We start from the raw sequence: 230,686 nt of genomic DNA, 5'->3' as shown, positions 1-230,686 counted from the left end.
AAACTGGAATGATTAGATATATGAAGCTAAATATTGATGATAAATCAAAAGAGACTGGAAGAAAAACTTTAGTAACAGATATATTTATTGAAGAAGAGTAGATAAACTATTTTAAAGTAGACTTTTTTTGATATAATATAAGTTATGTTAAGTGAAAATAATTAATAGATTATATAAATTGGATGCTTTTGAGAGGAGTAATTATATGTGCGGATTTGTATGCTTATATAGACCACAAGGATTAAAAGAACAAGACCTTCCGATGGTTGAAAAAATGAACGAGATTATAGCTCACCGTGGACCGGATGATTATGGAGTATATAGTGATAGTAAAGCTATTTTAGGATTTAGAAGATTATCTATAAATGATTTAGCGAATGGACATCAACCTTATGCTTATGATAAAGGTAGACTGAATATTGTTTTTAACGGAGAAATTTATAATTATAGAGAACTTAGAAAAGATTTGCAAGAATTAGGTTATGAATTTGTAACAGATTCAGAAGTTGAAGTTATTGGAGCAGCATATACACAATATGGTAAGAAATATGTTGATTATTTAAGAGGTATGTATGCAATAGTTATCAGAGATGAAGAAAATGATACACTTTTTGCATGTAGAGATATATTTGGTATAAAGCCACTTTATTATACAGAAGATAGTGACGGATTAATGTTAACATCAGAGAGTAAAGCATTTTTATTTTCTGATAGAAATATGGGAAAAGTTAATAAAGATGGGTTACAACATTATTTAACATATCAATTTGTACCAGAACCACATACAATTTATAGTGATGTTATGTTACTAGAACCAGGTTGTACATTAACAAAAGTAGGCGATGGTGAAACTAAAATTGAAAGATATTTTAAGATTGAGTTAAAGCCACAAGAAAATGATAAAACAGCTATGATGAAAGAAATAAGAGAAGTAATGGAAGACTCAGTTAGAGTGCATTTAACATCAGATGTTCCAGTTGGTTCATTCCTTTCTGGTGGAATAGATTCAACAATAGTTGTGGCATTAGCAAAACAACACAAACCTGACATAAAGACATTTACAGTAGGATTCGAAGTTGAAGGATACTCAGAAATTAACTTAGCAGAAGAATCAGCAGCAGCTCTAGGTGTATCAAGTTATAAGAGAATAGTAACAGCAAAAGAATATATGGATGCGTTCCCTAAGCTAGTATGGCATTTAGATGGACCTATGGCAGATCCTTCAGCAGTACCGATATATTTCATAGCAGAAGAAGCAAGAAAGCAAGTAACTGTTGTACTTTCTGGTGAAGGTGCAGATGAAATGTTTGGTGGATACACTATTTATAGAGAAAGTGAATCTTTAAAAATGTGGAATCATGTTCCAAATGGACTTAAGAAGATGTTCTTAGCTTTTTCTAAGTTAATACCAGAGCATGTAAAAGGAAAGAGCTTTATTGAAAGAGGTTGTACGCCTGTAGAAGAAAGATATTTTGGTAATGCAAATATATTTAAGGAAGTACAAAAACCTTTAATATTACCATTTTATAATGATAATATAAAACCTCAACAAATAACTAAGCCATTTTATGACGAGGCTAAAGCTTTAGGTTTAGATGGTGTTGGTAAGATGCAATATATAGATTTTAATACATGGCTTACTGGAGATATATTAGTTAAGTCAGATAGAATGACTATGGCACACTGTTTAGAACTTAGAGTACCATTTTTAGATAAAGAAGTTTTAAAAGTTGCTAGTAAGCTTGGTAGATATGATAAAATAGGTGGACACACTACTAAGAGCCTACTTAGAGAAACTTTTGCGGATATACTACCGGATCCAGTTACAATGAGAAGAAAACTTGGATATCCAGTACCTATTAGAGTTTGGTTAAAGAATGAAATGTATGATTGGGCAAAGGACATTATTAACAGATCAGAATGTCCAGAATATATAAATAAAGCAGAAGCATTAAAGCTTTTAGAAAACCATAGAGCAGGGATAGAAGATGAGTCAAGAAAGATTTGGGTAATATTATCTTTCTTAGTATGGTATGAGCAGGTTATGGAAATAGTGAAGAAGAGATAGAGGTTTTATAGAGCTGTTGCAAGACTAGAAGTCATGTAGCAGCTCTTTTTAGTTAAAGATTATTGGGTGTTGTGAAAAGAGAAAGAATGATATAATTAACTTTAGATGAAGTAAAGAAAGGAAATAAACGTATGAATAATGCTGATAAACAATACTTAACTTTAGTTAGAGATATATTAGACAATGGATATTATGATCAAAATAGAACAGGTACAGCTACGTATAAGCTTCCGCACAAGATGTTTCAATTTGATTTGTCAAAAGATGAATTCCCAATATTAACTACTAAATTTGTTGCTTTTAAGACAGCAGTGAAAGAATTATTATGGATATTTAAAGATCAGTCTAATGATGTTAAAAAGCTGCAAGAACAAAACGTTCAAATTTGGAATGAATGGGCATTAGAAGATGGAACTATAGGGAAAGCTTATGGGTATCAAATAGCTAAGTATAATCAAGTAGATAAATTAATAGAATCACTAAAGAATAATCCACAGGATAGAAGAATGATGATGAATCTTTGGAATATTGAAGATTTACCAGAGATGGCACTTCAACCTTGTTGTTTTTTAACTATGTGGGATGTTACAGATGGAAGACTAAATTGTATGTTAGTTCAAAGAAGTGGAGATGTTCCATTAGGAGTTCCTTTTAATATGAGTCAATATGCAGTGCTTGTTCATTTAATTGCTCAAGTTACAGGACTAAAGCCAGGATTATTTACTCATGTAATAAATAATGCACATATATATGAAAATCAAGTCGAAGGAATGAAGTTGCAACTTACAAGAGAAAATGAAACTTATGAAGCACCAAAGCTTTGGATAAATCCTGAAATAACTAATTTTTATGATTTTACACCAGATGATATAAAGCTTGAAGGATATAAATATCACCCATCTATTAAGATGGAAGTATCAGTTTAAGGGGGTAATTATGTTAAGCTTAATGGTGGCGGTAGCCGAAAATAATGTTATAGGAAAAGATAATAAATTAATATGGCATATACCGAATGATTTAAAGTATTTTAAGTCAGTTACAAGTGGACATAAGATTCTTATGGGACGCAAGACATTTCAATCACTTCCAGGAATATTACCAGGAAGACCACATTTAGTTCTTACTAGGGATAGAAGCTTTAATGTGGAAGATGAAAGAGTTACTGTATTACATGGTATGGAAGAAGTAATGCCTTATGTTGATAGCGAAGAAGAAATTTTTGTAGTTGGTGGAGCAGAAATATACAAAACATTATTACCATATTGTAAAAAAGCATATATAACAAGAATTAATGAGAGTTTTGAAGGTGATGCATTTTTTCCACACTTTGATGAAAGCATGTGGATAACTGACAGTATTACTGAAGGAATTGTGGATGAAAAAAATAAATATCCGCATAGTTTTTATGTTTATACAAGAAAATAATATAACTTAGAGCTCTGACTATAATTAATTTAATAGTTAGAGTTTTTTAGTTAGAAATGTAATAGGGGTTGGGAAAATGGGGTGTTTTATAAAGCTAGTATCAGTATATTTACTTATAACGGTTTTGATAAATAATATATTTATGAAACAGGCTAGAAATAAGAATGCAGAGAAAATTAAGAAAAATAATATTATATATATAATATTAACAGTAGCAGTGGCTTTTTTATTGAGCTTTAATAATGAAGAATTTAGTGTTATTAGGGTTAGCACTATACTAATAGAAGTAATAATGACCAATATATTAATAAATCGTGGTATATGTCATCTTATATATAGATTATCTACAGGAAAAAAGCGTAGGAAATATGATGTAAAAAAAGAAATGATAAGTGTAATAAGTTTTTTTGTAGTAATGGCGCTATTAGTCATTTTATTAGGGACAATAAAACAATTATCATTATATTACATAGCATTATTGATAGGTATATTATTATTTGTAGTGTTTATCAATATAAAAAATCTTATTAGGGAATTTGCAATGATAAAAAAAATATGAACTAGGCTGATGCCTAGTTCATATTTTATATCTTTTTTAGTCTATCTATAGGTATTAAATAAATAACTATTAAACAGATTAATCCATTAGGAACTATTAGTAATGCATTGGTGACAGCAGAGTATATTATCGGGGACATACCGTCTGGTGCAAAACTACCAAAGAATACTACACCGGATATAAAGTGAAAAATAAATCTACCGGCCATAGCCACAATAACTGCAAAAGTTTTATTATTTTTAAAATATCCAGCTAAACCTAAAGCCATATAAGGAAGAGGATAATCAAATAGAACTTGGATAGGATTCAAAATATATGGTCCTAATATTAAGTCAACAATTCCATATACAAAACCAGTTAAGAATCCTATTTCAGGGCCATATATTATAGCCATAACGAGAATAGGTACCATGCTAGCTAAATTTATACTACCGCCTTGAGGAAAATGATAGAACTTAATAAAGCTTAATATTGTGGATAGAGCTACAGCTAAAGCAACTTGTACCAATATTTTTGTAGTCAATTTTACTTTTTTTATTTTTATAAATACTATAATTAAAATTACTACAGCGATAAGTGTTAAAATTGATAATGGGCTTTTAGCAATATCCGTTAGGTTAGTAATAAAAGTTTTCATAATAGCCTCCTGATGTGCTAGGTAGAGGAGATTTTCAGAGTTAGCAGTTAGTAGTTGACAGTTAGCAGTTGAAGAGAGAAATTCTTATGGAATTTCACTAGTTATATTTATGAATAAGTATAATTTCATTTCAAATTCTAAATTATCAATAGTCGCTGCTTTCCTTCGCTGGCATTATCCAGATCAGGTTCAAGGGTTAATGAAATATCATCTCTCAGCCATAAGGCACCCCTAGCAAAATTTATTTCAACAATAGTATAGTATAATATCTGTAATAATGCAAAAAAACAGTACAAAGTGTTATATTTATCAAGAAGTCTGCAGGACTATAATGGAGTTGTTAAATGAAGAGTGTGACAGCTTTTTTTAGTAAGTTTCATAGAGACAAAAGCAAGGCACAAGTATGATGGCACAAGGCACAGGTATAGATGAAATTCTTGCAGAATTTCTGAAATTTTAAGTGTTAAGTTGAATGTTATAAGTTAGACTATGTTTCTTACTTAGATCACAGTTGATATAAAAGTCATTATAGAAAACTCATGAAAGTTGTACTTTCATGAAGCTTTGGTTACAATTTCTGTATCTATAGTAAATATGAAAACACTTTGCTGTCCGTAGGACTATAATAAAATTCCTCCCAAAGAGGAATTTTCACCTTACTTGTGACCTGTGACATGATAAAAGGAACTACCACTCACAAATTTTCATTTATTAATTCGACGGCCCTTACATTCATCGTGAATTGTGAATTGCAAATTGTTAATTAGAAAAAAGATGACCTAATGGCCATCTTTTTTAGTGATATTTAAAGATTCTTTAAATTTTTCATAGATATATCTAGAGCTTTAACTGAGTGTGTTAATGCCCCAACAGATATGTAATCAACACCTGTTTCAGCTACAGAACGTATTCTTTTAAGGTTCATATTTCCTGATGCTTCTATAAGTGCGTTGCCTTTTATTAAGTCAACTGCTTTTTTAGTTGTTTCATTATCCATATTGTCTAACATAATGATGTCAGCTTTTGCATCAAGAGCTTCTTTAACTTGATCTAAAGTTTCAACTTCTACTTCAATTTTACGAACAAAGGAAACAGAGTTACGAGCTTTTTCAATAGCATTTTTAACACCACCAGCAGCAGCAACGTGATTATCTTTTAATAATACACCATCAGAAAGGTTAAAACGGTGGTTACAACCTCCACCAACTTTAACAGCATACTTTTCTAATATTCTAAGACCAGGAGTGGTTTTACGAGTATCTAGAAGCTTACAAGATGTATTTGACAGTTCTTGTACATACTTATTTGTTGTTGTTGCTATACCAGAAAGATGTTGAAGTAAGTTTAGAGCAACTCTCTCTCCTTTAAGTATATTTAATGTATTTCCTTTAAGATTACCTAAGATTTCACCATTCTTAACGAAATCACCATCTTTATGGTAAAGAGATACTTCTACATCGCCAAGAAGAAAAAATACCCTTTTAAAAACGTCTAGACCGGCGATGATACCATCTTCTTTACAGATAACATCAACGGTAGATTGTTGATGTTTAGAAAGAATAGATGATGATGTTATATCGTCATCCCATACATCTTCTTTTAAAGCATTTTTGATTATTTCATCAATAATTAACCAATTCATTTTTAATAAAGTCTCCTTTACTGCTAAAGTATTTAATAAGTGTAGTTAAAGAATCCTTTTTTACAGTATCAATATCTAAATTACCTTCATAGCTAATTTCAGTTAATTTAATATCATCTATTAAAGTATTAATTTCTTTAGCTGCACGTCTTGAAAAAACTAAAGCTTCTAATAAAGAATTTGATGCTAATCGATTTGCGCCGTGAACACCAGTACAACTAGCTTCTCCAACAATATAAAGGTTGTCCATTGAAGATTTAGAATTTAAATTTACTGCGATTCCACCCATAAAGTAATGTTGAGCTGGTGCAATTGGAATAGGACCAGAACATAAATCATAACCTTTTTCTAGACAATTAGAGTATATAGATGGAAATCTATTCTTAATATATTCAGAATCTTTATGAGATATATCAAGAAGAACATGATTACTATTAGTTCTATGCATTTCTTTTAAAATTTCTTTAGTAACTACATCTCTAGGTAATAGTTCATCTACGAAACGATCACCTTCAAGATTTGTAATTACTGCTCCTTCGCCTCTTAAGCTTTCAGAGATAAGAAAGCAGCGTCCATCATTACTTTCATCATAAAAAGCTGTAGGATGAAATTGAATATATTCAGTATCATGAAGTTTAATATCATGTTTCAAAGAAAGGTATAAACCTATTCCTTTAATATGTCTAAAGTTTGTGGAATGTTTAAATAATCCACCAATTCCACCAGTAGCGAGAACTACATCTTTTGCAGTTAGTTTTATGTAATTATTATCTTTATAATATACAACTCCATGACATTGATTATTTTCTACTAGTAAATCAACTAATGATGCATTTTCTTCTATGGTAATATTTTTTTTACTTTTTACTTTAGCTAATAATCCATCTACAACAGCTTTTCCAGTTGTGTCTTTATGATGAACAATTCTATTTATGCTATGAGCTGCTTCTTTAGTATATAATAGATGATTATTTTCTTTATCAAGATCAACACCAAGCTTTAATAAATTCTCTATGTTTTCTCTAGATTCATTGACTAAAATCTCTACCGCTTCTACAGAATTTTTATATTGACCAGCTTTTAGGGTATCTGATATATGAGCTGGAATATCTTCTTTATTTCTAGCAGTAGCTATTCCACCTTGCGCAAGGTATGAATTGCAATCTGTACATGTTTTTTCTGTAATAATAGTTACATTTACGTCATCTCTTAAATTTAATGCACAATATAATGCTGCGGCTCCTGAACCAACAATAACTACTGATGAAGAGTTACTTTGCAAGTTCATGCATTTTATTTAAAGCTTTAGCAGCTTTTTCTCTTATATCTTCATCTATTATGATTTCATAGGTACCTTTAGATAAGGCATCATAGACATCTTCTAGACGAGTCTTTTTCATATTTATACAAGTCATTGTTGTTCCAGGAACATAGAAATTTTTATTAGGGTTTTTTAATTTAAGAGGATGAATTACACCTTCTTCAGTAACTATTAAGAAATTTTTCTTATCACTATTAGTAGCATAATTTATTATTTCACCAGTAGATCCAATGAAATCAGCTAATTCTAAAACATTTTCCTCACATTCAGGATGAGCGAGTACAACTACATCATCTAATTTTTCCTTAGAAGATGAAATCCATTCAGGTTGTACTTTTTTATGGGTTATGCAAAAACCAGGCCATAGGACAAATTCTTTATTAGGGAACTTATTTGCAATATGTCTACCTAAGTTTTTGTCTGGTAAAAATAATATTTTATCACTATCTAAATTTGATATTATTTTTTCTGCATTAGAAGAAGTAACAATAACATCAGATAAAGCTTTTACTTCAGTAGATGAGTTAATATATGTAACAACAGTATGATCAGGATACTGGCGCTTCATTTCTAGAAGCTTGTCTACATTAGCCATATCAGCCATAGGACATCCTGCATCTAATGCTGGTAAAAGTACTTTTTTATTAGGGGAAAGTATTTTTGCACTTTCTGCCATAAATTTCACACCACAAAAAATAATAAGGTTATTAGGGCTATCTTTAGCAATTTTACTTAAATAATAAGAATCACCAACATAGTCCGCAATATCTTGAATTTCTGGACGTTGATAGTAGTGTGCAAGTATTAGAGCTCCCTGCTCTTTTTTTAGTCTGTTGATTTCTTTGATTAAATTCATAATATTCAACTCCTGTAAAGTTATGTGTATATACACTTGTAAATATTATTATAATACATATTAGTAAAGAGTTGAACCTATTTAGTTAAAATTTTCACTATCTCATTTTCAAAAAGTAAATGCTAATTTTAATTATAAAAATACGATATATAATTATATAAATTAATGTATGTTGTATCTCGACACTGACTTTTGATACATATTTAAAAAGTGAGGTATTCAATGAATTTCTTAAAAATAAAAGGACTGTTGCATAATATTATACAACAGTCCTTTTATATATAAATTATTTTAATTTGTAAGTAAAGATTTCATCTGAACCAGCTTTAACAGTAGCTCCGATGTTTCCATTGATTTCGCTGATAACAGCTTCATGGTTAGTGATTAAAACTGGAGTAGTTAATGGCTTACCTTTTGATTTGATAAATTCAGCATCAAATTTGATGATAGGTTCACCAGCTTTTACTTTTGTACCAGCTTCAACAAGTTGTTCAAAACCTTCACCGTTTAATTCAACAGTATCGATACCAATGTGTACTAATAATTCTACACCGTTATCTAAAGTCATAGCGAAAGCATGTTTAGTTTTGAATACTAAGCTTAATTCTCCATCAGCAGGTGCACATACAGTGTTACCAGTAGGATTGATTGCAACACCATCACCAGCCATTTTTTCAGAGAAAACTTGATCTGGTACTTTTGATAAATCGATAACTTCTCCATCTACAGGAGCAACAAAGTTAAGAGCTTTTGATTTTTTGAAAAATCCAAACATATATATACCTCCTAAAATATTAATTCATTCTCTAGTTTTGTACAGTGATAATTATATTATGCTTTTATATTAAAACAAAAAGACATGAGTTGCCATTTAATGGTAAACTCATGCCATCATCACATGTAACACGTCATAAAAAATTTTACACATAAATTACAATATAGTCAATACAAAATTATACGAAATGTGTAAACATATAGTTAATTATAGTAATACCATATTGTTAATATGTATGATTTCATCAAAGTTTTTATAACCAAGTAATCTATTTATTTCAGATGTATCATTACCTTTAATTAATAAAATTTCATTAGAAGAATAGTTAACAATGCCATTAGCTATTTTTTCTTTAGAAGTAGATAGAATAGACACTACATCACCTTCAACAAAATTACCAGTAACATTTAATATACCTTTTGGTAACAGGCTATTATGCTCTCTAAGAGCAACTACAGCTCCGTCATCTATTATTATTTCACCTTGAGTTTTAGTTTCATAAGCTAACCAATGCTTTTTACTATGCATAGGTTTAGAAGATGCTCTAAAATAAGTACCAAGTTGTTCGCCATCAAAAATTCTAGTTATTACATTACGTTCATCACTATTAGCAATTATCATAGATGTACCAGAAGTGGTAGCGATTTTACCAGCCTTAATTTTTGTAGCCATACCACCAGTGCCGATAGCAGATCCAGCACCACCGGCCATATTTTCAATATCTTCAGTTATTTCATCTACAACTTTTATTAGTCTAGCATTCGGATTATCCTTAGGGTTAGAATCAAATAGCCCATCAATATCAGATAGTATTATAAGTAAGTCAGCTTCAACTAGTGAAGATACCATAGCAGAAAGAGTATCATTGTCACCAAATTTAATTTCATCTACAGTCAAGGCATCATTTTCATTTACTATAGGAATAACACCTAGTTTCAATAATGAAAAGAAGGTATTTCTTGCATTTAAAAATCTTACTCTATCAGACATATCATCTCTATTAAATAATATCTGAGATGATATTTTTCCGTATTCTGCAAATAATTTATCATAAGTATGTATTAATCTAACTTGACCAACAGCAGCGCAAGCTTGCTTTTCAGGAATAGTATTAGGCTTTTCTTTAAATCCTAGACGTCCCATACCGGCACTTATTGCACCAGATGATACTAAAACAACCTCTATTCCTCTATTATGAATATTAGAAAGATCCCTGACTAAATGATCTATGGCACTTAAGTTAAGTAATCCTGTTTTATGAGTCAAAGAAGAGGAACCAACTTTAACTACAACTTTTTTAACATCTTTTACATAATTCATTTTAAAATCATCCCTTCTATAAATATAGAATACCATGTATTGTCTTCAAATAATATTAGTTATATAATTTACTTAAAAATAAGAGAAAGAGTGTGGAGCAATATGAATAAAAAAATATCTTTTTTAGGTTGCGGAAATATGGCTCAAGCAATAATAAATGGAGTAATAAAAGCAAACCTAGTTGACCCTCGTAATGTAATGGCGACAGACTTTGATGTTAATAAAACTAATTATATAAAGGAAACGTTAGGAATTTCAATATCTAATGATAATAATGAAGCAGTAAATTTTGCAGATATAATAGTATTATGTGTAAAACCTCAACATATTAAAAGTCTATTAGCTGATGTTAAAAATGTGATAACTAATAAACAAACTATAGTTTCTATAGCAGCCGGTGTAGATATTAAAATGTTACAAGCACTACTTGACGATGATAAAAAGATAGTAAGAGTAATGCCAAATACACCAGCTTTAGTAGGTGAAGGTGCTAGTGCTTTATGTAAGAATAAAAATGTAACAGAAGAAGAATTTAAAGAAATTGTAGATATGTTTTCATCATTTGGGGTGGCAGAAGTAGTTACTGAAAATCTTATAGATGCTGTTGTTGGAGTCTCAGGATCATCTCCAGCTTTTGTATATATGTTTATTGAAGCTTTAGCAGATGGAGCAGTATTAGAAGGGTTGCCAAGAGATAAAGCAATTAAAATGGCAGCACAGGCTGTACTTGGATCTGCAAAAATGGTATTAGAGACAGGAGATCATCCAGGAAAGTTAAAAGATAATGTATGTTCTCCAGCTGGAACAACAATAGAAGCTGTATATGCATTGGAAAAGAATAATTTTAGAGGAACTGTTATTGAAGCTGTACATAAAGCTGCGGAAAAGAATAGAAATATGTAATTACAATTACTGTTTGAATAAATTATAAATTTTAATATTTTTATAATAATTTAAAATAATTATTATAATCACTAAAAAGATGATTTTTGTATTAATCAGAAATCATCTTTTAATTTTTTAGTGGTATCGCGTAAAATACTGGCATGTCAATAATTTTATTTAATGTAAAAAAACGATTTATTGATATATTTTTTATCATATAAAATAAAAAGTTCCTATAACTTTGTTTTAATTTGAAAAAACGAAGCATTTTTTATAAAAATATGATATTATATTAAATATAGTCTCAAAATCAAATATAAAGGAGAAGGATATGAAAATAAAAAGCGGTAAGGTAAAATATCTTGGAATTCCGCTAGCATGTATTGTTTTTTTATTAAATCTAAATCTAAATGTAAAGGCATCAGGTATAGAAAAAACAAAGTGGACAGCTCATATATCAACTGCTTTAGAGAAAACGAATGAAAACACTGAGTTTCAGATAGGGGATTATAATAATGATGGTAAAGAAGATTTATACATAATTAAAAAGAAAGTAGCAGGAAAATCAGAATTACATGTTTTAAATGCTGCAAATAATTATCAATCTTTTTTAACACATTTAAGACTTCCAATTGAGGAAACCGATTCAAATGTTTCTTTTAGAGTCGGGGATTATAATGGAGATGGAGTTAATGACTTATTCTGTATAAAGAAAAAAGTATTAGGAAGAACTGAAGTTCATATTATGGACGGAAGTAAAAATTTCTCTTCATTTTTATTACAAGTAAGATTACCGATAGAAGAAACAGATGAAAATGTTGATTTTCAATTAGGGGATTACAACAAAGATGGAAAAGTAGATTTATATTGCATAAAGAAAAAAGTATCAGGAAAAACTGAAATTCATGTATTGAATGCAGCAACAGGATATTCTAAGTTTTTACTTCAAATTAGAACAGCATTAGGAGAAGTAGGATCTAATTGGGAATTTGGTATAAGTGATTATAATTCTGATAATGTGCCGGATGTTTATTGTATTAATAAGCAAGGAGCGTCTAATACAGAAGTTCATGTGTTGGATGGAGGTAATAAATATCAATCATTTTCACTAGAAATAGGTACTGTAATGGAAAAGACAGACAACAATACGCAATTTTTGGTTGGAACTGGTAAACTTAATTTATATGCAGTAAAGAAATTGGGAGCAACTAATACAGAAATTCATAGAATAGAAGGGGAAGAGAATGGTCAAGGACAAGATCAGATAATAGAAGACCTTAGTAATAATCAAATTGAGTTAGGATTTAATATAGATACAGCATTAGAACTAACCAATGAAAATTCTGTATTTGCAGTTGGAGATTTTAACAAAAACACTATCCCAGACGTTTTTGTTATAAAAAAGGCTGTGGCTGGAAAAGGTGAGATGCACATCTTAAATGGTGCAAATAAATATCAGTCTTTTTTACTTAATGTGAGATTGCCTATAGAAGCAACAGACGAAAATTCTGAATTTAGAGTAGCAGATTATAATAAAGATGGAATACTTGATTTGTATTGGATAAAAAAACATGCTGGAAATAGAACGGAAGTTCATATATTAGATGGAAGTAATAAATTTCAATCTTTCTTATTACAAATTGTATTACCAATAGAATCAACAAATTTAGATTCTAATTTTCAAATTGGAGACTATAATGGAGATAATGTTCCTGATATATATTGGATGAAAAAGCAAGCTGGTGGAAAAACAGAAGTTCATATATTAAGTGGAGCTGAAAGATATCAAAAGTTTCTTCTTCAAATAAGAACAGTGTTTCCAAGTGCGAGTGAAGATGTTGAATTTGGTTTGAGTGATTACAATAATGATGGGACAATTGATTTATATTGTATGAATAAACAAGGTAAAAATGGTATAGAGTTATATGTATTAAATGGTAAAGATAGATTTCAATCATATTTACTAAAATCATCTACACCAATGGAAAAAAGAGATAAAAATACTCAAATGGTATTATTATCAGGTGATAAAATTAATATATATGCTATAAATAGACAAGGTAATTCAGCAACAACTATTCAACAGTTAAGATATATTGGATCAGGTGATGGTCTTGAATCTAAATATGCCGAAGAAAAATTAGGAGAATTATCTGCAAAATATGAATCTAATGGGGAACCAGGTACTATATCTACAGGTGTTGGTGATATAGGAGGAAAGTCATATGGAGCATGGCAATTAGCCTCTAATATGGGGTCTGTAGATAAGTTTTTAAGTTTCCTTAAAACTAAGAATGCATATTATTATAATGAGCTATCTGCAGCAAAGCAATCAGATGGCAATAAATTTGGAACAAATTTTGATAATACGTGGAGAAATATAGCTAAAAATGATAGAGATGGGTTTTTAGAATTACAAAGACAGTATATAAAGATGACATATTATGATGTATCAGCAGCGAGTTTATTAAAGAATTATAACTTTAATATTGAAGAACATTCATGGGCTTTAAAAAATGTATTATGGTCTACATCGGTTCAACATGGTGCAAGTGGAGCTGTTAATATATTTAAAACGGTTGGATTAGATCGAAGTGAAAGGGATCTGATTATTGCAATATATGACGAACGTTCGAAGGTGGACAAGTATTTTTATAGCAGTAGTAAAGAAGTTCAAGAAGCTGTAAAAAAGAGATTTGAAAATGAAAAAAATGATGCATTAAAAATGTTAGAACAATAATCATTTAGTGAGGTAAGTTTATGAAAAAGAAATTTTTTATTGCCTTAATTTCTATATTTTTAATATCAGTTACTTTAACTGCATGTGGTAAAGAATCATCTAAAAAGAACACTACTTCTAGTAAACCGAAAGTAGAAGAAAGCAAAGAAGATGATTCAAAAGAGGAAGAATCTTTGAATGAAGATTCTGATACAGATGTAAGCGAAGAATCTGATAGTAAAAGTGATAATACTGAAACAAGTTCTAAAGAGCAAGAAAATATTATTATAGAGAATACATTAGTAAATTCAGCAGGAGATAATTCTAATGCCAGACCTAGCAACTTTTATATAGAAGAATTAATATCAAATTATGAACAATTAGTAGTAGATGCTAATAATAATGGAGATTTTTCTATTGTTTCTAGTATGATAATACAAGATAGTAATTTCTACATGAAACAAAAAGAAGCTATAGAAAGTTCGTATAATAATAATGTAAAGTATAATTTGTTGAATTATAGTATTGATCAAATAAAAGAAGTTGATAATAAAACTTATAAAATATATGTTGTTGAAAATCTGCAAGTTAAAGAAGGTAATGATGCTAATTTTCAAGACAAGCAATTCAAACATATTTATACTATAAAACTTGATGATTCAGGTATTGGTATCAATAATAAAGAAGAATGGAATTAGATACGATAAAAGAGACTGTTAAAAAACAGTCTCTTTTGTTATATATTTTTGTAAATTACATGGTTGCGATAGCTGTTTTACGTAATTTTTTCTTTACCTTTTCAGTTTCAATCATGTCATCAATAGAACTATATGCTTTTCTAACATAAAACAATGAAGTTATAAAGGAAATAGCATCTGAAATAGGAAATGAAATCCAAGCACCAAAAACTCCAAGATTAAAAACTTTTACTAATATAAACACAAGTGGTATAAATACTATTATTTGTCTATATATTGATAATAAGAAAGAACTTTTTACATTACCCATAGCTTGATAATAGTATATTGCTACATAGTATACTCCGATTATAGGAAATACTGATACTACGGTTCTAAATGCAGGAACTACAGTTTCTATTATCGCAGGATCTGTAACAAATAAGCTCATTATTTCTTTTGTAAATAGCATAATTAAGAACCAAACTATTGAAGTTGTCACAGTTACATCGATAATTGATTTTCGAATAATTTCATATAATCTAGTGAAGTTTTTAGCACCATAGTTATATGCTGCCATTGGTTGCATAGCAGATGAGAAACCTATAACTGTTACAAATAAAAACATTGAAACTCTTGTTATAAGACCTATAGTAACAATAGCTACATCGCCACCACTAGAGAATAATAGATTGTTAAGAATAACTGATACTACAGCATCAGATATTTCGATAACAAATGTTGAGAATCCAACACATATCATAGTTAAAGCCATTGAAGGTTGTAGGTTTTTTAGGGAAAAACTAATAGTTAAACCTTTTACAGCTTTTTTATATTGATAGAATGCATATACTGCTGATATTAATTGAGAAACGGCGGTAGAAATAGCTGCACCAGCTATGCCAAAATCAAACATAACTATTAAGATATAATCAATTATTATATTTGCTATAGCACCAATACTAGTACTGATTAATGTTATTTTAGAATTACCTAGAGCTGTAAGTATATATGATACAACTAGAGTAAATCCATTGAAAATAAGTCCAATCAATATAATTGAAACATATGTCTTCGCATAATTAAGAGTATTAGAACTAGCGCCAAGGCTTATCAGTATTTTATCTTGAAATAAGTATATACTACAAAGTACTAAGACAGATAACATTGTAACTAATGTTATAGCTGTTGGTATAATTTTTTGTATTTTTTTTAGGTCCCCTTCCCCAGAAGCTTTTGCAACAGCAGTAGATGCACCTACTGATACGAGCATCGCTATTGCTAAAAAGAGTCTTTGAATTGGGAAAGCTATAGTAAGAGCACCAATACCATTAGCACCGACAACTTGTCCGATGTATAAGGAATCTACCATATTGTATAGTTCTGATACTAATAAAGCAATGACTATAGGTAATGCAAATTTAAAAAGTACTTTTGACACACTACCTTCTTCGAAGGCTTTGTTACCATCTTTTAAATTCTCTTTAATTTCCATAGCTTTCACCTCCTATCTATAATAATTATTAAAAATTTAACGTAATAAATCTTTATGATACTATTATATAGAAGAAAAAATGGAAATTCTCTCACAACATTGCTGAATAAAAAGTACATTTTTGCTTAATGTATTGTTTGTTAAAAATATGAATATAACAAAAAAGCACCTTAAAAAAGGTGCTTTTGTACTTTTTTTAGTAAAATTAGACACGCTGAGTAGCCTTGAAGTCTAATTATCATATTAAGGAGTGGAGTTTTTTTGCTATAACTTAAAGTTACATCTGGAAATGAAATTCTATTTAACATTTGAAATTCTTCATCAGTTAGTCGTTTTGGTTTACCCATAGTGATCCAGTGGTTATATGAAGAACCATGTTTTTCTCCTATCTCATATTTTGTTACTTTATAATCATACATTAGATTTGATAAAGTTAGAGATATTTTCTTGTCAGTAATATTTTTATTAACTTTTAAAGAGGATAAGTTTTCATCATAAGAATAAAGTAAAATTTGAAAATCTTCATTAGATTTAGTAACAATATAGCCATCACCTTTGGAAATAACTTCATCACCTAGTAGAGATAATAAGTATAATCCATAATAAGAAGGCTTTCTTATACCGTTTAAGGTTAGCATACCACAGTAACCAAAGAATAACTCATTGTTTAGTAGAGTAGTTTCATCGACTACATCAAATGCTTTTATATTATAAAGTGGTTTATTATTAATATAATTATGGATTATATATGGAATCATAAAGGGTAAATCATATATATGACTTACTTTATCCTCGTAAGTAAAGGGTTCTTCCATCATATTATCAAGATTAAAGTCTTTTAATATATCATTAGTTTTAGTAATATAATCAATTGGTAGATTTGAAGATGGCCTAAATTTCCATTTAGATATATCTTCATAATCATATAAATCGAAAAAGTATAAAAGAAAACTTTTAAATAGTTTAGAAAAATATTCTATATTATCAAAAACCTTATCTACTACAATCATTGGAGTTATATTTAGCTTAATAAGAGCATCTAGTAGTCCCTCAACTTCATTCCAATTTAAGAAATCTACATTATCATTAAAATAAATCTTCATATCTTTATGAAATAAATATTCAACTAGGCCGTATTTAAAATGCATGTTACTTTGTAATGTTTCTACATATGAACGTTTAGCTGACTTTAAAATTTCAAAAGCGTCACCAAGGTTTATTATTTCAGTCCAGCTATGAAATAAAGGAGATCCTTCATCGGCAGTATTGATGGATAGTTTAATAATTTTATTTTCATAATTAAAACGTTCATAGTTTTCTAGATACTTTGATAAAAGATCTACAGAAGATGAAAGAGGTAACTCCGTAAATTTCTTTGCCGCTTCATATTTATCAGGTGTAAGGTAGTATTTTTTTCTATATTGTAGAGGGGTAATTTTATAGTGCTTTTTAAAATGTTTATTATAATATCTACTATGAGAGAAGCCTACCTCTTCTGATATATCAAGTATTGTTTTATCTGTGCCAAGTAAAAGTTTAACAGACTCATCAACTCGTATCATATTAAGAAAATCTTTAAATGAAAGTCCGCTCATATTTTTAATCTCATGAGATAAGTAGTAGGAGCTTAAGAATTCTTGTTCAGCTATATCGCTAAGGGAAATCTTATTGTCGTAATTGTTATATATAAATTTTGTAATTCTATGATATCTTTTAAATTGTAGTGAGTTTACTTTATTTTCGCTATCATCGTATATTAAATAGTGAAAATTATTTATAAGATGAAATAGTAATTTTACAGTAGTATTTTCTATTTCATCATCATAATTGTCGTTTTTTTGAATGAGTTCACAAGCTAAAATAGATAATAATTCTCTTAATGTTTCATCTCTTTCTTGTTCTTGATGATCTGGCTCTGAAAGAGTTGTGTAAAAGAAAGTATTATCCATGTCATGATAATATTTTTCAAAAAAGCTTTGATCAAAATGAAATATTAAAACTAGATTATCTTCATCTGTAGCATAAAATTTATGAGCTTCATCAGGATTAATAATTTCAACAGATTTCTCTTTCAATACATACTCAGAAGATTCGAGGATAGCATTAATACTACCTTTTAAAACAAAAATAATTTCCATAGAATTATGCCAATGAATAGGGTAGTCAGTTATTTTTTCTAAAGATATTTTTACAGGTAGATCATTGTTAAAAGTAATTGCTTCCTTTCTCATAAGTCCTCCTTTATGTAATATATTATATGGGTTATAATACAATAATAAGGAAAAACTGTGGTAAAAGGCAAGGGATATATTAATAAATTTTCAGTATAATTAAATTAAAGGGGGTAATTTATAATGAGTGAAAATTTAAAGAAAGTGCAAGATATGAAAATAGAAAGAACGATAAAAGCTTTAAAAGAGAATGGAATTAATGGGTATAAAGTTAAAAATAAAGAAGAATTGAAAGAACTTATAGAGTCTTTACTAGAAAGTAAATCAACAGTAACAGTAGGTGGATCAATGACACTTTTTGAAGCTGGAGTAATAGATTTATTAAGAAATGGTGATTATAATTTTTTAGATAGATATAAAGAAGGCCTGAGTAGAGAAGATATAGAGAAGATATATAGAGATGCATTTTTTGCAGATTACTATTTAACATCTACTAATGCATTAACAGAAAAAGGTGAGTTATACAACGTTGATGGTAATGGAAATAGAGTAGCAGCAATGATATATGGACCTAAAAAAGTTATAGTTATCGCAGGGGTAAATAAAATTGTTAAAGATTTAGATGTAGCAATTGTAAGAATGAAAGAAATAGCAGCACCAGCAAATGCAATAAGATTAAATAGAAATACTCCATGTGCTAAAGTAGGTTATTGTTGTGATTGCAAATCACCAGAGAAAATTTGTAGGGAATACACTGTTATTAGAAGTCAAGGTGATAAAGAAAGATTTCATGTAATAATAGTTGAAGAGAATTTAGGTTATTAAATAGGGAATTATATCATAAATAAGTGAGGTCTATAGCTTTAACCGTTGATGTTGTTTGGTTAAAGCTTTTATATATACTATTTGCATTGTTAGAACTAGCGTATGGATATCTTATAATGGAGAAAATTGAAGAGTTGAGTAATGATCAAGTTAGGTTAGCGTCAGAGACATTAATAGAATTATTATTTAATTTAAATATTAACTGTAAAAAAAAGAATATAAAAAAATAATATGTAATTTATTAAAAAATATTGCAAAATTACTAAAAATATTGTAGAATAAAGTTGTAAGAAAAAACAGATACAATAAATTAACTTAAAAGACAATACCAATATCAAATTTCCTCCACTATGTAATTGGAAAAAAGAAATCACCTCAATAATTGAGGTGATTTCTTTTTATTTGTGAAAGTATTGATAGTAATAACATTTAATTCTACCATTATAAAGTTTTCTATTCTTATCGCTTTTTCTACCAAAAGATTTTTCGAATTTTTCAGAAGATGTTATTATAAAATAACTCCATCCATGTAGACCTTTAAATGTATTTCCCATATCTCTGTAGAGATTTAAGACAGCTTTTTCATCTTGAAGTCTTTCGCCATAAGGGGGGTTACATATGATAACTCCATTAGATTCATTAGAAAAAACTCTGCGTACATCCATGGATCTAAAAGTAATCATATCATCTACACCAGCGAGTTCACTGTTTTCTTTTGCTACTTCGATTATCTTTTTATCTATATCTGAAGCATAGATTTTAAGTTCTTTATCATAATCAATTGCTTCATAGGCTTCTTTCTTTATTTTTTTGAACAGCTCTTTGTCAACAAAATGAAAATCTTCAAAATCAAAACGACGATTAAGACCAGGAGCAATATTTAGTCCCATCATGGCAGCTTCAATAGCTATAGTTCCAGAACCACACATAGGGTCTATAAGCGGTTTACTTGGATTCCAATCTGATAATTTAACTAATGCTGCAGCTAAAGTTTCTTTTATTGGAGCTTCATTACCGTGAGCACGATAACCTCTTTTATGTAATGGTACACCAGAGGTATCTAGAGTAACAATTACTCTATCTTTAAGTATAGATACTAATATAGAATAACGAGTTCCGTCCTCTTCAAACCATTCAACGTTATGGGTTTCTTTCATTTTATTAATAATTGCTTTTTTTGATATGCTCTGTATATCTGAAAGAGAAAATAATGTTGACTTTACAGATTTAGCATTGACAATAAATTCTCCATCAACAGTTAAGTAATCGGCCCAAGGCAGAGCTTTAACACCTTGAAATAATTCTTCGAATGTAGTAGCAACAAAATCACCAAGTTTAATATGAACTCTATCACTACAACGAAGATAAAGATTCGATTTTATCATACCTGATATATCAGTATCATATGTTACCCTTCCATTTTCTACTTCTAAGTTAGTAAATCCTAGGTCTTTAAGTTCTTTAGAAACTATTGATTCTAAGCCCATAGGCGCCGTTGCAATAAGTGTTAGTTTATTCATAAGTAATCTCTCCTAATTTAATATACTTTTCATTATATCAAAAAGGACTGAATAATATCAGTCCTTTAGTTCTGGAATTTTCATAAGTGAAAATTCTTTCATGTCCTCAGATTTATTCATATAGTACTCGTTAGTTAGTTTATTTAATGAATCTAAACATTCATTATATTCTTTCAAAGAAAAATGACAACGAGCTTTCAAAAAATATAATTCGTCAATATGAATAGATTTTAATGCAAGGTTACAATATTCTAAAGCTAATGGGTAGTCTTTTTCATCTATCAAAATATCTGCGATAGTAGGAACGCTTGCAGGAAATGAACGATTAAAAATATTATTAATAGCTCGTTTTATTAAATCTTTTGAAGTACCATTCGTATATAAAATGTGAATAGCATCGTGAACCTCTTTAATATCCAAGTATTACACCACCTTCTGTGTATGTTGTGTGCATAATAACAATATATGCATAGTAAACCAATAAGGCTACCATACTAATTAAAAAGAGGTGAAAAATATGAAAATAAGATTTGGATATGTAGCGATAGCTTTAGGGTTGGATAAAAATGTAACATCTTCGTCTACTGTTACTTTTTCTAATTATAGTAAGATGCATAATGATGAAGAAAGATTAAACAAGCTTAAAAAAGTTACATTAAGTAATTTAGAAGCATTAAAGAAAATTTTAGAATATAACGTAGAAAAGAATATACATTTTTATAGAATGACTTCAGCATTAATTCCATTAGCTACTCATCCTGAAGTGAAAAATTGGGATTATAAAAAATACTTTAAGAAAGAATTTAAAGAGATTGGAGATATAATAAAAAAATCTAATATGAGGGTAGATGCACATCCAGATCAATTTAACGTAATAAATTCAAATAGATCAGAAGTTGTTGAAGCTACTAAAAGAAATCTTATGCACTTTTGCGAAATATTTCAGTTGATGAATTACGATGATTATAAATTAGTATTACACATAGGAGGAGCAACTGGTGGAAAAGAAAAGGCATTAGATAGATTTAAAGATAATATTACAGGTTTTGATGAAAAAATAAGAAAAAAAATAATAATAGAAAATGATGATAAAACATATACAATGAAAGAGACTTTAGAATTATGCGAATCATTAAAAATTCCAATGGTTTTAGATGTACATCATCATAATTGTAACAATAATGGAGAAAGGATAGAGGAATACTTAGAGAGAATATTTAATACATGGACAAGTGAAAAATTGCCACCTAAAGTTCATTTTTCTAGTCCTAAAGATGGTATAAGAGATAGAAAACACCATGAATATATAAATATTGAAGAAATGAGGAAGTTTATAAATATTACTAAACTTTTAGGGGAAAGTTTCGATATTATGATAGAAGCAAAAATGAAGGATTTAGCCATGTTTAAAGTTGTATCAGAACTGAAAAAGAGCGAATTTGATATAGAATTAGAATAGTGTTTTATATTTATTATTGGGGGGGATAGAATGGAATCATATCATCAAATTATACTAATGAGTTATGGTGATGATTTAAATATTATAAAAACTCGTAATGCAACAGAGAATAATGTTAATATCATAAAAAGTAGATTTCATTCTATAATTAATAATAAATATGAAGAAGATGATGAAGGATATGCATTTTTTAGAGAAGAAAATAGTAGTTATATTTCTAAAATAGTTATTTGTAAAGAAAAGAAAATAATACATACAATAGTCAAGGAAAATGGATATTTTGATAATTATCCAATAGCTTATATAAATAGCAACATTTTAAATATGGATTATAAAAATATAACATTGTATGAAATAGAAAAAATGATAGTTGGGGAAGATATAAGCCCAGAAAGTGTTAGTGGATTTATAGTAGCACGACCTAATAATAATTATAATGAGTCTAGAATAAGAATATTAAAAAGGTTGATAAACATACTTATCTTAAGTAAGGAAGATCATCGCAAAATTATATTAAAGGATTCAGGAAAGAATTGCCTTATGTGGATAGGGGCACTATGCTTTTTGTTTCCTGTAAGATTAGCTCAGGATATATCATTTAATAGTTTAAGTAATGGTATAGATAATAATTTTGATATAAATTGTGTTAAAGAAAAAAATGATATTACTATTTCTTTATATGTAGAAAATGAAAGTAAATATTATATACATGATTTAATTGAGGGATTGGAAAGTAAACCAGCGCTAGATACTAGATATGCTAACTTAGCGCAAATAGGATATACTATTTCATATGACAATATTAAGGCAGTAACGAATTTTATGGATAAGTTTCAGTATTTTAATATAAGACAAGATATTGATGATTGTTATAATTTATATAGTTTTATATATACTATGTCATCAACAGAAGCTGAACGAATTATTAAAGGTATAAAATTTTTGGATAGATATGGTGATAAATATGTAAAATACGGAATAATAAATATATTGGAACTTAGAATAACATCTAATATATGTACTATATCTAATGAAGTTGCATTAGCATTTATAGATTTAATGCATGATGTTTCTGAAGGGTATAATGATGATAAGTTCTATAAGAAAAGTTTTAGATTTTTAGCAATGTATATAAATGAACTTACTATCATGAGAAAATATATGAGAACAGAAGATGTAGTGAATTTTTTTGAAAATGTATATTATAAAAATAGAGATAAGAGAGATCTTATAATAAAGTACTTACTAGGTAAAGCAAATGCCAATTATATTAAGAAATATATTAAAGATGATAGGGTACTTGATGTGTATTCTACGATTATTAATGTTATAGGAAATGATGGAGAAGATGCTGAGTGGTATGTAAAAGCATTAATAGAAAATAGATTATCAGGGCACAAGTATGAGGACACAAGGCACAGGTATGGATAGGGCATAGGTATGAGGGCACAAGGCACAGGTATGGTGGAAATTCCTGCGGAATTTCTGAAATTGCAAGTGTTTAGCTTGTGTTATAGAGTGGATTAGTTTTTTAGTTAATTATATTTGATGTAAAACTATTACATGGGGCTATATGAAGGTTGCACCTTCATATAGCTTGAAATAAAAATTTCGGATTTATAGTAAGTACAAAATAACACTTAGGTATAATAAATTTATATATTCGCTAAATATATAAATCTGTTTCTTTAATTGGGAATTGTAACTTGCTGTCCGCAGGACTATAATATTTTCCCCATAGGGGAAAATTAACCTAACTTGTGACATAATAAAAGGAACTATCACTAACAAATTTTCATTTAGTGATAGTTCCTTTTTATATTGTTATATTAAAAGGCAGATAGCTTGAGAGGAGATACCTTCCTCTCTTCCCGTAAAGCTAAGACCTTCTTCAGTTGTTGCTTTAACATTGATATTTTTTATATCAATGTTTAGTGCATTAGATATGTTCTCTCTCATTAAATTAATGTGAGGAGACATTTTTGGTTTTTGAGCAATAATAGTAGAGTCGATATTCTCTATTTTATATCCAGCTTCATTTACAAGGCGCCCTACTTCTTCTAAAAGTTTTATAGAAGAAGCTCCTTTAAATCTTTCATCGGTATCAGGAAAATGCTTACCGATATCTCCAAGAGCAGCAGCACCTAGTAGGGCATCCATTATAGCATGTAATAAAACATCGGCATCAGAGTGACCTAGTAGTCCTAAACTATGGGGAATTTCAACTCCGCCAATGATAAGTTTTCTGTTAGTTACTAATTTATGTACATCATAACCCATTCCAATTCTCATAAAAACACCTCATTAAATTTTATATATAAAATTATAAATACTATTACTAATAGATACAAGTATTTATAAGTATTGACTTTATTGAGGGAAAAATCTATAATTTTTTTATAAGTATATATTAAACGTTGATGAGACCAGTAGGTATAGTAGAGATTTCAGAGAGCTAACGGTAGCTGTGAGTTAGTATTGAAGCTATATTGAATAACGACTCGGAGTTTCTAACTGAAGGGCACTTTGAGGCCTGCGTAGGATTAGAGGGTTAAAACCCTTATATTTTAGAGTGGCTTTTTTTAAGCAACTAGGGTGGCACCGCGAAAGTATGTCCTTCGTCCCTATTTAGGGATGAAGGACTTTTTATTTTATTATTTAATATACTAAGTATATAATAAAGGCTTTGAAAGGATGGTAATAATGGAAAATACTTTAGTTAAAGCACTTTTTAGAGAAAGTGATGACTTTGCAGGAAAAACAGTTAAAGTAAGTGGATGGGTAAGAACTATAAGATCAAATAATAACTTTGGATTTATAGAATTAAATGACGGTAGTTTCTTTAAGAATCTACAAGTTGTTTTTGAAAATACATTAGATAATTTTAAAGAAATATCAAAGATAGCGATAAGCTCATCTTTAGAAATAGAAGGTGAAGTTGTATTAACACCAAATTCAAAACAACCTCTTGAATTAAAAGCAACTAATATAGTAATTCATGGACATAGTAATTCAGATTATCCATTACAAAAGAAAAGACATACAATGGAATATTTAAGAACTATAGCACATTTAAGACCAAGAAGTAATACTTTTTCAGCTGTATTTAGAGTAAGAGGTTTAGCAGCTTATGCAATACACAAGTTCTTTAATGAAAGAGGATTTGTATATGTAAATACTCCAATTATAACAGCTTCAGACTGTGAAGGTGCAGGAGAAATGTTTAGATTAACTACATTAGATCCTAAAAATCCTCCATTAACTGAAGATGGTGAAGTTGATTTTTCACAAGATTTCTTTGGAAAGCCTGCAAACCTTACAGTTTCAGGGCAATTAAATGGAGAAACTTATGCATTAGCATTTAGAAATATATATACTTTTGGACCAACATTTAGAGCTGAAAATTCAAATACAGGAAGACATGCATCAGAATTCTGGATGGTAGAACCTGAGATGGCATTTGCAGAATTAACAGACTACCTAGATTGTGCTGAAGATATGATAAAATATATTATTAATTATGTTCTTGAAAATGCACCAGAAGAAATGGAGTTCTTCTCTAACTTTATTGATAAAGGATTAATGGACAGATTAAATAATGTAGTTAACTCTGAGTTTGCTAGAATTACGTATACAGAAGCTGTTGAAATATTACAAAAATGTAATAAGGAATTCCAATATCCAGTAGAGTGGGGCATTGATCTTCAAACAGAACATGAAAGATATTTATCAGAAGAAGTATTTAAGAGACCAGTATTCGTTACTGACTATCCAAAGGATATAAAAGCTTTCTATATGAGATTAAATGATGATGGAAAAACTGTTGCTGCAGCAGATCTTTTAGCACCAGGAGTTGGAGAAATCATTGGTGGATCTCAAAGAGAAGAAAGATTAGATATTCTTGAAGCAAGAATGGAAGAGTTAGGATTAAATAAAGAAGATTACTGGTGGTATTTAGAACTTAGAAAATATGGAGAAACTAAACACTCAGGGTTTGGGCTTGGGTTCGAAAGAATTCTTATGTATTTAACAGGAATGAGTAATATAAGAGACGTAATACCATTCCCAAGAACTCCAGGAAATGCTGATTTTTAGAATATTAATTTAAAATTAAAAAAAGCTACTTTGCAAATACCACATATGTGGTTTTGCAGTGTAGCTTTTTAAGTTACTGGATAAAAAGTGAGGGGAGAATACAAATGAATGTTGAATTAGTTATATTTGATATGGATGGATTGATGTTTGATACTGAGAGGGTAGCAAAGAGAGCATGGAAAGCAGCTGGGGATAAGTTTGGATATAAACTAGAGGGAGAACTTTTTGATAGTTTTCTTGGTAGAAATATAGTATCTGTTAAAAATATCATTGTTGATACTTATGGAGAAAGCTGCCCTATTGATGATATTATAAAAGAAGTAAAATACATAGAAAATAAGATAGTTGATGATGAGGGATTAGTTGTTAAAGATGGATTATATGACTTATTAAATTATCTAAAAAAACTTAATATTAAAATTGCAGTGGCTACATCCAGTAGGAGAGAGAGAGCTAAAAAATTACTAACATTAGCTAAAATAGAGAATGAATTTGATTATATTATATGTGGAGACGAAGTAACAAAATCAAAACCTGATCCAGAAATTTTCTTAAAGGTTGCAGAAAAGCTTAATTGCAGTCCTGAAAATTGTATTGTTATGGAGGATTCAAGACAAGGGATACAGGCAGCTAAAAATGCTGGTATGAGACCAATTATGGTTCCAGACTTATTAGATGCTGATGAAGAAACATCAACAAGATTATATAAAAAGATAAAACACTTAGGTGAAGCGATAAATATTATAAAGTAAATAAAAATCATTATGTAAGGTATACTATTGTATAATTGCATAATGATTTTTTTTATTTTTGAAATATATTGAAATTTGCCTTTAAATGGAATAGAATACAAGTAAGAACTTTTATTAAAAAATAATAGTTCTTATATAAATGGGTATTGAATTAATATTGGAGGTTAAGAATTATGAGAGTTATAATTATAGGATGCACACATGCAGGAACTGCCAGTGCAATGAATATCAAGGAGTTATATCCTGAAAGTGATATTGTTGTATATGAAAAGAATAATAATGTTTCATTTCTATCTTGTGGTATAGCATTAACGGTTGGAGGTATAGTAGAAGATCCAAAGAAGCTTTTTTACAATTCACCAGATAATATGATAAGTATGGGAATAGATATGAAAATGAATTATGAAGTGACTAATATAAATATTAAGGAAAAGAAAATAGAAGCTAAAAATTTAATTACAGGGCAAATTATAGTAGATAAATATGATAAATTGGTTCTGACTTTAGGTTCATGGCCTATAGTACCTAATTTTGAAGGTGGAAATTTAGAAAATATTTTGTTATGTAAAAATTATAATCATGCAAAAGAAATTATAAATAAATCTAATTCTATAAACAATGTAGTGGTAATTGGTGCTGGATATATTGGAGTTGAATTAGCAGAGGCCTTTAATATAAAAGGAAAAAATGTAACATTAATAGATGCAGAAGATAGGATTATGAATAAATATCTTGATAAAGAGTTTACGGATGTAGCAGAAGGGGAGTTTATTGATAAGGGAGTAAAACTAAGATTAGGTGAAAAAGTTATAAAATTTGAAAGTAATATAGAAAATAAAGTTTCAAAGGTTATTACAAATGAAGGTGAGTATGATGCTGATTTAGTAGTACTTTGTATAGGGTTTAAGCCAAATACAGCTTTGATAAATGGAAAGGTTGATACTATAAATAATGGTGCTATAGTGATTGATGAATATATGAGAACTAGTGAGAAAGATGTGTTTGCTGCAGGAGATTGTTGCATAGTAGAGTATAATCCTGTAGGAGATAAAAGATATATTCCATTAGCAACTAATGCTGTTAGAATGGGAATGTTAGTTGCGAAAAATTTGGTAGAACCAAAGCTTAAATATCTAGGTACTCAAGGAACATCTGGAATAAAAATATATGATAAATGTATTGCATCAACTGGTTTAACAGAAGAGGTGGCAAAGGCAACAACCAATATGAATATTGGATCACTTATATATAAAGATAATTATAGACCAGAATTTATGCCAACATATACTGAAGCCATGATAAAGTTAGTATACGATAAAAATACAAATAGAATCTTAGGGGGACAAATTATATCTGAAGAAGATTTAACTCAATATATGAACACATTGTCAGTAGTTATTCAAAATAGAATGACAATTGATGAGTTAGCGGTGACTGATTTCTTCTTTCAACCGCATTTTAATAAACCATGGAGTTTACTAAATTCTGTAGCAATAAAAGGAATATAAGAAAAAAAGGATGTTATAAGAAAATTATTGTAGCATCCTTTTTTCTTGTTTAAGATAATTATTATATCTATTATAAGATCATAAATTAATGATAAAAAGCTATTGCATAATGTTTATAAAATAGTATGCAATAGCTTTATTTTAATGATACTGCTTGACTACCTAAGCTTTCCCAGCGACTTTTAAATAACTCTTTATCTATATATTTTTCGGTACCATCATAAGGGTCATTAACTATTACATTACTTTCATCAAAGCCTATTAGTAAGTAAGCGTGTTCTGGGGCAATCCAAGAAATAGTACCATTAGATGATTGCCATGTCGTTGTTACTGATGGAGCTTTCATATCAATAGTAGCCCACATAATTACTGGTTTATTTGATTTTACAGTATCAAGTATGTTTTCAAAAGGTACTCCTGTTAAGTTATTAGCTTCATTATTTGTATATATATTTATTAGGTCAATTATTGGTTTATGATATACACCATAAGAATTTTTAGAATAAGGGTCACCGATGAAACTGTCATTAGGATCATTACCATGTAAAACACCTTTTCTGTATGTAGGAAGAGGACTCTTTTTTATACTATTTGCTAATAACAGTTTATCTACCTTATATCCATACCAATTTAATAACATTGTAGTAGCGACAATTTCACATCCAGATGGAAGTTCAGGAAATTGATTAATAATCGGTACATGAATTATCTTAAAGGCATTACTTGATGATTCATTAGAAGATAAAGTATTGGATTCTGTAGATAAAGTATTTGCTATTGTAGCAGTAGGTATATTATTTGTAGTGGGAGTGTCTTTATAATTTTTTATATATGGAAAGTATAAGTATAAAGAAATTCCCACAGATATAGTAGTTGATATAAATAATAAAAATACGAAAAACTTTTTCATCATATCACCTAAATTTATAATTGTTAGATAAATAAATTATCGTAAATAAGTGGATAACATTAAGAGATTTATAGAAGATGAGATATTAAAATAATTTTATTATTTCCAGGGAATAATAATTCTAAAGTAAGTATTTAGGAGGAATATTAATGAAGAAGTATTTAAAGAAAGCAAGTATTTTTATGGTATTATTAGTTTCTGTTATGTGTATCGTAAGTTGTGGTAATAAAACTAATACAGATGATAAGGATTTTGCAGTGTCCGATTTTACAGACAAATTAGGATCTGATTTAGAAAATTTAAAAGAAGGTACTGAAGATGATTTAAAGAGAATATATGATATTTCAAAAGATGATGTTGAGGATTTTAAGTTATATGTATCACCAGATGGAAATCTACATGATCAGCTTTTAGTAGTAAAGGCAAAAAGTGAAGAAGATCTAGAAGGGTTGAAAAATAAAATAGAGGCTGCAAAGGATAAAGCTGTGGAAGATTTAGGAGATGCCGGTGAAGATGTAAAGGGTAGAATAGAAAATTCAAAGGTATATACAAAAGGGAGATACTTAGTATATAGTATATCTGATGATGGAGAAAATATTAAAAATTCATTTGAAGAAATGTTTAATAAATAAAAACAACACCATAAAACTAGCATAAATAAGGTTAGTTTTATGGTGTTGTTTTTAAGTTTATCCCCAAATAAGTGTATTATATAAATCTTTATATATATAAGCTGAATTTTCCCAACTATTAGAAGAGTTCATAGCATTTCTAGAGATTATATCCCAGTGGTATTTATCCCAATAGAAATGAAGTCCCCTTTTAATGGTATTTAACATATCTTTAGCATCGTAGTTTGTAAAAGTAAATCCATTACCTTCTTTATAATGCTCATTATAAGAAAATACTGTATCTTTAAGCCCACCAGTTTCTCTAACAATAGGTACGGAACCATAGCGTAGTGCTATTAATTGTGAAAGACCACAAGGTTCAAATTTTGAAGGCATTAAGAAGAAGTCAGAAGCTCCATAAATTCTTTGAGCGAGAGAATTATCAAAGTAAATATTAGTAGAGCATCTATTAGGATATTTATTTGCGAAGTATCTAAAACTATGTTCATAATTTGGATCACCAGTACCTAGTAAAACAAATTGAACATTTTCACTACACATTAGCTCTTCAAATATAGAACATACTAAATCGAGGCCTTTTTGATCTGTTAATCTAGATACAAGACCTATTAATGGAGTATCAGCATTTTGTTCTAAGCCTAATTCTCTTTGAAGGTTAACTTTATTTTCGCGTTTTAGCCAATAATTATTTACATCATATTTTACTGGGAGGTGAATATCAGTTGCAGGATTAAATGTATCATAATCAATACCATTTACTATACCCCAAAGATCATTACGTCTTCCATGTAATAGACCACTTAATGTTGAGCCAAATGGTTCAGTTTGAATTTCATTAGAATAAGTATTAGATACAGTAGATATTTTATCAGAATAAACAATTCCACCTTTTAAAAAGTTAACTGAATTATAGTATTTTAATGATGATTCATTAAAATAGCCCTCATTTAACTCTAATAAATCTAGAATAGATTTATCAAAGATACCTTGATATTGTAAATTATGGATTGTTAGGGCCGTTTTTATTCTTGTATAGTTATCAAAAAATCTATAGTGATCTTTTAATAGTGCTGGAATCATAGCAGTATGCCAATCATTACAGTGTATTATATCTGGTTCAAAGTCATTCATATATGGAATACTTTGAAGCACTGCTTTAGAAAAGAAAGTGAAACGTTCACCTTCATCAGTATATCCATAAGAGCCAGGACGATTAAAATAGTATTCATTATCTACAAAATAGAAAGGTATACCATCAAATTCTAGAAATTCTATTCCACAATATTGTTTTCTCCAACCTACAGAAACTATATAATTTCCTTTATGTTGCATAGAATTTTTAAAATAGTCTGGGATAGAGCTGTATTTAGGCATAATTACTCTTATGTCCACATCGTTCAATTTTTTTAATGCTTTTGGAAGAGAGTATGATACATCGCCTAAACCTCCAGTTTTTAAAAATGGATGGCATTCTGATGTTACAAATAAAACTTTCAAAAATAATTCCTCCTTTAAAATTTAGTTCTTTTTTGTATAACTAATGGAAATTCTATATCTCCTTTTAAATCTTTATTATTTTCAACTAAGACGTTTTTGTCCATGATTACATTATGCAAGTGTGAGTTTGTTCCAATTATGCAATCTTGCATTATAATACAATTTTTAAGAGTAGCACTTTTTGATACTTTCACTCTTCTGCCGATGACACAATTTTCAACAGAGCCTTCTATAATGCAACCATTAGCTATAAGTGAGTTTATAACGGTGCAATCACTAGTATATTTAGTTGGAGGACCATCAGATATTTTAGTAAATATTAATCCATTAGAATAAAATAGATCTTTAGATTTCTTTAAATCTAAAAGTTCCATGTTCAAGTTGTAATAGGATAATAGTGAGTTTACACATTGTAAGTATCCTTTAAATTCGTAGGTTGATGGTTTTAATATATCGATATTAGAGTAAATATAGTCCTTTATATTGGACCAAATACCTTTCTTTATGCAGTCATATACTATAGATATAAGAGTTTCTTTACTCATAATAAACATTTCCATAGATATATTTAAATTATTATCAACACCGATATTTCTACCTACAGAAATTAATTGGCCAGATTCATCTATGTTTAATACATCACAATCTCTAAAAGAGTTCTTTCCATTAGAAATCTTTTTATATAATATTGTTATTTTTGAACCGCTCTTTTCATGGCAATTAACAGCATCTTCGAGGTTTATATTACAAATCATATATGATAAAGAGATAATTACATTAGTTTCTTTGCTTCTATGAAGATGTTCTATGTTATTGCTTATAACTTCTATGTCACAAAAATTTTCTGAATGACCAGAGGTATTTAAAAATAATCCACCTATTTTTCTATCTAAATCCCAGGGAGATCCTGAACCTAAATGATCTATTAGGGATCTACTATGATTATGAGTAAGTACACCGATATTCTTAATTCCTGAATTAACCATATTTGAAAGAATAAAATCTATAACTCTATACCTACCACCAAGTGGAATAGAAGCTAATGGTCTATTTTGAGTTAATGACTTAATGTTAGAGTCTTTTTCGTTAAGACAAAGTATGCCCATATAGTTATTTAACATATGAAATCCTCCCTATAATCTTTAGTTAAATTACTTCTTTTATTTCAGATAATATAGAATTTGCTTTAATATCTTCACGATCTCCAACTACGTAAATTTCATTGCCATCACCAATTTGAGAAAGCTTTCTTATTATGGAATCGCAACCAATAATAGCTTTATCAATTATGACATTTTCTCCAATAGTAACATTATTCATAATTACGGAATTAGTTACTTTAGAGCCTTTACCTACAGTGACTCCAGAAAAAAGAACAGAATTAGAAATTTCCCCTAATACCTTACATCCCTCAACTAAAATTGAGTTATGTACTCTTGCTTCACAACCTATATATTGAGGTGGCATATTAGGATTTACGGAATAAATTGTCCAATTGGGATCATGAAGATTCAATCCGCTATTTATATCTAGAAGATCCATATTAGATTCCCAAAGAGATTCAATGGTACCAACATCTTTCCAATATCCTTTAAATGGGTATGCAAAAAGTTTTCTATTATCATTAAGCATATTTGGAATTATGTTTTTGCCAAAGTCATTTGAAGATTGCTTATCTAATTCATCTTCTTTTAGATATTTTTTTAGTAGGTTCCATTTAAAAATGTATATACCCATAGAAGCCATATTATTCTTAGGTTCTTTAGGTTTTTCTTCAAATTCATATATAGAATTATCGGTATTAGTGTTCATAATTCCAAAACGTGAAGCTTCATCTAATGGAACTTCAATGACAGCAATAGTTGCATCAGCATTTTTTTCTTTATGATACTGAAGCATTTTTTCATAATTCATTTTATATATGTGATCTCCTGAAAGAATCAACACATATTCGGGATCATAGGAATCTATATAATGTCTATTTTGATATATAGCATTTGCAGTTCCCTTATACCAATCTCCTCCATTTTCCTTCATATAGGGTGGTAATAAACTCACTCCTCCATTAATACGATCTAAATCCCAAGGCGCACCGATACCAATATGAGAATTTAATACCTGTGGTCTATATTGAGTTAGAACTCCAACGGTATCAATGCCAGAGTTAGAACAATTACTAAGAGCAAAATCTATAATTCTATATTTGCCACCGAATGGTACCGCTGGCTTAGCTACTCTTTTAGTAAGGATCCCGAGTCGACTACCCTGCCCTCCAGCAAGAATCATTGCCAGAATTTCCTTTTTTGTCATATAAAAACCCTCCTATTGCATTGGCAAAAATATATAGATTTTATAATATTTACCAATTATGAATAAATTTGTATGTGATAATAATTATTATACAGTAAATATATAAAGTAAAAAAGTAAATTATGTAAAGAAGATAAATATTAATTATAGAAAAATTAAACAAAATAAATCATCAATTTACAAATAATGGTAATAGATAAAAAGAAGAATATAGAATAAGGACTAACATTATCAAATGTTAGTCCTTAAAATTAAATTCTATATTTATTAGCTTTCCTAAAGGCTTTATATTTTTTTTATCTACTGTTTCGGAAAATTTTCCGCCCTTAGATAATAAAAGATATTTACCATTGCCTAAGTTCTTAATGTATTTTATAGAACGCTGGTTTTTATATTCAATGAAGCATAAAGAATTATTTTCTAGTTCACCTATTTTTACTAAAAATCCTTTATCGCCTTTTTCAATTCTATATTCTGATAAATCAGTATCTTCTATAATAAGATAAAATACTTTATCGCTATTGAAGTTTTCAATTTTATTATTATTTACAACTCTAGGAATTGTAGATAGAGTCTTTAATTCATAATTATAAACAGGAACTGATTTAACAACAGAACTAAGAGCATCAGTCCATATTGAGTTTATTGGTGTTTCTTTAGATTGTTTATTTTTTTGAGACATAAATTCAGAGGTATTAACTTTATTTATAGGTTCACTAGGTGTATCATTAGATAAAGTTAAGTCATTTAAATCTTCACCTAAAACTTTTGTAAGTTTAGACATAAGTGATTCGTTTATTATTTTTCTTCCAAGCTCTATGTCATTTATAAATGATTCAGAAACACCAAGTTTTTTACTAAGTTGCTTTTGTGTTAGACCTTTTTTATTTCTAAGATTTTTAATTTTTTCCCCAATTCTACTCATTGTTATTTACCTTCAAAAAATTTTTTTTCATTTATTAATTCTTCTTTCAATTGAGCAAATGTCCAAGTTATTGAATTTGGTGTTATTGATGCAAATATTGGCTTAGGTTTTAATACTTTTTTTATTAAGGCAATAGCTGTGGACATCTCTACTTGTGAAAGATTATTGAATATTATTATAGATTGTTTAGAGCTAGAACATTTAGTATTCTTAGAAGCATCTTTTAGTATATCGGACATAATCATGTTTTCCATAGAATCATCTATGCAATTACAAGATGGTAAGCGATTTTTACTAAAAAAACTATTAAGAAATAATATCTTACTAGGTTCTACCCCGTATACTAGTATATTTTTAGAAGAATTCATAAAATCACTCCTAGTATTCAATAATTTCAGGTTCTTCTATTGATTCACCACTCATATCTACTGTCATACTTTCAATAACTTCTGGCACAAGAGGTGCATCGTTATAATCAGTTTTTACATTTTCTACATCATGAACAAATTCTATACCTTCAATTACTTTACCAAATGCAGCATATGAACCATCAAGGTGCGGAGCGCTTTCAGTCATGATAAAAAATTGTGAGCCAGCTGAGTCAGGAGACATAGCTCTTGCCATTGAAAGAACACCTTCTGTATGTTTTAAGTCATTTTTAAATCCGTTCTTAGAGAATTCACCTTTTATTGAATATCCTGGGTTTCCCATACCATTACCTTCTGGACATCCACCTTGAATCATAAAACCTTTAATAACTCTATGAAAAGTTAAACCATCATAAAAATTTTTATCTATTAAAGAGATAAAGTTTTTAACTGTATTCGGAGCTAAATCTTTGTAAAGTTCTATTTTAACAGTTCCCCTATCTTTTATTTTCATAGTAACGATTGGATTCATTACAAATACCTCCTTGAAATGTTATTTATATATTTTATACATATAATAAAGTTATTATACCATAGAAAGGCTAGGCAGGGCACAAGTATGATGGCACAAGGCACAGGTATAGATGAAATTCTTGCAGAATTTCTTAGATTATAAGTGAGAAGTCACAGCTCATCGTTCACTCTTATCTATTCACTAGCATATCTTTTTTTGCCCTGTGCAATGATAAAAAGAGCTATCGCTTACGAAAAATATTCGTTATTGCGATAGCATTATAAGCTTTTGTTAAAAATTAGTACCGTTTATCATACGATTATAAGCATCAGGATTTTTTAAGTTTGTTATTTTTATTTTATCTATAATAAAATTTCTACCTTTATTGTAAATAAGATCTGAAAATAATGTGAAAAAGAATGTGGAAGGGATTTTATCCATACCTAAGAAGTCTAACTCTATATATTCTTCGAGATTTTCATAGATAATTTGTTTTAATAAAGTTGCTTCATCTTGCGATGTGTTACCACCAGTTATATTTTTAACAATTAACTTTACCATAGTACATCACCTATAAAGAATTATGCTATTACATTATAGTATATATGGACTATTAGAATTGTTACATTATTTTATATTTAAATTTAATAAGTTTATGCATAGCTCATTTAGATAGTTATCGTTAAGGGAATTAATAATTTCTATATTGCCAGTAGTGGAACTATTGTTAAGTAAATGTCTATCTTCTAATAAATGTTTTAATTGATTAGCAGTACCTTTAGAGCCATCAAAAATCTTATTTTCATCGATTATTTTACTAAGTTCCTTTTTTATAAAAGGATAGTGAGTACAACCTAAAACAACGGCACCTACATCATCTATGTTAATATCTTTATATTTATTCATTAAAAATTTATGTAAGTCTTCACCTTCAAAAATGCCTTTTTCTATAAATTCAACTAATCCGGGACAAGGCATAGGAATTATTTCTCTTCCTTCGCTATAAGTGGTTATAAGTTCATTAAATTTGCGCATTTTAAGGGTCATAGGAGTAGCCATGATTACTATAGAACCAGAATTGGTAAATTCTACAGCAGGTTTAACAGCAGGCTCTATTCCTACGATAGGTAAATCTCTATATGTATCTCTAAGAGTATTTATTGCTACAGACGTAGCTGTATTACAAGCTACAACTAGAGCTTTAACTTTTTTATTAACTAAAAAATCTATTGCTTTAAGAGTTAAATCTTTTATTTCATTATCACTTCGAGTACCATAAGGTGCATTTTTTGAATCACCAAAATATATGTAGTTTTCATTTGGTAGAATTTTACACGCTTCTCTTAATACTGATATTCCACCAACACCTGAGTCGAAGAATCCTATTGGTAAATCATTTGTTTTCATAATCTCACCTCTATTTAATAACTACTAAATAATTATACTACGTTAAAAAATATCTGTCATTGCTAAAGAAAAAATAGTATCCATCGATATATTGAAGTAAAGGATATAATTATATTAAATTCAAAAATATATTAATATATTGTATTAAGAGGAAAAACCTTCGGGAGGAAAATAGGCTATGGATAAGTATGGGGTGCGTATAAAAGAACTAGAAAAAAAGAATAATATACTTTTAACTGCGGAAGAAAATATATGGAAGGTATTGATAGTAAATATAGATGAAAAGAATGTTGAAAAAGTAAAGAATAGTTTAGAGAGTTATACGTATCAAGGTAAGAGAATAAAGGTAATAGAAGCAAAATCTCATAAAGAAGCTAAGTATATTCTTATTAAAAATAGAGATATATTAATATCAGTAATAGGTTTACAAAATAATATTGAAGCGGGAAAAGATTTAATAAGTTTTGTAAGAGGTAGTCTAGAAAATAATTTAATGAGGATATTAACGTTAATTTCAGATGAAGTAAATCTTACTTTTGATGAAATTAAGGATATGAATATTAATGGAATTAAGAATATAAATAATATATCATATGATGAGATTATTTTAACAATAGCAGCTGAAATAAATAATTTTTATGATAAATATTTATTAAGTTATAGTAAAATGGGACTAGAAAAGATAATAGAGAGCTCTGGTAAAGTATTTGAATTTGGAGAAATAAAGGAATTTACATCAATGATGTTAGTTCAATTATTTTCTATATTAGATTTTAATAATAGAGGAGTTATTGATAGCAATTCAGCTATAGTAGCTAGTAGTTTAGATGAAGATTATATTATTTTAGCAGCGGCTGGGAGATTAAAAGATACTGTTGGCTTGAGTATAAAGAAAGCTTTAGACGAAGAGCAATTTTCTATTGTGTATAAGGGAATATCTTCAGAAAGTAGTCAATATGAAAATGATACTTTAGTACTATATTTTAAAAATGACTTTGGGGTAAAGACTATATTATATGTAGAAAACCTAAAAGGATTAACAGATTTAGATATATATTTAGGAAATACATTCTGTAGAAATGTATCTGTTGCTTATGATAACATTTATTTAAATAATGAAATTGATAGAACTCAAAAAGAAATTATATATACTCTTGGGGAGATATCAGAAACGCGCTCTAATGAAACTGGACATCATGTAAAGAGAGTTGCAGAATATTCTAAGTTATTAACATTGAAATATGGCCTTACAAAGAGAGATGCAGAAATTATCGAGTTAGCATCGCCTATGCATGATTTAGGAAAACTAGCAATTCCAGATATTATTTTAAATAAACCGGGTAAATTAACTTTTGAAGAATTTAAAGTTATGAAAACTCATGCAGAAATAGGATATGAAATGCTTAAAAATTCTAATGATATATTAATGAAAACAGCGGCAATAATAGCATTAGAACATCATGAGAAGTATGATGGAACGGGATATCCTTATGGTAAAAAGGGAGAGGAAATACATATAGCTGGAAGAATAACAGCTATAGCAGATGTATTTGATGCTTTAGGATCTGAAAGAGTTTATAAAAAGGCATGGCCATTAGAAGATATCCTAGAGCTATTTAGAAAAGAAAGAGGAAAGCATTTTGATCCTGTATTAGTAGATTTGTTCCTAGATAATTTAGATGAATTTTTAGAGATAAGAGATAAATATAAAGAGATATATCCAGAAGATATACAAAGATAATACTTTGTATATCTTTTTATTTATTCTAAATAAAAATAAAAATGAATATTAATTAATAAATCAATCAATATTAATGAGGATATTATGGAGAATGTTGAAGGGATAATTAATTTACTTAATAGAGTACCACCTGAAGTAAGATATAAATTGTTACAATATTCACAGAATGAAATATATGGACCAGGGAAAATAGAATTTATTGTTTTATATGGTATAAAAGTAGATGTAGTGAGTGAGAAAGTAGAAGCTATAGGAGGACAATTAGAGGATTTAGGATTTGGTTTTGGTATAGTTACTATAGACTTTTCTAAATTGGATGAACTTTATGCTATAGAAGAAATTGACTATATAGAATTACCGAAGACATTATTTGAGACAGCAGAAGCATCTAATAGAGAAATTGGAGCTACTCAAGTATGGGAGCAATATGGATTAAGTGGAAGTGGAGTAATAATAGGGTTTATTGACTCGGGAATAGATTATACTCATCCGGCATTTATAAATGAAGATGGTACTACAAGGATTGATTATATATATGATTTATCTTTACAAGGACAAGTTTTTAATGCTGATGATATAAATAGAGCCCTAAAGTCTAGTGATCCATATTCCATAGTACCATCACAAGATGAAGCAGGACATGGAACTCATGTAGCAGGAATAGCAGCTGCAGGTGGAAAAATAGATAAAAGATATTATGGAGTAGCGTATGAAAGTAGTATTGCTATGGTGAAATTCACTAGGAGTGGTAAAACCTTATTTGGAAAGAGTTCACAACTTATGAGAGGGTTAAAGTTTTTATTGGATAAAAGTATAGAATTAAATAAGCCAATAGTTATAAATATAAGTTTTGCTACAAATTCTGGTGCTCATGATGGATCTTCTTTACTAGAACAATATATAGATACACTTTCAAGAATAGAAAAAGTAACTATTGTCATAGCTGGTGGAAATGAAGGAGAAGCGGCGCACCACGTTGGAAGAAGCCTTCAAGGAACCACTGAGATAGAAGAAACTTTTAATGTAGCAGAAGGAGAGAGAGCCATAATACTACAACTATATAAGCCAATTTTATGGAATATATCATTAGAAATAAGGTGTCCATGCAATGTAAATTCAGGACTCATAGCTATGAGAGAAGGCTTTTATAGTGGTGATATTGGAAATAATGAGTATTATATAAGTGTCTCTGGGCCATTACCATTTTCTATAGAGGGAGATATATCTATAGCTATATTAGGTAAAGGAGAAAATCTTTCTTCTGGAATATATAGTATATATATGACTATAGCAGGGGAACCAGGAGAATATAATATGTGGCTTCCTATATTGGAAACTTTAAGTAAAGATACAAAGTTTTTAAACCCTAATCCTTATAACACCGTAGGTATTCCTGGAACAGTAGAAAATGTTATAACTGTCGGTAGTTATAATATGGCTACAGGAAATGTTTCACCTTTTTCTGGACGAGGAGGTATTGTTGAAAAACCAGATTTATTAGCTCCAGGACAATCAATATTAGGACCTATACCCAATGGAGGAATAGATTCACTTACAGGTACATCTATGGCAACACCACATGTATCTGGTGCAGCAGCTTTATTATGTCAGTATGGTATTGTAAAAGGTTTTGATCTATATATGTATGGTAATAGATTAAAATATTTTTTACTTAAAGGTGCAAGGAGAACTAGAACAGATGTGGTCTATCCCAATGATACATGGGGATATGGATTATTATCATTACCAGGAGCTATGGATATAGTTATATCTAAACGAGAAACACCATCATCACAAGAGTCGGAAACAAATGAAGCTAGTAGTTGTGAGTCTAGTTTTAATAATGAAAAAAATTGGACCGTTATTGTTGAATATCAAGGAGAGGCACCGCCTTTGGGGATTTCAGGTAGTACTTGTTCTGTAAGAATCACAGAAAATATAGCGTTGGTATCTGTTCCGTTTAAAGAATGGACTAACTATATTAAACCAAATGAAGCAGGGATAGTTTATTTTGATAAACCATCTATATACACATTAGAGGCAGTATCTCCTTTAGAATCGGCAAATATAATACAATTTCATAATGATATATATTTAAATTTAACAGGAAACGGAGTCGTAGTTGGGATTATTGATACTGGTATAGAATATATGGAAGAGGATTTTATAAAAGAAGATGGTACTAGTAGGATAATATCAATATGGGATCAAACTATATTAAGTGGAAATATACCAAGTGGATTTCCTATAGGAGCAGAGTATACTAGAGAGGAAATAAATAGAGCTATTGATCTTAGTAAAAATGGAGGAGATCCATATAGTATAGTTCCATCAAGAGATGAAATAGGACATGGAACGAGTATGGCTTCTATAATTGGAGGTAGAGGTGTAAAAATAGAAGGAGGAGCACCAAATTGCGAGTTTGTTATTGTAAAGCTTAAGGAGGCAAGACAAGCTATAAAAGATTATTATGGTGTTTCAAGAATTAATGTGCCTATGTATGAAGATGGAAATATAATAATGGCATTGAAGTATTTGGTAGATATCAGTAGAAGTTTAAAAAAGCCTTTTGTAATATTTATAGGCTTAGGAACAAATAGAGGAGGTCATGATGGAACAACAACAATGGAGAGATATATAGAAAACATAGGTAAGTTTAGAGGAATTGCTATTGTAAAGGGAATGGGAAATCAAGGGGATACTGAAGTCCATGCATCTGGAGTGATTGAAAAGACAGGGGATACGGCAGAAATTGAATTAAGAGTTGGTCCTAATGAAGGAAGTGTAGAATTTCAAATATGGATGTCTAAGCCAGATAAAGTTTCTTTATCTATGGTATCTCCTTCTGGTGAAGTTGTAGAAAAAATAGAAGCTAAACTTATGCAGATAGAGGAAGTGAATTTTGTGTTAGAGGGAACAAAAGTAGAAATAAAGTATTATATGCCTCAAGAATTGTCTGGTGATGAAATGATAGAGGTAAGATTAGTAAATGTAGTTCAAGGTATATGGAAATTTATACTTATAGGTGACAGTATTGTAAATGGAAATTATAATGTGTGGTTACCACAAAGAGAGTTATTAGATCCGGAAACAAAGTTTTTACAATCAAATAATCTTATAACTTTTACAATACCGTCTTCTGCTAGGTATATTATTAATGTTGGTTATTATAATCAGACGGCAAATACTTTAGTAGCAAAATCATCTAGAGGCTATACTAGAGATGGAAGAATTGTTCCATCAGTAGTAGCAGGTGGAGTAGCAGTTCCTGTTATAGGAAGAGATGGAGTTGTTACTACATTTACAGGAGCATCTATAGCTGGAGCAGTTTTAGCTTCTGCAATAGTTCTTATGATGCAATGGGGAATAGTATATGGAAGAGATACTACTTTATATGCTCTTAAAATAGAAAACTATATTATTAGAGGTGCTAGAAAGCGGCCTGGAGAAGTATATCCTAATCCTACTACTGGATATGGAGAATTAGATCTTAAAGGTGTATTTAACAGTATGAGAGGATTATTACTTGAGGAGGAAAGAACACAGATTTTTATTCGTCATCCTAGTGAATTTGAGAATGAAATAAAAAACACATTTATATAAATAAATTCATATAATATTAAGGATAAATTTATAAGGAGTGCAATGATGGCTACAGGAGGATTTCAAGCAAGGTTATTAGTTGGACAATCATATGTACCTATAGATAATGGGAAAGTGACAATTACTGCAACTAATGAAGAAGGAAGTACTACGAAGGAAGCGACACTCTCAACAGATTCATCAGGATTAACATCAGTGATAGAAATAGATACACCACCACTAGCAAATTCACAAAGTCCTACAGGAGGAAATCCATATTCACTATTAGATGTTTTAGTGCAAGTAAGCGGTTATCAAGATATATTAATAAGAGGAGTGCAAGTATTACCGGATGTTACTGCTATTCAACAATGCAATTTAACACCAGAATCAGAAAATGTAAGAGTTGATGAAATTATTAATATACCTCCTAATGTACAAGTTGGAGAATATCCAACAAAGATACCGGAAGATCCAGAGAAGCCACTGCCACCTACTTCTGGTTTAGTTGTTCTAAGAGAAGCTGTTGTTCCAGAATTTATAGTAGTACATGATGGATCACCTAATAGCACTAGTGGAGCCGACTATACTGTACGGTTTCAGGATTACGTAAAGAATGCATTAAGTAGTGAAGTGTTTGCTACTTGGCCAGATGAAACGTTAAGAGCAAATGCCATATGTATAGTATCATTTGCGCTAAATAGAGTTTATACGGAGTGGTATAGAGGAAAAGGGAAACCGTATCAAATAACTAACTCTACTGCATTTGATTTAGCATTTACTTACGGAAGAAATATATATGATAATGTAGATAGAATAGTAGATGAAGTATTTACAACTTATGTAAAGAGACCATCTGCAAAGCAACCTTTATTGACTCAGTTTTGTGATGGTAAAAATGTAACTTGTCCAAATTGGCTTTCGCAATGGGGAAGTAAGTATCTTGGAGATCAAGGGAAAGATTATGAACAAATATTAAGATACTATTATGGAGACATAGTTATAACACAGGCATCTAAGGTTGCAGGAATACCTAAATCATATCCTGGATATACTCTTTCAGTAGGAAGTAGTGGAGAGCCAGTAAGAGAAGTACAAGAGTATCTAAATAGAATTTCTCAAAACTATCCTTTAATTCAAAAAGTTGCAGTAGATGGAATATATGGCGAAAGTACTGCAGATTCAGTAAAAACTTTTCAAGGAATATTTGGTTTACCACAATCAGGAAATGTAGATTATGCTACATGGTATAAAATATCAGCTATATATGTTGCCGTTACCAAAATCGGAGAATTAAGAAAAGGCGTATATAACGATAATAATGGATCATTAATTAGTGATGATTTTATTGAATGTGGGGAAGGTAAATTTATATCGCCAGTGTTTACTACTAATGGGGTAGTTCCAGTTTTCAAATATCCTATAGGATAGAGATAGATTTAAAAAGATAAAGGCTGTCGCATAACAAATTAGAGTTTGTAAGCGAGAGCCTTTTTTTCAGTGCACTGATAAGTTATAAGCCTACTGTTCCCTTATAGCAGTAGATTTTTTATCGTTTTTATTATAGATAAGAACACTTATCATAAAAAATACGGATATTACTCCAAATGCTGGATAGAGGGTAGAGATGAGATTCTTAAAGCCTAGTTGTGATACAAAAATCCCAATTGTTAAAACTATGAACATTCCATATTTATAAGGAATATTAAAAGCTGAGTCTAGTGTTTTAGATATAGAAAATGTGTCAGAAACAATAGTAGAGAACATTTCAAAGAATATAACCATAAGAAGAAAGCATTGAATTACTTTACCGAATCTGTCTGCTACAAATAATAATGGAATTTCGAATTTATGTATAGAATTAAAATTACAAGATAATAGGTAGTTTATAGCTAGAGAGATTACTGTAAGAGAAATAGCTCCTATGAGTAAGCCTTTAAAAAGTTTCTTTTTATCTTTTATTTCACTGGAAAGAGGTACTATAACCCCACTACATCCCATTATATTAAATCCACCGTAAAGAAAGGCTGAAACAATCCAAAGATTTTTATATGGATATATATTATGAGATTCTATAGAAGTAGTAGGAGAGAACCCTACATAAAAAATAAATATTATCGCTATTATAGAAATTAGCATTGGAACAATAAATGAATTTATCGCGAATAAGCCATCAGTATTTTTCATAAGAGTCAGAATAGCAATAAGTATTATAATTAAACTTCCTACGATTTTTGGAATTCCAAAGTATTGATTTAATAAGGCGCCAGATCCAGCAATAATTATGGAACAAGAACTTAATAAGTATAAGGTTGTTACAAATCCAGTAGCTTTTCCAAGAAAGCCTGGAGAAACTAGAGTGCATAGTTCTGAATATGAATTTAAATTATGTTTAACAGATATATTTATTACAGCCTTTCCTAAGATTATGTAGATTATAAGTGGGATAAATAAAGCTATAAAAGATATTTTACCATAGTTAGTAAAAAATTGAGTTATTTCTTGTCCAGAAGCTAAACCGGCACCGACGATAGTTCCAATAAAGACTAGACCTATTTGTAAAGATGATTTTTTTTTCATAATTCCTCCTTAAATAATGGGTTCATTAATATATACACTGAAATTTTAAGATAATTACATAAATAATTATTAATATCACAAAATAATTAATAAAAGAAGAAACGGAGAGATACTATGAAGAGGATTATGGCATTATTTTTAAGTATTTTTTTATTAGTAGGATGTAGTGATAAAGGAGTTTCTATTGAAAAGACTGCTACAGACTTCAATTTGTATGAAGGAAAATCTATCGCAAAAGAATTTATGAAAAATTTAGTTCAAGAGAAATATGAGCAAAATAAAGAATTATTAGTTGAAGAGGAAGCTAATAATACAATAAATCAAAGTAGCAATTTAAAAATTGTAAGTTATAACTTAAAGGAGGAAGTTGAAATTGGGGAAAAGGGAGAGTATACTTTTGGAATAATAAGATGTGATTTATTACAAGGATATAGTAGTTCAGAAACTATAAAGATAAAAGTAGAGAGACAAAAAGATAAATATAAAATAGTAGAAGTTTCTCCATTAATAGAAGGAGAATTAGTGAAAGATGGAGATGAAGTAAGAGTTAGATTTAAAAATGATGCTAATAATTATTTAGTTTTAAATAAATTTAGTTTTCCCCAGTATGATATAAATAAAGAAGATAACGTAGAAATAAATAAGGTAAAAATAAATACAGATAATATAATTACATTGACATTAGGCTTTGATGTAGAACAGGGGATAGTAACAACTTATGATAAAGATTCATATATATTTACTTTTGATATAGAAAATCAGTGGGACAAGGAAGAAAAGACAGATAGTGATACACCTATAGGAATGAAGGTTAATTGTCTTGATATATTAGAAAATAAGAGAGTTGAGTTTGTAGCATATAGTCCTAAAGAAAAATATATATTAGTTCAGTATATTAGTAATGGAAATAAAGGAATAGAGGCGTATTTTGCAAAGAATAGAGATAAAATAGACTTTGACTTTGAAAAGGAATTTCCATTAGAAGAAAATGATATAACTTACGTTGATTTTGAGGATGAATATCTTTATTATAAAGTTAAAAATAAAAAATATAATTATGAAGATAATTATAAGCTAAATTTAGAGAACTATGAAAATAAGAAAGTAGAGGATAAATAAATGGTAAGTAATAAGTGGGGAGGAAAATCATATTATACTTTAAATTCATTTTTAAGAGAGAAATTTAATGAAAAAGTATTTAAGATTTCACTTGATGGAGGGTTTTCTTGTCCTAATAGAGATGGGACAGTAGCAAAGGGAGGATGTACTTATTGTAGTTCTAGCGGATCAGGAGATTTTGCTGGAAATAGAGTGCAATCAATATCGGATCAATTTGATGATATAAAAGATATGATGAATAAGAAGTGGAGTAATGGTAAATTAATAGCTTATTTTCAAGCATATACTAATACCTATGCTCCAGTAGATGAGTTAAGGAAAAAATATAAAGAAGCTATTTCAAAGGATGGGGTAGTAGGGTTAGCGATAGGAACTCGTCCAGACTGTTTACCTGAAGATGTATTAGATTTATTAGAAGAGATGAGTAAAGAGGTTTATGTATGGGTAGAGCTAGGTTTACAATGTGTTAGTGATAAAACTGCTGAAAGAATAAACAGAGCCTATCCATTAACTACATTTGAAAAAGGATTAAAAGGATTAAGAGATAGAGGGATAGATACAGTAGTTCATAGTATTTTTGGACTTCCTGGTGAATCTAGAGAAGATATGCTTGACACTATAAAATATCTATCAAATCAAGATATTCAAGGAATAAAGATACATCTATTGCATCTTATGAAAAATACAAAAATGGCGGAAGAGTATGAAAAAGAGCCATTTGATTTTTTAACAAAGGAAGAGTATATAGATTTGGTGTGTGAGGCTGTAGGGTATATAAGAGAAGATATTGTTATTCATAGACTTACAGGTGATGCACCTCGTCAACTTTTAATAGGACCAATGTGGAGTTTAAAAAAGTGGGAGATTTTAAATGCTATTGATAATACTCTTAGAGATAGAGGCATATATCAAGGAATGAATTTTAAAGAGATTAAAGGGTTTAAATATACTAAAAACGGAGGGGAAAACTAGATATGAAGATAGATTTAGTACCATCAGTGGATTTTATTAAAGAGGACAAGCTAATAGGTAAATCTGTAGTTGTGATAGATATGTTAAGAGCAACGAGTGTTATCGTTACTGCAATAAAAAACAACTGTAAAGAAGTTATACCTGTAGTTACAATAGAAGAAGCATTGGCCTTGAAAGATAAAAATGATTGTTTACTGGGAGGAGAAAGGCATGCTATTAAAATAGAAGGTTTTGATTTTTCAAATTCTCCATTAGAATATACTGAGGACAAGGTAGCGGGTAAAATAGTAACTATGACAACATCAAATGGAACACGTGCAATTAAAGGATGTGAAAAAGGGAAAACTTTAATTATGGCAGCAATGATTAACGGAGAAGCAGTAGCTAAAAAACTTGTTGAGATAGGTGACGATGTAGTTATTGTTAATGCTGGAACAGAAGGTGAATTTTCAATAGATGATTTTATATGTGGAGGGCATATAATTAATCACTTATGCAACATGGAAAATGAAACAGAGTTATCTGATATAGCTAAAACAGCATTATTTGTTTATAAAAATAATGATAATGTAGAAGATTATATAAAAGAAGCTAGACATTATAGAAGAATAATGGAATTGGGACTTCAAGATGATTTTATTTATTGTTGTAAGAAGGATATTACAAATGTAGTTCCTGTATATAAAGAGGGAAAAGTATTGAAGAGTGAGTAAGGAATGGTGAAGAGTGAAGAGGTAAAATGAAAATACTTTTTAGCTTTTCACTCTTTACTATTAAAATAGGACTGAAGGATAGTGTTCAGTAATGAGAAACAATTCTTGGATTATAATTCTACTTCATGTCTTTTGAAGTAGTGTCTACCGTCAGGAAGTACAAATTCTAATTGCCAACCGACTAAACTTAATTCATTAATTTTATCTTGAATTTCAGTATCAGATTTTGCAGATAAAGAAATTACTAAATACTCTATATCCATGTGCACACTCCCATTATAAAAATAATATTATATTAATAGCTTCTTTATTTTATGTAAGTTTATTTTATTTATTCTACTGAGGTATTATATTTATTTAACTAAGAAGTAAATAAAGTTTTAGACAAATTAGTATTAAGCTAATGGAGGATAAGAAAATGAAGGTTAAATTTTATAATAGTAATTATAGTTTTGATATGTTAACGGATAAAGAAGTTATATTTTGTAGAGGAAGAGGAAAAAGACCTATAGTTAGTGGGAGAAATATATCAAAAGATCAATGTCCATTTTGTCCTGGATCTGACGAGGTTACGCAGCATACAATTATGGCAATTGGAGATCCTTGGACTATGAGAGTAATAGAAAATAAGTATCCTGCTGTAGCTCCGTTAGATGATGAAAATTTTGTTGTTAGGGGACTTCATTATGTAGTTATAGAAACTAATAATCATTATAAAAAGTTATCTGAATTTGATGAAGAAGAGACTTCACAGTTATTTAATTTATATAAAGCTATGATTAAATATTTAAAGGAATTTAAAGAAATTAAGCATATTCAAATTTTTAAGAATTATAAACGTGAAGCTGGAGCATCTATGGATCATATACATTCTCAAATATTAGCAACTAATAATATACCTAATAAGTACTTAAAAGAAGAGGAAAAGTTGAGAGTGTACAGAGAAGGCACAGGACGATGTATGGTTTGTGATGAAATAAATAATGAAATAAAAGAAAAGGATAGAATAGTGTATAATGGAAAATATTTTTTAGCATACTGTCCTAAGGGATCTATTTTAGCTTATACCGTTAGGATTGTACCTAAAGTTCATACTGAGTCATTAGAAGAATTTCAAGAAGAAGAAATAAGTGAGTTATCATATATATATAATAATGTTATAAAAAGTCTTGATAATATACTTCATGATCCACCAATAAATATATGTTATTACTTTATTAAAGAAAGTAAGTATTATCATTTTTATATAGAATTTTATCCTAGAAAAAATAATATAGCAGGATATGAGCTATCAACAAATATAATGCTAAACCCTGTATGTCCTGAAGATGCAGCATATGAATTATCATGGAATAGTTCAGGTTACAAGTATGAAGGCACAGGGCACAAGTAATGAGGAAATTCCTGCGGAATTTCTGTAATTGTAAGTGGGTTTTAAAGAGGTGTAGAATACTCTGAGAATACAATTTAGAAAGAAAAAGCTATATATAGTGTTATAAAATAAGGGACTTTGTTACATTAGATTTATTTTAAAAATCCTGTAGTAAGTCCCTTAGTATATATAGTTTTTATAAATAAATTGATTCAATAAACACAAAAGAGTACAATTTTCCTGTGCCCTGTGCCCTGTGCCCTGTGCCCTGTGCCCTGTGCCCTGTGCCCTGTGCCCTGTGCCCTGTGCCCTATCTCTTCAATCTTTTATATGTGTCATCGATTATTTCTTTTGGATAGTTTAAAATTTCTAATATTTTTACTGCATTTGAAGAAGGACAAAGTCCCTTTTTTAGCTTATAGTCAAAAGTCATAGATTTATCTTTATTTATTGTTTCAGAGAAGTAATAAAAGCTATAATTTTTAACCATTGATGTTAATTCCATATCATGAGTAGCTACTATAGGAATGCAGTTACTTTTAGATAAGTAATTACAAATAGATGCCGCTGCTGCCACTCTTTCTGTAGGGTTGGTTCCTTTAAATATCTCATCTATTATACAAAGAATAGGAAGTTCATTATTACAGTTTTGAACGATGGTTTGTACTGCTTGAGCTTCTTCTAGATAATAACTTTTTCCAGCTAACATATTATCATTTCTACTAATAGAAGTTAAAATGTTCAGGATAGGAGCTTCATATTTTTTAGCAAAAGCAATACCTACTGTTTGTGATAAAATAACATTTATACCTATACTTCTTAGGAATGTAGATTTACCAGCCATATTTGAGCCTGTAAGAATTAATCCATGATCTTTAATAGTTAGTGAGTTTGATACACAATTTTCTATAAGAGGATTATATAAATCCTCACAGGAGAATATTTTGTTATCAGTAAAGGTTGGAGAGCAAACATAGTTATTTTCTTCGATTTCATATATTGCTAGATTGCTATCTAGTTCACCGATAATTTCTACTAATTCAATTAGCTCTTTATTGTTACGTTCTAAGATATTAGCTATTATGTTATAGGCAAAATATCTAGTACCAAATAGTGTATCTAAAGTTATTACAATAGCACTTTGTTTATTTGGTGTACCTAACCATTTACTTAGAAATGGAATTAAAGAGAATTTTTTATGTATCTCTTGAATTCTTTTTATATCATCAGCAAACTCTGGAGCATTTACATTAGCAAGATCTTCCGCACCAGAAATTACTTTAGCTAAGTATTTTATTAATACTATATTATCAGTATTGTCATCAAAGAATTTACCAGAAAATATTGGATAACTAATTACTGAAAATGCTATTAAGAATAATAGAAATGGATTAACAAAATATAATGCTACAGCTAATATGGTACAGATTAAAGAAATCTTAGACATAATAGATACAGTAGTGGATCTTTTAGGTTTATTAAATACAATATCTGTAAAATTATAGTATCCAATAGTACCGATGTTATCTAATATTTTAGTAAATCTATTTTTCATATTAGAAGATTTTAATTTAGAAATTTTGTTACGCCTTTTTTCTAAATCTTCTTTATTTGTTAAGGGATTTCTTATATTGCTGTATAAGATTTGTTCTCCTAATGATGTTCTAAGGTAAGGACAAAATAATTTCAGATAAACATTATCCATCATTAAGTCCTTGAAGGTTCCCTCGTCTATTGAAGATTCCTTTTTAGACATTTTCAAAAAGTAAGAAGTAAATATTGATTTTCTTTCATGTAACTCTTCTAGCTCTAAGAGAGCTTTAGTATATTCATCCATTATTATTCCTCCCCCAATTAAGTTTAAAGTACTTGGAAAATATAGAATTTTAAATAATAGCTTTCATCATCATTCCAAAGAATTGGATGATCTGGCGCTTGAGTTTTAAATTCTACTTGTCTTAATACTTTACCAGCATCTCTAGCAGCGTCCGCAATAGCTTTTTTAAATAATTCTGGACTCATAAAATGAGAGCAAGAAGCAGTTACAAGATAACCACCGTCTTTGACAACTCTAAGTCCTCTGAAGTTAAGTTTTTTATAACCTTTTTGTGCAGCTTTAATAGTTTCTCTTGATTTTGTGAAAGCTGGTGGGTCTAATATTACAACATCGAACTTTTTACCTTGATGATAGAAGTCATTAAGAGCTTCGAAGGCATCTTCGCAAATAAATTCTACAGTATTTTCTAAGTTGTTTAACTTAGCATTTTCTCTACAGTTATTTACGGCATGCTCTGATATGTCAACGCCAATTACATGTTTTGCACCGGCAATACCAGCATTTAATGCAAAGGAACCAGTATGAGTACAAATATCAATAACTTCTGCATCTTTACATATTTTATGGATAGCTTTTCTATTTTCTTTTTGATCTAAGAAGAAGCCAGTTTTTTGACCATTTTCTATATCCACATGATATTTAACACCATTTTCTTCAATGATTATATTAGTATCAAAAGGTTCAGTTAAGAAACCTTTTGTTAGTTCCATACCTTCTTTTTTTCTCACACTGGCATCGCTTCTTTCATAAACACCTTTTGCACCAAAGTCTTCTACTAAGATGTCAACGATAGTTTGTTTATACTTATCTATTCCAAGAGCTAGTGATTGGATAACATAATAGTCATTAAATTTATCTATGACCATTCCTGGAACGAAGTCAGCTTCGCCAAATAAAAATCTACAACTAGAGGTATCAATTACTTTTTTTCTATAATCCCAAGCAAGGTGTAGTTTGCGTCTAAAGAATTCTTTATCAATTTCTTCATTTATATCTCTAGTTAAAATTCTAATAGTTATTAAAGAAACATCATTTATATATCCTTTACCTATAAATTTGCCTTCATTAGTATATACATCTACGATATCACCATTAGTGTATTCTCCGTCATATCCCATGATTTCACCACTAAATATCCAAGGATGCCCAGCAATGGCTTTTTGACCTTTACCTTTATGTAAATAAAATTTACAGTTCATAAATTTATCCTCCAAAATTATTAATCTTATTATAGTATAACCATCAATAGAGCAAAAAGCATTATTAACTAATAAATAGATTAACAGAACAAATTTCCTTTGACAGAAAACTATTGTATAAATTAAACTATTAGTTAGTGTTACAATAGTAGAAATTATGCGGGACTGTAGGAGGAAAATATGAGTATATTAACAGTAAAAAACATGAGTCATGGTTTTGGAGATAGAGCTATTTTTGAAGATGTATCATTTAGATTATTAAAAGGTGAACATGTAGGGCTTATTGGAGCTAATGGAGAAGGTAAGTCTACATTTATGAGTATAATTACAAGTAAGCTTATGCCTGATGAAGGTAAGGTTATTTGGTCTAATAATGTTAGAGTTGGATATATGGATCAACATGCAGCATTAACTAAGGGACAAAGTATAAGAGAGGCTTTAAGAGATGCATTTAAGTATTTATTTGATTTAGAAGCAGAAATGAATTCTTTATATGAAAAAATGGGTGAAGTTGATGCTGATGAATTAAATAAAATGTTAGAAAGAACTGCTGTTATTCAAGATATGCTTGATAATAATGGATTTTATGTTATAGATGCAAAGGTTGAAGAAGTGGCAAAAGGATTAGGACTTTTGGATTTAGGATTAGATAGAGATGTAGATAATCTATCTGGTGGACAAAGAACAAAGATTCTTTTAGGAAAACTATTACTTCAAACTCCAGATATACTACTTTTAGATGAGCCTACAAACTATCTTGATGAAGAGCATATTGAATGGCTTAAAAGATATCTTCAAAATTATGAAAATGCATTTATTTTAATATCTCATGATATTCCTTTCTTAAACTCTGTAGTTAATTTAATCTATCATGTAGAGGAAAGAAAACTTACAAGATATGTTGGTGATTATTATGAGTTTAAGAGATTATATGAAGAAAACAAAAAAAGATTAGAAGCAGCTTATGAAAAGCAACAAAAGGAAATTGCTAGATTAGAAGATTTCGTAGCAAGAAATAAGGCAAATGTTGCTACATCTAACATGGCTAAATCAAGACAAAAGAAGCTTGATAAGATGGAAAAAATTGAACTTATGAAAGAGAAGCCAAAGCCAGAGTTTAACTTTAAAATGGCAAGAACTTCAGGTAAGTTAATATTCGAAACTAAAGATTTAGTAATAGGTTATGATGAGCCACTTACAAAACCATTAAACCTTCTTCTAGAAAGAGGACAAAAAGTAGCTTTAGTTGGAGCAAATGGTCTTGGGAAATCTACTCTTCTTAAGAGTTTACTTGGTAAAATACAACCAATAAGTGGAGAAGTAGAACTTGGAGAATATCAGCATATAGGATATTTTGAACAAGAAGAAAGAGAAAGTAATTATAATAGTTGCATTGATGAGGTATGGAATGAATTCCCTTCATATAGTCAATATGAAATAAGAGCTGCTCTAGCTAAGTGCGGACTTACAACAAAACAAATTGAGTCAAAGATAGTTGTACTTTCAGGAGGGGAAGCAGCAAAGGTAAGACTTTGTAAAATTCTTAATAATGAAACAAATATATTAATCCTTGACGAACCGACAAACCATCTTGATGTAGAAGCAAAGGATGAATTGAAAAGAGCATTAAAAGAATATAAAGGAACAATACTTTTAGTATGTCACGAACCAGAGTTTTATAGAGATATAGTAACTGAAACTTGGAATTGTGAAGATTGGACTACAAAGGTTGTATAGTTATTTTATAAGATAGAGGAGCTGTTGCTTATGAAAATTCATTCATTATTGCGACAGCTCATCTTGATTAGAATAAAAATTAATTCTATTTACAGATGAGATAGTGTAAAAAAGTTAATCTTTTTTGTTAACTGTATTATTAGCACAATCAAATGCACATTGTAATTGATTAATTAGTGATTCAGATGGCTTTACCCATTGTTTTTTTATGGATAATTCTGTGAGAGCTGCATCACCTTCAAGCATTTGACCTACAGAAGCAGTATAAATAGCCCTAAGCTCTGGAGTTGTGCTTGTTGTTGCTGAATTAAGATAAAGAAGTGCTCCATCTTTTGCAGCAGTTATCATACTCTCAGCTATTAATTTATCATCTATATTAACATTATCTTTGATTAGATCTCCAACTATTTTTATCATTTTAATTTACCTCCTCAGTAGTTAATATATTATTTTCATTTATAAATTTAATAAGCCCATTTATTCTACCTTCAGTAGCTAAGATGCTTGCTTCTGATTGTCTTTTCAAATCTTCATCAGTGATTATAGTGTCTAAAGCCCTTTGCATTTTAAGACCATCACCTTCTGCTTTTAATATTGCTGTTAAAGATAAAATTTCAGCTTGTGAAATTTGTTTCATAATATCACTTCCTTTATAAAATGTATCAATATAGAATAGTATTTCCTATTAAAAATAAGTTATTCTATAAATTGTGTTTTAGAGTTATTATTGTAGATAAATAAGTTACTTCAAAAAAGTATTAGTTTTAATTGAAAAATATTAACATACAGAAGTGAAAAGTACGTATTCATTATATTGTATTGATAAATACATAAGGTATTTTAATAGTTCTACAAAAAGAGTTAGTGTAAAAGCTAACTCTTTTTTATATATCAATAGTAACAGCCAAATGACTAAATATTATTCTAACCAATATTTTACTTTATTTTTATAAAAATTAATATGTTATGAAAACTATTTCAAAAAAGTATTGACAAACATATACGTACAAGTTATTATTGTAACGTAATATAAGTTATACGTACATGTTTGAACTAAGGAGGAAGAGAGATGGGAAAATACATTGATGACTCAAAAAAGTTACTTGAGTATGTAGGTGGAAGAGAAAATATTTCAGCTGTGACTCATTGTGTAACACGTATGAGATTTGTATTAAAAGATACATCTAAGGCGGATAAAGAACAAATTGAAAAACTTAAATCAGTAAAGGGTACATTTATCCAAGCTGGGCAATTTCAAGTAATAATAGGTAATACAGTAACAGATTTCTACAATGATTTTGTAAAGGTTTCCGGTGTTGAAGGAATAAGTAAAGAAGAGGTAAAAGATGCAGCAAAATCAAATATGTCATTTATACAAAAATTAATGGCAAATCTAGCTGAAATATTTTCACCACTTATTCCAGCTATTATTGTTGGCGGACTAATATTAGGTTTTAGAAATATAATTGGTGACATTAAATTTTTTGAGAATGGAACTAAGTCTTTAATTGAAATATCACAATTTTGGTCAGGAACACATAGCTTTTTATGGTTAATTGGTGAAGCTATATTCCACTTCTTACCTGTAGGAATTACATGGGCAATAACTAAGAAGATGGGAACAACTCAAATATTAGGTATAGTATTAGGGATTACATTAGTATCACCACAACTTTTAAATGCTTATTCAGTAGCAGAAGGTACAGTAGCTCCAGTATGGGATTTTGGATTTGCAAAAGTAAATATGATAGGGTACCAAGCACAAGTTATACCAGCAATATTAGCAGGGTTCTTACTTGTATATCTTGAGAGATTCTTTAGAAGAATTTCACCAGCATCAATATCAATGATAATAGTACCATTCTTTGCACTAGTACCAACAGTAATTATAGCACATACAGTATTAGGACCAATTGGCTGGACTATTGGATCATGGATTTCTAATGTAGTTTATTCAGGATTAACATCATCATTTAGTTGGATATTTGCAGGAATATTTGGATTTGTATATGCTCCATTAGTTATTACTGGATTACATCATATGACAACAGCAATTGATCTTCAATTAATGTCTCAAGTAGGTGGAACATTATTATGGCCAATGATTGCTTTATCTAATATAGCTCAAGGGTCAGCAGTTCTTGCAATGATATATTTACAAAGAAAGAATGAAGAAGAAAAGCAAGTTTCAATACCAGCATGTATTTCAGCATATTTAGGTGTAACAGAGCCAGCGTTATTTGGTATTAATTTAAAATATGGTTTCCCATTTATTTGTGGAATGATAGGATCTGGTATAGCTGCTATTGTTTCAGTTGGATCTGGAGTTATGGCAAATGCTGTAGGAATCGGAGGACTTCCAGGAATACTTTCAATTCAACCACAACATATGTTAATGTTTGCGGTAACAATGGGCATAGCGATAGTTGTACCATTTGTATTAACAGTTATAGTTGGTAAAAAGAAATTAAGTTAAAATAAATTGAAATGGATAATATATATAAATAATTTTTGATTATTTATTATATTATCCTTTCTTGCTAAGAAAAAGGAGATAAATAAGATGAAAGATTTTAAGGAAAGTGTAGTTTATCAGATATATCCAAAATCATTTAATGATTCAAATGGTGATGGAATTGGGGATTTAAGAGGAGTAATAGAAAAGTTAGATTATTTAAAGGAATTAGGAGTAGATTATATATGGTTAACACCATTTTATACATCACCACAAAATGATAATGGATATGATATAGCTGATTATTACAATATAGATCCAATATTTGGAGATATCAGTGATTTTGAGGAACTTGTAATAGAAGCTAATGAGCGAAATATTGATATAATGCTAGATATGGTATTTAATCACACATCAACGGAGCATCAATGGTTTAAAAATGCATTAAAGGGAGATAAAAAGTATAAAGATTTTTATATATTTAAGGAAGGTAAAGATGGAAAGGAACCAACTAATTGGATTTCTAAATTTGGTGGTTCAGCATGGAAATATGTAGAAGAATTTGATGAGTATTATTTACATTTATTTGATGTTACTCAAGGAGATTTAAATTGGGAAAACAGTGAAGTTAGAGATGAAATATTTAAAGTGGCTAACTTTTGGTTAGATAAGGGTGTAAAAGGGTTTAGATTAGATGTAATAAACCTTATATCAAAACCAGAAAATTTTGAAGATGATAATATAGGTGATGGTAGAAGATTTTATACTGATGGTCCTAATATTCATACTTATTTGAAAGAACTTAATAAAAATACTTTTGGTAAGTATGAAGATATAATAACAGTTGGAGAAATGTCATCAACATCTATAGATAATTGTATTAAATATTCAAATCCAGATGAAAAAGAGCTTTCAATGGTATTTAATTTTCATCATTTAAAAGTTGACTATGAAAATGGAGATAAATGGACTTTAATAGATTTTGATTTTATGATGCTTAAAAAGATATTCAAAGACTGGCAAGAAGGCATGGAAAGCGGAAAAGGTTGGAGTGCAGTATTTTGGTGCAATCATGATCAGCCAAGAGCATTATCAAGATTTGGTGATGATAAGAAATATCATAATGAAAGTGCTAAGATGTTAGCAACAACTATTCATATGATGAGAGGTACTCCATATATTTATCAAGGTGAGGAGTTCGGTATGACCAATCCTTATTTTGATAGTATAGATAAGTATAGGGATGTTGAGTCGATAAATTATTATAATATATTGAAAGATCAAGGTGAATCTGAGGAGAGAATTTTAGAAATATTAAAGTCTAAATCTAGAGATAATGCAAGAACGCCTATTCAATGGAACAATAGTGAAAATGCAGGATTTACAAAGGGAACTCCGTGGATACCAGTAGGAAAATCTTATAAAGAGATAAATGCAGAAAATGCACTTAAGGATAAAAATTCTATATTCTATCATTATAAAAAACTAATATCATTAAGGAAAGAATATGATGTAATTTCAAAAGGAAGCTTTAAGATGATATTAGAAGATAGCAATAAAGTTTTTGGATATACTAGAAATTATGAAAATAAGACTTTAGTTGTACTGAATAATTTTTATGGAGAAGAAATAAAGATAGATACTCCATCACAATTATTAGACAATAATAATGCTAAAGTATTAATATCTAATTATTCTTATGAGAATAAAGTAACTAATGAAATCACTCTTAGACCATATGAATCAGTAGTCTATTATATTGAGAAATAGTACATTCATATGATAGAATTACTATGGTGATATAAAGTGGATAAAAAATATTTGAAAATGTATAACATTATAGTAAATAAAATAGAAAATAGAGATTATCAAACAAATGATAAGTTACCTTCAGAAAAAGAGTTAATGAATCAATATAGTGTATCAAGAGATACTGTGAGAAAAGCTTTAAATATGTTGGAGCAAAATGGATATATACAAAAAAGTAAAGGAAAAGGTTCTTTTGTATTAGATATAAATAAATTTAATTTTCCATCATCAGGAGTAGTAAGTTTTAAGGAACTTGCTGAAAAATATAGTAGTAATATAGAGACTTTTGTTGAGGTATTAGAATGTATATATCCAAATAAAAATATAGCAAAAGGTTTAGAAACAAGTGAAAGTGAAAAAACATGGAAAGTTGTTAGAACAAGATCTTTTGATGGAGAAAAAGTAATATTGGATAAAGATTATATTCTTAAGAAGTTTGTGGATGAACTTACATATGACGTGTGTAAGGATTCCTTATATGAATATATAGAAAATGTATTAGGATTAAAAATCGCATATGCAAAAAGAGAGATAACAGTTCAAAATGCCACTGAGGAAGATAAGAAATATCTAGATATGAAAGGTTTTGAGATGATAGTAGTAGTAAGAAGTTATACATATCTAGATGATACAAGTTTATTTCAATATACTGAATCAAGGCATAGACCAGATAAGTTTATATTTGTGGATTTTGCAAGAAGGCATCAATGTTAATAGTATATATTTAATCTTTAGAAAATGAAGAATTATGGGATAGTTGAGGGGAATGGACACTTAAAGTTATATAGTAACAAATGTAAAAAGTTAGTATGAACAATACTAACTTTTTATTATAGAAAAATATTTATAGTGATATTTTCATATAATCTTTAAAAGTAGATGATATAATAGGCTTTAAATAAAATACATCATGGAGATGAACATATGGAAAATTATAAAATTTTAGGTATTGATGAAAGTGCATCAATGGAGGAAGTTAGAAGAGCATATGAGAATAAGGTAAAAGAATATAGTGAAAATATAAAAGATGAAAAACGAGCAAAAGCATTTATTAAGGTATTTGATAAGGCATATGAAGAGATAATGTTAGAAAGAGCAAGACATCAATATCAGCAAACAATGGTTATGAATATTAAAGAAGTTGATTCAAGGCAGAATTCAAAGAATTTAGATAGAGATAATAATGAAGAATATGAAGAAGAATCTACAGCTACGAAAAGAAAGAAGAAATCATCTTCAAGAAATGTGAAAAGTAAAAACCAAAATAATAAAAATAAATCTAAGAATAATGATAAAAGTAAAGAAGAAAAAAGAAATAATTCTAGAAAAGAAGAATCTAAAAAGAAAAAAGAATCATCTTCAGTAAGCGAATTAATTAAGTTACCACTAAAAATTGTATTATTACCAATAGTGGCTTTATTATCTTTAGTTATATTTTTATGTAAGATAGTAAGTTTAATATCATGGATTGCATCCAAAGTTGTAATGATTGCAGCAATAGCGGCATCTGCTATTCATGGATATCAAATCTATATTGGACATGCTATTCAGTATAAGATATTTATAATAAGTGGTATAGGATTTATAGTAGCATTATTTTTACCAATTGTGCTAAATACAATGATATCTATATTAGAAAGTGTTAATAATATATTAAAAAAGTTTGTTTAGTTTCAATGAAATAAGATGCTGTTGCACGGAAGGTGTAGCAGCTTTTTTAGTAAGTTTGATAAAATCGAACCGTGAGTTATATTCACATATTTCTATTTATTAAAAATAATCGTCGTGAATGTAAAAAAAGAGATCGTGAATGTAAAAAATATAGATAAAATTACAAATGAGATTAAAAAAATACACTATAAGTAAAATTGTAGAAATTAGTATGGAATGTTTTGTATAATAAAGTCATGGAAAGCAAAGAATATATTTAGGTAAAAAGATTTAAGGAGAAATGAAAATGGATATTAAACTTTTAAAAAAATATATGAATGTTTGTAAAGAATATGGTTTTGAACCAAGCTTTGAAGATTTAAATAAATTTAAAACAATTGCAATGTAAAAGCGCTAGTCACATAAAAATTTATATAGATAAATAAAAAAAAGAACCACTCTTCCCCGGTTCTTTTTTATTTGTATGAGTAATATACAACAAAAATGGGATAATCATCGTGAACGCAAAAAAATAAGTCGTAAGTGCAATAAATTGCTTCAAAAATGCAAATAAGAGCGAAAAAAGTAGATATAAGTAAAATTATAGAAATTCGTATGTGAAGTTTTGTATAATAGAATCATGGAAAGCGAAAAGAATATTTAGATAGATAAGGGATTCAAGGAGGAATAAAAAAATGGATATTAAACTTTTAAAAAGATATATGAATGTATGCAGAGAATATGGTTTTGAGCCAAGTTTTGCAGATTTAAATAAGTTTAAAACAATTGCATTATAATAAAGCTAGCTAGATAAATTTATATAGATAGAAAAAAGAGCCACTCTTCCCCGGCTCTTTTTTTATTACATAAAATTATAGATTGATAGAGAATATTCTGAAGTAGCAAGAAAAGAAGAGTTTTGATCTTTTTAAAGAGTTTTAAGATGGAATATGGCAAAAAAATAAATATTCTATATAATGGAATTATATTAATTATTTAAGGAGAAAGCTAAGATGAACATTGATTTTCATGTTCATGGATTATTAAGTAAAAAGAAAGACTTTAATGAGAAATTTTTTTTAGAGGAGATTAATAGTGCTAAATCAAACAATATAGAAGGAATTATTCTTTGTGAGCATTTTCAAGCTATAGCTTTTAATGATATATATAAATATTTAGAAGTTAACTATCCCTACAAAAATGGTAGATATTTAGTTAATGGAATTTCTATATTTCCAGCTATGGAGGTAAGTATAAAGGATGGCGGTCATATAATTTTATCTGGGGGAATGGATGATATCATAGATATTCATGAGATATTAATGAATAATATAGAAAAAGAAAATTTTATTGAGTTTGAAGATTTATTGAATCTAGGAGATAGATATAATTGCCTTAAGATAGGAGCACATCCTTTTAGAAAAGGTCAAAAGCTATCTAAAAAACCTTATGAACTTTTAGGTAGATTAGATTGTTTTGAGCTAAATGCTAAGGATATTTATAAAAAGGGAGAAATAGAAGTAAAGGAAAAGGTAATAAGTCTTGGAGAAAAAGTAGATAAACCTATAGTAGGAGGTAGTGATAGTCATACTGCATTGCAAATTGGTGCAATTAAAACTAAGATAGATAGACAGTGTTGTAATGTAATAGATATAAAAGAGTCTATAAAAATCAATTGTGATGTAGAGGTATCTCCATCATTAGAGTTTAAAGTTTTTACATCAAAGATTCTAAAAAGATATCTTTCAGCAACAGCAAAAAATTATAATAGAGAAACGAGTTTTAAAATATAAATAGAATAGGTGCTGTTTTGTGATAAATTATGAATTTATAAATAAAAGGGAATCGCAATGACGAAACTTAATTGTTATTGCGATATCCCCATGTTTTTGGATTGTATATATATTGCAACAGAGGTATAATTATCTAAGGATGGAGGGAGTCTATGAAAAATAAAAAGATAATAAGAGATGGTCATATACATTCACCATATTGTCCTCATGGATCTAAAGATTCTTTTAGTATGTACATAGATAAGGCAATAGAGATGGGGTTAGAAGAAATAACATTTACCGAGCATATGCCATTTCCAGTAGTTTTTATGGATGAAGAGCTTTTAAAGGGATGCTCTCCATCTGAAGAAGAAATTAAGAAGTATTTTAATGAATTACTAGAGTTAAAGAAGGCTTATAGTGAAAAGATTAAAATCAATATAGGGTTAGAAGTAGATTACATAGAGGGGTATGAAAACGAAACAAGAGATTTCTTGGACAAGTATGGAAGTAAGTTAGATGATTCTATATTATCTGTCCATTTTCTAAAAATAGGTGATGAATATTATGCGATGGATTATAGTACTGAAATTTTTGGTCAGTTAGTAGAGAAGCTAGGTGGAGTAAAAGAAGTTTATGATAAATATTTTGAAACAGTTATTAAGTCTATAAGGGCTGAGCTAGGAACATATAAACCTAGAAGAATAGGTCATCCTACATTAGTTAGATTATTTAACAAGAAATATCCGATAGATTATGATAATATTCAATTGTTAGAAGTGATGGCTAAAGAAATAAAGGAGAGAGGATACGAGATTGATTTTAATACAGCTGGCATGAGAAAGGAATATTGTCTAGAACCATATCCATTTGGAGCATTTAGTGAATTAGTGGATAAGTATAATATAAAAAAAGTTTATGGTTCTGATTCACACCTATCATCAGATGTAGGAAGATTTTTTGAAAATTATTAATATTGACTTTTATTAATTTTTATAAGAAAATATTAAACGATATAAATATGGAAAGCAGATGGGCGGCATTACTACCCATAGGCTTTCCTTTTTTATTGAAAAAAATAAGGAGATACAATATGAAGAAAATTTTTAAAGATAAGAAATTTTTAAAGACAGTATTTGCGTTAGCATTACCTATTACACTTCAGAGTTTTATTACATCTTCATTGAATTTAATAGATAATGTCATGGTTGGTAGACTTGGCGAAACATCTATAGCATCAGTTGGATTAGCTAATCAGTATATATTTGTATTTACATTATGTATATTTGGAATAAACTCTGGAGCAAGTATATTTATGTCTCAATTTTGGGGCAAAAAGGACCTTAAGAGTATAAAAACATTCTTAGGGGTAGATATATCAGTAGGACTTATAGCATCTATTTTATTTGCTATTGGTGCAGGTATATTTCCTAATGTAATAATGAATTTTTTCTCAAATGACCCTGAAGTTATTTCAAGAGGAATTCAGTATTTAAGAATAGTAGCTATAAGCTGTATTTTTGTTAATTTTACTCAAGGTTATTCATCAGCATTAAGAAGTACGGGACAAGTTAAACTACCAATGTATGCAAGTTTAATAGGGGTGGCATCAAATGCAATATTAAATTGGATTTTCATATTTGGAAGGTTTGGTTCACCAGCAATGGGAGTTAATGGAGCTGCTTTAGCTACTACCATAGCTAGACTAATAGAGATGATATTTATAGTTTCTGTCGTTTATCTAAAAAATAATATTGTGGCGGCTAAGCTAAAAGAGATGATAAACTTTAAAATAAGTACTATAAAAACATATTTTATAACATCTTGGTCTGTTATAGTTAATGAATTAGTATGGTCTTTAGGGTTAACAGCATATTCTATTGCTTATGCAAAAATAGGAACAAATGCTGTAGCTACTATGCAAATAGCTAATACTTTAAATAATATGTTTTTAGTACTTTTATCAGGAATGGCTAGTGCTGCGGCAATAATTATTGGGAATAATATAGGAGCAGGAAAAGAAGAAACTGCTAGAGAATATTCTCACAATATTGCAAAATTATCTGTAATAGTAGGGTTTGCTCTTGGAATAGTAGTATGGGTAACTGCGCCATTGGTATTGAAACCATTTAGTGTAACTAGTGATACTTATTTTGATACGATAAAAGTTCTTAGAGTGATGGCTATATTCTTTACGTTAAGATCATATAACCTTGTTATGATAGTAGGAGTTTTCAGAGGAGGCGGAGACACTACTTATGCAATGATTTTACAAGGGTGTACAATATGGTTTTATTCAGTACCATTATCATTTATTGGAGCTATGGTTTTAAAATTGCCTATAGCAGGAGTTTTTGCATTATTAACAACAGAAGAAATTATTAAGGCAATTTTACAAACACGAAGATTAAAATCAGGAAAGTGGCTAAAGAATGTTATTAGTAATATTTAATTAATATAAAGGGCACAAGTATCAGGACTTGTGACCTTACTTCTAACCTGTGCCCTACATTGAGTCATAATAAAAGGAGGTATCGCTAACAACTTTTCATTTGTTAATGTGATACCTTCTTTCATATTTTATGTAGTTTTAATTTTTTCAATAGTATATCCTTTATTTTGCAACTGATTTATTATACCATCTTCACCAAAGTAATGAAGAGCACCTACAGCAACAGCAAGATTTTTATTATTGGAGATATTTCTTTCTATTTCATCTACCATATTTTCATTTCTAGATTTTATTAGTAAGTCATATTCTTTAGGACATTTCTTTGAAAGTTCAATTGAATCTAGCATATAATGTTCATCTCCATTAATAAAAGCAGTAAATAATACTCTATTATTATTATCTTCACTGGAATTATTTCTAGTATTACTCTTATAAGAGTTTAGTATTTCTTTTAATGTGGAGATATCATATAGTTTACTTAATCTATCAAATTGAAGATCTATAGATTCTAATTGGATTATATTTTTATTTGAGCATTTAAACTTAGCCATTAATGTATTATCTAAACCTTCGCCAGTTAATCCTGAATTTATGCAGCTTAAGTTGTTAAGATTCATACAGATACCTGTAGAATTCATAGTTTTTAGTATAGAATAATTTAGATTATAATCCATACAAAGAGTTTTAAGTTTAAAGATTTCCTCATCAGTTAATTGTGATTCTATAGTATCGCCGGCGGGGCATAAAAGTTTCATTGACATACCTAATGTTTCAGCCATAGTAGGATTTATCTCTACAGCTAATGTATCACATTTATTAATTATCTTTAGGAGTTCATCATTGTAAAAATCATAGTTGGGATCACTGCAATGTATGGTACCTATAAGATAAATTTCCTTAGAGTCTTTCGTAGCTTTCCAAAGATAGCCTTTAGTAGTAGGCTTAGAAGTTGTTCTTGTTTCTGTATTTTTAGCAGCAGCAGTTGCTAAAGTTTTGGTAGATAAATAATTTTCATTATTTATTTTATGCGGGTTTATGAGATTATTAGATACTAATTGACAAAAGAACAGTGACAATAATAAAAAACTATATAGATATTTTCTTGATTTTTTCATAAGGGCCTCCTAAATTTTATTTTCTATATAGTGTGTGCTAATATCTAGAAAATAAACGTCAATCTATTTCTGTTAGATATTTAAAATATCTAGAGGGAATATAATTTCTTTGAGCTCTTGGATTATTTCTTTCCACAATATTCACAGAAGAATAGAAAGTTTTCCACAGGTTTTCATAGTTTTTATCAAAGCTATTGTGGAAAAGATAATCTCCTTGTTCTTTAGAAAAATCAGTAATAATACCCTGAGACATATTATAAATAATAGCTAGTTCTCTTTTTGTATCATGAATGATAAAATTTTGATTTCTAAATCTATTAATAAAGTGATCAATTATAAGGGGAAGTATATTATGATCAGGAGAAATTCTAGAGTAGTAGTGATTTTCTCCTATAGCTTTAAATCTAACGAATCCAGTAAAGCGATGAGCTTCAAGAGATACTCTACGACGATACTTATCTACATTAATAATAATATCGTTATTTTTAGCTAGTGAAATTTCAGGTCCATATTTAAAGGCTAACTTTAAATATTTAAATATTAAGGTAGGGATTTCATCCCCTTCGGCTAGATGAAGATAATATACGTTTTTTAATATATTTTTACCTAGTTTATCATTAATGGAGTTATATACTTTTAATGCTTTTGCTTCTTCAGTATCTATATAAAACTCCATATTTAAGAAGTTAGAGTTATAGGTATCTTTTATATATAATTTTATATCGATTTCTTTCATATAAAATCCATGATATATTGATGTTAATAATCCATAAAATGAACCATCATATAATAATACTTTCATTATAATTCTCCTGTTATTGATGTATTTAGGTCATCTAGTAAATTAACTTGGTCATTGAAAAAGGAAAGTTGAGTTATAATCTTATTTTCAATAATGTTTAGATCTTTTTTAGGTGCTAATGCTAAAGAAATATAATCTTCTCTAAACTTTATATCCCCGTAATATTTTCCATTGCAGGTTATAAAATATTGTGCTCTTTTTAAAGTTATACCCATTTTTTTTAAGTCGAAGAAACTTAATTTACTGAGACGTCTTGCGCTAATAATTTTCCTAGCACCACGAATTCCTATGCCAGGGACTTTTATTAATATGTTGTATGAAGCTTTATTTATTTCCACAGGAAACAGGTGCAGGTTATTTATAGCCCAAAAAGTTTTTGGATCAAAGTTTATATCAAAATTAGGATTTTTTATACTTAGTAATTCTTTTGAAGAAAATCCATAATACCTAAGAAGCCAATCAGCTTGATATAATCTATGTTCTCGTATAGTAGGAGGCCTTTTGATATCAGGAAGATTACTACCAGAATTAACAGGGATATATGCTGAGTAATAAACTCTTTTTAAGTTGTATTTATTATATAAGTTTTCAGATAAAGATAATATTTTAAGATCACTATCTTTAGTAGCACCTACTATTAACTGAGTACTTTGACCACCGGGGACAAAGATGGGAGCTTTCTTAAAGAATTTTCTTTCTTCAGTATTTTCAATAATTGAATTTTTGATATTTTTCATAGGAGTAAAAATATCATGTTTCTCCTTGTCAGGGGCTAACAATTTTAAAGACTCATTAGAAGGTAATTCTATATTTACACTCATTCTATCAGCAAAAGTTCCTGCTTTCTTTATAAGATTATCATCAGCACCAGGTATTGCTTTTAGATGAATGTAGCCATTAAAATGTTCAACAACACGTAATTTTTCTACTACTCTAGTTAAAAGTTCCATAGTATGATTTGGACTTTTAATTATAGCTGAACTTAAGAATAACCCTTCGATATAGTTTCTTTTATAAAAATTCATTGTGAGATTTACTATTTCATCTACAGTAAAAGCTGCCCTGGGAATGTCATTTGAATTTCTATTTATACAATATGCACAATCATATATGCAATAGTTACTTAATAATATTTTAAGTAGAGAAACACAACGACCATCTGGAGTATAGCTATGGCATATACCACTAATAGAACCATTTCCAACTCCATTTTTAGTATTTTGTCTATTGGAGCCAGAAGAGGAACAAGATACATCATATTTTGCTGCTCCTGATAAAATTTTTAACTTTTCATTTATATTCATAAAAAATCACCAAATCCATTATAGCAAACAAATGTTCGCATTTAAATATATAAATTTATTTCTAAGTAGATAAATAAAGTTAAAATTAATAAATCAGATAAAATATTAGATAATTAATGATAAAGTCAAATAATTAGCAATATATATAAAATATAGCCGAAAGTGAAGAAATATAAACTTAAGAAACTTTTTAATGTTATGGTACACTAAAAGTAATAATGTGAAATAAAAGTTAAAATATGAAATGGAGTTGAATTTATCGATGGAAGGTGCCATGGAAGATGGTCAGTACCAGACCAACAATAAGGGGTGTATAAGACAAGTTAAACAATATAATAGACTATTAAGAAAGTTACTTGTAGATGATTTTTCTAGAGAGGCTTTAGATAAAATGTTTAAGGATACTTTAGATGAGTTTAAATATGTATTACCAACAATACCCTGTGTTGGACAAAAGGAGAATCCTCATACGCAAAAACTTGTAATAGCGGTTTACTTTTTAACGTTGTACAAGGTTATGAAGGAACAAGGTGTGACACCAGTAGAAATGGGAAAAATAATTTATGATGTGACAATCATGAAGGTTAGCAGAAGACCTAGAATTTTAAGATGGGCAAAGAGGAAAAGTTTCTTTTCAGAAAGAAATGTTGATGCATTACAAAAACTAGGAATAGAAAGTAAGAACAATAGGAGTAAAGAGGACTTTGTTTTTGATGTAAAAATTAAAAGTGAAGGAGAACTTTGTGTAACATATAGATGTTGTCCTATTATTAGATATTATATGGAAAATGGCGGAGAAGAATTAGCACCATACGTATGTACTTTAGATATAGCTATAGGAAAAGTATTAGGTACAGGAGTCAAAGTTAGTAAAACTATAGGTTGGGGTAATAATTATTGTGATTTTTCATATAAAGAAGGAAGAGAAGTAAATCATTACGATTTTAATAAAGTTGGATAGATTATAAAAAGGCTGGTGACAGCCTTTTTTTTAATTCACAATTATCAATTAAGGTAGAAATTCCTATGGAATTTCTTGAATTATATAATTGTACCGTATTTTTGTAATATTTCTATGTGTATTTAGGGAATACTACTATATTATAAGTTAATATGGGCGGTGCAATATGAAAAAAAACAAGATAAAGAAATATAGTATGGATTTAGTAAAACAAGTTTTCAAATGGCTTATTTTAAGCATAGTTATGGGGATAGTTATTGGAATAGTAGTAGGATCTTTTGATATAATATTGAGTTATGCTAATAAATTTAGGAAGAGTAATGACTGGCTAATATATTTCTTACCAATAGCAGGAGTAATAATTAGTTATATGTATGTTAAGGTAAAAAGAAACGCATATTCAGGAGAAAATTTATTAAAGTCAGAAGTACAAAGTGCGGCAAAAGATATACCATTATATATGATTCCAGTAAGTTTTATAGGATCTCTAGCAACAACTTTTTTTGGTGGATCAGCAGGTAAGGATAGTGCAGGTACAGCTATGGCTGGAACTTTTGGAGATTTTTTAGCTAGAAAGTTAAAATTAAGTGATGGAGAACAAAGAACATTGGTTATTAGCGGTGTTGGTGCCGCTTTTGGCGTTCTATATGACACTCCATTTGCAGGTGCATTAATGGGAATGGAACTAGTTCTTAAAGGTAATTTCCACTATGAATCATTAATACCAGCATTTTTTACTAGTGTAATTTCTAGTGAAGTTTCTAAATTAATTGGTGTAAAACCAATAGAGTATCCTAAATTAGATTTAGGAAAATTGACCATTCCTTTATTAGGGAAGCTTATTATTCTTGGTATATTATTTGGATTAGTAGGGATGTTTTTTAATTTTATTGTTGATAATAGTTCTAAGGTTTATGGATTAATAATAAAAAATCCTGTTATAAAAGGCTTTATAGGAGGAGTTATTACAATAGTACTTACATTAATATTAGGGAAAAACTATAATGGATTAGGTCAATCAGTTATTAATGATGCTTTTTTTTCGCCAGCGCATATATTACACTTCTTTTGGAAGACGATATTTACAGCAGTAGCATTAGGTTCTGTTTTTCAAGGAGGACGTGTAAATCCTACATTTTTTGTAGGTGCAACTTTTGGTAGTGCAATAGCTAGTTTTTTTGGATTACCATTATCATCAGTAGCTGCGTTAGGTATGATTGGTGTATTTTGTGGATCACATGCATTACCAATAACAGCAGTTGCTATGGCTATTGAGTATTTTGGTGGTGGAGAGGTTTTATCAATTATTATAGTAATGACTTTAACTTATATTGTGTCAGGATTCTATGATATCTTAACAAAAAGAGAATTAACAAAAGAAAAAAGTACATTATTTGAGGCAGCTGGAGGAAAAAATTAATATTAAAAAATTTAATATTATTAATAATACTTATTGAAAAATATAGATAATTATATAATATTATGATATTATATATATAAGCAATGGAGCAAAAGAAATAAGTTCTATTGCTTATTTTTATATGGAAGATTACTAATGAAGATTGAAAAGGGACAAGAGGGGGAATTTAATGATGGTTAAGAGTAGAAATATTTTATCTGTAATTGCCTTAGTAGCAATTACGTTAATTATGTTTATATTAATGAATTAGTATTAAAGTTAGTTATATTAAATAATATAAAAAAACGTTGAAGAAAATCTTCAACGTTTTTTTCTGGTCGGGGTGACAGGTCTCGAACCTGCGACCTCATGGTCCCAAACCACGCACTCTACCATCTGAGCCACACCCCGAGGCACGAGACTTATTATATATGCAAATATGACAAAAAGCAAGAAAAATTTTAAAAACAGTGCAAAGGTATATGTCAGTGCACAGTTTTCAGGGCACAAGGCACATGTATTGATGAAATTCTTGCAGAATTTCTGAAATTTTAAGTGTTTTGTTGAATGTTATAAGTTAGACTATGTCTCTTACTTAGATCACAGTTGATATAAAAGTCATTACAGAAAACTCATGAAAGTTGCACTTTCATGAAGCTTTGAATATATATTTGAATAGGATTATATAGAGAAAATTATGTTTATATTAATACCTGTTTTAATTAAGTAGTGGTAAAACTGTATCTCACATAAGATGCACTAGCTATCTGCAGGATTATAATAAAATTCCTCCCAAAGAGGAATTTTCACCTTACTTGTGCCTTCTAACCTGTGCCATGATAAAAGGAACTATCGCTCGCAAATTTTCATTTGTTAATGCGACAGCCCCGCTCACTTTCATTATTATTTACTTAAAAAAGATTCGCCTACCTTAAATATGTCCCCAGCTCCTACGGTGATAAATAAGTCACCTTCTTCTAGAGTCCTTTCTAGATATGATTCTATTTCATCAAAGCTATGAATATTAATTGCGTTTACACCTCTTTCTTTAATTGCATCACAAAGCATTTGAGATGAAACTATTCCGGTGTCTTTTTCTCTTGCAGCATAAATATCAGCTAAGATTAGTTCGTCAACTTCATCAAATACTTCTGAGAATTCTTTAAATAAACTTTTAGTTCTAGTGTAAGTATGAGGTTGAAAAGCTATAACTAGTTTTTTATGAGGAAAATTTTTAGCAGCTGCAAGTGTTGCTTTTATTTCTGTTGGATGATGAGCATAATCATCAATAACAGTTATACCGTTCTTTTTACCTTTGTATTCAAAACGTCTATTAGTTCCATGAAAATCTTCAAGACCAGCTTTGATATTTTCATAAGATATACCCATAGCTATAGATCCAGCTATTGTAGAAAGAGCGTTTAATATGTTGTGTCTTCCTGGTACTTTTAATGTAATCGAAAGTATTTTTTCGTTTTTATATGTTACATCAAAAGAACCACGGCTTCTTTCATCGAAAGAAACATTTTCAGCTTTTACATCACCTGAATTAATACCAAAAGATATTACATTACAATCTACAGTGTCTGCAACTTCCATAACTTTTGTATCTTCAGCATTAGCAATTAAGTATCCGTCTTTTGGAATTATATGAGCAAATTTCTTGAAAGTTTCTTCTATTTCATTTATATCTTTATAATAATCTAAGTGATCAGCATCGATATTTAGTATTACTCCTATTGTAGGAAAGAAAGATAAGAATGATGCTTTATATTCACAAGCTTCTGTTAAGAAGAAATCTGATTTACCGCAGCGAACATATCCATCTATAATATCTAATTTTCCACCAACTAATATAGTAGGATCTAGTTTTGCTGATAAAAGTACATGAGAATACATAGAAGTAGTAGTAGTTTTACCATGGGTACCAGATACAGCTATATTATGATGAAAGTCTTTCATGATTTCTCCAAGGAATTCAGCTCTATTAAATAGTGGTACATTTAAGTTACGAGCAGCTATAAGTTCTTCATTTTCTTCACTAATAGCAGCGGTATAAACTACAGCACCTACGTTATTTAAATTTTCTTTCTTTTGTCCTATATATATAGTAGCTCCGATTTTCTTTAAATGTTCTGTTATAGGCGATGCATTCATATCTGAACCAGAAACATTATAACCTCTATTAATTAAAATCTCAGCTAATCCACTCATGGAAACTCCACCAATACCTATAAAGTGAATGTTATGATCTTTATTTATATTTAATGACAAAACTGTCGCCTCCTTAATTCTTACTAGTCTATACTAATTATATACAAATATTCAGTAAATCAAAACAAAGATTGTGTAAATTTCTAAATTTTCTCCAGTACTATTTATATTGATAAATTAGCGGTTTTATCATAAAATATGAATATTAGTAAAAAAATAAACTAAAAAAATTCGTATAAGGTGTGGAGCAAAGATGGAAAAGTATTCTAGAGGTCAGAGAATAGGTGTAATAACTAAAAAACTTATAGAAAATCCGAACAAAGTTATAGGATTAAACTATTTTACTGAAAGATTAAACGCAGCAAAGTCCACTACCTCTGAAGATATCGTTATTATTAAAGATACATTTAAAGCCTTAAATTTGGGAAAAGTGGAAACTGTGGCTGGAGCTTCTGGTGGAGTTAAGTATGTTTGTTCTGTTACAGATGAGATGAGAGAAGAATTTGTATCAAATCTATGTAATATATTAAGAGAAAAAGAAAGAGTGATTATTGGAGATTTTCTTTATATGACAGACATATTATATGATCCAGATATAATTTCAAAGGCAGGGCATATATTAGCGTCAATTTTTATAGATAAAGATATTGATTATGTAGTGACAGTAGAAACTAAAGGAATTCCACTAGCTTATGAAGTAGCAAAGATGCTTGGAGTTAAACTAGTAATCGTGAGAAGAGATAATAAGGTTACAGAAGGAACTACAGTATCAATAAATTATGTATCTGGATCAAGTAAAAGAATACAATCAATGTCACTTTCTAAAAAATCATTAAATAAAAAATCTAACTGCTTATTTATAGATGATTTTATGAAAGCTGGAGGTACAGCAAAAGGTATTGATGATCTTATAAAAGAATTTGATTGTAATTTAGTTGGTATAGGTGTTCTTATAGATAATGTGGAGAGCAGTGAAAAAATAGTAGATAACTATATATCCCTTATAAAGTACTACGGAATTGATGATAATGGCATGGCAATATTAGAGCCTTCTATAACATAGGACTTAAAAAAATAATAAATTTTTTTAATTAAATGTAAAAATAAAGAAGGAAATCCAGGATTTTTATAGAATTTAATTATAAAAGTGTCTTGGAGGTGTAGTGCATGCAAATAACTGATGTAAGAATTAGAAAGATTACTAGCGAAGGTAAAATGAAAGCTATTGTTTCTGTGACCTTCAACAATGAATTTGTAGTTCATGATATTAAAATTATAGAAGGACAAAATGGATTATTTATAGCAATGCCAAGTAGAAGAACTCCAGATGGAGAATTTAAGGATATTGCTCATCCAATAAATACCGCAACTAGGGAACAACTACAAAATTCAATTTTAGCTGAATATGAAAAGGTTAAGAATCAAGCTAGTGAAGAAGAAAGTGAAACAGAATAGTTAAATAGTAATAAAATCTCATTTGTGTAAATGAGATTTTATTATTTTAAGATAGAATTTTACGCGGTTGAAAATATATGTACTATAAAATATAATAATATATGTTATATAAAAATATATATCAAATATTTAGTAGAGGTGTAAATATGTATAAGTGTGCATTGGTTTTAGCAGCGGGGCAAGGTACTAGAATGAAATCAAAGCTTCCAAAGGTATTGCATAAGGTATGTGGAAAGAGCATGGTAAATCATGTTATAGATACATTAAGAAAAGTTAATATAGATGATGTTAATGTAATAATAGGTACAGGGGCTGAGCTTGTTCGTGAAAGTACAGAAGATAAAAAAGTTAGCTATTCGTTACAAGAAGAGACATTAGGTACTGGACATGCGGTAATATGTGCTAAAGAATTTTTAAAGGGAAAAAAGGGTATTGTTGCTATAGCAAATGGTGATGCACCACTAATAGAGCCTGAAACATTGGAAAATGTGATAAATAGTCATATAAATGAAAAGAACTATGGAACAATAATTACATCTATTATTGAAGATTCTACAGGTTACGGAAGAATAGTAAGAAATAATGAAGGTAATGTTGAATCTATAGTTGAACATAAAGATTGTAATGAAGAACAATTAGAAATAAAAGAGATAAATGCAGGTATGTATATATTTGATATAGAAGAATTACTACAAGCATTAGATAAGTTAAGTAATAATAATTCACAAAAAGAATATTATCTAACAGATGTAATAGAAATAATGGCTAAAAAAGGTTTAAAGGTAGGATCTGTAGTAGCACCGTTTGAGGAAACATTGGGAGTAAACTCTAGAGTGCAGTTAGCGGAAGTAGAGTCTATAATGAGAAAAAAAATAAATGAAAGACACTTGGTAAATGGTGTAACAATAATTGATCCAAGTAACACTTATATAGGAAGAGACGTAAAAATAGAAAATGATGTCATCATTTATCCAGGTTGCATATTAGAAGGAAATACAATAATATCTGAGGATTGTGTAATTCTACAAAATAGTAGAATTGTAGATAGTTTTATTGGAAAAGGTACAGAAGTACAAAGTTCTGTTATTCTACAAAGTAAAGTTGGAGAAAATACTCATGTTGGACCATTTGCATATATCAGACCAGAATCAATTATAGGTGATGATGTAAAAATAGGTGATTTTGTAGAAATTAAAAAATCAACTATAGGAAATGGAACAAAGGTTTCACATTTAACTTACGTAGGTGATGCAGAAGTAGGGAAAAATGTAAACTTCGGTTGTGGTACTGTAACAGTAAATTATGATGGCAATAAAAAGCATTTAACTAAAATAGGAGATAATGCTTTTGTTGGATGTAATACAAATCTTGTAGCACCAGTTGAAGTTGAAGAAGGAGCATATATTGCAGCTGGATCCACAATAACAACTACGGTGCCTAGCGATGCATTAGCGGTTGCTAGAGCAAAACAAGTTAATATAAAAAATTGGGTTAGTAGAAGAGGGTTATATCATAAAAAATAAGGAGGCCAATGTTAATGATTTCACATGGCAAGAATATCAAAATATTTGCAGGAAACTCACATCAACAGTTAGCACAGGATATAGCAGACATATTAGGTGTATCAGTTGGAAAATCTAAGGTTTCTAAATTTTCAAATGGAGAGATATCAGTAGATATTGATGAAAGTGTTAGAGGAGCTCATGTATTTGTAGTTCAACCAACAGCAGATCCTATTAATGATTCATTAATGGAACTTTTAATAATGATAGATGCTTTCAAAAGAGCATCAGCAGGTAAGATAACAGCAGTTATTCCTCATTATGCATATGCAAGACAAGATAGAAAAGCAAAAGCTAGACAGCCAATAACAGCTAAGCTTGTAGCTAATCTTATTCATACTGCTGGAGCAGATAGAGTTTTAACTATGGACTTACATGCAACTCAAATTCAAGGATTCTTTGATATACCAGTAGATCACTTAGAAGGAGTTCCTTTAATTGCTAATTATATTAAAGAACTAGATATAGACCCAGAAGAATTAGTAGCTGTATCGCCAGACATAGGTGGAGTTAAAAGAGCTAGAAATTTTGCAGAAAAATTACACATACCATTAGCAATAGTTGATAAAAGAAGACCAAAACCAAATGTATCTGAGGTTATGAATGTAATCGGAGATATAAAAGGTAAAACAGTAGTTATGATAGACGACATGATAGATACTGCAGGATCAATAGTTAATGCAGCTGAGGCATTAATGAAGATGGGAGCTAAAGAAGTTTATGCATCTTGTACTCATCCAGTATTATCAGGACCAGCTATAGAAAGAATAGAAAATTCTTGTATAAAACAACTAGTAGTTTTAGATACTATAGCATTACCAGAAGAAAAAAGAATTGATAAAATAAAAGTTTTATCAGTGGCACCAATTTTTGCAGAAGCTATAAGAAGAATCTATGAGGATCTTCCAGTTTCAATAATATTTAAAGACTGATAGGATATCTATCGTTTAGTAGTTGTGGAAGAGCTATCGCATTAACAAATGAAAATTTGTAGGCGATAGCCTTTTTTAAAATTAGCAATTGACGATTCACAATTCTCAATTAAGGTGGAAATTCTTGCGGAATTTCTTGAATTGTGAATTATTCATATAAACATAAATTTATTATGCAACACCAATTTATATAGCTATTAGTTAGTAGGAAAAGAAATTTTATCCAACTATTGTTGATAAAAAAATAATATGTTATAGTCTATATGGGTAGTATCAAATTAAGAACTACACCTAAAAGTCTTGAAGAAATAATTATGAGCACACTAACATAGGTGGTGATGCTATGAAAATAGGATTTTTCGGAGCCGGTAAGGTTGCCGTATCCTTAGGAAAGTATTTTAAAATTAATGGATTAGATATTGCAGGTTTTTATTCTAAAACTTTTGCCTCGACTGAATTTGCGAGAGACTTTACAGAGACTAATGGCTATAGTGATTTAGAATCTTTTGTTTTAGATTGTGATATTATATTCATAACAACTAATGATGATGAATTGGTCAATGGATTTAACGAGATATCAAATTTTAGTTTAGAAAATAAGATAATTGTAAATACCTCAGGCTCATATTCTTCAAGTATATTCTCTAATGCTAGAGAATTAGGTGCATTTCCGTATTCATTACACCCAATCTATCCATTCTCGGATAAAGAAACATCATATAAGAATCTAGGACAAGCTGTTTTCACATTAGAAGGATCAGATGAAAAGCTATTACTTGTTAAAAATCTAGTAGAAAGCTGTGGAAATAAAGTTATTCTAATAGATGGTGATAAAAAAACTTATCATCTGGCATGTGCTATGGCATCAAATTTAGTTTTATCTTTGTTATCAGTAAGCTCAAAGTATTTACAAAGGGTTGGATTTAGCGAGAAAGACAGTATTGAAGCATTACGTCCGCTGATTGAAAGTAATGTTAAGAGTATCTTTGACAAAGGATTTGTTAATTCCTTAACAGGTCCTGTAGTTAGAGGTGATGTAGATACTATAGAAGGTCATTTGAGTAAGCTAGATGAAGAAGACAAAGATGTTTATAAAAGGCTGTCTCTAGAGTTATTAGAATTATCAATGAAGAGAAATGGATTAAATAGTAAGTATGAAAAAATAGATTCCATATTAGGGGGAAATGAAGATGAAAAACACTAGTGCAACATTTATTGAAATGAAAAAAAGAGGAGAAAAGATATCGATGTTAACAGCTTATGATTATTCTACAGCTAAACTCATTGATTCTTGTAATATAAATTCTATTTTAGTTGGAGACTCTTTAGGAATGGTATGTTTAGGATATAAGGATACCTTGGCTGTTACCATGGAGGATATGATACATCATACTAAGGCTGTAACTCGTGGAGTAGAAAATGCTTTAGTAATAGGTGATATGCCATTTATGAGTTATACAAATGTTGAAGATGCAGTAAAGAACGCAGGAAGACTTATAAAGGAAGGTGGAGCTGGTGCTGTTAAGCTTGAAGGTGGAGCTAAGGTAGCAAAGCAAGTAGAAGCTATAGTTGATGCTCAAATCCCTGTTGTAGGACATATTGGATTAACACCACAATCAATAAATATTTTTGGTGGATTTAAGGTTCAAGGTAAAAATGAAGAAGCAGCAAAACAGCTTATAGAAGATGCTAAGACACTAGAAAAAGCAGGAGCTTTTGCTATCGTTTTAGAATGTATACCAAGAGATTTAGCAGAGCTTATAACTAATGCTATATCTATTCCAACTATAGGTATAGGAGCTGGAGAGTGCTGTGATGGACAAGTACTTGTTTATCAAGATATGATATCTATGTTCCAAGGATTTAAGCCTAAGTTTGTAAAAGAGTATGCTAATGTGGGAGAAATTATGATGGAAGCTTTCAAAGCATATGATAAAGAAGTAAAAAGTGGTGTATTTCCAGAAGAAAAACATTGCTTTAGCATAGATGCAGCGGCTTTAGCTAAGTTATATTAGGAGGGAAATTTATGAAAGTTGTATATACAATAAGTGAAGTTAGGGAACTAGTTAAACAATATAAAAGAGATGGACTTAAAGTAGGGTTTGTGCCTACAATGGGATATCTTCATGAAGGTCATGGTTCTTTAATAAAAAGAGCTAAAGATGAGAATGATATTGTAATAGTATCTACTTTTGTAAATCCAATTCAATTTGGACCTAATGAGGATTTAGATAAATATCCTAGAGATCAAAAAAGAGATGAAGAAGTTTGTGAGACTTATGGTGGAGATGTGATGTTTTTACCTTCTGTAGAAGAAATGTATCCTGAAGAAAGAAAAACTACAGTAACGGTAGAAGGGCTTACAGCAGGTCTCTGCGGTGCAAAAAGACCAGGCCATTTTAATGGAGTGACTACAGTTGTAACAAAACTTTTCAATATAGTATTGCCAGATAGAGCTTATTTTGGGCAAAAGGATGCACAACAACTTATGGTTATAAAGAAAATGGTAAGAGATCTTAATAGTCCTGTAGAAGTGATAGGATGTCCTATTGTTAGGGAAGAAGATGGATTAGCTAAGAGTTCTAGAAATAAATATCTAGGAGAAGAGGAAAGAAAGGCAGCATTAGTGCTTTCAAGAGGTTTAAAGGAAGCTAAAAAGGCTATAGACAATGGTGAAAAAGTAAGTAAAAATGTTATTTCAATCATTAGCGATGTTATTAATAAAGAGCCTTTAGCAAAAATTGATTATGTAAGTATTGTGGATATAAATACTATGGAAGATGTAGAAGAAATAGGCAGTGGTGTGCTAATTGCTATGGCAGTATATATAGGAAAAACAAGATTAATTGATAATATTATATTAGAATAGCAGGGGGATGAGACAAATGCAATTAACTATGCTAAAAAGTAAAATACATAGAGCTATTGTAACAGAAGCTAATGTAAATTACGTAGGAAGTATAACAATAGATAAGGATTTATTAGATGCAGCAGGAATATTAGAGTACGAAATGGTACAAGTTGTTGATGTTGATAATGGAAGTAGACTTGAAACATATACTATACCAGGAGAAAGGGGAACAGGTATCATCAGCTTAAATGGGGCGGCGGCGAGACTTGTTCAACCGGGAGATAAAGTTATAATAATGGCATATGCTCAATTTACTAGAGAAGAGGCATTAGAACATAAGCCAACAGTAGTTCTCGCTGATGAAAATAATAAGGTTTCTGAAATATTCCATTATGAATCACATGGAGAAGTGAAAGGAAATTAATAGATTCTTTATTTTTAGAATAAAAGTTAGCAAAAAGTTAAGAATTATTAAGGAGGATTTTGCCTCCTTTTTTTGAATATAAGAAAATATACACAGTGTTTTTAGCCTTAAGTGGAAGGCCTACAAGTAGTAGCTTTTCATTTTGTTGTTGTAAAAATAAATAATTATTGAGGAAATATTTATTATAAACTTGGAGGTAGTATATATGAATAACAAAATTTTAATAGTAGATGATGATAAAAATATTTGTGAACTGATAAAGTTATATGTAGAGAGTGAAGGCTTTGTCACAAAGGTAATTAGTGAAGGGGATAAAGTTTTTGATACTTTTAAGGAGTGGCAGCCTGATTTAATAGTATTAGATGTAATGTTACCAGGTAAAAGTGGTTTTGAAATATTAAAAGATATAAAAGAAGACAGCAATGTTCCTGTAATTATGTTAACAGCTAAAGGAAGTACTTATGATAAAATTACAGGATTAGATTCAGGTGCTGATGATTATATTGTTAAACCTTTTGATGCAAGAGAATTAATAGCTAGAATTAAGGCTGTACTTAGAAGAAGTAATGGAAGCGAAAATAATGATAATGATGTTTTAGTATTTAATGATTTAAAGATAGATATATCGTCTTATACAGTTTATTTAGGAGAAAAAGAAATAAAAATGCCACCAAAAGAATTAGAACTTTTGCATTTTTTAGCTATGAATAAAAATAAGGTATTTACTAGAGAAGAATTATTATGTAGAGTGTGGGGTTATGATTATCCAGGTGATTCAAGAACTGTGGATGTTCATATTAAGAGAATTAGAGAAAAGGTATCTGATGGAGAAGGTTGGTCTCTGCAAACTGTTTGGGGAGTAGGATATAAATTTGAGGTGAAATAATGCGAGGAGAAAGTAAAAAGAGAAAACTTTTTTCTAAGATAATAGGGGCCTATATAAGTATTTTTATGGCAAGTTTTATAGGGTTAACTATATTATTAGCATTTCTATATAGAAATATTTATTATGAGAACAGAAATGAAGATATTGAGCAGACATCCATAATACTCTCTGTGGTTATAGAAGAATATTATGAAGGTAGTGTAAGTGAAAGTTTATTAAGTGATTCAATAATAGGCATAGAAAATACAAAACGGTATAAAGTAGCATTAGCTGATTCAGTTGGTAATATTTTTATGAGTTCCGATGATAAGGAAGCTATTATAGGTAAGAAGATAGATAACAAATATCTTGAAAAGTTAAAGCAGGGTGAAATTATAGATAGAAATGGACCTACGAATATCTTTACAAACTTAAATAAGGAAGTTTATGTTGCACCAGTAATTAGAGATAATAAATTTTTAGGTGCAATACTTATAAGTGAAAGTTCAATGTATTTTACAAAGGGCATGGTTACATTTTTATTAAAGACATCTACTATGGCTGTAATAATAGCTCTTATAGGAGCATTAAGTTTCTACTTGTTTACTAGAAGAAGAATAGTAAAACCTATAGTGGAGATTAATAGAGCATACCATAAGATATCTCAGGGAGATTTTACAACAAGAGTTGAGATTCAAGGATTAGATGAGATTGCAGAACTTGGAAGGGCGTTTAATAGAACTGCTGAATATATGGAAACTTTAGATAACAATAGTAAAGAATTCATTTCAAATGTATCTCATGAATTAAGATCACCAATGACTTCCATTAAAGGGTTTATTGGAGGAATTTTAGATGGGATTATACCTAGTGATAAACAAGGACATTATTTGTCATTAGCATACGATGAGATTGATAGATTAGCTAGACTTATTAATGATTTATTAAATTTATCTACATTAGAATCTGGAAATGTTGAATTGGAAATAACATCATTTGATATTATTAAGTTAATCAGAGATCAAGTAGATTATTTTCAACCGTTATTTGCAAGAAAGAGACTAAATGTAGAGATAATATATGATGAGAAAGAGCTTTATGTAGTATCAGATAGAGATAGAGTTATTCAAGTATTAGTTAATTTGATAGATAACGCTATAAAGTATTGCAATGAAGAAGGAATAGTAAAAATAGAAGTTAAGATAAGTAGAGATAAAGTTTTTATATCTATATATAATAGTGGAGCATCTATTAGTGAGGATGGATTAAAGCATATATGGGAGAGGTTTTATAAAGGTGATAAATCTAGAACTATTAAAGAATCTACTGGTTTAGGATTATCTATAGTTAGGAATATAATAAAGAGTTTAAATGAAGATATAATTGTTGAGAACAAAAGAGAAGGCGGAGTACAATTTACATTTAGTATAAAGAGACTACAGATTAGGGAGTGATTTCTTTGAAAAAAGAAAGATTTGATGATGAGAAAAAAGGATTTATTCATTATGAATTAAATAAAAGAAGAAAAGCTACAAAGGTTATCGTGAAATATAGTAATGTAGTTTTTATATCTGTAGCTATAAATATACTATGTATATTTTTATATCATCAATTTATACTAGTAAAATATAGACAACAAAACTCATCAAAAATATTAGATATACAAAATAATGCTGTTGAGCAGATTTTTTGGAATATAAGTCCTTATGTACTTAGTGTAAGCGATGAGAATAATGAAAATTCTACAATGGGGATATTATATAAAAGAGGAGGATATGTTTTAACGACATATTCCAATATAAAAGATGATGAAAGTATAGTTATTAATGATGATGGAGTTTCTATGAATGGTAAGGTGATAGGAAAAGATGATAAAGTAGATATAGCTGTTATTAAAATAGAAGGAGAATCATCATTATCAGGGTATAACGAGGGATTACCGATCCTTAAAAAAGGAGATACTATTTATGGATTTTATGATGAGGAGTTTAAAAAACAGGTATCAATAGGATCCATAATGGAGATTTTTTCAAAAGATAATGTGTATCATATAAAAAATAATATTACTAATGTAGGTGATGTAGGAGTATTTATTAATAATAAAAGTGAAATAGTAGGTATAAAGAATTCTAAAGACTCTTCAGATATTATTTATATAGGAGACATAATAAATAGTGCAGAAGGTATAATAAGAGATTATGAAGGTAAATCTAGCAATATGGGATTGGTAGGAAGAGATACCACTGAAGAAGATGAAGTAGATAAAGGTGCATATATTATTAATGTATCTGGAGTATATAAAAATAGTGGACTTATGCCAGGCGATATAGTTATAAGTGTTAATGGAAAGAAAATAGATAATTATAAAACTTTTGAAGAATTTATGGAAAAAAACTATTTCAATTCTAAGATAAAATGTAATATAGTAAGAGATAGAAAGATTATAGAATTTACAATTGAAAATAATATTGGCTAGGGATTACTCTAGCCTAAATTCATGAATAAAGGTGATAAGTATGATATTAGTAGTAGGATTAGGAAATATAGGTGCTAAGTATGATAAAACTAGACATAACGTTGGTTTTGATGTTATAGATGTTTTAGCAGATAGACATAATATTTCAGTTAATAAAGAAAAGTTTAAAGGGGTATATGGCGAAGGATTTATTGGAAACAAAAAAGTTATATTATTAAAGCCTTCAACTTATATGAATCTAAGTGGTGAAAGTATTGTAGAGGTAGTTAATTTTTATAAGCTTTCTTCTAATGAAGTTATTGTAATATATGATGATATTTCATTAAGTGTTGGTAGACTTAGAATTAGAGATAAAGGAAGTGCCGGAGGACATAATGGAATTAAAAGTGTTATTGCAAATTTAAAGACAGATGAATTTCCTAGAGTAAAAGTAGGGGTAGGGGCTCCAAAAAATAATTTAATAGAGCATGTTTTAGGTGTATTTGATAAGGAGGAAAGAGCTATAGTAGAAAAGGTATTTGAATCTAGTGCTGATGCTGTTGAAGAGATGATAGCTAATGGTGTCAATGCATCTATGAATAAATATAATGGACTAAATATAAATTCTTAGAGGTGTAAAAATGAGATTACAAGGTCTTTTTACCCCAATAGTAAGTAGTGGGAAATTTGAAAATGTATTAAGGGGTATAAAAAATAATCAATTTCCTATCAATATAAATGGATTATCAGAATCCGGTAAAGCTTATGCAATATGGTCATTATTTGAAAGTAGTGATGATTCTATAGTAATTTTTACATCTTCAGATGTAGAAAGTAAAAAATTACATGAAGAATTAAGCTTTTTTACAACAAATGCATATTATTTTCCAACGAAAGATATAGTTTTTTATAATATTACAGCTATATCTGGAGATTTAATTTGGGAAAGATTAAAGGTATTTAAAGAATTAGTCGGTAATGGAAAGAGGATAATAGTTACTAGTATAGAAACATTAAGGGGTCTTTACATACCTATAGATGTTATGAAGAAATATCATTTTAAACTAAAAGAAGGTAAAGAAGTAGATGAATTAGAGTTAGTTGAAAAGTTAGTTGAAAGTGGTTATGAACGTGTAGAAGTCGTGGAGGGTAGAGGTCAATTTTCAAAAAGAGGTGGAATTATAGATATATTTCCGCCAGTATCTAGATATCCATATAGAATTGAATTATTTGGAGATGAAATAGATTCTATAAGAACTTTTAATGTTGAATCACAACGTAGCATAGAAAAAGTAAAAACTGCCGAAATTACTCCAGCTAAGGAAGTTATAATACCTAAGAGTATTTGTAATGATTCTATAGAGAGAATAAAAGAGGACTTAGAAAAAGTTAAGATTAGCTTAGGAAATAACAACGAAGCAAAAGATAAATTATCAGATATAGTAAGTAAGAATATAGAAAGCTTAATTGAGAGAGGTAGTTTTGAAACTGTAGATTCGTATTTGACATATTTTTATGATAAACCTGCAGATTTTCTTGAATACTTTAATAATCCTATAGTAATAGTTGATGAGGTTGATAGATCAGTAGGAAAATTAGAGTCTTTAGGTTATGAATTTTTAGAAGACTATAATACATATTTGAGTAGAGGAGATATATTACCAAGACAGGGTGATATAGTATTGTCTAAAGATGTAATAGTAGAAAAGATAGAAGGTAGTAAATTAATAACTTTAAGTATGCTTACTAAAGGAGATAAATATTTTCCTTCATACTTAACAGTGAATTTTAACCAGACAACTTTAAATTCTTATCAAGGAAAAATGGAATTTTTTATAGATGATATAAAAGAACGAAAAGCTAGTGGAGATAAAATAGTAATTTTAAGTGGTACTAGAGCTAGGGGAGAAAGACTAGAAAAAAACTTAAGAGAAGAAGATATAGAAGCGTTATATAAAGATTCTTTTGATGAAATTTTAGATGGTCAAGTTATTATTACTTTTGGTATGATTGATAAAGGTTTTCAATTTCCAGATTTAGGCCTTAGTGTAATATCAGATAAAGAGCTATTTGGACAAGGAAAAAGAAAGTCAAAAAAGAAGAATAAAGCTAAAGGCATAGGAAAGATAAAAAGTTTTACTGAATTAAATCCTGGTGATTATGTTGTACATGTTAGTCATGGTATAGGTGTATATAAAGGAATAACCCAATTGGAAATAGATAATGTTAAGAAGGATTTCTTAGAAATATCTTATGCTAAAGATGATAAAGTATATGTACCGGTAGAACAATTTGATTTGATTCAAAAATATATAGGTAGTGAAGGAAAGATACCTAAGATAAATAAGCTTGGCGGGAATGAATGGCAAAAGGCTAAAAGTAAAGTAAGGTCATCTATAAATGTTATTGCTGAAGATCTTGTTAAGTTGTATGCAGCGAGATCTGCTATAACAGGATATTCATATAGAAAGGACACTCCTTGGCAAAAACAATTTGAAGATGAATTTCCTTACGAAGAGACGGAAGATCAATTATTGGCTATAGAAGATATAAAGAAAGATATGGAAAGTAATAAACCTATGGATAGACTTCTATGTGGTGATGTAGGATATGGTAAGACAGAAGTAGCTATGAGAGCAGCATTTAAATCAGTCATGGATGGAAAGCAAGTAGCAATTTTAGTGCCTACAACAATTTTAGCAGAGCAGCACTTTAAAAATTTTAAAGAAAGATTTTCAGGGTTTCCTGTAAATATAGATATGATATCTAGATTTAAGACAGCAGCTAGTATAAAGAAGACATTAACAGCATTAAAAGAAGGAAATGTAGATATACTTATAGGAACTCATAAAATTTTAGGTGCATCTGTACAATTTAAAGATTTAGGGCTATTAATTATAGATGAAGAACAACGTTTTGGAGTAAAGCATAAAGAAAAAATTAAAGAGTTTAAGAAAAATGTAGACGTATTAACACTTACAGCAACACCAATACCAAGAACATTACATATGTCTTTAACTGGAGTTAGAGGTATTAGTGTTATAGAAACGCCGCCAGAAAATAGATACCCAGTACAAACCTATGTAGTAGAATACAATGACCAATTAATAAGAGATGCAATACTTAGGGAGATTAATCGAGGTGGTCAAGTATTTTTTGTATATAACAGAGTGGAATCTATAATGGAGATGGAAAGTTATCTATCCAATATAGTACCAGAAGCTAAAATAATAACTGCTCATGGAAGAATGAAAGAAAATGAATTAGAAAACGTAATGGTATCTTTCATGAAAGGTGAGTATGATATACTTTTAGCTACTACAATAATAGAAACAGGAATTGATATTCAAAATGCAAATACTATGATTATATATGATGCAGATAAGATGGGATTATCTCAACTATACCAGTTAAGAGGTAGAGTCGGAAGGACCAATAGAATGGCTTATGCATATCTTATGTATAGAAAAGATAAAGTTCTTACTGAAGTAGCAGAAAAAAGACTTAAAGCAATTAAAGATTTTACCGAACTTGGATCAGGATTTAAGGTAGCTATGAGAGACTTAGAAATAAGAGGTGCGGGTAATTTGATGGGATCAGCACAACATGGTCATATGGCTTCTATAGGATATGATTTGTATTGTAAGATGTTAGAGGATACTATAAAAGTTATTAAAGGTGAAATTGATAAAGAAGTTGTTGATACAGTGGTAGATATAAAAGTAAATGCATATATTCCAAATAATTATATAGAAGATGAAGTAACTAAGATTGAAATCTACAAGAAGATAGCCTCTATAGAGTCGAAGGAAGAAAAGGAAGAAATTATTGAAGAGATAATTGATAGATTTGGGGATATACCAACTTCAGTAAATAATTTAATAGATATATCTTATATAAGGGTATTAGGTAAAAATCTTGGAATTATTGAAATAAAGGATAAGAATTCTTTAATAGATATTAAGTTTGATAATAGAGATAGAATTACAGGTAACATGATAACTAATGTTGTAGAAAAATATTCTAGAAGAATATCATTTAAAGATGGTGAGAATCCTGTAATGTCTTACTCAATAGAAAAACGAGATAAAATTTTAGTGGAAATAAAAACTATTATTGAAGATATAACAAAATTTGTTGAAGAGTAAGAAAAATGTGGTAAAATTATAGAAGGTAAATAAATAACAATAGCAAAGGTGGGAATAGGAGTGAAAAGGGTAAGAAATACTGTTATAGCAATGGGGATTATTTTATCTACAATAGGTTTGACATCATGTACATTTATTGAAAGAACAGATGCAGCTAAAGGGAAGCAAGTAGTTGCTAAAGTTGGGGATACTGAAATTAAAAGATCAGATGTTGAAGAAAAAATGACAAGTTATAAAGATACTTTAAAAGAAAAGTATGGAGATAATTACTTAGAAAATGATGAAGCTGTCTCAACTCTTAATCAAGCTAAGCAATCTGAATTAGATAATCTTATATATGTTGAATTAGTAAATATGTATATAAAAGATAATAATATAAAGATTGATGATACTAAAAAACAAGAGTATGTAGACGAAAAGGTTAATTATTATAAGGAGCAATTAGGTGCTTCAGATGATAAGGATTTTGAGACAAAGGCTAAAGAACAACTTGGTGTTACAGTAGATGAGATGAAAGAAATTTTAGGTAATATGTATTTAACACAATGTGCTACTAATTATCTTATGGAACCTAAAACAACTGATGATGCTATAAAGGAATATAAAGAGGAAAATAAAGATGATTACGAAACAAAGTCAAAACAAAAGGCTGTCTTATACATAGTTAATAAAGATAAAGAACAAATTGAAGCTGCAAAGAAAGAGATTGATGCTGGTAAGACTATAGATGAAATTGCTTCAACTTATAGTACTGACAGTGGAAAAGAAAATAACGGCTTCTTTGGATTTATGGATACAGAATCAGAAGATATGTCAAGTATAGATGCAAACTTTGTAAATGCAGTTAAAGGATTAGAAGTAGGTAAAACTTCTGATATAGTTGAATCAGTTGACTTACAATTCGGATATTTTATTATAGGAGTTGTTGATACTGATACCGGTATTAAGTATGAATTAAAGAAAAATGCTATGTCAAATGGAATATATAGTGATTTAAAAGAGATTTATAAAGATAAGTTGAAGACTTATGAAAAGAAGTTAACAAATTAATGTGTATATAAGTAAAGCTGAGAAGAATGGGTTTTGAATCCATTCTTCTCAGTTTTTTTCGTAAGTATGAAAGCGGTGTTAAAGAGACCAAAGATTAAGAGGAATGTATTTTTTTCTTATTTGTAAGTATAAAAATGTTTTTATATAAAGATAATATTAGTACAAGAGTTACTTACAAATAAGGAGGAAAATTATGAAGGCTACAGGAATCGTAAGACGTATTGATGACTTAGGAAGAGTAGTTATACCGAAAGAAATAAGAAGGACATTAAGAATAAGAGAAGGAGATCCTTTGGAAATTTTTACAGATAGAGAAGGGGGAGTTATATTAAAAAAATATTCGCCTATTGGTGAATTAACTAATTTTTCAAAAGAATATGCAGAGGCATTACATCAAACATTAGGTCATATTATAATTATCACAGATAAAGATGGAATAGTATCTGTTGTTGGAGCATCTAAAAAAGAATACTTGGAGAAAAAAATATCTGATAGTTTGGAAGATAATATAAATCAAAGAAAAGTATATTCAATGGATGACACGGATAAAGCTTTACCTATGTATGAAGATGAAGATGTTAGCGAGGTAAGGGCTCAGGTTATAGCTCCAATCATCGCTGAAGGTGATGTTATAGGCTCTGTGATTATCGCATCTAAAGATGAAAGTTCAAAATTTGGAGAAGTAGAAAAGAAAATTGCGGAGACAGCAGCATCATTTCTAGGAAAGCAAATGGAACAATAGGTTATAAAACCTCCATTTTAGCATAATTATTAATTATCCGAGAATGGAGGGATATAATGAAAAAACAATCGTTAGTAAAAGGAACAATAATATTAGGAATGGCCGGCATTATAGCAAAATTTTTAGGGCTATTTTTTAGGTGGCCTTTAGTTATGTTAGTTGGAGATGAAGGCGTTGGTTATTATCAAATGGCTTATCCACTACTAGGGTTCTTTATTGCAGTAGCTAGTGGTATTCCTATAGCTGTATCTAAGTTAGTATCAGAGTGTAATGCTGTAAATGATAGAGAAGGTGCATTTGCTATATTGAAAAAAGCTATAATTATAATGTCAATTATAGGCTGTGGATTTACTTTATCTATGATTTTATTTAGTAATAGTATAATGACTTTTCTAAAATGGGATCATAAGGTGTATTATTCACTTATAGGAGTATCTTTTGCACCAATAATAGTAGGGCTTATGAGTGCATTTAGGGGATTTTTTCAAGGATATCAAAATATGACTCCTACAGCAATATCAGAGATTATAGAACAAATAGGTAGAATAGTTATAGGAATAGGACTAGCATATATATTAGTATCATATGGGGTAGAATATTCAGCTGGTGGAGCTACATTAGGGGCATCAGTTGGTGGATTATTTGGACTCATATATTTATATTTAAAGTACATAAAAGTAAAAAAAGAATGGGGAATAAAGAAAGTAAAAAATGATACAGAGGTAATGAGTAAAGTATTAAGGGTTGCAATTCCTATATCTGTAGGAGCAGCAGTAATATCTTCTGTTAATCTAATTGATTCTGCTTTAGTTCCTCAATTATTAGTAAAAGGTGGACATACATATAAAGAAGCTGCGGTTTTATTAGGTCAGTTATCAGGAAAAGCAGGAATACTTGTCAATGTACCTTTAACGATCTCTATAGCTTTAAGTTCGTCTATTGTGCCTATAATATCTGAATTATTTGCTTTAAATAATAGAGGGGAACTAAAAAGAAAAATAGAGGGAGCTATGAATATATCTATGGCTATTGCACTTCCATCTGCAGTGGGATTAGCAATATTGGCATCACCAATATTAAATACTATATTTCCTGGTCACGGAGATGGAGGAGAGATATTAAGTTATTGTTCAGTAGCAATTCCATTCATGGCAATTACACAAACTTCAACATCAGTACTTCAAGGAACAGGGAAATACATAATGCCTGTAATAAACTTATTAATAGGATGTATAGTTAAGGTAATTGTAACAATAATATTAGTACCTGATATAAGTTTTGGTATAAATGGAGCAGCTATAGGAACAATCATAGGATATGTAGTTACAGCTATATTGAATATATTGTATCTAAAGTTATCTGTAAAAGTAAAAATTAATTATATTAAGATATTTATAAAGAATACTATAACATCTGGGATTATGGGTATATTTGTATATATAGTGTATAATAATTTAAAAGGAAATATTTCATCTGTACCTTTAATAACCTTGATTTCTATAGGGATAGGGGTTATTATTTATACATTATTAGTAATAGTTTTTGGAGTTGTGGATATTAGAGAAGTGAAAAAGAAAGTAAAGAGAAGGAGAGCTTAAGATGATTAATATTATTGGATTAGGGCCTGGGTCAAAAGATTCTTTAACCATTGGAACTATAGAGGTCTTAAAAAGTAATAAACCTATATTTCTTAGAACAGAAATTCATCCTACAATAAAATATTTAAAAGATATGGGAATAAATTTTGAAACCTATGATTATTGTTATGATGAGTATGATTCTTTTGATGAAGTATATCTTAACATTGCTAAGGATTTAATAGAAAAGCATAGAGAGTTAGGAGACTTAGTTTATGGAGTGCCAGGTCATCCATTAGTAGCAGAAAAATCAGTATCATTATTAGTTGAGATGTGCAAAAAGGAAGGAATTCAATATAAAATACATACAGCAGTCTCCTTCGTTGATGTTATGATGGAAACATTGAATATAGATCCTGTTGGAGGATTAAAGATAGTAGATGCTTTTGATATGGATAATCAAATTATAGACACAAGGGTGGGAACTATAATAACGCAAGTTTATGATAATATGATAGCATCAGAAGTAAAATTTAATTTATCAAAATTTTATGATGATGAAAAAGAAATCATTTTTGTAAGAGCTGCAGGAGTTGAAGATATAGAATCAATTAGAAAAATTCCTTTATATCAATTAGATTGGCAAGAGGATATTGATTATCTTACTTCTATATATATACCTAAAGATGAGGCGGGACAATACTTTGATTTCTATCACTTAACAAGTATATTAGAAACTTTAAGAGGGGAAAATGGTTGCCCTTGGGATAGAGAACAAACACATGAATCTATTAAGAATGGACTTGTTGAGGAGTGTTATGAGGTAATTGAAGCTATTAATAATAAAGATGATGATAATTTAGTAGAGGAATTAGGAGATGTATTATTGCATGTAGTTTTTCACGGAACAATAGGTAAAGAAGAAGGATATTTTTCAGAGCATGATATAATTCGAGGAATCTGTGAAAAAATGATTTATAGGCATCCTCATGTATTTAAAAATGAAGTAAATACTACATCAGAGAAAGTTGTTGAAGATTGGGAAGTACTTAAAAAGAAAGAAAAAGGATATACTTCAATAACGGATTCAATGAATAATATTGCTAAAAGCTTGCCATCTACGATAAGAGCAGCTAAGGTACAAAAGAAAGCAGCAAAGGTTGGATTTGACTGGGATAGTATAGAACCTGCATTTGATAAAGTAATTGAAGAATTAAATGAGATAAAAGAAGTATATAAAAATGCAGAAGTGTCAAGAATATTAGAGGAAGTTGGAGATTTATTGTTTTCTGCAATAAATGTAGCAAGATTTCTAAATATAGATGGGGAAGAAGCTTTAAATACTACTATAAGTAAATTTATAGAGAGATTCTCTTATATAGAGAAATATGCTATTGATAATGGAGTAGAACTTTCAAATATGACGCTTGCAGAAATGGACGAATTGTGGAATGAATCAAAAAAAAATCAATAAAATTTAATTAAAAAGAGGAAATTAAATATTTTTGAAGAATATTAATTTTATATGCTTTAAGTACAAGGAGGTTACAAAAGTGAATAAATCAGAATTAATTTCAAGTATGGCAGAAAAAGCTAATGTATCTAAGAAGGATGCTGAAGCTGTTTTAAAGGCATTTATGGATTCAATCGGTGAAGCTTTAGAAAATGGAGATAAAGTTCAATTAGTTGGATTTGGTACTTTTGAAGCTAAAAGAAGAGAAGCTAGAAAAGGAAGAAATCCTCAAACAAAGGAAGAAATCACTATTCCAGCTTCAACTGTTCCAGCATTCAAAGCTGGTAAAGAATTAAAAGAGAGAGTAAACAAGTAATTTAACTTGTGAATAGAAAGCCTAGGTATCTAGGCTTTTTATTTATATATATTAGAGTAAATATAGGCAATGGAGGAATTTATGAGATTAGATAAATATTTAAAAGTTTCGAGAATAATAAAAAGAAGAACAGTAGCAAAGGAAGCTTGTGATAGTGGAAGAGTTTCTATAAATGATAAAGTAGCTAAAGCAAGTACTGATGTAAAAGAAAATGATATTATAACGATACAATTCGGTAATAGAGAATTAAAAGCTAGAATAATTAATATAGCTTCACATGTTAAGAAAGATGATGCAAAAGAGATGTATGAGATATTAATGGGTGAAGAAGATAAAGAAGAGTAATAAAGTTAGATGATCCCTCATATTTATATATAAGTAGGGGGGATTGAGATGGATGTAAAGAAGGATGTAGTATTAAGTAGTAACAAACCATCAAATTTGACTATAGAAAATAGAGCAAATCTTTCTGTAACAGGAGTTGTAGAGGTTATTAGATTTAATGAAGATGAAATAAACTTAAATACCACAATGGGCAAACTAACAATTAAAGGTAAAGATCTAAAAATGAATAAATTAGATGTTGAAAATGGAGATGTTATAATATCAGGAACTATAGATTCTTGCATATACTCATCATCGAAAAGAGAAAAAGAAAGTATAATAGAGAGGCTATTTAGATGATAATATCTAATGTATCTCAAGCGTATATTGTGGCTATGACCTTTATTTCAGGAATTTTTGCAGGAATATTTTTTGATATATATAGAGTTATAAGAGGAATAAAAGTTCCTAACAAAATTATGACATTTATAAGTGATGTTCTTTTTTGGATTCTTGCTGGTTTTATAGTATATATATTTCTACATATTGTAGGAGCGCCATTTGTATCTGTTTATGCATATTTATGTATAGTATTAGGATTCGGATTATATTATAAAATGATAAGTAAGCATTTTACAAGAATTTTATCAATTTTGGTAAATGGTATAATAAAGTCGTTGAGAATAATATTCAACTATATAATTTATCCTTTTCAATTAATAATAAAAGGAAAAAATAAAAATTAACTTGAATATATTTAAAAAAAACTTTAAAATATAAATATGTATAAAAGGTTAATTTAGGGGTTGAATAGAAAGAATGAAGAGAAGGCTGAACTTGAAGAACCTTGTGATTACGATGGTGTTAATAAGTGTAGTATATACTCTTGTTAATCAACAAATTACTATGCATAGGATAAAGAATAATATTAGTGATGCTAAGGCTGAGGTAGAGAAGCTAAATAAAGAGAATTCTAAGTTGGAAGAAGACTTAGAAATGAGCCAAAGTGATGCTTATATTGAAACTATAGCTAGAGAAAAAGGTAATTTAGTAAAGAAAGATGAAATTCCGGTAATAGAGAAAAAATAACAATAAAAATTAATATATTTATAATCTAAGGAGGATTTTTTTTACATGTCTTTAAAAGCAGGTACTATAACAGACGGGGTGGTAGTTAACATCACTAAATTTGGAGCCTTTGTTGAGGTTGATGGAAAAACAGGATTAGTACATATATCCGAAGTTGCTGATAATTATGTTAAGGATATAAGAGAACATTTAAAGGAACAAGATAAAGTAAAAGTAAAGGTGCTTTCAGTAGATGATAATGGTAAGATAAGCTTGTCAATAAAACAAGCAAGTACACCAAAAAAATCTTCAAGACCAGTAGAGATAGATTGGAAAAAGAATAACAAAAACGCTGGCAAAAACAATGGTGGGGATTTTGAGGACATTTTATCTAAGTTTCTAAAAGAAAGTGAAGAAAGATTTCAAGATTTAAAAAAACATCAAGACTTCAAAGGTAGAGGAAACAAAAAAAATTCTCTAACAAGATAGTGAAATGATCAGGAGCTAATAAGCTCCTTTTTATTTTGATAAAAAAGGGTTACTAGGCTTTAAAAAGTTTATGTGAATAGATGATGAGAGTTAACAGTTTATCGCACTGTTTCAATATATTGTATAGATACAAATAAATTATAAATAAAAATAAAAAAACTTGTTGACAGCTTTTAAAATGTCATATATAATTTAACTTGTCGCTAAACGACGTATGCCGAAGTGGCGGAACTGGCAGACGCACAGGACTTAAAATCCTGCGATGCTAACACATCGTACCGGTTCGATTCCGGTCTTCGGCACCAAATAACGCGGGGTGGAGCAGTTGGCAGCTCGTCGGGCTCATAACCCGAAGGTCGCAGGTTCAAGTCCTGCCTCCGCAACCAAAATGTGGCGGAATAGCTCAGCTGGCTAGAGCATTCGGTTCATACCCGAAGTGTCGTAGGTTCAAGTCCTATTTCCGCTACCATTACTATAAAACTATTGCAAAAGAAAATAGTTTGTGGTAAAATATCAAATGTTCGAAAGAACAGCTATACTAAAGTAACACAGTAATGTGAAGCTTACAGTAGAATAAAAGATATTCGCTAGAAGCGAGTAGAACAAGTATGCCGAAGTGGCGGAACTGGCAGACGCACAGGACTTAAAATCCTGCGATGCTAACACATCGTACCGGTTCGATTCCGGTCTTCGGCACCAAAAGAACTCAAGTTTATTTCTTGAGTTCTTTTTTTATTATCTCTGTTTATATTCATATGTTAAATAAAATATTACTAAAATCATGTTACGTTTTTAGATATATAGACTAGTAATATATATCTAATTGACAAATGATCTACTTCGAAACTAATAAATATTGTCGAAGAATATTATTAGTGCTAAAAATCTATTAGAAGATGTCAAAAAGTTTTAAATCCCCAGCAAGATAAATTTACAAAAAATGGAAAATGAAACTGATATACTTTATTCACAATGGAGATAGGGGATGAAGATATGCAGATTGATTTTAGTTATAATGGGGAGAAAAGAAAAGAAGAGTATATTAGAAAAGTTATATCATTGCTGATTTCAGCAATATCAATTTTTTTTGTAAGTAGAGTAACGCTTATAAGAGAGGTAGCGCCATTTGGAGTTGCTTTATTATTAATTTTAGTACAACATTTAAAAAAAAGTGAAGTAGTTGTTGTATCAATAATGTCTATATTAGGATATGCAACTGTAGGAGATAAGGTAGGACCTATAATTTTATATATAACTTATGTTATAACGATAGGTATAATTTCTCTCATTTTAAGTAAGAGAAAAATGCAGTTACAGATATGTGTTCAATATATGGCTATTTTCTTTATAAGTTATGCATATAAAATTATATTTAGTAATGCTAATTATGGAATGGGATTATTTTTAACGTTTATAGAAATGATAGCTATAATACCGATATACTATATATTTAAATTTTCAATTTCGTCTATGTCATCTATAAGAACAAACTATCTTTTCAATAGTGAAGAAATAGCTTCAATGGCTTTACTGATATCAGTAATAGTTGCTGGATTTTGGGGGATTGATATTTTAGGAGTACATATCGCTAATGTTTTAGGTATAATAATAATAATAATGGCATCTTTAGTTTTTGGCAATGGAATGGGAATAATTTTTTCTATAGCCATAGGAGTAATGATTGGGATAAATAGTGAAGGATTAATGATTATTGTTGGAACCTATGCATTAGTATCAATGACTATTGAAATAATACGAGAGAGCGGAAAAATGTTAGCAATAGTTGGAGGAATCATTGCTTTTATCATAATATATATATCTGGAAATACATCAAGTTATATAGGTATATGGGATGGAGCTATAGCTTTTCTTATAGCTTTCGCAATTCCTCAGAATGTATATAATTTTTTAGAGAGAGAATTTAATTTTGAAGTTAAAAGGGAAAGAGCTTATGAAAGTTATGGAGATAAAATAAAAAAAGCTGTAAATCAAAGGATGAGTACATATTCCAATGTTCTTGAAGACATATCTAACATATTAAAACAATTAACGATAAGTGCAGAAAAGAATTATAAAGATATGGGTGAAGAATCTGTATATAATCTAGTGGAAAAGGTCTGTAGTAGATGTAGCATGAAAAATCAATGTTGGGAAAAAGAGACATACTATACCTATGCTGCATTTGAAGAACTTATTGATAATATATTATACAATAATGAAGATATACCTGAAGAATTAAATAGAAAATGTATAAATAGAACAATGATAAAAAAAATATCTTCTGAATTAAAAACTTCGATTATGATTAGAGATATATATCAAAAAAAACAGATAGAGGGCAGAGAAATTTTATCTAATAATATTTCTCATATGGCTAATTCTATAGAAGAGATAATTAATGAATTTCAAAATGATATATCTTTCGATGTGAGAGAAGAAAGAAATATAGCATATGCTTTTAATAAATCAGGAATAGATTATAAAGATCTGAGCTGTATAAATACTAAAGAAGGAAGACTTGTTGTTAATGTTAAACTTAATTATTGTAGAGGAACAGATTTTTGTGTAAGGAATATAATACCTATAATTAGCAGAGCGGTAAAGAGAGAGATGTGTGTTGGAAATGAAAATTGTTGTATAGATAGAAATAAAAACTTATGTACAGTTTCATTTGAAGAAAGACCACAATTTTATGTATCATCTTGTATAAAGGTAATTCCTAAAGAAGGAGAAGTTGATAGTGGGGATAATAGTTATTTTGGAAAAGGGAGAAATGGAGAGTATAACATATTTTTAAGTGATGGAATGGGATCTGGCAAGGTGGCAGATCAAGATAGTTCTATAGTGATAGATTTGGTAAAAAAACTTACTGAGTCAGGATTATCAATGGATACAGTTATTGATACATTGAATTCGATAATGTCATTGAAATTTAACGAGGAAGAAAAATTTGCAACATTAGATATTGCAAATATAGATTTATATAGAGGGGAATTAGAACTTATCAAAGTAGGAGCTGCTGCTACTTTTATAAAAAGAGGTGAGGAAGTAAAAGTTATAAATAATACAACTCTACCTATAGGAGTTTTAGATAAACCTGATGTCCAAATAAATAATATATCATTAGATAATGGAGATATAATAGTAATGTTATCTGATGGTGTTATAGATTGTCAAAAAGGTGATGAAGGGGATTATAGTTGGTTAGAAGAATATTTAAAGACTTGTAAAACTAATAGTCAAGAATTAATAAGAGATGGAATAATTAAAGAAGCTATGAAGCTATCAAAGGGACATATTAAAGATGACATGACACTAATAGTGTCTAAAACGTTTAAAGTTATGGATTAGCTTGGTTGACAGTACAAAACCATTATGTAATTATATTAATATACACTATGATTAGGAGTATTAAAGTAGTATGAAGTTTTTATTACATAAAGTTAAAGAAACTATAAGAAAATACAATATGATAGAAAAAGGAGATAGAATCCTTGTAGCGGTATCTGGAGGTCCAGATTCAGTGACGTTGTTACATGTATTGAATATGCTAAAAGATGAGTTAAGTATTTCTTTAGTAATAGCACATGTAAATCATATGTTAAGGAATGAAGAATCTGATGGTGATGAAGAGTATGTAAAGAGTTTGGGAGATAAGCTAAAAATTCCTGTAAAGACATGTAGAGTAGATGCCGATAAATACGCCAGGGAGAAAGGTGTATCTACAGAAGTTGCAGGAAGAGAAATAAGATATGATTTTTTTAGAGAAATTTCTGTAAAAGAAAATTGCAATAAAGTAGCTGTAGCTCATAATGCAAATGATCAAGTAGAAACTTTTATGATGAGATTGTTTAGAGGAAGTGGAATCTATGGCTTAAGAGGGATAGATGCTGTTAGAGATAATATTATAAGACCACTTATAGATATAGATAGAGGATCTATTGAGAGATTTTGTGAAGAAATGAACATAGAGACGAGATTAGATGCAACTAATTTAGAGAATATATATAGTAGGAATAAGATACGATTAGATGTGTTGCCGTACATATCGGAAAATTTTAATAAGGATATAGTAAATACTATCATGAGAACAATAGATAGTTTTACAATAGATAATGATTATTTAGAAGAACAAAGCTATATATCATATAAGAAGTATACAAAAAATCTTGGAGAAAAAATAATAATTGATAAAGAGGCATTTTTACTTCATAAAGCTATTTTATCCAGACTAGTTAGAAATGTTATGAAGGAGTTATTAGGTAATATAAAGGAAATAGAAAAAAAGCATATTGATGAAATAATATTAATTCAAAGTGGTGAAACGGGAAAAGAATTAATTTTGCCAAGAAAAATTAAGGTTATTAACAATTATGGTGATATAGTTATACAGTTATATAATGAAGCCGATGAATTTATTAATTTTGAGAAAGATATAAATTTAAGTGGTAGTACTTATATAGAGGAGTTAGATATAACAGTAGATTGTGAAGTCACTGATAAGAAAAATATAAATAAATTTTCAAATAATTATTTAATAAAATACTTTGATTATGATAAAATTAAAAAGGTGACAATTAGAAATAGAAGAGATGGGGATTTTTTTACGCCTTTAGGAATGAAGGGAAGAAAAAAGTTAAAGGACTTATTTATAAATGAAAAAATAGATAAGAGTAAGAGAAACAAGATACCATTAATATTATTTAACAATGAAATAGCTTGGATAGTAGGGTTAAGAATTAGTGAGAAATTTAAAATAACAGAAGAAACAAAACGTATATTAATTATACAAGTTAAGAGAGGTAATTGCAGTGAATAATGATGTAAAAGAAATTTTAATAAGCGAAGATAGCATAAAAGAAAAGGTAAAAGAACTTGGGCAAAGAATATCGAAGGATTATGAAGGTGAATCGGTGTTCTTAATAGGAATCTTAAAAGGATCAGTTCCTTTCATGGCAGATCTTATGAGAGAAATAACAATACCGGTTACAATGGACTTTATGGCTGTATCCAGTTATGGAAATGGAACGTCTAGCACTGGAGTTGTAAGAATTCTCAAAGATTTAGATTTTGAAATCAAGGATAAAAATATAATAATAGTAGAAGATATTATTGATAGTGGAATTACTCTTAGTTATTTAGTTGATTATTTAAAAAATAGAGGTCCTAAAAATATTGAAATTGCAGCACTGTTAACAAAGCCAGAAAGAAATAAGGTTAAGGTTGATGCAAAATACATAGGATATGAAGTACCAGATAAATTTGTTGTAGGATATGGTTTAGATTATGCTGAAAAATATAGAAATTTACCTTATATAGGAGTTTTAAAAGAAGAAATTTACAAATAGTTAAAAAAACTTAATTGTAACGAATATGCTACTATGTTAAAATTTAATATAACTATAATGAGAGGGGGGCCTTACGTGAAAAAATCTACTTATGGATTAACGGCCTGGTTATTTTTAATCATTGCTGTTGTTATTACATCAATGATGTTATTTCAAAATTCAAAAGCTTTAACATCAATAACAGCAGACAAATTTGAAACAATGTGGAAAAACAATCAAATTAAAAGTATAGAAGTAAACTCTGATGGAAGAATTTCCACTGTAGAGATTGTAGCAAATGATAATAATAGATACAGTACATCAATAGCTAGTACAAGATTAGATGATTTTCTTAAAGATAATGCTAATGATACAGTAACACAAAAATATAAAGAGCCTACTACGATACCAGTATGGGTACAGTTTTTACCGACAGGTATATTAATAATATTTACTGTAATGATGATGGTTATGTTTATGAATCAGTCTCAAGGTGGCGGTGGTAGAGGTGTCATGAGCTTTGGAAAAAGTAAGGCACAAAAAGCTACTAACGACAAGAAGGTCACATTTAAAGATGTAGCAGGTGAAGATGAAGAAAAAGCTGAATTAGAAGAAGTTGTAGACTTCTTAAAATATCCTAAAAAGTATAGGGATATGGGGGCAAGAATTCCAAAAGGAGTACTTTTAGTTGGACCTCCAGGTACAGGTAAAACATTGTTAGCAAAAGCTGTAGCAGGAGAAGCCGGCGTAGCATTTTTCTCAATATCAGGATCTGATTTTGTCGAAATGTTTGTTGGTGTTGGTGCATCTAGAGTTAGAGACTTATTTGAAACTGCTAAGAAGAATTCACCATGTATAATTTTCATAGATGAGATAGATGCAGTTGCGAGACAAAGAGGTGCTGGACTTGGTGGCGGTCATGATGAAAGAGAGCAAACATTAAATCAATTATTAGTTGAAATGGATGGTTTTGGAATTCATGAAGATATAATTGTTATCGCTGCTACAAATAGACCTGATATCTTAGATAAAGCTATTTTGAGACCAGGTAGATTTGATAGACAAATTCTAGTTGGTGCACCTGATGCTAAAGGAAGAGAAGAAATATTAAAGGTGCATTCTAAGAATAAGCCTTTAGCAGAAGATGTTAACTTAAAAACTTTAGCAAAGAGAACTCCAGGTTTTACAGGAGCAGATCTTGAAAATCTTATGAATGAGGCATCAATTCTTTCAGTTAGAGCTAGAAAATCTACAATAACTATGGAAGAATTAGAAGAAGCAATTACTAGAGTTATTGCAGGGCCTGAAAAGAAATCTAGGGTTATAAGTGAAAAGGATAGAAAACTTACTGCATATCATGAGGCAGGTCATGCTATTGTAATGAGAAATTTACCAAACGCTGACCCTGTACATCAAATAAGTATAATTCCAAGAGGTTCTGCTGGAGGGTATACTATGCATCTTCCAGAAGAAGATAGAAGTTACATGTCTAAAGAAGGCTTAAAAGATGAAATGGTTTCTTTACTTGGTGGTAGAGTTGCAGAAAAATTAATCTTAGGAGATATATCTACTGGAGCTAGTAATGATATAGAAAGAGCTACTAATATCGCTAGATCAATGGTTATGAAATATGGTATGAGTGATAAGCTTGGAACTATAGCTTTTGGAGATGAGCAAGGTGAAGTATTCTTAGGAAGAGATTTTGGAAGAAGCAAGAATTATTCTGAAGAAGTTGCAGCTGAAATAGACGAAGAAATTAAGATGTTTATTACAGAAGCTTATAATAGATCAGAAACAATTCTGATAGAAAATATGGATAAACTTCATTTAGTAGCAAAAGCACTTTTAGAGAAAGAAAAATTAGAAGCAGATGAATTTGAATCATTAATTTCAACTGGTAAGTATCCAGATGGATCTTCAGTAGAAGAGATATCAGAGAAAAAGAAAGAATCTGAAGATATAAGTACTGAAGTTAAAGAAGAAAATGACAAAGAAATGACTTTAGAAGACTTTGAAAAGAAAGATTTATAATAAAAGAGGCTGTCGCAATAACAAATGAAAATTTGTAGGCGAAAGCCTCTTTTTTTAATTCACAATATAGGTTAATTTTCCCTGTGGGGAAAATATTATAAGTCCTGAGGACAAGCAAAGTGTTGTTATATTTACTATAAGTGAGGAAATTTTATTTGAGCTATATGAAAATGCAACTTTTGTTATGGGGATATATAGGTGTTTAGTCAATATATGAAGCTATTACACTTAAGTGTTGTTTTGTACTTATTATAAATTTAAAAATTTTAGTCTAAGCTACAGAAGGTACGACATTCATTAGCCCCCGTAATAGTTTTGTATCAATTACAACTAACTTGAGAAAACTAATCCATTTTATAACACAAAGTTAAACATTCAAATTTTAAGAAATTTCGCAGGAATTTCATCCATAATTGTGCTTTGTGAATTAGTTGAAAATTCATTATTTCTTAACTAACATTAATAAAAGTAAAGACATATATTGATAAAATTAATGTAAATTATATAAATTTTAATATTATATGATATAATGTTTTTGTTAATTAACTGAAAAAAGGTTACTATAAAATAACTTTAATTATAAGGGGTGTAAAAGATGAAAAGTGACATAGTTATAGCACAAGAGGCTAAGATGGAACCTATCATGAATATCGCAAAAAAATTGGGGGTAGAAGAAGATGATGTGGATTTATATGGAAAATATAAATGTAAATTATCTTTGGATATATTAAAAAAGAATAAAGATAAAAAACAAGGTAAACTAATCTTAGTAACAGCAATAAATCCTACTCCAGCAGGTGAAGGAAAATCAACAGTAACAGTTGGTTTAGGACAAGCATTATGTAAATTAAATAAAAAAGCAGTTATTGCATTAAGAGAACCTTCTTTAGGACCAGTATTTGGTATTAAAGGTGGAGCTGCTGGTGGTGGATATGCTCAAGTAGTTCCAATGGAAGATATAAATTTACATTTTACTGGAGATATGCATGCTATAACTAGTACAAATAATCTTTTAGCAGCAGCAATAGATAATCACATACATCAAGGAAATTCATTAGGAATTGATCCTAAGAGAATAATATTCAAAAGAGTTATGGATATGAATGATAGATCACTTAGAGAGATAGTTATAGGCTTAGGAAGCAAAGTAAATGGGGTAATGAGACAGGATGGATTTATGATTACTGTTGCATCAGAAATTATGGCAATACTTTGTTTATCTAATAGTTTAAGTGAATTAAAAGAAAAGATGGGTAACATAGTAATTGGATATAATTATTCTGGAGAACCAGTGTATTGTAGAGAATTAGGTGTTCAAGGAGCAATGGCGTTACTTATGAAAGATGCCGTTAAGCCTAATTTAGTGCAAACTTTAGAAAATACTCCAGCTATTATACATGGAGGACCATTTGCCAATATAGCACATGGATGTAATTCCATTATTGCTACTAAAATGGCATTAGCTCTTGGAGATTATGCTGTTACAGAAGCAGGGTTTGGTGCAGATCTTGGTGCAGAGAAATTCTTAGACATTAAATGTAGATCTGGAAACTTAAAACCAAGCTGCGTAGTTATAGTCGCAACTATTAGAGCATTAAAACATCATGGTGGTGTTGCCAAAGATGCATTAGGTGAAGAAAATTTAGAAGCATTAGAAAAAGGAATGGAGAACTTAAGAGGACATGTTGAGAATGTCAGAAAATATGGACTACCTGCAGTAGTTGCAATAAATAGATTCTTAAGTGATACAGATGCAGAAGTAGAATTATTAAAGAATTATTGTGAAAAAATAGGTGTTGAAGTTTCACTTACTGATGTATGGGCAAAAGGTGGAGAAGGTGGAATAGACTTAGCAGAAAAAGTTATTAAAGAAATAGATAATAATAAAGAAGAATTCCATTATCTATATGATGAGAATCTTTCTATTGAAGAGAAGATGAACATAATTTGTAAAGAGATATATGGTGGTAGTAAAGTTAACTTTACTGCAGATGCAATGAAAGCAATAAGAGAGTTAGAAAAATTCGGACTTGATAAAATGCCAATATGTGTAGCTAAAACACAATATTCTTTTTCAGATAATCCATCATTATTAGGAAGACCTGAAAACTTTGAAATTACAGTGAAAGAAGTAAGAGTATCTAATGGAGCTGGATTTATAGTTGTATTAACAGGTAATATAATGACAATGCCTGGATTGCCTAAAAAACCAGCAGCTAACATAATGGATATTGATGAAGACGGAAAGATTGTTGGATTATTTTAAAAAATTTTAACTTTTTGTTATTAATTATAAACAATGAGACTGTAGTACAAAAGTTAATTTAATTTATTGTGCAACAGTCCCATTAATATTATTTGTGCATATATTGCCTAGGAAATAAATATAAGTAAAATAATAAATGAAATGTATAACTTGCGTTTATGATATTTCATTTGATAAAATGGATATACTATTTTAATAAATGAAAGTTATTTCGATTTATTATAGTTTGAAGGAGAAGGGTATGATATTTGTATTAGACGTTGGGAATACAAATATTGTATTAGGAATATATAGAGATAAAGAGTTAATTAATGAATGGAGATTATCAACTGATGATCAGAGAAGTGCAGATGAATATGGGATTCAAGTTATGCATCTTTTTGAACATAGTGGAATTTCTATAGAAGAGATAGAAGGTGTTATAATCTCATCTGTAGTTCCTAATATAATGTATTCGTTGGAGAACATGATAAAGAAATATTTAAAAAAAGACCCTATAGTAGTAGGACCGGGAATAAAGACAGGGATAAATATAAAGTATGATAATCCTAAAGAAGTTGGTGCAGATAGAATTGTAAATGCTGTGGCAGCTCATGAAATTTACAAGAGATCGATAATAATCATAGATTTTGGAACAGCAACTACTTTTTGTGCTGTTAAAAAGAATGGGGATTATTTAGGCGGAGCTATAGCACCAGGAATTAAGATAAGTGCTAATGCACTTACTGCGAGAGCTGCAAAATTACCAAGGATAGAACTTATAAAACCCAATAATATTATCGGTAAAAATACAACATCTGCTATGCAATGTGGTATTATTTATGGATATATAGGTCAAGTGGAATATATTGTTGATTTAATGAAGGCTGAGCTTACTAAATTAGGGGAAGAAGAACCTTTTGTAGTTGCTACAGGCGGATTAGCGACATTGATAAGTCAAGAAACAAAAAATGTAGATGAAGTAAACAGATTTCTTACATTAGAGGGATTAAGAATAATATACGAAAAGAATAGAGGTTAATTATATGAAAATAGGAAATCTTACTTTTGAAAATAAGGTTTTCTTAGCACCAATGGCAGGTGTTACAGATTCTGCTTTTAGGAGGATTTGTGTAGAACAAGGATGTGGTATGGTTACCACAGAATTAATTAGTGCAAAAGGACTATATTATGGGTCAGAAAATACAGAAGCGCTTTTAAAGTTAACAAATGAAGAGAAACCAGCAGCAGTACAAATTTTTGGAAGAGATTCATATATAATGGCAAAAGCAGCTGAAAGATTTGATAGTGATGATAGATTTTTTGCTATAGATATTAATATGGGATGCCCAGCACCTAAAGTTGTAAAAAATGGAGAAGGTTCAGCATTATTAAAAGAGCCTGAGTTAGCAGCAGAAATAGTCAGAGAAGTAAGTAAAGCAACATCAAAACCTGTTACAGTGAAATATCGTATAGGATTTGATAGTAATAGTATAAATGCAGTTGAATTTGGTAAAGTTTTAGAGGAAGCCGGAGCTAAGTGCATAACTATCCATGGTAGAACTAGAGAACAAATGTATTCTGGAACTGCTAATTGGAATATTATAAAACAAGTAAAAGAGGCAGTTGATATACCTGTAGTTGGTAATGGAGATGTAAATAGTTTTGACAGTGCACTTAGATTATTTCAAGAGACTAACTGTGATGCAATAATGATAGGTAGAGGAGCACAAGGGAATCCTTTCATTTTTAGAGAAGTAGGAGATTACTTAAATGGGAGAGAAGTAAGGCGTCCTACAAATGAAGAAAAAATTGATACTGTAATAAAGCATCTTAAATTAGAGATAGAAGACTTTGGAGAATATAAAGCTGTTAGAGAAATGCGAAAGCATATTGCATGGTATTTGAAAGGCCTTAAAAACTCTATAGATATAAAAAATCAAATAAATGTATTAACTAGTGCTGACGAAGTAATAAAAGTATTAATGGAATATAAAAAGTCTATAATATAGATATAAAAAATTGACTAATAATTCCAAAAAAGAGTTCAGTATTGTTGACAATGAAATGATGCTAGTTTATAATAACGTAAATGGTTACAGGAACATATAATAATTAGAATATTAGTAGGGGAATATGAAAAGGGGAGTACTGAAATGAGCGCAGAAAAAAAATTTGTAATGACTTATAATGGAATAAGAAAATTAGAAGAGGAATTAAATTATTTAAAAACTACAAAAAGAAGTGAAATTAAAGAAAAAATTAAAGTAGCACTTTCTTTTGGAGATTTAAGTGAAAATTCTGAATATGATGAAGCGAAAAATGAGCAAGCTTTTGTGGAGGGTAAAATTGCACAATTAGAAGCAATGCTAAAAAAAGTTGAAGTAGTAGATGAAAGTGATATTAGTAAAGATGTAATATCTATTGGTTCAAGAGCAAAGATTAAAGACTTAGACTTTAATGAAATAGATTTATATACCATTGTTGGTTCAGCAGAAGCGGATCCATTGAACTTTAAGATTTCACATGAGTCACCGGTTGGGAAGGCTTTAATTGGTAAAAAAGTTGGTGAAAAAGTGACTGTAGATGTTCCAGATGGTCAATTATCTTTAGAGATAGTAGAAATTTTATAACTTGGAGGGATTTTTAAATGGCTGATGAAAAGCAAGTAGCTAATGAAGAGCTTAATGAAGAATTAGAAACTGAAAAATTGAATGGACTTTTATTAGAAAGAAGAAAAAAATTAGCTCAATTACAAGAAGAGGGTATGGATCCATTCGACCAATATAAAGTGGAAAGAACACATAATTCTCAACAAATAAGAGATAATTATGATGAATTAGAAAATACAACTGTAACAGTTGCTGGTAGATTAATGTCTAAAAGAGTTCAAGGTAAAGCTGGATTTTCTGACATCTATGATAGAGAGGGAAAACTTCAATTATATGTAAAGCTAGATAATGTAGGTGAAGAAGCACTTAAGAGATTCAAAACTTTAGATATAGGAGATTTCATTGCTGTAACAGGTGAAGTATTTAAAAGTAGAACAGGTGAAATTACTATTAAAGTTATGGAATTCACTGCACTTACAAAATCATTAAGACCGCTACCAGAAAAATTCCATGGATTAAAAGATACAGATTTAAGATATAGACAAAGATATGTAGATCTTATAATGAATCCAGAAGTAAAGGATACATTTATTAAGAGAACTGCAATAATAAAAGCTATGAGAGAGTTTTTAGATAATAGAGGATACCTTGAAGTTGAAACACCAATTCTTTCATCTATTGCTGGAGGTGCAGCTGCAAGACCATTTATTACACATCATAATACTTTAGATATTGATATGTACTTAAGAATTGCTACAGAATTACATCTTAAGAGATTAATAGTTGGTGGACTTGAAAAAGTTTATGAGATAGGAAGAAACTTTAGAAATGAAGGTATGTCAGTAAGACATAATCCTGAATTCACTATGATAGAGTTATATGAAGCGTACTCTGATTATAATGACATGATGGAATTAACAGAAAATATGGTAGCTTATATAACAGAAAAGGTTCATGGAACAACTAAGGTAGTTTATGAAGGCACAGAAATAGATTTTGCTCCACCTTGGAGAAGAATTACTATGGTAGATGCAGTTAAAGAATATGCTGGTGTTGATTTCAACACAATAAATAGTGACGAAGAAGCTCAAGCTATAGCTAAGGAAAAGCATTTAGAACTAAAGAAAGATTTAAAGAATTACACTAAGGGTGAAATCTTAAATGAATTATATGAAGCTTTTGCTGAAGAAAAAATGATTCAACCTACTTTTGTAATAGATTATCCAGTAGAAATTTCTCCTCTTACAAAGAAAAAGAGAGGAAATGAAATGTTTACTGAAAGATTTGAAGGCTTTGTTTATGGAAGAGAATTATGTAATGCATACTCTGAATTAAATGATCCTATAGTACAAAAGGAAAGATTCCTTCAACAATTAAGAGAAAGAGAAATGGGTGATGATGAAGCTTACATGATGGATGATGATTTCATAACAGCTTTAGAAATCGGTATGCCACCTACTGGAGGAATGGGAATGGGAATTGATAGATTAGTTATGTTCTTAACTAATTCATCATCTATAAAAGATGTAATTTTATTCCCTACTATGAAACCTACGAATACAAAGTAGAATATAATATAGTAAAAAAGTTGTAATAAGCCTAATAAGTTTGTTACAACTTTTTTATTTATGAGATTTTATAAAATTTATGAGGGATATTGTTGATTTACATACAAAATGTTATGATAGAGTAGAATATCATTTTAATGATGTGTATTTTTTATTATATTGAGAAGAATAAAAGATAAACTGTTTTGGAAAGGAAAAATTTATGAAAAAGCTGAAGGTAAAAAATAAAAAGAGATTTACAATCTTTTTAGCACTTATGTTATTAGCAGGATCTAGTACGGTTGTAGCTTTGGAGAAAAATAGTATTAGTAAACCTAGTACTTCTAGCAAAGAATTAAAGGAAAGTAGTGAAAAGGTAAATAGTAGTGATAAAACCAATAATAAAGATAATTCTAATAATGAAGATATAAAGAAACAGTTGTTAGATCAGTATAATTATAAAGATAGCAATAGTATTTTTGTATTAGTTAATAAAGAGAATAAATTAGAGGATGGATATATACCAACAGATTTAGTTGAGATTAATTATAATTTAGTAAATAAACCTATACAGATGAGAAGTGAAGCAGCAGAAGCGTTAAATAATATGATGGTAGAAGGTAAAGCTAATGGATTATCTTTATTGCTTTCATCTGGATATAGAAGCAGTGATAGTCAAGAAACTTTATATAGTGATGAGGTGGCTACTAGAGGTGAAGGAATTAATTATGTTGCTCCACCAGGGACATCTGAACATGAAACAGGATTAGCGATAGATATAACTAGTAATAAGATAGGATGTAAATTAGAAGATATATTTGATACTACTGAAGAAGGACAATGGCTTAGAGATAATGCACATAGATTTGGATTTATATTAAGATATCCTAAGGATAAAGAAGAAATCACAGGATATTTATATGAACCATGGCATTTTAGATATGTAGGTGTTGAGTTAGCAACTGAATTATATGAAAGAGGAATAACACTAGAAGAGTATTATGAAGGAGAATAGCATATATGGATAAGAAGGGATTTATAGATTTTGAGAAAATAAAAAATATATTTAATAAAAAGTTACTATGGATAGTAGCGCCTATAGCAACTGTTGCAATTATTGGAGCTTGTAGTGTTATTTTTGTAAATTCACAGGTTAATAAATGGGAGAATAAAATATATCCTAATGTTATTGTTGAAGGTGTAAATCTTGGTGGAAAAACAAAAGAAGAAGCTTTAAAGATTATGGAAGAAAATATTACAAAAGAATATAGTGGGAAGAAAATAATTGTTAAAGCAGAAGATAATGAATATGAGTTTGAAATAGATGTTAATGCTTTAGAAAAGAATTCACAAGATATAATCGAAAAAGCAGAACAATACGGAAAAGATAAAGGATTATTTTCGAAATATAAGATGATTAAGGAAAAAGAAGAAGTAAATTTTGATTTAGAATTTGCTCTTAATGATGAAGAAATTAATAGGATTGCAACAGAGGTTAAAGATAAAGTTAATACAGATCCTAAAGATGCAACTATAAAATTAAGTAATGGTAATTTCAATATTACTGATGATATTGTTGGAAAAGTTGTAAATGAGGAAAAAATTAAGGAAGATATTAAAGAAGCTTTCAAAAGTAAGGATGGAGATAGTTATTCTATTACTGCAGAAGTGGAAAATACTAATGCAAGAATTACAGCTGATGAATTAAGAAAGATTAATAAGAAAGTTAGTACATTTACAACAAAATTTGGAACAAGCGATGCTGGAAGAGTGACTAATGTTAGTTTAGCTGCAAAAACATTAAATGGTATAATGCTTATGCCTGGAGATGAATTTTCTTTTAATAATATTGTTGGAGATACTACTGCTGATAAAGGTTACCAACCTGCAACTGTAATTGTTGGAACTAAATTTGAAAAAGATTATGGCGGAGGTATATGCCAAGTATCTACTACTTTATATAATGCAGTAATGCAATTAAATATAAGAGCTACTGAGAGGCATCCTCATAATATGGCTGTTAGCTATGTTGATAAAAGTACAGATGCAGCGATAGCTTATGGATATCAGGATTATAAGTTTAAAAATACATTAAGTTATCCTATTTACATAGAAGGATATACTAATAATGGTACTTTAACATTTAATATTTATAGTAATGAAGGAGCGGTTACTTCAGGAGTTTCTTATAAGATGAGAGGTGAAATTACTGAAACTGTACAACCGTCTGTTACAAGAGAAAATGATGATACTTTAGAAATTGGTGAAGAGAAGGTAGAAAGTAATGGAACAGTAGGATATAAGTCTATAGGTTATTTAGATAAGATTGTTAATGGACAAGTCGTAAGTAGTGAAAAAATTAATACAGATTATTATAAACCTTCAGATACTATAATAAAGGTTGGAACTAAAGAAAAAGAGTAATTATTTGGGACTGTTGCATTTATGAACTGCTCCCTGTCAAGTAGACAGGTGAAATAATAAAAATATTTAATATAGCTAATCACTTTTGTGGTTAGCTATATTTTATGCTACAGATTTTAATAAATACTCCCTATATTCTAACGGAGTCATAGAGTTGAGACGTTTTTGATATCTACGATTATTGTAATAATCTATGTACTCTATAATTGCTGCTTCTAATTCTTCATATGAATTAAATTTCTTTAAATAATACATTTCTGATTTTAACATACCCCAAAATGCTTCCATTGGACCATTATCAATACAACGTGATACTCGTGACATACTTTGAATCATATTAGCTTCTTCAAGCTTTTTCTTAAATGTTTTTGAAGTATACTGAAAACCACGATCACTATGAAAAATAGGCGTAGCCTGCGGATACTCCCTACGGGCAATATCAAATGTTTGAAACACTAGATTATTATTATTTGAATGCCCAATTACAAAAGAGACAATACTCTTATCAGAAAGATCTAGAATTGCACTTAAATATGCTTTCTTTCCAATACCATACTTCATTTCCGTTACATCTGTGAGCCACTTTTCACCAAATTTATCTGCATAGAAATCTCTATTTAGAATATTATCAGCTACAGTTTCAGGTGTAGATTTTTTATAAGTTTTTCGTTTTCTACGACATACTGACTTTAGATTAAGAATACACATAAGCCTATAAATTCTCTTTGGATTTACATGAAAATCATTTTCACGATTTAATTTTATAGTCATTTGTCTATATCCTAATATTCCGTTTATTTCTTCATATGATTCTTGTATAAGTGATAATAACACCTCATTAAATTTTTCATTCATACTTACTTTGCGATTCGTCCATTTATAATATGCGGAGCGTGCAATACCGGCTATTTCACATAATTCTTTAATAGAAAAAGATTTTTGCTTATGCAACTCTTGTATTGCTAAATAGATAAATTCATTTTTTGTTTTACTTAAAATCGCCTCCTTTCTATTTCGTCTAACTTTTTTAAGAATTCTATCTCCATCTGTTGTCTACGATTTTCGGCTTCAAGTAATTTGTTTTTCGCTTTTAACTTTTCTATTTCAGACATTTCATCGGCAAGCTTTCGCTTTCCACGTTTATCTAATAGTGCTTCAATGCCATTGGTTTCATATTTCTTAATCCAACTATATATTTGTTGATATGATATTTGAAATTTTTCTGCTGTTTTAGCGTAATTTTTATCATTTTCTATATAATACTTTACAATCTCAATACGTTCATTATAAGTTGTAGTTCTACCTTTAGTCATAATTGCTGTCCCTCCAACTCCAGAAGATTTTAGTTTATTATGACTATTATATATTGAAATCCATCTTTGTAGTTGCGTTTTTGAACGTATTTTATATTTTGCACAAATTTCATCTTGAGAATATAAATTTGACAAATAAGCTTCTACTGCTTGTAATTTCAATTCTTTAGAATAGCCCTTATATCCTTCCATCGTAAAGGCTTCCGCGCCTATACTATTGTAGTTACGAATCCATTGACGAAAAGATTCTAAGGCAATCCCCAGCATAGATGAAAAATGACTCATACTATTTTTACTTTTTAGATATTCCTCAACATATTTAACTTTTTCTTCAGCACTAAAATTACGTTTTTTACACATAAAAAAATACTCCCTCTCATGATAGACATTTTAATTATTTTATGTGTCTACCATAAGGGGAGCATATCATTTAATGCTTCAGTCTTACTTTTTATAAAGGCAGTTAAGAGAGAAGAAGTAATAGTGAATAGTTATGTAGGAAATTCCTGTATCATAAAAACTTTAAAAAAGTTGTTGACATTCACAAATAATATTAATATAATATTATTTGTGAATGAGATTAATCCGTAGTAGCTCAATGGTGGAGCATTCGGCTGTTAACCGACAGGTTGGAGGTTCGAGCCCTCTCTACGGAGCCATAAAAAAGATTAGTATTAATACTAATCTTTTTATTATTTTAAATATATAATTGATAGTGTTGAAAAAGTTGTCACAAATTTATTTGTGGCAGCTTTTTTATAAAAATATTAATTTTTATGAAAGAAATATAGAAATGGGCTATTATACAAGAGTCTTTATAGTCTTGTATAATGGCCCATTTATTTAACTATTTAATCAGCTAATTCAAGAATCCATTCTTGGCATAGGTTAGAATTATATTCCCATTGTTGAATATTTGCTTTTTTACTTTTGCTGGCATTTTCTACTTCGATGACAGATTTATTTTTTGAAACTCTAGTGTATATAACAAAGTTACCATTATCTAGACATTTGAACTTGAATTGTTGATTAGTAGCAGATTTATCAGTATATAATGCTATATTAGTACCATTAGAAGTTTTTTTGCCGCTAACATCTACAACTTTATCTGCATTTCCAACTTGAGATACCATTTTATAATATCCATCACCAACACTTACTATTTTGAAAACTTGGGCAGATTCATCATTAGAAGGATGTTGTTGTATATTAGTATTATTAGCATAGTTGCCGTTTTTTACATCCATATATTGACCACTATTTGCATTTTTAAGTCTATAGCACTTACCACTAGTAATTTTAGTTACAGTAGTTGAATTATTAGATGTAGAAGTATTACTAGAACTAGATGAATCATTTGAGCTGTTAGAGCTACCTGCTAAATATATATTAGGTGAAGAAACCTTTGACATACCATTACCTAAGAAAAAGCTTGTATGTGGAGGTTGATTATATGCAACATTTTGCCAAGCTACTCCCAATCTATATACATAATCATGCATTAATGTATGAATACGATATTCAGTTATATCTGTTGTTGAATAAATCCTTAATTCACTACTATCGTCAGTTCTCCAAATTATTTCTTCGCGCCAATCTCCTAATATATCAGCCTGTAATACAGGAGTGGCCTTTGTACTATTATTAGCAGAGCATCCAGTAGCGGTTAAAAGTCTGTTTAATTTGTTATTTTGATAATCCCATTTATCTATTCTATTTCGATCTACTAATTCACGAGATAAGTCGCCATCCCACCATGCAGCAAAGTTTATAGAACCTGGAGTTGAAGAACTTATTTTTTCACCAGAAGAGTTATATAAGCCTTGGCCTGATGCCCACATTTCTTCGCCTGGATGAGTAGGATCTATATCAGCAGTAAGACCTCTACCTACATCAGTACCAGTCTTTATGCCCCAAAGCACTTTTCCAGTTTCTGCATCGCGAAGATCAAATCCATATTTGGAGGTCTTTGATTCGTGTACTTGGAAAACTTCCAATCCATCATTAGTAGGATCTAAGTCTCCAACATGTAACGCATCACCATGAGAAAGTCCTGTAGAATATAATCCTTTACCATTATCATCTATAGTTGCTGAACCAAATATTATCTCATCTTTATTGTCATTATCTACATCAGCTACACTTAAGCTGTGGCAACCACGATCTCTATAGCTAGAATTTGTTGAACCATCTGCAACGAACTCCCAATTCTTTGTAAGCTTGCCGTTTTTAAAGTTATAAGTTGTTATAGCAGTTTTAGCATAATATCCTCTGCTCATAACAAGACTTGGAGTTTTACCATCTAAATATGCAACACCACCAAGGAAACGATCAACTCTATTACCATAGCTATCTCCCCAATCACTTACTTTGCCTCTTTCAGGAGAAAAATCTATAGTAGATAAAGCTTTACCGGTGGAGCCTTCAAACATTGTTAAATACTCAGGACCACTTAAAACACGTCCTTTGCTATTTCTATAATCTTTACTCTTATCACCAATGTATTTTCCAGTACCGTCCTTTGTTCCATCTGCAGTTTTACATGCTACTTCAGCTTTACCATCGCCATCAAAATCATAAACTATAAATTGAGTATAATGAGCACCAGAGCGAATATTTACTCCTAAATCTATGCGCCATAGAAAAGTACCATCCATTTTATAAGCATCGATATAAGTGTTTCCTGTATATCCATCTTGAGAGTTATCTTTACTATTAGATGGATCCCATTTTAATATAATTTCATATTGTCCATCACCATCTACATCTCCTACACTACCATCATTAGCACTATAGCTATATTCTTCTCCAGATGGAGTTTTTCCATCAGCAGGTTTTTTTATTGGGATAGATTTATATGGTGTTGAGGATACAGATACCTCAGATGTTCCGTCCTGTTCTTTATTGTTTATTACTGGCTTTATAGAATATTTAGAGTTTGTAGTTCCGCTAGTATCAAGATAATTGGTGCTGTTAGTTATAGGTGAAGAATTTATTTTTTTACCATCTCTATATATGTTGAAAGAAATATTTTCATTATCAGTACCTAACATTCTCCAACCAATATATACACCATTGTTAACTTTAGTAGCTATAACGCCACGATCTAAATACTCCATTTGTCTTGCTGTAGAAGTGGCAGCGTAAACGTTAGTTTTTAACGATGAAAAACTTGCAATGGCTGAAGAATTTAGAGTTAGAGCAATAGCAGTTGTAAAAGTTATTATAGTTTTAATAAAAGTTTTTTTTATCACATAATCACCTCTTTAATATTTAATAAATAAAACAAAAAAAGAAAAAAGTAGTACCAATATAATACATTAAAATACAAAATAATGCAAGAAAAGACAAAATATGCTCAAGGGAAATGATGATAAAGCAATATTGACTTTTATATAATCTTTGATAAAATAAAATAAAGTAATTACTAATTTAGCTGAATGATATATAATAGTAATATAATGAAAGACGCGTTGAAAAAGAGGAGTAAATATAAGGGACCTTGAAGAGAGATGGTGGGTGCTGCAAACCATTAGGAAATTTATATTGAAGGAACTTTGGAGCGATTAAAAATAAAGTTGGGCTAGCTGCCAATAAGGGTGGAACCGCGGTAAAACCGTCCCTTAGATGAGCAGGTGGTTTTTTTGTTTTTTGAATAATAAAATTTAGGAGGTTATATCAATGGCAGTAGAAAAGACTATGGATAAAATAGTAGCGTTATGCAAAAACAGAGGATTTGTTTTTCCTGGGTCAGATATTTATGGAGGACTAGCAAATTCATGGGATTATGGTCCATTAGGAGTAGAATTAAAAAACAATGTAAAAAAGGCATGGTGGAAAAAGTTTGTTCAGGAGTCACCATATAATGTTGGATTAGATTCAGCTATACTTATGAATAGAGAAGTATGGGTAGCTTCAGGTCACGTTGGTGGATTTTCAGATCCATTAATGGATTGTAAAGATTGTAAAGCTAGATTTAGAGCAGATAAATTAGTTGAAGATCATATGACAGCGTCAGGAGTAGAAGTTGCTTCAGCAGATGGATGGACTAAAGAACAATTAAAAGAATATATAGATTCAAATAATATAGATTGTCCTAAGTGTGGAAGTCACAATTATACAGAAATAAGACAATTTAATCTTATGTTTAAAACATTCCAAGGGGTAACAGAAGATTCTGCTGCAGAAATTTATTTAAGACCAGAAACAGCACAAGGTATATTTGTTAACTTTAAAAATGTTCAAAGAAGTGCTAGAAAGAAAATGCCTTTTGGTATAGCTCAAATAGGTAAATCTTTTAGAAATGAAATTACTCCAGGAAACTTTACTTTTAGAACAAGAGAATTCGAACAAATGGAATTAGAATTTTTCTGTAAACCAGGAACAGATTTAGAATGGTTTAAATATTGGAAAGATTATTGCTGGAATTTCCTTTTAGGATTAGGAATGAATACAGAAGCATTAAGAATGAGAGATCATGAACAAGAAGAATTAGCATTCTATTCAAATGCTACATCTGATATAGAATTCTTATTCCCATTTGGATGGGGTGAGTTATGGGGAATAGCAGATAGAACTGACTATGATTTAACTCAACATATGAATCATTCTAAGACTGATCTTCAATATCAAGATCCAGTGACAAATGAAAAATATATTCCATATGTAATTGAACCATCATTAGGTGCAGATAGAGTTGTATTAGCATTCTTATGTAACGCATATGATGAAGAAGAAGTTTCTGAAGGTGATGTAAGAACCGTTTTAAGATTACATCCTGCATTAGCACCATTTAAGGTAGCAGTACTACCTTTATCTAAAAAGTTATCTGAAAAATCTACTGAGGTTTATAGTGAACTTGCAAAATATTTTGCTGTAGACTATGATGAAGCAGGGTCCATTGGTAAGAGATACAGAAGACAAGATGAAATCGGAACACCATTCTGTATAACTATAGACTTTGATACATTAGAAGATAATACTGTAACTGTAAGAGATAGAGATACTATGGATCAAGTTAGACTTCCTATTAGTGAAGTTAGAGCTTATGTAGAAGAAAAGTTATCATTTTAACAAATAAAAGGCTATGCTGGAATAGTGCATAGCCTTTTATATTTAATAAGTATTATAAAAAAATAAATAACCAGATAGGGATGCATCTGGTTATTTGGGGTTTGATCACGGGAATGTGTCAAATCTTTTTAAATTATGGGAATTTGTATCAAAGTTTTCTTGCGTTATGATATTATAATACATTATTTGCAGTATGTTTTCAACAAAAAAAATAATGTTTTTATATTCTGAAAATTCTATAAAATACTGTAAAAGCAGTAAAATAGCGTATGTAGATGTTTTCATAAAAAATGAAATTATACAAAAGTATTGTAGAATTATGAAAATTTATGAATATGTTATGAAAATTGTTGATGTCTTGATATGAAAGTAAAAATGTAGTTGTAATTTATTTATAGCTGTTATAAATCAATAAAAATACGTGATATAATTAATAAAGAGTTAATTATCAGGAGGGTTAAGTTTATGAGAGAAGACTTTAGTAAGTTCAAGGAATTTATAAAGAATAAAAATGTGGCTGTTGTTGGAATAGGTGTTTCTAACGTGCCTCTCATAAGGTTTTTAGTTAATTTAGGTGCGAATGTAAGTGCTTTTGATAGAAAAACTAGGGAAGCACTTGGAGAAATTGGAGATGAATTTGAAGAATTAGGGGTGAAATTAATCTTAGGAGAAGGTTATTTGGAAAAACTTACTGGATTTAAAGTTATTTTCAAAACACCATCAATGAGAATAGATTGTGATGCTTTAGTTAAGGCTAAAGAAGAAGGAGCATATATAACATCAGAGATGGAGGAGTTTATTAGATATTGCAAAGGTACAATTTTTGCAGTAACAGGAAGCGATGGTAAAACTACATCTACTACTTTAATATATAATATGTTAAAAGAAGAAGGTTATAAGACATATGTAGGCGGAAATATAGGAACTCCTTTGTTTGCGAATATAGAAGAAATTAAGGAAGAAGATAAAGTAGTTTTAGAACTATCTAGTTTTCAACTTATGACTATTAAATTGCCTATGGATGTTGTAGTGGTTACTAATATTACTCCAAATCATTTAGATATGCACAAAGGTATGGAGGAGTATATTGAATCAAAGAAAAATATATTTAAGTATCAAGATAACAATGGATTACTAGTATTAAATATGGATAATGATATAACAGCATCTTTTGTTGGAGAAGAAAAAGGTAGACTAAGTAAGTTTTCTACTAAGCAAATAATTGATGATGGAGCATACTATAAAGACGGAATTTTATATGTATATAATAAAAAAGTATGTGAAAAAGATGAGATAGTTATTAAAGGAATGCATAATGTAGAAAATTATTTAGGAGCTTTTTGTGCAGTATATGATTATGTTAGCATCGATACAATGAAAAAGGTTGCTACTACATTTAAGGGAGTAGAGCATAGATGTGAACTTGTTAGAGAAATTGACGGTGTTAAATATTATAATGATTCGATAGCATCATCACCTACAAGAACATTAGCAGGTTTAAATGCATTTGATCATCCTGTTATTTTAATTGCAGGAGGTTACGATAAAAATATACCATTTGAACCATTGGCAGAAGAAGGGTATGAAAAAATAAAATCTCTAATATTATTAGGAAAGACAAAAGAAAAGATCAAAGAAGTTTTTGATAATGTTATTAAGGAAAAGAACTTATTATTGCCAATTTACGTTGTTAATACTATGGAAGATGCAGTATTAAAAGCAAAAGAGATATCTAAGGAAGGTGATATTGTAACATTATCACCAGCATGTGCATCTTTTGATATGTATCCTAATTTTGAAGTAAGAGGAAGAGCTTTTAAAGATATTATTAATAAACTTCAATAAGTGTAATATTAATTGGTAAAAAAGAAAGTTAGTATATAAGGAAAGTATAGTGTGGAGGAGAAAAAAATTTCTTTTCCACATAATTTTAATTTATCATAAAACTAAAAAGTTAGAGTCAAATGATATTTTAATCCACAGCTTTTTATTTATAATAATTGTGTAAAATTTATAAAAATAAATTATTGACAATAAATTTTAAGTTGATATAATAACTATTGTAGCAAATTTGAAAGAATAATAAAGTTTTTTCACTGAATGAAAAGGAAACTCGCTCAGCAGAGCTGAGGAGTACAGTTCATTAAGCAAAATCATAGATTTTGAATGAACTAGCATCTGGTGATGATGCCTCTAAGGGATACACCCGTTCCCATACCGAACACGATGGTTAAGCCTTAGAGGGCCGATGGTACTGCATGGGAGACTGTGTGGGAGAGTAGGATGTTGCCAGGTAAGAATGGATCATTAGCTCAGTTGGTTAGAGCAACCGGCTCATAACCGGTAGGTCCGGGGTTCGAGTCCCTGATGGTCCACCATAAAGCCACATTGCAATTGCAATGTGGCTTTTATTTATATTATTACTGGAAATATAATGCTTTTACTGCATTGAGTTATATATAAGAAAAAGGGGAAAGATATATGATAGAGGAAATAATATTAAAAATGATAGAATATTTTGATGGTGATATAAAAAGGATAAATCATGCTATTAAAGTATATCAATTTGCTAAATTAATATCGTCTAGAGAGAATATGAAAGAAGATGAATATAAAGGCTTAGAAATAGCAGCTATATTGCATGATATAGGAATAAAGAATGCAGAAAGAAAGTATAATTCTTCAGCTGGTAATTATCAAGAGATAGAGGGTCCGGAAGTTGCTGAAGAATTATTAAATGAATTTAATATAGATAAAGATACGATAGAAAGAATAAAATTTCTTATAGGAAATCATCATTCTTATAACAATATTGATAAAATAGATTTTCAAATATTAATAGAAAGTGATTTTTTAGTTAATATTGATGAAGATAATATAGAAATAGAAGCTATAAAAATTATAAAAGATAAGTATTTTAAAACTAATATTGGGATTAAATTAATAGAATCTATGTATATCAATAAAAAGATAAAGTAGAAATATACATAGGATAATGTGTAAATTATAAGTAAAAATACATATTATCCTATGTTTTTTATAAAAATCAACTACAAGTGTGCCAGGTGTATCAAAGTGTGAAATAGTTAGAAATAGTGTGATATTTAAAGAAATAATAATATAATATAAGAATATAGTATAAAATCGATAAATGTAGAAATATTGTGGTGCTATAATAAGTCTTGTCGCTGCGAGAGAGCAGCAACGAGAAAGAAAAAAAGTTATTGACAAGGTTCGATAGCTTTGATAAAATAAATGAGCGTCGCAAGAGAGCGACAGATGATCTTTGAAAATTGAACAGAAGAAACATATAACCAGTTAATTCTTTAAATTGACTCATATATATGAAGTCAGCAAACTAGTACTAAGCTAGTAATCAAACTTTTTAAATTGAGAGTTTGATCCTGGCTCAGGACGAACGCTGGCGGCGTGCTTAACACATGCAAGTCGAGCGAACAAAGCTCCTTCGGGAGTGGAGTTAGCGGCGGACGGGTGAGTAACACGTGGGTAACCTGCCTTATAGAGGGGGATAGCCTTCCGAAAGGAAGATTAATACCGCATAAGAAGTAGAAGTCGCATGGCTTTAGCTTTAAAGGAGCAATCCGCTATAAGATGGACCCGCGGCGCATTAGCTAGTTGGTGAGGTAACGGCTCACCAAGGCGACGATGCGTAGCCGACCTGAGAGGGTGATCGGCCACATTGGAACTGAGACACGGTCCAGACTCCTACGGGAGGCAGCAGTGGGGAATATTGCACAATGGGCGAAAGCCTGATGCAGCAACGCCGCGTGGGTGATGAAGGTTTTCGGATCGTAAAGCCCTGTCTTTTGGGACGATAATGACGGTACCAAAGGAGGAAGCCACGGCTAACTACGTGCCAGCAGCCGCGGTAATACGTAGGTGGCAAGCGTTGTCCGGATTTACTGGGCGTAAAGGGAGCGTAGGCGGACCTTTAAGTGAGATGTGAAATACCCGAGCTCAACTTGGGTGCTGCATTTCAAACTGGAGGTCTAGAGTGTCGGAGAGGTAAGTGGAATTCCTAGTGTAGCGGTGAAATGCGTAGAGATTAGGAAGAACCCCGGTGGCGAAGGCGACTTACTGGACGATAACTGACGCTGAGGCTCGAAAGCGTGGGGAGCAAACAGGATTAGATACCCTGGTAGTCCACGCCGTAAACGATGAATACTAGGTGTGGGGGTTGTCATGACCTCCGTGCCGTCGCAAACGCATTAAGTATTCCGCCTGGGGAGTACGGTCGCAAGATTAAAACTCAAAGGAATTGACGGGGGCCCGCACAAGCAGCGGAGCATGTGGTTTAATTCGAAGCAACGCGAAGAACCTTACCTAGACTTGACATCTCCTGAATTACTCTTAATCGAGGAAGTCCCTTCGGGGACAGGAAGACAGGTGGTGCATGGTTGTCGTCAGCTCGTGTCGTGAGATGTTGGGTTAAGTCCCGCAACGAGCGCAACCCTTATTGTTAGTTGCTACCATTAAGTTGAGCACTCTAGCAAGACTGCCGTGGTTAACGCGGAGGAAGGTGGGGATGACGTCAAATCATCATGCCCCTTATGTCTAGGGCTACACACGTGCTACAATGGTGAGTACAAAGAGACGCAAAACCGTGAGGTGGAGCAAAACTCAAAAACTCATCCCAGTTCGGATTGTAGGCTGCAACTCGCCTACATGAAGTTGGAGTTGCTAGTAATCGCGAATCAGAATGTCGCGGTGAATACGTTCCCGGGCCTTGTACACACCGCCCGTCACACCATGAGAGCTGGTAACACCCGAAGTCCGTGAGGTAACCGCAAGGAGCCAGCGGCCGAAGGTGGGATTAGTGATTGGGGTGAAGTCGTAACAAGGTAGCCGTAGGAGAACCTGCGGCTGGATCACCTCCTTTCTAAGGATATATGTTTAGGGAGAACCTAAGCAAAAAGGTTTATGTCTTCTGTTCAATTTTGAAAGATCATAGAATCTTTCAAAATTATATGTTCGCTAGAAGCGAGCAGTACGAGGAAGCAAGGAACGAATGAGCGAATAATACTTATGTATATGAGCGAAATGAGTGACGTAGCTGACGAAGTAATGCGAAGCTTATAGTAGAGCAGATTGTTCTTTGAAAATTGCATAGTTACAATAAAGACTTTAAAATCTATTATAGATTTACTGATTTATATACCTATACTAATCTAGTAAAGATTGTATAGATTTATTCGCTAGAAACAAGCAGTACGAGGAAGCAAGGAGCGAATGAGTGAACAATACTTTTGTATGTGAACGAAATGAGCGACGTAGCTGACGAAGTAATGCGCAGTTTATAGTAGAATAAATGATAGGTCAAGCTACAAAGGGCGCAGGGCGAATGCCTTGGCACTAGGAGCCGATGAAGGACGTGATAAGCTGCGATAAGCTGTGGGTAGCCGCACATAGGCCGTGATCCACAGATTTCCGAATGGGGAAACCCACATGAGAAACCTCATGTATCCTTAAGTGAATACATAGCTTAAGGAAGGTAACCCGGGGAACTGAAACATCTAAGTACCCGGAGGAAGAGAAAGAAACATCGATTTTCTGAGTAGCGGCGAGCGAAACGGAAAGAGCCCAAACCAAGAGCTTGCTCTTGGGGTTGCGGACAGTTCATAAATACTTTGGAATTCTAGTCGAAGACAACTGGAAAGTTGCACCGCAGAATGTAATAGTCATGTAGGCGAAAGAACGAAAAAGTCAGAACTGATCCAGAGTACCACGAGACACGTGAAACCTTGTGGGAAGCAGGGAGGACCACCTCCCAAGGCTAAATACTACCTAGTGACCGATAGTGAAGCAGTACCGTGAGGGAAAGGTGAAAAGAACCCCGGGAGGGGAGTGAAATAGAACCTGAAACCCTGTGCCTACAACCGGTCGAAGCACCTTATGTGTGTGACGACGTGCTTTTTGTAGAACGAGCCAACGAGTTACGGTATGCAGCAAGGTTAAGTACTTATGGTACGTAGCCGAAGGGAAACCAAGTCTGAATAGGGCGACTAGTTGCATGCTGTAGACCCGAAACCGGGTGACCTATCCATGGCCAGGTTGAAGCGAGGGTAAAACCTCGTGGAGGACCGAACCACGTTGGTGTTGAAAAACCATGGGATGAGCTGTGGATAGCGGAGAAATTCCAATCGAACTCGGAGATAGCTGGTTCTCCTCGAAATAGCTTTAGGGCTAGCGTCTGGTAAATTAAGTGATGGAGGTAGAGCACTGAATGGGCTAGGGGGCCGCGAGGCTTACCGAACCTTATCAAACTCCGAATGCCATACACTTGTACCCAGGCAGTCAGACTGCGAATGATAAGATCCGTAGTCAAAAGGGAAACAGCCCAGACCGTCAGCTAAGGTCCCTAAATGTAGATTAAGTGGTAAAGGATGTGAGGTTTCTAAGACAACTAGGATGTTGGCTTAGAAGCAGCCACTCATTTAAAGAGTGCGTAATAGCTCACTAGTCGAGAGACCTTGCGCCGAAAATGTCCGGGGCTAAAATCTACTACCGAAGCTACGGACTCCTAACGGAGTGGTAGAGGAGCTTCCTGTATGGGCTGAAGTCGTACCGAAAGGAGCGGTGGACTGTACAGGAGTGAGAATGTTGGCATAAGTAGCGAGAATTGAGTGAGAATCTCAATGGCCGAAAATCTAAGGTTTCCTGGGGAAGGCTCGTCCGCCCAGGGTTAGTCGGGACCTAAGCCGAGGCCGAAAGGCGTAGGTGATGGACAATCGGTTGATATTCCGATACTACCAAATGACGTTATTACCAATGGAGTGACGCAGGAGGATAGGGTGTGCAGACTATTGGATGTCTGTCTAAGCACTTAGACATGTCTCTAGGCAAATCCGGAGACTAAGTTGAGGTGTGATGGGGAGCTCGTATGAGCGAAGTACCTGATTCCACGCTGCCAAGAAAAGCTTCTAGGGAGGAGTTTGGTACCCGTACCGCAAACCGACACAGGTAGATGAGGAGAGAATCCTAAGGCCAGCGGAAGAATTGCAGTTAAGGAACTCGGCAAATTGACCCCGTAACTTCGGGAGAAGGGGTGCCTACAGAAATGTAGGCCGCAGAGAATAGGCCCAAGCAACTGTTTAGCAAAAACACAGGTCTCTGCTAAAGCGAAAGCTGATGTATAGGGGCTGACGCCTGCCCGGTGCTGGAAGGTTAAGGGGATCACTTAGCGCAAGCGAAGGTGTGAACTTAAGCCCCAGTAAACGGCGGCCGTAACTATAACGGTCCTAAGGTAGCGAAATTCCTTGTCGGGTAAGTTCCGACCCGCACGAATGGCGTAATGATTTGGGCACTGTCTCAACTGCAAATCCGGCGAAATTGTAGTACCAGTGAAGATGCTGGTTACCCGCGATTGGACGGAAAGACCCCGTAGAGCTTTACTGTAGCTTAGCATTGAGATTTGGTATTGTCTGTACAGGATAGGTGGGAGACTAGGAAGCATGGGCGTCAGCCTGTGTGGAGTCATCCTTGGGATACCACCCTGACAGTACTGAATTTCTAACCGGAGGCCTTGAATCAGGTCACGGGACATTGTTAGGTGGGCAGTTTGACTGGGGCGGTCGCCTCCTAAAAAGTAACGGAGGCGCCCAAAGGTTCCCTCAGAACGGTCGGAAATCGTTCGAAGAGTGCAAAGGCAGAAGGGAGCCTGACTGCGACACTTACAAGTGGAGCAGGGACGAAAGTCGGGCTTAGTGATCCGGTGGTTCCTCGTGGGAGGGCCATCGCTCAACGGATAAAAGCTACCTCGGGGATAACAGGCTGATCTCCCCCAAGAGTCCACATCGACGGGGAGGTTTGGCACCTCGATGTCGGCTCGTCGCATCCTGGGGCTGTAGTAGGTCCCAAGGGTTGGGCTGTTCGCCCATTAAAGCGGCACGCGAGCTGGGTTCAGAACGTCGTGAGACAGTTCGGTCCCTATCCGTCGCGGGCGTAGGAAATTTGAGAGGAGCTGTCCTTAGTACGAGAGGACCGGGATGGACTGACCTCTGGTGTACCAGTTGTTCCGCCAGGAGCACAGCTGGGTAGCTATGTCGGGAAGGGATAAACGCTGAAAGCATCTAAGCGTGAAGCCCACCTCAAGATAAGATTTCCCATGACGTTAAGTCAGTAAGACCCCTGGAAGACTACCAGGTTGATAGGTCAGAGGTGTAAGTGTGGTAACATATTTAGCTGACTGATACTAATAGGTCGAGGGCTTGTCCAATGTATATAAAAAAGTTTATTGTAGCATGCAATTTTGAAAGAACAATATCTTTCAAATCTGGTGATGATGCCTCTAAGGGATACACCCGTTCCCATACCGAACACGATGGTTAAGCCTCAGAGGGCCGATGGTACTGCACGGGAGACTGTGTGGGAGAGTAGGATGTTGCCAGGTAATGATCCGTAGTAGCTCAATGGTGGAGCATTCGGCTGTTAACCGACAGGTTGGAGGTTCGAGCCCTCTCTACGGAGCCAAAAGAGATTAGTATTTTACTAATCTCTTTTTTATTTTTTTGTTTATATGATGAAATATAAATATATGTTAATATATAACTAATAAAAATAATATAGGAGATAATAATGAGAAGTATTTTATTAGTTGAAGATGATAATGCATTAGCATTAGGAGTAAAGTATACTCTTGAAAATGAAGGATTTAATGTATTAAGAGGAACATCTGTTGAGGATAGTAAAAAAGTATTTTGTAGTAATGAAAAAATAGATTTAATATTACTAGACTTAACGCTTCCAGATGGTAGTGGATATGATTTATGCAAATATATTAGAGAAAAATCAAATGTACCAATAATTTTTCTTACAGCTATGGATGAAGAGGCAAATGTAGTATTGGCTTTTGATTTAGGTGGAGATGATTACATAACTAAGCCCATTAGAATTAAGGAACTTATCTCTAGAATAAATGCAGTGCTTAGAAGAAGTAAAAGGGATGCTATGGATATTAAAAGATCTGGAGAAATAGCATTAGATATAAATAAAGCTAAATTATTAAAAAAAGATAAAGAGATAGTTATTACGACAGTGGAGTATAAGTTGTTAATGTTATTTTTTAATAATCCACAAAAAATTATTAGTAGAGATGAGATTATCCACAATTTATGGGATATAGATGGAGAGTTTGTGGATGGAAATACGCTTTCAGTTTATATAAGAAGACTTAGAGAAAAGATAGAAGATAATCCAAGTAAACCTGTTTATATAGAAACTTTAAGAGGATTAGGATATAAGTGGAGTAAAAATGTTATTTAGAGGGGTATGATATGGAATATATATATCAAAATAAACAAGTTAAGAAGTCAATTATATTTATAATGGTAATTATTATTTTGATTTTAAGTATAGGCTATATTAGCTCTAGTATTATAAATATTAAGATAGCTAATTATATAAGAAATGAAGAAGCTGCTCTTATAGGAGAAGTATATTCAATAGATGAGAAAGTAGGGGAAGAAGTAGTATCAACAATAACAAAAGGTAAGATTGTTGATAATGATATTGAAAAAGGTAAGGAACTATTGAAGAATTATGGATATAGTGAGTATGAAGTCAAAGATAAGAATTCAGATATAGTGATATATATTAATGTAACTATTGCAATAATTATGTTTTTATTAGTATGTATTCTTATAGTAAAAGAGATATTTACATATAAGGAATTTTTTAAACCGATAGAAAGAATTAATACGATAGTAGAAAAGATAATAGATGGAAATAGGGAAATTAGATTAGTAGAAAATGATGAAGGGCAATTTTATAGATTAAGTAGTAATATAAACAGTCTTACTAGAATTTTAAATAATGCAGCTATTATGCTTAAGAAAGAAAAAGAATTTCTTAAAAATTTAATATCAGATATATCACATCAATTAAAAACGCCTTTAACAACATTAATTATATATAATGATTTATTAGTGGATGACATTATAGGTGATGATAAAAAGAAAGAAATATTTGAAACATCTAGAGTAGTGTTGTCAAAAATGCAATGGCTTATAATTAATCTTCTTAAGTTAGCTACATTAGAATCATCAGCATTGGAGTTTAAAAAAGAAAATTGTATTATAAAAGATGTTGTAATAGAGTCTATAAATAAGCTTAAAGCTAAGATTAATGAAAAAAATGTAACTATAGATTTAGCAATGGATAATGAATCTTTAATTTTAGATAAAGGATGGACTGAAGAGGCATTGATAAATGTGATAAAGAATGCAATAGAGCATTCTAACTATAATGGTGAAATAAAAATACATAGTGAAAATACTTTGGTATATTATAAGTTAATAGTAGAGGATTTTGGAGAAGGTATTGATGAGAAAGATATAATAAATGTATTTAAAAGATTTTATAAAGGAAAATCTTCAAGTAAAGATTCAATTGGCATAGGGTTAGCTTTATGTAAGTCTATAATTGAGGGGCAAGGTGGAAAGGTAGCTATTGAAAGTAAAAAGGGATATGGTACAAAATTTATTTTTACATTTATTAAAGTATAAAAAGGTTGTTGCATAATTAATTGCACGACCTTTTTTTATCTTACTAATTTGTAAGGTTTTCTTTAATGTGATAGTAAGATTTACAATATACAATTAAGATATAAGGAGTGATGAGGTTTGGAAATATTAGAAGTAAGAGGGTTAAGTAAAATATATGGTAAAGCTGAAAATGAAGTAAAGGCTTTAGATAATATAAATCTATCAATAAATAGTGGAGAATTTGTAGCTATTGTTGGGGCGTCAGGTTCTGGCAAAAGTACATTATTAAATATGATAGGAGGATTAGATAAACCTTCTTCAGGTGATGTTATCGTAGATGGTGATAATATAACAAAACTGAAAGAAAAAGAAGTAGCTATTTTTAGAAGAAGAAAAATAGGGTTTATTTTTCAATTTTATAATCTTATACAGGTTCTTAATGTAGAAGAGAATATAGCACTTCCAATATCCTTAGACCATGGAAAAGTAGACAAGAAATATATGGAAGATATAATTAAAATTTTAGGACTAGAAAATAGGAAAAGACATTTGCCAAGTCAGTTGTCAGGAGGACAACAACAAAGAGTTTCTATAGGAAGAGCTTTGGCATATAAACCAAGTTTAATACTAGCTGATGAGCCTACAGGAAATTTAGATAGTAAAAATTCTAAAGAAGTGATTCAACTGTTGAAGGTAATGGCTAAAAAGTATAATCAAACATTAATAGTTATTACCCATGATCTTAATTTGGCAGCTGAGGCTGATAGAATGATAACTATTGATGATGGGCGAATTATAAAAGATGAGGTGATAGCTGGTGATAGGTAAGTATACAGATATAAGTAAAAGAAATTTATTAATAAATAAAAAAAGAACGATTTTAGTGTCTATTGGAATAATTCTTTCTGTATCATTAATTACAGCCATGGCTACATTTCTTATATCTGTACAGAAATATAATATAGAAGGAATTAGAGAGTATAGGGATTATCATGTTCTGTATAAAAATATCAATGAAAAAAATAAAAATGTTATAAGTAAGTATGGGACAATAGAAAAATATTGCTTTTATAATGAAGTTGGTGAATATAAGTTAGGACATGAAATGGTACAAACTATTTCTACGGATATAGATGGTATTGAGGTATTAGGATATAAGTTAGTATCAGGTAGATTGCCTAAAAGCAGTAATGAGATAGTTATAGATAATAATAAATATTGTAGTTATGGAAGAGATATTGAAGTAGGTACTGATGTAACTTTAATGGAGGAGGAAAATGAGATTCAGTATACTGTTGTGGGTATTATTGAAAAGAAAGAATGGAATGGTCCTATAGCGGTAGTTTTTAATGATAAAAATTCGCAAATGGGGGCTATTGTTAAAATAAAAGAAGATAGTAGATTAAGAAAAAATATAGATAAATTAAACGAAGTGCTAAAAAAGGATAATAATTCTATAGAGATAGAAGAAAATGATTCATTATTATCATATTTAGGAGCTAGTGAATATCAAAATATTAATAGTGAATTATATATAGTTATAATTATTTTAATTAGTATCGTAGTTATTTCAACAATAGTTATGATAAGTAATGCTTTTAATATAACTGTTACAGAAAGACTTAAGGAATTTGGATTGCTCAAAGCTATAGGAACGACACCATCTCAAATAAGAACTTTAGTTTTTATAGAGGCAACAATTATTGCTTTTATTTCTATACCAATAGGAATTATTATAGGATATCTGGGATTAAAATTAGTTTTAATATTGCTAAAAAACAGTTTGATTAGTGAGCTTGCAGAAGTAAATATAATTCTTAATATAAAGGTCATATTAATAGTTATAATAATAGGAATAGTAACAGTTTATTTATCAGCTTTAAGTTCAACGATTAAGGCTGGACGAGTATCACCATTAGAATGTATTAATAGTAGTACTGTTAATATAAAAAGAGTTCCTAGAGGGAGAATTATAAATAAAATTTTTAGGATAGAAGGATTATTAGCATTTAGAAATAGAAAAATTAATAGAAATAGGTATTATGTTACTATTGTATCTATGTCACTTAGCATAGCATTATTTATATCAATATCGACATCATTAACTAGATTATATGGTTCTATGGAGGAAGTCATAGATCCAAGTTCAGTTTATGACATGGAAATAATGTCTATGGATAATTCAGAGGATTATTCTGAAATTAAGGAGAAATTATTAAAATGTAAAGAAGTAAAGGATATAAAAGATATACGTTTTGGTGCTGAAGTTATTGGTTATGTTGATGAGGGAAAAACATTATCTTATTCTACTTATGAAGATAGATTTTCTATAGATGATAATACATTAGAAGCAATTCCTGTAGAAGTAATATTAATAGATAAAAGTTATGAATCATGGATAAAAACTAAGATAGATAATTTTAGTTATGGTGATTTAGTTAAAGAAAAAGGAGTAATATCTTTAGATGTAAAATGTTTTGATTCGGTTAAGGGAAAATATGTTTCAGGATATAATAATATACATAAAGGAGATAATTTATATTTAAGCGATATTACAGAAGTAGAATTACAAAAGAACAGTGATATAGGTAAAGGGATAGTTAGAAATTCTTTAAAAAAAGCAAATATTATGTATAATATGGTGTGTAAATTAGGAAGAGATACTTTTATATCAACATCAAATGGCATAATTATGATTATTCCCATAGAAAATTGGAAAGAAATACATTTAGGGGAAACAGAAAATATAAAATTATCTACAAATACTATTACATCTCTAGGAGTCAAATTGAAAGATAATTTAAATAAGGAACAATTAAATATTGTAAGAAAATCAATAAAGGATGAATTTGGAGATAGATATTACATAGATGATTTTTTAGAAGATAAAGAATATAATAATAAAAGAATAATGACAGTAAAAATATTTTCCTATAGTTTTATATTAATAATAACTTTAATATCAGTGTTAAATATAATAAATACAGTAAGTACAAATATTTTATTAAGAAAAAGAGAACTTAGTTCACTTAGAGCAATAGGAACATCGTTTTCTAGTATGAGAAAAATGCTTCTGATGGAAGGTATGATGTATGGTATCTATTCATCTATATATGGAAGTTTACTTGGTATAATTCTTGCTAATTTTATAGTTAAACAGATTTCAAATGTATTTGGAGTAATGAATATATTTCCTATAAAAGAGATTTTAATTGCAGTTGTAGTTTCTACATTATTAGGTATTGTGTCAATAATTATTCCACTAAATAGACTTAAAAAGGTATCAATTATAGATGGAATAAAAGCATTGGATTAATTTAACATAAAGTAAAAAAGGCTGTTGTAGCACTAATGAAATTAAATAGTGTTACAGCAGTTTTTTTATTTAGTTAAATTTTAATTTACATTGATATGTATAAAAAAATTATTTTTGCAAAAAATAGATACAAATAGATGAGGAGAAGAGAGCTATGCCAAGATATCGTTTAGACATTAATGGAGTAATAGAGTTAAGTGATTATAGTGCTATCTCTGATTATATACATATGGTTCAGAAAAATGATAATTTGACCATTGTATTTAATGAAAATAATAGTAACGATGGAGATATGGTATGTTCTATACTAGAAGGAACTAATTTTCAAATACAAAAAAGAGGGAGGGATAATGATGGGAAATTCATCATTTGTGCACAAAGAAAGTCATAATGATATGCCTAATTTAGTAAATACCTTTCACGATGCTTTTGGAGCTATGGAGCCTTTTTCATCTATTGATGATAAAAGTAAAATGCAAAGTAAGTTGAAAGAAATATTAAGTAGTGATGGTCCCATATGGAAATAATAAAGGGTTAGCTGATGCTAATCCTTTATTATTTATCACAAATATATTTATCTATGTTATTATAATACATAATAATATATTTATGGTATAATGATTAAAAAATATTTGGAGGAATTTACAAAAATATGACAAAGTTATATTTAGTTAGACATGGAGAAACGGAATGGAATTTACAGCATAGAATGCAAGGCTGGAGTAATTCTGATTTAAGTAGTAATGGTATAAAACAAGCTATGTTATTAAGAGATAGATTAAAAAAAGAAAAAATTGATGTAATATATACTTCACCGCTAGGGAGGACTATAGAAACGTCTAAGATATTAGCGGGAGATATGAATATTCCAATAATACCTGTAGAAAATTTAAAAGAAATGTATATAGGTAATTGGGAAGGGTATAATCAAGATGAGATAAAGAATTTTAATGAAGAACAATTATATAATTTTTGGAACAAACCACATTTGTTTATTCCAGATGGAGGGGAAACATTTGAAGAAGTAAGAAGAAGAGTGGTAGGAGAGACTTTAAAAATTTTAAAAAATAACGATGATAAGAATATAGTTATAGTGACACATTGTATTGCTTTAAAGAGCATATTAAGTCATTTTGAAGGAAGAGATATATCAAAGCTATGGGAACCACCTGTAATTCATCAAACAAGTTTATCGTTAATAGAATATGATAATAAAAATGGACAAAGTTCTATTGAGTTATATGGTGATGTAACACACTTAGGAGAGTTATACAAGACGAAAGTAAAAGGTGTATAGATATTATCATGAATAGCTGAAAAATAAAATATATTTATAGAAGTAGAAAAGTATCACTTTCTTAACTACATAAGGAGAGGAGAGAAAGCTATGTTGTGTGATATATGTAAAAAAAACAATGCAACAATTCTGATAACAAAGATTGTAAATGGAGAAAAAAAGGAACTAAATGTATGTGAATATTGTGCCAGGGAGAAGACTGATTTCTTTTTTGGAGAAGATTTAGATTTTATAAATAAATTTTCATTTCAAAATATTTTAAGCGATATTATGGATTATGTTAATGAGAATAAAAAGGAAGATATAATAAAAACAATAGTATGTAATAAGTGCGGTACTACATTAGAGGAATTTAAGAAGACAGGATTATTGGGATGTGATAATTGTTATAATGAATTTTCATCTAATATAGAAAGTATAGCAAAGAGATTACAAGGTAGTATAGAGCATAAGGGGAAAATTCCATTACGTGAAGGGAAAATGCTAGTCAGAGAGAAGTATTTAACAAAACTAAAATTTGAGATGCAAAAAGTTATTGAAGAAGAAAACTTTGAAAGAGCAGCGGAGATAAGAGATGAAATAAAAAAAATAGAGTCAGAGGGTAATTATGATAAATTGGATTAAGAATAATAAAAGTAATATTGTTTTATCGACAAAAGTAAGTTTATCAAGGAATCTTAAGAGATATCCATTTCCTCATAAATGTAGCGATGATGAAGGAAAGGATATAGTAGAAAAGGTATATAATGTAGTATCAGAATATAAAGAAGAGGATTTAAAGTTGATTTCTTTAACAGATGCTAAAGAATTAGATAAATTGGAGTTAATTAGTAAAAGCATTGTAAGTGATAATGTAAAAGGTAGTTCTGCAGTCATTATTAATGAAGAAGAAACTGTAGCGTTAATGATTAATGAAGAGGATCATATAAAAATTCAATGTATAACAGGAGGATTTGATATTGAAAATCCATATGATTGTTGTAATGATATAGATGATTTAATTGAGGATACCTATGATTATGCTTATGAAAGTAAGTATGGATACTTAACTTCATCTCCAATGAATCTTGGTACCGGAATGAAAGTAACTGTAGTTATGCATTTACCAGCACTAGTTATGAAAAAGCAAATTCAGAGTATAGAGGAGAATATAAATAAAATTGGGGTAGGAATAAACTCTCTATATTTAAATGAGCCAGAAAGCAATTTGTATGAAGTGTATAATAAGATAACTTTAGGATTAACAGAAGAAGAGATAATGGCAAACTTAAAAGCTGTAGTAGAAGAGATATGTTCAAAAGAGATTTCTTGTAGAGAAAAATTAAGAGAAAAACTAAGGTATGAGTTGGAAGATAAGATTTGTAGAGCTTTGGGAATATTGAATAGTGCAATTATAATAAGTTTTAAAGAATCATTAAAATTGCTATCATATGTTAGAAATGGTATAGAATTGGGAACAATAAAGAATATACCTATTGAAAAAATAAATAGGCTTCTTTTAGAAATAGAACCATCGATAATAAGAGTCAAATATAAAGAACAGTTAGAAGAAAAAACAGAAGGGTTTATTAGAGCTAGGGTTATAAAAGATTTATTGAAAGAGTAGGGGTGATTTTCAATGATGTTTGGTAGATTTACAGAGAGATCTCAAAAAATTATATATTATGCAAGAGAAGAAGCACAGAGACTGAGACATAATTATGTAGGAACGGAACATCTTTTACTAGGGATTCTTAGAGAACAAGAAGGAGTTGCAAAAAAGGCATTAAATGATGTAGGTTTAACATTAGAAAAAGTAAGATCTTTGGTAGAACAATATGTTGGATATGGAGATAAAGAGGGATATATTAATGAAATTCCACTGACTCCAAGAACAAAGAGAATATTAGAACTTAGTTATCAGGAAGCAAGGGAATTAAATCATAATTATATAAGTCCCGAACACATATTATTGGCTTTAATTAGAGATGGAGAAGGTGTTGCATATACTATATTAGTAAATGTAGACATTGATTTTAATAAGTTAAATAAATTAATTAATGAGAATATGGCATCTCAAGATAAGAATGTAAAAGTGGGAAAAGTCGAGAATAAATCAGAGCCGACACCAAATTTAGATCAGTTCGGAAGAGATCTTACAGTAATGGCTAGTGAAGGGAAATTAGATCCTGTTATAGGAAGAGACAAAGAAACGGAAAGAGTTTTAGAGATATTACTTAGAAGAACTAAAAATAATCCATGTCTAATTGGAGAACCTGGAGTTGGTAAAACAGCTATTGCTGAAGGCTTGGCACAAAAAATAATAGAAGGAAATGTACCAGAAATATTAAAGGATAAAAGAGTAATAACATTAGACTTACCTTCTATGGTAGCTGGCTCTAAATATAGAGGAGAATTTGAAGATCGATTAAAACGAGTAATGGGTGAAATTAGAAAGGCCGGTAATATTTTAGTGTTTATTGATGAAATTCATACTATAATAGGAGCTGGTGGAGCAGAAGGAGCTATTGATGCATCTAATATACTAAAGCCTTCTTTATCTAGAGGTGAAATACAGTGTATTGGAGCAACTACTATTGATGAATATAGAAAATATATAGAAAAGGATGCAGCACTTGAAAGAAGATTTCAACCAGTTATGGTTGGAGAACCAACAATGGATGAAACAAGTCAGATTTTAAAAGGATTAAGAGATAAATATGAAGCACATCATAGAGTGAAAATTACAGATGATGCTATAGAGGCAGCTGTAGTTTTATCAAATAGATATATAACAGATAGATATTTACCAGATAAGGCTATAGATCTTATAGATGAAGCATCGGCAAAAGTTAGAATGAAAAACTTGACAACGCCACCAGATTTAAAAGAATTAGAAGAAGCTCTTGAGGTAGTAAGTAAAGAGAAATCTGATGCTATAGGAGTGCAAGATTTTGAAAAAGCTGCTCGACTTAGAGATGAAGAAAAAGAAGTAAAAGCAAAGTTGCAAGAATTTAAACAAGAATGGAAAACTAAAAGTAATGAATATGATCCTATAGTAGGAGAGAAAGAAGTAGCCAATGTTGTATCAACATGGACTAATATACCAGTAGAGAAGCTTACTGAAAGTGAGTCTAGTAGGCTATTGAATTTAGAAAATATACTTCATGATAGAGTTATAGGTCAAGAAGAAGCAGTAAAGTCTGTAGCTAGAGCAGTTAGAAGAGCTAGAGTGGGTCTAAAAGATCCGAAAAGACCTATAGGATCCTTTATATTCTTAGGACCTACAGGAGTTGGAAAAACAGAGCTATCTAAAGCTTTAGCAGAAGCTATGTTTGGAGATGAAAACTCTATGATAAGAGTTGATATGTCTGAATTTATGGAAAAACATACTGTGGCAAAGCTTATTGGAGCTCCTCCAGGATACGTAGGATTTGATGAAGGTGGTCAATTAACAGAAAAAGTTAGAAGAAAACCATATTCCGTAATATTATTTGATGAGATAGAAAAAGCACATCCAGAAGTATTTAATATATTGCTTCAAATTTTGGAAGACGGTGTACTTACTGATGGTAAGGGAAAGACTGTTAACTTTAGAAATACAATAATTATTCTTACATCAAATGTTGGAGCACATACAATAAAGAAACAGAAAACATTAGGATTTTCAACAACTGAAGCTGCAAGAGCTAATGAATATGAAAAAATGAAAGAAAATATAATGAATGAATTAAAGAAGAGTTTTAGACCAGAATTCTTAAATAGAATTGATGATATAATTGTATTTCATCAGTTAGAGGAAAAGGATATAGAAAAGATAGTTAAATTAATGCTAAGGAGCGTTACAAGTAGATTAGAAGAACAAGATATCTTTTTAACATTTACAGATAAAGCAGAAAAATATCTTTGTAATGAAGGGTTTAATCAAGAATATGGAGCAAGACCACTTAGAAGGACTATAACAAAAAAAGTGGAAGATATGTTATCAGAAGAGATTCTTCTTGGTAATGTGGTAAAAGGAAATGCTATAATAATAGCTGAGGAAAATGATAAATTAGTAATTAATAAAAAATAAAATCTTTTTGCTGATTTAGCTATATCATAATTTAATATTGATTAAATTATGATATAGCTTTTAAAAGTGTTTAACAAAAGAAAGGAGTAGGTGAAGAGGTTGGCAAAAATTAAAAGTGTATATGTATGCCAGGAATGTGGCTATGAGAATCCTAAATGGATGGGAAAGTGCCCAGAGTGTAATAAGTGGAATTCTATGGTTGAAGAAATCAGAGAAGCAAAAACGACATCTACACCTGTAAATTCTTTAACTACCTTAACAGGTAATGCATCTGTTCCTAAAAGTATAGGTAATATAAAATCTGGAGAGAAGGAAAGAATTGATACTGGTGTAAAAGAGCTTAATAGAGTTTTAGGTGGAGGTTTGGTAAAAGGATCACTTACTTTAATATCTGGAGCGCCAGGAATAGGTAAATCTACATTATTACTTCAAACGGCTTATAATATTAGTAAAAATTCAGGGAAAGTATTATATATATCTGGTGAGGAATCAGAAGAACAAATAAAAATAAGAGGAGATCGTTTAGGGGTAAAAAGTGAAGAATTATTTATTGTATCCGAAACTAATATGGATATAATAGAAGAACATATAAATAATTTGTCACCAGCATTTGTAATAATTGATTCTATTCAAACGGTATTTAAATCATCAGTGGCATCAGCGCCAGGAAGTGTCTCACAAGTTAGAGAGTGTTCAAATATAATTATGAGACTAGGTAAAAAAGAAAATATACCTTTTTTTATTGTAGCACATGTTACTAAACAAGGGGAACTTGCAGGTCCTAGAGTTTTAGAACATATGGTAGATACAGTTTTATCTTTTGAAGGAGAGAGAACAGAAGAATTTAGAATACTTAGAACGATGAAAAATCGTTTTGGAACTACATCAGAAATAGGAGTATTCGAGATGAGTGAAGAAGGATTGGTGGAGATAAGTAATCCATCAATGATTTTTTTAGAAGAAACAAATTTTGAAGTAGAAGGTTCTGTAGTTATAGGAATTATAGAAGGTAGTAGACCGATGCTTGTGGAAATACAGGCTTTAGTATCAGAGACGAAGTCACCTATGCCAAGAAGAACATCAGTGGGAGTAGATCATGCTAGAGTTAACTTAATATTGGCTGTTTTAGAAAAAAAATTAAAAATTCCTTTTTATAATTGTGATGTATACATAAACGTAGTAGGAGGACTTAATATAGAAGGTACATTAGGAGATTTAGGTCTAGCTATAGCCCTTGTCAGTTCTATAAAAGGTAAGGTTAGTAAGTATGAGAAAATAGCTATTGTAGGGGAATTAGGACTTACAGGTGAAATAAGACCTATAAGTTTCTGTGATAGGATTATTAATGAAGCAGAAAAAATGGGATTTAAAAATATTGTAATTCCATATAGAAATAGCTTAAAATGTAAGAGGAATAATATAAATATTATAGGTGTATCTTCTTTAAAAGAATGTATATTAAAAATATTTTCATAAGGGGGTGAAGGTTTTAAATGAATAAGAGGTTACAAAAAGATAAAGAATTAGTAAGTATTTTAAAATTATTGGCACCGGGTACAGCACTAAGGGAAGGACTAGAAAATATACTTAGGGCTAAAACTGGAGGATTAATTGTACTAGGAAATTCAGACGATGTAATGAGGGTAGTTGATGGTGGATTTCAAATTAATGCAGAATATAATCCGGCATATATATATGAATTAGCTAAAATGGATGGAGCAATTATAATAAGCAGTGATTTAAAAAAAATAATTTCTGCAAATGTACAATTGGTACCAGATTCATCACTAGTTACTCATGAAACGGGAACTAGACATAGAACTGCACAAAGAGTGGCTAAAGATGCTGGTGTAATTACTGTAGCTATTTCTCAAAGAAGAAATATAATAACTTTATATAAAGATGATATAAAGTATGTACTTAGAGATAGCTCAATAATATTAGCTAGAGCTAATCAAGCGATACAAACTTTAGAAAAGTATGTATCTGTACTAGAAAGAGTAGTTTCTAATTTGAATCTTTTAGAATTTCAAGATTTAGTTACACTATTTGATGTAGCTACTGCTATTCAAAGAACAGAAATGGTTATGAGAATTGTAGAGGAAATCGAGAGATTTATAGTGGAACTTGGTAATGAGGGAAGACTTATATCTATGCAGCTGAATGAGCTTATACGTAATATAGAAAGAGAAGGATTGCTTATTATAAGAGATTATTGTGATGAAACTAAATCACCGATAGATATATATAAGGATATACAGAAGTTAGATTCTGATGAATTCTTAGATCTTGAAGAGATTTCAGATGTTTTAGGATATAATAATGTACCATTAGTTGACACATTATTGTCACCAAAAGGTTATAGAATGATAAGTAAGATACCTAGAATACCGACTAATGTAATCGAGAATTTAGTAGACTATTTTAAAGAATTAAAAGGAATAATGGAAGCATCTTATGATGAGTTAGATCAAGTAGAAGGTATAGGAGAAGCTAGAGCTAAAGCAATAAGAAACGGGTTAAGAAGATTAAGAGAGCAATTTATTTTAGATAAGCAAATATAGATATTCTATATTTGCTTATCTAAAAGTGAATTTTCCGAGCATGGAGCTTTTTTCATATTCTTTTAGCAATGTATCATAAAGATTTATATTTAAAGTGTTACATAATGAAAATAAATAGAAAAAGTGATTTCCAAGTTCACTTTCTATTATATCTACACAATTTTCACATAAATTCCCGGTAATATGAGAAGAAGGTGATTGATGTAAATTAGCATCGCAGTCTTCTTTATCGGAACAAAGGACCTGTTTTTCAGCAGATAGCTTTACGCAACCACAATTAGTCACAGCTTTTGTTACAGCGCGATTTAATCTGGATTCAGATTCTTGTAATTTGCTTAAAATATCAAGTAAACTTTTATGTCTAATGAGTGAATCTTCAACACAAGATTGAAATTCGTCGAAAATAACATCTTTCAAAGTTCACATCTCCTTCATTTAACAAATTAATATACAGGTTAATTTGTATATTTAAATTGTTTTTATAATACATCAACAAATTTGAAAAGTATAGGGGGATTTATTATAGTTTACTTATATTTCAATAAGTGTTAAGTAATTTATAGAATATAGAAAAAATAGATTAAAAAATCAATGTCATGGCAAAGATATAATAAGGAGGTGTTTATGTGATACGAAAAGTAATTAGAATTATTCTCACAATTATGGGAGTAATGTTAGGTTATTTTTTAGCAAATAGTATATTATCTATTGAAGGAATATCTCATATAGATAATATAAGAGAAAACTTAGTATTAGCAATGTCGTCATGTATTATATTTAGTTTAATAATAGGAATTATTTTTTATTTTATTTCACCGTTATTAATAAAATTGTTATTTAATTTTATGGAATACATAGAAAAGTATACGCAAAAGATGGCTATGATAGATATACTATTAGGGGCTACAGGAGGTATAATAGGATTATTAATAGGGGTTCTGATTGGAACACTTTTCGCTAGTATATCTGAATTCTTTGCGATACTATCAATAATAGGTTCATTAAGTCTTGCAATTATATGCGGAGATATAGCTGTTAAAAAGAAAGAAGAGATTATAGCATTTTTTACAGGGTTAAATAGAAGAAATAACTCCAAAGAAAAAAAGGGTAAAAGATCTAATAATTTTGGGGAGGTACCTAAAGTATTAGATACATCAGTAATAATAGATGGTAGAATTCTAGATATATCTGGAACTGGATTTATAGAAGGTCCCCTTGTAATACCTCAATTTGTATTAGATGAATTAAGACATATTTCTGATTCTGCTGATGATTTAAAAAGAACAAAAGGTAGACGTGGGTTAGATATATTAAACAAAATTCAAAAAGATTTACCTATAGAAGTTCAAATTAGCGATATGGATTTTCCGGATATTACAGAAGTTGATAGTAAATTATTAAAATTGGCACAAGTTTTAAATGGCAAAGTAGTAACTAATGATTTCAATTTGAATAAGGTAGCAGAATTTCAAGGGGTTCCGGTACTTAATATAAATGATTTAGCCAATGCTATAAAACCTGTACTTTTACCTGGAGAAGAGCTAAAACTTCAAATTATAAAAGAAGGTAAAGAAAATAACCAAGGAATTGGATATTTAGATGATGGTACTATGATAGTTGTAGAAAATGGAAAAAGGTACATAGGGGAGTTTATTGATGCATCTGTTACATCAGTTCTTCAGACATCAGCCGGTAGAATGATATTTGCAACACGTAAGAGTTAAGGAGAAAATTATGAATAAGAATATAGCTATAATTTTAGGAGCTGGAAAAGGAAGCCGAATGAAGCTTGGATATAACAAACAGTTTTTAGAATTAAGAGATGAGCCTATAATTGTAAGAAATATTAGAACTTTCGAAAATCACTGTGAAATTAATGGTATTTATATAGTTTCATCAAAAGAAGAGATTGATAAGTTTAATAAATTAATTGAAAAATATAATTTTAAAAAAGTAAGAGGAATTATTGAAGGTGGAAAAGAAAGAGCTGATTCAGTACTAAATGGCTTGAGAGGAATAGAGCAATGTAATATTGTCCTTATTCATGATGGAGCAAGACCTTTTGTGTCTGAAAATATAATATCAGAAGGTATAAAATATGCTAAAAAATACAGAGCAGCAGCACCAGGGGTTAAGGTTAAAGATACTATTAAGCAAATAAATGAGGATGGATTTTCTATAGGAACTGTGGATAGAGAAGTATTGATTTCTATACAGACACCTCAATGTTTTCAGTATGAGGACATATTAAAAGCCCATGAATTTGCTAAAAAAAATGATATTATTCTTACTGATGATACTAGTGCTATAGAAACATTGGGAATTCATAGTTATATATATTCAGGAGATTATAATAATATAAAAATAACTACTGCTGAGGACATTGCAATTGCAGAGAAGATATTAGAAAACTAACTTTTATAAGTGGTTTTCTTTTTCTATTTTATAAGTTATATTATTATGTAGTATAAATTTATTTATATGATGACACAGGTACATAATGGTTTTATAATAGAATATATAGTTTAGGAGGGAATTGGAATGAAGATATATAATACTTTGACTAAAAAAAAGGAAGAGTTTAAAACTATCAATCCTGGAGAAGTCAAAATGTATGTATGTGGTCCTACTGTGTATAATTTTTTTCATATAGGAAATGCAAGAACATTTATAATTTTTGATACAGTAAGAAGATACTTAGAGTATAGAGGATATGAAGTAAAATTTATTCAAAACTTTACTGATATAGATGATAAAATGATAAAAAGAGCTAATGAAGAAGGGATTACCGTTAAAGAACTTGGAGATAAGTATATAAATGAATATTATAAAGATGCGGATAATCTTAAATTAAAGAGAGCCACTTGTAATCCAAGAGCTACAGATCATATGGATGAAATTATAGAGTTTATTAAAGGATTAGTAGATAAAGGATTAGCTTATGAAGTAGAAGGTGATGTATATTTTTCTACAAAGGAATTTAAAGATTATGGTAAGCTATCAGGACAAAATATCGAAGATTTACAATCCGGGGCAAGAATAAGTGTTGACGAAAGAAAGAAGGAGCCGATAGATTTTGCTCTTTGGAAAAATCAAAAACCAGGTGAACCAGCATGGGAAAGTCCATGGGGAATGGGAAGACCAGGATGGCATATTGAGTGTTCTTGTATGGCCCACAATTTATTAGGTGATACTATTGATATACATGCTGGTGGAGCTGACTTAGTATTTCCACATCATGAAAATGAAATAGCACAGAGTGAAGGCAGAAGTGGAAAGAATTTTGCAAACTATTGGATGCATTCGGCATATTTGAATGTTAATAATGTAAAGATGTCTAAATCATTAAACAACTTTTTTACAACAAGAGATATTTTAGAAAAATATGATGCAGAAGTTATTAGATTATTTATGCTTAGTGGTCATTATAGAACACCACTTAATTTTACTATGGAATTATTAGATTCAACTAAATCAGGATTAGATAGAATGTATAACGCTTTAAATAACTTATATTCATTATTAGGCGAAGTAAGTAAAGAGAATAGTGATGATGAGTTTTTACAAGTTTTAGATGGATATAGAGATAAGTTCATAGAGAAAATGGATGATGATTTTAATACTGCTGATGCAATATCTGTTATTTTTGATTTAGTTAAGGATATAAACATAAAGGTTAACATAAATAGTTCAGTGAGTGTTATAGAAAAATCAATAGCAATATTAAGAGAGCTTGGAGCACCTCTTGGAATACTTCAAAAGGAAATAAGCAATTCATTAGAAGAAGAGGTAGAAAATCTTATAGCAGAAAGACAAAAGGCAAGACAAGAAAAGAACTGGGCTTTAGCTGACGAAATTAGAGATAAATTAAAAGCTATGGATATAATATTAGAAGATACTCCACAAGGTGTGAGATGGAGTAAAAAAAGTTAGTATATTTTTAAGATACAGTTAGTGATATAAAATGTATTACTAACTGTATTTTTACTATACTGTAGCGAAATATAGTAAGATTTATTATAATTAATTTAAGAATTTTTGAAATGAGGAAAGTATATGGAGTTTAATATATTAAAAGGAAAACTTACTCATCAAGAGATCAGAGGATTAAACCCTTTAGTGTTAGCATATATAGGAGATGCAGTGTATGAAGTTTTTGTAAGAACCTATATAGTTTCAGAAAATAAAAATGTAAAAGTTCATGGTTTACATAAACTATCTATTAACTTAGTCAAGGCAGAAGGTCAAAGCAACATGATGAAATGTATTCTGAATGAATTAAATGAAAATGAAACGTACATTTTTAAAAGAGGAAGAAATGCAAAATCTGGAACCGTACCTAAACATGCAGATCTTATAGATTATAGAATGGCTACTGGATTTGAAGCGTTAATAGGGTATTTATATTTAATAGAGGATATGGATAGACTTAATTATATATTAGAAACATCACTATCATTATACAAGGAGAAAATAAATAATGAAAAATAATAAAAAAATTAGTAAGAATAACGATAATAATTACTATACAAATAAATCAAGTAAAAGCGAAGAAATAAGAGAAGATATTATTGAGGGAAAAAATGGCGTAACTGAAGCCATAAAACATAATAGAACTATAGAACAAATTTTAGTTGTTAAAGGTATAAATTCTGTAATTCCTATTATAAACATGGCTAAAGAAAAAGGAATAGTAGTTAAAGAAGTGGACAAAAGAAAGTTAGATTCTTTAGCACAAACTTCAAATCATCAAGGTGTCATTGCTATTGTAACACCATATAAATATTTTACTGTGGAAGATATATTAAAAGATGCAAAAGATAAAAATGAAGATCCTTTTATAGTTATACTAGATGAAATAGAAGATCCTCATAACTTAGGAGCTATAATTAGAAGTGCTGAAGTTTGTGGAGCACATGGTATTATAATTCCTAAAAGAAGGAACATAGGTGTTACATCTGTAGTATATAAAACTTCTGCAGGAGCAGCTGAATATATGAAAGTAGCTAAAGTTACTAATATAAACAAAACTATAGATACTTTAAAAGAATTAGGTATATGGGTGTATGGAGCCGATATGAATGGAGGATATTGTTACGAGACAAATCTCAAAGGTCCTTTAGCTCTTGTTATAGGAAGTGAAGGTAAAGGAATATCGAAGTTAACAAAGGATAAATGTGATGTTATGATAAAGATCCCAATGAAGGGTAAAGTTAATTCATTAAATGCATCTGTTGCCGGTGGGATACTTATGTATGAAATAATGAAACAAAGGATTTGAAAATAATGAGATACATATTTATTGATGGATATAATATCATAAATAGTTGGTCTGATTTAGCTATAGGTAAAGATGAAACTTTAGAAAATTCAAGGCAAAGGCTAATAGAGATACTTGAAAATTATGTTGCTATGAGAGAAGATAAGTTATATTTAGTTTTCGATGCTCATCTTAGTAAGGGGAGCATCGAAAAAGAAGAAAAAACAAATAATATAACGGTGGTATTTACAAAAGAAGGCGAAACGGCAGATAGCTATATAGAACGCAAAGTTAATTTAATAGGAAGAAAAAAAGAAGTTATTGTAGTGACTAATGATAATTTAGAGCAACAAACTATATTTCAAAGAGGTGCTACAAGAATGTCTTCTATAGAATTTAATAATGAAGTGAAAAAATCACAGAATTCTCTAAGAGAAGAAATTAGTAAGATAAATAGTAAAACTAGAACAACATTAGTGGATAGCATAGAAGATGAAGAAGTAAGAAAGAAATTGGAAAGAATTAGGAGAAATTTACTATAAACCTTGACTACGTAATATTGTTTTCTTATAATTTATCTTGGGGATTGGTATGATAATATGAGATATATGAGGGGGAAATGGTGAATAGAATGGAAGAAGTTGCAACAGAAACTGAAATATTTGGACAAAGTTTAGATGAAGAAGTAGTCATGAAAGCAAAAATGGGTAATGTATTTGCGCAAGAATATTTAATAAATAAATATTCGAATGTAGTGAAAACGAAAGCTAAATCCTATTTTCTAATAGGAGCAGATAAAGAGGATATATATCAAGAAGGAATGATTGGTTTATATAAGGCGATAAGGGATTTTAAGCCAGATAAGCTATCTTCATTTAGGGCGTTTGCAGAATTATGCATAACAAGACAGATTATAACAGCTATAAAGACAGCAACAAGGCAAAAGCATATACCATTAAATACTTATGTATCCATAAATAAACCAATTTATGATGAAGAGTCAGATCGAACACTTTTAGATGTGTTATCAACTATAAAAGTTTGTGATCCAGAAGAGCTTATGATAAGTAAAGAAGAATTATCTAAAATGGGTGATGACATAGGCAAGGTATTATCAGATTTAGAGATGATAGTATTATCTTCTTATCTGCAAGGAAAGTCTTATCAAGAGATAGCTTGCGACTTAGAAAGAAGGCCTAAATCTATAGATAATGCACTACAAAGAGTGAAGAGGAAGCTAGAGAAGTGTTTGATAAAAAAAACTTGACATAAAATATATTAACATTTAGAATATATAATTGGTTAATAAGTTATGAGAACTGCCCATATAGCTCAGTTGGCAGAGCGTCACCTTGGTAAGGTGGAGGTCACCGGTTCAATCCCGGTTATGGGCTCCAGATACAAAACACTTGGGTGAGTGTATCTCATCCTATTAACATAATAAATAAGATTTGTTAGGAGGAATTAACAATGGCAAAGGCAAAGTTTGAAAGAAGTAAGCCACACGTAAATATTGGAACAATCGGTCACGTAGACCACGGTAAGACAACATTAACAGCTGCAATCACAACTGTATTATCACTTGCAGGTGGAGCAGAAGCATTCAAATATGACGAAATAGATAAAGCACCAGAAGAAAAAGAAAGAGGAATCACAATCAACACAGCACACGTTGAATATGAAACTCCAAACAGACACTACGCACACGTAGACTGTCCAGGACACGCTGACTATGTAAAGAACATGATTACAGGAGCAGCACAAATGGATGGAGCTATCTTAGTTGTATCAGCAGCAGATGGTCCAATGCCACAAACAAGAGAACACATCCTATTAGCATCAAGAGTAGGTGTACAATACATCGTAGTATTCTTAAACAAAGCTGATATGGTAGACGATCCAGAATTACTAGAATTAGTAGAAATGGAAGTTAGAGAATTATTAAATGAATACGGATTCCCAGGAGATGATACTCCAGTAATCACAGGATCAGCATTACAAGCATTAGAAAACCCAACAGATGCTGAAAAATCAAAATGCATCCATGAATTAATGGCAGCAGTAGATGAATATATCCCAACTCCAGAAAGAGAAACAGACAAAGCATTCTTAATGCCAGTAGAAGATGTATTCACAATCACAGGAAGAGGAACAGTTGCAACAGGAAGAGTTGAAACTGGAGTACTTCATGTAGGAGACGAAGTAGAAATCGTTGGTATGCAAGAAGAAATCAGAAAGACAACAGTAACAGGAATCGAAATGTTCAGAAAGTTACTAGATGAAGCACAAGCAGGAGATAACATCGGAGCATTATTAAGAGGTATCCAAAGAACTGACATCGAAAGAGGTCAAGTATTAGCAAAAGTTGGATCAGTAACTCCACACAAGAAATTCGTAGGTCAAGTATACGTATTAAAGAAAGAAGAAGGAGGAAGACACACTCCATTCTTCGATGGATATAGACCACAATTCTACTTCAGAACAACAGACGTAACAGGATCAATCAAGTTACCAGAAGGAGTAGAAATGGTAATGCCAGGAGACCACATTGATATGAACGTTGAGTTAATCACTCCAGTAGCTATGGATGAAAACTTAAGATTCGCTATCAGAGAAGGTGGAAGAACTGTAGGTTCAGGAGTTGTTACTTCTATCGTTGAATAATTAAGAAAGTTTATAATGGACCAAGTGAAAACTTGGTCTGTTTAAAGATAATATAATTAATAAAAAGTGGAAAATATAAATTAGTTGACATGAATATTCTCTTATGGTACATTACTATAAGTAACTTTAAGTGAAAAATGTAAATGATATATATTTTTAACTTGTGATAAGTAGGAGGTGTTGATTGTGAGAGTGAAGATAACACTAGCATGCACAGATTGTAAGCAAAGAAATTATAATACGATGAAAAATAAGAAAAACGACCCAGATAGAATAGAGTCAAGAAAATACTGCAAATTCTGCCACAAGCACACACTTCATAAAGAAACAAAGTAATCCACTAAATTGAGTTGGGGTGTAAGAATTATGGATGTTAAGGAAAATAAAAAAGTTAAAAAAGCGAAGTCAGGTCATAAAAAATCACCTTTTAGAGTTATAAAGGGATTAGTATCTGAATTAAAGAAAATAACTTGGGCTACAAAAGAAGACATTCAAAAGGCGACACTATCAGTAGTGGTTGTGTGTGGCATCTTTGTCATTGCTATGGCTTTGTTGGATCTTGGTTTTAGTAACCTCTATCAAGCTATCTTTAAGTAAAAGGAGGTTATGAAATAACAAAGGTTATTTCGTGGAGTAAAATGAGTGATAAACTAAGATGGTATGTTGTTCATACGTATTCAGGATATGAAAATAAAGTTAAAGCTAACTTAGAAAAAACTATAGAAAATAGAAATCTTAGAGAGCTTATCCCAGACATAATTGTTCCAGAGGAAGAAGAAGCTGAGGAAAAGAATGGTGAAACAAAAATCACTAAAAAGAAGGTTTTTCCAGGTTATGTAATTGTTCATATGATGATGAACGATGAAACTTGGTATATAGTTAGAAATACTAGAGGAGTTACTGGATTTGTAGGACCTGATCCTAAGATACCAGTACCGCTTACCGATGAAGAGGTTGAAGCTATGGGTATAAACTTAAATACCGTTGCTATGGACTTGGAGGTAGGAGAAACTGTTAGTATAACTAATGGAGCTTTTGAAGGAATGAGTGCTGTTATCGAAGAGATAAATAACGATAAGGGCAAAGTAAAAGCATTAGTTAATATGTTTAGCAGGGAAATCCCAGCTGAACTTGAATTTAAACAAATAGAAAAAATAGACTAATTAGCTATTGAGGCGTTAGCCTTTAATAGTGGGAGGAATTTATTCCGCCATACCACAATTCAGGAGGTGTAAATTATGGCTAAGAAAGTCATGGGTTTAATTAAACTTCAACTGCCAGCAGGTAAGGCAACACCAGCACCACCAGTTGGACCTGCACTAGGACAACATGGTGTTAATATCATGGCATTCTGTAAAGAATACAACGCAAAGACTGCTAATCAAGCAGGATTAACAATTCCAGTTGTAATTACAGTATATCAAGACAGATCATTCAGCTTTATATTAAAAACTCCACCAGCAGCTGTTCTATTAAAGAAAGAAGCTGGATTAGAGAGTGGTTCAGGAGTACCTAACAAGACTAAGGTTGGTAAGGTTACTACAGAACAAATAAAGAAGATTGCTGAATTAAAGATGCCAGATTTAAATGCTGGATCTTTAGAAGCTGCTATGAGCATGATTTCTGGTACTGCTAGAAGTATGGGTATCGAAGTAGTAGAATAATAACATTGTAAATTAGTGGGAGGTAACAACCGTTAGTACCACAAAGGAGGATAAGACATGGGAAAGAATTATGTAGAAAGCGTAAAGCTAATAGATAAAAATGTTCTTTACTCAACTGATGAAGCTATGGATTTAGCTATAAAAACAGCTAAAGCTAAATTTGATGAGACTATTGAACTACATGTTAGATTAGGTGTAGATCCAAGACATGCAGATCAACAAGTAAGAGGTGCGGTAGTATTACCACATGGTACTGGTAAGTCTGTAAGAGTACTTGTTTTCGCTAAGGGTGAAAAGGCTAAAGAAGCAGAAGCTGCAGGTGCTGAATTTGTAGGTGCTGAAGATTTAGCTGATAAGATCCAAAAGGAAAACTGGTTTGATTTCGATATAGTTGTAGCAACTCCAGATATGATGGGTGTTGTTGGTAGATTAGGTAGAGTATTAGGACCTAAGGGATTAATGCCAAACCCTAAATCAGGAACAGTTACTTTTGATGTAACTAAAGCTATAGAAGAAATTAAAGCTGGTAAAGTTGAATATAGAGTTGATAAAACAGCTATCGTTCACGTTCCAGTTGGAAAGAAATCTTTTGGAGCTGAAAAGTTAAAGGAAAACTTCCAAACTTTAATGGAAGCTTTAATCAAAGCTAAGCCAGCAGCAGCAAAAGGACAATATATTAAGTCTGTTTCAGTGTCTAGCACAATGGGACCTGGAATCAAGCTTAACCCAAACAGAGTTTTAGACTAATTATTATTGACATAACATAATAATTATGTTAATATATGATTCGTGTGAAAATGAAATATAATGTGCTCATCCGTAGACAGTAGGTGGCTATGCCGTAACGTGAAAACAACCTACCGAGGTAGCTGACTAATAGATTACTATGGTCTCTTCTTGTGTCTACGGGGAGGCCTTTAATTATTATACAGGTCAAATCTGTAAGGAGGTGGACGTAGATGGCAAGCAATAACAGAACTATTAAAGAAGCTAAAGTTCAAGAAATAAAAGAAAAAATGCAAAATGCTAAGTCTATAGTGTTAACAAAGTATCAAGGAAACAAAGCTGATGAAGATACAGAGTTAAGAAAGACTTTAAGAGAAGCTGGAGTAGAATATAAAATCTACAAAAACAACTTAGTATTATTAGCTGCTAAGGAATTAGGATTTGAAGGTTTAGAAGAGCATTTAGAAGGACCAGTTGCAGTTGCTTTTGGTTATGAAGATGCTACTGCACCAGCTAGATTATTAAATGAGTTTGGTAAAAACCATAAAGCTATTCAATTAAAAGCTGGTATAGTTGAAGGTACTGTATATGGTACTGAAACAATTAAGCAAATAGCAGAAATTCCTTCAAGAGAAGTACTTATTGCGAAGTTCCTTGGAAGCATCAAGTCTCCAGTATCAAACTTTGCTTACTTATTAAGTGCTATAAGCGAAAAGAAGGAACAAGAAGCTTAATGTGAATTTTAACATTAAAGAATATTAGATTTAAAAATTTCGGAGGTGCAATTTATAATGGATAAGAATCAAATAATTGAAGCTATAAAGAACATGAGCGTTTTAGAATTAAATGAATTAGTTAAGGCTTGCGAAGAAGAATTCGGAGTTTCAGCTGCTGCTCCTGTAGCAGTTGCTGGTGCAGTTGCTGGTGGTGCTGCTGCTGAAGAAAAAACTGAATTCAACGTAATCTTAAAAGAAGCTAAAGAAAAAATCAAAGTAATCAAAGCAGTTAGAGAATTAACTGGTTTAGGATTAAAAGAAGCTAAGGAAATCGTAGACGGAGCTCCTAAGGCTATAAAAGAAGGCGTTGCTAAAGAAGAAGCTGAAGCAATGAAAGCTAAATTAGAAGAAGCTGGAGCTGTTGTAGAATTACAATAGTCCATAAAATTAAAGGAGCGGAATTACGCTCCTTTTTTTTATTTATATTAAAGCATATTTCTGTTTTTTTTAATATAAATTTATAATATACTAAGTATATGACTATTGTAAAATTAATATAGCTTGGAGTGATAGGTATGGTGATTTTAAAAGTTCTCAATAATAATGCTGCAACCACCATAGATCCTAATACTGATAATGAAATGGTTATTATGGGTAGGGGATTAGCTTTTGGAAAGAAAAGTGGAGATGAAGTAGATAAAAGTAGAATAGAAAAAATATTTACTTTAGAAGATGAAGGTGGAATTGATAAAGTTAAAAACATGCTTAAGAATATACCAGAAGAAGTGTTAGATTGTTCTGAGGTTATAATTTCACATTGTGAATCTGAGTTTAATTGTAAGCTGAGTGATCATATCTATTTATCTTTAGCTGATCATATAACATTTTCTTTAAAAAGATATAAAGATAATATGATGGTAAAAAACAATCTTTTGTGGGAAATAAAAAGAATACATAAAAAAGAATATAATGAAGGGGTATGGGCATTAAACTATATTAATTCTAGATTTGGTGTGGAGTTACCAATGGATGAGGCTGGTTTTATAGCTTTTCATTTTATAAATGCCTTAAACAATGTTGAGGTTACAGAAACATTAGCAGTTACTAAATTGGTACAAGAAATAAGCTGTATTATTGAAAAAACATTTAAAATAAAGTTTAAAGACAATGATATATCCTATGATAGGCTTATCACTCACTTAAAATTCTTTTCTCATAGATTGTTTAATAAGATTAAGATAGAGAATAAAGAAGATGAATTTTTAAAACTAATAGAGCAACAATATAATCAATCGTATAAGTGTGCGATGAAGATTAAGAGGTTCTTAAAAAAACAATATGATTATGATGTAGAAGATGCTGAGATAGTATACTTAAGTATGCATATCCAAAGAGTGGTTAATAATAATGTATAGTATTATATAGTAAAAAAGAGATGTTGCTATAAAACATTGTAGATAGCAATAGCTCTTTTTTCTTTATAAATACGCATTAATTTTTTTTATTGACACTTGACATAAATTGTGATAGTATATTTAATTGCATTGATATATTGTAGAATATTATGCATGAATTAAAATTTAAATTAAAGTAAAGAATACAATAATGAAAATGTATGCGGTCCAATATCACTATTTACCAGAGTGCTTATTGGTTATTTTAGTTTATACAAGGGGTGAAAGCTGATGGTACATCCTGTCCAAGTGGGAAAGAGAACTAGAATGAGTTTCTCTAAATTAAATGAAATAGGTGTAATGCCTAATTTAATCGAAGTACAATTAGATTCATATCAGTGGTTCTTAAAAGAAGGACTTAAAGAAGTTTTTGAAGATGTGAATCCAATTAGTGACTACACAGGAAATCTTGTCCTTGAGTTTGTAGATTACACTTTAGAGATGGAAAATGTTAAGTATTCAGTTGAAGAGTGTAGAGAAAGAGATACAAACTATGCAGCACCGTTAAAGGTAAAAGTAAGATTAAGAAACAATGAAACTGGAGAAGTAAAAGAACAAGAGGTCTTCATGGGAGATTTCCCATTAATGACTGATCAAGGTACATTTATAATTAATGGTGCCGAAAGAGTTATCGTTAGCCAACTTGTTAGATCACCAGGTGTTTATTATTCTTATACAGTAGATAAGACAGGTAAGAAATTATATGCAGCTACTGTTATACCTAATAGGGGTGCATGGCTTGAGTACGAGACTGACTCAAATAACATAATATATGTAAGAATAGATAAAACAAGAAAATTACCAATAACATTACTTGCTAGAGCCATGGGTTATGGATCAGATAGTGAGATAATAGAATTCTTTGGTGAAGAAGAAAGACTTAAAGCTACTATAGAAAAAGATAATACAAAATCTACTGATGAAGCATTACTTGAAATCTATAAAAGATTAAGACCAGGTGAGCCACCAACAGTAGAAAGTGCAGTGTCATTAATAGATTCACTGTTCTTTGATGCTAAAAGATATGATTTATCTAGAGTTGGAAGATACAAGTTTAATAAAAAACTTGCTATAAGCAATAGACTTATAGGCCATACTGCTGCTGAAGATATCGTTAATCCTGAAACTGGCGAGGTGTTAGTTGCTAAGGGTGCTAAGATAGAAAGAGAAGTGGCGCTAGAAATTCAAAACTGTGGTATTAATATTGTTAATGTATTAGTAGAAGATAAAGTATTAAAAGTAATAGGTAATCATTTTGTTGATATAAAGAGTTTTGTATCATTCGATATTGAAGATTTAAACATAAGAGAATTAGTTTATTATCCAGTGCTAAAAGAAATTTTAGATACTTATGATGATGAGAATGATATAAAAGATGCAATAAAGAAAAACATAACAAAACTTATTCCTAAGCATATAATTAAAGCTGATATATTTGCTACAATAAGTTATGCTATTGGATTACCATATGGAATAGGTCACGAAGATGATATAGATCATTTAGGAAATAGAAGATTAAGATCTGTTGGAGAATTGCTTCAAAATCAATTTAGAATTGGTTTATCAAGAATGGAAAGAGTAGTTAAAGAAAGAATGACTATTCAAGAACAAGAAGGAATAACTCCACAAGGATTAATAAATACTAGACCAGTTGCAGCAGCTATTAAAGAATTCTTTGGTAGTTCACAATTATCACAATTCATGGATCAAATTAATCCATTATCAGAACTTACTCATAAGAGAAGATTATCTGCATTAGGGCCAGGTGGTTTATCGAGAGAAAGAGCTGGATTCGAAGTAAGAGACGTTCACCATTCACATTATGGTAGAATGTGTCCTATAGAAACACCAGAAGGACCAAACATAGGTCTTATTAACTCATTAGCTACTTATGCTAAGGTCAATGAATATGGATTTATAAAGACTCCATATAGAATAGTAGATAAAAAAGCTGGTAGAGTACTTGATGAAATCAAATACTTCACTGCTGATGAAGAAGCTGGTTTCTTAATAGCTCAAGCATATGAAGAAATTGATGAGAACGGATACTTTATACATGATAAAGTTACTGTAAGAGATGAGGATGATGTTCTTATTGTTTCTAAGCATGATGTTGATGTAATGGACGTTTCTTCAAGACAAATGGTTTCAGTTGCTACGGCGATGATTCCTTTCCTTGAAAATGATGACGCATCAAGAGCACTGATGGGAGCAAACATGCAACGTCAGGCAGTTCCATTATTAAAACCACAAGCACCTATAGTTGGTACAGGTATAGAATTCAAAGCTGCTGTTGACTCAGGTATACTACCTAAGACAAAGTATGATGGAGAAGTTATATACGTAAGTGCTGATACTGTTAAAGTTAGAAGAGATGAAGATGGTAGAGTTGATACTTATAAGCTATCTAAATTTAAGAGATCTAACCAAGGTACTTGTATAAATCAAAGACCTATAGTTGAAAAAGGTGAAAAGGTAAAAGCTGGCGATGTTTTATCTGATGGACCATCTACTGATTTAGGTGAAATTGCATTAGGTAAGAATATAAGAATAGGATTTATAACTTGGGAAGGTTATAACTACGAGGATGCTATGCTTATATCTGAACAATTAGTAAGAGATGATGTATTTACATCAATTCATATTGAAGAGTATGAATGTGAAGCTAGAGATACAAAATTAGGACCAGAAGAGATTACAAGAGATATACCTAATGTAGGAGATGATGCATTAAGAGATATCGATGAAAAAGGAATCATCAGAATTGGTGCTGAAGTAAGATCTGGAGATATATTAGTTGGTAAGGTTACTCCTAAGGGAGAAACGGAATTAACAGCTGAAGAAAGACTTTTAAGAGCTATCTTTGGTGAAAAAGCAAGAGAAGTAAGAGATACATCTCTTAGAGTTCCTCATGGAGAAACAGGAATAATAGTAGATGTTAAAGTATTTACTAGAGAAAATGGTGATGAACTTTCACCAGGTGTTAACCAATTAGTAAGATGTTATATTGCTCAAAAGAGAAAAATATCAGTTGGGGATAAGATGGCAGGACGTCATGGTAATAAAGGGGTTATCTCAAGAGTATTACCAGAAGAAGATATGCCGTTCTTACCAGATGGTAGACCAGTACAAATCTGCTTAAATCCACTAGGAGTTCCATCTCGTATGAATATCGGTCAGGTGCTAGAAGTTCATTTAGGATGGGCAGCAGCAAATTTAGGATGGCACATAGCTACTCCAGTATTTGATGGAGCTACTGAAGAAGAAATAGAAGATTGCTTAGAACAAGCAGGATATGATAGAGATGGTAAAACTGTTCTTTATGATGGAAGAACTGGTGAAGCCTTCGATAACAAGGTAACAGTTGGTTACATGTATATATTAAAGCTTGCTCACTTAGTTGATGATAAGATCCATGCTAGAAGTACAGGTCCATATTCTCTAGTTACTCAACAACCATTAGGAGGTAAAGCTCAGTTTGGTGGTCAAAGATTTGGAGAAATGGAAGTTTGGGCTCTTGAAGCATATGGAGCAGCACATACATTACAAGAAATACTAACAGTTAAGTCAGATGACGTTGTTGGTAGAGTTAAAACTTACGAAGCTATCGTTAAGGGTGAAAATATACCAGAACCAGGACTTCCTGAATCATTCAAGGTTCTTATTAAAGAATTACAAGCGTTGTGCTTAGATGTAAGAGTGTTATCTTCAGATCATGAAGAAATACTGTTAAAAGAATCTGTTGAGGAAGAAATGGAAGATGTTGAAGTTAATCTTGAGGTTACAGAGGTTTTACCTACTCAACCAATGGAAGAAACTATAAGCGTTGATAATGAACAAGAAGAAGAATTCTATGACGATGAAGAGGTTCCAGAAAACTTAGATGAAGAACCAGAAGGATTAGAAGAAATTTCTTTAGAAGATTTTAATGACAATTTTGAGTTAGATGACTTTAATGATGAACACTAATAGATTGAAGGGAGGACGTACCCTTGGAATTAAATAATTTTGATATGTTACAAATAAGACTTTCTTCACCAGAAAAAATAAGAGAATGGTCTAGAGGTGAAGTTAAAAAGCCTGAAACAATTAATTACAGAACATTAAAACCTGAAAAAGATGGTTTATTCTGTGAAAGAATATTTGGACCAATAAAAGACTGGGAATGTCACTGTGGAAAATATAAGAGAGTTAGATACAAAGGTATAGTTTGTGACCGTTGTGGTGTTGAAGTTACAAAATCTAAAGTCAGAAGAGAGAGAATGGGGCATATAGAACTTGCTGCCCCAGTATCTCACATATGGTACTTTAAGGGTATACCATCAAGAATGGGATTAATTCTTGATATGTCACCAAGAGCTTTAGAAAAGGTACTTTATTTTGCAAATTATATTGTATTAGACCCTAAAGAAACTCCACTACTAAAGAAACAATTATTAACTGAAAAAGAATATAGAGAAGCAGTTGATAAATATGGAGATAACTTTGTAGCTGGAATGGGTGCAGAATCTATAAAGATTCTTCTTGCTGAAATGGATCTAGACAGAACTGTGGAAGAATTAAAAGAAGAGCTTAAGAGTGCTGCAGGACAAAAGAAAATCAGAATAATAAGAAGACTAGAAGTTGTTGAATCATTTAGAGCATCAAATAATAGGCCAGAATGGATGATAACAGAAGTAATTCCTGTTATTCCACCAGATTTAAGACCAATGGTTCAATTAGATGGTGGTAGATTTGCTACTTCAGATTTAAATGACTTATATAGAAGAGTTATAAATAGAAATAACAGATTAAAGAAGCTTTTAGATTTAGGAGCTCCTGATATAATTGTTAGAAATGAAAAAAGAATGTTACAAGAAGCTGTAGATGCTCTTATAGATAATGGTAGAAGGGGTAGACCAGTTACAGGTCCAGGAAATAGACCACTTAAATCATTATCAGATATGCTTAAAGGTAAGCAAGGTAGATTTAGACAAAACCTACTTGGTAAAAGGGTTGACTACTCTGGTAGATCAGTTATCGTTGTAGGACCAGAACTTCAAATGTACCAATGTGGGCTTCCAAAAGAAATGGCATTAGAATTATTTAAGCCTTTTGTAATGAAGAAACTTGTTGAAAGTGGAGTTGCACACAATATTAAGAGTGCAAAGAGAATGGTAGAAAGAGTTCAAGCACAAGTATGGGATGTACTTGAAGAAGTAATTCAAGATCATCCAGTGTTACTTAACCGTGCTCCTACTCTTCATAGATTAGGAATTCAAGCGTTCCAACCAATACTTGTAGAAGGTAGAGCTATAAAACTTCATCCACTTGCATGTACAGCATATAATGCCGACTTCGATGGTGACCAAATGGCGGTTCACGTACCGTTATCTGTTGAAGCACAAGCAGAAGCAAGATTCTTAATGTTAGCAGCACATAACATAATGAAACCATCTGATGGTAAACCAGTATGTGTTCCTACACAGGATATGATTCTTGGATCATACTACTTAACATTAGAAAAAGAAGGATCAAAAGGTGAAGGAAAGGTATTTTCTTCTAAAGAAGAAGCTTTAATGGCTTATGAATTAGGAGAAATAGCTATTAATGCAAAAATTAAAGTTAGAATGTATAAAGAAATAAATGGAGAGCTTAGACATGGAATAATTGATACAACTGTTGGGAAAATTATATTTAACGAATCTATTCCACAAGATTTAGGTTTAGTAGATAGAAGTATCCCAGGAAATGAATTTAAGCTTGAAGTTGATTTCTTAGTAGCTAAAAAGAATTTAGGTAAACTTATTGATAAATGTTATCAAAAGTATGGTCCTACTGAGACATCTATAATGCTTGATAAAATAAAGGCAAAAGGATATCATTATTCAACAATTGGAGCTATAACTGTTGCTACATCTGATATGATAGTACCAGAGAGTAAAAAAGCACTACTAGAAGATGCTGAATCAACTGTTGAAAAGATAGAAAAGATGTATAGAAGAGGATTCATTTCTGATGATGAAAGATATGAAAAAGTTATAGAAAAATGGAATGAGACTACTGAAAATATAGCTGATGCTCTAATGGATAGTTTGGATCAATTTAATCCAATATTCATGATGGCTGACTCTGGAGCCAGAGGTTCTAAGTCTCAGATCAAACAGCTTGCTGGTATGAGAGGACTTATGGCTAATCCATCTGGTAAGATCATAGAGCAACCAATCAAAGCATGTTTTAGAGAAGGACTTAATGTATTAGAGTACTTTATATCTACACATGGAGCTAGAAAAGGTAATGCTGATACAGCATTAAAGACTGCTGACTCAGGATACTTAACTAGAAGACTTGTTGACGTATCACAAGACGTTATAGTAAGAAGTCATGATTGTGGAACTACAGAAGGATATGAAGTTTACGCAATAAAAGAAGGTAATGAAATAATAGAACCATTAAGTGAAAGATTAACAGGTAGATATTGTGCTGAAGACATAATTAATCCTGAAACAGGAGAAGTTATGGCAGAAAGAAATACTTATATAGAACATGATATGGCTGAAAAAATAGAAGCTGCAGGTGTTGAAAAAGTAAAAATAAGATCAGTATTTACATGTGATTCTAAATATGGAGTATGCTCAAAATGTTACGGTATGGATATGGCAACTGGTACAGAGGTTAACATTGGAGAAGCAGTTGGTATAGTAGCAGCTCAATCTATCGGTGAACCTGGTACACAGCTTACAATGAGAACATTCCATACAGGAGGAGTTGCATCAGGAGCAGATATTACTCAAGGTCTTCCTAGAGTAGAAGAGTTATTCGAAGCAAGAAAGCCTAAGGGTCTTGCTATTGTATCAGAAGTTGCCGGAACAGTTAAAATAGAAGAAACTAAAAAGAAGAGAGTTGTAATTGTTATTACAGCTGAGGGTGAAGAAGTAAGCTATGATATCCCATTTGGATCATCTTTAAAAGTATCTAATGGAGATCTTATAGAAGCTGGTGATGAAATCACTCAAGGTTCAGTAAACCCACATGATATTATAAGAATTAAAGGTGTTAAAGCCGTTAAGAATTATCTATTATCAGAAGTTCAAAAAGTTTATAGACTTCAAGGGGTTGATATTAACGATAAGCATCTAGAAGTTGTTGTAAAACAAATGACTAGAAAAGTTAAGGTTGATGAATCAGGAGATACTAACTTATTACCAGGAACAATGATTGATATTTACGATTTTGAAGAAGTAAATAATAAAGTAATAGCTGAAGGTGGAGAACCTGCAAAAGGTAATGAAACATTATTAGGTATTACAAAAGCATCACTTGCAACAGATTCATTCTTATCAGCAGCATCATTCCAAGAAACTACAAGAGTTCTTACAGATGCAGCTATAAAAGGAAAGATAGATCCACTTATAGGATTAAAAGAAAATGTAATTATAGGTAAGTTGATTCCTGCAGGTACTGGTATGAAGAGATATAAGTCAATAAAGATAAAAACTAAAAATCCAGATGATATGGATATAGTTGAAAGTATATAAATCAGTTCTGTTGACAGCTTAACATTAAAATGATAAAATACATTACGTGTGTTAAGTGATGGAGGGTTTAAAATGGTGGAAAGAATTAAAGATAAAAAAGTAGTTGGAATAAAACAATCTACTAAGGTTCTTAAAACCGAAAAATGCAAAACTCTATATATTGCAAAAGATGCAAATTTAGCACTTTTGAGAGACGTAGAGAATTTAGCAAAAGATAACTCCGTTGAAATAGTGTATATAGACACTATGAGAGAATTAGGGAAACTATGTGGGATTGATGTGAAAGCATCAGTAGCAGTTACTCTAATATAAAAAGCTATCTAGTATATTAATATATAGGATAAATTAAAGAGGAGGTGTAAAGATGCCAACTATTTCTCAATTAGTAAGAAAAGGTAGAAAAACTGTAGCAGCTAAATCAACTGCACCAGCTTTAAAATCATGTCCACAAAAAAGAGGGGTATGTACTGTTGTTAAGACTACAACTCCAAAGAAGCCAAACTCAGCGTTAAGAAAAATTGCCAGAGTTAGACTTACAAATGGATATGAAGTTACAGCTTATATCGGTGGGGTAGGACACAACTTACAAGAGCACAGTGTTGTTCTTATAAGAGGTGGAAGAGTAAAAGACTTACCAGGGGTAAGATACCACATCGTTAGAGGAGCACTTGACTGTGCAGGAGTAGCTAACAGAATGCAAGCAAGATCAAAGTATGGTGCTAAGAGACCTAAGAAAAAATAATAATTCTTAGTTAGTGCGATGTTTTCGATATTTTATATGATATACAACTCCATATGGAGATTATATAAATTTTCCGATTACAAAGCATTTTGCGGCAATAAAATTGTCGAGTACCGATGAGTTAAATTATCATATTAAGGAGGGAAGAAAAGTGCCAAGAAAAGGACATATAGCAAAAAGAGATGTATTACCAGATCCAATGTACAACTCAAAAGTTGTTACTAAGTTAATCAATGGTATTATGAGAGATGGTAAGAAGGGTGTAGCTCAAAAAATGTGTTATGATGCATTTGCTATTATAGCTGAAAAGACAGGCAAAGATGCATTAGAAGTATTTGAAGATGCTATGAACAACGTTATGCCATTATTAGAAGTAAAGGCAAGAAGAATAGGTGGTTCTAACTACCAAGTACCAATCGAAGTAAGACCTGAAAGAAGACAGACATTAGGAATCAGATGGATACTTGCAGCCGTTGAAAAAAGAGGCGAAAAGTATGGAAGAGAAAGATTAGCTAATGAACTTATAGATGCTGCAAACAACACAGGAGCTGCTGTTAAGAAGAGAGAAGATACTCATAAAATGGCTGAAGCTAATAAGGCGTTTGCTCATTACAGATATTAATTTTTATAAAAAAATAGAAACTGTTTTGGTCTTTTGACCAAAACAGTTTTATACAATTTAATAATCCGAGAGGAGGAAATAAAGTGGCTAGAAAATATCCTTTAGAAAAATTCCGTAACTTTGGAATAATGGCTCACATTGATGCTGGTAAAACAACAACAACTGAGCGTATATTATTCTACACAGGAAAAACTCACAAAATAGGTGAAGTTCACGATGGTGGAGCAACTATGGACTGGATGGTTCAAGAACAAGAAAGAGGTATAACAATTACTTCTGCTGCAACAACATGTGAATGGAACGGTCATGAGTTAAATATCATTGATACACCAGGACACGTAGACTTTACTGTTGAGGTTGAAAGATCACTTAGAGTATTAGATGGAGCTGTAACAGTTCTTGATGCTAAGAGTGGGGTTGAACCACAAACTGAAACTGTTTGGAGACAGGCAGATAAATATATGGTTCCAAGAATCATATACGTAAATAAGATGGATGCAACTGGTGCTGATTTCTTTAACTGTGTTAATACAGTAAGAGATAGATTAAGAGCAAATGCAGTGCCAATACATATTCCAGTTGGTCAAGAAGATCAATTTAAGGGTATGGTAGATTTAATAGAAGATGAAGCTATTATCTTCAATAATGACTTAGGTACAGATATCACTCATGGTGAAGTACCAGCTGAGTTAAAGGATCAAGCTGAAGAATATAGAGCTTCTATGATCGAATCAATTGCAGAAACTGATGAAGAGCTAATGATGAAATATTTAGATGGTGAAGAAATCACTAAAGAAGAATTAAAAGCTGCTTTAAGAAAGGCTGTAATTAAGAATGAAATAGTTCCAGTATTATGTGGATCTTCATATAAAAACAAAGGTGTTCAACAAATGATAGATGCAGTTGTTGATTACTTACCATCACCACTTGATATACCACCAGTTAAAGGTGTAAATGAAGATGGTGAAGAAGATGAAAGAAAAGCATCAGACAGTGAACCAATGTCAGCTTTAGCATTCAAGATTGCTACTGACCCATTCGTTGGAAAACTTGCATTTACAAGAGTTTACTCAGGAGTAATGAAAGCAGGTTCATATGTTCTTAACTCAACTAAAGGGAAGAAAGAAAGAATCGGAAGACTTGTTAAGATGCATGCTAATTCAAGACAAGAAGTTGAAGAATTAGAAGCAGCTGAATTAGGAGCAATTGTTGGATTAAAGAATACTACAACTGGAGATACATTATGTGATGAGAATGCGCCAATCATTCTTGAATCAATGGAATTCCCAGAACCAGTTATCAACGTTGCTATCGAACCTAAGAGTAAAGCAGCTCAAGAAAAGATGGGATTAGTGTTAGCAAAACTTGCTGAAGAAGATCCAACTTTCAAAACTTGGACTGATCAAGAAACAGGTCAAACAATTATCGCTGGTATGGGTGAGTTACACTTAGATATCATCGTTGATAGATTAACAAGAGAATTTAAAGTTGAATGTAACGTAGGTGCTCCACAAGTTGCATACAAAGAAACTATCAAGAAAGCTGTTAAAGCTGAAGGTAAATATATTAAACAATCAGGTGGTAAAGGTCAATACGGTCACTGCTGGATTGAAATGGAACCAACTGAAGGAGAATACAGCTTTGAAAATGCTATCGTTGGAGGAGCTATTCCAAGAGAATACATTCCAGCTGTAGATAATGGTATTCAAGAAGCTGCTAATAGCGGTATAGTTGCTGGATATCCAGTTATAAACTTCAAGGTTAAATGTTTCGATGGATCATACCACGATGTTGACTCATCTGAAATGGCGTTCAAAATTGCAGGATCAATGGCATTCAAAAATGCTATGCAAAAAGCAGACGCAGTATTACTTGAGCCAATGATGAGAGTTGAAATAACAGTTCCTGAAGAATATATGGGAGATGTTATGGGAGACGTTAACTCAAGAAGAGGTAGAATTGAAGGTATGGAAGCAAGAGCAGGTGCTCAAGTAGTTAGAGCTTTCGTTCCACTTTCAGAAATGTTTGGTTATGCAACTGCATTAAGATCAAGAACTCAAGGTAGAGGAGTTTACTCTATGGAATTTGATCACTATGAAGAAGCACCAAAGAGCATTCAAGAAAAGATTGCTGGAGAAAGAAACAAAAAATAATTTTTAAATTTTAATATATTATATAATGTAAAGATTAGTTAGGAGGAATTAACAATGGCAAAGGCAAAGTTTGAAAGAAGTAAGCCACACGTAAATATTGGAACAATCGGTCACGTAGACCACGGTAAGACAACATTAACAGTTGCAATCACAACTGTATTATCACTTGCAGGTGGAGCAGAAGCATTCAAATATGACGAAATAGATAAAGCACCAGAAGAAAAAGAAAGAGGAATCACAATCAACACAGCACACGTTGAATATGAAACTCCAAACAGACACTACGCACACGTAGACTGTCCAGGACACGCTGACTATGTAAAGAACATGATTACAGGAGCAGCACAAATGGATGGAGCTATCTTAGTTGTATCAGCAGCAGATGGTCCAATGCCACAAACAAGAGAACACATCCTATTAGCATCAAGAGTAGGTGTACAATACATCGTAGTATTCTTAAACAAAGCTGATATGGTAGACGATCCAGAATTACTAGAATTAGTAGAAATGGAAGTTAGAGAATTATTAAATGAATACGGATTCCCAGGAGATGATACTCCAGTAATCACAGGATCAGCATTACAAGCATTAGAAAACCCAACAGATGCTGAAAAATCAAAATGCATCCATGAATTAATGGCAGCAGTAGATGAATATATCCCAACTCCAGAAAGAGAAACAGACAAAGCATTCTTAATGCCAGTAGAAGATGTATTCACAATCACAGGAAGAGGAACAGTTGCAACAGGAAGAGTTGAAACTGGAGTACTTCATGTAGGAGACGAAGTAGAAATCGTTGGTATGCAAGAAGAAATCAGAAAGACAACAGTAACAGGAATCGAAATGTTCAGAAAGTTACTAGATGAAGCACAAGCAGGAGATAACATCGGAGCATTATTAAGAGGTATCCAAAGAACTGACATCGAAAGAGGTCAAGTATTAGCAAAAGTTGGATCAGTAACTCCACACAAGAAATTCGTAGGTCAAGTATACGTATTAAAGAAAGAAGAAGGAGGAAGACACACTCCATTCTTCGATGGATATAGACCACAATTCTACTTCAGAACAACAGACGTAACAGGATCAATCAAGTTACCAGAAGGAGTAGAAATGGTAATGCCAGGAGACCACATTGATATGAACGTTGAGTTAATCACTCCAGTAGCTATGGATGAAAACTTAAGATTCGCTATCAGAGAAGGTGGAAGAACTGTAGGTTCAGGAGTTGTTACTTCTATCGTTGAATAATTAAAATAAAGAATATAAAAAATTAAATGTCCAAAAGCCAAAAATTAGCCAAATAGAAAGAGGGGGAATATTTCCTCCTCTTTTTATTATGAAAAAAATGAAATTATAAATTTTGATTTTTAATATATAATAGTAGAAATCAAAATTAGAAACTAGATTAATATAAATTTTAATTTCCATATATTACGCTATTGAAAAAAATTTATTTATAGAATATAATTCATTTCAGGCGCAATAGAAGTGGGAAAAATAAAAAAATAAAAACTCTTGTCAAACATAAAAATTTAATATATAATGTAAGAGTTGTTATTGAGTTGTTTATATGCGATGAAGCAAGAGGTAGCCGGACTTTAGGGAATTCTTGTGGAGTATGCCACATCAAGAATGTGGCGGCGGAGTTATTTTATGCCCACGTGTGTTGAAGAATGCGATACACCAGGGAGGGTTTACATAACATCCGTGTTGTGCGTATAAAGTCAAGCGTGCGATGAAAAGGAGGGAAAGAATATGGCAAAACAAAAAATAAGAATTAGATTAAAAGCATTTGATCACAATTTACTTGATGCTGCAGCTGAGAAAATAGTTGAAACAGCTAAAGCAACAGGGGCTAAGGTAGCTGGTCCAGTACCACTTCCAACAGAAAAAGATGTGATTACAATCTTAAGAGCTGTACACAAGTACAAAGATTCTAGAGAACAGTTCGAAATAAGAACTCATAAGAGACTAATTGATATATTAAGTCCATCATCAAAAACAGTTGATGCATTAATGAGATTAGACTTGCCAGCAGGTATTAATATTGAAATAAAAGCTTAATTACCCGCTATTATGATCGTGTTACGATCCGCTAATTAGTTCAGGAGGTGTAGAGTAATGAAAAAAGCTATACTAGGTAAAAAACTTGGTATGACTCAAATCTTTGATGAGAACAGAAAGCTTGTTCCAGTAACAGTTATAGAAGCTGGTCCATGTTTCGTATCTCAAAAGAAGACAGTAGAAAAAGATGGTTATGATGCAATCCAAGTTGCATTTGGTGACATCAGAGAAAGTTTAGTAAACAAACCTAAAAAAGGTCATTTTACTAAAGCTGGAATTCCAGTAAAGAGATTCGTAAAAGAATTTAGATTAGAAGATACTTCAGCTTATGAAGTTGGAAGTGAAATAAAGGCAGAAGTTTTTGCTGCTGGAGATAAGATTGATGTAACAGGAATTTCAAAAGGTAAGGGATTCCAAGGTGTTATTAAGAGACATAACTTCAGTAGAGGACCTATGTCACATGGTTCTAAGTTCCACAGAGCAGTAGGTTCAATGGGAGCTTCATCAGATCCATCAAGAACATTCAAAAACAAGAAAATGCCAGGTCACATGGGATGCGAAAAAGTAACAATTCAAAATTTAACAGTTGTTAAAGTATACCCAGAAAAGAATATCATCTTAGTTAAAGGTGCTGTTCCAGGACCAAATAAAGGCCTAGTTACTATAAAGAATAGCATAAAGGCTTAATTTGTTAGAAAGGAGGATGCAGAATGCCTACAGTAGGATTATTAAACAAAGCAGGAGAAAAAGTTGGAGATATCCAATTAAATGAAAATGTGTTCGGAGCTGAAGTTAGTGAAGCAGCTGTACATCAAGTAGTAGTAGCTTTATTAGCTAATAAAAGACAAGGAACTCAAAGCGCTAAGACTAGAGCTGAAGTTTCTGGGGGTGGAATCAAACCTTGGAGACAAAAAGGAACAGGAAGAGCGAGACAAGGTTCTATCAGATCTCCACAATGGATTCATGGTGGTATAGTATTCGCACCAAAGCCAAGAGATTACAGAATGGCTATTCCAAAGTCAATGAAGAGAACTGCAATGAGATCAGTATTAACTTCAAAGGTTCAAGAAAATGAAATTTTCGTATTAGAAGATTTATCATTTGAAACACCTAAGACTAAGGAAGCAGTAGCAATGTTTAAAGCACTTAACCTTAAAAAAGCTTTAGTAGTTGTTGCTGAATCAAACGAAAACACTTATAAGTCAATCAGAAACATTCAAGGGGTTGCTGTAGTACCAGTTAACAACATAAATGTTTATGACTTATTAAAATACGAAAATCTTATCATTACTAAGGATGCTGTATCAAAAATTGAGGAGGTGTATGCATAATGAAAATGACTAACTTTGATATAATTAGAAAACCAGTAATAACAGAGAAGAGCATGGCAGATATGCAAGATAAAAAATACACCTTCATAGTTGATGTACACGCAAACAAAGTACAAATAAAGAAAGCTATCGAAGAAGTATTCAACGTTACAGTTGAAGACGTAAAGACTATCAACTGCTTAGGAAAAACTAAGAGAGTTGGAGTACACGTTGGTAAGAGAGCTGACTTTAAGAAGGCTATTGTTAAGTTATCAGAAGAAAGTAACACAATAGAATTCTTCGAAGGAATGTAATAAGAGCAGTTATTGGCAGTTTGCCAGATAAGCGCAAAGAAGGAGGGAAAACACATGGCAGTTAAAAAGTTTAACCCTACCACTCCATCAAGAAGAGGAATGACTATGGATACATTTGAGTTTATCACTACAAATACTCCAGAAAAGTCACTTCTTGTTTCAAAGAGCAAAACAGGTGGTAGAAATAACCAAGGTAAAATAACTGTTAGACACCATGGTGGTGGTGCTAAAAAGAAGTACAGAATAATCGACTTCAAGAGAAATAAAGATAACATACCTGCAAAGGTAGCTACAATAGAATACGATCCAAACAGAAGTGCATATATTGCATTAGTAACATATGCAGATGGAGAAAAGAGATATATCATCGCTCCACATGGATTAAAAGTTGGAGATACAATAGTATCTGGTCCAGAATCTGATATCAAAGTAGGAAACTGCTTACCATTAATAAACATACCTGTAGGTACAGTAATTCACAATGTTGAATTAGCTAAAGGTAAAGGTGCTCAATTAGTAAGAGCTGCAGGTTCTTCAGCACAATTAATGGCTAAAGACAATGGATATGCAACTTTAAGATTACCATCTGGTGAAATGAGATATGTAAGATTAGAATGCAGAGCTACAATTGGTGTTGTTTCTAACTTAACTCATGAAATCATCAATATCGGTAAAGCTGGTAGAAAGAGACACATGGGTTGGAGACCAACTGTAAGAGGTTCTGTTATGAACCCTAACGACCATCCACATGGTGGTGGTGAAGGTAGATCTCCAGTAGGACGTCCAAGTCCAGTTACTCCATGGGGTAAACCAGCTCTTGGATATAAGACTAGAAAGAATAAGAAATATTCAGATAGACTTATCATCAAGAAGAGAAAGTAGTGAGAAGAGAGAAATTATTCTCTTCTCATCCATAATGTCAGTTGTAGATGAAGGGAGGCCAAATTAATGAGTAGATCACTTAAAAAAGGACCTTACGTGAAAGAGTCACTTTTAAATAAGATTGAAGCAATGAACGAAAAGGGAGAAAAGAAAGTTATAAAGACTTGGTCAAGAAGTTCAACTATTTTCCCTCAAATGGTTGGTCACACAATTGCTGTACATGACGGAAGAAAACATGTTCCTGTATATGTAGTTGAAGATATGGTAGGCCACAAGCTAGGTGAATTCGTTCCTACAAGAACGTTTAAGAGTCATATAGATGAAAAGTCATCAGGCGTTAAGAAAAGATAGGCTTAAGAAAGGAGGAAACTCAACATGGAAGCTAAAGCTATAGCTAGATATGTAAGAATGTCACCTATGAAGGTGAACATAGTTCTTGATCTTATAAGAGGTAAGAGCGTTAACGAAGCAATTGTAATATTACAATACACTCCAAAGGATGCTGCACAAGTAGTACTTAAGGTGCTTAAGTCAGCAGTAGCAAATGCGGAACACAATTTAAATTTAAATGCTGACAACTTATATGTTTCAGATGCACACACAGGTCAAGGTCCAACATTAAAGAGATTTAGACCACATGCACAAGGAAGAGCGTTTAGAATATTAAAGAAAACTAGTCATATTACAATAAGTGTAAAAGAAAGAGCATAGTTAGGAGGGAAGCAGAGTGGGACAAAAAGTACATCCACACGGTGTTAGAGTTGGTGTCATTAAAGATTGGAATGCAAAATGGTATGCAGACAATAGAAATTTCGCTGACTACCTAGTAGAGGATAACAAGATAAGAGAATTCGTAAAGAAGAAGTTATACTCAGCAGGTATCTCTAAGATTGAAATCGAAAGAGCATCTAAGAGAGTTAAGTTAAATATCTTCACAGCTAAGCCAGGAGTAATCATTGGAAAAGGCGGTCAAGGTATCGAGGCTTTAAAGAAAGATTTATTAAAATTCGTAAGTGAAAAGAACTTACTTATAAATATAGTAGAAGTTAAAAATACTGAAATAGATGCACAATTAATTTCAGAAAACATAGCTCAACAATTAGAAAAGAGAGTATCTTTTAGAAGAGCAATGAAACAATCTATTTCAAGAGCAATGAAGCACGGAGTTAAAGGAGTTAAGGTTACTTGCTCAGGAAGATTAGCTGGTGCAGAAATTGCTAGAGCTGAAAGCTATAATGAAGGTACTATTCCACTACAAACACTAAGAGCAGATATCGATTATGGTTTTGCTGAAGCAGATACAACATACGGTAAGATCGGTGTTAAGGTATGGGTATATAAAGGAGAAGTTCTTCCAGTAAAGAAGGTTAAAAACGAGGAAGAAGCTAACGCATAAGGAAGGAGGAATTCTAGATGTTAATGCCAAAGAGAGTTAAACATCGTAAGGTTCAACGTGGCAGAATGAAGGGTAAAGCTACTAGAGGTAACTTTATTGCTTACGGAGATTTCGCTATTCAAGCAACTGAATGCGGATGGATAACTAGTAGACAAATAGAAGCTGCGAGAATTGCTATAAATAGATATATAAAAAGAGGAGGAAAGCTTTGGATAAAGGTTTTCCCAGATAAGCCAGTAACTCAAAAACCAGCTGAAACTCGTATGGGTTCAGGTAAAGGTTCACCAGAATACTGGGTATCAGTTGTTAAGCCTGGTAGAGTTCTATTTGAATTATCAGGAGTAAACGAAGAAGTTGCTAGAGAAGCTATGAGACTTGCTATGCATAAGCTTCCAGTAAAAACTAAATTCGTTACAAGAAGAGACTTTGAAGAAATGGGTGGTGATGAATAATGAAGGCTAATAAGTTACAAGAATTAAGATCAGTAGCATCAACTGAATTAGTAGAATCTCTTAATGGCTTAAAGAAGGAATTATTTAACTTAAGATTCCAATTAGCTACAGGGCAATTAGAAAACCCAATGAGAATTAGAGAAGTTAAAAAATCAATAGCCCAAATTAAAACCATCCTAAGAGAAGAAGAATTAAAGGGTGTTCAACAATAAATAAAGAAGCCTGAAGGGAGGTCTCACGATGGAAAGAGGAATGAGAAAAGTTAGAATCGGAAGAGTTGTTTCTGATAAGATGGATAAGACTATAGTAGTAGCTGTTGAAACTAAAGTTCGTCATCCATTATATGGTAAGACTGTAAACAGAACTACTAAGTTCAAAGCTCATGATGAAAATAATGAAGCTCACATTAACGATAGAGTAGAAATCATGGAAACAAGACCATTATCTAAAGATAAGAGATGGAGACTTGTTAATATAGTTGAAAAGGCTAAGTAATTTTTCGATACTGAAAGGAGGTCACTAGCATGATTCAGCAACAAACTAGACTTAAAGTTGCAGATAACTCAGGTGCAAAGGAAATAATGTGCATAAGAGTATTAGGTGGTTCCCACAGAAAATGGGGAAACATTGGTGATATAATAGTTGCTTCAGTTAAAAGCGCAACACCAGGTGGAGTTGTTAAAAAGGGAGATGTAGTAAAAGCTGTAATAGTTAGATCTGTAAAGGGCTTAAGAAGAGCAGACGGATCATACATCAAATTTGACGAGAATGCAGCAGTAATAATTAAAGATGATAAGAACCCAAGAGGTACTCGTATCTTCGGACCAGTTGCTAGAGAGTTAAGAGATAAGGAATTTAACAAAATCTTATCACTAGCACCAGAAGTACTATAATATAAGGAGGTGGCTTCGGTGGCAAAGATTCACGTTAAAAAGAATGATACTGTAATGGTTATATCAGGAAAAGATAAAGGTAAAGTTGCAGAAGTACTTGCTGTTTACCCAAAAAAAGATAAGGTGTTAGTTAAGGATGTTAATGTTGTAACTAAGCATGTTAAGCCAAATAGAGCAAATATGCAAGGTGGAATAATCCGTATGGAAGCACCTATAAATTCTTCAAAAGTTATGTTATACTGCACAGGTTGCAAAAATGTAACAAGAATTTCAAACAAGATTAAAGAAGATGGAATAAAAGTTAGAGTGTGTAAGAAATGTGGAGAAACACTTTAATTTAGGAAGGAGGGCAATTAAATGAGTCCAAGACTAAAAGAAAAGTACGAAAACGAAGTTGTTAAGGCATTAATGGATAAGTTCGGATACAAAAATATCATGGAAGTTCCTAAAATCGAAAAGATTATAATCAACATGGGAGTTGGAGAAGCTAAGGACAATCCAAAATCATTAGAAGGAGCAGTTAATGACTTAACTCTAATTTCTGGTCAAAAGCCAGTATTAACAAGAGCTAAGAAATCAATCGCAAACTTCAAATTAAGAGAAAATGTAGCGATCGGATGTAAAGTTACTTTAAGAAAAGATAAAATGTACCAATTCGCGGATAAGTTAATAAATATTGCTCTACCAAGAGTTAGAGATTTCAGAGGAATATCTTCAAAATCTTTTGATGGTAGAGGAAACTACGCGTTAGGAGTTAAAGAACAATTAATATTCCCAGAAATTGAATATGATAAGATCGATAAGTTAAGAGGTATGGATATAATATTCGTAACTACTGCAAAGACTGACGAGGAAGCTAGAGAGTTATTAAGATTCCTTGGAATGCCATTTGCTCAATAAAAGGAGGGAATATCGTGGCACGTAAAGCAATGATTGAAAAATGGAATAAAGAACCTAAGTTTTCAACAAGAGCATATACAAGATGCAGAATTTGTGGAAGACCACACGCAGTATTAAAGAAATTTGGTATTTGCAGAATTTGTTTTAGAGAACTTGCTTATAAAGGCGAAATTCCAGGTTGTAGAAAAGCAAGCTGGTAATTAAGGTGTATGAAAGGAGGCCGACAAGATGGTTATGACAGATCCAATAGCAGATTTACTAACTCGTATAAGAAATGCTAATGTTGTTAAGCATCAAGTAGTAGAAATCCCTTCTTCAAATATAAAGAAGGCTATTGCTAACATCTTATTACAAGAAGGTTATGTAAAGGAAATTGAAGAATATAATGACGGAATCGTTCCGATGTTAAGAATATCATTAAAATATGGTTCAAATAAAGAAAGAGTTATCACTGGCTTAAAGAGAATATCTAAACCAGGATTAAGAGTTTATGCTAGAAAGGAAGAAATTCCTCAAGTATTAAACGGATTAGGAATAGCTGTTATTTCTACATCAAAAGGTATAGTTACTGATAGAGAAGCTAGAAAATTAGGCGTAGGTGGAGAGGTTCTTTGCTACGTATGGTAATTAAATAGGAGGTGTACGTATGTCAAGAGTTGGTAGGCTGCCAATAACTTTACCAGCAGGCGTTACTGTTACAGTTGATGATGCAAATCTAGTAACTGTAAAAGGAGCTAAAGGTGAATTAAAGCAAGCAATGCACAAAGACATGAAGATAGAAGTTGTTGATAATAGCGTCGTTGTTACAAGACCAAGCGATGTTAAAGAACACAGAGCACTACACGGTTTAACAAGAGCTTTAATAAATAACATGGTAATTGGTGTTAACACTGGATTCCAAAAAACATTAGAGCTTATCGGTGTAGGTTATAGAGCACAATTAAAAGGTAAGGGATTAACATTAAACTTAGGTTACTCTCACCCAGTTGAAATAGAAGCTGTTGAAGGAATTACTTTTGAAACTCCTGATGCTACACATATCATTGTTAAAGGAATTAACAAAGAATTAGTTGGAGCAGTGGCTGCTGATATCAGAAAATGGAGAAAACCAGAGCCATATAAGGGTAAAGGTATTAAATACTCTGACGAAGTTATCAGACGTAAAGAAGGTAAGACTGGTAAGTAATAGTTAGAAGGGAGTGAAGTGCATGTTTAAGAAAGCAGACAGATCTGCAGCAAGAGTAAAACGTCACTTAAGAGTACGTAAGAAAGTTTCTGGTACTACTGAAAGACCAAGATTAGCTGTATTCAGAAGTGAAAAGAATATATACGCTCAAATTATAGATGATGTTAAAGCTGTAACTTTAGTTGCTGCATCATCAAAGGATAAAGATTTCAGCTTAAAAGTTGGAAGCAATAAAGAAGCTGCTAAAGCAGTTGGAGAAGCTATCGCTAAGAAAGCTTTAGAAAAAGGTATTAAGAATGTCGTATTCGACAGAGGTGGATATGTATACCACGGAAGAGTTAAAGAACTAGCAGAAGCAGCAAGAGAAGCTGGCTTAGAATTCTAGTAAAGAAGGAGGGAAATTCAGTGAGAATCGATCCTAGCACATTAGATCTTAAGGAAAAGGTTGTTCACATTAATAGAGTAGCTAAGGTTGTTAAGGGCGGAAGAAATTTCAGATTTAGCGTACTAGTAGTTGTTGGCGATGAAAATGGTCACGTTGGAGTAGGAAATGGTAAATCAATAGAAATACCTGAAGCAATCAGAAAAGGTATCGAAGATGCTAAGAAAAACTTAGTTAAGGTTTCTATTAAAGAAAACACAGTACCACATAGAATAGAAGGAAAGTTTGGTAAAGGTAAAGTACTAATAATGCCTGCTACAGAAGGTACAGGAGTTATTGCTGGGGGTCCAGTAAGAACTGTTCTTGAATTAGCTGGAGTTAAGGACGTTAGAGCTAAATCTTTAGGTTCAAACAACCCTAAAAATATGATTAATGCAACATTAGATGCACTTAGCTCATTAAGAAATGCAGAAGATATTGCAAAATTAAGAGGTAAGACTGTAGAAGAAATATTAGGATAGGAGGTATTAGCAATGGCTAATGTAAAGATTACTCTAGTAAAGAGCACAATCGGTAGAAAAAAAGACCATATAGCTACTGTTAATGCTCTTGGACTAAGAAAAATTGGTCACTCTGTAGTTAAAGAAGAAACTCCTCAAATCAGAGGGATGATAAATAAGGTTAATTACTTATTAAAAGTAGAAGAAGCGTAAAGAGGAGGTGTAAAATATGAAACTTCATACATTAAAGCCTGCTGCAGGCTCAAAGAAAGCACCAAAGAGAGTTGGTAGAGGTACTGGTTCTGGATTAGGAAGAAATGCTGGTAAAGGTGAAAAAGGACAAAACGCTAGATCAGGCGGTGGAGTAAGACCTGGTTTTGAAGGTGGTCAAATGCCTTTATACAGAAGATTACCTAAGAGAGGATTTACTAATATCTTCGCTAAAGAAATCGTAGCTATAAATGTAGATAAATTAAACATCTTTGAAGATGGAACAGAAGTTACTCCTGAATTATTAATTGAAACTGGAGTTATAGGAAAAGTTAAAGATGGAGTTAAGATATTAGGCAATGGAGAATTGACAAAGAAGCTAACTGTTAAAGCTAATAAATTCTCTAAGTCAGCTGAAGAAAAAATCACAGCTGCTGGTGGAAAATTTGAGGTGATTTAATATGTTTAAAACCTTACGTAATGCATGGAATGTTACCGAATTAAGAAAAAGAATTTTATATACATTCTTAATATTAGTAATATATAGATTAGGAAATCATATAATAGTACCATTTGTGGATACATCAGATATAGTAAAGAGCATGTCAGAACAAGGTGGATTATTAAGCTTTGTTGATATGATGAATGGTGGAGCCCTAAGCAAATTATCTGTATTTGCTTTAGGGGTTATGCCATACATTGAAGCATCAATTATAATGCAGCTTTTGACTGTTGCGATACCTAGACTTGAAAGTATATCTAAAGAAGGCGAAGAAGGAAGAAAGAAAATTGGAAAGTATACTAGATACTTATCAATTGTATTTTCTATCATAATGGGAATTGGAACTTATGCGGTAATGACTCATTATGGAGCTTCTGTTGATTCAAATTTTGAAAAAGCTTTAGTGGTATTAACATTAATGGCTGGATCTACTTTTACAATGTGGTTAGGTGATCAAATAACAGCAAAAGGAATAGGAAACGGTATGTCTCTACTAATTGCTTGGAATATACTTTCTAGAATACCAAGTATGATAGGACAAATTGCTGAAATTATTGAGACAGGAAATGCTAGCTTAATAGAAGCAATTGTTTTAGTTGGTGTTTTAGCAATATTACTAGTTGGTGTAATTGCTGCATCATTATCAGAAAGAAGAGTTCCTATTCAGTATGCAACTAAAAGTAATGGAAAAGTATTTAATCAATCTTCCAATATACCATTTGGATTAACATCTTCAGTAGTTATATCAATAATATTTGCGATGTCAGTTGTTCAATTTCCAGCTATAATTGCGCAAATAAATACTAATTGGGGATATTCAAAGTGGGTACTTAATTCACAATGGAGTCCATTTAATACTAATACAGTATGGTATGTTATATTGTTTGTATTAGCAATAATGTTCTTTACATGGTTCTATACACAAATAACTTTTAAGCCAGATGAGATGGCTGAGAATATTCACAAGTCTTCAGGATTTATACCTGGTGTCAGACCAGGGGAACCTACTGAAAAATATTTAACAAGTGTACTGAACAGAGTTTCAGTTATATCTGGTATAATAGCTTCAATAGTATCTATAGTTCCTATAATTATGGAGAAGTTTGGAAACTTTAAAGTTTCTATAACAGGTACAGCATTGCTTATTGTAATTGGAGTATCAGTAGAGATTGTGAAGACACTAGAATCTCAATTAGTAATGCGTAACTATGAAGGTTTCTTAAAGAAAAATTAGGTAGTTGGAGATGAATGTTTTGAATTTAGTACTATTAGGACCTCCAGGAGCAGGTAAAGGTACTCAAGCTAAAAGTATAGCAACTGAGTATAATATCCCGCATATATCAACTGGAGACATATTTAGAAAAAACATAGCTGAGGAAACTCCACTAGGAAAAAAAGCTAAAGAATATATAGATCAAGGTCTTTTAGTGCCAGATCAATTGACAATAGATATAGTTAAAGATAGATTATCAGAAGATGATTGCAAAAAGGGATTCTTATTAGATGGATTTCCTAGAACAGTATTTCAAGCAGAGGCACTTGATAAGATGTTACAAGAAGATGGTAAAAAAATAGATGTAGCATTACTTATAGAAGTACCAAGAGAAGATATATTAAAAAGAATGACAGGAAGAAGAGTTTGTGTAAGCTGTGGAGCAAGTTATCATGTATCATTCAATCCTACAAAAGTAGAAGGTATATGTGATGTTTGCGGAAAAGAAGTCATACAAAGAAAAGACGATAAAGAAGATACAGTTAAGGAAAGACTTAATGTATATGACAAACAAACTCAACCATTAATTAGTTATTATAAAGAATGCGATAAGCTTTCTGAAGTAGATGGAACTCAAGCAATTGATAAAGTGTTTGAAGATATTAAGTCTCTATTAGGAGAAACTAATTAATGATTATCAAAAAAAATGATAATGAAATCCAATTAATGAGACGTGCGGGTAAAATTGTTGGCGATGCTCTTGCAATGTTACAAGAGGAGATAAAACCTGGAATATCTACTGCAGACCTTGATAAACTTGCAGAAGAGTTTATAATAAGCCAGGGTGCTAAGCCATCTTTTAAAGGATATTACAGTTTTCCGGCTACATTATGTACTTCTATTAATGAAGAAGTTATTCATGGAATACCAAGTAGGAATAAAATACTACAAGATGGTGACATAATAAGTATTGATTGTGGTGCTTTTTTTAAAGGATATCATGGTGATGCAGCAAGAACTTTTCCAGTAGGAAAGGTTAGTAATGCAGCAAATGAACTTATTAGAATTACAGAAAAGAGCTTCTTTAAAGGAATAGAAAAAGCTATAGTTGGTAACAGATTGTCAGATATAAGTCATGAAATTCAAACTTATGTTGAAAGTGAAGGGTATTCTGTAGTAAGAGACTTCGTAGGACATGGAATTGGAAAAAAGCTTCATGAGGAGCCAAATGTTCCGAATTTTGGGAAACCAGGAAGAGGTCCTAAGCTAACTCATGGAATGACTTTGGCAATTGAACCGATGGTGAATATCGGATCCTTCTATACTAAGACTCTTAGAGATAATTGGACAGTAGTAACAGCAGATGGGTCTTTAAGTGCTCATTATGAAAATACTGTAGTAATTCTTGAAACAGGAGTTGAGATCCTTACATTAAGTTAATAGAGGTGAAATAGTGGAAGGTGGAAATCTAATTAATAGAATAGTAATTGGTAAAGCAGGTAGAGATAGTGGAAAATATTTTTTAATTATTGGAGTTATCGATGATGAATATGTATTGATATGTAATGGCAAGAATAGGAGTATCGATAAACCTAAGAAGAAAAAGATAAAACACTTAAACTTTACAAATATCTATACTAAGGATATAGAACCATATACAAATGCTAAGATAGATGCATTTATAAAGTCTGTAGACATAGATAAGGAGGTTTGATTACCTTATGTCAAAGCAAGATGTTATCGAAATGCAAGGTGTTGTTGTTGAGGCATTACCTAATGCACATTTCGAAGTACAACTAGAAAGTGGGCAAATAATTTTAGCTCATATTTCAGGAAAATTAAGAATGAATTTTATAAGAATACTACCAGGTGATAAGGTTACTGTGGAGCTTTCACCATATGACCTTACTCGTGGAAGAATAACTTGGAGAGCCAAGTAGATTAAGGAGGGTTGACTATGAAAGTAAGACCATCAGTTAAACCTATATGCGAGAAGTGCAAAGTTATTAGAAGAAAAGGTAGAATAATGGTTATCTGCGAAAATCCTAAGCATAAACAAAAGCAAGGATAATTATTAATTGTGGTTATAGAGCTTTAGGCGCGGCTGAAAATTAAATTTACCTAAGGCTATATATATATATATAAATCAAATATAAAAAAACCTAGGAGGTGTAGAGATTACATGGCTAGAATTGCTGGTGTAGACATACCAAGAGAAAAAAGAGTTGAAATATCATTAACTTATATATACGGTATAGGGTTACCAACTTCTCAAAAGCTTTTAGCTGAAACAGGAATTAATCCTGATACAAGAGTTAAGGACTTAACAGAAGATCAAGTAAATGCATTAAGAAATGCTATAAAGAACCTTAATGTTGAAGGTGACTTAAGAAGAGACGTAGCTCTTAACATTAAGAGACTAGTTGAAATCGGATGCTACAGAGGTGTTAGACATAGAAAAGGTCTTCCAGTAAGAGGACAAAAAACTAAGACTAATGCAAGAACTAGAAAAGGTCCAAAGAAGACAGTAGCAGGTAAGAAAAAGTAATAGGTAAGGAGGGATAATTATGGCAGCTAAGAACGTTAAGAGAACTAGAAGAAAAAAGGAAAGAAAGAATGTTGAGCACGGAGCAGCTCATATCAAGTCTACTTTCAATAATTCAATAGTTACATTAACAGATGTAAATGGTAATGCATTATCATGGTCAAGTGCTGGAGCTCTTGGATTTAGAGGTTCAAGAAAGAGCACTCCATTTGCAGCTCAAATGGCAGCAGAAACAGCAGCTAAGTCAGCAATGGAACATGGATTAAAGAGTGTTGAAGTATATGTAAAGGGTCCAGGTTCAGGTAGAGAAGCAGCAATAAGAAGCTTACAAGCAGCAGGCTTAGAAGTTACTTTAATCAAAGATGTAACTCCAATTCCACACAATGGTTGTAGACCACCAAAGAGAAGAAGAGTTTAATTTTAAGCAATAGGAGGTGTACTTTAAATGGCAAGATATACAGGCGCAGTTTGTAGACTTTGCAGACGTGAAGGAATGAAATTATTCCTTAAAGGAGATAGATGTTATGGTGGCAAATGTGCATTCGAAAGAAGATCATATGCACCAGGACAACACGGACAAGGAAGAAAGAAAATTTCTGACTACGGTGTTCAATTAAGAGAAAAACAAAAAGCTAAGAGAATATACGGATTATTAGAAAATCAATTCAGAAGAACATACGACAGAGCTGAAAAGCTTAGAGGTATAACAGGTGAAAATTTATTAAAGTTACTAGAAATGAGATTAGACAATGTTGTATTTAGACTTGGATATGGTAATTCAAGAACTGAAGCTAGACAATTAGTTACTCATGGACATTTCTTAGTAAATGGTAAGAAAGTTGATATACCATCATACAGTGTTAAAGCTGGAGATGTTATAACTGTAAGAGAAAAGAGTAGAGCTTCTGAATTATTCAAGACTTTTGCTGAAAATCCAAAATCTTTACCAAAATGGTTAAGTGGAGACGTAGCTACATTTACTGGTAAAGTAGAAGCTATTCCAGCAAGAGAAGATATAGATGTACCTGTAAACGAAACATTAATCGTTGAGTTATACAGTAAGTAATAAATAGAGTAAAGTCAGTTGCCCTCAGATTAGGTTGCCAACTTTTAAAATAAGGAGGGTTATTTAATGTTAGAAATCGAAAAGCCAAAAATTGAATGCGTTGAAGCAAGCGAAAATGGTTCATATGGTAAGTTTGTGATAGAACCACTTGAAAGAGGATACGGTATAACATTAGGAAACTCCTTAAGAAGAATATTACTTTCTTCTTTACCAGGAGTCGCTGCAAACTCAATTAAGATAGATGGAGTTCTTCATGAATTCTCAACAGTTAAGGGTGTTAAAGAAGATGTTACTGAAATAGTCCTTAACATAAAAGGTGTATGCTTTAAAATGGATGGAGAAGGACCAAGAACACTGTATATTGATGCAGTAGGTCCTTGCGAAGTTAAAGCTGGCGATATTAAAGGAGATATTGATGTCGAAGTAATAAACAAAGATGTTCATATCGCAACTTTAGATGAAGACGGTAAGCTTAGAATGGAAATTGAAGTAAATAGAGGTAGAGGATATGTAACTCAAAACAGAAATAAGAGAGATGATATGCCTATCGGAACTATTGCTGTTGACTCTATTTATACTCCAATACAAAGAGTAAACTTCAAAGTTGAAAATACTAGAGTTGGTCAAATCACAGATTATGATAAATTAACTCTAGAAGTTTGGAGTAATGGAACAATTAGAACAGAAGAAGCAATCAGTCTTGCGGCTAAAATTTTAATAGAGCACTTCAAGCTATTTATGACATTAACTGATAATGCAGATAATGTAGAAATAATGGTTGAGAAGGAAGAAGATAAAAAAGAAAAGGTTCTTGAAATGACTATAGAAGAACTAGATCTTTCAGTTAGAAGTTACAATTGCTTAAAGAGAGCTGGTATTAACACAGTTCAAGAATTAACTGAGAGAAGCATGGAAGACATGATGAAGGTTAGAAACCTTGGTAAAAAGTCTTTAGAAGAAGTAGAACAAAAATTAACGGCATTAGGATTAAATTTAAAGCCGGAAGACGAGTAAGGAGGGTACAGTAGATGGCAGGATATCGTAAATTAGGTCGTCCAACTGATCAAAGAAAAGCTATGTTAAGAAATCTTGTTACTAGCTTTTTAAAGCATGGTAAGATTGAAACAACTGTAACAAGAGCGAAAGAAACTCAAAGCTTAGCAGAAAAGATGATTACTCTTGCTAAAAGAGGAGATCTTCATGCTAGAAGACAAGTACTTGCTTTCGTTACTGAAGAAACAGTTGTAACAAAGTTATTTGATGAAATTGCTCCACAATATGCAGAAAGAAATGGTGGATACACTAGAATCTACAAAATGGGCCCAAGAAGAGGCGATGGAGCAGAAGTTGTTATATTAGAATTAGTATAATATACAGGGGATTAAGTTTATACCTTAGTCCCCATTTTGTTATATAGGGGTGTTTTTTTATGGAAGAATATATTATAAAGGGTGAAAATATAAGTTATAAATATTCTGAATCGGATCTTGTATTTGCTGTTAAAAACGTTAATTTAGAAGTTAAGAAGGGTGAATTTTTAGCTATATTAGGTAGAAATGGATCAGGCAAATCTACTATAGCTAAAAATTTTAATGGTCTATTTGTTCCTACAGAAGGAGTTATTTTAGTAGACAATATAGATACAAGAGATGAAGAAAAGATATGGGACATAAGACAAAATGTTGGGATGGTATTTCAAAATCCAGATAATCAAATTGTTGCTACAGTAGTTGAAGAAGATGTAGCTTTTGGACCAGAAAATTTAGGAGTACCTTCTGAAGAAATTAGAAATAGGGTAGATTCAGCTCTAAATAAAGTTAAAATGTTTGAATTTAAAAGAAATGCACCTCATTTATTATCAGGTGGCCAAAAACAACGGGTAGCCATAGCGGGAATTTTAGCTATGGAACCTAAGTGTATAATTTTTGATGAGGCTACTTCGATGCTTGATCCAAGTGGTAGAAAAGAAATAATGGATATAATGAAAAAATTAAATAAAGATTTAGGTATAACTATTATTACAATAACTCATTATATGAATGAAGCTGCTGAAGCTGATAGAATTATTGTTATGGATAAAGGTGAAATAAGATTACAAGGTACCCCAAGAGAAATATTTCAAAATGTAGAAGAGATTAAAAAGATAGGATTAGAGGTTCCGCAGATGACAGAGCTTGCTTTCGAGTTAAAGAAAGAAGGTATAAGTATTAATAAAGATATTTTAAGTATAGATGAGATGGTGAGAGAGTTATGTCAATTAAGATAGAAAATTTGAACCATGTATATATGCCTAATTCACCTTTTGAAAAAATTGCATTGAAAGACATAAATTTAGAAATAAATAGTGGTGAATTTGTAGCTTTAATTGGACATACTGGTTCAGGAAAATCAACACTTATACAACATATTAATGGATTATTAAAACCTACCAGCGGTTCTATATATATAGATAATAAAGATTTGGGAAGTAAGGATGTTAGTTTATCAGATATAAGAAAGAAGGTAGGGCTAGTATTTCAATATCCAGAGTATCAACTTTTTGAAGAGACTGTAGAAAAAGATATTGCATATGGACCTAAAAATATTGGTATTAATAAAGATGAGGAAATAAATAAGTTAGTAAAGAAAGCTATGGAGATTGTAGGACTTGATTATGAAGGGTATAGAAATAAATCACCTTTCGAGTTAAGTGGAGGAGAGAAGAGACGAGTTGCTATAGCGGGGATAGTGGCTATGAATCCCAATATATTAATTTTAGATGAACCTACTGCAGGATTAGATCCCATAGGTAGAGATGAAATATTGAATAGAATTAAAGAGTTACATGATAAAGATAAGATTACAATAATTATTGTATCTCATTCTATGGAAGATGTAGCTAGATTTGCAGAAAGAATTATTGTTATGAATGAAGGGGCTATAGAACTTGATGGAAGTTGCAGTGAAGTGTTTAGACATGTAGATTTATTAGAAAAGTTAGGATTGGCAGTACCAGAAGTAAAATATCTTCAAATAAAACTTAAGGAAGCTGGATTTGATATTAGTGATGATATATACACTATAGAAGAAGCAAAGAAAGAAATATTAAGAGTATTAGGGGAGAAAAATAATGCTTAAAGATATAACTATAGGACAATATATACCTGGAGAATCTATTATTCATAAATTAGATCCAAGGACTAAACTCATAATTGCATTTATCTATATAATTAACTTATTTATTGCGAATAACTTTATTTCATATGGTATCATAGCCATTTTTACTATAGGAATTATATATATATCTGATATAAAGATTTCTTATATATATAAAGGGGTAAAACCTGTATTTTTCTTAGTATTAATTACAGCATTATTGAACATATTTTTAGTAAGAGGAGACATATTGCTTTTTAAATGGTGGATTTTTACTATATATAAAGAAGGACTAATAACAGCTGCATTTATGATAATTAGGATAATATTATTAGTTGTGGGAACATCACTTTTAACTCTTACCACATCTCCTATAGAGCTTACTGATGGATTAGAGATTTTATTTAATCCAAGGAAGAAAGAGAATTCTATGGCACATGATATTGCAATGATGATGACAATAGCGTTAAGATTTATACCTACATTAATAGATGAAACTGAAAAAATAAAAAAAGCTCAGATGGCAAGAGGTGCAGATTTAGAATCTGGAGGTATAATACAAAGAGCAAAAGCAATGATACCTATTTTAGTACCACTATTTATATCTTCTTTTAGAAGGGCTGATGAACTTGCTATGGCGATGGAGTCACGTTGTTATAGAGGTGGTAAAGGTAGAACTAGAATGAAAAAGTTACAATTTCAAAAAAAAGATTTCATTGCTTTTGTTGTAATGAGCATCATTGTCACTATAACATTTATAAGTAAATTTTACATAGGTGGGATTTAAAATTTGAAAAATATAAAACTTATTATAGAATATGATGGTACAAATTATTATGGGTGGCAGAAGCAACCAGATGGAAATACAGTTCAACAGAAAATTGAGAAAGCTATAAGTGAAGTTACAGGTGAAACAATTGATTTAATAGGATGTAGTAGGACAGATTCAGGGGTTCATGCTACAGGATATGTGGCGAATTTTTATACTAATAGTACAATACCTGGAGAGAAATTTTATATAGTCATTAATCAAAAGTTACCTAAAGATATTGTTGTTATAAAATCAGAAGAGGTGGATAAGGAATTTCATGCTAGGTTTTCTTCTACAGGAAAGATGTATTGTTATTCTATTTTAAATCAACCAATTAGGAGTCCATTAAATAGTAGATATTATCATCATATTTATAAGCCATTAAATATAGATTTGATGATTGAAGGATCTAAATATATGATAGGCGAAAAAGATTTTAAAGCTTTTCAGAACAATGGAAGTGAAGTTAATTCTACAGTAAGAACTATTAATGATATTAAGATAGTAAAAGATGAAAATTATATTAAAATTTATGTTACTGGTGACGGATTTTTATATAATATGGTAAGAATAATAGCAGGTACACTTATTGATGTTGGAGTAGGATATAAGAAACCAGAGCAAGTTTTGGATATAATAGAAAGTAAAGATAGAAGTAAGGCTGGGAAAACAGCTCCAGCTTTGGGATTAAAATTAGTAAAAGTATTTTATTAGAAGATATGACACACCGATAAATATAATTTTATATATTGAATATAGCCGTAAACCTTGATAAATAATAAATTTAATAAATTTGTTGACACACCAGGGTCAATGTATTATAATGAATATTGTTTGTTAGGCCGAGAAGTTCCGGACGGTTATGGAACTTTAAATAAAAGCATGAAGAACGAGTTAAGAAATAATTAAAAAGCAAAGATTTAGGAGGGTACAAAATGAAATCATACTTAGCAAAGAATGATGAAGTTAAGAGAAATTGGTATGTAATTGACGTTGCTGGTAAACCACTAGGTAGAGCAGCAAGCCAAGTTGCTACTATATTAAGAGGTAAGAATAAGCCAGAATTTACTCCAAACGTTGATTGTGGTGATTTCGTTATCATATTAAATGCAGATAAAGTTGTTTTAACTGGTAAGAAATTAGATCAAAAGATGTTAAGACATCACTCTTTATATCCAGGCGGATTAAAAGAAATGCCATATAGAGATGCATTAGCAAAGAAACCAGAATTTGTTTTCCAAGAAGCTGTTAGAAGAATGTTACCAAAGGGAATCTTAGGAAGACAAATGGCTAAAAAATTAAAAGTATATGCTGGTTCTGAACATAATCATGCAGCTCAAAATCCACAAGTATTAGAATTAAAATATTAATATAGAGGTCGAGAGGAGGAAATAAAATGGCAAAAGTTCAATACATGGCTACAGGAAGAAGAAAGAAATCAGTAGCAAGAGTTATACTTGTTCCAGGTGAAGGAAAAGTTACAATAAATAAGAGAGATATCGAAAACTATTTCGGATTAGAAACTTTAAGATATATAGTTAATCAACCATTAAATTTAACTGAAACTAAAGATAAATTTGATGTTATAGTTAATGTATATGGTGGTGGTTTCACAGGTCAAGCTGGAGCTATCAGACACGGTATCACAAGAGCATTAATTAAATCAGATGAGACTTTAAAACCAGAATTAAAGAAAGCTGGATTCGTAACAAGAGATCCTAGAATGAAGGAAAGAAAGAAATACGGATTAAAGAAAGCAAGAAGAGCTCCACAATTCTCAAAGAGATAGTTTCTACAAATTTACAGAGAGGGTATCCTCTCTGTTTTTTTTAAGAATATCATATAAAATACGTCATAAAATAGTATAAGTTTGTGTATTATTAATAAGGTAGGATAAAAACCGGGAGGAAAGATTTTATGGATAATCTTTTTTTAGTTATTAATCTTTTAGGGGGCCTAGGATTATTTCTTTATGGAATGAAAATAATGGGCGATGCGCTTCAAAATGTTGCGGGAAATAAGCTAAAAGGTTTATTTGAAAAGATAACTAGCAATCCAGTAAAAGGTATAATTACTGGAACCATTATTTCAGCAGTAATTCAAAGTAGTTCTGCGACAACAGTTATGGTAGTTGGATTTGTTAATGCAGGTTTAATGAATCTTTATCAAGCAGCTGGAGTTATATTTGGAGCTAACATAGGAACAACTATTACTGGACAATTAGTAGCATTAAAATTAACTAAGTGGGCACCATTATTTATTGCTATTGGGGCAGTTATTTTCTTATTTAATAAAAAGCAAAGACAAAAAGAGATTGGAACAGCTATATTAGGATTTGGTATTCTATTTTTAGGAATGAATACTATGTCATCAGCTATGGTTCCATTGAAAGATACACCATTATTTTTAAATCTTATAGAAGCGGTTGGAGGAAATCCATTACTAGGTGTTGCAGTGGGGGTATTAATGACTGTTATGTTACAAAGTTCATCTGCAACAATAGGTGTGTTAGTAGTTCTTGCATCAGATAATTCTATTGGAATAGATGTTTTATTACCTATTTTATTAGGTGATAATATAGGTACTTGTGCTACTGCATTGATATCTAGTATAGGAACAAATAAAACTGCAAGAAAAGCAGCATTAGTTCATTTAACTTTTAATATAATAGGAACAACATTATTTATATTCTTATTAAAACCATTTGGAACTATAGTACAATATATTACTCCAAATAATGTAGGTAGACAAATAGCAAACGCACATACATTATTTAATGTAACGAATGTATTAATTCAAGCACCATTTATTAAGTATCTTGTTGCTTTTGTAAATAAGATTATTCCAGGTGATGAAGAAAGAGAAAAAATGGGATTAAAATATTTAGATGAAAGAATTTTAGAAACTCCATCAATTGCTGTTAATCAGACTGTTAAAGAAATTAATAGAATGTCAGTTAAAGCAAAAGATAATTTTGAAAAAGCAATGATGGCATTTCAGAATAATGATTTATCATTATTAGAAAAAATTGATGAAAATGAATCATTAATAGATTTATTAGAAGAAGAAATAACAACATATTTAGTCCAATTATCTAAAACAGATATAGATGAAAGAAATCATGATATAATAACAAGTTTATTTCATGTGATTAAGGATATTGAGAGAATTGGAGATCATGCTACTAATATAGCTGAAATGGCCAAGGATAAGATAGTGAAAAAAATACATATATCAGATACTGCTACTAAGCAGATTGATGATATGTATAAATATACTTATGATGCCTTAAATTCAGCTATAGAGGCCTTTAGAATAAATGATGATAAGAAAGCTAAATTAGTATTTACCTTTGAAAATAGAATTGATAAATTAGAAGAAGAGTATAGAAAAGATCATATTAAGAGACTTAATGCAGGTATGTGTAATGCACAAAGTTCAGCAATTTTCTTAGATTTATTAAATAATTTAGAGAGAATTGGAGATCATTCTACTAATATTGCACAATCAGTTATAAATGAATAGTATATAAATTATATAAAATTCCCACAATAGATTAAGAAGATTTATTGTGGGAGTTGATTTTTTTGAAAAAAATTATTTGTATTTTAATTAGTATATTTATATTGACTAGCAATATGATTTATGGAGAAGAAATTCATGATGATACTGTGGCTAATAAAGTAATTTTGATTGATCCAGGTCATGGAGGGCAAGATGGTGGAGCTGTTGGAAAAGATAAAACTTTAGAAAAGGATTTAAACTTAAAGATATCGCTTAAGGTTAGAGATCTTTTAAAAGATAGTGGATATACAGTATATATGACGAGGGAAGATGATAGAGATCTGCATACTAAAGAAGGAACAGTAAAGGGAGAAAAGATACAAGATTTAAAAACAAGATGTGATATGAAAGATAAAACAGGATGTGAGTTATTTATATCTATCCATATGAATAATTTCACAGATTCAAAACCTACAGGTCCTCATGTATACTATGCTAATAATGAAAAATCTAAATTTATAGCAGATATAATAATAAATAATTTAGTTAAAGATTTAGAATATCCTAAGGAAAGGGAATCTAAACCGGCTAAAAACGCATATAAGATTTTAAGAAGTCCTAAGAATGGCGAAGTTATAGTTGAATGTGGTTTTATGTCCAACCCGGGAGATTTATCGAAATTAAAAAATGATGAATATCAAGATAAAATAGCAAATTCAATAAAAAAATCTGTAGATGAATATTATAATAGATATTGCCCAGGAAATATATCAACTATTGCAGAATAAATGATTTTTAATAGATAATAAAAGGTAGCTATGCAATATTAATTACAAAGCTACCTTTCATTTTAGTTTTCATATTCAATTCCGTATTTTTTGCACTTTAATGATATAGTTCTGTGAGTTAACCCTAATGCTTTACCGGCCTTATTGAAAGATTTATATTTTTTCATTGCTGCAGTAATTATTTCTTTTTCATACTCTTCCATAGTAGCAATATTACCATTAGGAAGATTTATGAGAGATGTATTAGAAGAATCAATATTTGATATATACATAGGTAGATCTTTTGGTAGTATAAATTCACTGTCAGATAGAATTATAGAGCGTTCTATTACATTTTCAAGTTCTCTTATATTACCGGGCCAATTATAGCTATATAGATGTTGAAAACAGTTAGGATCAATAGACTTTACTGGAACATCTATTTGTGCACATATTTTTTCAATAAAGTGATCTACTAGTAAGTGTATATCGTCTTGACGTTCTCTCAATGGTGGCAGTAGTAACGAAATTACATTAAGTCTATAATATAAATCTTTTCTGAATTCACCAGTAGAGATCATAGTTTCTAAGTCTCTATTTGTAGCAGCTATTATTCTTACATCGATTTTATGAGGAGTAAGGCTGCCTACGCTTTCAAATTCTTTTTCTTGTAATACTCTAAGGAGTTTAGCTTGCATATTTTTAGACATATCACCAATTTCGTCAAGAAAAACAGTACCGCCATCTGCAATAGTAAATTTGCCAAGGAGGGCATTGTTATTACCATTTGTATTTTTTTCTACACCAAATAATTCAGTTTCAAGTAAAGGTTCTGGTATAGAAGCACAATTAACTCTTATAAATGGTTTATCTTTTCTGTCGGAATTATTATGAATGGCTTTAGCAAGTAATTCCTTACCAGTTCCACTTTCGCCAATAATTAAAACAGAAGATGAAGAATAAGAAGCTTTTTCAGCAATAACTAAAACATCTTTGATACCTTTTGAATTTCCAATAATATTTTTAAATGAGCTAGATGATGAGTGAAATCTTCTAAGTTCATTTTTATAGTAATTAGCTTTTTCTTCTGTTTCGGATACTAGTTTTAATATATCTTTTACTATAGAAGTAGGTTTCGAGATAGATATAACTCCTTTAAATGTTCCTTCTATAAATATAGGAGTAACATTACATATAAGAGAAATATTATTTTTTTTATATAAGACATTTTCTTTTTTCTTTTTAGAATTAAAAACTTCCATTCTTAATCCATTGGGAGCTACATCCATCAAATCCATTCCTACAAGTTTTTTTGATTCTTTACCAAGAATATCTTCGTAAGCTGGATTTATATAATTAATTTTTCTATCTTCATCTACAAAGCATATACAGTCATGAGTATTTTCTAATATTTTATTAAGTTTTTCATTTACTTCTTTAAGACATACTATTGTAGAAATATCTTGAAATATACATATGGCACCGATAACTTTATTATCACTTATCAGAGGAGTAGTATTTACAAGAAAAATTTTTGTATCTATATGAATAATATCCCCTAAAATTTCTTTACCACTTTTAATTACTTTAGTAATTTTTGATGTTGGCATTATTTCACCAATCTTTTTTCCTAATATATCTACTTTGTTTTTGTTTAATAGTTTACAACCATGGCCATTCATCGATGTAATATTATTATTAAAGTCTACAGAGACTATACCAAGTGGTAAAGAGTCTAAAGTTTTATTTGCTGCTAGAGATGATTGATCTAATAATTTATCTACATTACTAACAGGTTCTTCTTTATTGATAGATGAAATAAATTCAATAAATTCATCTATGACAATTTCAGCTAATAAATCATCATCTTTTGTTGAGATTTCAATAAAATCTCCTTCAGAGATTTTTAAAGATATAAGAGCTAACATAGATATTTCCATAGCTTCACATTTATCGGGAATACGTATAAAAATAGCTCGTTTATATTTTTCTTTAATTTCATTACTTTTATTTACTATGAGAGCAGCAATTCTAGTATGAAGGCCACCGCTATTCTTAATTTCAATAATTTTTTTCATGTTATCACCTGCTAATTTTTATCAAGAGTATAAATTTGGTTGATAAAAAATATCAACCGATTTTTATTGACGAAATCGCATATTATTAGTTGTTATATAATATACTATAATTATGATATATATTACTTTAATATACTTGATAAAAATTATCAACTTTAATGAGAAAAAAAATAAAAATATTAAATAAATGTTAATTTATTGTAAAAATAAGGATTTAAGTTACAAAATTTATATATGGCGAGAATTAAATCTGTGTGCTATAATGTGCTTACATTTTAAAAGAGAATAGATAAAACGTAGGAGGATATACGATGAAAAAAGGTATAGGCGCTTCAAAAGGATATGCAATAGGATATGCATTCATAAAGAAAGACGAAGAAGTTAAAATAGAAGAAAGAATTATTGAAAATATAGATGAAGAATTAGCAAGATTAAAAGCTGCTACAGATGCAACAAGAGCTCAATTAGAAAAAATAAAAGATAAAGCAGAAAAAGAAATGGGAGCAGAAAAAGCTGCTGTTTTTGAAAGTCATATGATGTTACTTGATGATCCAGAGTTTACTGGAGCAATAGAAATGAATGTTTCTAACAATAAAGTAAATGCTGAAAAAGCTTTAAATGATGTATTAGATATGTACATTGCTATATTTGGTAGCATGGAAGATGAATACATGAAAGAAAGAATTGCAGACGTTAAAGACGTTGGTGCTAGAATATTAAAGAATTTAGCAGGAGTAGATACAGAAGGATTAGCTTCAGTTGGTGAAAATACTATAGTAATTGCTCACGACTTAACTCCATCTGATACTGCTCAATTAGATAGAAATAAAGTTGTTGCTTTCTTAACTAACATTGGAGGAAGAACTTCTCACTCTGCTATTATGGCTAGAACATTAGAAATTCCAGCTGTAGTTGGTTTAGGAACTATAACTGAAGATGTTAAAAACGGCGACTTATTAATAGTTGATGGTAACACTGGTGACGTAATCATTAATCCAGATGAGACTGTTGTTAAAGAATATGAAGCTAAGAAAGAAGCTTTCTTAAAAGAAAAAGAAGAATTAAAGAAACTTATAGATGTTAAAGTTAAAACTAAGAGCGGAAAGAGAATAGAAGTTTGCGGTAATATCGGAAAGCCAGAAGATGTAGATGCAGTTATGGCTAACGGTGCAGATGGAGTAGGTCTGTTCAGAACTGAGTTCTTATACATGGATAGAGATGATATGCCAAGTGAAGAAGAACAATATGAAGCATACAAATATGTTGCTGAAAAAGTTGGAGAAAAGCTAGGTATTGTTAGAACTCTAGATATCGGTGGAGATAAGAAATTATCATACTTACCATTACCAGAAGAAGAAAATCCGTTCTTAGGATACAGAGCTATAAGATTATGTTTAGATAGAAAAGACATATTCAAAGTTCAATTAAGAGCTATACTTAGAGGATCAGCTCACGGAAACTTAGCTATAATGTTCCCTATGATTTCTTCTTTAGAAGAGTTCTTCCAAGCTAAAGAAGTTTTAGCTGAATGTATGGCTGAATTAAAAGCTGAAGGAAAAGCTTACAATGAAAACATTAAGACTGGTATCATGGTAGAGATTCCAGCAGCAGCTGTTATGGCAGATGAATTTGCTAAGCATGTTGATTTCTTCTCAATTGGAACTAATGACTTAATTCAATATACACTAGCTGCAGATAGAATGAATGAAAAGATTTCATATCTTTATAATCCAATGCATCCAGCAGTATTAAGATTAATAAAGATGACAATTGATGCTGCACATAAAGAAGGTAAGTTCTGTGGTATGTGTGGAGAAATGGCTGGAGATGAAAGAGCTACAGCTAAATTAGTAGAAATGGGATTAGATGAGTTCTCAATGAGTGCTTCTTCAATTCTAGGTGCTAAGAAAATTATAATGGATTGTGAATAATATAATATTTGACTTGGAACTTTTAAAAGGTTCCAAGTTTTTTTATTTTAAAAAAATAAATATTTTTTAGAATAAATTTTTATTGTATTATAATATTATCTTTCTAACATAAAGAAATTGTAAAATGTTTTACATGTATATTTATATAACTACAAATTTTAATGTAAAAAATCAATATAGAAAATGAAAAAAATTATTAAATTAATATTTTTCAAAAAAAGATCAAATTGTTCTACAAATTATATTAAAAAAACTAAATTTACATAGTATTTTACATGATATATAATGTAATTATACGACAGAGAAAGGATGTTTATTATGGAAATATTAAAAATTAGAAAATTAAGTGAGGATGCAATAATACCTTTTTATGCACATCCGGGAGATGCAGGTTTAGATCTTTTTTCTGTGGAAGAAATAACTATTGAACCAGGAAAGAGAAAGTTAGTGGCAACAGGAATTAGTATAGAATTACCTAAAAATACAGAGGCTCAAGTAAGACCAAGAAGTGGTCTTGCATTAAAATATGGTGTTACAGTACTTAATAGTCCTGGTACTATAGATGAAGGATATAGGGGAGAAATAAAAGTGATTTTAATAAATCACGGGGAAGAGGCATTTAAGATAAATAAGGGAGATAAAATAGCTCAAATGGTTATAATGCCTGTTCTTACTGTAGATGTAAAAGAAGTGGATATGTTGAATGATAGTGAAAGAGGGGAAGGCGGATTTGGCTCAACAGGTAGGAAATAATATACAGAAAGCTAAAAAATTCTATTTAAAAGCAAAAAAGTTTTATGATTCTGGAGAGTTAGATAAATCTATAGAATACTGTAATTATTCTATAGGAGAAAATATAAAGAATCCATCAGCACTAAATCTAAAGGGATTAATTCTTTATTTAAAAGGGGATATAAATGCTTCAAAAAAAATATGGGAATTAAATTTAAGAATAAACAAGGATAATGTATCTAGTATATATTTGAATAATCTAAGAGATGATGAATATGTAATGAAAAAGTTTATTAAAGCTCAGAAGTTATATCAATCTTCAAGAGTAGAAGAAGCTGTTGTAAGATTTAAAGAGATCGAAGATGAATCATTTAATTCCATAAATACTTTTAATAAATTAGCACAATGTTACTGTGATCTAGGAGATAAGGAACAGGCGCAAAAATATGTTAATAAAGTTTTAAGTATGGATAAAAGAAATACTGAAGCAAAAAAGATTTCAAAAACATTATACCCAATAAAAGAAGCTAGAAAATATATTGTACCAATAATTTGTATATTATTATTGGTGGTCGGTATAAATAAGTTATGGGAAAATGACAAAGTAAATGAGGAAAATACATATAATAAAGTCGTAGCTTTAGAAGGAAATAGAGAACAAGAAGATAAAGTTGACAATCCTACGGCAACTATTGCGGGAGGTTCTACTAATGAGGTAGTAGAAGAAACAAATACAGAATTAGGTATACCAGTAGTTGAAATAAAACAAGCGATAGATTCACTAGATGTATATAAGTTAAATGAGTTATATATAGCTAATAAAGAAAAAGGAAAAAATTTGACAGAAAAAAATCTACTTATAGAATGTGAGAATATATTGAAAAGACAAGGTGTTCAACAATTTTATGAACAGGGCTATAAATATATAGGAGAAAATAAACCAGAAGAAGCATTAAAGTATTTAAATATTGCTCATATATATAGTGGGGAAAATTATCTAAATGAGCATATAGAATATTTTATTGGTATAGCTTATAGGTCTATGGGGGATTCCGATAATTTTATAAAGAGCTTTGAGGAATATGCTAACAAATACCCAAATGGAAATTATATTACCACTGTTTTATATGATTTAGCTACATTTTATTTGGAAATAGATTCGGAAAAATCTAAGCATTATGCAGAAATTTTATATTATGATTATAGTGATTCTGATATGAATAACTCTATAATAAAAGAAATCGTACAAAAATAAAAAAGTTCCTATTTTAGGAACTTTTTTATTTTTGTATATTTAGATATATATAAAAATATTGCCTAAGCCTAGAGTATATCTAAATAGAAAAGAAAACGTGATTACCTATACTGGTTGCATTTTTCTTAATTATATTTTCCATCCAAGAACAAGTGGAAATGCTTGGGTTGTAAAAGAATAGTGCATTACCAGTGGGATCGTTGCCTTTTAATGCATCATAGACTGCATCATAGCAAGCCTCATTAGGTGTAACGCTTATTGTACCATTAGATACACAAGAGAATGCATTTTCTTGTGTAATAACATCTTTTACACTTGGTGGATATTTTCCACTTTTAACTCTATTTAAAATTACAGAAGCAACAGCAACTTTACCTTCATAAGGTTCACCACGGCTTTCTCCATAAACTACTCTAGCCATCAATTCTATGTCACTTTTATCTATGTAGATTGAATTACCGTCGTTATTAAATACTGAAACAGAGTCTGATTCAGTATCGAGAGGTTCAGCTTTGACTATATTGCCTTTAGATGCAAAAGTATTGAGGACTAATATACAAATTACAAAAATTTTAGTCCACAGAATAAGTTTTTTCATAAATTTCCTCCTTTATTATATAAGAAAACATAAAGAAATTTTTTTACAACTTAGGCTAACTTTATTCTAACCATAATTATATTTATTATTCATTTATTTTTATAGGTAAAAATTTATGTTAGTATTAGTAATAAGATAGTAGTAAGTGTATAATTAAATATTATAAAAAAGAAGGTGATGAAGTGGATTTTTTAAAAATGGTTATAAGAATTATAACTGATATAAATTTAATAGATATAATAGATATATTAGTAGTTTCATATATATTCTATAAAATTTATACATTGATAAATCAAACTAGAGCAATACAGTTATTAAAAGGATTAGCGTTAGTATTTGTCTTAATACCTATTAGTAGCTTTCTAAATTTAACTTTGTTAAATTGGATATTAAACAAGACAATAACTATTGGTGTTTTGTCAATTGTTATAATTTTTCAACCTGAAATAAGAAGTGCTTTAGAACGTCTAGGAAGAGGAAAATTATTAGATAAAGGATTTTTTTACGATGATGGTGTAAATAAAGAAGTTATGTCAGAATTATTAAAAGCCGTTGAAAATATGTCTAATAGTAAAACAGGTGCGTTAATAGTTTTAGAAAGAAATACTGGATTAAAAGATATTACTGAAACTGGAGTTAAAATAAATGCCGATGTAAAGAGTGCTTTATTAGAAACTATATTTTTTGAAAATACTGCTCTTCATGATGGAGCAGTTATAATAAAAGAGAATAAAATAGATTCGGCAGGATGCTTTTTACCTTTAAGTAAAATAGATATTATAAGTAAATCCATTGGAACACGACATAGGGCAGCTATTGGTATTAGTGAAGTATCGGATGCTATTGCTATAGTAGTATCTGAGGAGACTGGAATAATATCATTAACTTTTAATGGAAAGTTAACTAGAGGTTATTCAATAGAATCTTTGGAAAAAAGTTTGATTAAATTTATGGATAAAAGTAAAAAGGTAAGAAAAGATGAAATCAGAAGGAAGGTGGGAAAATGGATAGGGATAAAAGAAAAGAAGGATTAATAAAGTTAGGATGTATATTAGTTTCATTTTTTTTATGGATAATGGTATCTAGTTCTAATGATCCTATAAAAACTACAGCAGTTAAAAATGTTAAAGTTAAAGTAGTAGAAGGAGATGCACTTAAGAATGCATCTTTAGTAATGTTATCAAATAATGAGTTTTATGTTGATGTAACAATAAGGGGAGCATCTACAGATGTATATTCTGTAAAAGCTAGTGATTTTAGTCTACAGGTAGATTTAAATAAAAATTCTTTAAAAGCGGGAAATAATAGATTACCTATAGAGATTAAAAAGAAACCGGAAAATGTAGCCATACAGAAACAAGATAATCTTTATATAGATTTAAATTTAGATTCTATAATTACGAAGAAATTCTCTGTAGTCTTAAATATTGAAGGGACGGGAAATAAAGAAGGTAAGATATTAAATGAACCATACTTTGATGTATCAGAAGTTACTGTTAAAGGGCCATCGACAATAGTAAATACTATTAATAAAGTAGAGGCAGTTGGTAAATATAAAGATATAACTGAAGGAGGTAAAAATACATTAAATATTATTGCTTTAGATAAGAATAATAATGAAGTTAAGGGTATAGATATGGATCCTAAACAAGGAAATGTGACATTAACTTATAGTAAGATAAAGAGCGTTCCTATTAAAATTAATACATTGAATAATCCACAGGATAATATTAGGATAGATAACATATCTACAAATGTAAATGAAGTGTCTATTTCTGGCGATGAGGATGTATTGAATTCTATATATAGTATAAATACGGAAAATATAGATTTATCCAATATAAAGAAAGATACTACAGTTCAAGCGAAGTTAAATATACCTAATGGTGTATTTTTAGTAAGTAACAATAATAAAATTTCAGTAGATGTAGATGTAACAGTAATGATAGAAAAAGAGGTAAAAGCTACGGTTACAGCTATAAATACTAGTGAAGAATTTGAATATCAATATGAGCCAAAGGAAGTTACTGTAAAACTTTATGGAGAAGAAAGTAAAATATCTTCTATAAATACATTGATAGCTAATGTTGATTTTCAAAATGCAAATGAAGATACAACAGAATTAGAGATGGTCATTGAACCAATTGACGGAGTAGAAATAACATATGTTGATACAAATAAGTGTAAAGTAACTATAAAGAAAAAGGAAAGTGGAGGACAATAATGTCAATCGTAGTAAATAATATAGTTTTAAATATTGAAGAATCCAAGGATATATTAAAGAGTAAAGTAGCAAAAAAGATAAGAGTGAAAGAAAAGGATATAAAGTCATTAAAAATTTTAAGAGAATCTTTAGATGCAAGAAAGAAATCCAGTCTTAAATTCATTTATGCTATAGAAGTTTATTGTGCAAATGAAGAAAAGATAGTAGCTAGAATAAAAAGTAACGATGTTAAGTTAATCAATGATAATAATAAAGAAGAATTTAAGTATGGTGATAAAATCTTAAATTCTAGACCTGTTGTTATTGGTATGGGGCCAGCAGGATTATTTGCAGCATTAACTTTAGCGAGTAATGGATATAATCCTATAGTGATAGAACGTGGAGAGGATGTAGACAGTAGAACGAAAGCTGTAAATAATTTTTGGATTAATAGAAAATTAGATACTAACTCTAATGTTCAATTCGGAGAGGGAGGAGCAGGAGCTTTTTCAGATGGAAAGCTTACTACGAGAATTAAGGATACAAGAATAGATTATATTTTGAATGAGTTTGTGAAATCTGGAGCTCCCAAAGAGATTTTATATTTGGCAAAGCCGCATATTGGAACAGATATATTAAAAGATGTAGTAAAAAATATTAGAAATAAGATAATAGAATTAGGTGGAGAAGTTAGATTTAATTCTAAGTTAGAAGATATAAGTATAGTGAATGGTAAAATAAAGTCTATTATAGTAAATGGTGACGAAATTAAATGTGATAATTTAATTCTTGCTATAGGGCATTCAGCAAGGGATACTTATGAAATGCTATTTAATAAAGGTGTACAAATGAATACGAAACCTTTTGCTATAGGGGTTAGAGTTGAGCATCCTCAATCAATGATAAATGAGAGTCAATATGGAGAAATCTATGCAAATCATCCAAGACTTAAAGCAGCAGAGTATAAGTTAACATATAAGACTAAAGATAATAGAGGTGTTTATTCATTTTGTATGTGTCCGGGAGGAGTAGTGGTGGCAGCTTCCTCTGAAGAAGAACGATTAGTTGTAAATGGAATGAGTTATCATGCTAGAGATAAGGAAAATGCGAATTCTGCTGTAGTAGTTACAGTTAGTGAAAAAGACTTTGGAAGTCACCCATTAGATGGAATGAAATTTCAAAGACATTATGAATCACTAGCATTCAAACTTGGAGGCGGTAATTATGATGCACCTATTCAAACTATAGGAGATTTTATTGATGATAGAGTTAGCGAAAAGTTAGGTGAAGTGCATCCATCTATAACAACTGGATTTAAGTTTAAACCATTAAAAGATGCATTGCCTAATTACGTTGTTGGATCTATTAAAGAGGCTATGACTGATTTTGATAAAAAAATAAGAGGATATGGAAGAAAAGATGCCATATTTACAGGAATAGAAACTAGAACATCTGCACCACTTAGAATAGAAAGAAATGAATTGTTGCAAAGTAAAAATGTACAAGGAATATATCCTTGTGGAGAAGGAGCTGGATATGCTGGAGGAATTATGTCTGCAGCGGTAGATGGAATAAAGTGTGCGGAATCTATTATGAAAGAATATAAGGCTAGATAGTGTACTGTTTTAGAGGAAATTTCTGTGGAGTTTCTTCGATAATTGTGCATTGTAAATTATATAAGTTAAGATTAAATATTTAAAGTAAGAGGATATTTCACAAAAGTTATCTAATTATTGTGGAATATCCTCTTTATTCTTTATCGAGTTCACACTTGTATCTTGAATTAATGAAAAATTTTTCAAGGAAATTTTCTGAAAATTCAAGTTCTTAATAATTATTTTGATACAATATATGTATAGTATGTTAAAAAAGTAACGAATAAATTTTAAAGGGGTTTGGATTGTATGATTAACAGTTTTGATGAAATAATTGCAAAGGTTAAGAGTAAAAGTTTAAGAAAGCTTTCTGTAGCAGTAGCACAAGATGAGCCAGTATTACAAGCTGTAAAAGAAGCAAAGGAAAATGGGATAGCTGATGCAATATTAGTAGGGGATAAAGATGAAATAGAAAAGGTAGCAAATACTATAAATATGGATTTAAGTGGATTTGAGGTTGTGGATATTAAAGATATTCATGAAGCTACATTAAAAGCTGTAGAAATAGTTTCATCAGGTAAAGCTGATATGCTTATGAAAGGATTAGTTGATACTAAAACATTCTTAAAGTGTGTGTTAAATAAAGAAGTTGGTCTTAGAACAGGAAATCTTATGTCACATGTAGCTATATTTGAAACAGAAAAATTTGATAGACTATTATTTTTAACAGATGTTGCATTTAATGTATTTCCTACATTAGAAGATAAAGTTAAGATAATAAATAATGCAGCTAAGGTTGCTCATGCTATTGGAATTGAGGAACCAAAGGTTGCAGCGGTGTGTGCTGTAGAGGTTGTAAATAAAAATATGCCTAATACAATAGAAGCTAATGCATTAGCTGAAATGTATAAAGAAGGAAAGTTTGAAGGATGTATAGTAGATGGACCATTTGCATTAGATAATGCTATATCCGAAGAAGCAGCACATCATAAAGGCGTAACAGGACCAGTAGCAGGAAAAGCAGATATATTACTTTTACCTAATATAGAAGCTGGTAATATAATGTATAAAACATTAACATATACTACAGACAGTAAAAATGGATGTATTTTAGTTGGAACATCTGCACCAGTAGTATTAACATCAAGAGCAGATAGTTCAGAAACAAAAATGTATTCTATTGCGTTAGCATCATTAGTATCAAGTCATGGGAAAGAAAATTAATATAAAATAGGGGGATTAGTAAATGAGAAAGTTATTAATAATAAATCCGGGATCAACTTCAACTAAAATAGGAGTTTTTGAAGATGAGAAAGAAATATTAGATGAAACATTAAGACATTCATCAGAAGAAATTGGTAAATATGCTACTGTTGTTGATCAAAAGGATTTTAGAAAAGAAGTTATTCTTGATGTTTTAAAAACAAAGGGTATAGATATAAAAGGTTTTGATGCTATCGTTGGTAGAGGAGGACTTTTAAAACCTATAGAAGGTGGAACTTACGCAGTAAACGAAGAAATGTTAAATGATATAAAGAAGGCTGAAAGAGGAGAACATGCATCGAATTTAGGTGCTATGATAGCTGATGAAATAGCAAAAGAAATTGGGGCTAAGTCATTTATAGTTGATCCAGTTGTTGTAGATGAATTAAGTGATGTTGCAAGAATTTCTGGTGTACCTGAATTACCAAGAACGTCAATATTCCATGCTTTAAATCAAAAAGCTGTTGGTAAAAGATATGCAAAGGAAAGAAATAAATCATATGAAGATTGCAACATAATAGTTGTTCATATGGGTGGAGGAGTTTCAGTAGGAGCACATACTGGCGGAAAAATAGTTGATGTAAATAATGCGTTAGATGGAGATGGAGCATTTTCGCCAGAAAGAAGTGGAGGAGTACCAGCAGGTGCTTTGATTAAGATGTGTTTTTCAGGAAAATATACAGAGGCAGAAGTAAAGAAGAAAATAACAGGTCAAGGTGGACTTGTAGCATATCTTGATACAAATGATATGAGAGATGTGTTGAAGGCCTCTGCTGAAGGTGATGAGAAATCAAAATTAATATATGACGCATTTATATATCAAGTATCTAAAGATATTGGAGCGATGGCTACAGTATTAAAAGGAAAGGTTGAAGCTATCGTTTTAACAGGTGGAATAGCATATTCAGATGTAGTTGTTAATTCAATTAAAGAAAGAGTGTCCTTTATTGCACCACTAGTAGTTTATGGTGGCGAAGATGAGATGTTAGCTTTAGCTCAAGGTGCACTTAGAGTGTTAAATGGTGAAGAGCAAGCAAAAGAGTATAAATAATAATATATGAAAAGTTATGGAGATGCAGAAAGAGATTATTTGCATCTCTTTTATATAATTAAAATTATTTAAAAAAATATAACTTTTAAAATAGTAGCATGAAGAAAAAATATATAATATATCGAAATATTTACAAAAGTATCACTTTTATGTATAATTACAGTGCACGGATATCCAAAATTGTAATAATTTTCATGTAGAGAAGATAACTTGTAAAGAACTATTTTCAAATATGAAACATAGTGATATACTAGAGAATGGCAAGTAATAAGATTTTAAAGGAGATAATAATATGAGTAGGATGTTTGGGACAGATGGAGTAAGGGGAGTAGCTAATACAGAACTTACACCAGAATTAGCTTTTAAGCTTGGAAGAGCCGGAGCATACGTTTTAACAGAAGGAACTCATAAACCCAAAATTCTAGTAGGGATGGATACAAGAATTTCAGGACAAATGTTAGAATGTGCATTAGTTTCTGGAATACTATCAGTTGGTGCAGAAGCTGTATGCGTAGGAGTTGTGCCAACACCAGCAATTGCGTATTTAACAAGAAAATACAATGCAGATGCCGGAGTAATGATTTCAGCATCACATAATCCTGTTGAGTATAATGGAATTAAGTTTTTTGATAGTAAAGGATACAAACTAAAAGATGAAATAGAAGATAGAATTCAATATGTTATTGAAAATAATTTAGAAGAAGTTCCGTCGCCTGTTTCAGGAGATGTTGGAAGAAAGATAGAAGATGAGACTGCTATAGAACAGTATGTAAAATATATAAAAAATACAGTTAATATTACATTAGATGGACTAAAGGTGGCTTTAGACTGTGCTAATGGAGCTGCGTATAAAGCTGCAGTTAAAGCTTTTAGAGAATTAAAGGCAGAAGTATATGTTATAAATGATAATCCTGATGGTGTTAATATAAACAAGAAATGTGGATCTACACATATGGAAGAATTGATGGATTATGTAGTGAAAAAAGGTTGTGATTTAGGGTTAGCTTTTGATGGTGATGCTGATAGATGTTTAGCTGTAGATAATGAAGGCAATTTAGTGGATGGAGACAAGATTATGGCTGTATTTGCTAAATATCTTAAATCAAAAGGAAAATTAGTTGAAAATACTTTAGTAACTACTGTAATGAGTAATATGGGACTTTTCTTAGGATTAGACAAAGAAGAGATTAAGACTGCGAAGACTAAAGTTGGAGATAGATATGTTCTTGAAGAAATGATAAAAAGAGGATATAATTTAGGCGGAGAGCAATCAGGACATATTATTTTCTTAGATTATAACACTACCGGTGACGGGTTATTAACAGCAGTTAAGTTATGTGAAATAATTAAGGAGAATAACAAGACATTAAAGGAACTATCAAATATAGTTACTTCATTACCACAAGTTCTTGAAAATGCTGTTATACCAAATGACAAAAAAAATATTTACTTAGTTGATGAAGAAATTGCATCAGAGATAAAGAGAATAGAAAAGATATTAGATGGAAAAGGTAGAGTACTTATAAGACCTTCTGGTACAGAACCATTAGTAAGAGTTATGCTTGAAGGTGAGGATCAAGATGAAATTAATAGTTTAGCTAAGTCTTTGGCGGAATTGATATATAAAAAGGCAAATGCTTAGAATATTAATATAATGACATCTTAATATAATAGTATTAAAATATATTTATGTGTAAAAGAAGAATATAATAAGAGTTATTAAGAGAATGCAGAAGGAGAGAAACTATGAAAGGTATTATATTAGCGGGGGGGTCAGGAACTAGATTATACCCTGTTACAAAAGCGATATCAAAACAATTAGTTCCTATTTATGATAAACCAATGATTTATTATCCAATGTCTGTACTTATGTTAGCAGGAATAAAGGATATATTAATCATATCTACTGAAAGAGATTTACCATTATTTAAGCAATTATTTGGAAATGGCAGTCAATATGGATTAAATATAGAATATGCTCTTCAAGAAAAACCAAACGGATTAGCAGAAGCATTTATAATAGGTGAAGAATTTATTGGTGATGATAATGTTGCTATGATTTTAGGGGATAATATCTTCTGGGGACAAAGTTTTTCTAAGCATTTACAAAAAGCTGCATCATTAGAGAAGGGTGCTGAGATATTTGGATATTATGTTCAAGATCCTAGGGCTTTTGGTGTTGTAGAGTTTGATGAAAATGATACTGTTATTTCTTTAGAAGAGAAACCAGAAAATCCGAAGTCACACTATGCTGTGCCAGGATTATATTTCTATGATAATTCTGTTGTTAAAAAAGCTAAATCACTAAAGCCATCACCAAGAGGTGAACTTGAGATTACTGATTTAAATAAAGTTTATATGGAAGAGAAGACTCTAAAAGTTAACTGTTTCGGTAGAGGAATGGCTTGGCTTGATACAGGTACTCATGAGTCAATGCTTAAGGCATCAAACTTTGTAGAAGCAGTTCAAAGTACTCAAGGAACATATATTGCTTCCCTTGAAGAAATTGCATATAGAAATGGATGGATAAGCAAAGAAGAATTATTAGTTCTTGCAGAGCCATTGATGAAAACTAATTATGGTAAGTATTTAAAAAGTATATCAGAAGAGTAATATTTAGGAGGAAAGATATGAAGACTTATTTAGTAACTGGAGGAGCTGGATTTATAGGCTCAAATTTTGTACTTTACATGTTAAAAAAATATGATGATGTTAGAATAGTAAACATTGATAAATTAACTTATGCAGGTAATTTAGAAAATTTAAAAGATGTTGAAAATAATCCAAATCACATATTCAGACAAGTGGATATCTGTGATGCAGAAGCTGTAGAAGCTTTATTTGAAGAATTTACAATTGATTATGTTGTAAACTTTGCAGCAGAATCACATGTTGATAGAAGTATAAAGGAACCAGAAATTTTCGCTAAGACAAATGTACTTGGAACTGTTACTTTATTAAATGCAGCTAAGAAAGCTTGGGAAACAGAAAATGGATGGAAAGAAGGAGTTAAATACCTTCAAGTATCAACTGATGAAGTTTATGGTTCATTAGGAGAAACAGGATACTTTATGGAAACTACTCCACTTGATCCAAACTCACCATATTCATCATCAAAAGCTGGTGGAGATTTAATGGTTAAGGCATATGGAGAAACTTATAAGATGCCAATAAACATTACAAGATGTTCAAATAACTATGGACCATATCAATTTCCAGAAAAGCTTATACCATTAGTTATCAATAACTGTTTAAATAAGAAGCCGCTTCCTATATATGGAGATGGATTAAACGTAAGAGACTGGTTATATGTTGAAGATCACTGTAAAGCTATCGATATGGTTATAAGAAACGGTAGATTAGGAGAAGTTTACAATGTTGGTGGACACAATGAAAGAACAAACATTCATATAGTTAAGACTATAATTGAATATGTTCATGATAATGTAGATGAATCAGTAAATGAAACTTTAATGACTTTTGTAGAAGATAGAAAAGGTCACGATAGAAGATATGGTATAGATCCAACTAAAATAAAAGATGAATTAGGATGGTATCCAGAAACTCCATATGAAGAAGGAATAAAGCTTACAATTAAGTGGTATTTAGATAATATGGATTGGATGAAAAATGTTACTTCAGGAGAATATCAAAACTATTACAATAAGATGTATAGTAATAAATAAAAGTTAGGGTGAATTTTAATGGGAAAATTTAATTTTATAGAAACTGAAATTAAAGATGTTTATATAATCGAGCCTACAGTATTCGGTGATAACAGAGGATACTTTATGGAAACTTATAATTATGAAGAGTTTGCAGCGGCAGGTCTTGATATGAAGTTTGTTCAAGACAATCAATCAAAGTCTAAAAAGGGTGTTTTAAGAGGATTACATCTTCAAACTGAACATACTCAAGGTAAACTTGTAAGAGTTATTAAAGGTGAAGTTTACGATGTAGCAGTAGACTTAAGAAAAGATTCTCCAACATACGGTAAATATGTAGGGGTTGTATTAAGCGAAGAAAATAAAAAGCAATTCTATATTCCAGAAGGATTTGCTCATGGGTTTGTAGTATTGTCTGAAGAAGCAGAATTTACTTATAAATGTACAGATTTCTATCATCCAGAATTCGAAATGGGTATAATTTGGAATGATCCAGATGTAGCAGTAGAATGGCCATTAGAAGGAATTGATGAAGTATTATTATCAGAAAAAGATAAAAAGTGGCCTTTGTTTAAAGATAGTAAAATAGAGTTTTAAATAAGATTTAAAAGACTAACAAAATCTATTTGTTAGTCTTTTGAGTATATTGTGTATAATCTATTGAAAATATATTTGTATAGAAAGGGTGAAAATTTTGGTTGAAAGAATAAAGGAAATAATGCAGTCAAAAGAGTTGTTAAAGAATTTAACTTCAAAAGAATTAAAATTGAAATATAAAAATTCTGCAATAGGATTTGTATGGTCTTTTTTTAATCCATTAATTATGATGATGGTTTATACATTTGCATTTAAAGTTATATTTAGGAATCCAGATCCAAACTATCCTATTTTCATATTATCAGGGTTGTTACCTTGGACAACATTTCAGACTGCTATAATGGGTGGAACACAATCTATAGTAAATAATGCTCATTTAATAAAAAAGGTATACTTTCCTAGAGAAATAATTCCACTATCAATAGTTTTATCTAGTTTTGTAAATTATCTAATAACATTAATTATACTTTTTGCAGGAATATTTATTGCAAAGATACCAATAGGTATACCAATAATTGCATTTCCTATAGTTTTATTTTTATTTTTGATTTTTACTATAGGACTAACATTAATATTAAGTAGTTTAAATGTTATATATAGAGATGTATCTCATTTTGTTGAAGTTGCATTTATGGCATGGATGTATTTAACTCCAGTTATTTATCAAATGGAGCTTATACCAGAAAAAATAAGACCTTTAATGTATTTAAATCCTATGACATTAGTACTTAATTCTATAAGGGCATGTCTTTATGAAAATAGATTTCCAAGTGCAAAAGTTGTTTTAGCTTTAGCAATAATTGCAATGGTATTTTTATGGATTGGATTTAAAGTATTTAATAAGATTCAAAAAAGATTTGCAGAGGAAATATAGTAAAGAAGGTGAAATCTTATGTCAGTAATTGAATTCAAAAACGTAAGTAAAGCGTTCAATATATATCAAAATAAAAGCTATTCTATAAAAGAAAAATTTATAAATTTCGTTTTAAGAAGAAATAAGTTAGAAATACAAAAATATCAAGTTCTTAAAGATGCTTCTTTTAACGTAAATAAGGGAGAAACAGTAGGTATAATAGGTCAAAATGGAACAGGAAAAAGTACAACTTTAAAATTGGTAACAAAGATATTGTATCCAGATAGTGGAGAGATTATAATTAATGGAAAAGTATCATCTTTATTAGAAGTTGGAGCTGGGTTTCAACCAGATTTGACAGGTAGAGAAAATGTTTATTTATATGGATCAATTTTAGGACTTAGTAAAGAAGAAGTAAGTAAAAAATACGATTCAATAGTGGAATTTTCTGAGGTTGGTCAATTTATGGATACTGCTGTAAAGAATTATTCATCAGGTATGTATATGAGATTAGCCTTTTCTGTGGCAATTCATGTAGATCCTGAAATACTTGTTATAGACGAGGTATTAGCAGTTGGAGATGAAGCATTTCAAAAGAAATGTATTAATAAGATTCTTGAATTTAAAAAAGATAAAAAAACTATATTATTTGTATCACACGATATGAATTCAATAAAAATGATATGTGATAGAGTATTATTTATTAAAAAGGGCGGAGAGATGATAGAAGGTCCTGTTGATGAAATGATACAATTATATCATGAAATAGGAAATATTTAAGAAAGGAATATTCTAATGAGGAACAAAAACGAGGTAATTTTAGGAACGATTCCAAATAAGAAGATAGAAATATCAAAAGAATCACCATATAAATTTAAATATGTAAGTAGCGTTTATAATATTAAGTCTATATATTTATACATAGGTGATGAAGATATAAAATCTAAAATATCTATAAATATATATAAGGATAATGAAAAAAATTTAGTTAGTATAGGTAAGTCTGAAGATATAAATAATAAATGGATAGAAGTTAGATTTCCTATTGTACTAGGAATTTATAATGAAGATTTAATTTTCGAAATATCTTATGATGATGGAAAATGTAATATATATTCTGATAAAAACGATAATATTTGCATGAAAATTGAATATGAAGATATGGATAAAGTTGCTGCTAAGGAACTTGATAAGCATGTTAAAGAATTAAGAACAATATATAATTCTTCAGGATGGAGATTTTTGGTTAGGTTATATAATGTAAGAGATAAGATACTAAATTTCTTTAGAGGTATAAAGAAATTTATTAAATTAATTTATGTTATAATAAAAAATATAAATATTGCCAATATCAGAAGGGCGAAAGAGTTTATAAAAGATGAGGGATTTAAAGCTTTTCTAAGAAAAGCATATGGAAAACTTAGAGGAGAAAGATTAGATTATACTTATTGGTTAAGCAATCATCTTCCAACTAACTCAGAATTAGAATATCAAAGATCATATAAATTTCAGTATGAACCTAAAATTAGTATATTAATTCCTACTTATAAAACACCTAAACATTTGTTAATAGAAACACTAGATTCAGTTATTAATCAAACTTATTCTAACTGGGAATTGTGTATAGTTGATGGTAACTCAGAAACACCACATGTTAATGAGATATTAGACGAGTATTCATCAAAATATGAAAAAATAAAAGTTAAGTATCTTGATGAAAATAAGGGTATTGATGGTAATACACAAGAAGCATATTATATAGCTACTGGTGATTATATAGGTTTATTCGATCATGATGATTTATTAGAGCCAAATGCATTATATGAAGTTGTAAAAGCAATAAATGAGGATAATACTATAGATTTTATATATACTGATGAAGACAAGATAAATGAGAAAAGTGACTATAGATTTGATCCTCACTTTAAGCAAGATTTTGCGCCAGATACATTTAGAAGCTATAATTATATTTGTCATTTTTCTGTATTTAGAAAAGATTTGATGGATAAAATTGGTGGGTTTAGATATGGTTTTAATGGAAGTCAAGATTACGATATAATTTTAAGAGCAACAGAAAATGCTCAGAATATACATCATATTCCTAAAATTTTATATTCATGGAGGGTACATTCAGGATCAACAGCTGGTAATCCTAAAAATAAAATGTATTGTTATGATTCTGCTAAAAAGGCTATCGATGAACAATTAAAGAGAATGGGTATAAAAGGAAAAACTGTTGATGGAAAATATATAGGAACTTATGAAGTAGAATATGAGATAATTGGAAATCCTAAAGTTTCTATTTTAATTCCTACAAAAGATCATGTTGAAGATTTAAATAGAACTATAACGTCTATTTTTAATAAAACTAGTTATAAGAATTATGAAATAATAGTAATAGAAAATAATTCTGAATTAGAAGAAACATTTGAATATTATAAAGAAATAGAAGAAAAATACTCAAATATAAAAGTGGTAACATGGGAAAAAGGATTTAATTATTCTGCTATTAATAATTTTGGAGCAAAATTTGCTTCTGGAGAACATATTTTACTTTTAAATAATGATGTTGAAGTTATTAATGAAGAATGGTTAACTAAGATGGTATCATTATCACAAAGAGAAGATGTTGGGTGTGTAGGAGCTAAGCTTTATTATCCAGATGACACTATTCAACATGGTGGTGTAATAGTAGGACTTGGAGGTGCCGCAGCACATGCACATAGAGGATTTGATAAAAATGATTATGGATTCTTTTTAAGATTAGGAATAACACAAAACTTAAGTGCTGTTACAGGTGCATGTTTATTAATTAAGAAAAGTGTTTTTGATGAAGTAAATGGATTAGATGAAACTTTTGAGGTAGCGTATAATGATGTTGATTTTTGCTTAAGAGTATTAATGACAGGTAGAGTTAATGTATGGACTCCATATGCTGAGTTATATCATTATGAATCAAAAAGTAGAGGATTAGAAGATACTGAAGAAAAACAAAAGCGTTTTATGGGAGAATTTAATAGATTTAGAGAAAGATATGCCGACTTTTTAGAGAAAGGTGATCCATATTATAGTTGTAATTTAACACTTGCAAAGGAAGATTTTTCATATAGATTTTAATAGTGATAGGGTAACATAATTATGAAGTTATGTTACTCTATTACTATACTTATGTAAATGTTAAAGGAGGAATAAATGAAAGAAGATAATATTATATATTTAGCACCAGAAGAAAAATTAGATTTGTCACTAAACTTAAATTCAGAAAAAATTAAGTCTTTGAAATTAATGTTAAGAAAAACAAAAGAGTTCACTAGAGGAAATTTAATTACTAAAATAATAGATGTAGAGAATAATAAAGAATTATACAAAAAACGAATCTCACTATATAGGATAGAAAATAATAAAGAAATTAATATAGATGTAAAAGATGTATCAATTTTAGGATGTAATAAGAAAATTAATATAGAGTTATTTGTAGACAATGTAGATGGGGTATATGTGATTAAAGACAATGAGAATCTATTTATAAAAATAGAACGAGAGTCTTTAAATCATGAAATACTAGAAAAAATTGAAGAATATAAATTGAAAATAGATGAAATAAAAAAATCTAGGGGATGGAGAGTTATTAATTTAATTAATAATATATTCTCTGGTAAAAATAAAGAAATCGATTTACCAATTCAAAGAGAAAAAAGTGAATATGAAAAATGGCTTATTAATAAGCATGATGATATGGAGTGCATAGAAAATACTACATTTAAATGTACATTAATAACATTAGTTGATAATAGAAATAAAAAAGAATTTTGTGCTTTTCTAGATTCTATAAAATTACAAAGATGTTTTCATAAAAGATTAGTTATAATAACAACTTCAAAGCTGAAATCTTATGTAGATAGTATCATTAATTTATATAAGAAATATTTATATATTGAAGTAAAGGTAAAAAGTGAAATATGCAACTTACATAATATTATAGATAAAATTAATGATGAATATGTTGGATTTATAGATAGTAAAGGTATTTTAGATAAAAATGCATTTATGGAAATAAGTAAAGAAGTTACTAATAATGTTGAATGTGTATATTTTGATGAAGATATTTATGATGTTGAAAGTGGAGAACTTAAAGAACCAAAATTTAAGCCTAATTTTTCTATAGATATGTTAAGAAGTATAAATTACATAGGTAAATTCTTTATTATAAGAAGTGATATATTAAAGAAAATAAATAAATCATTTCCTAAGTACTTTGTTTATGATAATTATGATTTATATTTTAAATTATATGAAAATGGTTATAAGTTTACTCATGTATCAAAAGTTTTATATCATATATGTAAAGATAATATATCAAATATTAAAGATGGAAAAATAATATTAGAGGAGCATCTATCTAGAATAAATTTGGATGCTAAGGTTAGTATATGTAAGGATGAATTTTTTAGAATATTATATAGTATTAATTCAAAAAAAGTTTCAATTATCATTCCTAATAAAGACAATTTAGAAGTATTGCGAACATGTATTAATAGTATACTAAAGAAAACAACATATACTAATTATGAAATAATTGTAGTAGAAAATAATTCTATTGAGAAAGAAACATTTGAATACTATGATACTATAAAAGAGATAGATAAAATTAGGGTTATTGAATTTGATGGAGAATTTAACTATTCAGCTATAAATAATTTTGCAGTGGAACAATCGCAAGGAGAATATATTGTACTTTTAAATAACGATATAGAAATTATCACTCCTGATTGGATAGAAAATATGATTCAGTATGCGCAACGTAAAGATGTGGGAATAGTAGGAGCAAAATTATATTATTTAGACGATACAATACAACATGCTGGAGTAATTATTGGTATGAGAGGGTTAGCTGCACATAGATATTGTGGATCATATAAAAATGAAATTGGCAATATGGGTATGCTACAGTATGTTCAAAATTTAAGTGCTGTCACTGCAGCTGTTATGATGATAAAAAGAGATGTTTACACTGAAATTAATGGATTAGATGAAAAGTTTAAGGTAGCGTTTAATGATATAGATTTTTGTATGTCAGTAATGAAAAAAGGATATTTAATAGTATGGAATCCTTTTGTTGAGATGTATCATTATGAATCAATTTCAAGGGGATCAGAGGATACCGAAGAAAAAGTAAAAAGATTTGAATTTGAAATCGAAAGGTTTTATTCAAAGTGGAAGAAATACTTGATAGAAGGGGATTATTATTTTAATGTAAATCTTTCTCTTGAAGACATTGACTATTCTATTGCAACAAAAGAGGAAGATAGGGATGTTTTAATAAAAAAATATTTATAGTAATAATGATTTATACAAGTAATTTATATAAATATGAAAAATACAGGATGCAATTTTAGATTGCATTCTGCATTTTTTTTATTACAATTATGAAAAAATATAAAAAAATCAGGAAAAAGTGCAATATTTATTTTTATTTTAGGGAAAATGGTATAAAATGTTGATTAACGATACAATTGAAGTATAATTATATATAGGTAGGAAATTAAAATAAGGAGATAAACTATGCATGGATATAATAAGCTTTTTAAAGAAAATTATATAAATGAGTTAGCAGATAATAGATATATTATAGATAGATTAAATGCCATTGAAATTCCTTTTGTACTTAAAGAAACATTATTGTCTGGATTCGAAATAGTGTTAGAAATAGGAAGCATTAATTCTGATAATAATCTTATAGTAGAGTTGATAGATATTGATGATCGTACAATAGTTATATCTACAGAGATACCTATATATAAGATTAGAAATGGAGAATGGAATAATATATCCTTTGATCCTATAGAAAATAAGGGCGAAAGAAGATATGTTATTAGGTTATTTGTAGATGGTTTAGATGTAGTATATGCTTATGGAGATCGTAATAATGTATGTGTGAAGCTTATATCTTTGACATTAAAAGAATCTAAAGAATCGGAAAAGATTAAAAAAAAGACTCAAACTAATAAATCTATAAATTTAAGTGGTATTGGTGAGAAAATAGCAAATGTATCTAAAGGGTTTGTGGACAAGGTTAAGGAAACTCAAGGTAAATTTACAATAAAGAGAAATGCCAAAACAGAAGAAAAAGAAGAGATAACCAGAGAAGAAGTTGAAAAAAATATTTCTAAATTTAGAATTGTTCCTAAAATTACGTTAATAACTACAACATTTAATACTAATAAAGCATACTTAAGGCAATTGTTAGATTCTGTTGTTAACCAGAGTTATACAAATTGGTCATTAATAGTTGTGGATGGGGGCAGTGAAAAATCATATGTAAAAAAGATACTTAAAGATTATGAAGAGAAGAATGAAAATATACAAGCCATATATCTTGAAATGCATATGGGAATATCAGAAAACATTAATACTGCTATAAGAGTAGCAGATGGAGATTATGTTGCATTTTTATATCAAGATGATTTTTTAAGTGAGCATGCTTTATACGAAATTGTAGATATGATAAATAGAGATGGTGCGCCAGATTTATTATATTGTGATGATGATATGTATGACGATAAAACAAAACTATATCAACAACCTAATTATAAGGCTAGATTTTCTATTGATAAGTTAAGAAGTATAAATTATATAGGTATATTTAGTATAATAAAGAGAAATGTGCTAAACGATATGGGTGGTTTAGATTCTAGATATGATGGTTGTGATAATTATGATTTATATCTAAAAATGGCTGAAAAAGGTTATAGATTTTCACATGTGCCAAAGGTTATATATCATAAAAGAATGGGAGAAAGTTCAAGTTTTTACTCATTAGAAGGTGGATTAAGGGCGTTAAGAGAGCATCTTAGAAGAATGAGACTTGTAGGTGAAGCTTTTACTGGAGAAATAAATAATTCATTTAGGATTAAATATGAATTGGAAGGTGAACCGTTAGTATCTATAGTTATCTCAAGTGGAGATAATATAGAAGATTTAAAAAGTTGTATTAGCATAATTAATAAAAAAACTACTTATAGAAATTATGAAATTTTAGTAATAGAGAATAACTTTTTAGATGAAAGATTATTAGAGTATTATAGGATACTTCAAGAGCATGGTATAAAAGTTTTGGAATATAATGAAAATTTTAATCATAGAAGCAGAAGAATAGTTAAAGAAGCAGAAGGTGACTATATAATATTAATAGATGATAATATCGAGGTTATGACAGATAACTGGATAGAAGAGATGCTTCAATACGCGCAAAGAGATGATGTAGGAGTTGTTGGAGCAAAAATTTTAAATATAGATAACAAAGTTCAAAGTGCTGGTATAGAGGAAATATATAATATCAGTGATGATGTTATAGATATGCATAAAGAACAGTGTAGTACAAGAATAAACTGTGTTCAAAATTTATCAGTAGTGTACTTAGCATGTGCTATGATAAAAAGAAATGTATTAGATGATGTTACAATAAGAGCTTATGATGATGTTCCGATAGTTGTAAGTGCGGATTTCTGTTTGAATGTAGAAAGACGTGGATACTTAATAGTATGGAATTCTTTTGTTGAAGTATATTCCTTAGATGATAGAACATTACTAAAAAAATAAATAAATTTCTTAGTTTATTATTTACATAACAAGTAAAGGGCTGAATCACAATAACTTGTGGAACAGCCCCTTTGTAATTATATAGCAATTTCTTGTATAATATTTAGGATAACGATATAATATATAAGAAATAAAAAGATGGAGATATATATGAAAATATCAGTAATAATACCTAATTATAATGGAGAAAAAATTATAGATGGATGTATTCAATCTTTATTGAAACAAGATTATAAGGATTTTAATATAATTGTAGTAGATAACAATTCTACTGATGAAAGTGTAAAGATTATAGAAGAAAGATATCCATCAATAACTTTAATTAAAAATAATAAAAATTTAGGATTCGCAGCTGCAGTAAATATAGGGATAAAAGCTTCTAAAAGTGATTTTGTAGCATTATTAAATAATGATACAGAAGTCGATAAGAAGTGGCTTGGAAATCTTTATTCAGTTGTAAGTAAAGATAATAAAATTTTTTCTGCATCGTCAAAGATGGTAAGGTTTTATGAAAGAGATATAATTGATGATGCAGGAGATCAGTATAATTTATTAGGATGGGCCTATAAAAGAGGAGATGGGTCAAAAATAGATAAATTTAATAAAAATAAAGTGGTGTTTTCTACATGCGCTGGTGCTGGACTGTATAGAAAAAATATTTTCGAAGAGATAGGATATTTTGATGAGAATTTTTTTGCATATTTAGAAGATATAGATGTATCATTTAGAGGTAATATACATGGGTATAAAAATGTATATGTAAATGATGCAATTGTTTATCATATGGTATCGGCTACTAGTGGTAGTAAACATAACAAATTTAAAGTTAAGTTAGCAAGTAGAAATAATATATACCTAATAAGAAAAAACATGCCTTTAATTTTTACAATAATTAATTTACCTTTTCTTATATTGGGGATTATAGTAAAATATATATTCTTTCTTAGAAAATCATTAGGAAAAGAATATATAGAGGGTATTATGGAGGGAGTATTTACAAAAAATAAAGTGGAAAAAACTAAATTTAAGTTTAAAAATTTAATTTACTACTTTATTATAGAAGCAAGACTTATAGCAAATACATTTAAAATGTTTTTTAAAGTGTAAGGTGGTGTTTTTTTGATTAGAGAGAATCAAAAATATTTTAATAGACTATTAATAGTTCTTGATATAGTTATGATAGTATTGTCATTTATAATGACATGGTGTTTAAAATTTAAAAATCCTATATTTATTGTAGAGGGTGGAATTTTAACTTTTAAAGAGTATTTAATGCCAGCAATGTTAATTTTACCTATAATATTGATTGCTTTTTCTGCTTTTAAACTCTATTCGCCTTTTAGACATAAGAGTTTTTTAGAGGAAGCTTGGAATATTATAACAGGATGTTTTATGTCAATGTTTATATTCTTTGGATGTATATACATATTAAAGATACAAGATTACTCAAGAACATTCTCAATAGTATTTATAGTAATCTCTGCAATTATGGTAATTATAGAGAGGGGTGTAGTAAGAAAATCTCTACATTCCATGAGAGTAAAAGGATATAATCAAAAACATATTTTAATTGTAGGTTGTAGTGAGTTAACGATAAGGTTCTTAGAAAAAATAAATAGAAACAAGCAATGGGGCTATAATGTTGTAGGTTTAGTTGATGATGGCGTATATATGCCTAAGATGGATGAAAGAGAGAAAGAGATATTTTCTAAAATAGAAAGAATAGGTTCTATTGATGATTTAGAAGAGATATTTTCTAAAGAAGATATTGACGAAGTATTTATAACATTAAATATAAAAGAGTATGAGAAGTTAGGAAAGATAATAAATAAATCAGAGAAGTATGGTGTTAGGACAGAGATTATTCCTGATTATTCAAAATATATACCAGCGAAACCTTATGTAGAAGAGCTAGATGGATTACCTGTAATAAATATAAGGTATATACCTCTTGATAATTTAGTAAATAAATTTGTCAAAAGAACAATTGATATAATAGGATCATTGACCCTTATAATTTTATTTAGTCCAATTATGATAGGGGTAGCTATATTTACTAAAATAACATCGCCAGGTCCTATAATATTTAAACAAGAAAGAGTCGGATTAAATAACAAAATTTTTACTATGTTTAAATTTAGATCTATGAAGGTGCAAAGTAAAGAAGAAGAAAAATCTGAATGGACTACAGAAAATGATCCTAGAAAAACTAAGTTTGGTTCATTTATAAGAAAAACAAGTTTAGATGAGTTGCCACAGTTTTTTAATGTTTTAGTAGGAGATATGAGTTTAGTAGGGCCAAGACCAGAGAGACCATATTTTGTTGATCAGTTTAAAGATGAAATACCTAAATATATGGTTAAACATCAAATTAGACCAGGTATTACAGGATGGGCTCAAGTAAATGGTCTAAGAGGAGATACATCAATTGAAAAAAGAGTAGAATATGATATTTATTATCTTGAAAATTGGACATTTTGGTTTGATATAAAGATTTTATTTTTAACTGTATTTAAAGGTTTTGTTAATAAAAATGCATATTAGATTTAGTTAAGATTGGAGAAAATTTATGGATTTATCAATAGTAATAGTTAATTACAATACTAAAGATTTACTTAAGCAAACAATAGAATCAGTAATTAACAATACTAAGGGAATAGAATATGAAATTTGGGTAGTAGATAATTCTTCTAAAGATGGGTCGGTAGAAATGGTACAAGAAGAATTTAAAAGCGTAAAACTTATTGCATCTAAAGAGAATCTAGGATTTCCGAAAGGAAATAATGTCGCTATTAAAAAAGCTGCTGGTAGATATATACTTTTATTAAATTCAGATACTAAAGTTATAGGTGATAATTTACAAAATTGTGTTAATTATATGGATCAACATAAAGAGATAGGAGCACTAGGATGTAAAGTAGAGTTACCAGATGGTACATTGGATCATGCATGTAAGAGAGGATTTCCTACTCCAGAAGCATCATTATATTATTTTTTAAAACTTAATAAAATTATGAAGAATAAAAAGAAATATGGTGCATATACAGCGGAATATCTTGGAGAAGATGAAGTAGGAGAAGTAGATGCTTTAATGGGGGCATTTATGATGATACCTAGAACAGTTATAGATAAAATTGGAATGCTAGATGAAGAGTTCTTCATGTATGGAGAAGATATAGATTGGTGTTATAGAATAAAAGAAGCTGGATACAAGATAATGTATTATCCAAAGGAAAAGATTATACACTATAAAGGTAGCTCATCAAAAAAGAAGAAAGCTAAAACTACTTATGAGTTTCATAGGGCGATGATTCTGTTTTATAGAAAGCATTACAATGATAAGTATAATATATTTATTAAAATATTAGTTTATATAGGTATTGCTTTAAGAATGATTTTATCTATGATAAAGAATCTTTTTAAAAAATCATAGTATAAAAAAGATTCCTCCTAAATAGTAATATATAGAAGCTATTATATTTAGGAGGAGAGTAATGTATCATATTAGAGATAATGAAGGGTATATAGAAGTTAAAATAGAAGGAGAGATTACTACTAATGAGATAGAAGCTATGAAGCAAGAGGGAATTAGTAAGATTAACTCACTAACAAAACTTACTAACTGTTTAGTAGATGCTACAAAGTTAGAAGGAGTAGATGGTAAAGTAGATGATGATGAGATTGAAAGGTTAAAAGAGTTATTTATTAGTAGTAAAGTGAATAAAGGAGCTTTAGTTGTAGATGGATTAATATCAAAAATGAAAGCTCAAGTTTATTTAAGAAAAATAAAAGAAAAAGAAATAAAAGTATTTACTGATTTTAAAGATGCTATAGCATTTTGTAAAAGTTAAAAATAAGACTGTAGCAATAACGATATGTTTTATTTATTTACAAAGAAATTTGTATTTGCTATAATCAGTTTAAATTAAATCTGCCACCGGGTAGGAATGCATATGTGCATTCACATACACATCGTTAGGTCATAGAAGATGTGTATAGTGGGTGCTTTTTTTATGTAAAAAAGTATCTGCTATATTATATAGTTGGAGGTAACATATGAAAAAATTTAATCTCTTTGCTACGTTAACAAAACAGGAGTGGATATTGTGGATAAGTTCTATAATCATTATTACTATTGCTTTTTTCATTAAGTCGTCAGGAAATTATCTAACATTGGTTGCATCTCTAGTAGGCGCAACGTCCCTTATTTTTATTGCAAAGGGAATGGTAATTGGGCAGCTACTTATGCTATTATTTAGTGTTTTATATGCTTTGATTTCATGGGACTTTTGTTATTATGGTGAGATGATTACTTATTTAGGAATGACAGCGCCAATGGCAGTATTATCAGCAATACAATGGATAAAAAATCCTTATGAAGGGGAAAAAGGAGTTGTAAAGACAGCAAAACTTTCTAAAAAAAAAGTACTCTGCCTGATTATTATGACAGTGATAGTAACATGGATATTTTATTATATTCTATTATATTTCAACACTGCTAATATGATATTCAGTACTATATCTATTGCCACTAGCTTTTTATCAGCCGCTCTTACCTTTTTAAGAAGTCCGTTATATGCATTAGGTTATGCAGCTAATGATATTATTTTAATTGTTCTGTGGGTTCTTGCGACAATTGAAAATAAAGATTATTTGCCTATGATTATTTGCTTTATTATTTTTTTAATAAATGATTTTTATGGTTATATTAGCTGGCGTACAATGGAGAAAAGACAAGAGAAAGGAGTTTCTTAGTTTTATACTTGGAACAATATTACGCTTTAAATAATAGGATAATATTAGTGATTATTATTTGAGGTGTATGATGAATACAATAAGTTTATGTTTGATAGCTAAAAATGAAGAAGAGGTAATAGGAAGATGCATAGAATCAGTAATTGATATTATTGATGAAATTATTGTAGTAGATACTGGTTCTACTGATAATACTATTGAGATAGCAGAGAAGTATGGAGCAAAAGTATACAACTTTACATGGATAGATGATTTTGCAGCTGCTAGAAATTATTCATTTAGCAAAGCTAGTAAGGAATATATATTTTGGTTAGATGCAGATGATATATTGATTCCAGAAGATAAAGAAAAGTTAAAAGAATTAAAAGACAGTTTAGATAGTACTGTAGATGCTGTATCTATGAATTATGTATTGGCTGTAGATGAAAACAATAATCCTGTAAGTTCTTTAAGAAGAAATAGAGTGGTAAAAAGAAAAAACAATTTTTCATGGATAGGTAAAGTACATGAGTATCTGGAGGTATATGGAAATGTAATTTCATCTGATATATCAATATTACATCAAAAGAATAAACCATATACAGATAGGAATTTAAGGATATATGAGGGAATGCTTAAAAATAACGATGAATTTTCTCCAAGAGAGCAATTTTATTATGCTAATGAATTATTTGATCATGGTAGATATGATGAAGCTTTAGATATGTATAGAAAATTTGTAGATGGAAAAAAAGGATGGGTAGAGGACGTAAAAAGTGCATTAAGTAAAATAGCGGATTGTTATAATTATAAGGAAGATAAAGATATGGAAATGAAAGCTCTTTTAGAAGCTTTTGAATATGATATGCCAAGACCTGATTTTTGTTGTAGAATAGCATATAGATTTATAGAGCAAAATAAATATAGAGAAGCTATATTTTGGTATAAAGCTGCAATAGATACAAAACCTGATGAAGATAATATGGCATTAATCAATCATGCATATTATACATGGATACCATATATTCAACTTTGTGTATGCTACGCTAACCTAGGAGATTTTAATACATCAAATTATTATAATGAGAAAGCGGCGGAGTATATTCCTGATCATCCCAGTGTTCTTCAAAATAGAGAGTATCTTAAAGATAAAATAAATAAATGAGCAATTCACGATAAAATGATAAAATTCAGTGCATTCTCCCAACTGAACTTTCTGTACTCATGACTATAATGTTTTTCCGTAGGAAAAACTACCTTAATTATGAATTGAAAATTGTGAATTATAAAAAAGAGCTACAACACAATGTTGATTTATTGTGTTGTAGCTTTTTTTATAGATTCATTTATTTATCTTTTTTACCTAAATACCAATAAGGAAGTCCGACACAGAAACATCCACCAACTATATTCCCTAGGGTTACTGTAGCCATACTATACAGAATACTACCTAAAGAATTTCCACCATTTAAGAAATATGAAAGAGAAAGAGTGGCACTATTAGCAATAGAGTGTTCAAGTCCGATACCAATCATTCCAAGAATGCAGAAGAAGAATACAGCAATCTTACCTATTTCTGTTTGCATTCTTACAGCAGCCCAAATTAATAGACAAATTAATGTATTACATAATAACGCTCTTAAGAATAAAGGGAAAAAATCCACATGAATTTTATGAGCAGCTGTATCATTTATATATTGGATTAATTGATCACTAGGAATTTTAGATTTAACATATATAAATACTGTTACTATACAACCAGTTACATTACCAAAATAACTAAATAACCATACTTTTAAAGTATCTTTAAAAGTAGTTTCTTTTTCAAGTAAAGCTATAGTAAATGCCATAGTGTTACCAGTAAATAAATCTCCACCAGCAAAAATTATAAGACAAATAGCTAAGGGGAATGCAGCTCCCATAGCAAGTTTTGCTCCAGGACTTCCAGCAGCGACAAATGGTGCACCGATAGAAAGATATAATAGAACACCAAAAGCTACAAACATTCCACCAAGGAATGCATATAAGAAAAATTGTCCTTTACTTTTTTCTAACATCTTTTGTTTTTTAAGACCATACTGCATGGCAGCTAAAACAGAATCTCTCACTTTTCAGTCATCTCCTCTTATTTGTTTGTAAAATATAACGTCAAAAATTTACTATACTCTAATTTTTTAATTAAATCAAGTCGAATTATACCTAAATATAATAAAATATATACAATATATGTACGTATTAAGTATAAAAGCTATAGATTTGGGTAAAAATGATTTAGTAAAAAAGTGAGGTGAATCAGTAACAAATATGGAAAGAAGTAAAATGGTTTCAATAATAGTTATCATATGTATATTATTATTATTAGGAGTAACTTTTATACATGGATATAAAGATGAAGATATATCAGTAATAAGTAATTCAATAGTTAATACAAATGTAACTTTAGCTGAAGAGGAGAAGAAAATTAATTATGAAAGTCAAGGGGATAGTACTGATAGTATAGAGTTTTTATGTTGGGATGAAATTAATAATGATGTATTTCCTAGAGAAACTGAAGCTGAAGTAGAAGATATATATACAGGGAAAAAGTTTAAGATAATAAGAACTATGGGAGATAATCATGCTGATTGTGAAACTATTACAGAAGATGATACAAAAGTAATGAAAGAAATATTTGGAGGATTTAATTGGAGTAAAAGACCCATCGTTTTACATATAGGTGGTAAAAATTATGCAGCATCTATGTCTGGAATGCCTCATGCTGGAGTGGATTCAGCTCCAGCGTTTGCTGTAGTTGGAGGGTTATCAGGAGGATATGGATATGGACAAAATTTAGATACAATAAAGAATAATAATATGGATGGAGTTTTTGATGTACATTTTATAAATAGTAGAAGACATATGGAAGGAGGAATAAGTGATACTGTGGATATGGAACATCAGAAGAATATAGATATTATACGAAGTTATGTAAGATAAGAAACATGATTGGTACACAGTAAACCACTTTAACTGTGTACTGAAATTAATTGATCTTTATACATATACCTTCATATTTGTAGTTTTTTTATAATCAAAACTTTACGTTGATTTAATATTTTCTTAAATTTAAAGAATTATCATAAAAATGAAATAATTGGAGGTGTAGTAATGAGTAAAAAACTAACTATATTATTATCGACCATTATTGTAGGGTCTATGTTAACAATGTCATTAAGCAATAATGTTAAATTGGATACAGCAAATGCAGCTGAAGGTGAGGATAAGAATGTCATTATGCTTATGGCAGATGGTATGAGTCAAGAAGCTATAACATTAGCAAGATATTATAAAGATGCACAAGATGGGAAATATGGTAATGATACATTAGCAATGGATGAAATAGCATCTGGAGCGACACATACAGCTTGGGCTAATGGGCCAGTTACAGATTCAGCACCTGGCGGAACAGCTTATGCGACAGGAAATAAGACGAATGATAAATATGTAGCGACATCTACTGAAGATAAGCCTTTAGCTACTATATTAGAAGGAGCAAAATTAGAAGGAAAAGGAACAGGTATAGTAATGACTTGTGAAGTTCCTCATGCTACTCCTGCAGATTTTACAGCACATACAAATACTAGATCTGATTATAAGTCTATATTAAGTCAACAAATTAGTAACGATTTAGATGTAGTATTAGGGGGAGGGATTGGCTGGAAACATCAATATGGAATAGAGAATGATGAAGAGTTTAGTAACCTTATTGATGAAGTTAAAGGAACAATTAAAGAAGAAGGTTATGATCTAGTAGAAACTAATAAGGATATGGAAAAAAGTAATTCTAATAAGTTATGGGGGATGTTCTCCGATGCGGATTTAGATTATGATTTTGATAGACAAGCAGATAAGACTTCAACACAACCTTCAGTAAGTGAGATGACAAGTAAGGCTATTGATGTATTAAATAAAAATGAAAAGGGATTCTTCTTAATGGTAGAGGGTAGTAAAATTGACTGGGCAGCACATGCTAATAATCCAGTAGGAATGATTTCTGATATATTAGCTTTTGATGAAGCGGTAAAGGAAGCTGTAGAGTTTGCAAAGAAAGATGGAAATACTGTTGTAGTAGTAACTACAGATCATGGAAATAGTGGTATAACTATAGGTACAGATGCAGAAGGGTTTAGTTATAGTCAAGCTCTATTTGAAGATACAGTAGAATTATTCAGCAAAGCAAAAATTACAGAAGAAACTTTCAAATCATTAATAAGTGGAAAAACTGATGCTGATATAGTAAGTCTTGCTAAGGAGTATTATGGGATAGACTTAACTAGTGAAGAATTACAAAACATTAAGGAAAATAATAATAATATAAATAAAGTTTTATCTTTAAGAGGAAAAATTGGATTTACTACTGGTGGACATACAGGGGAAGATGTTTATTTAGGAGTATACGCACCAACAACATCAAAGAAGTTAACAGGAGTAGTAGATAATACAGAAGTAAATAAATATATGCAAAATATGATATTTAATGAAGAAAAGTTAGAATCATTAACAAAAGAGTTATTTAATAATATTGAGGATTTAGATAAGAGTGCAGATACAAAGTTAGAGAAATCAGAAGATGATAGTGCTGTTGTATTAGTGAATGAGAAGACAGGAAAAACTCTTAAACTATATACAAATACTAATAAATATGAATTAGATGGAAAAGTTTCTGAATTAACTACAGTCATGCCATTAATTAAAGAAAAGTTATATGTATCACAAGAAGTGGCACAATTAATTTCAACTATAGAAAAAGTTGATAATAGTGGAGCGACAAACGAGGAATCAACAAACGGAGGAACAATAAATAGTGGAACATCAAATGAAGAATCAATAAATAGCGTATCAACAAATAATGAAATAACTTTGAATAAGAAACCAAGTACTATTACAAAAACAGGAGCATTAGGAGCTGGATTATTGACTGTAGGTGGAGCTGGTTTAGCTACAGTTGGAGGAGCATTACTTCTAAGAAAGAAAAAAGATGAAGAAAAGGGTATGGAGGAATAAAACATGTTAAGAAAGAATAGTAAGTTAAAATTCATAGTAACTATTGCAGCGACTACAGCTATTATTACAGGTATTATACTTCCAGTTAATTTTACATCTAAAGAAAATGTAAATGCAAAGGCAGCAAATAAGCCTAAAAATGTAATTTTACTAATAGCTGATGGGATGAGTAATAGTGCTACGAATGTAGCAAGATATTATAAAGATTCACAAGATGGAATTTGGGGAAACGATTCATTGTACATAGATGATTACTTAACTGGATATTCAAAAACACAATGGAATAAAGGGCCAATAACAGATTCTGCACCGGGAGGAACAGCACTTTCATGTGGAGTGAAAAGTGATGATAGTCATGTAGGAGTTACACCAGATGATATTCCTATCGCTTCAGTATTAGAAGCTGCTCAAGATCAAGGTAAGGCAACTGGAATAATAGCAACTTGTGAAATAATGCATGCTACTCCATCAGACTTTACTGCACATAATGCATCAAGAAGTGACTATAATTCTCTTATGAAACAACAAATATATAATAATGTAGATGTTGTATTAGGTGGAGGAGATAAGTTTCTTTATGATAAAGATGGTAATGGAAAAAGAAAAGATGACAATAAAGATTTAACAGAAGAAATTAAAGAATTGGGATATGATTATATAACTACTAAAGATGAGATGAATAGCACTACTAGCAATAAAATATGGGGAATGTTTGCTGATACTGATATGGCTTATGAAGGAGATAGACAAGAATTTAATAAAGAACAGCCAACATTAGCGGAAATGACTAATAAAGCTATTGAAGTCTTATCAAAGGATGAAGATGGATTCTTCTTAATGGTAGAAGGAAGTAAAATTGACTGGGCAGCACATGCCAATGATACAGCTGGTATGGTAAATGATATTTTAGCATATGATGACGCTGTAAAAACTGCTATTGAATTTGCTAAGAAAGATAAAAATACAGTAGTAATATCTACGACTGATCATGGAAATAGTGGTATTTCTATTGGAAACAGTGATACAACTAATAGTTACTCAAAAATGACTTTTGATGAAAGTGTAGGAAATTTAAAAGGTTATAAGCTTTCAAAACCTAAGTTTAATGAAATTATAAATGGTAAAACTGATGAAGAAATATCAGGTCTAGTAGAAAAATACTTCGGTATAACAAATCTTACTGTTGATGAATTAGCTTTAATTAAGGCTGGAAACATAGAAAAAGTTGAAGCTAGTAGAGCTAAGTTAGGATTTACTACTACTGGACATACTGGTGGAGATGTAGCAGTTTATACTTATGCACCAGAAGGAATTGATGTAATATCAGGCGTTGTAGATAATACTTATATAGCAAAATATATTGAAAAGCAAATAAGCTTAGATTTAGCAGGAACTACTTCAAAAAGATTTGCTGATATTTCTAGTGAAATAAGTAAGTTAGGTGGAACTATAGAAGTTGACACTACTGACAAATTAAATCCTGTAGCTATAATTAAGAAAAATAATAAAGAAGTTATTAAGCTATATGTTAATACAAATGTTGTAGAAGCAGGTGGAAAGAAACAATCTATAAATGGTGTAATAGTATATAGCGCTAATAAATTATTTGCTTCAGAAGAAATAATTGACTTATATAAAGGGATATAATCTTTACAAAGGTTATTTATAATATTATACTTATATGTAATAGAATAGTAATTTGCTAGGGGTGCCTTGAAAGTGGAGAAGGCTGAGAGGAACTTAAGATAGTTCTAACTCTTATAACCTGATTTGGTTAATACCAACGTAGGGAAGCAATATATGTGTTATACAATTAAGAATGTTTTTTGCATATAAAGACTTACCGTACTTTGGTGAGTCTTTTTTATTTTAAAAGGAGGGGAATTTATGATTATCAATGGAAAGCAGTATGAATATAAAGACATAACTGTAGAAGAACTTATTGAAAAGTTAAGTTTAGATAAAAATAAAATTGTTGTAGAAGTAAATTTTAATATTATTCCTAAAGAAGAATTTAAAACTACAACGCTGAGGGAAGAAGACAAAATTGAAATAGTTGCTTTTATCGGAGGTGGCTGATATTGAGAGTAAAAGTGAATGAAAAAATAATAGAAGTAAATGATGAAGCAACTATATATGGTATAAGAAATAGTGTAAAAAGAGATAGTGATGTAATTATTTTAAATGGATTTCCAATAAAGGAAGACAAGAAGTTAAAAGATGGAGACAACTTGGTATTTATAAAGAAGGGAGAAGTTCCTACAAAGGATCAATTAGAAGAACTTATGATGTCTAGGCATACTCCGGGAGTTTTTAGAGTATTAAAAAATAGTACTGTTGGAGTGGCTGGACTTGGGGGACTTGGTTCTAATATAGCTATTGCCTTAGCGAGAGTTGGTGTAGGAAAACTAGTATTAGTTGACTATGATGTTGTAGAGCCTAGTAATTTGAATAGACAGCAGTATTATATTAAACATATAGGTATGAAAAAGACAGAAGCTATTAAAGAATTGTTAAATGAAATTAATCCATTTATATCTGTGGAAACTGTTGATAAATATATAGATAAAAATAATATTGTGGATATTTTTAAAGAATGTGAAATTGTAATAGAAGCTTTTGATAATCCACAGTGTAAAGCAGAACTAATAAATACTATTCTATTAAAAACAAAAGATAAAAAGATTATTGGAAATAGTGGTATGGCAGGAATATTTACATCTAATAGTATAGAAACTAGAAAGATAAATTCTAGGTTTTATTTATGTGGAGATGGTGAAAATGAAGCAAAAGAAGGTAATGGTTTAATGGCACCAAGGGTTTCAATAGTTGCTGGACATGCTGCGAATATGGCAGTGAGATTATTAATAGGGAATGAGGAGATTTAAAATGTCTGATAAATTTGTAATTGGAGGAAAAGAGTTAACTTCAAGATTATTTATAGGAACAGGGAAATATTCTTCTAATAAAATGATACCTGAAATAATAGAGAAAAGTGGTTCAAATGTTATTACTATGGCTGTTAGAAGAGTTGACTTTCAAAATAAGGAAGAAAATGTAATGGAATATATACCAAAAGATATGATTCTTTTGCCTAATACATCAGGAGCGAGGAATGCAGAGGAGGCAGTAAGAATAGCAAGATTAGCAAAGGCTATGGGGTGTGGAAATTGGATTAAGATAGAAGTAATAAATGATTCAAGATATTTGTTACCAGATAATCTTGAGACTTTAAAGGCTACAGAAATTTTAGCAAAAGAAGGATTTGTGGTATTACCTTATATGAGTCCAGATTTAGCTATGGGGAAACGTATGGTAGATGCTGGGGCATCAGCGGTAATGCCTCTTGGAGCACCTATTGGAAGTAATAGAGGTATAAGAACTAGAGAGCTAATAGAAATTATGATAGAGGAAATAAAAAGTCCAATAATAGTTGATGCTGGAATTGGAAAACCATCAGAAGCTTGTGAAGCTATGGAAATGGGGGCAGCTGCAGTACTTTTAAATACTGCTATATCATCAAGTAAAAATCCAGTTCTCATGGCAGAAGCTTTTAAAAATGCTGTAGAAGCAGGAAGGAAAGGATATTTAGCAAAAGCTGGTGCTGTTTCAGAAAAGGCTATAGCTTCTTCTCCTTTAACAGGGTTTTTAGATATATGAGTTTTGTAGAAATAATAGATAAATATAAAGATTTTGATTTTGATAATTATTTTAGTAATGTCACTGATGATGATGTAATAAGAAGTATACATAAGCTTAGATTAGATGAAGAAGATTTATTAAACCTTATGTCACCTAAGGCGGAAGAACATTTAGAAGAAATGGCAAGAAAGGCTAATGAATTAACTAATAGGTATTTTGGAAAAGCTGTTCTTTTATATACACCAATGTATATAGCTAATATCTGTATAAATAGGTGTGCTTATTGTTCATATAATCATGATAATGATATAAATAGAAAAAAATTAACGCTGAATGAAATAGAAGAAGAATGTAAAGTTATATCAAAGGAAGGATTTAATCACATAATAATTTTAACAGGAGAAAGCCCTAAGGACACCCCTGTTAGTTATATTGTAGAGGCTGTAAAAGTAGTAAAGAAGTATTTTTCTTCTATAACAATAGAGATATATCCTCTTAATGAAGAAGAGTATAAAGAAGTAATAGATGCAGGTGTAGATTGTCTTACAGTATATCAAGAAACATATAATAGAGATATTTATAAAAAAGTACACTTAGGTGGACCAAAGAGAGATTATAACTTTAGATTAGATGCACCAGAGCGTGGAGCAAAGATGGGGATGAGATCTGTAAATATTGGTGCACTTTTAGGATTAGATGATTTTAGAAAAGAATTATTTTATACAGCACTACATGGAAAGTATATTCAAGATAATTATGGTGATGTTGACGTAGCATTTTCTACGCCAAGGATAAGGCCACATGCTGGAGTTTTTGAAGATGTTTTTGAAGTAAGTGATAAAAATTTAGTTCAGTGTATAGTGGCCCTTAGGATATTTCACCCTAATTGTACTATTAATGTTTCAACTAGGGAAAGAGCTGGATTTAGAGAAAAATTATTATCACTAGGAGTTAATAAGATATCAGCAGGAGTATCTACAGAAGTTGGAGGACATTCCCTTAGAAAAGAAGATGCAGGAGAAGAACAATTTGAAATAAGTGATGGTAGAAGTACGGAAGAAATAAAGAAAATGCTTAAAGAGAATGGATATCAACCAGTATTTAAAGATTGGGAAAGAATTTAGATGGAGGGGTAAAATATGATGGAGTATACAACACAAATGGATGCAGCTAAAAAGGGAATAATAACGAAGGAAATGATGATAGTTGCTAATAAAGAATCCATGGATGTAGAAGAATTGAGACAACTTGTAGCAGAAGGTAAGGTTGCGATACCTGCAAATAAAAATCATAAATCATTAGATCCAGAAGGAGTTGGACAAGGGCTAAGAACTAAGATTAATGTTAATCTTGGAATTTCAAAAGATTGTGCATCAATTGAAAAAGAAATGGATAAGGTAAAAAAGGCTATTGAGATGAAAGCAGAGGCAATAATGGACCTTTCTAATTATGGTAAGACAGCAGAGTTTAGAAAAGAGTTAGTTGAGTATTCAAAGGCAATGATTGGGACAGTCCCAGTATATGATGCTATAGGTTTTTATGATAAAGAAATAGATGAGATTACAGCAGAAGAATTTTTAAAGGTAGTAGAAAAGCATGCAGAGGATGGAGTAGATTTTGTAACAATTCATGCAGGATTGAATAGAGAAACTATAAATACTTTTAAGAGAAATGAACGACTTACAAATATAGTTTCAAGAGGGGGCTCATTGTTATATGCATGGATGGAAATAAACAATGCTGAAAATCCTTTTTATGAGCATTATGATAAGTTGTTAGATATATGTGAAAAATATGATTTAACATTAAGTCTTGGAGATGCATGTAGACCAGGGGCTAATACAGATTCTACTGATGCAGTGCAGATAAAAGAGCTAATAACATTAGGAGAGCTTACTAAAAGAGCTTGGGAAAGAAATGTACAGGTTATCGTAGAAGGACCAGGACATATGACATTAGATGAAATCAAGGCTAATGTCATGCTACAAAAGAAACTTTGTCATGGAGCACCATTTTATGTTTTAGGACCATTAGTTACGGATGTAGCTCCAGGGTATGATCATATAACTTCAGCAATTGGTGGAGCTATTGCAGCAGCAGCAGGTGTTGACTTTTTATGCTATGTTACACCAGCAGAACACTTAAGACTTCCTAATTTAGAAGATATGAAAGAAGGAATTGTAGCAGCGAAGATAGCAGCACATGCAGGAGACTTAGCGAAAGGGATAAAAGGGGCAAGAGAATGGGATAATGCTATGAGCAAAGCAAGGGCAGATTTAGATTGGGAGGAAATGTTTAATCTTGCAATAGACAGTGAGAAACCAAGAAGATATAGAGAAGAATCTATGCCAGAGCATAAGGATACTTGTACAATGTGTGGAAAGATGTGCGCTGTTAGAAATATGAATAAAGTTATGAAAGGTGAAGCTGTTGATATATTTAATAACAAATAGAGCATTAGTTAAGTCTGATGAAGAATATTTTGCAAAGATAAAATCAGCGATAGATGGCGGGTTAGATAGAATAATATTACGAGAAAAACAATTAGGTTATGATGAACTTTTAAAGTATGGTAAAAAAATTATGGAGTTAACTAAAGGAACTTCTTGTAAGGTTATAGTAAATTCATCATTGGAAGTATATAAAGAAATTAATGCTTATGGACTTCATTTACCCTATAATAAATTTTTATCAATGAAAGATAGAATAGATAATGTAGGTGTATCTGTACATACTTTAGAGGAAGCTATTGAGGTAGATAGAATAGGAGCTGATTATGTTTTAGCATCTAATGTGTATGAAACAAAATGCAAATTAGGACTTGAAGGAAAGGGCGTTAAGTTTATAAATAATATAAATAAAAATATATCCACAAAGGTTATAGCTTTAGGGGGTATAAATGTGGATAATTATAAAGAAGTATATAAAGCAGGAGCAGATGGCGTAGCTATAATGAGTGGAATTATGTGTAGTAAAAATCCAGAAAAATATATTTTACAACTGAAGAACTATTAAAATTAATGTATAATGTATATTATATACTAATCAATAGGAGGTTGAGGTATGTTTTTAAAAGAGCTTAATAAAGATGAAGCAATAGCCTTTACAAATCTAATGTCCGAATTTGTATTAGCTGATGAAGAAGTAGGAAAAGGCGAAGAAGCATTGATGGAAAGATTATATAATGAAATTGGATTTCCAGAAGAAGAGCTTGTGGCTGTAAGTTTTGAAGATGCAATAAATACTATAAAATCATCTAGTGATAGAATAAAGAATATTGTTTATTTTGAACTTATAAAGATAGGATTAGCTGATGGAGAATACAATCTTGATGAAGTAGAATTTTTACAAGCATTAGGAGATAATCTGGAAATAGCAAGATCGAAGAGAATTGCTTTTTCAAACTACTATTATAAGTATTCAGATGTAAATGTAGAAGAAAGTGAAGAAGCGAGAAAAGAAGTAGAAGATATTATTAATAACTAGAATCTTAAATAAAGATTATGTAAAGGGCCTAAGGTACAAAATTAATTATTGTGCTTTAGGTCTTTTTTTATAGTTAAGTAAGTTATAATAAGCCCCTTAATTATTTTGAAAAGAAAAATACTATAAATATTTATTGGTAAAATTTGACAATAATAATTTAATAGAATATAATTATATTAAATTAAAACAAACAATATGAGGGGGAAGAAAGTGGAGACTTTTAAGAAACTAGATTTAGTGAAGGAATACAATTTAAATAAGGAGGATGAACCTCTATTTTGGCTTAAAATAGATATACTTATTGAATCTTTGTCTATTGATGAAAATAATAAAAGTGGAAATTATGATTCAGCATTGAAGAGAAATTGGAATAAATTTTTTGATATACCCTATAGCAAAAAGGTATTTGGATATCTTAGAAAACACAAATTACCGTTTAAGTTAATTAGGGATTCGGGCATACAAGATATAAAATCTGATAATTTTGTATCTAATATAATAATAAATTCCATAATGAAATTAGTAATCATAAATAATGAGGAGACTTTGACGATTCAAAAATTGAGAGAAAAGACAATAATTTGGGCAGGGATGTTTATAAAAGACGAGAAAGCTCTTAATGAAGAATTAAATTCATTAATCTATCATTATTTTAAATTTAAATTTGATGTAGAATCCTTTAAAGAAACTTTAACTCCATATAAGGACGTCTATTTAAAGTTATTAAAGATATCTTTAGAATATTTTAAGTCTAAAGATAAGATAACTGATGAAGAAATAAAAAATATGTTGGAATATAAGGAAGAAAGAGATATAGATGATATTGTAGCAGTATCTTTAGATAGAGAAAGATTGAAATCTACATATGAGTTAGTAATTTCTCATAATAAAAGAGAAATCGATATGCTAAAAGAAGAAATAGAAGAATTAAATTCAAAGCAAAGAGAAAGTTTTAATTATTCTATGAATCAATATAAGTTTGGAATAAGAGATCTTTTTAATTTAATAAATAGTAAAAACTATGGAAATATTTTAGATAGATTTTATTGTCATGCAAGTGGAAGTAAAAAGTTAACAGAAAAGGAATTAACTATGTTGGTTAAGAACTTGATTATTTCATTAGAAGCTTTTGGTATATCACCATATTCTGAAGAAAATATAGGATCAAGTATCGAAGTTGAAGATAAGAATATAGGAACTGAGTATAGGGTATCTGATGATGTGTATAAAGTAAATAGCAGAAAGGGACAAATAGTATTCCCAGGTTGGAAGTATAAAGATGAAACATTAGAATTACCGTTAGTAAAGATAAAGTGGAGTTAGGAGGATGGAAAATGGGAGGTGAAAGACAAATATATGTAGCTATTGATTTAGGTACTACAAACACAGTATTAACATTAGGAAAGAGAAATATAGATAACACTTTTGGAACTGAAGTTATTGAAATACCTCAGTTTGATGCTACAAAGAATTTAATACAATCAAAATTATTACCGTCAGTATTATATATTGATAATGATGAAAGAAAATATGTTGGGAAGATAGGTAAATGGATGCGAGAAAATTCATCTAATAGAGTTGTATATAATTCTAAAAGATTTATTGGAACTGATAGTAGATGGAAAATTGGTGAAACAGTAATAGGTCCTGTAGATGTAGCTACAGAAATATTAAAAGTATGTAGCAATACTATAAAAAGATACACTATGGGAAGAGAGATAAAAGGTGTAACTATTACAGTACCTGCATCGTTTAATACAGATCAAATTAATGATACTGTTGAAGCTGCAATAAGAGCTGGGTTTAAGAGAAAATCTATTACCACAATATCTGAACCTACAGCGGCACTTATAGATTATATAAACATACAATCCAAAAGAATACAAGAAGATAGAGATGTAGATTTTAGTGAACTTAAAAGAATACTTGTATTTGATATTGGAGGAGGTACTTGTGATATAGCAATTATAGATGTAGTGCAAGATGAAAATAATTTATCATTTAAAGAAATAGCTGTGGGAAGATATGATGATTTAGGTGGAGTAGATTTTGATACTTGGGCAGCTAATTATCTTCTTAATAAGTTTGCACAGGAGCGTAAACTTAATATAAATGAAATAAGTGAAGTACAAAAAAATCACATGATAAATCAATTAATTATATTTGCAGAACAGGCTAAAGAAAGAATATCTTCAGAAGTTGAAAATATGGAGTTTATGGGGATAGAGAAAAATAATGATGAAATAAGTTTCACAAAATCCATTCCGGATTTTTATAATGATGAAATTTGTGAATTTTCTTTAACAAAGAGAGAGTTTGATTTATCAACAAAACCTCTGTACTATAAACCAACTAAAGTTATAAAAGATCAGAGAGAATTGCCTAAATATAAAAATATAGAAGAACCTATATTAAATACATTAACAAATTATAATATACCAATAGCATCTATAGATTATGTATTTCTAACAGGAGGAATGTCAAAGTATATTGGTGTTAAAGAGAGAGTAAAAGAGATATTGAGAAAGGATATAATTTTATCACCGCATCCTATGGAAGCAGTATCAAGAGGAGCAGCTATATATAATTATTATTCTATAGAAGAAACAAAAAATGATAGTGATGTAAATCCAAAAGAAATTTTAAAAGATGGTGGCGATAGTGCAGTTCTTGATATT

General features: G+C 30.3%; 217 protein-coding genes, 9 tRNA genes, 4 rRNA genes, 2 riboswitches and 3 other annotated features (2 of these 235 running past the window's edge). Of the genes, 192 read left to right on the top strand and 38 right to left on the bottom strand.

The window, feature by feature from the left end:
- The 5 genes from CM240_RS12875 to CM240_RS12855 all read left to right on the top strand — a co-directional run.
- Positions 1-101 carry the end of a hypothetical protein gene (locus CM240_RS12875; protein ID WP_044039519.1) on the top strand. It extends 691 nt beyond the left edge of the window, so 101 of the gene's 792 nt are visible here — the last part of the coding sequence; its start codon lies beyond the left edge, outside the window; the stop codon is at positions 99-101.
- 104 nt (positions 102-205) lie between these two features.
- Complete coding sequence (asnB, locus tag CM240_RS12870) at positions 206-2,068, top strand: asparagine synthase (glutamine-hydrolyzing) (RefSeq protein ID WP_044039518.1); 1,863 nt, start codon at positions 206-208, stop codon at positions 2,066-2,068.
- 131 nt (positions 2,069-2,199) lie between these two features.
- A complete protein-coding gene (locus CM240_RS12865; protein WP_044039517.1) occupies positions 2,200-2,994 on the top strand; it encodes a thymidylate synthase in 795 nt (264 codons plus the stop codon).
- Between the two features lie 10 nt (positions 2,995-3,004).
- Positions 3,005-3,493 carry a dihydrofolate reductase gene (locus CM240_RS12860; protein ID WP_044039516.1) on the top strand — a complete coding sequence of 163 codons (489 nt, stop codon included), beginning with the start codon at positions 3,005-3,007 and terminating at the stop codon, positions 3,491-3,493.
- A gap of 76 nt (positions 3,494-3,569) precedes the next feature.
- Positions 3,570-4,052 (top strand): hypothetical protein, encoded by a 483-nt coding sequence (locus CM240_RS12855; protein WP_044039515.1) that lies wholly within the window; start codon positions 3,570-3,572, stop codon positions 4,050-4,052.
- A gap of 25 nt (positions 4,053-4,077) precedes the next feature.
- Here CM240_RS12855 and thiT read toward each other — a convergent pair whose 3' ends face one another.
- The 6 genes from thiT to proB form a co-directional block, all read right to left on the bottom strand.
- The gene (gene thiT / locus CM240_RS12850) at positions 4,078-4,689 is read right to left on the bottom strand and encodes an energy-coupled thiamine transporter ThiT (protein ID WP_044039513.1); all 612 of its coding nucleotides are present in this window, start codon (positions 4,687-4,689) and stop codon (positions 4,078-4,080) included.
- Between the two features lie 143 nt (positions 4,690-4,832).
- A riboswitch (TPP riboswitch) is annotated at positions 4,833-4,932 on the bottom strand.
- Positions 4,933-5,494: 562 nt separating this feature from the next.
- Positions 5,495-6,331 carry a carboxylating nicotinate-nucleotide diphosphorylase gene (nadC, locus tag CM240_RS12845; RefSeq protein WP_044039512.1) on the bottom strand — a complete coding sequence of 279 codons (837 nt, stop codon included), beginning with the start codon at positions 6,329-6,331 and terminating at the stop codon, positions 5,495-5,497.
- The gene (locus CM240_RS12840; protein WP_044039511.1) at positions 6,312-7,619 is read right to left on the bottom strand and encodes an L-aspartate oxidase; all 1,308 of its coding nucleotides are present in this window, start codon (positions 7,617-7,619) and stop codon (positions 6,312-6,314) included. Before CM240_RS12840 ends, nadC begins: the two co-directional genes overlap by 20 nt.
- Positions 7,603-8,508 carry a quinolinate synthase NadA gene (gene nadA, locus CM240_RS12835; protein WP_044039510.1) on the bottom strand — a complete coding sequence of 302 codons (906 nt, stop codon included), beginning with the start codon at positions 8,506-8,508 and terminating at the stop codon, positions 7,603-7,605. Before nadA ends, CM240_RS12840 begins: the two co-directional genes overlap by 17 nt.
- Positions 8,509-8,794: 286 nt before the next feature.
- A complete protein-coding gene (locus tag CM240_RS12830) occupies positions 8,795-9,283 on the bottom strand; it encodes a PTS sugar transporter subunit IIA (protein WP_044039509.1) in 489 nt (162 codons plus the stop codon).
- A gap of 207 nt (positions 9,284-9,490) precedes the next feature.
- A complete protein-coding gene (gene proB / locus CM240_RS12825) occupies positions 9,491-10,603 on the bottom strand; it encodes a glutamate 5-kinase (RefSeq protein ID WP_044039508.1) in 1,113 nt (370 codons plus the stop codon).
- Positions 10,604-10,705: 102 nt separating this feature from the next.
- On the opposite strand from proB, the gene proC reads away from it, so the two are divergent.
- The 3 genes from proC to CM240_RS12805 all read left to right on the top strand — a co-directional run bounded on the left by proC (position 10,706) and on the right by CM240_RS12805 (position 14,905).
- A complete protein-coding gene (proC, locus tag CM240_RS12820) occupies positions 10,706-11,506 on the top strand; it encodes a pyrroline-5-carboxylate reductase (RefSeq protein WP_044039507.1) in 801 nt (266 codons plus the stop codon).
- Between the two features lie 313 nt (positions 11,507-11,819).
- Positions 11,820-14,228, top strand: a complete 2,409-nt coding sequence (locus tag CM240_RS12815; RefSeq protein WP_051483834.1) for an FG-GAP repeat domain-containing protein — start codon at positions 11,820-11,822, stop codon at positions 14,226-14,228.
- A 20-nt stretch (positions 14,229-14,248) separates the two neighbouring features.
- On the top strand, positions 14,249-14,905 hold the full coding sequence (locus CM240_RS12805) for a TcaA NTF2-like domain-containing protein (protein ID WP_044039506.1): 657 nt from the start codon (positions 14,249-14,251) through the stop codon (positions 14,903-14,905).
- A 55-nt stretch (positions 14,906-14,960) separates the two neighbouring features.
- Here the strand turns inward: CM240_RS12805 and CM240_RS12800 are convergent, their stop codons facing one another.
- Entirely contained in the window at positions 14,961-16,379 is a 1,419-nt protein-coding gene (locus tag CM240_RS12800; protein WP_044039505.1) for an MATE family efflux transporter, read from the bottom strand.
- A 170-nt stretch (positions 16,380-16,549) separates the two neighbouring features.
- On the bottom strand, positions 16,550-18,610 hold the full coding sequence (locus tag CM240_RS12795) for a helix-turn-helix domain-containing protein (protein WP_044039504.1): 2,061 nt from the start codon (positions 18,608-18,610) through the stop codon (positions 16,550-16,552).
- Positions 18,611-18,733: 123 nt separating this feature from the next.
- On the opposite strand from CM240_RS12795, the gene CM240_RS12790 reads away from it, so the two are divergent.
- Together CM240_RS12790 and CM240_RS12785 are read left to right on the top strand one after the other, a co-directional pair.
- On the top strand, positions 18,734-19,375 hold the full coding sequence (locus tag CM240_RS12790) for a lactate utilization protein (RefSeq protein WP_044039503.1): 642 nt from the start codon (positions 18,734-18,736) through the stop codon (positions 19,373-19,375).
- 23 nt (positions 19,376-19,398) lie between these two features.
- Positions 19,399-19,605 (top strand): hypothetical protein, encoded by a 207-nt coding sequence (locus tag CM240_RS12785; RefSeq protein ID WP_044039501.1) that lies wholly within the window; start codon positions 19,399-19,401, stop codon positions 19,603-19,605.
- A 168-nt stretch (positions 19,606-19,773) separates the two neighbouring features.
- Here the strand turns inward: CM240_RS12785 and CM240_RS12780 are convergent, their stop codons facing one another.
- Positions 19,774-20,895: a THUMP domain-containing class I SAM-dependent RNA methyltransferase gene (locus tag CM240_RS12780; protein WP_044039500.1), complete on the bottom strand. Its 1,122-nt coding sequence runs from the start codon at positions 20,893-20,895 to the stop codon at positions 19,774-19,776.
- A gap of 57 nt (positions 20,896-20,952) precedes the next feature.
- Positions 20,953-21,315 (bottom strand): hypothetical protein, encoded by a 363-nt coding sequence (locus CM240_RS12775; RefSeq protein ID WP_051483833.1) that lies wholly within the window; start codon positions 21,313-21,315, stop codon positions 20,953-20,955.
- 97 nt (positions 21,316-21,412) lie between these two features.
- Here CM240_RS12775 and uvsE point away from each other — a divergent pair, with 97 nt between their 5' ends.
- The gene (gene uvsE / locus CM240_RS12770; RefSeq protein WP_044039498.1) at positions 21,413-22,354 is read left to right on the top strand and encodes a UV DNA damage repair endonuclease UvsE; all 942 of its coding nucleotides are present in this window, start codon (positions 21,413-21,415) and stop codon (positions 22,352-22,354) included.
- 30 nt (positions 22,355-22,384) lie between these two features.
- A complete protein-coding gene (locus CM240_RS12765; RefSeq protein WP_044039497.1) occupies positions 22,385-23,785 on the top strand; it encodes a hypothetical protein in 1,401 nt (466 codons plus the stop codon).
- A 393-nt stretch (positions 23,786-24,178) separates the two neighbouring features.
- On the opposite strand, the gene ispF is transcribed toward CM240_RS12765, so the two are convergent.
- On the bottom strand, positions 24,179-24,646 hold the full coding sequence (gene ispF / locus CM240_RS12760; protein WP_044039495.1) for a 2-C-methyl-D-erythritol 2,4-cyclodiphosphate synthase: 468 nt from the start codon (positions 24,644-24,646) through the stop codon (positions 24,179-24,181).
- A gap of 116 nt (positions 24,647-24,762) precedes the next feature.
- Positions 24,763-24,983 (top strand) — a binding site (T-box leader).
- A 74-nt stretch (positions 24,984-25,057) separates the two neighbouring features.
- Between ispF and asnS the strand changes: the two genes are divergently transcribed.
- The 3 genes from asnS (at position 25,058) to CM240_RS12745 (ending at position 28,709) form a co-directional block, all read left to right on the top strand.
- A complete protein-coding gene (gene asnS / locus CM240_RS12755; RefSeq protein WP_044039494.1) occupies positions 25,058-26,449 on the top strand; it encodes an asparagine--tRNA ligase in 1,392 nt (463 codons plus the stop codon).
- Positions 26,450-26,553: 104 nt separating this feature from the next.
- Positions 26,554-27,201: an HAD family hydrolase gene (locus tag CM240_RS12750; protein ID WP_044039493.1), complete on the top strand. Its 648-nt coding sequence runs from the start codon at positions 26,554-26,556 to the stop codon at positions 27,199-27,201.
- Between the two features lie 173 nt (positions 27,202-27,374).
- Positions 27,375-28,709, top strand: a complete 1,335-nt coding sequence (locus CM240_RS12745) for an FAD-dependent oxidoreductase (RefSeq protein ID WP_044039492.1) — start codon at positions 27,375-27,377, stop codon at positions 28,707-28,709.
- A gap of 136 nt (positions 28,710-28,845) precedes the next feature.
- Here CM240_RS12745 and CM240_RS12740 read toward each other — a convergent pair whose 3' ends face one another.
- Positions 28,846-29,619 carry a C39 family peptidase gene (locus CM240_RS12740; protein ID WP_051483832.1) on the bottom strand — a complete coding sequence of 258 codons (774 nt, stop codon included), beginning with the start codon at positions 29,617-29,619 and terminating at the stop codon, positions 28,846-28,848.
- 149 nt (positions 29,620-29,768) lie between these two features.
- Between CM240_RS12740 and CM240_RS12735 the strand changes: the two genes are divergently transcribed.
- Positions 29,769-30,251, top strand: coding sequence for a DUF4358 domain-containing protein (locus CM240_RS12735; protein ID WP_044039491.1), 483 nt, complete (start codon positions 29,769-29,771; stop codon positions 30,249-30,251).
- Between the two features lie 57 nt (positions 30,252-30,308).
- On the opposite strand, the gene glgA is transcribed toward CM240_RS12735, so the two are convergent.
- From glgA to murI, 8 genes are all read right to left on the bottom strand, one after another.
- Positions 30,309-31,748 (bottom strand): glycogen synthase GlgA, encoded by a 1,440-nt coding sequence (gene glgA, locus CM240_RS12730; RefSeq protein ID WP_044039490.1) that lies wholly within the window; start codon positions 31,746-31,748, stop codon positions 30,309-30,311.
- Between the two features lie 14 nt (positions 31,749-31,762).
- Entirely contained in the window at positions 31,763-32,869 is a 1,107-nt protein-coding gene (gene glgD, locus CM240_RS12725; RefSeq protein WP_044039489.1) for a glucose-1-phosphate adenylyltransferase subunit GlgD, read from the bottom strand.
- 25 nt (positions 32,870-32,894) lie between these two features.
- Positions 32,895-34,058: a glucose-1-phosphate adenylyltransferase gene (locus CM240_RS12720; protein WP_044039488.1), complete on the bottom strand. Its 1,164-nt coding sequence runs from the start codon at positions 34,056-34,058 to the stop codon at positions 32,895-32,897.
- Between the two features lie 238 nt (positions 34,059-34,296).
- Positions 34,297-34,983 carry a helix-turn-helix domain-containing protein gene (locus tag CM240_RS12715; RefSeq protein ID WP_044039487.1) on the bottom strand — a complete coding sequence of 229 codons (687 nt, stop codon included), beginning with the start codon at positions 34,981-34,983 and terminating at the stop codon, positions 34,297-34,299.
- Between the two features lie 2 nt (positions 34,984-34,985).
- A complete protein-coding gene (locus CM240_RS12710; RefSeq protein ID WP_044039486.1) occupies positions 34,986-35,351 on the bottom strand; it encodes a DUF3783 domain-containing protein in 366 nt (121 codons plus the stop codon).
- A gap of 10 nt (positions 35,352-35,361) precedes the next feature.
- Entirely contained in the window at positions 35,362-35,883 is a 522-nt protein-coding gene (locus CM240_RS12705; protein ID WP_044039485.1) for a peptidylprolyl isomerase, read from the bottom strand.
- Positions 35,884-36,156: 273 nt separating this feature from the next.
- A complete protein-coding gene (locus CM240_RS12700) occupies positions 36,157-36,426 on the bottom strand; it encodes an STAS-like domain-containing protein (protein WP_044039484.1) in 270 nt (89 codons plus the stop codon).
- 66 nt (positions 36,427-36,492) lie between these two features.
- Positions 36,493-37,272: a glutamate racemase gene (gene murI / locus CM240_RS12695; RefSeq protein ID WP_044039483.1), complete on the bottom strand. Its 780-nt coding sequence runs from the start codon at positions 37,270-37,272 to the stop codon at positions 36,493-36,495.
- 178 nt (positions 37,273-37,450) lie between these two features.
- Here murI and CM240_RS12690 point away from each other — a divergent pair, with 178 nt between their 5' ends.
- The 3 genes from CM240_RS12690 to CM240_RS12680 all read left to right on the top strand — a co-directional run bounded on the left by CM240_RS12690 (position 37,451) and on the right by CM240_RS12680 (position 44,026).
- Entirely contained in the window at positions 37,451-39,013 is a 1,563-nt protein-coding gene (locus tag CM240_RS12690) for an HD domain-containing phosphohydrolase (protein ID WP_051483831.1), read from the top strand.
- Between the two features lie 84 nt (positions 39,014-39,097).
- Complete coding sequence (locus tag CM240_RS12685; RefSeq protein ID WP_051483830.1) at positions 39,098-42,616, top strand: S8 family peptidase; 3,519 nt, start codon at positions 39,098-39,100, stop codon at positions 42,614-42,616.
- Positions 42,617-42,658: 42 nt separating this feature from the next.
- Complete coding sequence (locus CM240_RS12680; RefSeq protein ID WP_423219466.1) at positions 42,659-44,026, top strand: peptidoglycan-binding protein; 1,368 nt, start codon at positions 42,659-42,661, stop codon at positions 44,024-44,026.
- Between the two features lie 90 nt (positions 44,027-44,116).
- On the opposite strand, the gene CM240_RS12675 is transcribed toward CM240_RS12680, so the two are convergent.
- The gene (locus tag CM240_RS12675; RefSeq protein WP_044039482.1) at positions 44,117-45,175 is read right to left on the bottom strand and encodes a YkvI family membrane protein; all 1,059 of its coding nucleotides are present in this window, start codon (positions 45,173-45,175) and stop codon (positions 44,117-44,119) included.
- Between the two features lie 114 nt (positions 45,176-45,289).
- Between CM240_RS12675 and CM240_RS12670 the strand changes: the two genes are divergently transcribed.
- The 3 genes from CM240_RS12670 to CM240_RS12660 are packed head-to-tail and all read left to right on the top strand — an operon-like array spanning position 45,290 to position 47,979.
- On the top strand, positions 45,290-46,294 hold the full coding sequence (locus tag CM240_RS12670; RefSeq protein WP_044039481.1) for a hypothetical protein: 1,005 nt from the start codon (positions 45,290-45,292) through the stop codon (positions 46,292-46,294).
- A complete protein-coding gene (gene mnmL / locus CM240_RS12665; protein ID WP_044039480.1) occupies positions 46,295-47,266 on the top strand; it encodes a tRNA modification radical SAM protein MnmL/YtqA in 972 nt (323 codons plus the stop codon). It abuts the gene before it with no gap.
- A gap of 2 nt (positions 47,267-47,268) precedes the next feature.
- Positions 47,269-47,979 carry a 2-phosphosulfolactate phosphatase family protein gene (locus CM240_RS12660; RefSeq protein ID WP_044039479.1) on the top strand — a complete coding sequence of 237 codons (711 nt, stop codon included), beginning with the start codon at positions 47,269-47,271 and terminating at the stop codon, positions 47,977-47,979.
- Positions 47,980-48,089: 110 nt separating this feature from the next.
- Here the strand turns inward: CM240_RS12660 and CM240_RS17560 are convergent, their stop codons facing one another.
- A complete protein-coding gene (locus CM240_RS17560) occupies positions 48,090-48,242 on the bottom strand; it encodes a hypothetical protein (RefSeq protein ID WP_156930554.1) in 153 nt (50 codons plus the stop codon).
- 155 nt (positions 48,243-48,397) lie between these two features.
- Between CM240_RS17560 and CM240_RS12655 the strand changes: the two genes are divergently transcribed.
- Positions 48,398-49,372, top strand: coding sequence for a galactose-1-phosphate uridylyltransferase (locus CM240_RS12655; protein ID WP_051483829.1), 975 nt, complete (start codon positions 48,398-48,400; stop codon positions 49,370-49,372).
- Positions 49,373-49,661: 289 nt separating this feature from the next.
- On the opposite strand, the gene CM240_RS17855 is transcribed toward CM240_RS12655, so the two are convergent.
- Both CM240_RS17855 and CM240_RS12645 read right to left on the bottom strand, forming a co-directional pair.
- Positions 49,662-51,188: a MutS-related protein gene (locus CM240_RS17855; RefSeq protein ID WP_044039478.1), complete on the bottom strand. Its 1,527-nt coding sequence runs from the start codon at positions 51,186-51,188 to the stop codon at positions 49,662-49,664.
- A 23-nt stretch (positions 51,189-51,211) separates the two neighbouring features.
- Positions 51,212-52,387 (bottom strand): class I SAM-dependent rRNA methyltransferase, encoded by a 1,176-nt coding sequence (locus CM240_RS12645; RefSeq protein ID WP_044039477.1) that lies wholly within the window; start codon positions 52,385-52,387, stop codon positions 51,212-51,214.
- 180 nt (positions 52,388-52,567) lie between these two features.
- Here CM240_RS12645 and abc-f point away from each other — a divergent pair, with 180 nt between their 5' ends.
- Positions 52,568-54,124 carry a ribosomal protection-like ABC-F family protein gene (gene abc-f, locus CM240_RS12640; protein WP_044039476.1) on the top strand — a complete coding sequence of 519 codons (1,557 nt, stop codon included), beginning with the start codon at positions 52,568-52,570 and terminating at the stop codon, positions 54,122-54,124.
- 114 nt (positions 54,125-54,238) lie between these two features.
- Here the strand turns inward: abc-f and CM240_RS12635 are convergent, their stop codons facing one another.
- Both CM240_RS12635 and CM240_RS12630 read right to left on the bottom strand, forming a co-directional pair.
- Complete coding sequence (locus CM240_RS12635) at positions 54,239-54,541, bottom strand: spore coat protein (RefSeq protein WP_044039475.1); 303 nt, start codon at positions 54,539-54,541, stop codon at positions 54,239-54,241.
- Between the two features lies 1 nt (position 54,542).
- Positions 54,543-54,761 (bottom strand): hypothetical protein, encoded by a 219-nt coding sequence (locus tag CM240_RS12630; RefSeq protein WP_044039474.1) that lies wholly within the window; start codon positions 54,759-54,761, stop codon positions 54,543-54,545.
- Between the two features lie 432 nt (positions 54,762-55,193).
- On the opposite strand from CM240_RS12630, the gene treP reads away from it, so the two are divergent.
- The 7 genes from treP to CM240_RS12595 all read left to right on the top strand — a co-directional run bounded on the left by treP (position 55,194) and on the right by CM240_RS12595 (position 64,262).
- Positions 55,194-56,600, top strand: a complete 1,407-nt coding sequence (gene treP / locus CM240_RS12625) for a PTS system trehalose-specific EIIBC component (RefSeq protein WP_044039473.1) — start codon at positions 55,194-55,196, stop codon at positions 56,598-56,600.
- 87 nt (positions 56,601-56,687) lie between these two features.
- Positions 56,688-58,349 carry an alpha,alpha-phosphotrehalase gene (gene treC / locus CM240_RS12620; protein WP_044039472.1) on the top strand — a complete coding sequence of 554 codons (1,662 nt, stop codon included), beginning with the start codon at positions 56,688-56,690 and terminating at the stop codon, positions 58,347-58,349.
- A gap of 36 nt (positions 58,350-58,385) precedes the next feature.
- Positions 58,386-59,102, top strand: coding sequence for a trehalose operon repressor (gene treR / locus CM240_RS12615; protein ID WP_044039471.1), 717 nt, complete (start codon positions 58,386-58,388; stop codon positions 59,100-59,102).
- 210 nt (positions 59,103-59,312) lie between these two features.
- Entirely contained in the window at positions 59,313-60,059 is a 747-nt protein-coding gene (locus CM240_RS12610; protein WP_044039470.1) for a J domain-containing protein, read from the top strand.
- Between the two features lie 992 nt (positions 60,060-61,051).
- Positions 61,052-61,831: a PHP-associated domain-containing protein gene (locus CM240_RS12605; protein ID WP_044039469.1), complete on the top strand. Its 780-nt coding sequence runs from the start codon at positions 61,052-61,054 to the stop codon at positions 61,829-61,831.
- A 152-nt stretch (positions 61,832-61,983) separates the two neighbouring features.
- Entirely contained in the window at positions 61,984-62,784 is an 801-nt protein-coding gene (gene hisJ, locus CM240_RS12600; protein ID WP_044039468.1) for a histidinol-phosphatase HisJ, read from the top strand.
- 119 nt (positions 62,785-62,903) lie between these two features.
- The gene (locus CM240_RS12595) at positions 62,904-64,262 is read left to right on the top strand and encodes an MATE family efflux transporter (RefSeq protein ID WP_044039467.1); all 1,359 of its coding nucleotides are present in this window, start codon (positions 62,904-62,906) and stop codon (positions 64,260-64,262) included.
- A 128-nt stretch (positions 64,263-64,390) separates the two neighbouring features.
- Here the strand turns inward: CM240_RS12595 and CM240_RS12590 are convergent, their stop codons facing one another.
- From CM240_RS12590 to CM240_RS12580, 3 genes are read right to left on the bottom strand one after another with little or no spacing between them, the layout of a single operon-like run.
- Positions 64,391-65,377 carry a TraB/GumN family protein gene (locus CM240_RS12590; RefSeq protein ID WP_044039466.1) on the bottom strand — a complete coding sequence of 329 codons (987 nt, stop codon included), beginning with the start codon at positions 65,375-65,377 and terminating at the stop codon, positions 64,391-64,393.
- A gap of 58 nt (positions 65,378-65,435) precedes the next feature.
- Complete coding sequence (locus CM240_RS12585) at positions 65,436-66,179, bottom strand: TIGR03915 family putative DNA repair protein (protein WP_044039465.1); 744 nt, start codon at positions 66,177-66,179, stop codon at positions 65,436-65,438.
- Positions 66,179-67,483, bottom strand: a complete 1,305-nt coding sequence (locus CM240_RS12580) for a putative DNA modification/repair radical SAM protein (protein WP_044039464.1) — start codon at positions 67,481-67,483, stop codon at positions 66,179-66,181. Before CM240_RS12580 ends, CM240_RS12585 begins: the two co-directional genes overlap by 1 nt.
- 262 nt (positions 67,484-67,745) lie before the next feature.
- Here CM240_RS12580 and CM240_RS12575 point away from each other — a divergent pair, with 262 nt between their 5' ends.
- Positions 67,746-68,444 (top strand): L-2-amino-thiazoline-4-carboxylic acid hydrolase, encoded by a 699-nt coding sequence (locus CM240_RS12575; protein ID WP_044039463.1) that lies wholly within the window; start codon positions 67,746-67,748, stop codon positions 68,442-68,444.
- 166 nt (positions 68,445-68,610) lie between these two features.
- The gene (locus CM240_RS12570; protein ID WP_044039462.1) at positions 68,611-69,864 is read left to right on the top strand and encodes a chloride channel protein; all 1,254 of its coding nucleotides are present in this window, start codon (positions 68,611-68,613) and stop codon (positions 69,862-69,864) included.
- A gap of 314 nt (positions 69,865-70,178) precedes the next feature.
- Here CM240_RS12570 and CM240_RS12565 read toward each other — a convergent pair.
- Positions 70,179-70,254: transfer RNA gene (locus tag CM240_RS12565), tRNA-Pro, on the bottom strand.
- Positions 70,255-70,746: 492 nt separating this feature from the next.
- Entirely contained in the window at positions 70,747-72,117 is a 1,371-nt protein-coding gene (gene murC / locus CM240_RS12560; RefSeq protein WP_044039461.1) for a UDP-N-acetylmuramate--L-alanine ligase, read from the bottom strand.
- A gap of 193 nt (positions 72,118-72,310) precedes the next feature.
- Here murC and purR point away from each other — a divergent pair, with 193 nt between their 5' ends.
- The 38 genes from purR to CM240_RS12370 all read left to right on the top strand — a co-directional run bounded on the left by purR (position 72,311) and on the right by CM240_RS12370 (position 110,014).
- The gene (gene purR, locus CM240_RS12555) at positions 72,311-73,120 is read left to right on the top strand and encodes a pur operon repressor (protein WP_044039460.1); all 810 of its coding nucleotides are present in this window, start codon (positions 72,311-72,313) and stop codon (positions 73,118-73,120) included.
- 104 nt (positions 73,121-73,224) lie between these two features.
- Positions 73,225-73,512 carry a septation regulator SpoVG gene (gene spoVG, locus CM240_RS12550; RefSeq protein ID WP_044039459.1) on the top strand — a complete coding sequence of 96 codons (288 nt, stop codon included), beginning with the start codon at positions 73,225-73,227 and terminating at the stop codon, positions 73,510-73,512.
- 146 nt (positions 73,513-73,658) lie between these two features.
- The gene (gene glmU, locus CM240_RS12545; protein ID WP_044039458.1) at positions 73,659-75,035 is read left to right on the top strand and encodes a bifunctional UDP-N-acetylglucosamine diphosphorylase/glucosamine-1-phosphate N-acetyltransferase GlmU; all 1,377 of its coding nucleotides are present in this window, start codon (positions 73,659-73,661) and stop codon (positions 75,033-75,035) included.
- A gap of 14 nt (positions 75,036-75,049) precedes the next feature.
- The gene (locus tag CM240_RS12540) at positions 75,050-76,006 is read left to right on the top strand and encodes a ribose-phosphate diphosphokinase (protein WP_044039457.1); all 957 of its coding nucleotides are present in this window, start codon (positions 75,050-75,052) and stop codon (positions 76,004-76,006) included.
- Between the two features lie 328 nt (positions 76,007-76,334).
- On the top strand, positions 76,335-77,210 hold the full coding sequence (locus CM240_RS12535; protein WP_423219476.1) for a Rossmann-like and DUF2520 domain-containing protein: 876 nt from the start codon (positions 76,335-76,337) through the stop codon (positions 77,208-77,210).
- Positions 77,197-78,021, top strand: coding sequence for a 3-methyl-2-oxobutanoate hydroxymethyltransferase (panB, locus tag CM240_RS12530; RefSeq protein WP_044039455.1), 825 nt, complete (start codon positions 77,197-77,199; stop codon positions 78,019-78,021). Before CM240_RS12535 ends, panB begins: the two co-directional genes overlap by 14 nt.
- 11 nt (positions 78,022-78,032) lie before the next feature.
- Positions 78,033-78,875, top strand: coding sequence for a pantoate--beta-alanine ligase (gene panC, locus CM240_RS12525; RefSeq protein ID WP_044039454.1), 843 nt, complete (start codon positions 78,033-78,035; stop codon positions 78,873-78,875).
- 16 nt (positions 78,876-78,891) lie between these two features.
- A complete protein-coding gene (gene panD / locus CM240_RS12520; RefSeq protein ID WP_044039453.1) occupies positions 78,892-79,281 on the top strand; it encodes an aspartate 1-decarboxylase in 390 nt (129 codons plus the stop codon).
- Positions 79,282-79,486: 205 nt separating this feature from the next.
- Positions 79,487-80,167 (top strand): response regulator transcription factor, encoded by a 681-nt coding sequence (locus tag CM240_RS12515; RefSeq protein ID WP_044039452.1) that lies wholly within the window; start codon positions 79,487-79,489, stop codon positions 80,165-80,167.
- Positions 80,167-81,600, top strand: a complete 1,434-nt coding sequence (locus CM240_RS12510) for a sensor histidine kinase (RefSeq protein WP_044039451.1) — start codon at positions 80,167-80,169, stop codon at positions 81,598-81,600. Before CM240_RS12515 ends, CM240_RS12510 begins: the two co-directional genes overlap by 1 nt.
- Positions 81,601-81,605: 5 nt before the next feature.
- Positions 81,606-82,622: a S1C family serine protease gene (locus CM240_RS12505; RefSeq protein WP_044039450.1), complete on the top strand. Its 1,017-nt coding sequence runs from the start codon at positions 81,606-81,608 to the stop codon at positions 82,620-82,622.
- A 40-nt stretch (positions 82,623-82,662) separates the two neighbouring features.
- Entirely contained in the window at positions 82,663-83,232 is a 570-nt protein-coding gene (gene pth, locus CM240_RS12500) for an aminoacyl-tRNA hydrolase (protein WP_044039449.1), read from the top strand.
- A gap of 10 nt (positions 83,233-83,242) precedes the next feature.
- Entirely contained in the window at positions 83,243-86,749 is a 3,507-nt protein-coding gene (mfd, locus tag CM240_RS12495) for a transcription-repair coupling factor (RefSeq protein ID WP_044039448.1), read from the top strand.
- Between the two features lie 60 nt (positions 86,750-86,809).
- Positions 86,810-87,799, top strand: a complete 990-nt coding sequence (locus CM240_RS12490) for a SurA N-terminal domain-containing protein (protein WP_044039447.1) — start codon at positions 86,810-86,812, stop codon at positions 87,797-87,799.
- Positions 87,800-87,992: 193 nt separating this feature from the next.
- Positions 87,993-88,541, top strand: coding sequence for a stage V sporulation protein T (spoVT, locus tag CM240_RS12485; protein ID WP_044039446.1), 549 nt, complete (start codon positions 87,993-87,995; stop codon positions 88,539-88,541).
- A gap of 56 nt (positions 88,542-88,597) precedes the next feature.
- On the top strand, positions 88,598-90,139 hold the full coding sequence (locus CM240_RS12480; protein WP_044039445.1) for a putative polysaccharide biosynthesis protein: 1,542 nt from the start codon (positions 88,598-88,600) through the stop codon (positions 90,137-90,139).
- 1 nt (position 90,140) lies between these two features.
- Positions 90,141-91,592: a bifunctional methyltransferase/pyrophosphohydrolase YabN gene (yabN, locus tag CM240_RS12475; protein ID WP_044039444.1), complete on the top strand. Its 1,452-nt coding sequence runs from the start codon at positions 90,141-90,143 to the stop codon at positions 91,590-91,592.
- Positions 91,593-91,671: 79 nt separating this feature from the next.
- Positions 91,672-91,947: an HU family DNA-binding protein gene (locus CM240_RS12470; protein WP_044039443.1), complete on the top strand. Its 276-nt coding sequence runs from the start codon at positions 91,672-91,674 to the stop codon at positions 91,945-91,947.
- Between the two features lie 81 nt (positions 91,948-92,028).
- Positions 92,029-92,292, top strand: coding sequence for an RNA-binding S4 domain-containing protein (locus CM240_RS12465; protein WP_044039442.1), 264 nt, complete (start codon positions 92,029-92,031; stop codon positions 92,290-92,292).
- 48 nt (positions 92,293-92,340) lie between these two features.
- Entirely contained in the window at positions 92,341-92,631 is a 291-nt protein-coding gene (gene yabP, locus CM240_RS12460) for a sporulation protein YabP (protein WP_044039441.1), read from the top strand.
- Positions 92,628-93,017 carry a spore cortex biosynthesis protein YabQ gene (gene yabQ, locus CM240_RS12455; protein WP_044039440.1) on the top strand — a complete coding sequence of 130 codons (390 nt, stop codon included), beginning with the start codon at positions 92,628-92,630 and terminating at the stop codon, positions 93,015-93,017. The genes yabP and yabQ overlap by 4 nt, the downstream gene beginning before the upstream one ends.
- A gap of 91 nt (positions 93,018-93,108) precedes the next feature.
- Positions 93,109-93,360: an FtsB family cell division protein gene (locus CM240_RS12450; protein ID WP_162148690.1), complete on the top strand. Its 252-nt coding sequence runs from the start codon at positions 93,109-93,111 to the stop codon at positions 93,358-93,360.
- A gap of 45 nt (positions 93,361-93,405) precedes the next feature.
- Complete coding sequence (locus CM240_RS12445) at positions 93,406-93,828, top strand: S1 domain-containing RNA-binding protein (RefSeq protein WP_044039438.1); 423 nt, start codon at positions 93,406-93,408, stop codon at positions 93,826-93,828.
- Positions 93,829-94,044: 216 nt separating this feature from the next.
- Positions 94,045-94,133: transfer RNA gene (locus CM240_RS12440), tRNA-Leu, on the top strand.
- A 5-nt stretch (positions 94,134-94,138) separates the two neighbouring features.
- A tRNA-Met gene (locus CM240_RS12435) sits at positions 94,139-94,214 on the top strand.
- Positions 94,215-94,220: 6 nt separating this feature from the next.
- Positions 94,221-94,297, top strand: a tRNA-Met gene (locus CM240_RS12430).
- 141 nt (positions 94,298-94,438) lie between these two features.
- A tRNA-Leu gene (locus tag CM240_RS12425) sits at positions 94,439-94,527 on the top strand.
- 294 nt (positions 94,528-94,821) lie between these two features.
- Positions 94,822-97,179 carry a stage II sporulation protein E gene (gene spoIIE, locus CM240_RS12420; protein ID WP_044039437.1) on the top strand — a complete coding sequence of 786 codons (2,358 nt, stop codon included), beginning with the start codon at positions 94,822-94,824 and terminating at the stop codon, positions 97,177-97,179.
- A gap of 70 nt (positions 97,180-97,249) precedes the next feature.
- Positions 97,250-98,647 (top strand): tRNA lysidine(34) synthetase TilS, encoded by a 1,398-nt coding sequence (gene tilS, locus CM240_RS12415; protein WP_044039436.1) that lies wholly within the window; start codon positions 97,250-97,252, stop codon positions 98,645-98,647.
- Positions 98,640-99,176, top strand: coding sequence for a hypoxanthine phosphoribosyltransferase (gene hpt, locus CM240_RS12410; protein ID WP_044039434.1), 537 nt, complete (start codon positions 98,640-98,642; stop codon positions 99,174-99,176). Before tilS ends, hpt begins: the two co-directional genes overlap by 8 nt.
- Before the next feature lie 57 nt (positions 99,177-99,233).
- Complete coding sequence (gene ftsH / locus CM240_RS12405) at positions 99,234-101,186, top strand: ATP-dependent zinc metalloprotease FtsH (RefSeq protein ID WP_051483854.1); 1,953 nt, start codon at positions 99,234-99,236, stop codon at positions 101,184-101,186.
- Between the two features lie 595 nt (positions 101,187-101,781).
- Positions 101,782-103,452, top strand: a complete 1,671-nt coding sequence (locus CM240_RS12400) for a formate--tetrahydrofolate ligase (protein ID WP_044039432.1) — start codon at positions 101,782-101,784, stop codon at positions 103,450-103,452.
- A 241-nt stretch (positions 103,453-103,693) separates the two neighbouring features.
- Complete coding sequence (locus tag CM240_RS12395) at positions 103,694-104,473, top strand: type III pantothenate kinase (RefSeq protein ID WP_044039431.1); 780 nt, start codon at positions 103,694-103,696, stop codon at positions 104,471-104,473.
- Positions 104,474-104,477: 4 nt separating this feature from the next.
- Positions 104,478-105,443 (top strand): tRNA dihydrouridine synthase DusB, encoded by a 966-nt coding sequence (gene dusB, locus CM240_RS12390; protein ID WP_044039430.1) that lies wholly within the window; start codon positions 104,478-104,480, stop codon positions 105,441-105,443.
- A 144-nt stretch (positions 105,444-105,587) separates the two neighbouring features.
- Entirely contained in the window at positions 105,588-106,064 is a 477-nt protein-coding gene (greA, locus tag CM240_RS12385) for a transcription elongation factor GreA (protein WP_044039429.1), read from the top strand.
- Positions 106,065-106,081: 17 nt separating this feature from the next.
- Positions 106,082-107,611: a lysine--tRNA ligase gene (gene lysS, locus CM240_RS12380; RefSeq protein ID WP_044039428.1), complete on the top strand. Its 1,530-nt coding sequence runs from the start codon at positions 106,082-106,084 to the stop codon at positions 107,609-107,611.
- Positions 107,612-107,813: 202 nt separating this feature from the next.
- Complete coding sequence (locus CM240_RS12375; RefSeq protein ID WP_044039427.1) at positions 107,814-108,605, top strand: M15 family metallopeptidase; 792 nt, start codon at positions 107,814-107,816, stop codon at positions 108,603-108,605.
- Positions 108,606-108,610: 5 nt separating this feature from the next.
- On the top strand, positions 108,611-110,014 hold the full coding sequence (locus tag CM240_RS12370) for a VanW family protein (protein ID WP_051483827.1): 1,404 nt from the start codon (positions 108,611-108,613) through the stop codon (positions 110,012-110,014).
- A gap of 102 nt (positions 110,015-110,116) precedes the next feature.
- Here CM240_RS12370 and CM240_RS12365 read toward each other — a convergent pair whose 3' ends face one another.
- Both CM240_RS12365 and CM240_RS12360 read right to left on the bottom strand, forming a co-directional pair.
- Complete coding sequence (locus CM240_RS12365; RefSeq protein ID WP_084485331.1) at positions 110,117-111,013, bottom strand: IS3 family transposase; 897 nt, start codon at positions 111,011-111,013, stop codon at positions 110,117-110,119.
- On the bottom strand, positions 111,007-111,687 hold the full coding sequence (locus CM240_RS12360) for a helix-turn-helix domain-containing protein (RefSeq protein WP_044035761.1): 681 nt from the start codon (positions 111,685-111,687) through the stop codon (positions 111,007-111,009). Before CM240_RS12360 ends, CM240_RS12365 begins: the two co-directional genes overlap by 7 nt.
- 224 nt (positions 111,688-111,911) lie before the next feature.
- Between CM240_RS12360 and CM240_RS12355 the strand changes: the two genes are divergently transcribed.
- A tRNA-Asn gene (locus tag CM240_RS12355) sits at positions 111,912-111,986 on the top strand.
- Positions 111,987-112,178: 192 nt separating this feature from the next.
- Here the strand turns inward: CM240_RS12355 and CM240_RS12350 are convergent.
- Positions 112,179-114,581 carry a rhamnogalacturonan lyase family protein gene (locus CM240_RS12350; protein ID WP_084485438.1) on the bottom strand — a complete coding sequence of 801 codons (2,403 nt, stop codon included), beginning with the start codon at positions 114,579-114,581 and terminating at the stop codon, positions 112,179-112,181.
- A gap of 210 nt (positions 114,582-114,791) precedes the next feature.
- Positions 114,792-114,954 (top strand) — a binding site (T-box leader).
- Between the two features lie 54 nt (positions 114,955-115,008).
- Here CM240_RS12350 and CM240_RS12345 point away from each other — a divergent pair.
- From CM240_RS12345 to disA, 21 genes are all read left to right on the top strand, one after another.
- A complete protein-coding gene (locus CM240_RS12345; RefSeq protein ID WP_044039426.1) occupies positions 115,009-116,400 on the top strand; it encodes a glycine--tRNA ligase in 1,392 nt (463 codons plus the stop codon).
- Positions 116,401-116,865: 465 nt separating this feature from the next.
- The gene (murD, locus tag CM240_RS12340; protein WP_044039425.1) at positions 116,866-118,245 is read left to right on the top strand and encodes a UDP-N-acetylmuramoyl-L-alanine--D-glutamate ligase; all 1,380 of its coding nucleotides are present in this window, start codon (positions 116,866-116,868) and stop codon (positions 118,243-118,245) included.
- Positions 118,246-118,577: 332 nt separating this feature from the next.
- Positions 118,578-118,695 (top strand): 5S ribosomal RNA (rrf, locus tag CM240_RS12335).
- 6 nt (positions 118,696-118,701) lie between these two features.
- A tRNA-Ile gene (locus tag CM240_RS12330) sits at positions 118,702-118,778 on the top strand.
- A 103-nt stretch (positions 118,779-118,881) separates the two neighbouring features.
- Positions 118,882-119,379 (top strand): HD domain-containing protein, encoded by a 498-nt coding sequence (locus CM240_RS12325; RefSeq protein WP_044039424.1) that lies wholly within the window; start codon positions 118,882-118,884, stop codon positions 119,377-119,379.
- 407 nt (positions 119,380-119,786) lie between these two features.
- A 16S ribosomal RNA gene (locus CM240_RS12320) occupies positions 119,787-121,300 on the top strand.
- Positions 121,301-121,735: 435 nt separating this feature from the next.
- Positions 121,736-124,636: ribosomal RNA gene (locus tag CM240_RS12315) — 23S ribosomal RNA — on the top strand.
- Between the two features lie 56 nt (positions 124,637-124,692).
- A 5S ribosomal RNA gene (gene rrf / locus CM240_RS12310) occupies positions 124,693-124,810 on the top strand.
- The 16S, 23S and 5S rRNA genes sit together here with 2 tRNA genes alongside, the layout of an rRNA operon.
- Before the next feature lie 5 nt (positions 124,811-124,815).
- Positions 124,816-124,890 (top strand) — tRNA-Asn (locus tag CM240_RS12305).
- Positions 124,891-124,995: 105 nt separating this feature from the next.
- Positions 124,996-125,682 (top strand): response regulator transcription factor, encoded by a 687-nt coding sequence (locus CM240_RS12300; protein ID WP_044039423.1) that lies wholly within the window; start codon positions 124,996-124,998, stop codon positions 125,680-125,682.
- Between the two features lie 11 nt (positions 125,683-125,693).
- On the top strand, positions 125,694-126,923 hold the full coding sequence (locus tag CM240_RS12295) for a sensor histidine kinase (RefSeq protein ID WP_044039422.1): 1,230 nt from the start codon (positions 125,694-125,696) through the stop codon (positions 126,921-126,923).
- A gap of 117 nt (positions 126,924-127,040) precedes the next feature.
- On the top strand, positions 127,041-127,730 hold the full coding sequence (locus CM240_RS12290) for an ABC transporter ATP-binding protein (protein ID WP_044039421.1): 690 nt from the start codon (positions 127,041-127,043) through the stop codon (positions 127,728-127,730).
- Positions 127,720-130,218 carry an ABC transporter permease gene (locus CM240_RS12285; protein ID WP_044039420.1) on the top strand — a complete coding sequence of 833 codons (2,499 nt, stop codon included), beginning with the start codon at positions 127,720-127,722 and terminating at the stop codon, positions 130,216-130,218. The genes CM240_RS12290 and CM240_RS12285 overlap by 11 nt, the downstream gene beginning before the upstream one ends.
- Before the next feature lie 154 nt (positions 130,219-130,372).
- On the top strand, positions 130,373-130,609 hold the full coding sequence (locus tag CM240_RS12280) for a hypothetical protein (RefSeq protein WP_044039419.1): 237 nt from the start codon (positions 130,373-130,375) through the stop codon (positions 130,607-130,609).
- The gene (locus tag CM240_RS17555) at positions 130,572-130,745 is read left to right on the top strand and encodes a hypothetical protein (protein ID WP_162148689.1); all 174 of its coding nucleotides are present in this window, start codon (positions 130,572-130,574) and stop codon (positions 130,743-130,745) included. Before CM240_RS12280 ends, CM240_RS17555 begins: the two co-directional genes overlap by 38 nt.
- Positions 130,746-130,870: 125 nt before the next feature.
- Positions 130,871-131,515, top strand: a complete 645-nt coding sequence (locus CM240_RS12275; RefSeq protein ID WP_044039418.1) for a histidine phosphatase family protein — start codon at positions 130,871-130,873, stop codon at positions 131,513-131,515.
- 90 nt (positions 131,516-131,605) lie between these two features.
- Positions 131,606-132,139 (top strand): UvrB/UvrC motif-containing protein, encoded by a 534-nt coding sequence (locus CM240_RS12270; protein WP_044039417.1) that lies wholly within the window; start codon positions 131,606-131,608, stop codon positions 132,137-132,139.
- The gene (locus CM240_RS12265; protein ID WP_044039416.1) at positions 132,123-133,121 is read left to right on the top strand and encodes a hypothetical protein; all 999 of its coding nucleotides are present in this window, start codon (positions 132,123-132,125) and stop codon (positions 133,119-133,121) included. The genes CM240_RS12270 and CM240_RS12265 overlap by 17 nt, the downstream gene beginning before the upstream one ends.
- A gap of 12 nt (positions 133,122-133,133) precedes the next feature.
- Positions 133,134-135,569, top strand: a complete 2,436-nt coding sequence (locus CM240_RS12260; RefSeq protein WP_044039415.1) for an ATP-dependent Clp protease ATP-binding subunit — start codon at positions 133,134-133,136, stop codon at positions 135,567-135,569.
- Between the two features lie 99 nt (positions 135,570-135,668).
- A complete protein-coding gene (radA, locus tag CM240_RS12255; RefSeq protein WP_044039414.1) occupies positions 135,669-137,045 on the top strand; it encodes a DNA repair protein RadA in 1,377 nt (458 codons plus the stop codon).
- Positions 137,046-137,062: 17 nt separating this feature from the next.
- On the top strand, positions 137,063-138,133 hold the full coding sequence (disA, locus tag CM240_RS12250) for a DNA integrity scanning diadenylate cyclase DisA (protein ID WP_044039413.1): 1,071 nt from the start codon (positions 137,063-137,065) through the stop codon (positions 138,131-138,133).
- Positions 138,134-138,148: 15 nt separating this feature from the next.
- Here disA and CM240_RS12245 read toward each other — a convergent pair whose 3' ends face one another.
- Positions 138,149-138,550 (bottom strand): nucleoside triphosphate pyrophosphohydrolase family protein, encoded by a 402-nt coding sequence (locus tag CM240_RS12245; protein ID WP_044039412.1) that lies wholly within the window; start codon positions 138,548-138,550, stop codon positions 138,149-138,151.
- Positions 138,551-138,759: 209 nt separating this feature from the next.
- Between CM240_RS12245 and CM240_RS12240 the strand changes: the two genes are divergently transcribed.
- The 64 genes from CM240_RS12240 (at position 138,760) to CM240_RS11930 (ending at position 185,704) form a co-directional block, all read left to right on the top strand.
- Positions 138,760-139,857: a PIN/TRAM domain-containing protein gene (locus CM240_RS12240; RefSeq protein WP_044039411.1), complete on the top strand. Its 1,098-nt coding sequence runs from the start codon at positions 138,760-138,762 to the stop codon at positions 139,855-139,857.
- 10 nt (positions 139,858-139,867) lie between these two features.
- Positions 139,868-140,548, top strand: coding sequence for a 2-C-methyl-D-erythritol 4-phosphate cytidylyltransferase (ispD, locus tag CM240_RS12235; RefSeq protein ID WP_044039410.1), 681 nt, complete (start codon positions 139,868-139,870; stop codon positions 140,546-140,548).
- Positions 140,549-140,674: 126 nt separating this feature from the next.
- The gene (gene cysS / locus CM240_RS12230; RefSeq protein WP_044039409.1) at positions 140,675-142,066 is read left to right on the top strand and encodes a cysteine--tRNA ligase; all 1,392 of its coding nucleotides are present in this window, start codon (positions 140,675-140,677) and stop codon (positions 142,064-142,066) included.
- Between the two features lie 123 nt (positions 142,067-142,189).
- On the top strand, positions 142,190-142,624 hold the full coding sequence (locus CM240_RS12225) for a Mini-ribonuclease 3 (RefSeq protein WP_044039408.1): 435 nt from the start codon (positions 142,190-142,192) through the stop codon (positions 142,622-142,624).
- Positions 142,614-143,414, top strand: a complete 801-nt coding sequence (gene rlmB / locus CM240_RS12220) for a 23S rRNA (guanosine(2251)-2'-O)-methyltransferase RlmB (RefSeq protein WP_044039407.1) — start codon at positions 142,614-142,616, stop codon at positions 143,412-143,414. The genes CM240_RS12225 and rlmB overlap by 11 nt, the downstream gene beginning before the upstream one ends.
- Positions 143,415-143,419: 5 nt before the next feature.
- A complete protein-coding gene (locus tag CM240_RS12215; RefSeq protein ID WP_044039406.1) occupies positions 143,420-143,935 on the top strand; it encodes an NYN domain-containing protein in 516 nt (171 codons plus the stop codon).
- Between the two features lie 77 nt (positions 143,936-144,012).
- Positions 144,013-144,660: an RNA polymerase sporulation sigma factor SigH gene (gene sigH, locus CM240_RS12210; protein WP_044039405.1), complete on the top strand. Its 648-nt coding sequence runs from the start codon at positions 144,013-144,015 to the stop codon at positions 144,658-144,660.
- Positions 144,661-144,714: 54 nt separating this feature from the next.
- Positions 144,715-144,790 (top strand) — tRNA-Thr (locus CM240_RS12205).
- A 73-nt stretch (positions 144,791-144,863) separates the two neighbouring features.
- Entirely contained in the window at positions 144,864-146,057 is a 1,194-nt protein-coding gene (gene tuf / locus CM240_RS12200) for an elongation factor Tu (protein ID WP_044039404.1), read from the top strand.
- 186 nt (positions 146,058-146,243) lie between these two features.
- Positions 146,244-146,393: a 50S ribosomal protein L33 gene (gene rpmG, locus CM240_RS17255; protein WP_084485436.1), complete on the top strand. Its 150-nt coding sequence runs from the start codon at positions 146,244-146,246 to the stop codon at positions 146,391-146,393.
- Positions 146,394-146,423: 30 nt separating this feature from the next.
- A complete protein-coding gene (secE, locus tag CM240_RS12195) occupies positions 146,424-146,654 on the top strand; it encodes a preprotein translocase subunit SecE (RefSeq protein ID WP_044039403.1) in 231 nt (76 codons plus the stop codon).
- 41 nt (positions 146,655-146,695) lie between these two features.
- Positions 146,696-147,220, top strand: coding sequence for a transcription termination/antitermination protein NusG (gene nusG, locus CM240_RS12190; protein WP_044039402.1), 525 nt, complete (start codon positions 146,696-146,698; stop codon positions 147,218-147,220).
- 75 nt (positions 147,221-147,295) lie between these two features.
- Positions 147,296-147,721: a 50S ribosomal protein L11 gene (rplK, locus tag CM240_RS12185; protein ID WP_044039401.1), complete on the top strand. Its 426-nt coding sequence runs from the start codon at positions 147,296-147,298 to the stop codon at positions 147,719-147,721.
- A 57-nt stretch (positions 147,722-147,778) separates the two neighbouring features.
- Positions 147,779-148,468 (top strand): 50S ribosomal protein L1, encoded by a 690-nt coding sequence (gene rplA, locus CM240_RS12180; RefSeq protein ID WP_044039400.1) that lies wholly within the window; start codon positions 147,779-147,781, stop codon positions 148,466-148,468.
- 52 nt (positions 148,469-148,520) lie between these two features.
- Positions 148,521-148,652: a sequence feature (ribosomal protein L10 leader region), on the top strand.
- A gap of 28 nt (positions 148,653-148,680) precedes the next feature.
- Positions 148,681-149,181, top strand: a complete 501-nt coding sequence (rplJ, locus tag CM240_RS12175) for a 50S ribosomal protein L10 (protein ID WP_044039399.1) — start codon at positions 148,681-148,683, stop codon at positions 149,179-149,181.
- A 57-nt stretch (positions 149,182-149,238) separates the two neighbouring features.
- A complete protein-coding gene (rplL, locus tag CM240_RS12170; RefSeq protein WP_044039398.1) occupies positions 149,239-149,601 on the top strand; it encodes a 50S ribosomal protein L7/L12 in 363 nt (120 codons plus the stop codon).
- A gap of 137 nt (positions 149,602-149,738) precedes the next feature.
- On the top strand, positions 149,739-150,578 hold the full coding sequence (gene licT / locus CM240_RS12165; RefSeq protein ID WP_044039397.1) for a BglG family transcription antiterminator LicT: 840 nt from the start codon (positions 149,739-149,741) through the stop codon (positions 150,576-150,578).
- 270 nt (positions 150,579-150,848) lie between these two features.
- Complete coding sequence (rpoB, locus tag CM240_RS12160; protein ID WP_044039396.1) at positions 150,849-154,586, top strand: DNA-directed RNA polymerase subunit beta; 3,738 nt, start codon at positions 150,849-150,851, stop codon at positions 154,584-154,586.
- A 23-nt stretch (positions 154,587-154,609) separates the two neighbouring features.
- Positions 154,610-158,134, top strand: coding sequence for a DNA-directed RNA polymerase subunit beta' (gene rpoC / locus CM240_RS12155; protein ID WP_044039395.1), 3,525 nt, complete (start codon positions 154,610-154,612; stop codon positions 158,132-158,134).
- Positions 158,135-158,206: 72 nt separating this feature from the next.
- On the top strand, positions 158,207-158,446 hold the full coding sequence (locus tag CM240_RS12150; protein WP_044039394.1) for a ribosomal L7Ae/L30e/S12e/Gadd45 family protein: 240 nt from the start codon (positions 158,207-158,209) through the stop codon (positions 158,444-158,446).
- 52 nt (positions 158,447-158,498) lie between these two features.
- Complete coding sequence (rpsL, locus tag CM240_RS12145) at positions 158,499-158,876, top strand: 30S ribosomal protein S12 (protein WP_044039393.1); 378 nt, start codon at positions 158,499-158,501, stop codon at positions 158,874-158,876.
- 151 nt (positions 158,877-159,027) lie between these two features.
- Entirely contained in the window at positions 159,028-159,498 is a 471-nt protein-coding gene (gene rpsG, locus CM240_RS12140) for a 30S ribosomal protein S7 (RefSeq protein WP_044039392.1), read from the top strand.
- Between the two features lie 83 nt (positions 159,499-159,581).
- Positions 159,582-161,651 carry an elongation factor G gene (gene fusA / locus CM240_RS12135; RefSeq protein WP_044039391.1) on the top strand — a complete coding sequence of 690 codons (2,070 nt, stop codon included), beginning with the start codon at positions 159,582-159,584 and terminating at the stop codon, positions 161,649-161,651.
- 54 nt (positions 161,652-161,705) lie between these two features.
- Positions 161,706-162,899, top strand: a complete 1,194-nt coding sequence (gene tuf, locus CM240_RS12130; protein ID WP_044039390.1) for an elongation factor Tu — start codon at positions 161,706-161,708, stop codon at positions 162,897-162,899.
- A gap of 507 nt (positions 162,900-163,406) precedes the next feature.
- On the top strand, positions 163,407-163,715 hold the full coding sequence (gene rpsJ / locus CM240_RS12125; RefSeq protein ID WP_044039389.1) for a 30S ribosomal protein S10: 309 nt from the start codon (positions 163,407-163,409) through the stop codon (positions 163,713-163,715).
- A 57-nt stretch (positions 163,716-163,772) separates the two neighbouring features.
- Positions 163,773-164,402, top strand: a complete 630-nt coding sequence (gene rplC, locus CM240_RS12120) for a 50S ribosomal protein L3 (RefSeq protein ID WP_044039388.1) — start codon at positions 163,773-163,775, stop codon at positions 164,400-164,402.
- A 23-nt stretch (positions 164,403-164,425) separates the two neighbouring features.
- Complete coding sequence (gene rplD / locus CM240_RS12115; protein WP_044039387.1) at positions 164,426-165,046, top strand: 50S ribosomal protein L4; 621 nt, start codon at positions 164,426-164,428, stop codon at positions 165,044-165,046.
- On the top strand, positions 165,046-165,339 hold the full coding sequence (gene rplW, locus CM240_RS12110; RefSeq protein ID WP_044039386.1) for a 50S ribosomal protein L23: 294 nt from the start codon (positions 165,046-165,048) through the stop codon (positions 165,337-165,339). The genes rplD and rplW overlap by 1 nt, the downstream gene beginning before the upstream one ends.
- A 54-nt stretch (positions 165,340-165,393) precedes the next feature.
- The gene (rplB, locus tag CM240_RS12105) at positions 165,394-166,221 is read left to right on the top strand and encodes a 50S ribosomal protein L2 (protein ID WP_044039385.1); all 828 of its coding nucleotides are present in this window, start codon (positions 165,394-165,396) and stop codon (positions 166,219-166,221) included.
- Between the two features lie 66 nt (positions 166,222-166,287).
- On the top strand, positions 166,288-166,572 hold the full coding sequence (rpsS, locus tag CM240_RS12100; RefSeq protein ID WP_044039384.1) for a 30S ribosomal protein S19: 285 nt from the start codon (positions 166,288-166,290) through the stop codon (positions 166,570-166,572).
- A gap of 24 nt (positions 166,573-166,596) precedes the next feature.
- Positions 166,597-166,932 carry a 50S ribosomal protein L22 gene (gene rplV, locus CM240_RS12095; protein ID WP_044039383.1) on the top strand — a complete coding sequence of 112 codons (336 nt, stop codon included), beginning with the start codon at positions 166,597-166,599 and terminating at the stop codon, positions 166,930-166,932.
- A 16-nt stretch (positions 166,933-166,948) separates the two neighbouring features.
- Positions 166,949-167,617 carry a 30S ribosomal protein S3 gene (rpsC, locus tag CM240_RS12090; protein ID WP_044039382.1) on the top strand — a complete coding sequence of 223 codons (669 nt, stop codon included), beginning with the start codon at positions 166,949-166,951 and terminating at the stop codon, positions 167,615-167,617.
- 17 nt (positions 167,618-167,634) lie between these two features.
- Complete coding sequence (rplP, locus tag CM240_RS12085) at positions 167,635-168,069, top strand: 50S ribosomal protein L16 (RefSeq protein WP_044039381.1); 435 nt, start codon at positions 167,635-167,637, stop codon at positions 168,067-168,069.
- Positions 168,069-168,281: a 50S ribosomal protein L29 gene (gene rpmC / locus CM240_RS12080; RefSeq protein WP_044039380.1), complete on the top strand. Its 213-nt coding sequence runs from the start codon at positions 168,069-168,071 to the stop codon at positions 168,279-168,281. The genes rplP and rpmC overlap by 1 nt, the downstream gene beginning before the upstream one ends.
- A 28-nt stretch (positions 168,282-168,309) precedes the next feature.
- Positions 168,310-168,564, top strand: coding sequence for a 30S ribosomal protein S17 (rpsQ, locus tag CM240_RS12075; RefSeq protein ID WP_044039379.1), 255 nt, complete (start codon positions 168,310-168,312; stop codon positions 168,562-168,564).
- 29 nt (positions 168,565-168,593) lie between these two features.
- Complete coding sequence (gene rplN / locus CM240_RS12070; RefSeq protein ID WP_044039378.1) at positions 168,594-168,962, top strand: 50S ribosomal protein L14; 369 nt, start codon at positions 168,594-168,596, stop codon at positions 168,960-168,962.
- A gap of 18 nt (positions 168,963-168,980) precedes the next feature.
- Positions 168,981-169,298, top strand: coding sequence for a 50S ribosomal protein L24 (gene rplX / locus CM240_RS12065; RefSeq protein ID WP_044039377.1), 318 nt, complete (start codon positions 168,981-168,983; stop codon positions 169,296-169,298).
- Between the two features lie 21 nt (positions 169,299-169,319).
- Entirely contained in the window at positions 169,320-169,862 is a 543-nt protein-coding gene (gene rplE / locus CM240_RS12060) for a 50S ribosomal protein L5 (protein ID WP_044039376.1), read from the top strand.
- A 14-nt stretch (positions 169,863-169,876) separates the two neighbouring features.
- Entirely contained in the window at positions 169,877-170,062 is a 186-nt protein-coding gene (locus CM240_RS12055) for a type Z 30S ribosomal protein S14 (RefSeq protein ID WP_044039375.1), read from the top strand.
- A gap of 28 nt (positions 170,063-170,090) precedes the next feature.
- On the top strand, positions 170,091-170,489 hold the full coding sequence (rpsH, locus tag CM240_RS12050; protein ID WP_044039374.1) for a 30S ribosomal protein S8: 399 nt from the start codon (positions 170,091-170,093) through the stop codon (positions 170,487-170,489).
- 19 nt (positions 170,490-170,508) lie between these two features.
- Positions 170,509-171,048 carry a 50S ribosomal protein L6 gene (gene rplF / locus CM240_RS12045; protein ID WP_044039373.1) on the top strand — a complete coding sequence of 180 codons (540 nt, stop codon included), beginning with the start codon at positions 170,509-170,511 and terminating at the stop codon, positions 171,046-171,048.
- Between the two features lie 22 nt (positions 171,049-171,070).
- A complete protein-coding gene (gene rplR, locus CM240_RS12040; RefSeq protein WP_044039372.1) occupies positions 171,071-171,433 on the top strand; it encodes a 50S ribosomal protein L18 in 363 nt (120 codons plus the stop codon).
- A gap of 20 nt (positions 171,434-171,453) precedes the next feature.
- Entirely contained in the window at positions 171,454-171,951 is a 498-nt protein-coding gene (rpsE, locus tag CM240_RS12035; RefSeq protein ID WP_044039371.1) for a 30S ribosomal protein S5, read from the top strand.
- A gap of 12 nt (positions 171,952-171,963) precedes the next feature.
- Positions 171,964-172,143, top strand: a complete 180-nt coding sequence (gene rpmD, locus CM240_RS12030) for a 50S ribosomal protein L30 (protein ID WP_044039370.1) — start codon at positions 171,964-171,966, stop codon at positions 172,141-172,143.
- 16 nt (positions 172,144-172,159) lie between these two features.
- Positions 172,160-172,600 (top strand): 50S ribosomal protein L15, encoded by a 441-nt coding sequence (gene rplO, locus CM240_RS12025; protein WP_044039369.1) that lies wholly within the window; start codon positions 172,160-172,162, stop codon positions 172,598-172,600.
- A gap of 1 nt (position 172,601) precedes the next feature.
- Positions 172,602-173,876 carry a preprotein translocase subunit SecY gene (gene secY, locus CM240_RS12020; protein WP_044039368.1) on the top strand — a complete coding sequence of 425 codons (1,275 nt, stop codon included), beginning with the start codon at positions 172,602-172,604 and terminating at the stop codon, positions 173,874-173,876.
- A gap of 19 nt (positions 173,877-173,895) precedes the next feature.
- Positions 173,896-174,546, top strand: coding sequence for an adenylate kinase (locus tag CM240_RS12015; RefSeq protein WP_044039367.1), 651 nt, complete (start codon positions 173,896-173,898; stop codon positions 174,544-174,546).
- Positions 174,546-175,295: a type I methionyl aminopeptidase gene (gene map / locus CM240_RS12010; RefSeq protein ID WP_044039366.1), complete on the top strand. Its 750-nt coding sequence runs from the start codon at positions 174,546-174,548 to the stop codon at positions 175,293-175,295. The genes CM240_RS12015 and map overlap by 1 nt, the downstream gene beginning before the upstream one ends.
- Positions 175,296-175,308: 13 nt before the next feature.
- Complete coding sequence (locus tag CM240_RS12005) at positions 175,309-175,569, top strand: KOW domain-containing RNA-binding protein (protein ID WP_044039365.1); 261 nt, start codon at positions 175,309-175,311, stop codon at positions 175,567-175,569.
- A 7-nt stretch (positions 175,570-175,576) separates the two neighbouring features.
- Positions 175,577-175,795 (top strand): translation initiation factor IF-1, encoded by a 219-nt coding sequence (gene infA / locus CM240_RS12000; RefSeq protein WP_044039364.1) that lies wholly within the window; start codon positions 175,577-175,579, stop codon positions 175,793-175,795.
- Positions 175,796-175,812: 17 nt separating this feature from the next.
- On the top strand, positions 175,813-175,926 hold the full coding sequence (rpmJ, locus tag CM240_RS11995) for a 50S ribosomal protein L36 (RefSeq protein ID WP_044039363.1): 114 nt from the start codon (positions 175,813-175,815) through the stop codon (positions 175,924-175,926).
- A gap of 111 nt (positions 175,927-176,037) precedes the next feature.
- Entirely contained in the window at positions 176,038-176,403 is a 366-nt protein-coding gene (gene rpsM, locus CM240_RS11990) for a 30S ribosomal protein S13 (RefSeq protein WP_044039362.1), read from the top strand.
- A gap of 19 nt (positions 176,404-176,422) precedes the next feature.
- Entirely contained in the window at positions 176,423-176,818 is a 396-nt protein-coding gene (rpsK, locus tag CM240_RS11985) for a 30S ribosomal protein S11 (protein WP_044039361.1), read from the top strand.
- A gap of 27 nt (positions 176,819-176,845) precedes the next feature.
- A complete protein-coding gene (rpsD, locus tag CM240_RS11980) occupies positions 176,846-177,466 on the top strand; it encodes a 30S ribosomal protein S4 (protein WP_044039360.1) in 621 nt (206 codons plus the stop codon).
- Between the two features lie 66 nt (positions 177,467-177,532).
- Complete coding sequence (locus CM240_RS11975; protein WP_044039359.1) at positions 177,533-178,480, top strand: DNA-directed RNA polymerase subunit alpha; 948 nt, start codon at positions 177,533-177,535, stop codon at positions 178,478-178,480.
- Between the two features lie 14 nt (positions 178,481-178,494).
- Positions 178,495-178,836, top strand: coding sequence for a 50S ribosomal protein L17 (gene rplQ / locus CM240_RS11970; RefSeq protein WP_044039358.1), 342 nt, complete (start codon positions 178,495-178,497; stop codon positions 178,834-178,836).
- A gap of 59 nt (positions 178,837-178,895) precedes the next feature.
- Positions 178,896-179,732, top strand: a complete 837-nt coding sequence (locus tag CM240_RS11965) for an energy-coupling factor transporter ATPase (protein WP_044039357.1) — start codon at positions 178,896-178,898, stop codon at positions 179,730-179,732.
- Positions 179,717-180,583: an energy-coupling factor transporter ATPase gene (locus tag CM240_RS11960; RefSeq protein WP_044039356.1), complete on the top strand. Its 867-nt coding sequence runs from the start codon at positions 179,717-179,719 to the stop codon at positions 180,581-180,583. The genes CM240_RS11965 and CM240_RS11960 overlap by 16 nt, the downstream gene beginning before the upstream one ends.
- Positions 180,576-181,388, top strand: coding sequence for an energy-coupling factor transporter transmembrane component T family protein (locus tag CM240_RS11955; RefSeq protein ID WP_044039355.1), 813 nt, complete (start codon positions 180,576-180,578; stop codon positions 181,386-181,388). Before CM240_RS11960 ends, CM240_RS11955 begins: the two co-directional genes overlap by 8 nt.
- A 3-nt stretch (positions 181,389-181,391) precedes the next feature.
- Entirely contained in the window at positions 181,392-182,126 is a 735-nt protein-coding gene (truA, locus tag CM240_RS11950) for a tRNA pseudouridine(38-40) synthase TruA (protein ID WP_044039354.1), read from the top strand.
- 221 nt (positions 182,127-182,347) lie between these two features.
- Positions 182,348-182,782, top strand: a complete 435-nt coding sequence (gene rplM, locus CM240_RS11945; protein ID WP_044039353.1) for a 50S ribosomal protein L13 — start codon at positions 182,348-182,350, stop codon at positions 182,780-182,782.
- A gap of 26 nt (positions 182,783-182,808) precedes the next feature.
- A complete protein-coding gene (rpsI, locus tag CM240_RS11940; RefSeq protein ID WP_044039352.1) occupies positions 182,809-183,201 on the top strand; it encodes a 30S ribosomal protein S9 in 393 nt (130 codons plus the stop codon).
- A gap of 128 nt (positions 183,202-183,329) precedes the next feature.
- Positions 183,330-184,937 carry a Na/Pi cotransporter family protein gene (locus CM240_RS11935; protein ID WP_044039351.1) on the top strand — a complete coding sequence of 536 codons (1,608 nt, stop codon included), beginning with the start codon at positions 183,330-183,332 and terminating at the stop codon, positions 184,935-184,937.
- Positions 184,938-184,999: 62 nt separating this feature from the next.
- Positions 185,000-185,704, top strand: a complete 705-nt coding sequence (locus CM240_RS11930) for an N-acetylmuramoyl-L-alanine amidase (RefSeq protein WP_051483826.1) — start codon at positions 185,000-185,002, stop codon at positions 185,702-185,704.
- Between the two features lie 62 nt (positions 185,705-185,766).
- Here the strand turns inward: CM240_RS11930 and CM240_RS11925 are convergent, their stop codons facing one another.
- Positions 185,767-187,761, bottom strand: a complete 1,995-nt coding sequence (locus CM240_RS11925; RefSeq protein ID WP_044039349.1) for a sigma 54-interacting transcriptional regulator — start codon at positions 187,759-187,761, stop codon at positions 185,767-185,769.
- 311 nt (positions 187,762-188,072) lie between these two features.
- Between CM240_RS11925 and ptsP the strand changes: the two genes are divergently transcribed.
- From ptsP to CM240_RS11910, 3 genes are all read left to right on the top strand, one after another.
- A complete protein-coding gene (ptsP, locus tag CM240_RS11920; protein WP_044039348.1) occupies positions 188,073-189,692 on the top strand; it encodes a phosphoenolpyruvate--protein phosphotransferase in 1,620 nt (539 codons plus the stop codon).
- A gap of 318 nt (positions 189,693-190,010) precedes the next feature.
- The gene (gene dut, locus CM240_RS11915; protein ID WP_044039347.1) at positions 190,011-190,445 is read left to right on the top strand and encodes a dUTP diphosphatase; all 435 of its coding nucleotides are present in this window, start codon (positions 190,011-190,013) and stop codon (positions 190,443-190,445) included.
- On the top strand, positions 190,423-191,679 hold the full coding sequence (locus CM240_RS11910) for a tetratricopeptide repeat protein (RefSeq protein ID WP_044039346.1): 1,257 nt from the start codon (positions 190,423-190,425) through the stop codon (positions 191,677-191,679). Before dut ends, CM240_RS11910 begins: the two co-directional genes overlap by 23 nt.
- Positions 191,680-191,758: 79 nt before the next feature.
- Here the strand turns inward: CM240_RS11910 and CM240_RS11905 are convergent, their stop codons facing one another.
- The gene (locus CM240_RS11905) at positions 191,759-192,277 is read right to left on the bottom strand and encodes a cell wall hydrolase (protein ID WP_044039345.1); all 519 of its coding nucleotides are present in this window, start codon (positions 192,275-192,277) and stop codon (positions 191,759-191,761) included.
- 182 nt (positions 192,278-192,459) lie between these two features.
- Here CM240_RS11905 and cdaA point away from each other — a divergent pair, with 182 nt between their 5' ends.
- From cdaA to CM240_RS11805, 20 genes are all read left to right on the top strand, one after another.
- Positions 192,460-193,311: a diadenylate cyclase CdaA gene (cdaA, locus tag CM240_RS11900; protein ID WP_044039344.1), complete on the top strand. Its 852-nt coding sequence runs from the start codon at positions 192,460-192,462 to the stop codon at positions 193,309-193,311.
- Entirely contained in the window at positions 193,281-194,501 is a 1,221-nt protein-coding gene (locus CM240_RS11895) for a CdaR family protein (protein ID WP_044039343.1), read from the top strand. The genes cdaA and CM240_RS11895 overlap by 31 nt, the downstream gene beginning before the upstream one ends.
- The gene (locus CM240_RS11890; RefSeq protein WP_044039342.1) at positions 194,501-196,096 is read left to right on the top strand and encodes an NAD(P)/FAD-dependent oxidoreductase; all 1,596 of its coding nucleotides are present in this window, start codon (positions 194,501-194,503) and stop codon (positions 196,094-196,096) included. The genes CM240_RS11895 and CM240_RS11890 overlap by 1 nt, the downstream gene beginning before the upstream one ends.
- A 288-nt stretch (positions 196,097-196,384) precedes the next feature.
- Positions 196,385-197,299, top strand: a complete 915-nt coding sequence (gene ptb / locus CM240_RS11885; protein ID WP_044039341.1) for a phosphate butyryltransferase — start codon at positions 196,385-196,387, stop codon at positions 197,297-197,299.
- 22 nt (positions 197,300-197,321) lie between these two features.
- A complete protein-coding gene (gene buk, locus CM240_RS11880) occupies positions 197,322-198,389 on the top strand; it encodes a butyrate kinase (RefSeq protein WP_044039340.1) in 1,068 nt (355 codons plus the stop codon).
- A gap of 292 nt (positions 198,390-198,681) precedes the next feature.
- On the top strand, positions 198,682-200,031 hold the full coding sequence (gene glmM / locus CM240_RS11875; RefSeq protein ID WP_044039339.1) for a phosphoglucosamine mutase: 1,350 nt from the start codon (positions 198,682-198,684) through the stop codon (positions 200,029-200,031).
- A 104-nt stretch (positions 200,032-200,135) separates the two neighbouring features.
- Positions 200,136-201,002, top strand: coding sequence for a glucose-1-phosphate thymidylyltransferase RfbA (rfbA, locus tag CM240_RS11870; protein ID WP_044039338.1), 867 nt, complete (start codon positions 200,136-200,138; stop codon positions 201,000-201,002).
- 17 nt (positions 201,003-201,019) lie between these two features.
- Positions 201,020-202,075 carry a dTDP-glucose 4,6-dehydratase gene (gene rfbB, locus CM240_RS11865; RefSeq protein WP_044039337.1) on the top strand — a complete coding sequence of 352 codons (1,056 nt, stop codon included), beginning with the start codon at positions 201,020-201,022 and terminating at the stop codon, positions 202,073-202,075.
- 18 nt (positions 202,076-202,093) lie between these two features.
- Entirely contained in the window at positions 202,094-202,651 is a 558-nt protein-coding gene (gene rfbC, locus CM240_RS11860) for a dTDP-4-dehydrorhamnose 3,5-epimerase (RefSeq protein ID WP_044039336.1), read from the top strand.
- A gap of 88 nt (positions 202,652-202,739) precedes the next feature.
- On the top strand, positions 202,740-203,525 hold the full coding sequence (locus tag CM240_RS11855; protein ID WP_242838480.1) for an ABC transporter permease: 786 nt from the start codon (positions 202,740-202,742) through the stop codon (positions 203,523-203,525).
- A gap of 18 nt (positions 203,526-203,543) precedes the next feature.
- Positions 203,544-204,284, top strand: a complete 741-nt coding sequence (locus tag CM240_RS11850; RefSeq protein ID WP_044039334.1) for an ABC transporter ATP-binding protein — start codon at positions 203,544-203,546, stop codon at positions 204,282-204,284.
- A gap of 15 nt (positions 204,285-204,299) precedes the next feature.
- Complete coding sequence (locus CM240_RS11845; protein ID WP_084485432.1) at positions 204,300-206,621, top strand: glycosyltransferase family 2 protein; 2,322 nt, start codon at positions 204,300-204,302, stop codon at positions 206,619-206,621.
- A 75-nt stretch (positions 206,622-206,696) separates the two neighbouring features.
- Positions 206,697-208,841, top strand: a complete 2,145-nt coding sequence (locus CM240_RS16940; RefSeq protein WP_051483825.1) for a glycosyltransferase family 2 protein — start codon at positions 206,697-206,699, stop codon at positions 208,839-208,841.
- 225 nt (positions 208,842-209,066) lie between these two features.
- On the top strand, positions 209,067-211,103 hold the full coding sequence (locus CM240_RS11835; protein ID WP_044039333.1) for a glycosyltransferase family 2 protein: 2,037 nt from the start codon (positions 209,067-209,069) through the stop codon (positions 211,101-211,103).
- Between the two features lie 150 nt (positions 211,104-211,253).
- On the top strand, positions 211,254-212,210 hold the full coding sequence (locus CM240_RS11830) for a glycosyltransferase family 2 protein (RefSeq protein ID WP_044039332.1): 957 nt from the start codon (positions 211,254-211,256) through the stop codon (positions 212,208-212,210).
- 12 nt (positions 212,211-212,222) lie between these two features.
- Positions 212,223-213,647 (top strand): undecaprenyl-phosphate glucose phosphotransferase, encoded by a 1,425-nt coding sequence (locus tag CM240_RS11825; RefSeq protein WP_044039331.1) that lies wholly within the window; start codon positions 212,223-212,225, stop codon positions 213,645-213,647.
- A 25-nt stretch (positions 213,648-213,672) separates the two neighbouring features.
- Complete coding sequence (locus CM240_RS11820) at positions 213,673-214,536, top strand: glycosyltransferase family 2 protein (protein WP_044039330.1); 864 nt, start codon at positions 213,673-213,675, stop codon at positions 214,534-214,536.
- A gap of 61 nt (positions 214,537-214,597) precedes the next feature.
- Complete coding sequence (locus tag CM240_RS11815; protein WP_044039329.1) at positions 214,598-214,954, top strand: STAS/SEC14 domain-containing protein; 357 nt, start codon at positions 214,598-214,600, stop codon at positions 214,952-214,954.
- A gap of 205 nt (positions 214,955-215,159) precedes the next feature.
- Positions 215,160-215,858 carry a nicotinamide riboside transporter PnuC gene (pnuC, locus tag CM240_RS11810; protein WP_044039328.1) on the top strand — a complete coding sequence of 233 codons (699 nt, stop codon included), beginning with the start codon at positions 215,160-215,162 and terminating at the stop codon, positions 215,856-215,858.
- Positions 215,859-215,928: 70 nt separating this feature from the next.
- Positions 215,929-217,002, top strand: a complete 1,074-nt coding sequence (locus CM240_RS11805) for a tetratricopeptide repeat-containing glycosyltransferase family 2 protein (protein WP_044039327.1) — start codon at positions 215,929-215,931, stop codon at positions 217,000-217,002.
- Between the two features lie 181 nt (positions 217,003-217,183).
- Here CM240_RS11805 and CM240_RS11800 read toward each other — a convergent pair whose 3' ends face one another.
- The gene (locus tag CM240_RS11800) at positions 217,184-217,945 is read right to left on the bottom strand and encodes a formate/nitrite transporter family protein (RefSeq protein ID WP_044039326.1); all 762 of its coding nucleotides are present in this window, start codon (positions 217,943-217,945) and stop codon (positions 217,184-217,186) included.
- Between the two features lie 196 nt (positions 217,946-218,141).
- Between CM240_RS11800 and CM240_RS16935 the strand changes: the two genes are divergently transcribed.
- The 12 genes from CM240_RS16935 to CM240_RS11740 all read left to right on the top strand — a co-directional run.
- Positions 218,142-218,813 (top strand): hypothetical protein, encoded by a 672-nt coding sequence (locus tag CM240_RS16935; protein ID WP_051483824.1) that lies wholly within the window; start codon positions 218,142-218,144, stop codon positions 218,811-218,813.
- Between the two features lie 171 nt (positions 218,814-218,984).
- Positions 218,985-220,880, top strand: coding sequence for an alkaline phosphatase (locus CM240_RS11790; protein WP_051483823.1), 1,896 nt, complete (start codon positions 218,985-218,987; stop codon positions 220,878-220,880).
- Between the two features lie 3 nt (positions 220,881-220,883).
- Positions 220,884-222,527, top strand: a complete 1,644-nt coding sequence (locus tag CM240_RS11785) for an alkaline phosphatase (protein ID WP_044039325.1) — start codon at positions 220,884-220,886, stop codon at positions 222,525-222,527.
- A gap of 47 nt (positions 222,528-222,574) precedes the next feature.
- Positions 222,575-222,689, top strand: a riboswitch (TPP riboswitch).
- A gap of 78 nt (positions 222,690-222,767) precedes the next feature.
- Complete coding sequence (gene thiS / locus CM240_RS11780) at positions 222,768-222,959, top strand: sulfur carrier protein ThiS (RefSeq protein WP_044039324.1); 192 nt, start codon at positions 222,768-222,770, stop codon at positions 222,957-222,959.
- 2 nt (positions 222,960-222,961) lie between these two features.
- A complete protein-coding gene (thiF, locus tag CM240_RS11775; RefSeq protein ID WP_044039323.1) occupies positions 222,962-223,768 on the top strand; it encodes a sulfur carrier protein ThiS adenylyltransferase ThiF in 807 nt (268 codons plus the stop codon).
- A gap of 1 nt (position 223,769) precedes the next feature.
- On the top strand, positions 223,770-224,540 hold the full coding sequence (locus tag CM240_RS11770) for a thiazole synthase (RefSeq protein ID WP_044039322.1): 771 nt from the start codon (positions 223,770-223,772) through the stop codon (positions 224,538-224,540).
- Positions 224,537-225,646 carry a 2-iminoacetate synthase ThiH gene (gene thiH, locus CM240_RS11765; protein WP_044039321.1) on the top strand — a complete coding sequence of 370 codons (1,110 nt, stop codon included), beginning with the start codon at positions 224,537-224,539 and terminating at the stop codon, positions 225,644-225,646. Before CM240_RS11770 ends, thiH begins: the two co-directional genes overlap by 4 nt.
- Before the next feature lie 18 nt (positions 225,647-225,664).
- A complete protein-coding gene (gene thiC, locus CM240_RS11760; protein WP_044039927.1) occupies positions 225,665-226,975 on the top strand; it encodes a phosphomethylpyrimidine synthase ThiC in 1,311 nt (436 codons plus the stop codon).
- Positions 226,953-227,537 carry a thiamine phosphate synthase gene (locus tag CM240_RS11755; RefSeq protein WP_044039320.1) on the top strand — a complete coding sequence of 195 codons (585 nt, stop codon included), beginning with the start codon at positions 226,953-226,955 and terminating at the stop codon, positions 227,535-227,537. Before thiC ends, CM240_RS11755 begins: the two co-directional genes overlap by 23 nt.
- Positions 227,538-227,585: 48 nt before the next feature.
- Positions 227,586-228,008 (top strand): hypothetical protein, encoded by a 423-nt coding sequence (locus tag CM240_RS11750; protein WP_044039319.1) that lies wholly within the window; start codon positions 227,586-227,588, stop codon positions 228,006-228,008.
- A gap of 210 nt (positions 228,009-228,218) precedes the next feature.
- Positions 228,219-229,331: a hypothetical protein gene (locus CM240_RS11745; RefSeq protein WP_044039318.1), complete on the top strand. Its 1,113-nt coding sequence runs from the start codon at positions 228,219-228,221 to the stop codon at positions 229,329-229,331.
- Positions 229,332-229,342: 11 nt separating this feature from the next.
- On the top strand, positions 229,343-230,686 hold the 5' portion of the coding sequence (locus CM240_RS11740) for an Hsp70 family protein (RefSeq protein ID WP_051483822.1). 363 nt of this gene lie beyond the right edge of the window; 1,344 of the gene's 1,707 nt are visible here — the first part of the coding sequence; it begins with the start codon at positions 229,343-229,345; its stop codon lies beyond the right edge, outside the window.

This window comes from Clostridium bornimense (assembly GCF_000577895.1).
In the GTDB taxonomy this organism is placed as follows: domain Bacteria; phylum Bacillota; class Clostridia; order Clostridiales; family Clostridiaceae; genus Clostridium_AN; species Clostridium_AN bornimense.
Note: the sequence above shows the minus strand (reverse complement) of the source record. Positions and strands in the feature narration are given on the sequence as shown.

Bases quoted from the DNA above. Each gene is read 5' to 3' on its own strand.
- asnB (WP_044039518.1), top strand. From the start codon at position 206: ATGTGCGGATTTGTATGCTTATATAGACCACAAGGATTAAAAGAACAA.
- CM240_RS12865 (WP_044039517.1), top strand. From the start codon at position 2,200: ATGAATAATGCTGATAAACAATACTTAACTTTAGTTAGAGATATATTA.
- CM240_RS12860 (WP_044039516.1), top strand. From the start codon at position 3,005: ATGTTAAGCTTAATGGTGGCGGTAGCCGAAAATAATGTTATAGGAAAA.
- CM240_RS12855 (WP_044039515.1), top strand. From the start codon at position 3,570: ATGGGGTGTTTTATAAAGCTAGTATCAGTATATTTACTTATAACGGTT.
- thiT (WP_044039513.1), bottom strand. From the start codon at position 4,689: ATGAAAACTTTTATTACTAACCTAACGGATATTGCTAAAAGCCCATTA.
- nadC (WP_044039512.1), bottom strand. From the start codon at position 6,331: ATGAATTGGTTAATTATTGATGAAATAATCAAAAATGCTTTAAAAGAA.
- CM240_RS12840 (WP_044039511.1), bottom strand. From the start codon at position 7,619: ATGAACTTGCAAAGTAACTCTTCATCAGTAGTTATTGTTGGTTCAGGA.
- nadA (WP_044039510.1), bottom strand. From the start codon at position 8,508: ATGAATTTAATCAAAGAAATCAACAGACTAAAAAAAGAGCAGGGAGCT.
- CM240_RS12830 (WP_044039509.1), bottom strand. From the start codon at position 9,283: ATGTTTGGATTTTTCAAAAAATCAAAAGCTCTTAACTTTGTTGCTCCT.
- proB (WP_044039508.1), bottom strand. From the start codon at position 10,603: ATGAATTATGTAAAAGATGTTAAAAAAGTTGTAGTTAAAGTTGGTTCC.
- proC (WP_044039507.1), top strand. From the start codon at position 10,706: ATGAATAAAAAAATATCTTTTTTAGGTTGCGGAAATATGGCTCAAGCA.
- CM240_RS12815 (WP_051483834.1), top strand. From the start codon at position 11,820: ATGAAAATAAAAAGCGGTAAGGTAAAATATCTTGGAATTCCGCTAGCA.
- CM240_RS12805 (WP_044039506.1), top strand. From the start codon at position 14,249: ATGAAAAAGAAATTTTTTATTGCCTTAATTTCTATATTTTTAATATCA.
- CM240_RS12800 (WP_044039505.1), bottom strand. From the start codon at position 16,379: ATGGAAATTAAAGAGAATTTAAAAGATGGTAACAAAGCCTTCGAAGAA.
- CM240_RS12795 (WP_044039504.1), bottom strand. From the start codon at position 18,610: ATGAGAAAGGAAGCAATTACTTTTAACAATGATCTACCTGTAAAAATA.
- CM240_RS12790 (WP_044039503.1), top strand. From the start codon at position 18,734: ATGAGTGAAAATTTAAAGAAAGTGCAAGATATGAAAATAGAAAGAACG.
- CM240_RS12780 (WP_044039500.1), bottom strand. From the start codon at position 20,895: ATGAATAAACTAACACTTATTGCAACGGCGCCTATGGGCTTAGAATCA.
- uvsE (WP_044039498.1), top strand. From the start codon at position 21,413: ATGAAAATAAGATTTGGATATGTAGCGATAGCTTTAGGGTTGGATAAA.
- CM240_RS12765 (WP_044039497.1), top strand. From the start codon at position 22,385: ATGGAATCATATCATCAAATTATACTAATGAGTTATGGTGATGATTTA.
- ispF (WP_044039495.1), bottom strand. From the start codon at position 24,646: ATGAGAATTGGAATGGGTTATGATGTACATAAATTAGTAACTAACAGA.
- asnS (WP_044039494.1), top strand. From the start codon at position 25,058: ATGGAAAATACTTTAGTTAAAGCACTTTTTAGAGAAAGTGATGACTTT.
- CM240_RS12750 (WP_044039493.1), top strand. From the start codon at position 26,554: ATGAATGTTGAATTAGTTATATTTGATATGGATGGATTGATGTTTGAT.
- CM240_RS12745 (WP_044039492.1), top strand. From the start codon at position 27,375: ATGAGAGTTATAATTATAGGATGCACACATGCAGGAACTGCCAGTGCA.
- CM240_RS12740 (WP_051483832.1), bottom strand. From the start codon at position 29,619: ATGAAAAAGTTTTTCGTATTTTTATTATTTATATCAACTACTATATCT.
- CM240_RS12735 (WP_044039491.1), top strand. From the start codon at position 29,769: ATGAAGAAGTATTTAAAGAAAGCAAGTATTTTTATGGTATTATTAGTT.
- glgD (WP_044039489.1), bottom strand. From the start codon at position 32,869: ATGTTAAATAACTATATGGGCATACTTTGTCTTAACGAAAAAGACTCT.
- CM240_RS12720 (WP_044039488.1), bottom strand. From the start codon at position 34,058: ATGACAAAAAAGGAAATTCTGGCAATGATTCTTGCTGGAGGGCAGGGT.
- CM240_RS12715 (WP_044039487.1), bottom strand. From the start codon at position 34,983: ATGAGTAGAATTGGGGAAAAAATTAAAAATCTTAGAAATAAAAAAGGT.
- CM240_RS12710 (WP_044039486.1), bottom strand. From the start codon at position 35,351: ATGAATTCTTCTAAAAATATACTAGTATACGGGGTAGAACCTAGTAAG.
- CM240_RS12705 (WP_044039485.1), bottom strand. From the start codon at position 35,883: ATGAATCCAATCGTTACTATGAAAATAAAAGATAGGGGAACTGTTAAA.
- CM240_RS12700 (WP_044039484.1), bottom strand. From the start codon at position 36,426: ATGGTAAAGTTAATTGTTAAAAATATAACTGGTGGTAACACATCGCAA.
- murI (WP_044039483.1), bottom strand. From the start codon at position 37,272: ATGAAAACAAATGATTTACCAATAGGATTCTTCGACTCAGGTGTTGGT.
- CM240_RS12690 (WP_051483831.1), top strand. From the start codon at position 37,451: ATGGATAAGTATGGGGTGCGTATAAAAGAACTAGAAAAAAAGAATAAT.
- CM240_RS12685 (WP_051483830.1), top strand. From the start codon at position 39,098: ATGGAGAATGTTGAAGGGATAATTAATTTACTTAATAGAGTACCACCT.
- CM240_RS12680 (WP_423219466.1), top strand. From the start codon at position 42,659: ATGATGGCTACAGGAGGATTTCAAGCAAGGTTATTAGTTGGACAATCA.
- CM240_RS12675 (WP_044039482.1), bottom strand. From the start codon at position 45,175: ATGAAAAAAAAATCATCTTTACAAATAGGTCTAGTCTTTATTGGAACT.
- CM240_RS12670 (WP_044039481.1), top strand. From the start codon at position 45,290: ATGAAGAGGATTATGGCATTATTTTTAAGTATTTTTTTATTAGTAGGA.
- mnmL (WP_044039480.1), top strand. From the start codon at position 46,295: ATGGTAAGTAATAAGTGGGGAGGAAAATCATATTATACTTTAAATTCA.
- CM240_RS12660 (WP_044039479.1), top strand. From the start codon at position 47,269: ATGAAGATAGATTTAGTACCATCAGTGGATTTTATTAAAGAGGACAAG.
- CM240_RS17560 (WP_156930554.1), bottom strand. From the start codon at position 48,242: ATGGATATAGAGTATTTAGTAATTTCTTTATCTGCAAAATCTGATACT.
- CM240_RS12655 (WP_051483829.1), top strand. From the start codon at position 48,398: ATGAAGGTTAAATTTTATAATAGTAATTATAGTTTTGATATGTTAACG.
- CM240_RS17855 (WP_044039478.1), bottom strand. From the start codon at position 51,188: ATGGATGAATATACTAAAGCTCTCTTAGAGCTAGAAGAGTTACATGAA.
- CM240_RS12645 (WP_044039477.1), bottom strand. From the start codon at position 52,387: ATGAACTGTAAATTTTATTTACATAAAGGTAAAGGTCAAAAAGCCATT.
- abc-f (WP_044039476.1), top strand. From the start codon at position 52,568: ATGAGTATATTAACAGTAAAAAACATGAGTCATGGTTTTGGAGATAGA.
- CM240_RS12635 (WP_044039475.1), bottom strand. From the start codon at position 54,541: ATGATAAAAATAGTTGGAGATCTAATCAAAGATAATGTTAATATAGAT.
- CM240_RS12630 (WP_044039474.1), bottom strand. From the start codon at position 54,761: ATGAAACAAATTTCACAAGCTGAAATTTTATCTTTAACAGCAATATTA.
- treP (WP_044039473.1), top strand. From the start codon at position 55,194: ATGGGAAAATACATTGATGACTCAAAAAAGTTACTTGAGTATGTAGGT.
- treC (WP_044039472.1), top strand. From the start codon at position 56,688: ATGAAAGATTTTAAGGAAAGTGTAGTTTATCAGATATATCCAAAATCA.
- CM240_RS12610 (WP_044039470.1), top strand. From the start codon at position 59,313: ATGGAAAATTATAAAATTTTAGGTATTGATGAAAGTGCATCAATGGAG.
- CM240_RS12605 (WP_044039469.1), top strand. From the start codon at position 61,052: ATGAACATTGATTTTCATGTTCATGGATTATTAAGTAAAAAGAAAGAC.
- hisJ (WP_044039468.1), top strand. From the start codon at position 61,984: ATGAAAAATAAAAAGATAATAAGAGATGGTCATATACATTCACCATAT.
- CM240_RS12595 (WP_044039467.1), top strand. From the start codon at position 62,904: ATGAAGAAAATTTTTAAAGATAAGAAATTTTTAAAGACAGTATTTGCG.
- CM240_RS12590 (WP_044039466.1), bottom strand. From the start codon at position 65,377: ATGAAAAAATCAAGAAAATATCTATATAGTTTTTTATTATTGTCACTG.
- CM240_RS12585 (WP_044039465.1), bottom strand. From the start codon at position 66,179: ATGAAAGTATTATTATATGATGGTTCATTTTATGGATTATTAACATCA.
- CM240_RS12580 (WP_044039464.1), bottom strand. From the start codon at position 67,483: ATGAATATAAATGAAAAGTTAAAAATTTTATCAGGAGCAGCAAAATAT.
- CM240_RS12575 (WP_044039463.1), top strand. From the start codon at position 67,746: ATGGAAGGTGCCATGGAAGATGGTCAGTACCAGACCAACAATAAGGGG.
- CM240_RS12570 (WP_044039462.1), top strand. From the start codon at position 68,611: ATGAAAAAAAACAAGATAAAGAAATATAGTATGGATTTAGTAAAACAA.
- purR (WP_044039460.1), top strand. From the start codon at position 72,311: ATGGAAAAGTATTCTAGAGGTCAGAGAATAGGTGTAATAACTAAAAAA.
- spoVG (WP_044039459.1), top strand. From the start codon at position 73,225: ATGCAAATAACTGATGTAAGAATTAGAAAGATTACTAGCGAAGGTAAA.
- glmU (WP_044039458.1), top strand. From the start codon at position 73,659: ATGTATAAGTGTGCATTGGTTTTAGCAGCGGGGCAAGGTACTAGAATG.
- CM240_RS12540 (WP_044039457.1), top strand. From the start codon at position 75,050: ATGATTTCACATGGCAAGAATATCAAAATATTTGCAGGAAACTCACAT.
- panB (WP_044039455.1), top strand. From the start codon at position 77,197: ATGAAAAACACTAGTGCAACATTTATTGAAATGAAAAAAAGAGGAGAA.
- panC (WP_044039454.1), top strand. From the start codon at position 78,033: ATGAAAGTTGTATATACAATAAGTGAAGTTAGGGAACTAGTTAAACAA.
- panD (WP_044039453.1), top strand. From the start codon at position 78,892: ATGCAATTAACTATGCTAAAAAGTAAAATACATAGAGCTATTGTAACA.
- CM240_RS12515 (WP_044039452.1), top strand. From the start codon at position 79,487: ATGAATAACAAAATTTTAATAGTAGATGATGATAAAAATATTTGTGAA.
- CM240_RS12510 (WP_044039451.1), top strand. From the start codon at position 80,167: ATGCGAGGAGAAAGTAAAAAGAGAAAACTTTTTTCTAAGATAATAGGG.
- pth (WP_044039449.1), top strand. From the start codon at position 82,663: ATGATATTAGTAGTAGGATTAGGAAATATAGGTGCTAAGTATGATAAA.
- mfd (WP_044039448.1), top strand. From the start codon at position 83,243: ATGAGATTACAAGGTCTTTTTACCCCAATAGTAAGTAGTGGGAAATTT.
- spoVT (WP_044039446.1), top strand. From the start codon at position 87,993: ATGAAGGCTACAGGAATCGTAAGACGTATTGATGACTTAGGAAGAGTA.
- CM240_RS12480 (WP_044039445.1), top strand. From the start codon at position 88,598: ATGAAAAAACAATCGTTAGTAAAAGGAACAATAATATTAGGAATGGCC.
- yabN (WP_044039444.1), top strand. From the start codon at position 90,141: ATGATTAATATTATTGGATTAGGGCCTGGGTCAAAAGATTCTTTAACC.
- CM240_RS12465 (WP_044039442.1), top strand. From the start codon at position 92,029: ATGAGATTAGATAAATATTTAAAAGTTTCGAGAATAATAAAAAGAAGA.
- yabP (WP_044039441.1), top strand. From the start codon at position 92,341: ATGGATGTAAAGAAGGATGTAGTATTAAGTAGTAACAAACCATCAAAT.
- yabQ (WP_044039440.1), top strand. From the start codon at position 92,628: ATGATAATATCTAATGTATCTCAAGCGTATATTGTGGCTATGACCTTT.
- CM240_RS12445 (WP_044039438.1), top strand. From the start codon at position 93,406: ATGTCTTTAAAAGCAGGTACTATAACAGACGGGGTGGTAGTTAACATC.
- spoIIE (WP_044039437.1), top strand. From the start codon at position 94,822: ATGCAGATTGATTTTAGTTATAATGGGGAGAAAAGAAAAGAAGAGTAT.
- tilS (WP_044039436.1), top strand. From the start codon at position 97,250: ATGAAGTTTTTATTACATAAAGTTAAAGAAACTATAAGAAAATACAAT.
- ftsH (WP_051483854.1), top strand. From the start codon at position 99,234: ATGAGAGGGGGGCCTTACGTGAAAAAATCTACTTATGGATTAACGGCC.
- CM240_RS12400 (WP_044039432.1), top strand. From the start codon at position 101,782: ATGAAAAGTGACATAGTTATAGCACAAGAGGCTAAGATGGAACCTATC.
- CM240_RS12395 (WP_044039431.1), top strand. From the start codon at position 103,694: ATGATATTTGTATTAGACGTTGGGAATACAAATATTGTATTAGGAATA.
- dusB (WP_044039430.1), top strand. From the start codon at position 104,478: ATGAAAATAGGAAATCTTACTTTTGAAAATAAGGTTTTCTTAGCACCA.
- greA (WP_044039429.1), top strand. From the start codon at position 105,588: ATGAGCGCAGAAAAAAAATTTGTAATGACTTATAATGGAATAAGAAAA.
- lysS (WP_044039428.1), top strand. From the start codon at position 106,082: ATGGCTGATGAAAAGCAAGTAGCTAATGAAGAGCTTAATGAAGAATTA.
- CM240_RS12375 (WP_044039427.1), top strand. From the start codon at position 107,814: ATGAAAAAGCTGAAGGTAAAAAATAAAAAGAGATTTACAATCTTTTTA.
- CM240_RS12370 (WP_051483827.1), top strand. From the start codon at position 108,611: ATGGATAAGAAGGGATTTATAGATTTTGAGAAAATAAAAAATATATTT.
- CM240_RS12360 (WP_044035761.1), bottom strand. From the start codon at position 111,687: ATGTGTAAAAAACGTAATTTTAGTGCTGAAGAAAAAGTTAAATATGTT.
- CM240_RS12345 (WP_044039426.1), top strand. From the start codon at position 115,009: ATGGCAGTAGAAAAGACTATGGATAAAATAGTAGCGTTATGCAAAAAC.
- murD (WP_044039425.1), top strand. From the start codon at position 116,866: ATGAGAGAAGACTTTAGTAAGTTCAAGGAATTTATAAAGAATAAAAAT.
- CM240_RS12325 (WP_044039424.1), top strand. From the start codon at position 118,882: ATGATAGAGGAAATAATATTAAAAATGATAGAATATTTTGATGGTGAT.
- CM240_RS12300 (WP_044039423.1), top strand. From the start codon at position 124,996: ATGAGAAGTATTTTATTAGTTGAAGATGATAATGCATTAGCATTAGGA.
- CM240_RS12295 (WP_044039422.1), top strand. From the start codon at position 125,694: ATGGAATATATATATCAAAATAAACAAGTTAAGAAGTCAATTATATTT.
- CM240_RS12280 (WP_044039419.1), top strand. From the start codon at position 130,373: ATGCCAAGATATCGTTTAGACATTAATGGAGTAATAGAGTTAAGTGAT.
- CM240_RS17555 (WP_162148689.1), top strand. From the start codon at position 130,572: ATGGGAAATTCATCATTTGTGCACAAAGAAAGTCATAATGATATGCCT.
- CM240_RS12275 (WP_044039418.1), top strand. From the start codon at position 130,871: ATGACAAAGTTATATTTAGTTAGACATGGAGAAACGGAATGGAATTTA.
- CM240_RS12270 (WP_044039417.1), top strand. From the start codon at position 131,606: ATGTTGTGTGATATATGTAAAAAAAACAATGCAACAATTCTGATAACA.
- CM240_RS12265 (WP_044039416.1), top strand. From the start codon at position 132,123: ATGATAAATTGGATTAAGAATAATAAAAGTAATATTGTTTTATCGACA.
- CM240_RS12260 (WP_044039415.1), top strand. From the start codon at position 133,134: ATGATGTTTGGTAGATTTACAGAGAGATCTCAAAAAATTATATATTAT.
- disA (WP_044039413.1), top strand. From the start codon at position 137,063: ATGAATAAGAGGTTACAAAAAGATAAAGAATTAGTAAGTATTTTAAAA.
- ispD (WP_044039410.1), top strand. From the start codon at position 139,868: ATGAATAAGAATATAGCTATAATTTTAGGAGCTGGAAAAGGAAGCCGA.
- cysS (WP_044039409.1), top strand. From the start codon at position 140,675: ATGAAGATATATAATACTTTGACTAAAAAAAAGGAAGAGTTTAAAACT.
- CM240_RS12225 (WP_044039408.1), top strand. From the start codon at position 142,190: ATGGAGTTTAATATATTAAAAGGAAAACTTACTCATCAAGAGATCAGA.
- rlmB (WP_044039407.1), top strand. From the start codon at position 142,614: ATGAAAAATAATAAAAAAATTAGTAAGAATAACGATAATAATTACTAT.
- CM240_RS12215 (WP_044039406.1), top strand. From the start codon at position 143,420: ATGAGATACATATTTATTGATGGATATAATATCATAAATAGTTGGTCT.
- sigH (WP_044039405.1), top strand. From the start codon at position 144,013: ATGGTGAATAGAATGGAAGAAGTTGCAACAGAAACTGAAATATTTGGA.
- tuf (WP_044039404.1), top strand. From the start codon at position 144,864: ATGGCAAAGGCAAAGTTTGAAAGAAGTAAGCCACACGTAAATATTGGA.
- secE (WP_044039403.1), top strand. From the start codon at position 146,424: ATGGATGTTAAGGAAAATAAAAAAGTTAAAAAAGCGAAGTCAGGTCAT.
- nusG (WP_044039402.1), top strand. From the start codon at position 146,696: ATGAGTGATAAACTAAGATGGTATGTTGTTCATACGTATTCAGGATAT.
- rplK (WP_044039401.1), top strand. From the start codon at position 147,296: ATGGCTAAGAAAGTCATGGGTTTAATTAAACTTCAACTGCCAGCAGGT.
- rplA (WP_044039400.1), top strand. From the start codon at position 147,779: ATGGGAAAGAATTATGTAGAAAGCGTAAAGCTAATAGATAAAAATGTT.
- rplJ (WP_044039399.1), top strand. From the start codon at position 148,681: ATGGCAAGCAATAACAGAACTATTAAAGAAGCTAAAGTTCAAGAAATA.
- rplL (WP_044039398.1), top strand. From the start codon at position 149,239: ATGGATAAGAATCAAATAATTGAAGCTATAAAGAACATGAGCGTTTTA.
- licT (WP_044039397.1), top strand. From the start codon at position 149,739: ATGGTGATTTTAAAAGTTCTCAATAATAATGCTGCAACCACCATAGAT.
- rpoB (WP_044039396.1), top strand. From the start codon at position 150,849: ATGGTACATCCTGTCCAAGTGGGAAAGAGAACTAGAATGAGTTTCTCT.
- CM240_RS12150 (WP_044039394.1), top strand. From the start codon at position 158,207: ATGGTGGAAAGAATTAAAGATAAAAAAGTAGTTGGAATAAAACAATCT.
- rpsL (WP_044039393.1), top strand. From the start codon at position 158,499: ATGCCAACTATTTCTCAATTAGTAAGAAAAGGTAGAAAAACTGTAGCA.
- tuf (WP_044039390.1), top strand. From the start codon at position 161,706: ATGGCAAAGGCAAAGTTTGAAAGAAGTAAGCCACACGTAAATATTGGA.
- rpsJ (WP_044039389.1), top strand. From the start codon at position 163,407: ATGGCAAAACAAAAAATAAGAATTAGATTAAAAGCATTTGATCACAAT.
- rplC (WP_044039388.1), top strand. From the start codon at position 163,773: ATGAAAAAAGCTATACTAGGTAAAAAACTTGGTATGACTCAAATCTTT.
- rplD (WP_044039387.1), top strand. From the start codon at position 164,426: ATGCCTACAGTAGGATTATTAAACAAAGCAGGAGAAAAAGTTGGAGAT.
- rplW (WP_044039386.1), top strand. From the start codon at position 165,046: ATGAAAATGACTAACTTTGATATAATTAGAAAACCAGTAATAACAGAG.
- rplB (WP_044039385.1), top strand. From the start codon at position 165,394: ATGGCAGTTAAAAAGTTTAACCCTACCACTCCATCAAGAAGAGGAATG.
- rpsS (WP_044039384.1), top strand. From the start codon at position 166,288: ATGAGTAGATCACTTAAAAAAGGACCTTACGTGAAAGAGTCACTTTTA.
- rplV (WP_044039383.1), top strand. From the start codon at position 166,597: ATGGAAGCTAAAGCTATAGCTAGATATGTAAGAATGTCACCTATGAAG.
- rplP (WP_044039381.1), top strand. From the start codon at position 167,635: ATGTTAATGCCAAAGAGAGTTAAACATCGTAAGGTTCAACGTGGCAGA.
- rpmC (WP_044039380.1), top strand. From the start codon at position 168,069: ATGAAGGCTAATAAGTTACAAGAATTAAGATCAGTAGCATCAACTGAA.
- rpsQ (WP_044039379.1), top strand. From the start codon at position 168,310: ATGGAAAGAGGAATGAGAAAAGTTAGAATCGGAAGAGTTGTTTCTGAT.
- rplN (WP_044039378.1), top strand. From the start codon at position 168,594: ATGATTCAGCAACAAACTAGACTTAAAGTTGCAGATAACTCAGGTGCA.
- rplE (WP_044039376.1), top strand. From the start codon at position 169,320: ATGAGTCCAAGACTAAAAGAAAAGTACGAAAACGAAGTTGTTAAGGCA.
- rpsH (WP_044039374.1), top strand. From the start codon at position 170,091: ATGGTTATGACAGATCCAATAGCAGATTTACTAACTCGTATAAGAAAT.
- rplF (WP_044039373.1), top strand. From the start codon at position 170,509: ATGTCAAGAGTTGGTAGGCTGCCAATAACTTTACCAGCAGGCGTTACT.
- rplR (WP_044039372.1), top strand. From the start codon at position 171,071: ATGTTTAAGAAAGCAGACAGATCTGCAGCAAGAGTAAAACGTCACTTA.
- rpmD (WP_044039370.1), top strand. From the start codon at position 171,964: ATGGCTAATGTAAAGATTACTCTAGTAAAGAGCACAATCGGTAGAAAA.
- rplO (WP_044039369.1), top strand. From the start codon at position 172,160: ATGAAACTTCATACATTAAAGCCTGCTGCAGGCTCAAAGAAAGCACCA.
- secY (WP_044039368.1), top strand. From the start codon at position 172,602: ATGTTTAAAACCTTACGTAATGCATGGAATGTTACCGAATTAAGAAAA.
- map (WP_044039366.1), top strand. From the start codon at position 174,546: ATGATTATCAAAAAAAATGATAATGAAATCCAATTAATGAGACGTGCG.
- infA (WP_044039364.1), top strand. From the start codon at position 175,577: ATGTCAAAGCAAGATGTTATCGAAATGCAAGGTGTTGTTGTTGAGGCA.
- rpmJ (WP_044039363.1), top strand. From the start codon at position 175,813: ATGAAAGTAAGACCATCAGTTAAACCTATATGCGAGAAGTGCAAAGTT.
- rpsM (WP_044039362.1), top strand. From the start codon at position 176,038: ATGGCTAGAATTGCTGGTGTAGACATACCAAGAGAAAAAAGAGTTGAA.
- rpsK (WP_044039361.1), top strand. From the start codon at position 176,423: ATGGCAGCTAAGAACGTTAAGAGAACTAGAAGAAAAAAGGAAAGAAAG.
- rpsD (WP_044039360.1), top strand. From the start codon at position 176,846: ATGGCAAGATATACAGGCGCAGTTTGTAGACTTTGCAGACGTGAAGGA.
- CM240_RS11975 (WP_044039359.1), top strand. From the start codon at position 177,533: ATGTTAGAAATCGAAAAGCCAAAAATTGAATGCGTTGAAGCAAGCGAA.
- rplQ (WP_044039358.1), top strand. From the start codon at position 178,495: ATGGCAGGATATCGTAAATTAGGTCGTCCAACTGATCAAAGAAAAGCT.
- CM240_RS11965 (WP_044039357.1), top strand. From the start codon at position 178,896: ATGGAAGAATATATTATAAAGGGTGAAAATATAAGTTATAAATATTCT.
- CM240_RS11960 (WP_044039356.1), top strand. From the start codon at position 179,717: ATGTCAATTAAGATAGAAAATTTGAACCATGTATATATGCCTAATTCA.
- CM240_RS11955 (WP_044039355.1), top strand. From the start codon at position 180,576: ATGCTTAAAGATATAACTATAGGACAATATATACCTGGAGAATCTATT.
- rplM (WP_044039353.1), top strand. From the start codon at position 182,348: ATGAAATCATACTTAGCAAAGAATGATGAAGTTAAGAGAAATTGGTAT.
- rpsI (WP_044039352.1), top strand. From the start codon at position 182,809: ATGGCAAAAGTTCAATACATGGCTACAGGAAGAAGAAAGAAATCAGTA.
- CM240_RS11935 (WP_044039351.1), top strand. From the start codon at position 183,330: ATGGATAATCTTTTTTTAGTTATTAATCTTTTAGGGGGCCTAGGATTA.
- CM240_RS11925 (WP_044039349.1), bottom strand. From the start codon at position 187,761: ATGAAAAAAATTATTGAAATTAAGAATAGCGGTGGCCTTCATACTAGA.
- ptsP (WP_044039348.1), top strand. From the start codon at position 188,073: ATGAAAAAAGGTATAGGCGCTTCAAAAGGATATGCAATAGGATATGCA.
- dut (WP_044039347.1), top strand. From the start codon at position 190,011: ATGGAAATATTAAAAATTAGAAAATTAAGTGAGGATGCAATAATACCT.
- CM240_RS11905 (WP_044039345.1), bottom strand. From the start codon at position 192,277: ATGAAAAAACTTATTCTGTGGACTAAAATTTTTGTAATTTGTATATTA.
- CM240_RS11895 (WP_044039343.1), top strand. From the start codon at position 193,281: ATGGATAGGGATAAAAGAAAAGAAGGATTAATAAAGTTAGGATGTATA.
- CM240_RS11890 (WP_044039342.1), top strand. From the start codon at position 194,501: ATGTCAATCGTAGTAAATAATATAGTTTTAAATATTGAAGAATCCAAG.
- ptb (WP_044039341.1), top strand. From the start codon at position 196,385: ATGATTAACAGTTTTGATGAAATAATTGCAAAGGTTAAGAGTAAAAGT.
- buk (WP_044039340.1), top strand. From the start codon at position 197,322: ATGAGAAAGTTATTAATAATAAATCCGGGATCAACTTCAACTAAAATA.
- glmM (WP_044039339.1), top strand. From the start codon at position 198,682: ATGAGTAGGATGTTTGGGACAGATGGAGTAAGGGGAGTAGCTAATACA.
- rfbA (WP_044039338.1), top strand. From the start codon at position 200,136: ATGAAAGGTATTATATTAGCGGGGGGGTCAGGAACTAGATTATACCCT.
- rfbB (WP_044039337.1), top strand. From the start codon at position 201,020: ATGAAGACTTATTTAGTAACTGGAGGAGCTGGATTTATAGGCTCAAAT.
- rfbC (WP_044039336.1), top strand. From the start codon at position 202,094: ATGGGAAAATTTAATTTTATAGAAACTGAAATTAAAGATGTTTATATA.
- CM240_RS11850 (WP_044039334.1), top strand. From the start codon at position 203,544: ATGTCAGTAATTGAATTCAAAAACGTAAGTAAAGCGTTCAATATATAT.
- CM240_RS11845 (WP_084485432.1), top strand. From the start codon at position 204,300: ATGAGGAACAAAAACGAGGTAATTTTAGGAACGATTCCAAATAAGAAG.
- CM240_RS16940 (WP_051483825.1), top strand. From the start codon at position 206,697: ATGAAAGAAGATAATATTATATATTTAGCACCAGAAGAAAAATTAGAT.
- CM240_RS11835 (WP_044039333.1), top strand. From the start codon at position 209,067: ATGCATGGATATAATAAGCTTTTTAAAGAAAATTATATAAATGAGTTA.
- CM240_RS11830 (WP_044039332.1), top strand. From the start codon at position 211,254: ATGAAAATATCAGTAATAATACCTAATTATAATGGAGAAAAAATTATA.
- CM240_RS11820 (WP_044039330.1), top strand. From the start codon at position 213,673: ATGGATTTATCAATAGTAATAGTTAATTACAATACTAAAGATTTACTT.
- CM240_RS11815 (WP_044039329.1), top strand. From the start codon at position 214,598: ATGTATCATATTAGAGATAATGAAGGGTATATAGAAGTTAAAATAGAA.
- pnuC (WP_044039328.1), top strand. From the start codon at position 215,160: ATGAAAAAATTTAATCTCTTTGCTACGTTAACAAAACAGGAGTGGATA.
- CM240_RS11805 (WP_044039327.1), top strand. From the start codon at position 215,929: ATGAATACAATAAGTTTATGTTTGATAGCTAAAAATGAAGAAGAGGTA.
- CM240_RS16935 (WP_051483824.1), top strand. From the start codon at position 218,142: ATGGAAAGAAGTAAAATGGTTTCAATAATAGTTATCATATGTATATTA.
- CM240_RS11790 (WP_051483823.1), top strand. From the start codon at position 218,985: ATGAGTAAAAAACTAACTATATTATTATCGACCATTATTGTAGGGTCT.
- CM240_RS11785 (WP_044039325.1), top strand. From the start codon at position 220,884: ATGTTAAGAAAGAATAGTAAGTTAAAATTCATAGTAACTATTGCAGCG.
- thiS (WP_044039324.1), top strand. From the start codon at position 222,768: ATGATTATCAATGGAAAGCAGTATGAATATAAAGACATAACTGTAGAA.
- CM240_RS11770 (WP_044039322.1), top strand. From the start codon at position 223,770: ATGTCTGATAAATTTGTAATTGGAGGAAAAGAGTTAACTTCAAGATTA.
- thiH (WP_044039321.1), top strand. From the start codon at position 224,537: ATGAGTTTTGTAGAAATAATAGATAAATATAAAGATTTTGATTTTGAT.
- thiC (WP_044039927.1), top strand. From the start codon at position 225,665: ATGGAGTATACAACACAAATGGATGCAGCTAAAAAGGGAATAATAACG.
- CM240_RS11750 (WP_044039319.1), top strand. From the start codon at position 227,586: ATGTTTTTAAAAGAGCTTAATAAAGATGAAGCAATAGCCTTTACAAAT.